This is a genomic window from Corynebacterium pseudogenitalium (assembly GCF_024453815.1).
Lineage (GTDB): Bacteria > Actinomycetota > Actinomycetes > Mycobacteriales > Mycobacteriaceae > Corynebacterium > Corynebacterium pseudogenitalium.
Genome location: NZ_CP072934.1, coordinates 743,598 through 971,355, shown reverse-complemented (window position 1 = coordinate 971,355; position 227,758 = coordinate 743,598). Strand labels below are relative to the sequence as shown.

Below are 227,758 nucleotides of genomic sequence, written 5' to 3'. Positions count from 1 at the left end.
CGTTTCCTCGGTAGCTCATCAGCTGTGCCAGATCGTCAGCGTCGAGTTCCGTAATCCAGCCTTCGCCCTCGCCAATCACCGCACCTGCCAGGTGCATCTTGCCATCCAAGATGTCTTGGATCGATTCCTCCATGGTTCCGCGCGTAATCATCTTGTACACCGTGACGTCTTTCTTCTGGCCAATGCGGAACGCACGGTCCGTCGCCTGGTTTTCCACGGCGGGATTCCACCAGCGGTCAAGGTGGATCACCATCGATGCAGCAGTCAGGTTGAGTCCGGTACCACCTGCTTTGAGGCTCAGCAGCATCGCGCGCGGCCCGTTCGGCTCCTGGAAACGCGCAACCATTGCGTCTCGCGCGCTCTTTCCTACCCCGCCGTGGAGGAACGGGATGAGCTCACCGAGGTAGTCGCTCAGGTATGGCCGCAGAATGTCACCAAACGCTTTGTACTGGGTAAAGATCAACACTCGTTGGTCGGTACGCACTGCCTCATTGAGCAGCTCCACAAGGCGAGCGACCTTGCCGGACCTGTGGTGGCCGTCGGCAAGTACTGGTGATCCATCGCCCAGGAAGTGAGCCGGGTGGTTGCAGATCTGCTTGATGCGAGTGATCGTGGCAAGCACGAGACCTTTACGTGCCATACCCTTGCGTTCCTGCAGTTCGCGCTGCATGCGGTCAACGAGTGCTGTGTAGAGCGCTGCTTGCTCCGCAGTCATGTCCACTGTCAGTACATGCTCAGCCTTGTCCGGCAGGTCGTCGATGATCGCGGTGTCTGTCTTCAGCCTGCGCAGGATAAACGGCGCGGTGAGGCGCTGCAGGCGCTCCCCCATCTCGTCGGCGAGGCCCTCGTCCCGGCGCGACTCAATTGCCCGTGCGAAGTGGTTGCGGAAGAAGGACTGCGAGCCGAGGATGCCGGGGTTCACAAAGTCGAGGAGACTGCGCAGCTCGGAGAGCTTGTTTTCAATTGGAGTGCCTGTCAGCGCGATACGGTGGCGAGCTGGCAGCGCTCGCACGCTTTTCGACGCCCTCGTCCCCGCATTCTTAATCGCCTGAGCTTCGTCGAGCACCACATGGTCCCATTCGATCAAAGACAAATCGATCACATCGCGCGATGCGATCCCATAGGAGGTGATGGTGATGTCGTGCTTCTTGAGAGCTTCGCGCAGTTCCTCTCCCTTGTACCGGGCACTGCCGTGGTGGACATACATAGAAAGGTGCGGCACGAACTTGGCGGCTTCGCGTGCCCAGTTGCCCACCACGGAGGTCGGCGCAACAACGAGGGTTGGTCCGGTGCGCTGCCCGCGTTCCTCTTCGACGGCAAGCAGGGTGAGCAGCTGGAGCGTCTTGCCGAGCCCCATGTCATCGGCAAGCACGGCACCTAGGTGGTTGCGGGACATGTAGTAGAGCCAATCCACGCCACGACGCTGGTACTCGCGGAGCTCAGCATGCACAGTTCTTGGGATGTCGACGCGCTCCGGCGCAGGGCGGTCCATTCCGCCGACCAGAGACGTAAACCAACGGGACCCAGTGAACTCAAGCGGCGAGTCTGGCCCACTCTCCAGCGCAAGCTGACGCAGCTCCTCCGCGGTTACCGCACCGTGTTCCTCTGACGCTTCGAGTTTCTGGTACTCCTCCTCGAGCTGGTCGGCGCGGGCAGCGAGCGCTTCGGCGTCATCTGCTCCCGCATCAGCTGCGAGCTGCGCAGTCGTCCGGGCTTCTTCTGCTTCACGCTTGGCCCGCGCAAGCGCCGTCCCGTGGAGTTTCTCCATGTACCGCTTCGTGCGCTCGAGGTGCCTTGTATCGGCGAGCACCCACTCGCCACGCAACTTGATCAGCCCAGACTTCGACTCGACGAGCCGCTGCATTTCGTCATCCGTCAGTTCAGTGCCGCCGATGCTGACGCGCCAGTCGTAATTGACCAGCTGGCCGAAGCCAAGCCGGGTCACCGCTGTTGCGTCGTACGGGTTCTTCGCTTCCGAAAGATGCAGCTTCGATGTTGTCTCCGCAGTTGTCCAGGCGCGTGGCAGCATCACCGCGTAGTTCGCAAGCCGAAGCTTGCTCACCTCAGTCTCCACGAATTGCACAATCTCTTCCGCGGACAGGTACACGTCCCAGTCGCCATCGAGCGCAGAGCCCGGCGTTGTCGCGGCACGCCGGTGCGTCGATGGATCAATCAGGTCGGAGACCCTGATGGCGTCGCGAAGCACGGAGTGGAGCTGCTGCACCGTATAGGCGTCATACTCCGACAGCCGGATGGGCCGCGGCGATTCATCGCCGGAGCGCACGTTCACCCGGATCGGCCACTGTGTGAGCGCCTCATCGCCCCCATCTTCTGTGTCTGCGGGCTGCTCCACGATGAACACCAGTTGGAAATTTGTCGCAGTGATTGAGCCGTTCCACTGGCTCATCTGTCGCGAAAACGCGCTAGAGCCTCGCCGTAGCGGCGTCCCGTTAAGCAGCGACTGTACAAAATCGTGCCACGGAAACGGGCGCTCACCACGCAGCATAGGGGAGTTACGCAGCTGGGCAGACGCGATCCAGTGCACAAATGTGCGCGAGCAGTCTTCGTCGAGCCGTCGGTTGTTCTCTGTAAGTACTCCCGGCGCAGCCGCAATCATATCCGCGAGCCAACCGCGTTCCTCCACCCCGGTGCCGAGCTGCCACTGCGCGAACCACTGAAAGTCCTGAGACGGCACGTGAATCGATACCCTGCCAGCCTGTACAAACCGCTCAAGCCCGAGAAACATCTGGATGAGCCACAAAAGATCCGGGGCTACCGACGCCCGCTGTTGCTCCGTGAGCCCTTCCGGTGCCGGAACGTCTGGGTCCAGGAGGAAGGACATTGCTCGTAGAAACTGTACTGCCTCATCGGGGGCGAATGCTGCCGTCGGCACCCGGAGCCGCAATAGTTTGCCTTTCGGCGTGCGCAACATGACCTTGCCGCGGTGGCGGAACTTGACCCCTTCGAGCAGTGTGTGGACTGGTTCGGGGAAGGTCCCCTTCGGCACTTCGTCGAGTGTGATGATTTTATGGCCAGCCACCTGCTCGACCCAGACCTGCAAACCAGAATCTGGCAGCCACAGCCCGTGAAGAAGGAATTTTGGCAAGCCCACCCTTATACCATCCTTGATTTCGCTACATCGACTACGGTTCTAACGGTAATCTTTAAAACTCTACTCGCTTATTTTTTCTATTGCTTTAGGGAGGCAAACATGGCCGATAGCTTCTGGCTTGTCCTTGCCATAGTGTTGTACTTCGGTGTCATGGTTGCCATCGGGTTTTATTCGTGGATCCAGACGAGCAAGTATGACGACTACGTTCTTGGCGACCGTGGACTGCACCCATTCGTAGCAGGCCTATCCGCGGGCGCATCAGATATGTCGGGCTGGCTGCTGATGGGGCTGCCGGGCGCATTGTTCGTTTCCGGTATGAGCGAGCTGTGGATCGTTATTGGACTCTTGGCCGGGTCGTGGGCGAACTGGAAGTTTGTCGCACCACGCCTCCGCGCTTATACGGAAGTATCAAATAACTCGATTACCTTGCCGTCCTTCTTCGAGAACCGCACCCGTGACTCCTCACACGTCCTGCGGTTCGTCGCCGCCGTGATCATTATTTTCTTCTTCACGTTCTACGTTTCGTCAGGCATGGTCTCGGGTGGCCGTTACTTCGAATCCACTTTCCACGGTGACTACCTCACAGGCGTACTCATCGTCGGTTCGATTACTGTGCTGTACACGTTCATCGGCGGCTTCCTCGCTGTGAGCTATACCGACGTTGTCCAAGGGGTCTTGATGTTCTTGGCGCTGGTCACGGTGCCACTGATGGCACTGATCTCGCTCGATACCCCCTCTGATATCTTCTCGTTCGCTTCCCACAACGCCTACGGCCCGTGGGAGGCCGGCAATCCGGACTACTTCAACATGATCGCCGGTGTCTCGTTGGCAACCATCATCGGCAACTTGGCGTGGGGCTTCGGCTACCTGGGACAGCCACATATTGTTACCCGATTCATGGCGCTGCGCTCCCCGGCTGAGGCAGCCAGCGCACGCCGGACCGGAATCAGCTGGGTCACCATCTGCTTTGCGGGTGCGGTGTTCACCGCGCTCGTATCGACGGTCTTCTTCGCTGAAACACCGCACAGTGTCACTGACCAAAGCGGCTTCGAAACCATCTTCTTGGACCTAGCCCGCATCCTCTTCCACCCACTCATTGCAGGTATCGTCCTTACAGCGGTGCTCGCGGCGATTATGTCCACAATGTCCTCCCAACTATTGATCACCTCCTCCGCGCTTATTGAAGACATCTATCGGGCCGTGGCGAAGCAGCGTCCAAGTCAGACCGTGCTGCTCGTGCTCTCGCGCACGATGGTGGTCTTGGTTGCAGCGGTCGCGATGGTGCTGGCAATCAACCCATCGGACACGATCCTGGGCCTGGTCGCGTTCGCGTGGGCAGGCTTCGGCGCAAGCTTCGGTCCCGTTGTAATTGCATCGTTGTACTGGCGTCGTCTCACTGCCCCGGGCGCCATCGCTGGCATGATCGTCGGTGCAATCACGGTATTCGTGTGGGGCTCCTCCGACACGCTGTCCGGCATCATCTACGAAATCGTTCCGGGTATCGCATTCGCGACGATCGCGCTTGTCGCTGTCTCCTTGCTGACCAAGCCGAAGCAGGGCGTCGAAGACGAGTTTGACCATGCTCTTGCAGTGACAAACTTTGCGCTCACCACTCCGGACGCAACGTTCGCTGACGCGCTCAAGGCGACTGCGGGAACCGAAGGGGCCTCCCACGCGTCTAACTAGACGTGCGTGTTTACCTCACTCTGCTACTTATCCTGACCATCGCGTACGCCCCGTTTCCAACGGGGTTTTCGCGTATCGACGCCCCCACGACCCGCCAACGCGTTACTATCATCGGCTACGAGCGGGACAACTTCGGACCAGGCTGGCAGCGCCATGCCACCGGATGTACGACTCGCGAGCATGCCATGGCGTACGCGTTTGAGCAGCCTAATTGCAACGTTCCCCACCGGCAGTGGGAGCCGGTTGACGTTATCGATCCGTACACCCGCGAACGCATCAGACCTAAGGATGTGGAGCTCGACCACCTCTTCCCCCTCTCCGCAGCATGGGACATGGGTGCTTTCGCCTGGAGCGATGAGCAGCGACTCCGGTTCGCGAATGACCCCCACAACCTCATCGTGACCTCGAGCAAGGCGAACCAACAAAAGTCAGACATGCTACCGAGCGAGTGGATGCCTCCATCGATCCCGCAGCAATGCGCATACGCACGGCAGCTAGCACGCGTTGCAAACATGTACGACCTGCGCGTAACCACCAATGACCTTCGCACAATGCGCCGTGCATGCAAGGGATGGCGAGGCGTCGCCGCCCACCTTATTGGAATTGGTATGTTCCCTACCACCAATTCGCCTAGGTGATGGTGGACGTATCAAGTACAGTGGTTGCCTATGACTACTCTGTTAACTTTCCTTCACGTCGCAGCCGCCATCTTGCTGCTGGGCCCGATCGTCGTATCCACCTCGATGTTCCCGCGCCAGGCCGCCGAAGCACAGGCGGGCGATGCGGCCGCTGCCGGTCGCGCGTCGATCCTGTACCGCATCTCGCGCACTTACGGCATCGCGTCATCACTCGTTCCGCTGCTCGGTGTCGCCATCCTCTTCGGCGACTGGGCTGCGTACAAGACGAACTACTTCCTGCACACCTCTATCGTGTTGGCAGTCATCGCCTGGGCACTGCTGCTTTTCGTGGTCATCCCGACCCAGCGCAAGATGGTCGGTACACTCGGTGAGCTGGAGCCAGCCGAGGCCGACCCAGCCGATGTCACCGCGAACTTTGAAAAGTCGAAAGCTAAGGCTTCCGCGTTCGCTGGTGTCTTTAACCTTTTGTGGTTCATCGTGTTGGTGCTGATGTTCTTGCCAGCACCAACTGTGTAGTTACTAGAACTTTATCGACGACGCCAGGCTAAGCAACGCCAACACGATCGGAACAACGATCGCGGCAATCTCACCCGGTGTCATATCGCTGGAGCTTTCGGACTTCGACGAGGAGTCCCGCTCCGAGCTCTTATCAGAGGACAGCAGCCGGTCATAGAGACCGGCTTCATTTATGCCAGCAGCTCCAAAAACCAGGTCCGACGCCTCGGACTGGCTGACTGCCTTTCCTTGAGCGATTGGTGCTCCCCAGAGCCAGTCTTTCCCGTCAATCTTTATGCCATTGATCCGAGTGTAGGTGGAGTTTTCGAACGCAGGACCTATAGAAATGACACCAGCGAATTTCTTTGCCCCGTCCTGTTCTTCGATCCAGATCGGTCCACCGGAATCGCCTGACTTTGGTGACCGTATCGTGGCAGAAAACCCGCCTCCACCACGCGCAGCGCGGTGGAACTTCCCGCACGTGACATCGTTTGTCCCCGTATGGGATGTTTCCCCGTGGTAGCACGTCTTCGCACCCCGCTTGATGGAAGTGGCATCCGCTTTGATGTCACCTGAGTAGATGTTCTCGCCCATCGTGACGCCCCGGTCCCACTCGATCCAGGCGAAGTCGTTCGAGTACTGCCGGTCGTAGCCTGGTGAAATACGCAATGTCCCAATGTCTTTCGACAACGGACGGCTCGTTTTTCGGTCGACCAACAAGATCCTGTCGCCATCGCGTCCACAGTGCGCTGCGGTGTAGCTGACTCCGGCTTCGTGGTCGTTAAAGCCTAGCGTGCATGAACTATATCCAGTGCTAATAGCATCACCCTGGGTCGGCTGGATTGGTGCCGCGGTAGCGCTTGGCACGAGGACTGCAGTCGAGCATGCTGCGACGGCCAGCGAAGATATGAATTTCCTTGTCAACATACTTCTATACTGGCACAGTTCTGCAGGAATGCTAATGAGCTAGCTGTAATTCACTACGCCTGGTAGGAACCCTGCGAGTGCACTGAACCCGTCAGTCACAGCGCCACGAACCGCATCAGCAGCCGGGCCAACGGCCGAGCCCGAAGCCGGCATCATGAGGTTCTGCGCATACAGGCCCAACAAGCGTGACTCAGCGACGCGAGGCCCATCAGTAGCGTGCACGCCAACTACCAGGTCGCGCGAGCCCAGCAGCGGTACCTTTTGTGCAACCCACTGCGAAGAAACAACGCCAACAAATCCGCGGCCCGGAATCCACAGCGGGCCACCGGAGTCGCCGGGACGGGTCATCGGCGCTTCGACGAAGAACGTATTTCCTTCTGCTCCGCCGAAGCGACCACACGTGGGGGCGCCCGTCGGCCGGTTCGATGTTTGCCCGAAGTAGCACACGCGCTCACCGACGGCGATAGTGTTTGGGTTTACCCACGCGTCACCGGAGAACTGGTTGCCGCCGATCTGCACCGGCGCGTCCCACTGGATAGCGGCCCAGTCATTGCCAAGGCGGCCATCGTACGCCTTCGAACGATACAGGGTGCCGAGCTGTGGCGAAGCAACCCTCGCGTTGTGGTCGACGATGCGCACACGCGCACCGTCCGGTCCACAGTGCGCCGCAACCAGGCTTCGCCTGCGAGACGGTTCATTGAATCCGACGGTGCAGTAACCGCCGCCTTCAACCATCACGGCTCCGCCCTGCTCTACTCGCTGCAGGTTCTGTGCCTGCGCAGTCGGCAAGTTCGTTACGACGCCCGCTCCGAGTACAAGCGCCCATCCCAGCGTGAGCAAACGGCGATTCAACTTCATGCCTGTGCAGTCTACTGCACAACCAAGCTATGAAAAACGCACCCGCCGAGTAGTCATTACTCAGCAGGTGCGCTCAGGTTCAAGGGCGCTTAGTCCCAGTTGCGGTCATGCCCGCGGCCACCGCGGCGATCGTCGCGGTCGTAACCGCCACGTCCCCGCCCGCGGCCACCGCGGCGATCATCGCGGTCGTAACCGCCACGCCCGCGCCCGCGGCCACCGCGGCGATCATCGCGGTCGTATCCACCGCGCCCGCGCCCGCCGCGTCCGCGCGGAGGTGCACCGTGATCACGCTGAATATTGATCAGCTGACCGGAAATACGGGTATCCGTCAAACGATCAAGGACCGCGCTGTCCAGGTTCTTCGGCAGCTCAACCAGGGTGAAGTCCCCACCGATAGTGATGCGACCAAAGTCCTTGGAGCTCAAGCCCCCCTCGTTGGCGAGCGCACCAACGATTGCACCCGGGCGAACATGCTGGCGCTTGCCAACATCCAGGCGGTAGGTGTCGAAGTTCTCCGAATCGTGGTCGAAGCGGCTGCGGCCTCCACGACGGTCATCACGGTCACGCCCGCGGCCACGGCGGTCGTCGCGATCCCACCGATCACGGTCCCGCCGATCGCGGCGGTCCTTCGGCGGCTCCTTCATCAGGAACTCGTCACCCGCCAAAGCCTGCGTTGCCAAAGCGGCGGCGATGTCGTCCATCGGCACGTTGTTGGCAGCGGAGTATTCGCGGACCATGGACCTAAACACCTGCACCTCGCTCGCCTCGAGCGACTCGGTGATGGAGTCCATAAACTTCGTCTTGCGGCTCTCGTTGACCTCGTCGACCGTCGGCAGATCCATCTCTTCGATGGTCGCGTTGGTTACGCGCTCAATGGAGCGCAGCATGCGACGCTCACGCGGAGTGACAAAGAGGATCGCCTCACCTGTACGGCCTGCACGCCCGGTGCGACCAATGCGGTGCACGTATGACTCGGTGTCATTCGGGATGTCGTAGTTCAGCACGTGGCTGATGCGCTCAACGTCCAGGCCACGAGCAGCGACATCGGTAGCGACCAGGATGTCAAGGCGGCCGTCGCGAAGCTGATCAACGGTACGCTCACGCTGCTGCTGAGCGATGTCGCCGTTGATCGCAGCTGCGGAGAACCCGCGGGCACGCAACTTCTCAGCCAGCTCCTCAGTCTCCTGCTTCGTACGCACGAAGACAATCATTGCCTCAAACTCAGTGACTTCAAGGATTCGGGTGATCGCATCGAGCTTGTTGCGGTGCGCCGTGAACAGGTAACGCTGGGTGATGTTCGTATTGGTGCGCGTCTTCGACTTCACCGTGACTTCAGTCGGGTTGTCGAGGTACTGCTTCGAGATACGGCGAATAGCGTTCGGCATCGTCGCAGAGAACAGCGCAACCTGCTTCTCTTCCGGTGTGTCCTCCAAGATGCGTTCCACGTCTTCCTGGAAGCCCATGTTCAGCATCTCGTCTGCCTCATCGAGGACAAGGAAGCGCAGGTTGGAAATGTCCAACGAACCCTTCTCCAAGTGATCGATGACGCGGCCCGGAGTACCCACGATGATCTGGGCACCGCGGCGCAGACCGGACAACTGGATACCGTATGCCTGGCCACCGTAAATCGGAAGCACGGAGATCCCGCCAAGGTGGTCTGCAAACGACTGGAAGGAGTCTGATACCTGCAGCGCAAGCTCACGTGTAGGCGCGAGGATCAGTGCCTGCGGGTAGCGCTCCTTGCGGTTGATCCGCGAAAGGATCGGCAGCGCGAACGCGGCCGTCTTACCGGTACCCGTTTGCGCAAGGCCGACAACGTCGCGGCCTTCCATCAACAGTGGAATGGTTTCAGCCTGAATCGCGGATGGCTGCTCAAAGCCAACCTTCTTCACGGCATCCACGACTTCTTCAGGCAGATTCAGGTTCTCGAACCCGTTCACTGGCTCTTCAGCGGTCTCGTCTGCCTCTGTGGCCTCGTCCGCCTCGCTCCCAGCGAGGTCCGCCACGTCGCCACCGACGACGTCGGCAAGGCTCAAAATCTGCTCAGTCTCATTAGTTTCGGCATTGGCTGCGTCTTGCGCAGCGCCGGTTTCCTCAGAAACTCCCGCATCCCTGGTGTCCTCACGTGCAGCATCCGCTGCGACATCCTGCGGGTTTTCCTGATTTTCCGACACATTCATATCCGGCTCTTTCTCGCCGCCGGTGGCGTTTTCGGAAGTGATCATTGTTTCCCCACAGTACGCCACCCTGCAGTGATTTTCCTATTCGCCACTGGCAATGTCATCCGCGCCACGAGTCCGCCACCAACTTCAGCGCTTCGCGCCTCGAGCTCCAACTCCCCGTGGTGCGCACGCGCAATCGTATCAACCAGCGCCAGCCCTAGTCCGTGCCCCGGACGCGCACCAGCAACGCGCGCATTCGCCCTGCTAAATGGCTCTACGAGCTGGCTGACTGTGGCAGGGTCCAACACGTCCCCATCATTGACGACGCCCACTTCGACCCCATCACCGGATCCAGTCCGGCAAACACGCACCTGCACAGTCCCGTCCACGCCGTGGATACGAGCATTCTCGATGAGGTTTTGGATCGCGTGGCGCAATAGCACGACGTCGCCGAGGACGTGAATGTCTGGCTCGATGGTGGCGTCGATACCTTCGGCGCTCGAGGCGACAGTGGTAATGAGCTCTGAGATGTTAATGTCGCGCGCCTCGAGTACTTTGGCCTCGGCCTGGCTGAAGTTCAGCAGCGACGTGACCATCTCCGCAGACGACGCATTCACGGTGCGGATGTCGCGGATGGCGTCGCGTAGCTCCTCTGCAGGTGCATTCGGGTCTAGTAGCGCGACATCTGCGATGGTCTGAATGGTAGCGATCGGGGTTTTCAGCTCATGGGACGCGTTTGATGCAAAGCGTTGCCGTGCCGCGATGGAGTGCGCGAGGGACTCCAGCATCGAGTCGAGTGCGTGCGCGAGGTCAGCGACATCGTCAGCGGGGCCTTCGTAGTCGAACCGCTGATCAAGATCGCCAGCAGAGACCAGACGTGCAGTCGCCGCGATGGTACGTACGGGTTTGAGCAACACACCCGCGACGAACCAACCGATGGCGCCGGCGAGCGCCGTCAGCACGCACAGCGCGACGAGCGAGGCGCCGAGCATCACGTTGAGCACCTCGTGTGAGATGGGCACGGAGCCATCAATAAATGCTCCGTCACTGCCGGGAACGCCCCCGACGCCCTCGATGACAGCTTGCACAGGTACCGGAGTCAGGCGCAGGTAGAGGTACACCACCGCAGTCAAACTCAGCCCTGCGGTAAAAACCGTTGCCACGAACAACCACGACGTACGCGCGCGAAGTGAAAGCCTCATTGGTACGGCTCCTCCGCAACGTAGTAGCCAGCGCCGGGCATTGTTTGCACAATCCAAGGCTGCCCCAGCTTGCGCCGCAAGTGCGAGATAGTGACGCGAATCGAATTGGAGAACGGGTCCGCGTTCGCGTCCCATGCCTCTTCTAAGAGCTGCTCCGCGGAAATAACGTGCCCCTGTGCTCGCATCAGCGTTTCAAGCACCGCGAACTCTTTCGGCGACAACGCAATCGACGCGCCGCTTCGGTGGACTTGGTGAGTGCCTCTGTCGAGGATGACGTCGCCGCACGTGAGCGTCGAGGTTGTTTCAGGTGCGGCTCGTCGCAACAAGGCTTTGACGCGAGCCAGCAACTCGGGCAGCTCGAACGGCTTGGTCAGATAGTCGTCCGCCCCAATCTCGAAGCCTTGGAGACGATCCTCGAGCGTTGCGGACGCCGTGAGCATCAGCACCCGCGTGTTTGGGTACAGCTCACGGACGGTTGCACAGACGTCGTCGCCGTGAACCTCGGGGATATCTCGGTCGAGCACGATCACATCTATCGGTTGTGATTCCAGGCGGTCGAGCGCGGAGCGGCCGTCGTAACGCACATCAACGAGCATGTCCTCACGGCGCAGTGCTTTGCCTAACGCATCGGCGAGCAGCGTCTCGTCCTCAACGATCAAAATCTTCGGCGGTGCAGCCACAACAGCCCCTTCCACGTTGGAGTTCTTGTATTCTGCTGTGATTCTAATTGGGGCTTCTTACGGGGTCGCAATGTTAACGCTCTCGCAACATCGCCCTGCATAGCGTGAGGAGCATGTCAAAGACTTCCACACCGGATCTGCGAGTTCACGGTATTGATTACGCGCGAGCCGTAGCACTCGCAGCCATGATCTTCGCGCACCTCACCCATCCTGCTGGCGTCACGGGTCAGTTGCTCTACGGCTTCCCCGCGGCAACGTTCGCGTTCCTGGCTGGCATCTCGATGGAGCTGATGGCCCGGCGCGCCCAAGCGGTAGGCGGCGAGGCTGTCGCGCGCTGTCGCCATGGCTTTTATGTTCGTGGGACGCTACTGATTGTGCTGCATGTGCTCCTCGTGCCGTTCGCTGGCGACATCGAGGTTGTGCTCCTTGTCTTTGGCATCTGCTACCTCTGCTTAGCGACGCTTCCCCACTGGCCAACTGCGCGTTTGGGCTTACTGCTTGCGGGGTTGCTCTTTGCTTCGGCTGCAACGACGGCGCTCGGGACAGTTGTTGCACTACCGGCCGCAGTCTTCGGTGCCCCCTACCCTGTCTTTTCGTGGGCGGCACTCATGGTTGCGGGCATGGTGTCGTGGCGTGTCATCCTCCACCACCCATGGCGTCGTTGGGTCACAGTCATTATCGCGGCGGCGGTGCTGCCTGCGGTGATTGCAGCTCGGCTGCACCTCAACACGGCAGGTGCTGGCCTATTCATCGCCGCGATCGATCCGAATGGGCACACCGGGGGACTCATTTCAGTGATCAGCGAGTGCGCCGTCGCGACTGGTATCACTGCGCTGTGTCTCATCCTCGCACAGTTTGTTCCGTTTGGTTGTGACATGGGCCGGATGCCTCTGACGGTGTACTGCGCACACGTTGTCACGGCCAACGGCCACAGCGGGGTGGTATACGCAGTACTCACGCTGGCAGTTGCTTTCGCCTTCGCTGTGCTGTGGCGCAGCTTCTACGCCCGTGGACCACTCGAGGCCGCGATGCGCATGATCGTGGCTCGCGCAACCCGGACCGATCTTCCTCCGCTCCAACACTAAAGAAAAGGAAAACTCATGAAACTGCACACTTCCACTCGTATTCTTAGCTCCTGCGTCGCTGCCGCGCTCGTAGCACTCCCGGCAGCACCTGCATTGGCAATGCAGTCCGATACGTTCGCTGAGCCTTCGGCAGAGTCCAACGCAGTAGTCTCCGTCCGCACCGCGGACGATGACCCAGACACCGGCGTGTGCACAGGTACCGCCATTGCGTCCCACTGGGTTATTACTGCGCGCCATTGTATGGACCACCTGCCACAAGCTGGTGGGTCCGTGCGTACTGGCCAGGGTGATAACCAGAAGTTTTATGACGTCGATAAGTGGATGACCACCCCGAAAGGCGATATCGCGCTGCTGCACACCTCTGAGGACCTCGGACTCGATGCTTATCCTGAGCTTGCTAGCGATATCCCAGCTGCAGGCAGCGACGCTACTTTCTACGGCTGGTCCTCTGATGGCTCTGGTGCCGGACGCACCCTTCCGTACGCAGACGCTACCGTCGACGGCCCAACCCCGATGATTCTGTTTGACGGCACCGACGGCGTCGAAGCCACCATGAAAGGTGGGGCAGCAACCCAGCCCGGTGATTCCGGCGGCGCGCTCTTCAGTGAGGGCAAGGTCGCAGCCATCGCGTCCGCATCACTGTTTATGGATCCAGACAACCCGGACTCCGCTGAGGAAGGAGTGAGCCCGAAGGTTGCGTTTGCGCCAGTTGCTTCGCAGGCGGACTGGATCCGTGAGCAAATCTCCGCCAAGGAAGACTCGGCCGAAACGACCCCCACAGAAAATGACGGCGGTACGCCGACGTGGATGCTCATCACTGCCGGTGCCGCCGTCGTTATCGCACTGGTAGTTGCCGCAGTTGCACGCTCACGGAAGCGTGATGCTGATACTGCACAGTAGCGCTGCCTGAAAACGCGACCGAACTCACAGAATTACCTGTGAATAATTTACAGAGCAGCGTAATTAAACGTTATGATGTCTGCCATGACTTCCCGCTCGTCGAAGCCCAAGGGGCTTACACACCGCCATATCCACTTCATCGCCCTCGGCTCGGCGATCGGCACCGGGCTCTTCTACGGCTCCGCCGGCGCGATTCAGGCCGCCGGCCCCTCGGTGCTCCTCGTATACTTACTCGGAGGGGCCGTCGTCTACTTTATGTTGCGCGCCCTGGGCGAGATGAGTGTGCAGCACCCGGTTCGTGGGTCGTTCGCGGTGTACACCAGGGAGCACCTTGGTGGCCTGGGCGGGTACATTACCGGGTGGATGTTCGCATTCGAGATGATGATCGTCTGCCTTGCGGACTTGACTGCCATCGGCATTTATATGAAGTTCTGGTTCCCGGACACCCCAGCATGGGTATGGATTACCACTACCCTGCTGGTCATTGGTGCGGCGAACCTCGCATCCGTGCGCTGGTTCGGCGAGCTGGAGTTCGCATTCACGCTCATTAAGGTCGTCGCCGTAATGGCGATGATCGTCGGCGGTGCTGCCATCCTCGCATTTGGTTTGGGTACCGACCCAGAGACGACCGGAATCTCTAACCTCTGGAACGACGGTGGCTTCTTCCCGAACGGCATCGAAGGCATGATCGCAGCGTTCATCCTCGTACTCTTCGCCTTCGGCGGAACTGAGATCATCGGCGTCGCCGGCACCGAAGCAGACGATCCGGACCGCTCGATCCCGAAGGCCGTCAACACCGTACCGCTGCGCATCCTTCTGTTCTATGTCCTCGCCATCCTGGTTATCTTGATGCTCAACCCGTGGCGTGCAATGACTGGTGAAGAAAGCCCCTTCGTTCAGATCTTTGACACACTTGGCGTGAACTGGGCCGCTGCACTGCTCAACTTGGTGGTCATCACTGCTGCCCTTTCTGCAATTAATGCAGACCTGTTCGGCACTGGGCGCGTTCTTACTGGCCTGGCGAAGGAAGGCCTAGCCCCGAAGATCATGAAGCGCACCATCCGCGACATCCCAGTAATGACGACCATTACCCTGTTGCTCGTACTCATCATCGGCGTGGTGCTCAACGCGCTCTATCCGAACATCTTCGAGACCATCGCAGCGCTGGCCACCTTCGCAACCGTGTTTGTGTGGCTGATGATCCTGCTGGCACACGTCGCATCTCGCCGCAACATGTCCGCGGCAGAGCGCGAGACCTTGAGCTTCCCTGTACCGTTCTGGCCCTACGGGCAGTGGTTCGCGATCATTTTCATCTTGTTCACATTCGGCATCATGGTGTGGCTGCCGCAGTATCACATGGCGCTCGCCGTAGGCGTCGCATTCGTGGTAATCATGACTGTGCTCTACTTTGTCACCGGGCGCCCAAAGGCAGTTGCGGCAGCGCACGTCACTTACGAGATGAAGTAGCACATAATTTCGAATAAAAGTATCCATTGTCTGCTGTGCACGCTATCCTATGCCTACATATTCCAAGTTTTAGCCAGAAGGAGACGCGATGCGCCTGTCTACGGTTACTTCCGAGCCCACGTTGACCTCTATCGAGATCTGCGCTGGCGCTGGAGGCCAAGCACTTGGGCTCGAGCAAGCAGGTTTCCAGCATCTAGCCGTGGTGGAAATCGACAACTGGGCAGCAGAGACACTGCGAGCCAATCGCGGCTGCGACCATCCCCATCCGTGGCCAGTACACGAAATGGATGTACATGACTTCGACGGCACCGTATGGCGCGATCAGGTCGATCTCTTTGCAGGTGGCGTTCCGTGTCCGCCCTTTTCCATCGCGGGAAAACAGCTCGGCGCAGACGACGAGCGTGATCTGTTCCCGCAAGCCCTACGACTGGTAGGAGAAATCAATCCAAAAGCCGTCATGCTGGAGAACGTCCGAGGCCTTGGCCAAAAGCGGTTTGATTCCTACCGCAATGAAATTGTCAGTGAGCTCGATCGGATGGGTTACACCACCTACTGGTCACTGTTTCAATCGGCAGACTTCGGTGTCCCCCAACTGCGCCCACGGTTTATTTTGGTAGCCCTGAAACACGAGTTTGCCGAGTACTTCGAATGGCCGACCCCGAATATGCATCACACATCCGTTGGTAGCGCACTTCGCCACCTAATGGGAGAAAATGGCTGGCCGGGAGCGGACGCATGGGCAGATCGAGCCGATACGGTAGCACCGACGCTCGTTGGCGGATCAAAGAAGCACGGTGGACCAGACGTTGGCCCGACTCGAGCAAAGGCAGCATGGAAGAAGCTCGGCGTCCGAGGAACTTCGATCGCAGACAGCGCACCAGGCCCCGACTTCCCTGTCGATGACCCGGACAACCTTCCCCGCCTTACCGTGCGGATGGGCGGCGTTATCCAAGGGTTCCCTGAAGATTGGGATTGGCAAGGTGGCAAGACCGCCCAATGGCGCCAAGTCGGCAATGCATTTCCGCCACCGGTTGCGGCTGCAATCGGAACCGCAATCAAGGACGCACTACTTTCCTGCAATGCCGTAACGAAAGCTCCCGAGGTGGCCCCACAACTGGCGCTTCAAACGCACGCATAGGATCTGCTCATGACACACAACCTTGATGGCGATTTTTCTCATCAACTCGCCGAGCTCTTCCGTAACGAGTTTCCCGACGGCGAAGCAATGGGAAGAATATTTCGACAAACTTTCGACCAGGCCTATGACGGCCAGCACACGGGCCGGTTCGACCCAGCGCAGCTAAGCAAGACAGAACTTGCCCACATTGGATCGTTGGTTGAAATTAACATTCGCCGAGGGTTTGACGGCACTATCACGGACGGCGACAAGATGGACTTCAAGATCCTCGGCCATGAAGTTGACTGTAAATACTCCAAGAACCCCTACGGCTGGATGATCCCGATGGAAGCAGTTGGCCACCACGCCATGCTCTGCCACGCAAGTGAGGTTACTTCCACTTTCCGAGTAGGCTTCGTCAAAATCACCGACGACATCCTCACCGCAGGTGGAAACCGTGACCGCAAGCGAACCATCATGGCAGCAGCACGCAACAAAATTGCGTGGGCCTGGTTCGATCACCCGTACCCGAATAACGTGCTCCTCCATGCGGATGAGGAAACTGTCGCCAAAATTATGGAATTGCCTTCTGGGCAACAGCGCCTCGACATGTTGTTTCGCTCAATCCAGCAGGTGCTCATTCCGCGCGGCATCATTTACACTGTCGCTCAGCAGAAAGACCCAATGAAGCGCATTCGATACAACGGCGGATCAAGGTCACGCCTCCAGGAGGAAGGCATCTTGATCCTTGGGGACTACCGGCGCCACCAAGCTATCGCAGAGGCCCTCTGCCTTCCGATTTGCAAGAATGGCGATAGCCTCGCCGTACGAGTAACTCCAGCTGAACCGCATTTTGTTGGTCCTGCAGTAGATATCGAAGGTCAAACTTGGCGAATCGCCACGGGCGCCGACCCACTCCATCGTGCGCCACGCCTCCCCTTTTAATACCCCAAAGCCATCAATGCCCGGTTGTGCCCGCCTATTTCCGTTATCTTGGTTACATATTTCGATTGGTATTCCCATTGTGGCGGAAAATCTGCAATGATGGGTAGCGGAACATAGTTTTACTGGATTCAGGAGAGATCATATGACTATCACCAATCCGTCCACCCCGTCGAACAACATCACGCCAGGCAACAAGATTGTCTTGATTGGTGCTGGTGATGTCGGCGTCGCGTTCGCATACGCAATCCTCAACCAGGGTATTTGCGACCACCTCGCAATTATCGACCTGAACGAGAAGAAGACGTGGGGTGAGGTCGAGGACCTCAACCACGCAATGCCGTACTCAGGCCACAACACCAAGATCACGGTCGGCACCTACGAGGACTGCCGCGACGCGGCGCTCATCGTCAACTGTGCAGGTGTTGCACAGCGCGACGGCGAAACCCGCCTTGAGCTCGTGGGCCGCAATGTGAAGATCTTCGAGTCCATCAACAAGGAAGTGATGGCCAACGGCTTCAACGGCATCTACCTGGTTGCAACCAACCCTGTCGATGTCCTGACCTACGCCACGTGGAAGCAGACCGGTCTTTCCTCCGCACAGGTCGTGGGTTCCGGCACCATCCTGGACACCGCACGCTGGCGCTGCAACCTCGGCAAGTACTTCGGTGTTTCCGCAAGCTCTGTCCACTCCTACATCATCGGTGAGCACGGCGACACCGAGCTGCCTGTCGTGGCATCCGGCTCCGTCGCTGGCGTTTCGCTACGTCGTCGTCTGGAGAAGGAAGCAGAAACCGATCCGAAGATCTACGAGCGCATCGACGCGATGTTCGTCGCAACCCGCGATGCCGCCTACAAGATCATCGAAGCCAAGGGCTCCACGTCCTTCGGTATCGGTGCTGGCCTTGCCCGCATCACCCGCGCAATCCTGATGAACGAGGACGTCGTACTGCCAGTCTCTGCTCTCCTTGAAGGCCAGTACGGTCAGGAAGACATCTACATCGGCACCCCGGCTGTTATCAACCGCAACGGTGTCCGCGAGGTTGTCGAGCTGCACCTTGAAGATAGCGAGAAGGAAAAGTTCGATCACTCCGCCAACACCCTTCGTGGCGTGATGGTCGAAGCTGGCCTCACCGAGGCATAAGCCTTTCCCATACCCTTCGATTGCGCCCGCCGGACACACCCCGGCGGGCGTTTTGTCTGCGTTAGTCCTCCGCCCGGAGGTGCCTCGTTACGTCCAGAGCATCATCGCCGCGTGCAAGAGCGTCAAACGTGGCGCAGCAGGCGTCGAAAAGCTTGACGACGTCCTCTTCGTCTACATCCGCGGTGTCGAGCACCAGCGCGTTCGGGTCATCATCTTCCTCGGCAGGCGCGAGCGTCACACACTGCCCACCAGTCTGGATATCACCTAGCGCGACCTGGGCCGCGAGAAGCGAAACGCCAGTAACCGCGGTGGCCCCGACTTCTGCCAGCGGTGCGCACCGTTGCACATCTACCTGCCCCAACGTTTCCGGTGCTGCACAGACGGTGATCGCCACCGGGGTGTCCTGCAGCACCACATCGGAGGCTTCTCGGTCGAGTAGAAGGCTGGATTCAGACACAACGATGTGCTCAAGTGCGTCGAAGTACTCGGGGTAGCGCCGTGAAAACTCGGCGAGGTTTGTCAACGGGCCCGTGCAAATCAAACACAGGTCCCGTGTACCTCGCGCGCACGCGTCGGCCCACAACAGGTCCCAGTCATTCGCGACGTAGCGTTCTGGGACTCGGGCGTCACCCAGTCCAGCATCGCGCGTCGGTTGATGTTTTGGCGCGTCGCAACCTGCTGCGACCGCAACAGCGGGCAGGCCGCAGCGTGCCAACACCCACGCAGCATGCTGGGCACATTGCGCAGCTGAGGCGCTACCGCTTGAGGTTGTCACGCACTCCAATTCAGCCTGCCCACGATGGTGCGCAGCAACGACATATGCCAACGCAAGCGTGTCCTCGACCCCTGGGACGCAGTCAATAATAATTCGCACCGTGCTCCTTTACGCAGTGGACCTGTGCAGAGATTCCTTACCGTACATTGCCCAGAGCAATAGAGCGACCAGAGCAACTACTCCGCAGGCGCCAAACGCGATAGCAAAGCCGAACACCTCCGCCAGAAAGCCGATCACAATCGGTGCCGCAATCTGGCCGGAGTCCTGCACCATCTGATAGGTAGAAATTACCTTGCCACCCGAGCGGTCATTGCCGATGATGTCAGCTAACGTCGCCTGCGAGGCAGGACTCATCAACCCACCGCCAACACCCGCACACACTGAGACCAGCAACAGCACCCACACTGTCGTGGCGAGTCCGAGTGTGCCCGTGAATATTGCCGAGACCGCAAGACCTGCGAGAATGCAAGGACGACGTCCGATTCGGTCAGCCAGCCGACCAGAAAACTGCAGCGTGACGCCCGTGCCCAGCGCGAACGCAGTCAACGCAAGTCCGGATGCCGCGCCACCATTTGCAAATATCGCCGCAGCGAACAGCGGAAGGACCGAAACGCGCGCACCGAAGTTCACAAAACCATTTGTAAAGGCGACGGCGAGCAACGCACGGTACGTGGGTTGCTTCCAGGCTCGGCGCAGTGGCATTGGCGGCCGCTGTATTCTCGGTGTCTCTGGCTTGTGTTGCCGAGACGTAGCAACCCACACGATAGTTGCCGCAAGACCGACACCAACACCGTAGACTGCGAACGGAATTCGGTATCCAAGGAAACTGAGTCCAGCGCCGATGATTGGCCCGAAGATGTTGCCAAGCAAGAATGACGATGCATAAAGTGCATTCGCTCGCCCACGAATGCTGGGAGGAATCACGCGAACGATGAAGGCCTGTGCGGAGAGCGTAAACATCGTGGATCCGAAGCCGGCGATAAAGCGCAACGCCAAAATATGCCAGTACGCCTGAGCAAACGCCACGGCAAACGTTGCAGTCGCAACAATGCTCAACCCGGTGAGGTACACCGGCCGTGATCCGAGCTTATCCACCAGCGCGCCCGCGCCTGGCGCGCCAAGCAAGCGAGCTGCTGCAAACACGGAGATCACCGCTGCAGCGGCCGCCATGGACACGTTGAAGCTGGCGGCGAATTGTGGCAACACCGGGGCGATGAACCCGTAGCCGAGCGCAATGATAAACGCTGCGGTGCACAGCACCCATATCACTGATGGCAGCTTTGGTGACGCGCCGCCCTTATATGTTTGTTCCGTCATACCAGCGACAACACTAGTCTTTCTTCGCGTTCGCGTCCCATTACGCAATAACATTAGCACGGTTGTTCGAATCCATGGGTGATTTGGCCACTCCATGTCTAGCTGCTCTCGTACGCTTCGAAGCATGTTCTACGAATCAACGATTGCTCAAGAAATTATTCATCGCTTTGACGACACCGTCCAAGCCCTCAGCGCCACAGTCAAGCACCCTCGCTCTCTTGCACGACCGACTGGCTCGTGGCGCCCGCCGGTCATCGCATTGCCGCGAGTCATAGACAAGCAACACATCAACCTTGCGCTTACGCGGCGGAGAGTCGGCCCGCGGGCTCAGGCGATGGTGCAAGGTTACGGAGCGTCTGCGCGGCCCGCGTACATCATCGAAGCACGATTCACCGTCCAGTCGGGTGCGCCGGTCAACCCCGCGGTAGCTGAGGGCTGGATGCGCGCGCTCTACCCCGACGCGACGGAGGACATGCTTCATCTTCTGCCACACCCATACGCGGCAACGTATGTCTGGCTAGTCGACGGCCACTTCGATCCCGTCCGCTCTCCTTCATCCCTGTTCGCCGGACTGAACGTAGCGTAACCGGCTGGCTACTGCCCCGGTTCGTCGTCAAGCGGAAGCATCTGGCTCTCCCAGTCTTCAGCCTGGTCAGCAACCAGATTCAAGACATCAAAAAGCCTGTCGATGTCGGTGAAGCTACCCAAGTTAAGTTCTTCGGGATCTGCTTCCTCATCGTCTCCAGGAACCACAAACTGCACGTGGGCAGTGGCTGTGGCGTCGATAACTTCGACCTCCACGTGGACTTCAGCCTCTGTACCAACTTCTGCGAAGACGAGTTGATGGTTTTCGGCGTCCGGAAAGAATTCAAGCCCGGCGATACGTTCATCTGCAGCCTCGAGCAGGCTGCGGAACACGGTAACCACCTCGTCAGTGGCTATATGCTCAGCGACAGCGGACACAGCATCTTCGGCAGAAAATATAACTGCGACCAATGCTGCTTCAAAGTCCTCATCGTCTTCATCAACGTCAGCAGCCGCGATATACACGTTCGCCGCTGGCAGTTGCTCGTCGATAACAACGAACTGGATCTCAATCTCGGGGGTGATAGGAACAAACATCGTGTCGTCGTGCACACGAGACTCAATACCTTCACGGTCTAGAGCCGCGGCAATGTCTTCTAAAAAGCTCACGAAGAATCCTCTACTCTTCCTCATCGTGGTTGTCACCGGCGGACGATGCCAAGCCTACTGTTCTGGCCCCATGATGCGCATCCACGCTTCGCGGCCCTGCCAGCTACGCATGTCAAAAGCCTCCCATGCCCGGCGTTTGTGACGTTTTGGGTCGTACACGATTGACGGATGTTCGTTGATGATTGCGGTCGCGCGCCCGGGGTGGTCGTCGCCACGAAAATCGTAGCGGGGCCAGTTCGGCCCTGGTTCGCCGGTATGAAAGAACGACCCCCAGTTGCGCTGCATCACTTCAACTACTGCTTCAAACGCAACGGTGGAGCCAAATCGGTCGATCTTCGATGAGCGTGTACCTTCCCGATCGCCAAACACCGCCATCAGGTCGGCTGTGTGCATTGCCCCCAACCCGAGCCGCCGCATTGTCGCCGATGCATATTCAAAGCGGTACATCCAAGTCGGAGCCACCTTACGGTGCTCCCCTGCAGCGATCACCGACGGTCCCCAGAACACGGCGTCTGCGAGAAACTCGGCGAAGTCCGTACGCTGGCTCACGTCGCTATACGCCTGGATGACCGCTGTCGCGTTCTGCGCGTCATATGCCTCGAGCAAGCGGCGTGCTGCACGCTGACGGGCTTTCGTCCGCTGATACAGAGCCTTTGCAAAGCTGGCCTCATCCGCATTGGTCCCGATGATCAACGGCACCGACGCCTGTTGCCCGGCGCGGAACATGTCCAGCGGGTGAGCTGGCAGCGTGGTGCCATCGACCGTCGGCATGAAGCTCAAATTCAGTTCGCGCAGCTCGCGGCCAGTAAACAGCATGGACTGCCCCACTCTAACCAGTTCCTCGGCCGGTACCTCCCGGAGGTGCTCGAGGGTAGATAGTCGCGATAGCCCCATGCCGTCAAGAAGTGTCGACGTCCACATCGCGGCCTGTGCCTTCGTATGAACGGAAGAAAGCGGAGTGGACTGGGCGATTGCCCGGTGGAACAACCCCCGAGCCGCCGGGGCGCACATCATATGGATTACTGAAGCTGCCCCGGCTGACTCGCCCATGATGGTTACGTTATTCGGATCCCCTCCGAAGGCCGCGATGTTTTCGTGCACCCACTGCAGCGCGAGGATCTGGTCCAAAATGGCGGGGTTGGCAGCGCAGTCCTCGCCGATACTGCGCAGATCCAAGTACCCAAGCACCCCGAGGCGAAAGTTTAAGGAGACATAGACGATATCGGTGGCATTAGCCAGAAAGTGCCCCTGGAGTACTTTCTCATGACTCGATCCGCTTACGAACGATCCACCATGAAAATAGATGACGACGGGGAGTACGTCGTCCGTATCAGGCCGAACGATGTCTGCGTGTAGGCAGTCCTCGGTGCCGATTACTGTGTCTTTCCACCCGAAATTCGTCTGCATCGCAGGTGGCCGATAGTTGGTTGTGGTGCGCACACCTGACCACGAAGGCGCAGGCTGTGGGGCCCGAAATCGGTTCTCACCGCCCATATCTGCACCGTAGGGTACCCCGCGCCAAGTGCGAACCCCGGTTTGTGGATCAATAGTGCCAGCAACGATTCCCGAGGTGGTCTGCACCTGGAGGTGCTCCTGCGGATTGTTGCTGTTGAGATGCATGCCTTTTAGCCTAGCCCGGAATTCTGTCTATTCTCGTGGAGTTTCTAAGGCGGGTACGATGAACGCTCGTACCAATAATTAATAAGGAGAAAAACACACAGCATGTTAGAAAAGTTCCGCAAAGACAAGCACGAAGACGACGAAACTGTAGTCGAAATTATTGAAGACGCCCGTGCTGAAGACTTAAGCTCCCTCGAGGAGGAAGCAGGCCCAGCAGGCCGAGCGTTTATCGCAGCAGTAGATAAGGCTGTCCATCTTCAGTCCGGTGCCATTCGGGCTTACGTGAACTGGCTTCGCCGTCAACACCCGGAGCAAAGTCCTGCGGAAATCCAGCACACGATGGACAAGCATTTTAAAAACGTAGTCTCCGCAACAGGTGCAGGCGTGGGCGCAGCAGCCGCGGTGCCTGGCGTAGGGCTCGTCACCGGCGCAGCAGCCGTTGCTGGCGAATCGGTAGTCTTCTTAGACCTTGCCGCGTTTTACACCCTCTCCTCCATGTACTTGCGCGACGTTAATATCGAAGACAAAGAGCGCCGACGCGCAGGCGTGCTCACGGTCATGATGGGCGCCCAGGGCGTTGCGATTGTTGACACGTTGCTCGGCGCGGACCGAGCTCGGCCGAGGGAGTTGGCGTCGAAAAATGTCCTGACGCGCTTTGCTGGCCCGGGCCTCGCCGAAGTCAATGGCATCCTGTCTCGTGTGGCCATGAAGTCGTTTACGAAGCGGTTCCGCCGCGCATGGATTGGCAAGATGCTGCCTCTGGGGCTCGGCGCGATCGCGGGCACCGCCGCCAACCGCAAGCTTGCCGACCACCTGATGGATAACATCGCCGTCGCCCTCGGCACTCCTCCCTCCCAATTCTTGAGCCCTCTTCCGGAAAAGCCTGACCAGGAGGCGGCCGGCCTCAGCGCGAATCCAAAGAACCTTCTGCGCTGGGTACTCCGACTCTTTGGTGACGACGACAAAGTACGCGACACCAATCAGCAAGAAATTACCAAATAGCTTCGGCTCCGAAGTTCATTCCCGCCTCCCCCAAAACTGAGGCGGGAATCACGCACTTCCATCTTTCGCCTACCCCCGGTAGCACCTCTGCTTTAGTTGGAGAACCACACCCTGCGCCACCGCCGAAGCACAGCGCCCCCTCAAATACGCGAGCCTGCTTTGGCCCCACCTTCTTGGTCCCCCCGAGACTGCACACGAGCGCTTCTCGACAGCTGCCACCGTGAATGCTGCTCGACGCCCACTCTGTACTTCCCCGCACGCCAGGCCAAAGTCGACGGGCCCGCCTCACCTCTTCAAGAGTTCGAAATCAATCAATCACGAGCAAGCAACCGTTCAAATACTTGTTGTCGAATGAGGACGTATCATTGATAACGGTTCTCATGAGACCCTTCTCACTCAAAACGGAAGATATGCCCATTTGTGGTGTATCAACCGCTAAAGGGGGTAGATCTCACAAGTACGAGGGCTTTTCGGGAATGTAAGGTAGCACTACCTAATCCCAGACAATTAAAGTCGTTGAAAAGTTACATACAACCCAAGAAGAGAGGCGAGCACCTGCCGTGAGCAGCGAAGATACGTTCGGCCAGAACGACTGGCTGGTTGAGGAGATGTTCCAGCAGTACAAACAGGATCCCAACTCCGTTGACGCGGAGTGGCGCGATCTTTTCGAGAAGAAGGGCACCCCGCCGACGGTGACAAACACCCCGGCACCAAAAGGTTCCTCGAAGACTGCGACGAGCGTCACCAGCTCCACGAGCGCTCCTACCCAGGACGGCCGTCAAACCCAGGTAGACCGCGCAGCCGCCGAAGCAGCTCCAAAGCGCACCAAGAAGCCGACCGCTTCCCCGTTGGACAAGCTCGATAGTGTCAAGGTCACTCCAGGCGAGGAACAGCTCAAGGGTGCGTTCCGCACTATCGCGAAGAACATGAACGAATCGCTCGAGGTGCCAACCGCCACCACCGTGCGCGATATGCCGGTCAAGCTCATGTTTGAAAACCGCACGTTGATCAATGAGCACCTCAAGCGCACTCGCGGCGGCAAGGTTTCGTTCACGCATATCCTTGGCTACGCAATCATTCAGTCCACCAAGCTCCACCCGGACATGAATAAGAACTACAAGGAGGACGGCAAGAAGTCCTTCGCAGTTCAGCCTGAGCACATCAACCTGGGTCTAGCAATCGACCTGCCGCAGAAGGACGGGTCCCGCTCCCTGGTCGTCGCTGCGATTAAGGAGTGCGAGAACAAGTCGTTTGCGGAGTTCGTCGAAAGCTACGAAGACATTGTGCGTCGCGCGCGCGACGGCAAGCTCACGATGGACGACTTCTCTGGCGTAACCATTCAGCTGACCAACCCGGGTGGCATCGGTACCCGCCACTCGATTCCGCGTCTGACAAAGGGCCAGGGCACCATCGTTGGTGTCGGCGCAATGGACTACCCTGCAGAGTTTGCAGGTGCCAGCGAGGACCGTTTGGCGGAGCTGGGCGTCGGCAAGCTTGTGACACTGACCTCCACCTATGACCACCGCGTCATCCAGGGTGCAGAGTCTGGCGAGTTCCTGCGCGATATTTCGCAGCTCCTCGTCGACGATAAGTTCTGGGATTCCATCTTCGAGTCCCTCGAGATCCCGTTCCTCCCGATGCGCTGGGCGAAGGACCTGCCGAATTCCGGCGTGAACAAGGACACCCGTGTCATGCAGCTCATCGAGGCGTACCGCTCCCGCGGCCACCTCATTGCTGACACGAACCCGCTTCGTTGGCGCCAGCCGGGCCTGCAGCAACCGGACTCCCGTGACCTGCTGATGGAAACCCACGGCCTGACGCTGTGGGACCTCGACCGCACGTTCCACGTAGGTGGTTTCGGGGGCAAGGAAACAATGACGTTGCGCGAGGTGCTTAGTCGCCTACGTGCTGCCTACACCCTGCACGTCGGTGCTGAATACACCCATATTCTCGACCGCGATGAGCGTGAGTGGCTGCTCGAGCGCATCGAGGCTGGCATGCCGAAGCCGACGAATGCTGAGCAAAAGTACATCCTGCAGAAGCTCAATGCTGCTGAAGCATTTGAGAACTTCCTCCAGACGAAGTACCTCGGCCAGAAGCGCTTCTCCCTCGAGGGTGCCGAAACACTCATCCCATTGATGGACGCGGTGATTGATACCGCCGCTGGCCAAGGCCTCGACGAAGCTGTCATCGGCATGCCGCACCGTGGTCGCCTGAACGTGCTGTTTAACATCGTGGGCAAGCCTGTCGCAACGATCTTCAACGAGTTCGAGGGCAACATGCAGTCCGCACAGCAGGGTGGCTCCGGCGACGTGAAGTACCACCTCGGCTTCGAGGGCAAGCACATCCAGATGTTCGGCGACGGCGAGATCAAGGTCTCGCTGGCCGCGAACCCGTCACACCTCGAGGCTGTTGACCCAGTGCTCGTCGGTATTGCCCGCGCAAAGGCGGACACGCTGCGTGAAAACGGTGTTCGCGACGACAATCCAGTAGTTCCGATTATGCTGCACGGCGACGCCGCATTCGCTGGCCTCGGCATCGTACAGGAGACGCTGAACCTGTCTCGCCTCCCTGGCTACTCCGTTGGTGGCACCGTCCACATCGTTGTGAACAACCAGATTGGTTTCACCACTACCCCTGACTCTGGCCGCTCCTCCTACTACGCCACCGACCTGGCCAAGGGCTTCAACTGCCCAGTGTTCCACGTCAACGGCGACGACCCGGAGGCAGCCGCCTGGGTTGCTCACCTGGCAACCGAATACCGCCGCGCCTTCGGCAAGGACGTCTTCATCGACCTCATCTGCTACCGTCTGCGCGGCCACAACGAGGCAGACGACCCGACCGTGACGCAGCCAGTGATGTACGACCGCATCCACTCCCACGACTCGGTGCGTACCCGCTACACCAAGGACCTCATCGGCCGTGGCGACCTCACGCAGGAAGAAGCCAAGATCGCGGCACAGGACTTCCACGATCAGCTTGACGCAGTCTTCTCCGACGTCAAGTCCGCTGAGGGCAAGCCAAGCGAGCAGACCGGCATCACGGACTCGCAGAAGCTCACTCGTGGCCTGGACACCTCGATCAGCGAGGATACGTTCAAGCGCCTTGCGGATTCGTACGGCAAGCTGCCTGAGGAATTCGAGCCGAACAAGCGCCTGAACAACGTGCTCAAGAAGCGCGGTGGTTCCTTCGAAAACGGCGACATCGACTGGGGCTGGGGCGAGCTGCTCGCTTTCGGTTCCCTTGCAGAGCAGGGCAAGTTTGTCCGCCTTGCAGGTGAGGACTCACAGCGCGGTACGTTCACGCAGCGCCACGCGGTGCTCTACGACCCGAATAACGGCACTCCGTACAACCCACTCGACGCAAACGCGGAAGAGCAGGACAACGGCGGACGCTTCGAGGTGTTCAACTCTGCACTGACCGAATACGCAGGTATGGGCTTCGAGTACGGCTACACCCTTGGCAACAAGGACGCTGTCGTCGCATGGGAGGCGCAGTTCGGCGACTTCGCCAATGGTGCACAGACCATCATCGACGAGTACTTGTCCTCCAGCGAGACTAAGTGGGGCGAGCTTTCCAGCATGATTGCCCTCCTGCCGCACGGCTACGAAGGCCAGGGCCCGGACCACTCCTCCGCCCGTATCGAGCGCTTCCTCCAGCTGGTCGCCGAGGGCTCGATGACGATTGCCCAGCCTTCTACCCCGGCAAACCACTTCCACCTGCTGCGCCGTCAGGCGCTCGGTGAGATGAAGCGCCCGCTCGTCGTCTTCACCCCGAAGTCGATGCTGCGTAACAAGGCGGCGGTCTCGCAGCCTGCAGACTTCATCGAGGTGGACAAGTTCCAGTCAGTTATCGACGACCCCGAGTTCGTACAGCGTGGCAACGTCAAGGTTGACGGCGCAGATCACGACAAGGTCACCACGATCTTGCTGTGTTCCGGCAAGATCTACTACGAACTGGAGAAGCGTCGTAAGAAGGATAAGCGCGACGATGTCGCCATCATCCGTATCGAGATGCTGCACCCGATTCCATTCAACCGCATCCGGGATGCGTTCGAGAACTACCCGAACGCGAAGGAAATTCGCTGGGTTCAGGATGAGCCCGCTAACCAAGGCGCATGGCCGTTCTACAACGAGCACCTGCGCACACTGATTCCGGATATGCCTGAAATGGTCCGCGTCTCTCGCCGTGCGCAGTCGACCACTGCAACCGGCGTGGCGAAGGTCCACCAGGAAGAGGAGAAGACTCTGCTGGATGAGGCGTTTGCGAAGTAAGTAGCGCTTACACGCAATGGCGCCCCAACCGCTTACTGCGGTTGGGGCGCTTCCCTGTTGAGGATTCACTCATTTGGCTTGCGCCTAGGGAGTAGCTGTCGCCTCGGCTTCCCCGCCGTTGGCATCTGGGTTTTCAACGTTGATGCTGGCGTATTCACGGAGCCAATCCGCAGTAACAACGCGCGGTTCTTTGCCCTGCGCGACTTCCTCGCTCATCTCTTCCAACTGCGCTGTGCTGAGCACGCGCGTCATCGCGTTGATGCGCCTGACTTCCTTGCGAGCAAACTTTGATTTGTAGAACAGCGGGATGACGCTGTTAGGAAGGTGCTCGAGCTCCACGTGCGACGCACAGCCCTGCGCAGGGGAAGGGTCAACCGATTGGATGTTGCCGGGCAGCGCACCCGCAAGAAGAGCGAACGTCGCTTCTGACGGATCCGCACCGTCGAGACGATCGTGCGCTATATCGTTGTCGAGCTCCTTCGCTCCGTGTGCGTCTAGCGCTTGCAACAGAACACCAGAGCACGCAACGACCATATCGACGTCTTCTTCTTGCAGCAGTTCGGCTGCATTTCGGGAGTACACGTCATTGAACGGGACTACCCCGGCAGGATGTCCCATCGCTGTAATGATCTCGTAGTAGATCTCCCCCAGCACTACCTGTTCAGGTTCTGAGGTATCAATTCCGATTTTGACGATGTTGCCGCGGGATTCGCCGTTGACAAACTTCACCGGTGAAAGCGAGTCATCTGTGCAGCCAGTCAACCCGCCGACAAGGCTCGTTGCCAGTGCCGCAGCAATCAGTGTACGGAGAGGACGCAGGGACACCATAAATACCTTCTTCGTAGTGTGCTCAGACGAGCCTGGAAAACAGAGTTAGTCTAGCGCGCTGCGTTGTCTTCGGAGGCGTCGCTATCGGTGGCCGACGGCTCAGTTGGCCGTCCAGTGACGCGCTGTGGGTGCATTGCGGCGATCATGTCGCGGGCTCGACGCGCAGCGTCAGGTGCGCAAAGCACATCGTATCGGCGTGCGACGATGCTTGTCGCTGAGGCGAAGTCACGCTTTCCACCTGTAAACGCGTAAGCGATAGCTGCGAAAATTGCTCCGAACACGCCACCCATCGCGACGCACGAGGCGAAGATGCCCCACCCACCTTCTTCCGCGAACAGCGAGAAAATGATGCCGATGAACATGCCCATCCACAGGCCCGATAGTGCGCCGCCACCAAGTACCTTGCCCCACGTGAGGCGGCCCGTAATACTCTCAACCTGCATCAAGTCCACACCGACAATTGTGAGCTTCTCTACCGGAAATTCCTTGTCCGACAGCGTGTCAACTGCTTCTTGTGCCTCCTGGTAGGTATTAAAACTGCCTACCGGCCACCCTGTTGGCACTTCGCGCGCTACCAGGCGGTTGTTGTTGAGTTGGGCCATTCGTTGTCACTCCTCTGCTCGTATGAACATCCAGCTTCTCTGACTATACTGAAGCCCGTTATGGCAAACGCAGAACTCATTTCAGAATTCCAGGTCCGCGAAGCGCTTGCTCGCGTTGACGATCCCGAAATTGGAAAACCCATTACCGAACTCGGGATGGTGGAGTCCGTACGTATCGACGGCCCCAACGTCACCGTCGGCATTTACCTCACCATCGCGGGCTGCCCGATGCGTGACACCATCGAGGGCAACGTCCGCGCAGTCGTAGAGGAAATCGACGGCGTGGAGAACGTGACAGTCACGCTTCACACTATGAGCGCGGAGCAGCGTCGCGAAATGGCCTCGAAGCTGCGTGCACAGCAGCCCGGGCCCGACATCCCTTTCGCTGACCCGTCGTCGCGCACCCGGGTGTTCGCGGTAGCTTCAGGCAAAGGTGGCGTCGGCAAGTCCTCGATGACAGTGAACTTGGCCACTGCAATGGCAGCACAGGGCCTCAGCGTCGGAATTGTCGACGCCGACATTTACGGGCACTCCGTCCCTGGTCTCCTCGGCTCTTCCGACATGGGGCCGACTGTGGTCGAAGAAATGATCATGCCACCGATCGCACACGGCGTGCGCCACATCTCTGTGGGGCAATTTGTGGAGGGCAATGCCCCTGTGGTTTGGCGTGGACCGATGCTCACCCGCGCAATCCAACAGTTCCTGTCTGATGTGTACTGGGGCGATCTTGACGTACTCTTCCTTGACCTTCCACCGGGGACCGGCGATGTGGCGATCACAGTGGCGCAGCTGATTCCAAATGCCGAACTGCTCATTGTTACCACTCCGCAAGCAGCCGCAGCTGAGGTCGCTGAGCGTGCCGGCACAATTTCTCAGCAGACTGAGCAGCGAATTGCTGGCGTCATCGAGAACATGGCCGGGATGGTCATGCCTGACGGCTCCGTCATGAATATCTTTGGTGAAGGTGGTGGCCAGCAGGTTGCGGAGCGCCTGACCGCGCTCACAGATAGTGACGTGCCGCTGCTAGGTTCCATCCCGTTGGATCCGAAGCTACGAGAAAACGGTGACACCGGAACCCCTGTCGTCACAGCAGAACCAGACTCCCCTGCCGCTGCGGCGATCCAGGAGATCGTCACCAAGCTGAAGATTCGCCGTAACTCACTTGCTGGCAAGTCCCTCAACCTTGGTGTGAAGCACACTGACGAATAGATCGGTGGGAACTAGGTAACGTCAGTCCAGGAGAATCCCCCTCCACTGGGCTGTCCCCCGTCCTCCGGCCCTTTCTTTGCCCGGGACTGTGGCTTTGATGGTTGGCGAGCCAGAGGCGCATCGTCTTCCATCATTTTGCGCGGATCAAAACTTTCGAGAAATTCCTCGTCATCTTCGAAGAAAAACTTCGCCATCGCGCGCTTTGGCCCCATCGACGCATACTGCGACACCGTATCCAGTGGCTTGCGTAGCTCCTCAAACTCCTCGAGCTCACCGTTGAGCTCCCGCTTCGCGTTGTTGATCGCCTTGCGCGCAGCGTAAATGGCTGCGCGGACATCCTCGATAACGCTTGGGAGCCGCTCCGGACCAATCACAATGAGGCCGATGATCAGGATGAAAAAGACTTCACCCCAGCCAATACTGGAAAACACGGATCACATCCTACTCTCGGTGCCGCAGCGCCCGAAGCGTGGCGTCAACGGCGGCCACAATCGGTGATCGTTCCTTGTGATGAGCATCTTCACCGCAAGGCTCGGCAGGTTGCATCTCGTGGCACAGGCCGCTGAGCTTCGCCACCAGCGAATCTGGGGCTCGCAGGTCGTCATCCTTGCAGGCCTTTACACGTGCGGACGCTCGCCGCTGCACAAGAACATCTTGGAAGCACTCTGGGCACTCCAACATATGTTTCATAGCGCGACGGCTTGCAGAGCGCGAAAGTTCACCGTCTGCGAAAGCTGCAATTGCTTCAGGGTTCAAATGCTCAGTGGAACAAAACGCTCGCATCGGTAACGCTCCTTTCGCATCCGTAGTCAACCACTATCTCGCGCCCTAGCGTAGTCGAATTAACTCTTCGGTGGCGACGTCATGCCGCGCCTGCTCCTCGAGCGATTCACGCAGCTGAGTTCTACCGCGATGGATGCGTGAACGGACGGTACCCATCTTGACTCCAAGCGTCTCAGCGATTTCTTCGTACGTCATACCGACGACATCGCAAAGCACCACGGCAACGCGGAAGTCCGGACTCAATTCATCGAGTGCGTGCTGCAGGGCAGGATCGAGGTGCGCGACGTTATACGCCTGCTCCGGAGTCATATCAGTGCCGGGAACGCGCTCATAGTCTTCCGGGAGTGCTTCCATCCGGATCTTCGCCCGGTGGCGCACCATATCAAGGAACAGATTCGTTGTAATCCGATGAAGCCAGCCACCGAACGCACCCGGTTGGTAACTCTTTAAGTTACGGAACACGCGGATGAAGGTTTCTTGCGTAAGATCTTCCGCGTCGTGCTGGTTACCTGAAAGACGGTACGCAAGGCGATACACACTGTCGGCGTGCTCTGCGACGAGCTCAGCCCACGAAGGCATCGCCCCCACCCCAGCATCAAATGCAGCCGTACCGCGCAAATCTTCGGGCGCGACGGAATCATGTTGGGCGGCAGCATCATCAGGTTGCATGCTTCATATTGTGGCAGATTGAAATCGCATTCACCAAAGGAAAATTCGTAAAGGTTACTGCATGCGCGTAGCACACACGCTGTGAGGACAGTTCTGGTTATGATGTTGGCTGTGAGTGCGACCGCTTTTGATCAGTTGACAAATTACATCCATCAGTCTTTCACTGATGCCGAGCAACAGCCGTTCCCTGCTGCTTTCCGCGAAGCGTTGAAGTACGCCAGCGTAGAAGCGCAGGAGAACGGAGTCCGTGCGCCGTCGGTCATCGTCGGCACGTTACTTTCGACGCTCGCTGCAGCCTGCCCAAGTGGTCAGTCGCAAGGCGCAGTCGCCATCACTCCGGCTGCGGGCGTCGTCGGGCTCCACCTGCTGCGTGGTCTTCCAGAGCGCGCATCGCTTACCTGCATCGAACCCGAGGTCACGCTACAAACCGGCGCAAAGGAGGCATTCCGTGCCGCCGAGTACCCAACCTCCCGCACACGTTTCCTCACCGCGCGCCCGCTTGAGGTTATGGGCAGGCTTGCGAACGACGCCTACCACCTCGTTTACGCGGATGTCTCGCCGATCGAGTTCACCGCGGTTATTGATGCCGCCTGGCCGCTCCTCAGCGAGGGCGGCACGCTGATTCTCGCCGACTCTCTGCTGGACGGTACCGTCAGCGATTCGACACGCAGGGACCGCGAAACCGAGGCAGCACGAGAGGCAGATAGGTACGTGAGCAGCCTCGCCGCCGACCACGGAGCGCTCGTAGCTCGCCTGCCTCTCGACGGTGGCCTGACCATCATTACGAAGCGCTAGCTCTACGTACGCACGAACAAGGCCCGCTCGAACTTCGCTGAGCTTCGAGCGGGCCTTGCCTATGAGTGTCAGTTATTCCTGAACCACCTGATTTTTGCCGACGACCACTACGCCGTTGTCCGAAACAGTGTAGCGTTTGCGGTCCTTTTCAAGGTCGACGCCAATAATTTCACCGTCAGCTACATAGACGTTCTTATCGAGGATGCAGTGGCGGACCACCGCCCCTTTACCGATGCGCACACCTGGCATCAGCACAGAACCTTCAACGGTCGCGCCTTCCTCAACACGCACATCCGTGGAAAGCACTGAATTGCGTACGGTAGCGCCCGAGATAATTGATCCCGACGCCACCATCGACTCCTGTGCGATACCTCCCACGACAAACTTCGCTGGTGGAAGGTTGCCGTCCTCTGTGGAGTGAATCGGCCACGTCGAGTTGTACAAGTTGAACACTGGGTACGAAGAGATGAGGTCCATGTGCGCCTCGTAGAAAGAATCAATCGTACCGACATCTCGCCAGTATCCCTTGTCGCGCTTTGTCGCGCCGGGCACTTCGTTCTGCGAGAAGTCGTACACATTTGCTTCGCCCTTGCGCACGAAGTACGGGATGATGTCGCCACCCATATCGTGATCAGAGTCCTCGTTCTGCTCGTCCTCGAGCAGCGCTTGAATCAGTGGTTCCGTAGAGAATACGTAGTTACCCATCGAAGCGAACGTCATATCCGGATCGTCCGGGGTTCCTGGTGGATCCGCGGGCTTCTCCAAAAACTCGGTGATGGTGCCGTCCTCTTCGGACTGGATGCAGCCGAACGCCGTAGCTTCTGATCGAGGCACGCGGATACCGGCCACCGTTGCAGCCTTGCCTGACTTGATGTGGTTCTCCACCATCTGCGAAGGATCCATCCGGTAGACGTGGTCTGCGCCAAAGACCAGCACGTAATCCGGCTTATCGTCGTAAATGAGGTTGAGCGACTGCACAATCGCGTCTGCAGAGCCGTTGTACCAGCGCTTGCCACGACGTTGCTGCGCCGGCACCGATGCGATGTACTGCGGAGTCGGGCCAGATACGTTCCAAGCCGTCGCCACGTGCCGGTCCAGCGAGTGCGACTTGTACTGTGTCAACACTGCGATTCGCATGTACCCAGCGTTGACCAAGTTCGACAGAACAAAATCAATTAATCGATAGTTGCCTCCAAAAGGAACGGCCGGTTTAGCTCGGTCCGCGGTCAACGGAAACAGGCGCTTCCCTTCGCCACCGGCAAGGACAATTGCAAGTACTCTAGGCTGACTTCTCACGCTTCCGAGCCTATTGAAAACTTCGTGACCTTGCAGCCTTTTGCCTCCTAAAGTGGGCAGCGCTACATTTCAGTTTTTGCTTTCCTGCACCGACGTGAATTCGTCACTATGCTCGGGCGGTATGAGAGTCGGAATGATGACCAAAGAGTATCCTCCCGAGATTTACGGGGGAGCCGGAGTCCACGTCACAGAGCTCACTCGCTTTATGCGGGAGATCGTTGACGTCGATGTTCACTGCATGGGCACTCCCCGCGACATGAAGGACGTTTACGTCCACGGGGTTGACCCTGCCCTTGAAAACGCGAACGGTGCCATCAAGACCTTATCGACGGGCCTTCGGATCGCCCACGCCGCCAACAATGTTGACGTGGCTCACTCCCATACGTGGTACGCCGGGCTCGGTGGCCACCTCACAGGCCTTCTCTACGACATTCCGCACGTTGTCACTGCGCACTCTCTCGAGCCTGACCGCCCTTGGAAGCGCGAGCAGCTCGGCGGTGGCTACAACGTTTCCTCGTGGAGCGAGAAGAACGCTTTCGAGAATGCGGACGCAGTCATTGCCGTTTCCGCGGGTATGAAAGAAGCCATCCTTCGTGCCTACCCGAGCATCCCGGCGGACAAGATTCACGTCGTACTCAACGGCATCGATCCGGCAAAGTGGTACCCCACCGAGGGAACCGTCCTGACAGACCTCGGTGTAGACCCGGCGAAGCCGATCGTCGCGTTCGTCGGTCGAATCACGCGCCAAAAGGGCGTCGCGCACCTCCTCAAGGCGGCGTCGCACTTTGAGGAAGACGTCCAGCTCGTGCTGTGCGCAGGTGCGCCTGATACACCGGAGATCGCCGCAGAGACGAAGGGGCTCGTCGAAAAGCTACAATCTGAGCGCGATGGTGTGTTCTGGGTACAGGACATGTTGCCGGCAGAAAAGATCCGCGAGGTCTACTCCAGAGCCGACGTCTTTGTGTGCCCGTCAATCTACGAGCCGCTTGGCATCGTGAACTTGGAGGCCATGGCATGCGAAACCGCTGTTGTGGCATCTCGCGTGGGTGGCATCCCGGAGGTCGTCGTGGATGGTGAGACGGGTGTGCTCGTTGACTACGACAAAACTCAGCCGGAAGCCTTCGAGCGCAATCTCGCCGAGGCAGTCAACCAGGTGGCTGGTGACAAGGATCTCTCCCGAAGGCTGGGCCAAGCTGGCCTGACGCGCGCCCGCAATGACTTCTCGTGGAAGACAATTGCGCAAGACACCGTCAAGATTTATGAACAACTCACGAAATAACGCAGGGGTGAACACCACTTAACGATGAGTACTTTCCGACCAGAACTTCACGTCACCGCAGACAGTGGCATCCTCGAGGGGCCAGCTGGTGTCATTTTCGACGGGCGCGAAGGAGAAAACAATTGGCATATTTTCTACCAATACCGCCCCACACCCGAAGCCCCGAGCCGCTGGGGCCACAACGTCAGCGACGGCGACCCGTTTAGCTGGGTCGAATGCAACGATGCCATTGTCCCCGCCGGTGGCGAATCCGCGGTTCGAGCAGGTGCCGTAATTGGTGCGCCGGAAGGCATCTACCTGTATTTCACTTCAGCAACTGCTGCTGGCAACACCATCCAGCTCGCCCACGCGCCTGAGCTGGAAGGGCTGTGCGATGAACTCCTCGAAGATACAAACGCCACACCTGGCGTGCAGCGACTTGGCGATATCGTCGAGGACACGCCTGAGTACAACAACTTCCGCTCGCCCTGCGTCGTTCCTGACTGGAAAGATGACGAGCGCGAGGAGCACGATGGCTGGCTCATGCTGGCGATCACGGGCAGCGTCGATACGCCGAAGCCAGTCGTGCTTCGCTCTATCGATGGCGTTGAGTGGCGCTTCGAAGGACCTCTCACTTTTGATGGCGACCCCGGAATCGACCTCGATGAGACGCTGGTAGCGCCACGTATTTGCAGGCTCCGCGATGAAGTTGATTCCAAGATCTACGACGTCTTCTTCTTCACGCTTGAGCGCGGTGGCAAAGACCGTTCGGCCTACATCATCGGCAAGCTGGAGAACAACACGTTCCGGGTAACCACACCTGCACAGGCGCTCGATTTCGGGCACGATTTCACTCGCCCCCGCAACACCAACTACCTCCCGGTTGCGATGGACCCGGCGCAGCGCTACCAAGGCACCTATCTCTTTGGCTTTATGACGCCCTCTGGCCGCCAAGGGTCCCCGACAAAAGAGCCGAACTGGGAAACCGAAGGCTGGGCAAATACGCTCACACTGCCACGCTATGTCACACTCCAGGATGGCCACCTGTACCAGGTACCTGCGCCAGGGCTCCCCGAGGCGGTGAGCACGACGCGCGGCGCCCATTTGTGGACTGCACTATGCGAGATCTCCGCAGGTGGCAGTGTCGTCGCTGAGATTGTCGACGGTAATGGTGAGGTCGCGGCTCGGGTCACCCATGCTGGCGACAAGCTCACCGTCGATCGATTCGATGGCCAAGTTGCGGAAGCCGAAATCGGCGAGGACGAGGAAGATACCATCACGGTTATCGTGGACGGTTCGACGCTCGAGGTCTATGCCGACGGCGGTGCAGTAGTGATGTCCTCGCGCATCTGGCCGGAGAACGGATGCATCGGCATCCGCTCCCGCGCCAAAGACGACGCCAGCATCTTGAACGAGTGGCGTCGTAGCCGCTAGCTGCTTCCTGAGCGGAACGGCTTACGCCTTGCGCAGGCGCACGAGCTGTGCGTGCGCGGTTACGGTCATGTGATCCGGCAGGGCGTCAAGACGACGCGCCAATTCGCCCCGCTCAATGTGGCGGGCGGATGGGCTCATTCCGACCTGGGCCGCGATAGATTCGCGGTCCAAACGCATCGGGAAGACAAGTTCCTTTGGGTCTTCGGCCAGCTCCAGGTGGCCCTCTGACTGCTCGACGAGGCGGTCCAGCTTGCCGGGCTCGACGCCTAAGATACCGAGGGGCTCACGCAGCTCATCGAGGTGGCCTTGATCCGCAATGAGCGCTACAACCTGGCCGTCATCCGCAAGCACGCGAGCGAATTCTGCTGGGTTACGCGGGGCAAACACCACGGTAATCGCGTGGATGCTCCCGGTCGCAATTGGAAGCTGTTGCCACACATCGGCCACAATCGAGCCGATTCGCGGATGTGCCTTTGCAAGATACTTCGCAGCTGGAACCGAGATATCAAGTCCGACACCGCGCGCACCAACCACGGAGTCCAGGGTGTGCGACAGGTAGTAGCCGGTCCCCGCGCCGACTTCGAGGATCGCAGGGTGGTCTTCCTCAGGCGCGCTGAGGTCAAGCACGTGTTCTACGTGCTCCGTCATCGCTTCAACGAACGGGGCGAAGTGCCCCTGCGACAAAAATGACTCGCGGGAGAGGACCATCTCCAACGAGTCACCGACATGTTGCAGACCTTTTCCGCTCGCCAGCGTAACGTAGCCCTGCTTCGCCACATCGTACGAGTGGCCACTTTCGGAAACGAGGCGTGAAAACTCCTCTTCACCACAAAGAGGAGTAAGGTCTATAGGATCTGCCAGCACATCAATTATGTCTTTGAGCATGCTGGATATATTACCTTAAGTTTAGAGAATTCTTATCCTACGGCTTCAATCAGCAGATTTCCGAGCTCAGTAGCCTCTTCCTTGCTCATCTCGATGACCAGGCGACCGCCCCCGTCGGACGGAATCCTCATGACAATCTTCCGGCTTTCTTCTGCGGCTTCCATTGGTCCATTACCGGTGCGCGGCTTCATTGCTGCCATCTGTCGCTTCTCCTTCAGTCAAAACGTTTGTATCCAATACTACGCTGTTTTCAGTTAGCTGACTGATAGTCGGAGCAAAGCCGTACTTCTCACCGAGTGCGGTAAGCAGGTCATCGACCTGGTCCATCCGGTAGCCACGGTGCACCACTTCAAGGTGCACGTCTCCAATGTTGCCCTCCTCAACTGCGAGCCGGTTCGCGGACTTGACGTCCTCGGTCTCCATCATGGGTGGCAGCTGTTCGCCGCGCCCAAACAGCTGGCTAAAGAGCAAGAAACCAAGCACGCAAAAAACGGCAATGGCGATAATCAGGATGATCCAAGAAAGCATGTCATCATACTAGCGTTCAGTGCTCAGAATTTCGCACCAGGGCAGCCGTTGCCTCGTCTTCTGCTCGGAACCAAGCTGTCCGGATACCAACGCCCTGTCGAGAATTGTCGACGCCACCACGTCCGCCATCGGCCCCAGCTCCTCAAGCGGGCGGTTGCGGTGTACGCGAGTTCCAAGATCCGCTTCCGCAATAGCATTGCGCCCATACCTGGCGAAGGTGTCGATGAGCAGCCCCGACTCAACGCCGTATCCCGCCACGAACGGCAGCCGCAGCGCTGTATCTCGACGTATTGCATATTCGCCGGCCAGTGGCTGACCAATATCACTCAATGCTGGGAAAAACCGTCGTAGCAACGGCTTTGCAGTCAGTTCCGTGACACGCCCGCCGCCAGAAGGCCGCCCGTCCAGGGATCTTTTGTAACGAGCCTTCACAAGGTGGATCTCCGGGGTCTTGAAGGGCTCGATGAGTGCATCAATCCACCACGGCTCGAGGGAGGTGACGTCGGCGTCGATAAACACGACGAACTCTCCGCGCGCGGCCTTCACACCGCGCCACAGTGCTTCACCCTTGCCTTCCTGCGGTTCAATCGCGCTGACCTCGCGCCAGTTCACCACACGAGCCCCCGCCCTGGCGGCAAGCGTCGCGGTGTCGTCGTGTGAATCCGAGTCGATGACCAGTACTTCCCCATCGCGCCGAACTGCATCTGCAACGCAGCAGCGTCGCACAACGTGTCCGACGGTTGCGGCCTCGTTCAGCGCCGGGATGACCACACTGACGCGCACTACGCAAGCCCCCGCACGGTATTGATCGGTGGCATATGTCCCTGGATGGCGGCGGTCATTCGGATCACGTCGAGGGTTTCGGCGACTTCGTGGACGCGAAAGGCTGCGACGCCGCGTGCGGCGGACCACGCTGTCGCTGCGAGCGTCCCTGCGACTCGCTCGCCAACTGCACGGTCGAGCGTCTCGCCGACGAAGTCTTTGTTGCTCAGCGCCATGAGGACTGGCCACCCTGTCGCGACGAGCTCGTCGACTCGGCGCAGCAACTCCAGTCCGTGGAAGGTGTTCTTGCCGAAGTCGTGCGTTGGGTCGATCATCACGAGCTCTTCGGGCACGCCGCAAGCAACGGCGCGCTCGGCGAGCGCTGTGGTTTCCCGGATGACGTCGGCGACGACATCGTCGTAGTGGACGCGGTGTGGGCGTGTGCGAGGTACCGCACCGCCGGTGTGGGAGCAGACGTACCCAACGCGATGCGCTCCGGCGACCTCGACGAGCTCGGGATCGTAGCCAGCCCAGGTGTCGTTGATTAGGTCGGCACCCGCCTCGATTGCAGTCTGTGCAACGTCGGCGCGCCAGGTGTCCACGCTGATGCGTATTGACGGGTGCCGGAGGCGGATGCCCCGGATGACAGGGACGACGCGTTCGATCTCCTCTGCGGGGTCGACTTCGTCGCCGGGACCTGCTTTTACCCCGCCCACGTCGACAATCGACGCGCCCTGCGCGATCACCGTATCGGCTCGATCCAGTGCTCGCTCTATCGCGAACGTTGCTCCTTTGTCGTAAAACGAATCTGGCGTCCGGTTGATGATCGCCATTACCTCTGCGATGCGGCCAGGCATCTGTTAGACGTCCTCGTTGTGAGCATCTCGCAGGCGCGCGTCTGTCATCACCTTATGTGCGTGCACGATGTGCGCGATCGCGTCGTCGACGGAGTCGGTGACGTAGAACAGGGATTCATCGCCCGGCGAGATGAGGCCGCGGCCGAGCAGCTGCTCCTCAATCCACGCAACCAGGCCGGACCAGAACTCGGTGCCCATGAGCACTATCGGGAAGTTCGTAACCTTTTGGGTTTGCACCATCACGAGCGTTTCGAACAGCTCGTCCATGGTCCCGTACCCGCCCGGCAGCGCGATGAACGCCTGCGAGTACTTCAAGAACATTGTCTTGCGCGCGAAGAAGTAGCGGAAGTTCAGGCCGAGGTCGACCCAATCGTTAAGCGTTTGTTCGAACGGCAACTCAATGCCGAGCCCCACCGAGATGCCGTCGGCATCGTGGGCACCGCGGTTCGGCCCCTCCATCAAGCCTGGACCGCCACCAGTGATGACCGCGTATCCCGCCTCGACGAGCGCCTTGCCTACCTCGCATGACAGCGCATACTCTTCCGTGCCTTCGTTGAGGCGTGCGGAGCCAAACACAGTGACCGCCTTCGGCAAGTCGCTCAGTGCGTCGAAGCCTGCGACAAACTCAGACTGGATTCGCATCACACGCCACGGGTCCGCGTGTTTCCAGTCGTGGTCGCTGTAGCCCAAGGACTCCAGGAGGCGACGGTCGTGCGTCGTCGGCTGTTCGGTGTCCTCGCTTCGCAGCATGATTGGGCCGCGCAGTTTTCGCTCCTTGTCCGGTCGCGGTGACTTGTGAGGTGCCATGGGTCCTTCCTTCCTCAAAACACGTTGAGTTCGACTCTGCCAAAAACTTATATGCTAGGCCAACCCCTCCCCCGCTTGTCGTCCGAGTCCGGCCCTTTGTGACTGTGCGTTTAAGATGACAAGCATGTTACAAGGAGCGCAGGCCACAGGTATTGCCAATATTTCGCTGGACGGTACGGTACTCGACACCTGGTACCCTTCCCCTTCACTTATCGACGACCCCTCCAGCCTCACTTCCGGATCCCGCAGAGTCAGCGCGCACGAACTTGGGGACGCATTCCTCAGCCTGGTGGGCATGGACTCGGACCGGCTCGTCGAGCACGTGCCGGTGCGCACCACAATCGCGGACCTGTCCCAACCCCCTGTGGATGCCCACGACGTATATCTTCGGCTCCACCTGCTCTCCCACCGCCTGGTGCGCCCCTTCGAAGTCAACATGGAAGACTGCCTCGAACACCTCGAGCCGGTGGTATGGACGAATAAGGGCCCATGCTTGGCGGATAACTTCGAATTCGTGCGAACTCGCCTGCGTAGCAGGGGCAACATCCACGTCTACGGCATCGAGCGGCTTCCCCGCATGGTCGACTACGTGGTGCCGACTGGGGTCTCAATTTCTGAGGCGGAGCGCGTCCGCCTCGGGGCCTACTTGGCTCCGGGAACGTCCGTGATCCGTGAGGGCTACGTCTCGCACAACTCCGGAGCTCTTGGACCGGCAAAGATTGAGGGGCGGCTCTCCTCCGCTGTCACGGTTGGTGAAGGTACCGAGGTTGCGTTGTCGGCGGTGCTGATGGCTGCGCGCGGCAGCGGACATAACCGGATCCCGCTACGAGTCGGACGCAATTGCACGCTTCACCCCGCATCGGGTGTAATCGGGGTGGATCTCGGGGACAACTGCGAGATCGGTGTCAATGTGATGCTGGAGCCGTCGACAATTATCTACGACACAAGAAATGAGACACATATTCCAGCAAGTGAGATTGCTGGTCAGAGTGATATCAGCATCCACCAAGAGCCGGCAAGCACCACGCCCGCACTGCGCGCGCGAAGCAGCTAACGCTCTACTTTTACGGGCCGAATTCGCAGTGCACGGGGCGACACAACTGCGAATGATAGGCATGAAAGTACATGAGTGTTTAAGGTAATTGCCATGTCTTTGAAAGCTTCACCGGTTGTTACCCCAACTCGGGCGTCGACATCGTTACAGCGCGGACTGAAGACCCGGCACCTGACCATGATGGGCCTCGGCTCAGCAATTGGCGCCGGGCTCTTCCTTGGCACTGGTGTGGGTATCGCCGCAGCAGGCCCCGCTGTCATCATTGCGTACATGATCGCTGGCGCAATCACCGTGTGCATCATGCAGATGCTCGCGGAGATGGTTGCCGCGCGCCCTTCTTCGGGCACGTTTTCTACCTACGCGGAACAGGCCTTCGGTCCGTGGGCAGGCTTTGCCATCGGCTGGCTCTACTGGTTCATGATGATCATGATCATGGCCGTCGAGATCACCGGCGCTTCCGCCATCATCGCATCATGGCTCGCGGTGTCTCCGTGGATCCCGGCGCTGACAGCGATTGTTATCTTCACGGCGATTAACTTCGCCGCAGTGCGAAACCTCGGCGAATTCGAGTTCTGGTTTGCCCTGATTAAGGTCACCGTGATTTGTCTCTTCCTCGCCCTCGGCGTGGCGTTGTGGCTGGGGCTCCTGCCGGGAACGTCATTCGTCGGCACAACGAACATTGCCGAGTTCGGGTTCATGCCGAACGGCTGGGGTGGCGTCGCCACGGCACTGCTCGCAGTTGCGTTCGCATTCGGCGGTATTGAGCTGGTCACCATCGCGGCGGCCGAATCCGAAGACCCCGAGGTTGCCGTGCACTCCGCGATCCGCTCCATCATCTGGAGAATCGGCATCTTCTACATCGGATCCGTGTTGCTCATCGTCTTGCTGCTGCCATACGAAGACATCGGTGGGGCGAACGACGCTTCCGAGTCCCCGTTTACCGCCGTGCTGCACTTGGCAAACATTCCGGGCGCGGTAGGCATTATGGAAGCCGTCATCGTCATCGCGCTGCTCTCCGCGTGCAACACACAGATCTACGGTTCTTCCAGGTTCCTCCACAACCTGGCCCTGCGCGGCGACGCCCCCGAGGCTTTCGCACGCACCGACCACCGCGGCGTACCGATGCGCGCCGTCGTGCTCTCCGTGTTCTTCGGCTTCGTAGCTGTCGCACTACAGTACTGGAATCCCCCTGGACTGCTCGCATTCCTGCTCAACGCGGTAGGCGGCTGCCTGATCGTGTTGTGGTTCGCCATCACATTCTCGTTCCTGCGCATTCACCCGCAGCTAGTGAAGCGCAACGAGATCACGCACGTTCGCATGTGGGCTCCAGGAGTCTTGCCGTGGGCAACGGTTGTACTGGCGGGAGCCATCGTGGTGCTCATGCTGACCAACCCTGACGGCCGCTTCCAAATGTTCGCGGTAGCAGTCGTCGTGGGCATCATTTCAATCGCTGGCGTCCTCTGGACCCGCACCGACACTTTCCAACAACGCGCTAAGGACGCCGCCGAGAGGAACATCCGATGACAACTCAACGCAACACTGAATCCGACGACGCCACGCTGGGCACCGGCCTCAAATCGCGTCACCTGACCCTGATGGGTCTGGGCATGGCGGTAGGCGCCGGTCTCTTTCTCGGAGTGGGCGTCGGCATCCGGGCCGCAGGCCCCGCCATCTTGGTCGCATACGCGATCGCAGGCCTGATTGTTATCTCGGTTATGCGCATGCTCGGCGAGATGGCTGCAGCCCGCCCGTCTTCCGGCTCGTTCGCGACGTACGGGCGCCAGGCGTTCGGCCACTGGGCCGGCTTCCTGTTGGGCTGGCTCTACTGGTTCCTCCTCATCATGGTTGGTGGCGCCGAGATCACCGGCGCAGCCGCAATTATGTCTGGCTGGTTTGGCGTCCCCCAATGGGTTCCAGCGCTGGTCACAGTGGTATTCTTCGCTGTCATCAACCTCGCGCAGGTGAAAGGCTTTGGCGAGTTTGAGTACTGGTTCGCCATGATTAAGGTCGCCGTCATTATCCTCTTCTTGGCCATCGGCGCCGCGCTCTTCCTCGGCATCCTCCCCGGCCACGACTTCGTCGGCCTGGACAACGTCCGGGAGTCGGGCTTCATGCCGAACGGCTTCGCCGGCGTCGCCGCTGGGCTGCTCGCCGTGGCGTTCGCCTTCGGCGGTATCGAGGTTGTCACCATCGCGGCGGCAGAGTCGGAGAACCCCGCGCAGGCCGTCAAGCGCGCGGTCAACTCCATTATCTGGCGCATCGCACTCTTCTACATCGGAAGCATCATCGTCATCATCTTGCTGATCCCATACGCACAGATCGACGGTGCCGACTCCGCTGCAGATTCACCATTCACCCAGGTGCTCAGCATGGCAAACATCCCAGGCGTCGTCGGGTTCATGGAGGCCGTCATCGTCCTGGCGCTGCTCTCCGCGTTCAATGCCCAGATTTACGGCACGTCTCGCCTCGCCTACCAACAGGCACTCGAAGGCGACGCGCCGCGCTGGCTTCGCGCCACGAACAAGAACGCCGTCCCAATGAACTCCGTATTGGTGTCGATGTTCTTCGCCTTCGCCGCAGTCGGCCTGCAGTGGTGGAACCCACCAGGGCTGCTCGACTTCCTCATGAACGCCGTCGGCGGCTGCCTCATGGTCACGTGGGTAATGATCACGCTGAGCTACATCCGACTGCACCCGCAGATCAAGAACTCCGCAGTGCAGGTACGCGGAGCGACCTGGGTTCCGTGGGCAACGCTGATTGCCCTCGTGGGACTCACCATCCTCATGCTTTTCGACGCCTCCACCAGAGGCCAAATTATCGCGGTCCTCATCGTCTCCGCGGTATTGATCGGCGCATCTTTCCTGGTGCGCCCATCCAAGGAAAGCGTCTAACGGGCAAGCACAACTAGGAAGACGCGGACGTTTTCGGAGCTGTTTTCGGCTTCGAAAACGTCCAAATTTTATTAATGATGTAGTTCACCGGTGTCGCGATCAGCGTCGCCAGGCCCTGCGACCAGTAGGACTTCGTGCGAAGACCGGTGGAGTCGTCGAAAATGCTGTCCGGCAACCCAATTGGGGAGTTCGGGTTCATAAACAACGTCAAGAACACCAGCGAAACAACGAATGCCATCACGCCGGTGGTGAGGAACGGGAAAAACCCGCGGATCCACGAACGCCGCTGCGGGCCCCGGAAGGTCCACGACCTGTTGAGCTGGTAGTTCCATGTGTTCGCCACGAGAAACGCCACGGTAGCAAGCACGTGATACCAGCGGACGTTAAAGCGGGTGCCGAAAAGGTTGAAGAAGATGTCGCCCTCATGCAGATTGAAGCCGACTTCGATCGCTTTCTTGGTGAGGTAGAACACCAAAAGATTGACCAGGACGCCGGAGCCTCCCACAATGCCGAAGCGCAAAAACTCGCGCAGGCTTCGAAGCGCACGCATCCCACGATGCTCTGTTGGAGTGGTCACGTGTTACTCCGAGAGTCGCTGTGCGGCCTCAGCGATGGCCTCGTCGGAAGCCGTGAGGCCAACTCGAACATGCTGCGAGCCGCCAGGGCCGTAAAAGTCCCCTGGCGCAACGAGGATTCCACGCTGCGCGAACCAGTCGAGCGTCTGGCGGGCATCTGCGCCTTCCCTGCGTGTCCACAGGTACAGCCCGGCCTCGGAATGCTCAACGCTGCACCCTGCCGCGAGCAGCGCGCGCAAGAGTGTCACCCGACGGTTGGCGTAGCGAAGCCGCTGGAGTGTTTCGTGCTGATCGTCGCGGAGTGCAGCCAGCGTTGCTGCTTGGATTGGTCCTGGCACCATCATTCCGGTGTGCTTGCGCAACAGCAGAAGTTCTTGCACCAGCTTCTCGTCACCAGCGATGAAACCGACTCTGTAAGAGGCCATATTCGATGTCTTTGACAGCGAATGCAAGACCAAGAGGTTGGTGTTGTCACCACCGCTGACCGCCGGGTCAAGCAGCGATACCGGCCTGCGGTCCTCATCCCAGGCAAGGCCCATGTAACACTCGTCTGAGGCGATGATCGCGCCGGTTTCCCGCGCGTAGTCAACCCATACGCGCATCTCCTCTGCGGAGAGGACGCGACCGGTTGGGTTGCTCGGGGTGTTTAAGAATACTAGCGACGCACCATCGACTGGAACGTCAGATCGCACGACCTTGCATCCCGCTATGATCGCGGCCACCTCGTAGGTTGGGTACGCGATCTCCGGGATCACCACTATGCCACCGCGCAGGTTGAGCAGGGTTGGAAGCCACGCGACAGCCTCCTTTGTGCCGATGACGGGAAGCACAGCGTCTGTGTGCAGGTCCTGAATGTTGTATCGGCGCTCCAGCGAGTCGGCAATCGCTTGGCGTAGTTCCGCCGACCCCTGCGTCGGCGGGTAGCCAGGCGCAGCGGCATGCTCAGCCAGGGCAAGCTGGATGGAAGGGTCGACTGAATCTACCGGTGTCCCGACCGAGAGGTCAATGAGTCCGCCGGGATGGCTGGCTGCCTTCTGCTTGACATCGAGGATGGTATCCCAAGGGAACTCCGGTAGCTGCTCCTCTAAGCCGGCGCGATGGTGCGTGCTCATGCAGGTTTAACCGTCCTGGTTCTGCGGTGGTAGCGCCTCCACGAATGGGTGGTCGAAATCCTGTGGCCCAAGCTTTGTCGCCCCGCCTGGCGATCCGAGCTCGTCGAAAAAGCCGACGTTTGCGTCGTAGTACTCGGCCCATTCCTCCGGGGTGTCATCCTCGTAAAAGATGGCCTCTACCGGGCAAGCTGGCTCACATGCACCGCAGTCGACGCACTCGTCTGGGTGAATGTAGAGCATGCGCTTGCCCTCATAGATGCAGTCGACTGGGCATTCTTCGACGCAGCTGCGGTCCATTACGTCCACGCATGGTTGAGCAATCACATAAGTCATGCGTTCCAGTATGTCACTTTCGACCGAAAAGGGGCCAAACGCCCCCACCCAAACCCGCAAAAAGGAGCAGCAGCGTCAGCGGGCTCGCGGGGAGCACGACCGCTCCCCGCGCCGGGAGAGCGATAAGCAGAACAAAGAAACCTACCACCCAAACAATGAGTGGAACGAGCTTGACCAGCAGATGATCTGACCACAGCGCTGCAGTCTTCGTGAGCACCGCATTAAAGAGCGCAGCGATGACTACCGTAAACGGCACCGCGATTCCAACAATACGTGTGTCCAAGTTGACAGCTTCTAACAAAAGTGAAATGAGCGCGCCGACAGAAAGCCAGATGAGACCTGCTGCTTTCTCGCCGCGGGCAATGTCCGCCTTGAAACGGGTTTCAGTCATCGCTCAAGTCCGCTGAGCACATCCGACGTGTCGACGACCGCTTCGCCACCGCCCAGTTGGAAATGCTCCCACGGCTGAATCGGCTGCACAATCAAGTTGGACAGCGCGTAGTACATGACTGGCCCCTTGCCCAGCACCGCGTGCGGGTTCGTCGCGCTGGTCCGCCCGTCCGCAACCCAGATTTGTGTCGCATGCGCCGCCATCGCAGCGATTTTGGCGCTGTACGCCTCAACGTCCAGGCGCACCGAAACATCGACGCTGTCCACGCCGTCGAGCTCGCCAGGCTTTGGCAAGCGCCAGCCTTCAGGCGCGACCTCAGGCAAAAGTGCGTCGGTTTCCTCCCTCCTGCGCACTGCCCACAGGATGCGCGGGATATCAAACTCCTCAGCGGCCTCGTGCACGATCTCGTGCGCACGAATATGATCCGGGTGCCCGTACCCACCGTCGGGGCCGTAGGTCAAAACGAGGTGTGGACGCTCCCGGCGCAGTACTTCCAGCAGCGCGTCGACTGCGCGACGCCCGCTATTGACAAATGCACGTGGGTTCTTGCTGGCCTCCGATCCCGCCATCCCACTGTCACGGAAGCAACCAGCGCCACCAAGGAACTCACCGCGGACGCCGATCGCCTGGAGCGCGCCGTGCAGCTCCGCAATGCGGAACCCGCCTAGCTGATCACCATGGTCATTCGTCAGCAGTTGATATGGCTCTCCAATGACCTCGCCTTCCTCCCCTAACGTGCAGGTCACCACTAATACGTCTGCGCCGCGTCGCGCGAGGTCAAACAGCGTTCCGGCCATGGTGATGGACTCGTCGTCGGGGTGCGCGTGCACGGCGAGCACCCGGTAGCCCTGTAGGTCACGGGAGTTGTGCATGATTAATCCGATCTCCTTCGTTTCGTTTCGGTTGCAGGCGCCACGAAGCGGCCGTCGATAAGCCTGCTTTCCAGTTATTCAAATCTGCATCCGGCCCGATGATGCCCTCCCCGAGGGCGATAATACGACGCTCGCGCGCAATCGGCATCCATAGTGCCTCTTGCTCGAGCACCTCATTGACCGCCTCGGTGGCCTGCTTAAGCCCGTACGAACCGGCCAAGATTTCTTTCGCAAGCCCCACCGACTGAGGTTCACAAAAACCGGCGAGGTTGCCTGCACGAGGGGCGCCAGCGACGCAGTCCAAGCGACTCGCAGCATCCGGCAAATTTTCCGGATCGTGTTGCCACGCCACCAAAACATCAACGGTATTTTCCTCGAGACCTGAGCGAATCAGCGAACCGAAATCCGTCGCGACAACTCGTGCCGACACTCCACGATCGTGCAGCATGTCCGCCATCGATCGAGCCGCTGCTACCGCTGCAGGATCTGCAAGATCGGCACCAATGCGTATCGCACCGTGAGCCGCAACGTGTTGATACACCGCGTGCGGCTCATGCGTGCTCACTTGACCGTGCTTTGCAACCGAAACATCAGCCGTGCGGTCCAACGCAATGCTTGCAAGCAGCGGAACGTCGATCAGCGAACGAAGCTCCGAACGAACCTCAGGCGACATCCCAGACGTCGCAGAAAGCACAGCGCCTAGCACCCGTGGCGTATCGAGCATCCGCGTCTGCACACCCGGTACCAGGCTGAGCACGCGCCCGGTCGTCTCGCTAGGAACCCGATCCACAAACACCAGCTGGCCGGTGCGCAGCTGATCTGCAATCTGGGTGGTCCCGCGTACCGCATGCAGCGTCAAGATATCTATCTTGGCAGGATTGGCCGCCCAAAACCTATCATTGCGGTTCAGCGTAATCGTTCCACGACCACGGTCTACCCCGCGCACCATGTACCGGCCAGCAGAAACCGGAATTGTGTCGCGCAGCGCCACCCCGAAATCAGAGCCGTCGGCTGCAAACACATGCGCCGGCAACAAGTGGTCGAAAAGGCCACGCCAATCCGCAACCGGCTCAGCGAAGTCAACGTCGACGACCTTGCCCGTCGCGCCACTGACACGCACGGCATCGATCGCGCGATACCCGGCCGGGTTTCGTACTCCTGGCGTGTCCCGCATCCCCCGCCACAGGTACACAAAGTCCGCACCGGTCACCGGCGTGCCATCAGACCATTGCGCGGTCTCGCGAATGATGTAGCGCACCGTCATTGCACGCGGCGATTCTGAGAGCACCGTCGCCCCATTGAGCAGTGCGGAATTTCTCACCCCATCATGAAATGCGCTGGGAAGCACCAGATTCGCCACACTCTTCACAACCGCAGATTCATCAGCGATAAGGTGCGGGTTCAGCCCGTTTCGGAGCGAATCCACACCAACCTCCACCTGGGAGCGCACGCGAGTCTTGCCCTCCGGTCGAGCGGAAGTAGTCGTGGAATCCTCTTGCTCATACATCTCACGAGCAGCAACATCGTTCGGATCAACGAGAGGCGGCGGGCCAGGCGACGCGGCGCATGCAGAAAGCGCAACCACGCCAGAGCACGCAAACAGCGCCACGCCGACTCGCAGTGATCGCGAGCGACGTGGCGCTGAAAAGATGTGCGGATTCATCGCAGTAGATACTACCGCACCAGTGCGTAACTACTTATTGCGCTGCTTTGCACGTGAACGGGCACGGCCACGCTCCGTGGAGTCGAGGATGATCTTGCGCACTCGCATCGCCTCCGGAGCGACCTCAACGCACTCATCCTCGTCACAGAACTCAATCGCCTCATCCAAGGACAGCGTACGGGCCTTCGCCAACGTGACGGTCGCGTCGGCGGTTGCGGAGCGCATGTTCGTCAGCTTCTTTTCCTTCGTGATGTTGATGTCCATATCCTCATCACGGTTGTTCGCACCAACGACCATGCCCTCGTAGGTCTCTGCACCAGGCTCCACGAAGAAATCGCCACGGTCCGCGAGTTGCGTCAGCGCGTACGCGGTGACCTGGCCAGAGCGGTCAGCGACCAGCGAACCGGTCGGACGGCCCTTGATCTCGCCCGCCCATGGGCGGTGCTCAATCGAGTAGGAGTTCGCAATGCCAGCGCCACGGGTCTCGGTCAGAAACGTCGTACGGAAGCCAATCAGGCCACGAGCCGGAACATCGAACTCCATGCGAACCCAATCGCCGGAGCCCGTGTTGCCCATCGCCGTCATCTGGCCCTTGCGGGCCGCCATCAGCTGGGTAACAGCGCCCTGGTGTTCGGAGGGGACGTCGATAACCATGTGGTCGTACGGCTCGTACACCTTGCCGTCGATCTCCTTGGTCACGACCTGCGGCTTACCAACGGTCAGCTCAAAGCCTTCACGACGCATCGTTTCAATCAGCACGGTCAGGGCCATCTCGCCGCGACCTTGCACTTCCCAGGTGTCCGGACGCTCGGTCGGCAACACCTTGATGGAGACGTTACCGATGAGCTCCTGGTCCAGGCGCGCCTTGACCATGCGGGCGGTCAGCTTATCGCCACCGTTGCGCCCAGCCATCGGCGAGGTGTTCACACCGATCGTCATAGAAATTGCGGGATCGTCAATCTTGATGCGTTCGAGCGGCTCAATGTGGTCGACGTCGCACAGCGTGTCACCAATCATGATTTCGTCGATGCCCGACACTGCAGCGATGTCACCCGCGACGACGCCGTCCTTCGCCGGAACTCGGTCGAGCCCCTCGGTGACCAGCAGCTCGGCAATCTTCACGTTCTTCACGTGCTGCTCACCCTCGGCGTCATAGTGCACCCAAGCAACAGTGTCGCCCTTCTTGACGGTGCCCTTGTACACGCGAATCAGCGCGATACGGCCCAGGAACGAAGAGGAGTCAAGGTTCGTGACCTGCGCCTGCAGCGGTGCGTCGATCTCAGCGGAAGGCTCCGGCAGCACGTCGTAGATGACGTTGAACAACGGGAGCAGATCATCATTGTCAGGCAGATTACCGTTGCCTGGGTTCTCGAGCGAAGCCCGGCCAGCGCGACCCGACGTGTACAGCACAGGGAGCTCGAGCAGGTTCTCCGCGGCCTCTGCTGCCTCCGGATCCTCCAGCCCCGCACCAAGCTCAAGCAGCAAGTCCTGGGCCTCTTCAACGACTTCGTCAATGCGGGCATCCGGGCGGTCGGTCTTATTTACGCAGATGATGACCGGCTTCTTCGCTTCCAACGCCTTGCCCAGCACGAAACGAGTCTGCGGCAGCGGGCCTTCGGAGGCGTCGATAAGCAAGACAACGCCGTCAACCATGGACAGGCCACGCTCGACCTCACCACCGAAGTCGGCGTGACCCGGCGTATCGATCACATTAATAACAAGGTCTGTACCGTTCTTGCCCTTCCCCTTGCGGCGGATAGCGGTATTCTTCGCCAAAATGGTGATGCCACGCTCGGACTCGAGCTCGCCGGAATCCATCACGCGGTCACCGTGTTCGCCGTGGTCAGAGAATACGCCGGACTGCTCCAGCATTGCGTTGACCAATGTAGTCTTGCCGTGGTCAACGTGAGCGACAATCGCTACGTTTCGAAATTCAGGATGCGACACTGAAACCGGTGCTCCTTCGCATAGGTGGAAATAACGGTTAAATGCTACTCGCAAAGCACAAAACATGCACCTTGTAGCCCGCTCCTCACTTGACCCTGTTACAAAAGTGACTATTGTGACTAGGGTTATGGCTTTTCGACGGCCACCCTACCTGTCATGCGAAGGAAAGTTAGGTCACCACGTGCGCCCCTCCCACTTCACGCGTCGCGCCGCGATCCGCCTTACTACGCTCTGCGCTGCGTGCGCCCTCGTTACTGCACCACTCGCGAGCGCTCAACAGCCCAGCATCCCGTCATCTCTCTCATCCGCGGTTGATGGACTCGGACGCCCCACGAACAACACCGTTGCTCGTGTCAACCAATTCGCAGATCAACCCTTCGTACCGCCACAGGTAGCTAACGCACTGCGCACCGCCGTAAACTTCTTCGCCGGTACAGGCGAACTTGGCGGCCCGCCACTGCCAAAAGACGCACCGGCGTTTACGCAGTTCTACTGGCCGACGGTCTCTAGTAACTGCATCGGTCCAGGCCTGCACTCCACGGCCTCCGCGCTCGTTGTACCTGGACCCGCACCCGCACCAGCCCCAGGCGCCAAAGCTGGGGAAGCCACATTCGTGTTTACCGCCCTCGGTACTCCACCAGCGGCAGAGCGTCAAGGCCTCATGAACGCGTACTGGATCAACCTCAACTCGGGCAAGACCGGTGTAACGCCGCTTGCGAATAATCAGATAAACCCAACAGGACCAACCACCCTGTCCGCAACCGCAAAAACAGGGCCCGGCAAAGTCCTCGCAGTGATCAATGGTGCCGCGCGCACCGAAAACAATGTCTGTCACTTCGCCCCAGCAGCAGCACAGTTCAACGTAAGGTAGCCAGCCTATGACCGTCGATCTTCATCCAGTGAAGCAGGAAACCTTCGACATCTCCGCGAAGGTCAACACCGATCCGAAGGGGTTCCTGCGCCAGGTGGATGTCTTCACGACGACCAACTTCGGCCTCTACATGGCCCGAGGCGCAAACCACCCACGGTTTGGATACTTGGAAAGCTGGCTGCTTCCATCGCTTGGTCTCCGCGCAAACATCTTCCACTTCCGCCAAGGCATCGATGTACAACAAGATTTCTACTTCGACGTCGCAGATATCACCGAAACAGATGGCGTCTGGCAGACGCGCGACCTCTACGTCGACCTAGTGTCCCTGACCGGACGTCCGATCGAAGTCCTTGACATCGACGAGCTTGCCGCGGCGACGTCCGCAGGGCTTATCACTGCAGAAGAAGCTGAACGCGCCATGGAAGTGACCCTCAACGCCGTCGAGGGAATTACCCGCCACGGCGACGACGCGATGCGGTGGCTCTCCAGCCTCGGCATCGACCTCACTTGGGCAGAGCGCGTCACGCTCACCCCGGCTGACTAACGCCGCTCAATAGTCACGTCGAAGTAAACGGCACCTCGCCTAGCTCTGTGCTCCTGCTCCTGGGCCGCCCACATATCCCAAAACGGCGCATACCCTGGGTCACGCTGCAACGCCCGCGAACGACGCAGCGACTCTGCCGCCTCTACCCACAGCGTGTTCACACAGCCACGCGCCCGCGCCGCCGCGATCGACGCCTCGGTCACTGCACCAACGCCCTCAATAATAAGGTCGCCTTCTGGGTCAAGGCTGACCCACTCCCCGCGGCGTTGACACTCCCAGTCCCAACGCCAGTATCCCGGCTCATTGAGCGAAAGTACATCCCGCTCCACAATTCTGGATCCTTCTTCAAGCCCGCTCCAGCCAGGATAAAACTCATCGCAATGCACCACTCGAACGCTGAGCGCAGCACCAATTTGTTCAGCCAATGTGGTTTTGCCGGCGCCGGAGGGGCCGTCGATAAGCAGTGTGTAAGCCATGAGCTACGAGACGCTCCACACTGGCCGGAAGTACCCAGTGGCAACTGAAAGCCCCAGCGCGACGCACGCGACAGCGATGCATACAACCATGACAACCCAATCGCGCCTGGTAAGCCGCGACTCTCGAGCCCACGTACGCTTTTGCGGGCCGCCGAATGCGCGAGCCTCCATCGCGGTAGCAAGCTTGCCTGCCCTGCGCAGAGACATCACCAGCAAGCCGAAGGCCAACGAAAACCAATACTTCACGCGTCCCGTATCAGCAATGCCACGGGCACGGCGCGCCATTCGCATCGCCTCAACATCCTCACGAAGCAGCGTCAACATACGAAACGCAGCGACTGATCCCAGAACGAAGCGCTCTGGCAGCTTCAACACCTGGGACAGCCCATCGCCAAGATCCGTTGGATCCACGTGCGCAGACAACACAATGACGGGCAGCGCAATGGCAAACACGCGAAGCACCATTGATAATGCGAGCGAAATGGACAGCTCCGTCACATGGATGAGACCCCACTCAAGGTAGGTTTCCCCACCTGACTGGCCGTATAGCGCCATCGGGATACCCGCGAGCGGGGCAACAACAAGAATTGGTAACGCGCGTTTGAAAAACGTCCTAAATGACAGCCCGCACAGCGGCACGACTGCCAGCGTAAACGCAATGGCGACAACTGCAGAAACCCAATCGATCGTCACCATAAGCGGTGTAGTCAGCAACGCCAATCCCAGAATCCGCGTTACCGGATTCACCCCATTGAGCACGTTCATTCCCGCACCCCGCCTTCCGCATTCATCTCGTTGCGCAGCTCCTCCATATGGTCGCCCAACGAACTGACGAAGGCCTCATCGTGAGTAATTGAGATGATGGTTTTCCCCTCGTCGGCCAACTCACGGATCAACGAAACTACCTCTACAAAGGTTTTGTCATCCTGCCCAAAGGTCGGCTCATCAAGAATGAGGAGCTCAGGGGCATTCACTAGCGCAGTCGCTACCGAAAGCCTGCGCTTCTCTCCTCCTGAAAGTGTAAAGGGATTTGCTGCTACTACGTGTTCAAGCTTCAGTCGTTGCAACAGCTCATCGACGCGGTGTGCCGACGCACCCGACAACGCAACTTCATCGCGCACATTCGCGGTCACGAACTGATGCTCCGGTTCCTGGAACACATAGCCAATCCGTTGGGCCAAGTCCTTCGACTTCCAGCGGTGCGACGGTGTAGTCAGCCCGCTTCGAATCCGCGGCGAGTACTCCAAAGTGCCACTGAGTGGCGCGACGAGCCCAGCGAGCGCTTGCACTAGCGTCGTCTTTCCAACACCGTTCTTGCCTGTAATCACGGTAGAAAAGCCCTCTGGTACCGCGATGTTGCGGGGTGAACCGAATGCAACCCGGAGATTCTCAGTACGCAGCGCGCTTACCGCGCTGGCAGGGACCTTCAACGCTGGCGGCAACTGCGGTGGCATTGGGAGCTGATCCGGGCCGCTGCGCTGTAGCCCATCCGCGGTGAGGTGGTAGAACGTGTCCACGAAGCCTACCCAGTGTGCAGGTCGGTGCTCCACCACAATCAAGGTCGCCCCTGTGCGGCGACACACGGCATCGACTGCCCGCACAACATCGTCGCGCCCTTCCGGGTCAAGGTTTGCCGTCGGCTCATCCAGCAGAATGATGTCAGCGCCCATGGCCAATACTCCCGCCAATGTGAGTCGCTGCTTCTGCCCACCAGAAAGGTGCGCGGTGTTGTGGTCCAACGGCACATCCAGGCCCACTGCATCCAGCGCAGCGCGCACACGGGGCCAGATTTCCTCTGGCGGAATCCCCATATTCTCGGCACCAAACGCAACGTCGTCGCCAACGCGAGTCAAAATCGTTTGTGCCTCTGGGTCCTGCATCACCATGCCAACCGTGCCGTTGACACTCACGGAGCCAAGAACTTGGCCTTCCTCACCATCTGCCGCCAACCCAGCTAAAACGGCAAGCAGCGTTGACTTGCCAGCGCCAGAGTCTCCCGTGAGCAGCACGCGCTCCCCACGAGAGACGGTCAAGTCCACCCCGGTAAACGCAGGCTTCGGGCGAGTCGCGTGTTTATAGCCCAGGCCCTGTGCCTGGATGACCTGGTCCCCCGTAGCCACCGAGGCTACACCTCCTGTTGGAACCGCTCGCGTCCTGCACCGAAGCGGTCAAGCGCACCAGTCTTAGCCAGAGCATCAACCAAGAGTTTTGCAACAATACCAGCAAGCAACGCGCCCGATACCAGCATGCAGCTGAGGTAAATCACGTTGAACGCCAGGCCCATCGCGAAGTTGGCAGACAGGAACAGCTCAAGCACGAACGCGCCCACTGCGCTGCCCATACCGGCAAGCACCGCCACAGTCGTCGAAAACTTCTTGTAGGCGAAGATCAGGAACACGATCTCTGCACCGAGACCCTGTGCCAATCCTGAATACAGCGTCTCGATCCCCCACTGGCTTCCGATGACCGCGGACACAGACGCCGCCAGCACTTCCACGAACACCGCAGCGCCAGGCTTGCGAATTACCAACCCACCAAGCGTGCCACCGAGGAACCAGATACCGGTGAACAGGCCACCAAGACCCGGGGTGAGCGCATCAAAGGCCTTAAATCCTGCGTACCCGACGCTGTTCCACATCCAAAAAATGAGCCCGCATGCCACCCCCAAAACGGCTGCAGTAACAATATCAATGACACGCCACGAATGGCTTCCACGCGTATTCATACGCTTACATTCCTTCCTAAACGCCGGCATTACCCGGATCAGGTTCAACGGTTCGCTTGTGCATCTCAGCCTTCGCTTTTCTCTCCAACGAAGACACCCGTGTATGAAGTTGTGACAATACTGTACATTCCCTAAACGCTACGCCACAATCGCAGTATTCATCGCTGCGATTGTGGCGTAGCGCACGTAACAAATCAGCAGGTGGGACCTACTCTCCTACTCCCAATTCAATGTTGAGGCCAGGCACCGAATTAATCAGGTTCTGTGTGTACGGATCCTGAGGGTTATCGAAGATGTCATCGGCCCGGCCCTGCTCCACTGCCTTACCCTGCCGCATCACCACAATGTCATCAGCAGTCTGGCGAACCACCGCTAGGTCGTGAGTGATGAACAGATATGAAAGGCGCATCTCCTCCTGCAGCTGAGTCAGCAACTGGAGAATCTGGTTTTGAACGAGCACGTCCAACGCCGAAACAGCCTCGTCGAGGACAATCACTTCCGGACCCAATGCCATCGCGCGTGCAATTGCGATGCGCTGGCGCTGGCCACCGGATAGCTCATTCGGGTATCGACGCATCGCCGATCGCGGCATCTGCACCAAATCAAGCAACTCGGCGACTCGCGCCTCGCGCTCCTTTCGGCTACCGACCTTGTGCAGCGTCAACGGTTCCTCAATGCAGCGGTAAATGGAATACATCGGGTCCAGCGAACCATATGGATTCTGGAACACCACCTGCATCTTGCGGCGCATTTCAAACAACTCGCGCCCCTTGAGCTTCGCGATATCTTGTCCTTCAAACAAGACACGGCCACTCGTTGGCTCCAAGAGGCGAAGCGCCATGTTCGCCACCGTGGACTTACCGGAGCCGGACTCACCGACGAGCGCAAGCGTCGTGCCGCGGCGAACGTCGAACGTGACGTCGTCTACAGCACGAAGCACCTTCTGCTTGCCCTTCTGCCCGCGGACGTCGAACTCTTTCACCAAGTTCTGCACGCTCAGCACCACTTCTTCGGAGTCGTGGTGACCCGAGGCGAGTTCCTCGCTTGACTCAATGCCCTGAGCTTTCGCGCTCTGGATACGAGCGGATGCCAAGGAAGGTGCGGCAGTAACGAGGCGCTTCGTGTACGGGTGCTGCGGGTTGCGCAGAATCTGCAGGCTCGGCCCCTTCTCAACGATGCGTCCGCGGTGCATGACTAGCAGGTGATCCGCGCGCTCGGCGGCCAGTCCCAAGTCGTGCGTGATGAACAGCAGCGCTGTGCCGAGTTCCTCCGTCAGCGTCTCCAGGTGGTCGAGAATCTTCTTCTGCACCGTCACATCCAACGCGGATGTTGGCTCGTCGGCAATCAACAACTCTGGGCGTGCCGCGAGACCGATAGCGATGAGCGCACGCTGTCGCATACCACCCGAGAACTCGTGCGGGTACTGTTTGGCGCGGCGTTCGGCCTCTGGAAGTCCCGCTTCCTCGAGCAGTTGGACGACGCGCGCGTGGCGTTCAGAGCCCTCCACCACATGGTTTGCGCGAAGGGACTCCTCTACCTGTGTGCCAATCCTCCACACTGGGTTGAGGTTGCTCATCGGGTCCTGCGGTACAAGCCCTATTTTGTTACCCCGGACCTTCTGCCACCCCTTCTCATCAAGCTCGGTGAGCTCTTCACCGTTGAGCTTGATGGAACCATTGGTGACCTTGCCTGTTCCGGGCAACAATCCCAGGATGGACATCGCTGCAGTGGACTTTCCCGATCCGGACTCACCCACGATAGCGATCGACTGACCTGGGTACACCGTCAAGTCAAAGTCACGCACCGCTTCGACAACACCGGTAGTCGACTCGAATGTAACTTTCAGGTCCGCTATCTCGAGTAGCGGTTGATCTTGTAACTCGCTCATCGTTTCCTCGATTTAGGGTCAAGGGCGTCGCGTACGGCGTCACCCATCATGATGAAGCTCAGCACTGTCAGTGCCAAAGCAATTGCAGGGTAGAACAGCACCATGGGCTGGGTCCTCAGGGAGGCCTGTGCAGCAGAAATGTCGCCGCCCCACGAGACGACTGTCGTCGGCAAACCGATGCCAAGGAACGACAGCGTTGCCTCTGCGACGATGAACGTACCCAGCGCGACGGTGGCGTACACAATGATCGGTGCTGCCGCGTTGGGCAAGATATGCGAGAAGATAATCCGCACGTCACTCGCCCCCAATGCGCGGGCGGCAGTCACAAACTCGTCGTTCTTCACGCCCATCACCGCGCCGCGCGCGATTCTCGCGATCTGCGTCCATCCGAACATAGAGAGCGCGAACACCACCATCCAGATGGAGCGCTGGTTCTGGAACATGGACATCACCACGATCGCTGCCAGCACGAGTGGTACAGCGAAGAAGATATCCGTCAGGCGAGACAGCAAGGTGTCCCAGATACCACCGTAGAAACCGGCGATCGCGCCGATCAGTGAACCTAGGACCGTCACGACGATCGTAGTAAGCACACCGACTGTGACCGATGCACGCGCACCATAAATTGTGCGAGCGTAAATGTCGCAGCCTTGACGGTCAAAGCCAAACGGGTGACCGGACTCCGGCGCGCCAAGTGAGCGCGACAACATGCACTCACGCGGGTCCACGCTAGTAAACAGGCCCGGCACCAGGGCAAGCAAAATGGCGAACAAAATCAGGAGTGCGGATACCCAAAACAGCGGACGGCGTCGCAACGCGCGCCAGGCCTCTCCCCACTGACTTGTGGGAGCGGACTCGTCCTGTACTGCGTCAACAGCACCGAGTCCGGTTTCGTCCGTTTCCGCGATGAAATACTCCTGCCCAGCGCGGGCAGCTGCTGTGAGATCTTGAGAGTTATGCATAGCGGATCCTTGGGTCAAGTACTGCGTAGAGCAGGTCAACTATCAGGTTGGCAACGATGTAGATGATCACCAGCACGGTGGTAAAGGACACGACTGTCGCGGGCTCACCTTTAATGATGGCCTGGTAGATCGTGCCACCGACACCGTTGATGCCGAAGATGCCTTCTGTCACAATCGCACCGCCCATGAGCGCGCCGAGGTCAGCACCCAAGAACGTCACCACTGGAATGAGGGAGTTTCGCAGCACGTGGCGGGACATCACTGTGCCCTTAGACAGACCCTTAGCACGTGCGGTGCGCACATAGTCCGCGCGGAGGTTATCGCTGATGGATTGTCTGGTCAACCGAATCACGTACGCGCACGATAAGGCACCCAACACGACGGCAGGCATCAACAAGGCAATGAAAGACTCATTCCTGCCCACTGTCACGGGGAGCAAGCCCCACCGCACGCCCACGAGGTACTGCAGCACGAAGCCGATGACAAAGGACGGCACTGCGATTACGAACAGGGACACAACCAGCACGGTCGAATCAAAAATTCCACCGCGGCGGATTCCTGCGAAGAATCCGAAGAGAATGCCGAAGAACGCCTCAAACGCGAGTGCCATCAGGCCGAGCTTGATGGTTACCGGAAACGCATTTGCCATCACAGAGGCGACGGGCTGGCCAGAGAAAGTCTTTCCGAAGTCGCCAACCATAATGCCCTTCAGATAGAGCAGGTACTGGACGATGAAAGGTTTATCGAGGTTGTATTCGGCTTCAATGCGCGCTCTCGCGGCCTCGGTCAAGCCACGATCGCCGCCGAGGGCCTGGACAGGATCACCGGGCATGAGGAACACCAGCGCATAGAGCAGCAGCGTGGCCCCAAAGAACACGGGAATCATCTGAAGGAGCCGTCGCCCGATATATCGCAACATGGTTGCAGGCTCTCCTTAATTCTTCGTTTTGAACATGAGCTTATGGACGCACCCAAACCCAACACCCCGCATGCTTGTACGCAGGCGGGGTGGGATGGGTCAGAGCGTAGGGGTTTTGTTACTTCTTGGTGATTTGCGTGTACACCGGAACGGACTTCCAGTTGAACGCGACGTTCTCAACGTTCTCCGAGGATCCACCGTTGACGTTCGCGTACCACAGTGGAACTGCCGGCAAGTCCTTCAGGAGCTGCTCCTGCACCTTGTTGTAGATAGGTGTAGCGGCTTCGACGTCGCCTGCAGCAGCGGCTTCCTTCAGCAGGTTGTCCACCTCAGGGTTAGCGTAGTCACCGTCGTTGGAACCACCATTGGAGGCGTACAGCGGGCTCAGGAAGTTACCCAGCGATGGGTAGTCTGCCTGCCAGCCGGTACGGAATGCGCCCTTGATGGTCCTATTCGTGACGTCATCACGCAGGGACTTGAAGTCTGGGTATGCGTTGCCAACTGCATCGATGCCAAGGGTGTTGCGGATGGAGTTTGCAACTGCATCGACCCATGCCTGGTGGCCGCCATCAGCGTTGTAGGACAAGGAGAACTCGCCGGTGAATGGTTTGATCTTGTCTGCTTCAGCCCACAGGCGCTTTGCTTCCTCTGGGTTGTACTCGAGTACCTCTGCCCCGTTGAGCGAGTCAGAGTGGCCAGGGATGACTGGCGAGGTGAAGTCGGTCGCCGGGGTGCGGGTGCCCTGGAAGATCGTCTTCGTGATCTCGTCGCGGTCGATCGCCATCGAGATGGCTTGACGACGCAGCTGTCCTTCCTCACCGTTGAAGTGCTCCAGGTTCTCCGGAATGGTGAAGGACTGGAAGATAGCCGACGGCTGGTTTACTGCGCGGTCACCCAACTCCGTTTCGTAGCTTGCGAATGCGGAATCTGGAATAGCGTCGAGGACGTCCAGGTTGCCCGCGAGCAGGTCAGCGTATGCAGCATCCTGCTGTGCGTAGAAGACGAAAGTCACGCCGTCGTTCTGCGGCTTCTTGTCGCCGGCGTACTCCTCATTCGGAACGATGGTTGCGTCCTGGTTGTGGTTCCACTCCGCCAGCTTGTACGGGCCGTTGGAAATTGGGTTCTCACCGTAGGCGTCGATGTCTTCGAACGCCGAAGGGTGCATTGGGAAGAACGCGGAGTAGCCGAGGCGGGTTGGGAAGTCTGCCTCAGGCTGGCTCAGCTCGATGGTAAAGGTCTTGTCGTCGATGACGTTGAGGCCCTCAAGGGTTGGCACGCCCTCTGGGTCGTAGCCCTTGATGGATTCAAAGAAGCTCTCGCCGAGCAGCGAATTCGCAACGATGTAGTTCCATGCGTCAACAAAGTCGTTCGCCGTAACTGGAGTTCCGTCCTGCCACTTCACGCCGTCCTTCAGCGTGACTTTGTAGAGGGTGTCGCCCTCAAGGTCGATGGACTCTGCAAGGTCGTTATGGGTCTTACCCTCAGTGTCGTAGTAGATGAGGCCAGAGAAGATCTCGTCGATGATGCGTCCGCCACCGACCTCATTCGTGTTGCCCGGGATCAGCGGGTTCTGCGGCTCGGTGCCGTATGCCAGTACATAGTTGTCGCCACCGGTCGACTCACCCTGACCGCTTGCGGCCTCGTCGTTGCCGGATCCACCACACGCAGCCAATCCGAGTGTGAGGGTTCCTACCGCCAAGATCGCTGCAGCTTTTACTGTACGCACAGCGCCTCCTTCAGATTGTTGTTAGCTAGCTTCAATTACCTCCACTCAAGTGGACTACATCACACTTGATGAGATGCATTCTATTCCACCACATAAGACTGCGACATTGGTAAATAATTCAGGTTTCTGACATGGTTCTACACTTTTGGGGGTGCTTACTGACAGCCTTTTCACAGCTCCTTCGCCCTTGAGCGCACAAAGGTATCTAGAGAGCGCCGTGTAGACTTTCGGTCGCCCACCGCAACGATTCCTAGGAAGGGAAATACACATGGCCGGAGGTCTCCTCGCCCTCTTTGACGACGTCGCCCTCATTGCCAGAACCGCAGCTTCTTCTGCGGACGATGTGGCTTCCCTCACGGCGAAAACGTCCGCCAAAGCTGCAGGCGTCGTCATCGACGACGCCGCCGTCACGCCCCAATACGTTTCCGGCGTCACCCCGGCGCGCGAGCTTCCAATGATCTGGAAGATCACGAAAGGTTCACTACGGAACAAGTTGCTCATCATTTTGCCGATCGCGTTGGCACTCAACGCGTTTGCGCCGTGGGCACTGGTGCCAATTTTGATGATTGGTGGCACATATTTATGTTTCGAGGGCGCCGAGAAGATCGTGCACAAATTGACCAGTGATGTTGAGGCTGACGAAGAGGCGGCCGTACACCGTACTGCTCAGGACGAAGACGCACTGGTGAAAAGCGCAATTCGAACAGACCTCATTTTAAGTGCGGAGATCATGATCATCTCCCTTGACGAGGTGGCGGATCAATCTATTTGGATGGAAGCTGCGGTGCTCATCGCAGTGGGCATTTTTATCACCCTTGCGGTCTACGGTGCAGTGGCACTCCTGGTCAAGATCGATGACATTGGCCGTGCAATGATTCAGCGCGATCGTGCAGCGAGACTGGGCCACGCGATGGTGAAGTCAATGCCCGTTGTGCTTTCGGCGATCGGTGTGATCGGCACCGTGGCGATGTTGTGGGTCGGAGGCCACCTCATCCTTCGGGGCCTCGACGAGGTCTTTGGACTGCATGTGATCCATGAGGTAATCGAACGCGCTGTGAACGCCGTGCATAACGGTGTCCTTGGTTGGTTCGTGGAGACTGGGATTTCTCTGACCGCGGGCCTGGTAGTTGGCCTGATCGTGGTCGGTGTGGTGTCCGCGATTCGGCGCGTCCGGTAAGGGGAAGATTCCATGGCAGCGCGCTCGACCCGTACGTTGGTTCGCCCCATCGGCCTTATCTTCGTCGGATCCCTGGGCAATCAGGTCTCCGCATTGCTAGCTGCTTCCCTGTTCGTCGTCGCTAGTACCGTCAGTATTTCAACACTGCGCTTCTTACTGGGCGCCGTTATTCTTCTCGTACTTTTTCGGCCGAACCCCCGTGAGATGTCGAAAGAGCAGTGGAAGCAGGCATTCATCTTCGGCGCGTCGATCGCGCTGATGAATCAGTTTTTGTACGCAGCTATCGCGCGTATCCCCCTGGGTGCTGCAATCACTATCGATTTCTTGGGCCCGTGCTGCGTGACATTTTTTGGTATTCGGCAGTGGTGGATTCGGCTGTGGGCGCTGGTTGCTCTCGCCGGGGTTGCATTGATTGCCGGGCCTTCGTCGGGGCTCAATCCTCTGGGGGTGATGTTCGCGTTGTGCGGCGCCGCGTTCTGCGCGCTCTACACAATCTTTGCGGAAAAGGTGGGCAAGTCCTCGGGTGGAATGGAAGAGCTTGCAATCGCAATCACGATCGCAGCTCTGCTTACGCTGCCTTTTTCAATCCATGATGCAGTCAAGCTCGATGCGCATAGCTGGATGCTCCTGACGTTGGCGGGCTTCGTTGGCGTCGTCATCCCCTATATGGCGGACACGCTGGCTGCGCGGTTTACATCGGCGCAGATTGTCGGCACGTTGTTCGCGATGGAGCCGGTGCTGGGCACGGTTCTCGGCGTGGTGTTTCGCGGTGACGTGCTCACTACCCATCTGGTGTTAGGTATCTTGTGTGTCACGGTCGCGGGTGTTGTAATCGCATGGTTTGGCGCTGCTCCCCCACCTCCTGTTGAACAGGCCCCGCGGCGCTGGCCACAGCAATGAGATTGTGACTTTTTGGATGCAGATAGGAGTATGACGCTGTGGAACTCTCTCTCCCCGTGTACCCGCTTGCGCCATCGACGTGGGGCGCTGGCGAGGAGGTGACTGTCGTTGACGTCGTGCAGTCGCCTTTGTTTGCTGAATTCGGCGGCACGCGCCACACGTCATACGTGCCGGTAGTGCTCGAGCCAAACGCGGTCGAGGAAAACTGGCGGGTACGAAGGCTCGGCGCCGGTGTTCTTGGAGAGATTGCTCAATTCGACAGAGCCCGTTACGTCGACTTGGAGCGAATCCATCAGTCGCAGCTGCTACCGATGACGTTGGCTGCGGTGAAGTTCGATGCTGAGCACGGCAAGTTCGCCGTCGATGTGATTTTGCCACCGCCTCAGCTCGCTGTCCCCCGCAACAATGCGGGTCCTGATTGCCTTGTGCTACCAAGCGGTGACATGGCGATCATTGATACGGAGCGAGGCGAGTTCAGCGCGGAGCAACTCGCAAGCCTGGCGCCAGGCCAATGGTTTGTTGGACTACAAACCGCGGGCGACACCGACGTCGTAGTTACGCTGGGCGAGCGCGTGCTCGGCTGCGTCTCGGCAGCTGACCTTGACGATGTTCGTGCAATGCTTCTCGACGCCCCTTCGCCCGACAACGGATGTATAGTCGCCCGCGCATTTTTCTTGGATGGCATGGCGGCCCTCGACATTGCTGATTATTCAGACGCAGCAGACCCGATGTGGCTGCACGTGCCTGACCTCACGCACTCTGGCCCGGACGGTGGGAAACAATTCGAGACGGTTCAGTTCCCCGACGGCTCGTGGGCTGTCACCGTTGACCGTTCCCGTGCCGCAGTTCCTACCCGGCCGAGAACGAACAGTCAGGGTGCTGAGCCTGCACCGCTGGTGGACATGGACGTCGTGGAGGACGAAGGGGCGTCGATACTTGCTGAGCCAGCTACGGCTGAGCCACCTAGCAGCGACGACGGCGATTACCTGACCGAAGTTCAAAAAGCACGGCGACGCCGCAGCCAAGACGTAGGCCGACACCGCAAGCCCTAAAGCGCGCTATGCTGTGGAGTGAAACCGAACCTATTTGCGAGGAGGAATCATGTCCAAGATCTTGCGTACTGACCACGGGCCGAACCCAGTTACGTTCGACATTGAGCAGGCAACGCTTGATAACGATGCATTTCGTGACACCCTGTGGACCGGAAAGCACCTTCAGCTGACGGTGATGAGCATCCCCGCAGGCGGCGAGATTGGCGCAGAGATTCACGACGATCACGACCAGTTCATTCGCGTAGAATCCGGCGAGCTGCGCGCGATGATCGGCCCATCCGAAGACAATCTGACTGTTGATAAGGTCATCGGCGACGATGACGCAGCGTTCGTTCCTGCTGGCCAGTGGCACAACTTCGTGAACGAGTCCGACGCCCCGGCGAAGGTGTACTCAATCTACGCCGCTCCAGAGCATAAGCCTGGCACTGTCCACGAGACGAAGGCTGATGCGGACGCTGACGAACACGAACACTAGAACAGCCGAACGAGGCTGCTACGTCAGTACTCGAACACCCGCCTCTATCTGGCGGGTGATTCCGCGTGCGTCTAGAAGCTCGAGCAACGGGATGGCAACGCGGCGGGTCGTCTCGAGCGCCTGGCGCGCGTCCGTCGTGCGGAAAGGCTGAGGTAAGTCCCGCAGCCTCGCGGTTGCAAGCGTGATCGCATCCGCGGCAACGACTACGCCATCGCCGAGCCGTAGAATCCTTCCGGCCCGCTCCGCTGCCGCAAGCTCTTTCGCCCCCAGACCGAGCTGCTCGAGATCGCGCGCCTCGGGGGCCTTGAATGGATGGGCACGAAGCTGCGCCTCGAGTTTCTGGACCCCTGGCTCCGCCTCCCCGAGATCGACCTCGGCCGTGTTGCAGACGTACCCGTCGCGAGTGTTGAGTTTCGCAGCGGCGACAGCAAGCGGCAACAGCTTCGCGTCTGGCAGATGCAGAGCTTCAACGGCCGCACCAGTAGCTAACCCAGCCGACAGCGGATGCGCCGCAAGGTGTGCTTGCAATGCCTGCAGCAACGTGTCTTTCCACTCCATTACCTGCTGCGCGCGGATCCAGTACCCGGCAAACGCCACGGTACCTTGCGGGGGCTTATCGCCGACCTCAAATCCAAGGCTTACCAATAGTTCTGGCCGCACGGCCACCCGTCTGGCGATCTCCACGTTGATATCCGGCAGCGTCTCAAGCTGCGCCGAGCGCTTCCGCCCGTCGCCGCGCCGGGGAAGGGCGGGCGGGTCCACGTCGATAGCCTCTACCCCGCCGAGAATTTGCTGCGCACCGGAGCCTCGCAGCACCAACCGGTCCCCGATGCTCAGCACCAGGTCGTGCTCGAGGATGAGCCTGGCGTGCTTTGCACCGAACGGTCGCACTTTCGCGCTGACTCCTGCCGTACCGACGTGCACCACAACCTCCTGCGGCACGTCGTTCAGTGCAGCCCCGTGGGTATGGCGCACATCCACCACAGAGGTCATGTGCCACTTCTCTGGCGTGCACAGCGCCGCGCCACGCGAAACTTCGTCGACGCTCACTCCGCGAAGGTTGAGCGCGACGCGCATCGTCGGCTTGGCTTCTTCAACTGCGGTGTCCTCCGACTGGATACCACGCACGGTGACTTCGCGTTGACCTGCATCGGTCTGTAGCGTCAGCGTCTGCCCAGGTTGAATTGTTCCGTTGGTGAGCGTCCCCGTAACAACGGTGCCGGCGCCTTTGATGTGAAACGCCCTGTCGACCCACATCCGGATTCGCCCGGCGGGGTCCGCCGTCGACTGCTGCCGCAGCATCGCCACAAGCGCACTCCTGAGCTCTTCAACCCCCTCGCCCGTCTTGGCAGAAACTTCGACGACGGGCCAACGCTCCATACTGGTACCAGCGACATTCCGGCGAGTTTCTTCAGCCACAGCTTGTCGACGCCCAGCATCCGCCTTATCCACCCGTGTCATCGCGATCACACCGTGCTGGACGCCGAACGCATTGATAGCGTCCCGGTGGTCCAATGTTTGCTGCATCCAGCCCTCGTCCGCAGCGACGACAAACAAGACATCCGTGACGGGCCCAACACCCGCGAGCATGTTCGCGATGAAGCGCTCGTGCCCAGGGACGTCCACGAACGCGATGTCTTCGCCATCGACGTTGGTCCACACAAACCCGAGGTCGATCGTGAGCCCCCGGTCTTTCTCTTCATCCCAGCGGTCCGGTTCCATTCCGGTAAGCGCTTTGACCAGGGTGGACTTTCCATGGTCGACGTGGCCAGCTGTCGCAACTACAAACACGTAACACTCAGTCCTTTCCTTGGGCCGCTCGAATCGCGGCTGCGATCTCATGGTCGCGCTCGGGTGGCACACAGCGCAGGTCAATCAACAACTCATTCTCGTGGACACGTCCGAGCACAACCGGGGTACCTGCCCGTAGCGGGGCTGCCAACGACTCATCAAGCGCAACAGCCCAACCGGGCAGTGGGAAGCCCGGCGCGCCGCCTCCTCCAACGCGGCCGTCGTGCGGAACCACACTGCCTCCAACCTCCGCTGCGAGCGCTTCTGCGCGGGCTTTGAGCTGGTCGGAGTTTGCGTGCAGGTAGTCGTGGACTGGTGTGCTGGCGATGTTCAGGCTTGCCTCCAACGCCGCGAGGCGCAGTTTGTCGATGCGCACTGCGCGCGCCAGCGGGTGCCGCTTCAGCTTCGCAATGGCGTCCTTCGTTCCGACCATAACGCCCGCCTGCGGCCCACCAAGTAGTTTGTCACCGGAAAACAGCACCACGTCCGCGCCATCGCGCAAAGCTGTAGTGGCATCTGGCTCGTCCGGCAGCAGCGGATCAGGGTGAAGCAGGCCCGAGCCGATGTCAGCGATCAGGGCGCAGCCGCGGGGCCGGACAAGCTCGCGAAGCTGCGCAATAGTGGTCTCCGCGGTAAACCCGTGCACCCTGTAGTTCGAGGGATGCACCTTCAGCACCGCTCCCGCGTTGTCGAGCGCCCGCTCATAGTCGAAGGGATGCGTACGGTTTGTCGCGCCGACTTCAACCAAAGACACTCGTGCGCTCTCAATGAGCTCAGGCAGGCGGAACCCCGCCCCAATCTCGATGAGTTCGCCGCGCGAGATAACGACGTCGCGCCCCTCGGCGAACGTAGCCACGGCAAGGAGTAACGCCGCTGCGCCATTATTTACTACCAGCGCGTCCTCCGCCGCTGGACATGCAGCCAGGATTGCATCCGTGGCGGCCCTGCCTCTATCGCGGGATCGAACGCCTGCTGCGAGATCCATCTCTACATCCACATATTGCGCGGCATCCACCATCGCGTCTATTGCCTGCGGGGCAAGCGGTGCTCTACCGATGTTGGTGTGCACAACCACGCCTGTTGCGTTGAGGACTGGCGTCAGGGACCCGGGGTGGCGTCGACAAGCGTGGAGAAACTCCGGGGTGACCTCTTCAGGGGTGATCTCGCCGTCGCGGGCGCGCTGTTGCAGCTTCCCTGCGAGCGCCTTAAGCGCGTGTGGCGCCAACGCGGTGTGCTCCTGCGCTGCAAGCGCAAGCAGTGCGTCTGTGCGAGGGATTCGACGGCGAGGATCATTCATGTGCTTCCCCTTACAACAACACAACGTTTTGGCGGAGACGGACAGGAATCGAACCTGCCAGGCCGAGATGCTCGACCTCACCAGTTTTGAAGACTGGGGTGGCCACCAGGACACGTACGCCTCCGAAAAGCAACGCTACCATGTAGGTATGACTGCTGATAATTCTAAGATTCGTTTGACCCAGTACGCATCCGGTGGCGGGTGTGCGTGCAAGATTCCACCCGGTGAGCTCGAAGAAGCCGTCCAGGGACTGGTTGGATTCGCTGACCCCAACGTGATCGTTGGCCTCGACGACGGCGACGACGCCTCCGCGATTCACGTCCGCGACGACCTCGCCGTCATCTCCACAGCCGACTTCTTCACCCCGGTCTTCGATGACGCCTACACCTGGGGCAAGATCGCGGCCGTCAACGCGCTCTCAGACGTCTACGCGATGGGCGGCACCCCAATCACCGCCATCAACCTGCTCGCCTGGCCACGGGATGTCCTCCCCTCAGAGCTCATCCGCGACGTACTGCACGGTGGCCTGGACGCTGCCACCGCAGCCGGCATCAGCGTGACCGGCGGGCACTCGATCACCGCACCCGAGCCGATCTACGGCATGGCTGCCACCGGCATCGTGGACCCGGCCAAGCTCATGCGCAACGACGCCGCAGAGGCCGGCCTGCCCATCACCTTGACCAAGCCGATCGGCTCTGGCCTACTGAACAACCGCCACAAGGCAACCGGCGATGTCTTCCCGCAGGCCATCGAAGTAATGACCACGCTGAACAAGGAAGCCTCCGAAAAGGCAGTCGCCGCCGGTGTGAAAGCCGCCACCGACGTCACTGGTTTCGGACTCCTCGGCCACTTGTTCAAGATGGCACGCGCTTCCGGGATCGACGCCGTCATCGACCACACGAAGGTCCCATTTATCGACGGCGCCCGTGAAACGCTCGAGGCCGGCTACATCCCTGGTGGCTCGAAGCGCAACCTTGACTGGGTACGCCCCAACATCGACTCTGATCTGGACGGCGACGAGCTGCTGCTCCTTGCGGACGCCCAGACTTCCGGCGGGCTGCTCGTCATCGGCGAGATCCCCGGCTACCCCGTCATCGGCGAAACCGTCGCCGGCACTGGCCGCGTTCAGGTGAAGTAGCCGAAATACCAAACTAGAAATACAACACTGCCCCTCCAACACGGTGTGTGAGAGGGGCAGTGTTGCGTCTTAGCTCCAGTAGCAGCTAGGCGGTAGTGATGCCGTCATCAACCTTGCCCGCTTCACGGCGCTTGCGCAGGCGCTCCCGCTGCGGTTCAACGACGTACTTCGGGTCCTCGGTGGACTGCTTACCGGCCTCGAGCACCGCGAAACGAGTCAGGCAGGACCCCGCCATCAACGCGACACCCGAAATACCTGCGAGTACTCGACTCTTTTTACTGAACAGCGCGCCAACGCCACCAACCGCGAGGCAAACCTCGGAAGCCTTGAAAAGCTTGCCTGCCTTGCCCGTGGAAAACGCTTCCTTAGAGACGTCGTCCAGTTGGCTCGTCATGTAGGACGTCGCTGCGACATCGGCGGCTGCGCCCACGACACCGAGTGCTCGCGGCACAGCAGCATTCTCCGTCGAAGTGGTGAGCAAGCCCATGCCACCCGTCGCTGCGGTCGCAGATGATACGAACACGAACGGTAGGTTCTTGCCCGCCTCCTGCCATGCAGGCACCGACGTGTTGCCGATCAGCACCGCGGTGTACGCCGCGAGCGGCGAGGCAAGCACACCGCCAGCAATACCAGCCGGGGTCGCTGCGAACTCAATAAACGAGCGCAGCGGGCTTGGCAGCGGCAGCTTCTTGCCAGTCAGCTCGTCGAGTTCCGGAAGCATAGCAAGCCCCTGCAACGCGGAGAACGAGCCCAGCAGCCACGAACCGACACTCATCGGAGATGACAACTTGAACACGCGGAACATGTTCAGCAAGCGCTCCGGGCGACCAAGGTCGAGCACCAGGCAACCGGAGCCCACCGCGGCGGCAGCCATCGAACTAATCCGCATGTTGCGACGCAGCTCCTTGTTGCCTGTCGCGTCAGCTCCCACGGCCAACAAGGAGGAACCTCCGGCGAGGCCGCCGAGGAAGAAGTAGACACCAATCGGCCACTCCCACGGCGGGAACTTCACAATCGGCTTGCCGTAGTAGGAGTCAAAGTGCTCGAAGCTTGCCTCCGGCACCATCAGCTCTTCGCCACGACGCTTCTTCGGGCCCCGTGGGCGCTCGCCTTCCGCTTGATCACGTCGCCGCGGACGACGCGGCTCCTGCGGTGGACGGTAGCTATCAAACTCAGCCATTTACTTCCTACCTCCGATCAGGACCGCGGCTGCAATAGTGCCAACCATTCCGGCTGCGGCAATGACGCCGCGCTTCGCCAGCTCCGGCAAGTTCGCCGTTGGAACCACTGGGTCTGGTGGAAGCCCGTAGACCTCTGGCGCATCCAGCAGCAGGAAGATTGATCCTGTACCGCCTACGCCGTCGTTCTGGTTTGCGCCATACAGGCGAGCTTCCGTCATACCCTGCGCGTGCAGTTCCTTCACGCGCGCCTTCGCAAGCGCGAGCATTTCATCGTAGGTGCCGTACTTGATTGACGTCGTCGGGCAGGTCTTGGCACACGCCGGCTGCTCGCCCACCTGAAGGCGGTCGAAGCACATGGTGCACTTCTGAGCCACCCCGATGTTCTTAATCGGCGCGCTCTCACCAGGTGTGAAGTCCTCACCCTTGCCGGAACGCTCGTTGCGCTTGCGAACGCCACCATCGCTACGACGCTCAATGACGCCGAACGGGCAGCCAGCAACGCAGGTACCGCAGCCATTGCAGACGTCATCCTGTACGACGACGGTGCCGTGCTCGGTGCGGAACAACGCACCCGTCGGGCACACGTCCAAGCAACCAGCGTTCGTGCAGTGCTTGCACACGTCGGAGGACATCAGCCAGCGGAAATCCGGAGTATCCGGCAATACCGCGCGGGTGGAAGCCTCTTCGGCAGGCTTGACGCTCGGCATTCCAAGCCCGACGAGCTTTGCACCCTCTTCACGAGCCTGCAGAATCCGGTCCTCGCCCTGCTCAATGAACGCCACGTGGCGCCACGTGTCCGCGTTCAGCGAACCGGTGTTGTCGTAGGAGTTACCAGACAACTTGTAGCCGTCCTGCGGGTTTCGGTTCCATTCTTTACATGCAACCTCACACGCCTTGCAGCCAATACAAATCGACGTATCCGTGAAGAAAGCCTTGCGAGCCTCCTTCTCGTACCCGATGTTGGCTGGGGATTCGGTGATCTGATTCTTCGTTTTCATCGTCAAAACCTATCCTTCCCCGTTCGCCATATTCTTCTTCGTCGAGTCGTACTTCGCCGCCTCGGTGTCACCGAGCTGCTCACCAACGATGACGTCTTTCGACTCGTCGGTCAGCTTGGTACCGGTGTCCTCCGTCAGGCGCGCACGGCGCTGGTACTCACGCACCAGCTTCATGCGGTCCTCGCCGCGCGGGCGTCGGCCCGGCCGGATATCAACCGCGGAAACCTTCGACGCCTGGATGTTGACGTTCGGGTCCAGCATGATGCCCAAAAGGTCGTTCGGTCCATCGCCTTCGACCTCGGCGTAAGAACCTGCGCCGAAGTGGTACGGCATACCAATCTGCTGGAACTCGTGACCGTCAATGACCAGAGTCTTCATGCGCTCCGTGACCAGCACTCGCGCCTCGATGGCGTTGCGCGGCGAGATGATCGTCGCCCAGTCACCATTCTTGAGACCGACCGCTTCGGCCAGCTTATGCGAGACCTCACAGAACAGCTCCGGCTGCAACTCCGCCAAGAACGGCAAGCTTCTCGTCATCGAACCAGAGGTGTACGCCTCCGTCAGACGGTAGGTGTTCAGCATGTACGGGTACACGCCAACACCCGGCTCGCCAAAGTTCGGCGCCGAGAGGTTGTCCTCCCCACGCATCACAATTCGCGACGGCGACTGCTGCTGCTTGTACAGCGGGTTCGCAAACGGGGACTCCTGCGGTTCGTAGTGCGTCGGCATCGGGCCGTCAACCATTCCGGTTGGCGCGAACAGCCAAGCCTTGCCGTCAGGCTGCATGATGAACGCATCATCACCGGCAAGCGCCGCAGGACCAACCGCGTCGCGCTCTGGCTTAAACCCAGGTGCGCGGTTGACCGGGAAGTCCACAACATCGTCGGACTCCCACAGCTCCTTGTCCTCGTTCCACCAGACCAGCTTCTTGCGCTCCGACCATGGCTTGCCATCCGGATCCGCAGAAGCACGGTTGTAGAGCACGCGGCGGTTCATTGGCCATGCCCAGCCCCACTCCAACGCCATCGCGTTCTGCTCCTGGCCTGGGCGCTTGTTCGCCGAACGGTTGACGTCGTCGGCGTACACACCACAGTAAATCCAGCAGCCGGAGGAGGTTGAGCCGTCAGCCTTGAGATCCGCAAACTTGTCTACGAGTTGTCCCTTGCGAGGACCGTCGAGGTAGTAGCCGTTGATCTCCTTCAGCACCGACTCCGGCAGAATCTCACCGTGCTCATCGCACTCGTAGTCCCAGGTGATCTTCTGCAACGGCACGTCGCGCGGGTCGGTCGAGTCCTTGACTCGCTCCTTCAAGCGAAGTCCCAAGTCGTAGAAGAACTCGAGGTCACTCTCGGCATCGCCCGGCGCATCCTTGGCCTTGTAGCGCCACTGCAGCACGCGCGAGGTCTGGGTAAACGTACCTGCCTTCTCAACGTGGTTCGCAGCTGGGAAGAGGAACACCTCAGTGTCGATCTCCTCCGGCGAAATCTCACCGGACTGCACCTCTGGAGAGTCCTTCCAGAACGTTGCCGTTTCGATTTCAGAGAAATCACGTACGACGAGCCACTTCAGCTTGGTCAGCGCCATGCGCTGAATGCGACCGTTCGACTGCGCAACCGCAGGGTTCTGGCCGAAGACGAAGTAGCCGTCGACAAGCCCCTGGTTCATCAGCTGCAGCGTGTGGTACGTCGAGTGCGCACCAGTCAACCTTGGCATGAGGTCCATGCCCCAGTTGTTCTCCTCGGTTGCGGCGTCACCCCAGTAGGCCTTCATCAACGACACAGCGAAGGTGTCGCCGGTCTGCCAGAAGCCCTTCTGATCACGCTTCGACACTGCTGCCAAGTACTCGTCCCACGTCTGGTGCGTGGACTGCGGCATCGGCAGGTAGCCAGGCAGGATGTGGAACAGCGTCGGCACGTCCGTGGAGCCCTGAATCGATGCGTGGCCACGCAGCGCCATGATGCCCGAACCCGGACGGCCGATGTTGCCCATCAGCGTCTGCAGGATCGCACACGTACGGATGAACTGTGCGCCCAACGTGTGCTGAGTCCAGCCAAGCGCGTACGCGAAGCAGGTAGTGCGATCGCGGCCAGAGTTCTCCGCAATCGAGTTCGCGAGGAAGTAGAAGTCCTCCTCGGAAATACCACACGACTCAGCAACAACCTGCGGGGTGTAGCGGGAGTAGTGGCGCTTCAAAATCTGGAAGACTGTTCGCGGATCCTGAAGGGTTTCATCCTTCTCAACGTCCCACGAAGTCTGCGCATCCCATTTCTTGCGCGCCTGCCACGACTCGTTGGAGTAGCCGCCCGTTTCAGGGTCGTATCCAGAGAACAGACCTTCGAGGTCCTCGGTGTCCTGGAACTCCTCACTGATCAACGTCGAAGCGTTGGTGAATGCCTTGACGTACTCCTCGAAGTACAGGTTGTTTTCCAGCACGTAGTTGATGACAGCACCCAACAGAATAATGTCGGTACCACCACGAATCGGGATGTGCTTATGCGCCATCGCCGACGTACGCGTGAATCGAGGGTCAACGTGGATGATTCGTGCACCACGCGCCTTCGCCTCCATGACCCACTGGAACCCAACTGGGTGCGCTTCGGCCATGTTAGACCCTTGGATGACAATGCAGTCCGCATTCGCCATGTCCTGCAGTGGCTGGGTCGCTCCACCGCGTCCAAACGAGGATCCCAAACTGGGAACCGTGGAAGAGTGTCATATACGAGCTTGGTTTTCTACCTGCACCGCGCCCGCTGCAGTCCACAGCTTCTTGATCAGGTAGTTTTCCTCGTTATCCATCGCGGCGCCGCCCAGGCCTGCGATGCCCATGGTTCGACGCACAGGGCGCCCCTTGTCGTCGAAGTCCTGCCAGCCGTTTTCACGGGCTTCGAGGAACCTGTCGACGACCATTTCCATGGCGGTTTCGCGGTCAAGCTTGACCCATTCCTTGGAGCGCGGTGCTCGGTACAGAATGTCGGTCACGCGGTTTTCCGCGTTGACGAGCTGCTCGGAAGCTGCACCCTTCGGGCACAGGCGTCCGCGTGAGTGCGGAGAATCCGGGTCGCCTTCAATTTGAATGACCTTATTGTCTTTTACATATACGCGCTGGCCACAGCCAACAGCGCAGTACGGACACACGCTCTTGACAACGCGGTCCGCTTCTACAATGCGGCCTTCCATTTCTTGGCTGCGCGCAGATTCGGTGTTTTCGCCTCGGGCGAAGGCGTCACCACCGCGTATCTGGCGCACAACCGGCCAATTTAAGGGACTAAAACGAGACATACCGGCAAGGATAGCCCATTTTGCGAAGGTTCCCCATCGACATACCCTCAGGTCATTGATTAGGATACCCTTACTTTTGATGCATTTTTGCCTCGCAGGCGTAAAATAGCGCCGTAACATCAGTTTTCAACTACACCTTCAAAGGAGCTTGACTATGGACAAGAAATTGCAAGATGCAATGAACGAGCAGGTCACTGCGGAATACCAGGCGGCACTGCTGTACCGCCAGCTCGCCTACACCATGGAGGCACAGTCTTTCCCGGGCTTCGCATCCTGGTTTGCTGAGCAGGCGCAGGAAGAGTGCGACCACGCAGAGAAGTTCGCAACGCACCTCATCGACCGGGGTCACGACGTCACCTTGCACACCGTCGCACTCGACGCACCTTCGATCGATTCCCCACTGGCGGCGTTCCAGGCGGCGCTTGAGCACGAGCGCAAGGTCTCCGCGATGATTCGAAACATCGCTGGCATCGCCGATGAGGTCAAGGACTTCGATTCCCGCTCCCTCATCACGTGGTTCCTCGACGAGCAGATCAGCGAAGAGGCAACGGTTTCCGAGATTGTTGACCAGCTGACACTTGTCGGCAATGATGGTTCTGGACTGCTGCGCCTGGACTCGGGTCTTGGTCAGCGCAACGATTCTTCGAACTAACCCAATATTCGCCCAATAATTATCGACGTCCACTTCCCCACAGCCTGCTGCGGTGAAAGGGGACGTCGAATATTTTGCCTCACGACGTTTCATCCCAGGAGCCCCATGCCTTTGCCGCCTTTGACCCGAATTATCGCCTGTGCCACTACTCTTGCTCTTGCTGCGACCGGTCTTTCGATTCCTGTCGCACACGCACAAGCGAACTCGATTTTGCCTGCCTGGCCTACGATCCGGCCGCATGGCCCTGAAGATCTTCCGACGAAGCCAAAGCAAAAACCGATGAAGATGCCAGATGGCACCGTCGTCCAAATCATGGGTGATGTGCTCGGCCCGTGGGCTGCACATGTCGGCATTGGGGCCGGCGACTTGGGCGCCATGACACCGCTCAACGGTGACGAATTCGCGATGATCTTCGGCGACTCATTCCGCGGCAAAAAGTTTGGGGAAGGCGACTGGATCAGCCCCATTGGCGTGGTTGCGCGAATGAATAACGGACAGATCGAAATCCTTCGCCCGCTCAAGGGGCACCGTGACGCATACGGCCTGATCAACTACTACCGGAAAGAAGGCGACAACCTGACCCTCATCCCGTCCGATGTGATCAACATCAACGGAACGCTGTACATGCAGGGCATGTGGAACCGTGGCATCGGCAATGTGCTCGAGACACAGACATGGAAGTCCACAGACGAGGGGAAAACCTGGAAGAGCATCGGGCGCACCCCTAACTACTACCTCAATGGCCTTGGCCAGCTCATCTCTTGGGAAAAAGGGCCAGACGGCTACATCTACGCAGTGATGTCCGGCTTCCAGCGCGAGCACCCGGTGTACCTGGCTCGCTTTACCGAGGAGCAGATTGGCAGTCAAGAGAGTTGGGAGCTATATAATCCCAACACCGACGAGTGGGGCAACGAAGCTGGCGCGATCCTGCACGGTAACAAGATCAAGGCCGGCGAGATGAACCTGCGATACATCGACAACCACTGGGTGTTCGTGATGTTCAACGAGGCCACGCTCGCCGTCGAGGTCCGCATTTCGGATACGCTGCCACAAAGCTGGAACGACGTGCCTGTCGCGACAATCGCCAAGAATGGCTACTGGGACTTTCAGCAGACGCCGATGAATTTCTCCCAACCTTACGGTGGGTACATCGTACCGGGTTCCACGATCGCGAACCTCGACGTCGTCATTTCGCAGTGGAACACGAACACCAACGAACGCTACATGTCGACGCAGTTCAACGTCAAGGGCCTGGACACGTTCTTCGGTATTGACCCTGAAGCGATGCGCCCGCACGACCAAAACGATGTCGACGTCAACGTCACACCAAACCCACCGCAGACCGATGACATGGACGCCGAAGATAACCTGATGTCCTCGGAGGGCAGTTCCAAGACGAAGGCGGCGCTCATCACGGTTGGTGTGCTCGCCGGGCTGGGCTTAATCGCTGCGGTGACGTGGCCTACCATCCGCGAGTACCTACCACCGCAGTTACAGCAGCTTGTGGGTTAGCGCAGTTCTTCCTTGACGTAATCCTCGACGTTTTCCATGAATGTTTTCGGCGGTGCAAAGAAGTTGCACCCGGTGAGTGCCGTGGAAAAGTCGAGGATTCTGTCATAGTTGCCAACTGGCTCTCCGATGAACATGCGGCGCAGCATCCGCTCGGTGATGGCGACGTCCTTCGCGTAGCTCATAAAGAATGTGCCCTGCTGGCCGGCTGCGTCACCGAAGGTGAGGTTGTTGCGGACGATCTCCAACGATTCGCCGTCTTCATCTTCGATCGAGTTCACAGCAACGTGACTGTTGGCCGGTTTCGCGTCGTCGTCGAACTCGATGTCTTCGTGCTTCGTTCGGCCGATGACACGCTCCTGCTCCTCGACGGGTAAATCGTCCCAGGCTTTCAGATCGTGGACGTACTTTTGCAGCACGATGTGGCTGCCACCCGCCCACTTTCCTTCGCGGATAATCGCCGTTGCGATGCCGTCTTGGCCGCGCGGGGACTCAGTGCCGTCGACAAACCCGAGAGGGTCGCGGAAGTCCTGGTACTGGAAAGCGTGCGTCTCGTCAAAGTCTTCGATGGCGTCACCGAGCTGTTTCGTGATGCGGCGAGCAAGCTCGAATGCGACGTCATATTCGTCGGCACGGATGTGGAAGAACAGGTCGCCTGGTGTCGACGGCGCGTGGTGCTTCTCCCCTTGCAGTTCGACGAATTCGTGGAGGCCTTCGGGCTTTTCCACGGTAAAGAGGCGGTCCCACATCGAGGCGCCAATGCCGAGGACCGCACTTAAGTGAGCCTCTGGCCAGCGGAAGCCGACACCGTTGACGAGCCCTGCAAGGCCACCGATGATGTCTACTACGTCGCGCTCGTGCCCTTGTGCGATGGTGAGCGTCAAAAAGATTGCGTCTTTTGACTGCGGGAGGATGACGTTCTGGGAGACTTCTGTCGAATGTATATCGCTCATAGGTGCCATCATATGCCCTATGCTCTTTCGCCACTGGCGACCACCCGGTAGAGTCAGTGCGATGGAGACTCCCCGCAGCACAGGGCCCTGGGCGGCGTTGTGGTCGATGATGGTCGGGTTTTTCGTGATTCTGGTGGACTCAACGATCGTTGCCGTCGCTATTCCTGCGATTTCCACCGCGTTTAACGCCACCTACAGCCAGATTATCTGGGTGAACAGTTCGTACTTGCTGGCGTACGCGGTGCCGCTGCTGATTACGGGGCGGCTCGGAGACAGGATCGGACCGCGGACCGTGTACCTGTGTGGCTTGAGCCTGTTCACGGTCGCCTCGCTGGCGTGCGGTTTGGCGACCTCGATCGAGGCTCTGATTCTTGCCCGGGCTGTGCAGGGCTTTGGCGGTGCCCTAGTGACACCGCAGACGATGTCGGTGATGCTGCGCACGTTCGCACCGCAGCAGCGGGGTGGCGCCATGGGCGTCTGGGGCGCAACGGCAGGGGTAGCGACAATCGTTGGGCCGCTGCTCGGCGGTCTCCTCGTGGACGCCTGGGGCTGGGCGTGGATCTTCATCATCAACGTCCCGGTGGGCATTGTTGGCATCGCATTGGCGTGGGTCTTCGTGCCGAGGCTTGAGCAAAATGCACGGACGTTTGACTGGGTTGGCGTCGCTCTGTCGGCTTCGGGCATGTTCTGCCTGGTGTTCGGCATCCAGGAAGGACAGACGTTTTCGTGGAGCTTCCCCATCGTTGCGCTCATTTGCGCCGGCGCCGTGTTGCTGTCGCTCTTCGTATGGTGGCAAACAAAAACCACCCGGGATCCGTTGGTGCCGTTGGAGCTGTTTTCTGACCGAAACTTTTCCCTCGCCTGCGTAGCAATTTCTACGGTTGGGTTTGCAATCTCCACCTACGTCATTCCGTGGATGATCTACGTGCAAAACGTGCAACACTACTCGCCAACCCAAGCAGCGTTGCTCCTGCTTCCCGCGGGATTGATTTCTGGATGCTTCTCGCCTTGGGTCGGCAAGCTCACCAACACGCATCAGCCCAAGCCGTTCGCGATCGCAGGGCTCTCGCTCGTCGCGGTCGCGATTGGTGCCGCGGCCTTCATTACCGACCCGAGTGTCTCCCCAATGTGGTTACTCGCGGTCTCCGTGATCAACGGGTTTGGCAACTCCATGGTGTGGGGGCCATTGTCCATGATCGCGACGCGAAACCTCGATCCGCGCCTGGCAGGGGCGGGCTCCAGCGTATATAACACCGTGCGCCAACTTGGCGCGGTCATTGGCTCTGCAGGTATCGCGGCAATGATGTCGCAGCAGCTCACGCGCCAGCTCGGGCCGGCGGCTGCCGACTTTTCCGGCGGCGGGAGCACCCAAGCGCTCCCCGACGTGCTTCACCAACCATTCGCGCAGGCGATGTCCACGTCTATGCTTCTGCCGTTGAGCCTCGTCATCGTTGGTGTACTGGTTTCCACCAGATTTGTGCGCACCCAGTCTTGGAACGATTAATCTTCCAGGGAAATCATGTACACAGGTGGCTCAATCTTGAAGTAGCCGAGGTGCTCCCAGAAAGCACGCCCTGCGTCGTTGCCTTCTGCCACCATCAGGTGCACTGCTGGGGCTTTACGTTCGCGCAGCCATTGCACGCAACCGTCGGAAAGCAAGCGCCCCACGCCGCCTCCCCGAGCGCTAGGGCGCACTCCTGTCATGTGAATCCACCCGCGGTGGCCGTCGAAACCTACGATAGTCGCACCGTCAACGACACCTTCTGCAGACTCAGCAACGAGCACCGTACTACCAGGACTTTCCATCGCAAGATCGAAATCGGTCGGCGGGTCATTCCATTCTTGGGTAATGCCAGATTCATCCCAAACATCGACGACCGCCTGGCGGTCCTCGGGGCGAGCTTCACGCAATGTGTACATAACAGGTAAGAATAAACGCTGAAAGGTAGAGCATGAAATGCGACGCAAACCCCGCACCCCAAAGAAAAACATCACGGGAACATTCCCCGTAGACACCGGCAGAGCGACCATCATCGCCGATAAACTTCGCGACGGCGGCTACACCCTCGAGCTCAACCGCGTACCAAGCTCCTACGTTGTGCTTGGCGCGCCGGAGGTGCTGACGTTCGACTACATGCAGTGGATCACGGGATTCATCAGCCCCGGCGACACCGTGCCCTCGGATTTCCGCGCGGTCCACCTCGGCGGGGCTGCGTGCACGCTGCCTGCATATTTCGCACACCGCTACCCCCAAAGCCACCAGACGGCGGTGGAAATCGATCGGAAACTCGCGCAGCTCGTACGCTGGGCATTTCATGAGAACCTCGAACCTGTCACAATCCGCTGCGCCGAAGCACGCGCGTTCACGCATGCCTGCCAGCGACGCAGCCTTGACCTCATCGTTCGCGACGTCTTCAGTGGTCCCTCCACCCCTCGCCCGCTGACCACCGTCGAGTTCTTCCGCGCTTGCGCTGCCGCCCTTCGTCCGGGTGGCATCTACATTGCGAACATCGGCGACAGGCAGCAGCTTCCAAACACCCGCGCAGAGGTTGCCGGGCTCCTCGAGGTGTTCTCTTACGCAGTGGCCGTCGCGCCGCCAGCAATGCTCGACGGCCACGAGTACGGCAACGTCATCGTCGCCGCGAGCAACGCCCCCTTAGTTTTCGACGCCACCACCGCCCCCACCGTGGCCGTGAAAGACGGTACGGCCCTGCTCACGGGCGTTTCCACCGATAGCCTTGCCCGGCGCGACTAGGCCAACTGCTGCGCTTCCGGCACCCAAAGCTTGCGGGCACCGCGGAACGTTGCGCTCACTCCGAGCAGCACCAACAATGTGAACACCGGCACAGAGACAAAGCCGTAGCCGTAGGAGCCGAAGTAGTCTTTCACCCACCCCCAGACAGCCGCACCAATTGAAAGCCCAATTGGGTAGGCCATCCCCAGCGTGCCCCAAATTTTCGAGAACTCTTTCTGACCAAACGAGTGCTCTGCGATCAGTGGTGGGGCGACGGTGCCGCTTGCAGTACCGAGGAAGATGAAGATCACGAAGAACACGTACGGCAGGAGCGTGGTCATGTATGCCCACGCCGCGGTCGCGCCGGCCGCAATCAGCAGCACGATCCACAGGGCCCGCTCCAGGCCGATTTTATCGATGAACCAGCCAAGAAACGGTTTGAACACAATCAGACAAATCGTTGCCGTGATAATGATTGTTGAAATCTCCTCTGGGCGAAGCTCCACACCCCACGGCTTGCCAGAAAGATAGTTCACGAAGTGTTGCGTCATCCCGTAGATCGCGCCCAACAACAGCAATGAGGCCGCCAGTACGTAGAACCAGATGCTGCCAAAAGCCTCCCGCTGCGTCATTCCCGGCTCGTTACCAGTTTTCGTGGTCACTTCATCTGCCGGTGCCACCTCCGCACCGTACGGGCGTAGGCCGAGATCCTCAGGGTTGCTGCGGATCAGGAACAACGCCGGTCCCGTTGTCAGCACAACCATTGCGACGGCCATAATCACCATCGAGGTCCGCCATCCAACGGTCCTCAGCAGGATCGGCACTACTACGCCGAGGATCACACCGCCCACTCCTGTTCCCGCCAGGACGATGCCCAACACGGTTCCTCGTTTAGCCACAAACCAGCGATTGATAACGACGATCGGGACGTACTGCAGCGAAAGCCCCACGCCGATACCAATGACGATTCCGGCTGCATAAAACCACCACAGAGATTGTGCGGCGGAAAAGACAACCAAGCCACCCGCAGCAATGAGACCACCAAGGACCAACAAGCCAGGCGCCTTGATTCGGTCAATGAGCATGCCAGCCACCGGCATTGACGCCGCGGAAGCGAAGCCATACAAAGTGAAATAAATCATGAACGCACCTGCACGGGTCCCAGGAAAGTCCCCGAGCACCGCCGGTGTAAAGAAACTCAGACCAGTCAGCGTTATTGAAAACGCCACCTCTACCAGCAAGGCACCGATAATGACCATCAGGTGACGTGCCGGGATTTTCCCAGCGGATTGAATATGCCCTTCAGTCGCAGCCATGTCCGCTACTCCCTCGCAGTCAAAAGAGAATTTGAATGGACTTAGTGTACGTCCGCCTCCGACACAATTGGCGTTTTTGGGTTCTGTGACAGAGGGCTGGCAGGGGGCTAAGGTAACAACTCTGTTACTTCCGGGAGAAAGGGCTGATCTTTGAACCATTTTCGCGCCATGTTCACGATGGCACCCGCACGACGGGACCACATCCCGGCGTTTCGCACAGCCGCCGGGGTAGCCATCCCACTACTGCTGTTGCTGTGGATCGGCCGTTTCGACCTCGCCATCTACGCCAACTTCGGCGCGTTCACCGGTGTCTACGGACGCCACGAAACCCGTCAGGACAGGGCACGGCACCAGCTCCTTGCTGGTACCGCCATCGTGGTCGCGATCGCAATTGGCGCGACGATGTCCTGGACCCACACCAACCAATGGCTCATTATGCTCATCTCTGCCGTCGCGTCCTCGGTGTGGGCGACCATCGCGCTGTGGTCAGGTACACGCCCAACCGGGTCCGTCTTCGTACTCTTCGCAATCGCCGCGGTGGGGTCCCTTGCCCACCCGGCACACCCACTGATCGCTACAGCAGTCGCTGCTGCGACGGCCGGTCTTTGCTTTGGGCTCGGGAGAATATCGCACCTCATAGGGGAAGGTCCCAATGTGCGTGAACCGCGAGGGGAGGAAGTGGGCGTCGATAAGCAGGCGCTGAAGCGAGAGGCAGCGCGATTCTTCCTCGCTCCCCTGCTCGCTGGAACGATCGGCATCATCTCCGTCGCTCTCATTGACCCGCTGTCGCACTTCTACTGGGCGATGGTCGCTGCGGTAGTGCCGCTGGTCAACAACCGCTACCGCGTGCAGTACTTTCGTGCCTTGCAACGTATGCTCGGCACCCTTTCCGGCATTCTCGTCGCCGGGTTCCTCCTCTCGCACCACATGCAGGAATGGCAGTTCGTGATATGGATCATCATCCTGCAGTTCTTGACCGAAACCTATGTCACCCGCAACTACACGCTGGCAGCGAGCTTCATCACCCCGACCGCCCTGCTGATGATCCAAGCCGTCGAACCTGCCCCCGTCGCGCCAATGCTCCTTGCGCGCAGTGCGGAAACCATCCTCGGTGCCGCGTCAGCACTCGTAATTATCGCCATCGGATACACGAAAACGAACCCGCACCTGGTGCGACAACGCTTCAACGTTGCTGCGCCGAAGTCTCAAGCTCCTAAGGCTCGAACCGATACTCTGACCCAAACCGCGGCTGATACAGCGCCGCATACTCCACATCCACAGCCCTGAAGTGTGGCGATGTCACTTCAGCAAGTGCCTGGATATAGTCCCCTACGATCGCCTTCGGCAGGCGCAGCCCCATCGTTAGGTGCGGAATCCACCGAGCACCACGGCCATCGGGATTGAGCTCGTTGAGCTCCCGCGCTGCTCGCTCAAGCTCGTCCGGGCCCTGCAGCAGCCACGCCACCGTCTGCTTCGACTTCGTCCCGAACACCACCGTGCCTACCCTGTCCAGACGCGCAGGCAATAACTGGGGCAGGAGTTCCCCTGCTCGGGCGATCACCTTTCGAGCCATCTGAGGAGCGAACGTCACTGACACGTGCGGGCGCTGCTGCTGAACGGGAAATCCGCGCTGCGCCAGCTCCTCATAAATCTTGCGAATCTCCTGCTCCTGCGTCTTCGGCAAGCGCAGCAAAATGTTCTCCGGGGACATACGACCTCACTCGTTGATGTCTTTCAGGTCCACGATAACGTCGGGGTTGCCGAACGCCTTGCGGACACGCTCGAGGGCATCGGGAAGGCTCAGCCCGTCGGCGGCAGCGCTTAAGATCACGTCTTGTAGGTCGCCTCCTCGGCCCCAATCTTTGTAGTCATCAAACCCATATCCAGTGCCGGTGAGCACTTTGTCATCGTTGAGCTTCAGCGCCATGACACCGTTTCCAACCCGCCACATCCACCCCGTCCCTAGGCAAGGCTCACTGGTTTTCGCTTTGCAACATGGCGTCGGAATCATCTCGAGACCCATGTACCGGTAGCGATCATCACTGTCATTGCTTGCCATGTTCGTCGAGCGCCTCCACCCTCAAGTGATTGTCTGCCACGTCTCAACGTACCAAACCGCCAGAAAGTTCGTTCATTTGTTCGAATCGTGCCGATCTGTGTCGGCGGGGGTTGATAGGGTGAGAGCAACTCACGAAAAGAGGGGGCATGACCAGCACAATCACCCGATGCGTCAACGATATTTCGGCAGCGCTGCGCACGTTAAGTGAGCTTTTCGCCGACCCCTCCGCCCTCACATTCAGTGATATCCGGCACGAAATGGAACGCCTCGAGGAGCAATTCAAAAAGAAGGCAACTATCGACGCCGCGTTCGCCTTCATCGCCGAGCGCGAAGAAGCTGGCCGAATTGTCGGCGCTAACTACCCCAACGCGTACCTCCAGCAGTGCCTCGACCTGTCAAAGGGCGAAGCCTACAACCGCCTTGAACGCGGCCGACTCCTCTTCGGCCAGCCGCCAGCACCTAGCATTCCCCCGGCCAGCGAGGAAAGCACCGAGGAGCTTTTCGCTCGCACCCATGAAGTGGAGCAGCAGCAGGCAACTGCCAGAAGAACGTCTTCCCAGGTTAGTGCAGAGAAGCAAAACATCATCCGGCGCGAACTCGACAAGTTGCTCAAAGCTGGCGTGGACGAACGCACCCGCATCTACTCCGCAGCCATGACCGAGGGCTTACGTCGCAACCCCGAAGACCTCCGGCAGTTCGTTCGCCGCGCAGTCAGCGACGTCAACCGGAAACACGCCCCACATACCAACCCTAATGCCGGGTATGAAAATCGTGGCATGTCCATTGGTCGTCGCAAATCGGATGGCACTGTAGACATCTACATCAACGCTACGGCTGGAGATGCCGCCCTGATCAAAGCGCACACAGACAAGGGCCTCGCGCCAAACTCCAACCTTCCAGCAGCGATGCACGACGAAGTGGACTCCCGCACCCGGCAGCAACGTCGGTTCGACCAGTTCTTCGCCATTTTCAAACAACACGAGCAATCGCACCAGAAGGCGAACGGCGGCGCTGCCTCGGTGGTCATTGCACTTACTCTCGACGACCTCGCCGACGGCGATGCTTCCATGCTTTACGGCACCAACACCGGCATCGAAGTCGACTGTTTCGATCTTGTACGCCTCGGCATGGACGGAACTACAGACTTCCTCCTCCAAGTGGACGGCGTCACCTCAGTACCACTGTGGATGGGGAGAACCACCCGGCTCGCATCGGTCGAACAGCGAATCGCAATGTTCGCCATCCAAGGAGTATGCTCCTGGCTCGGCTGCACCACCCCTATGTCAGAATGTGAGGCACATCATATCCTCGCCTGGATAAAGGGCGGACACACCGATATCGAAAACCTCACTGGTCTTTGCCGCGAGCACCACAGATACAACAACGACAACAGAGACGGCTCCTTTAACAAGGACTACATGGATTTCGACCCGCAAACAGGCAAAGCGGGATACCGAAAGCACCCGTCCGATCCAATGAAATTCAACCAATCGGTGCCTGCGAAACACTCGGCAGTCAGCAGAATCTACGCCGCAAAAGGCAGGTGCAACTGCGTACGGACCGGAGAGCGTGACCCCGCCTTGTATCCGCCAGGCCTCTCACCTCCCGTTACGGCTCCACTATCTCAAAGCGCCTAGGGTCGGAGGCATGAAGATCTTTACCGTCGGCCATTCAAACCTCGAGTTTGACCAATTCGTGGGCATGCTCGAGGCTTCCGGCGTGCGTGCAGTCGTGGACGTGCGCAAGCTTCCCGGCTCCAGGAAGTACCCCTGGTTCAACGACGATCAACTTGCCCAACACTTACCTGGGCACGGCATCGAATACTCCCGAAACGAAGGGCTCACCGGGCGGCGCAACGTGTCCAAAACAGTCCCCTTCGAGGTGAACGGCAACTGGCGCAACCGAAGCTTTCACAACTACGCGGACCACGCCCTTGGCGACGAATTCGCACAGTCACTCCAAGCGCTCAGGGAACAAGCCAGGACATACCCAACAGTAATCATGTGCTCAGAGGCAGTCTGGTGGCGTTGCCACCGACGCATCATCGCCGACCACCTCCTGGCCCACGGCGACAACGTGCAGCACATCATGGGAATGACGCAGCATGGCCCCACCCTAAGTGCAGCGAAGCTTAACGACGGAGCTGTCGTCGGCGAGGATAAGAAAGTACGCTACCCGGAGCAAGAGACCAAGTAGCACGTTTCAACTACCCACCGCTGCCCCCGTTCCCATTTCCGCAGTACGCGCCCATTTTTAGCTAGAGGGGCGCTAACCTCTCAAAAGCCTCCCAAAATGCATTGATTGAACAGGTGGCAAACTCTTCGCTTCAATGTCAGTTCAGTGCGTTTGAAATAGTTCAGTATTGACTGTATAGTTCAGCACATGCTGACTATTGCTTCGCGCCTCGATGTCATGAACCGGCTCGGCCGGGCCATGGCGGATCCGACGCGCTCCAGAATCCTGATGACCCTACTCGACGGCCCGAGCTACCCGGCTGTGCTTTCGCGCGACCTGGACTTGACCCGCTCGAACGTCTCGAACCACCTGACCTGCTTGCGTGACTGCGGCATCGTCGTCGCCGAGCCGGAGGGTCGCAAGACACGCTACGAAATCGCCGATCCGCACCTCGCGACAGCGCTCAACGCGCTAGTGAACGCGACGTTGGCTGTCGACGAGAATGCCCCGTGCATCGACCCTGAGTGCTCGGTGCCCGGCTGCGACGAGAAAGGAACGGACGCATGAGTTCAGCGTGTGGATGCGAACACGAACCAACCACGGAAATCGAAGATCTCGATCGGCCATGGTGGAAGGACCCCGAGTTGCTACTGCCGATCTTCTCCGGCGTAGCCCTCTGCATAGGTCTGGCGCTGGGCTGGTCCGGGCTAGAGGCACCCGCGACAGTACTGTTCTGGGTCGGCCTACTGTTGGGGGCGTATACGTTCGCGCCCGGCGCTACCCGGAACCTTGTCACGAAGCGCAAGCTCGGCATTGGCTTGCTGATGACAATCAGCGCGGTCGGCGCGGTAATCCTCGGTTACGTCGGAGAGGCCGCGGCGCTAGCGTTCCTGTACTCGATCGCCGAGGCGCTGGAGGACAAGGCGATGGACCGGGCCCAGAGTGGACTGCGAGCACTGTTGAAATTGGTACCACAGACCGCGACGGTGCAGCGCGACGGTACGGCGGTCGAAGTCGCAGCGAAGGACCTCGTGGTTGGCGAGCTGATGCTCGTTCGCCCCGGGGAGCGGATCGCCACGGACGGCATCATTCGTTCCGGACGCTCCAGCCTTGACACCTCAGCGATCACCGGAGAATCCATTCCGGAGGAGGTCGCACCGGGCGACGAGGTGCCCGCGGGAGCGATCAACTCCGCCGGTGTGCTGGAGGTCGAGACGACCGCAGCTGGAACTGACAACTCGCTGACCACACTCGTGGACCTGGTCGAGCAGGCACAGGCGGAAAAGGGCGACCGCGCCCGGATCGCCGACCGGATTGCCCGACCCCTAGTGCCCGGGGTGATGATCCTGGCGGTGCTGGTCGGCGTGATTGGCTCGCTGCTGGGCGACCCCGAGACGTGGATCACCCGTGCGTTGGTGGTTCTGGTCGCAGCGTCGCCGTGCGCGTTGGCAATCTCCGTGCCGCTGACGGTCGTGGCCGCGATCGGCGCGGCCAGCCAGTTCGGCGTGGTCATCAAGTCCGGCGCGGCGTTCGAGCGGCTCGGCGGCATCCGTCACCTGGCGGTGGACAAGACCGGAACCCTTACCCGCAACCAGCCCGAGGTTACCGGGGTGGTCCCGGCGGACGGATTCGATCGGGCCCAGGTGCTTTCCTTCGCAGCGGCAGTTGAGCAGCAATCGACGCACCCCCTCGCCGCGGCGATCGCGGCAGCGGCGCCCGAAGCACCCGCCGCCTCGGACATCAGCGAGGAAGCCGGTCATGGCATCGGCGGCACCGTCGAAGGTCGACGGGTGCTGGTGGGCAGCCCCCGGTGGATCGACGCCGGGCCACTGAAGGCAGACGTTGAGCGCATGGAGTCCGAAGGTCAGACCTGCGTCCTGGTCACCGTCGATGACACCCTCGCCGGAGCGATCGGGGTCCGCGACGAGCTGCGTCCCGAGGTTCCCGAAGCTGTGCAGACCCTGCACGCTAACGACGTGAAGGTGAGCATGCTCACCGGCGACAACACTCGCACCGCCCGGGCGCTAGCTGAGATCGCCGGGATCGACGATGTGCGCGCCGAGCTACGCCCAGAGGACAAGGCAAGCATCGTCGCCGAACTCTCCTCCAAGACACCGACGGCCATGATCGGCGACGGCATCAACGATGCTCCGGCACTGGCGGGCGCAACGGTGGGTATAGCGATGGGAGCGACCGGCTCTGACGCCGCGATCGAGTCCGCTGACGTCGCCTTCACCGGCCACGACCTCCGGCTGATCCCTCAGGCACTGCAACACGCCCGCCGAGGCAGCAGGATCATCAACCAGAACATCGTGCTGTCTCTGGCTATCATCATCGTGTTGATGCCGCTGGCGATCAGCGGCGTGCTGGGCTTGGCCGCCGTCGTATTGGTTCACGAGGTCGCCGAAGTCATCGTGATCTTGAACGGCCTGCGGGCTGCACAAGCGAAGCGCTGAGCCACACTTTCGTCCAGCGCGCTGGCTCCCCAACGCGGATCTTAGAAGGATCGTTCTGCTCAGGGACCAAGCGTCATCTCAAAACTTTTGATGCCGAGCTTTATCGACACGGCCCGCAACAACCTGGGCAGTGTGTTTGGCAAAAGGCCCCACACCCATCAGCGTTGCCGAGCCGTCGCCGGTCCAGTTGCCATAACCGACTAGATGCAGATTCTTCACCGCGGCTTCGCGGCCGCGCATGAGGTGGCGGAATGGACCGAGGGTTGGGCGAAAACCAGTGCACCAGATCAGGTGGTCGTGGTCCAGCTCGTTCAAGCTATCGAAGATGGGGGTAGCGGTGAGCTGACCGGAGTTGCGGAGCTCACGTAGATGAGGCAATGCGACAATGTCCCCGAGGTTCGGGTCGGCATCGCCACCGAGAATCCGGCGGCGGCTGCGGAGAAAGAGATCGCGACCATCGACATCATCAGGCATCCAGCGCGGTTGCTCACGTGTGAACCATGTGACCTCCGACGTCCCGATGAGGTCCGCGGCGATCTGAGCACCCGAGTTCGCCCCACCGACCACCGCAACTTTCGCATCGCGGAATGGTTCGGGACCAGGGTAGGTCGACGAATGCCACTGGCGTCCGTGAAAAGTGCCGGGATAGTAGGGCACGAAGGGCGCGGACCACGTGCCTGTGGCAGCGACAACGTGTTCCGCCGTGAATTGACCGGCGGTCGAATCTAGGGTGAACGTCCCTCCCTCGTGGGACGCGCTTCGAACGTGCACTGGGCGCCTCACCGGGAGGTCGTACCGTTTTTCGTAGCTTTCCAGATAGTCGATGACATGACTTGCAGGCGGGTACCCCGGGTAGTGCGGCATGGGCCAGCCGGGCAGATTGGAGAATTCCGCGGCGGAGAAAAGCGTCAATGACGGCCACGTATGCAACCACGCTCCACCAGGTTCCTCCTGGTTGTCTAGGACCAAGAAGTCCACTTCGTAGCGTCGCAGGTAGTACGACGTGGCTAGGCCGGACTGGCCACCACCGACGACGATCGCCGTATGATGCTCAGCCAATCGATCATCCCTCCAGAATCTCCCGGAAGCGCCACTCAGTGTCGTTTCTCATCGGGCTCATGCCCGCCCAGGTGTGTCTCCGCGAGTTCACCAACGCGGGAGCTTGTCAATGGTAATCAACGATCTCCACCTTAATACCCCGCGTTACACGTTGAACTTGAGCTCGACGACGTGTCGTTTGTAAATAACCATTCCGCGAAAGACAGTAGGTATATCCAGAGAAGTACCGCAGGATGCGGCCATGACGCTACCGCTCCGGGAACCTCTAGCAACTCAGGTAGCAACAGGGCACGGTGTGGTGTCTGCTGCGCGGTTTCGTAAAAATACGCAAAAAAGACGTGGTGCTCGCTGGTCATCGCATAGGCGCGACAACACTAGACCTAACCAAACCGTGACCTTTGCTCCAGCAAGAGTTGGAAGGATCACTGCTCCGTTTCTAACCCCACTGCGGGTTGCCCACGTCCACGCCTTCGGCCGCCGCGTGGGCGGTGACCAGCTCGAGCAGGTAGTCCTGCGCGCCGCCGTAGGCTTCGTGGAAGCATGCGTCGTCAACGTACATGCGCGCGAGGATGAGCTGACGAGCCGGGGACGCCTCGTACCACTGGGCGATGCTTGCGCGGTGGCGCTCCACCAGTGCTGCGGCTTCCTCAGAGCCGGGATCCACGCCGGAATCGCGTGCGGCGATCAGATCCGCGGCGAGCGCTTCCTGTTCTTCCTGCAAGCGTTTGAAGTCACCTTCGCCCATTTGAGCGAGCTTTTTCTGGGACTGCGCCCACTCCGGGGTATCACCCCAGCGCTGCTCAGCCTCCTCCTGGTAGGCGGGCATATCTTCGCCGAGGTACTTCTTCATTGCGTCCATGTCGATCGATCCTTTCGTTGCGTTGTCAATGAGGTGCTGGACCGATGTGAGTTGGGCGTCGAGCGTGCGCCGTCGAGAAGCGAGTGCTTCTTGGTGGTGTTTGAGGGCGCGGGTGCGGGCGGCTCCAGAGGCGTCGAGAAGCTGCGCGATCTGCGCAAGCGGCACGTCGACTCCACGGTAGAGGGCGATGGCCACGCCGCGCTCTAGGTCCGCCTCGCTGTAAACGCGGTGATCGGCCCACGTGCGCGCGGGTGTGATGAGGCCGAGCGCCTCTCAGTGACACAGCGCCTCGGTGGAAACGTCGAGGGCCTCCGCGGCTTCGCCGATCGTGTATTTGATACCATCTACCATGGTTACGATTGAACAGCTTACCGCAGGGGCAAGTGCAAGTTGGGAGCATTAATGGACGAAATCCGCGTGGGCGACGCCGAGCGTTCGGAAGCGCTGGACCGGCTGGGCACACTGTTCGCAGACGGTTACCTGGACGTGGGAGAGTTCGAAGAACGCACAGGTCAGGCCGCAGTTGCGCGCACGCGCGGGGAGCTTTCCATGCTTTTCGACGACCTCCCGACCGAACCGGCCTCACTGGAGAAGCGGACGCCGTCCGAGCTAGAGCTAGATGAGAAACTCTCGGCGAAGCGGAAGCTGGACACCGCGATCTACACCACCCTCATCGGCGGTTTGGCGGTATTTTTTGTGCTGCGGCTTGGGTTCGACCTGGACTACGCCTGGGTGGTGTGGCCGGTGATGGGCATGCTCGCGGTCGGTTGGTACACCGTCTTCGACATCTCCGACGAGGAGGACGAGATTCTCGAGGACTTGTTAGAGAAGGAACGTTCCGATCGTGCCGAGCGGTTGAAACTCGCCGCCGAGCGACGCAAGGAGCTTGGGAAGTAGCCGAGAATTCCTGCGCGCTCCGATTAGAATGGGAGCATACGTTTTCGTCGCGCGGTCGCGCTTGTTGTAGCTAGTTCTGTCGGGGTGGTTACGGGTTGCGCCGGAGGTGGCGTGCCGAGACCGTGGTGGTCACTTCCACGCAGTGGGTGGACCCGGATTCGGGCGCGGTTGTGGAGTCTACGGAGGTTGCAGAGCCTGGCGGGGAGGCTGAGACGTCGGCGGGTACTGCGGAGTGACGAACCCGATTCGTGCTCGCCATATCACCGCGTACGCGAACGAAATTCATGACATTATTAGTGCGTTTGCGCAGCATTTGTGGATGAGCGTGGAGGACGCAGAGCGTCTCCAGGTCCAAGGATGGCGTCAATCTGTGGTGTCGCTAGCGGGCGACACCATCGATGCCGCGAACCGCGCCCGCCAATCGGCGGTGGGTCAAGCGCAAAAGCCACCGAGAAAATTCGCGACATGAACGACGACCCGCTGCTTGCAAAGGCCGCAGAAATCGAAGCGCGACGGGAGCGGGAGGAGCAAAAAGCGCTCGAGTCGACCGGCGACGAAGATCAATCTGCGACCGAAACCCGCACAACGCGACGCGGTTTACGTTTCCGTCGAGACGAGAAGAAAGCATAGAGGTTTTCTCCACGAGATAGGTAGCAGTTATGTTCCTGAGAATCCGTTTGAGCAGCGAGGAAGCATCATTCGTAACGAAGCTTGCGCGCGCTGAGGGCGTAACTGTTTCCGAGTTTTGCCCGAGCCGTCATCGCGGAAAGAATCGAAGATCTTCAGGATCTGCAGGAACTTCGCTCAGCCGTCGAGATCGACTCCGGTAGGAAGTTCACGATGGATGAGATTTACCGGGAGATCGGTCGCTGAGACTTACGTTGGAACTGGGCTGCGGTCTGGGTTGGTTGACGCAGGACGCAAGAAGGTAGTGTGGGCGGCATGCAGAACCTGACCCTCGCGCCTGGCCCGGGGATCCCCGGTGGCCTCGTCGTCGCCGCGGCGGACCTGTCGGAGCGGTTCGCGAAGGCATCGGGCCCGGGCGGCCAAGGCGTCAACACCACCGACAGTAAGGTGCAGCTGTCCATCGACATCGCGGAATGCGCATCGCTTTCCGACGCCCAGCGTCGCCGCGCCCTCCACAACCTCGAACACCGCCTGGACGGCACGGTACTCACCGTGAGCGCATCGACGCAGCGGTCGCAGGTCCGCAACCGTGCCGAGGCGCGGGAACGCATGGCCATCTTGTTGCGCGAGGCTCTCGCCCCACCGCCTCCCCCGCGGCGGAAAACGAAGCCGACGCGCGGCTCGGTGCGGCGCCGTCTCGAAGCGAAAAAGCGGCGCTCGGAACTCAAGTCCACGCGTCGGCGGCCCCAAATTCCCTAGTTCGAACCATCCGCGTGCATATCCTCACGCTGACGGACCTGGTTCGGGTAACTGCTACGCCGAGACAGCGTGAACCGGCAGAATCCTCTCGATCTCGGCGAGGATTTTGTCTTCTGCCACATCCAGGTCGTACTGGGTCTGTAACCCGAGCCAGAACTGGGGGCTCATTCCGAAGAACTTAGCCAAGCGAAGAGCAGTGTCCGCGGTTACAGCGCGCTTACCGTGAACAATTTCGTTGATCCGGCGGGGCGGAACGCCGATGGAGACTGCGAGCTTGTGCTGGGTGATCCCCATTTCCTTGAGAAAGTCCTCCATGAGGATCTCACCGGGGTGAATCGGAGGGAGCTTGTCAGTGGTAGTCAACGATCTCAACCTCCTCTGGCCCCGCGGCGGACCACCGAAAACAGATCCGCCACTGGTCGTCGATTCGAATGCTGAACTGACCCCGCCGATCACCTTTCAACGCCTCAAGCCGGTTCCCCGGGGGAATCCGTAACTCATCAAGAGTCTGCGCGTACCCAAGCTGGCGAAGCTTGCGCAGCGCTACTGAGTGAATGCGGGAATCGATCGAGCGAACTCGCTCTCGATTCCACAGACGTTCAGTGTCCTTGTCAGCGAACGACTGGATCATGCTTCACCCTATCCCCCATAACGCGAAGCGTCAATAACGCTACACGTTAAATTTGAACTCGACGGATTGTCGAAAGAATATAACCTCCCCCTAGCCGCCAAGCCCTTTTACCGTATTACGATTACGTGCATGAAAACTATCAACGGGAAGCTAGTCAGCGAAGAGCAAATCGATGCGTGGGTAACCGAAGCCGAGAAAGGCTACGACGTAGAGACACTTCGTCGACGTGGAAGGAAACCTCGAAACGAAGATGCTGCGAAGGTTATCTCCATTCGGCTTTCCCCGGCGAGATATCGGACCTCGACAAGTTTGCGGCTGAAAACGGATGGTCACGCTCTCAGGCAATCCGCGAAGCGCTAAAGAATGCTATTTAGAAATGGACGTACGCCGAAGCGCCACGAAACACGGCTTCTAGCCAGACGACTCCGTTACTGCCGCGACTTCAGGCTGCGTTTTTAAGACCCCACTCGATGAGGAACACCCTCAAAGGGAACTGCGCCTCGGGTTCGACGGCTCAATGAGACTACTCGAGATCGTCGTACTCATCTGGGATGACGGCACCGAAACGATCATTCACTCCATGAAGGCACGCAAACAGTACCGCGCCCTGCTCGACTAGGCACGAATATCTTTGAAGAAACCCGGTGTGCTTACGGGATACAGCAATCATGCGCTCGCCAAGGCATTGCAAGTGTCTCAAAACTCGGCGAGTTTTGGTTCGCCGCAACCGGTTGCGAAATCGCCGCGGATTACGGCGATTTTGTGATGGTTGATTCCATCCCGGCGCCGGGATTGGTGTGGACTGTCATGCAGGACCCGGAAGGCAACGAGTTCTGCGTGAGTATCCCCGGGGCCTAGCTACACATTGAACTTGAACTCGACCACGTTACGAATCGGATCAACCTCTCCCGCCAGGAGACATTGGCTCCAATGAAACCCGCGGCCCTTTCGAGCGCTATCGGTTATAACCGCTCTGAATCCGTTATGGCCTCACTGATGCCGTACGCGCCAAGCTCTAAGAGAGAGTCCAAAACGTCGAGCAACTCCGCTCGGTGGGTACGATCCCGGCACTGCGCTAGCCCACGCACCACCAGTTCACTGATGTAATGCGCATCTCCAGCTGCGCCGGTGCGAATGTCCGCGGCATCGTGCCCGAAGACATCGACGAACCGTTTTGCAGCTCTCAAGACCAGTTCATCGACCTTATCCGGCGCGTACTGTAGCGTGACCAGCAACTGGGGCGTGGCGTGTTCGTAAGCCGGCGAGTCGATCAAAGCCGCGAGTAGTTTAACGAATGGCTGGAGCGGTTGCTCGCGGAGGTGAAGCGCCACAGTAGCCGCTTCCTTACGCACCCCATCCGCCTCGTCGTTCATAAGCCGGGTTAGGGTCGCCGTGGCCAGTTGGACATTCGAAGTGCGATCGACACACTGAACACAGGTTTCAGCGATGCCCTTTCGGGCGTGAAAGTCTCCCGACAGCGCTTGTTTCATAAGATCGGGGCGGTCCCATTCCATCGCCGCGAACGCCGCGACGGCGCCACCAGCCTCACGAGCTTCGGCATCATCCGATGCCAACATGCGCTGAATTACCGGATCTATAACCTCGGGATTCACGTTGCCGATGTAGACCATCAAATGCTGAACAGATCCGGCGGCGAGGAGACGATCGTCAGTATTGATCAGGGTTGAGAACGCCCTCATGACCTCTGGGCGAGCATGCCGTAGCGCGGCGGCGAGGGTGTAGGCAACGCACGAACGGACACTGAGTACCGGATCGCCGGCCATCGCGTTGAGATATGGCGCGACCAGTGCAGTTCTCTTGCCGTCACTGTCGGTAACCAAAAGATCGCCGAGAGCTTCGGCCAAACTCCCTCGTGCCGTGTTGATGCCGTTCAATTGCATATCCACGGCACTTGGTGCGTCCGTTCCATCCCGAACGATCACAGGAGAACAATCGGCCGGATCCAGCGCGTGCACAGCGCTGTCTCTAATCAGTTCGACCAGTTCAAGCGGCACTTCGCGGTAGTATTTTTGTAGCGCCATCCCGAGCCACCGATCATTTTCTGCCTGTCCCAGCGAAGCAATGTGACGGACAGCGTCGAAGATCAGCGGCGCGGTGCTATCGCTCGCATCGGCCTCGCCAAAGCCCCTAAGCATCGCACCGGAGTAAGCCGCATTGAACTCTGGGGACAGCCGCAGCGCCAGCCTAGCGAAGCGCTCGGGGTTTGCGGCTACTTGATTGCCCAGCACGCTGGACAATTCATGGGCTCCGCCGGTGAAGGTCGCCCAATTCGTCTTGTCAGTGTCATACTTTGACATAGCCCTCAGCCACTGTGAATCGCTCATTTTCTTTGCGGCACCAAGTCCGATCGGCGAACCGATGGAACCACCGGTAATTCCCTGTGGCTCTGCGGGGGCGTCCTCCCCAAACTTCCGTCGATATTCCCCGAGGAGTCGTTGACCGACCGTAGTAAGCCGCGCTTCTTCCAGGGCGGATAGAAACGTGAAAGCCGAGCGTCCCGAGCCGCAGTTACTCCCCCACTCGCAGGGCAAATCTCGAAACAACTTCTCGAGCCGCTGGTGAATTTCGTCGGACACGTGTGGTGCAATCGCCAGGACAAGCTCCCGTGCAACCCATAGGGAATCGGAGATATAGCCGCAACGGAGACGACGTCCGCCTTCGAGCAAGAGACTCGCCGCCCACCCGGCAAAATGCTCTGCGCCCGCTGACAATGCTCGGTAGAGCAAGAATTGCGATCCGTCGTAGGGATCGGAAGCCAGTTCCTCGAGAAGGAACCGGATCTCCTCAGGGGCGCTCTTTGCCACACTCTCCAGCGCTCGGACCGACGCCGCCAGCAGGATGCCATCAAGCCGGTAGCTGCCGAGGTCATCGTCCTTGATGCGAAAGCTGAAGTGCAGATCGCGAATCAGGCCGTCGACGCCAGGCTCGATCGCGGTCCTCGCCATGACTCGTCGGAGATACGGCACCGTGACCAGCACGAATGCCAACGGTTCAGCATGTGCGGTATACCTAACGAGTTCGGCGGCGCTGTACTCTCGCATGCCGAGCACAGTCACCTTGCCTTCCTCGTTAAGCGTCAGGGCATCCCCGTGATCGATCAGCCGAGCCTGCAACAACTCGATCGCCCAAAGTGGTTCGTGCTTAGGCAGGTTGTGCATCGTTAGCCAAAGTTCATGCTGTGCCCCATCGTAGGCGCCTTCGCGAACTCCTTCGAGCACCAAATCGAACAAATCTCGGTTCTGAAAGACATCCGAAAAACGGCTGACCCAACGCAACCAGCGGTGATATTCCGGCTGGGCCTTGCGGTCCCCTAACAGCTTTGCGATCGATACCGGGTGCTCTTTGACCGCACTAGCCATCATATTCAACGCGTGATTCCGCATACCCTCGTTCGGGCCATCGAGCCAAGCAGCAATCTGACCATCCTCAAGGAATCGCCTGAACCACTGTGGTCTACTCAACTGCTGCCAGAGCCGGTCTTCAAAGCTCGGATGTCCCGCGGCGATCCGGACCATCACTTCGGCATCGGCAGTCGTCGGCGCAAGAAGATTAGCTACGACGGCAAGGACTGTCTCCTTTATGTGAAATCGGATGTCGTTAGCGGTAAGTACTGATTCGACCTCGGTATGGAAACGATCCGGCGCTCGCTCGTAGAGATGTTGCAGGATCTGGCGAACCTGGGCACGTCGAAAAAGTGCCTGCTCGTCACGGAGAAGGAAGTCAACGAGTGACTCCCCGCGTGACACCCACAGACGTGCGAAGGCGTAGTCGAAAAACGTTTCATGGAAGAACGCGATGCGACCGCCGTCTTGCGCAAGCAAGTGTTCTGAAACGAGGACGTTGGCGTCTTCAATAAGGTCCTCATCGTCCAGAATCTCGATTGGGACAGACAGCGCTTGCAGATCGCTTGCAGCGTTGGCGATCCGACTGACCACGTCGTTGAATCTGACATTCACTCGCCGCGAACGCACTGCTTGTCGCTTGCGCTCCCAAAACGCTTCAAAGAGCGATCCGCGCGAATGGAAGGCCAGCGCGTCAGCCTGAGTCGAAATCGTTTGCAGGAGTACAAGGTGCAGCGGCGTCTGCAAAAGGGCTAGTTGTGATGGATTTAACCGCGCTAGGTCGAGTCCCATTCTTGTCACTGCCGCTTCGACTTCCTCCTTCGACAATCGGTCGACTTCCACCGTTGTTACCTCGGTACGAGACGCAAATGCGCGGATACGGTGATCATTATCGATGTCGAACTGGCGACATGCCATAACAACACGGATTCCGCACACTGACAGTGCTTCGTCGATGAGATCCATAACGACATCGAAACTCTCCGGCATACGTCCGGAGGCAAGACTCACCGCGTCGAGTTGGTCGATAATCAGGAAGGCGTCGCGATCGTCAGCCGCCCTCGCCAAAGCGACTGCGGGAGAGACTTCGAACCCGAACTGATGCCCCAACTCGACAGTCGACGCGAACGGACCACATCGGTCCAATCGTAGCGCCAGCACCTCGGCACCAGCCGATTCAAGAGCGGCAGCAGTTTGTTCGAGAACGGAACTCTTCCCACCTCCCGCCGTACCTGCGACGAGCCCGATCCGATATTTATCAAGCGCCTCCACTAGGTGGGCGGCCTCTGCACGCTTAATCGGTGGTTGCAAGAGTTCACGTTCAACGGACTGACGCCAGCTTTTCGTGATCTTAAACACCTGCTGGTGCGACGTCAGATGCGACCCAGGTTCCAGTGGCTTGATGCCCCTTTGAGCGAGAAGAGCAAAAAGTTCAGTTCGAGTCAACCGCTTACCGAGGTTGTCGAGAAGGATATCCCCTATAGCAAGAGATATGAGGTCGCCGCTAGCTCCCCTCAGACTGCACACAGCAAGCATACTGTTCGTGCGGACGATGTCGAGTTCATCTTGAACTAAGAACCGCATTCCGCGAAGTGTGTTCCAGGCCACTTGGGGATTGCCCAGGATTTCGGCCGCCGCCAATTGGTTAAAGACCGGTGTTAGCTCTTTAGAAAGCCAGCAGTCGGTGAAACTCGTTAGATCATCTGACTTGCGAGCACGATCGGACAATTCTTGTAAGGGCCGGCACGGCACCAGGGAGACAAAATGGTAACTTCGGCCCGCCGCCACATGCTCCGCAGCCGCCTCGAAGATCTTTTGATCGGCGAGAGCCTTGACTGTCCAACTGTTACTAGTGCCGTTCTGTCGTTTTAACTGGTGCACTTCGGTAACGAGACCGTCGTCGTAAGTGAACTCGGAACCTCGATTTAGCTCGGCGTCGATGTCTTCCGCAGTCAACGCCCGTCTATCGTCGACGATGCAATATAAGGCATGGCGGATAGCCCATGCAAGCTCGTACCTATTTCCAAGCTTGTCTGTTTCTCCGCCAGGTCTAGGCGACATCAGACCTCCGAGATCACTTTCAACGTGGGATGCCGTATAGCGACACTCATAGCAGACTAGTGCAGGCTCGGCCGAGTGTGGGCACCGAGTGTGAGGCACTTGCGTCTATTTAAGTACACTCAAACGACTACGGGCCAAAATGCGATTACAACTAAAAGTAACCCTGTCCAGGAACTACACGTTGAACTTGAATTCAACGGCGTGTCGGCGCAAAGAAACCTTCCCGCTAAAGACAGCAAGTAAATCCAGAGAAGTACCGCAGGATGCGGTCATGGCGCTATCGCTCCCGGAACATCTAGCAACTCGGGAAGCAGTAGGGCACGGGAAGATGCGCGTCAAATGTACACCGCCCGCCAGGTCGAGTTGGGCACCAAGGTGCGCAAGCTGCTGGCGGACAAAGGCTACGTCTCCGTCGCCGCCCCCGGCTTCGAGGCCACCTCCATCGTGGTCATGTACGCCACCGCCCCGGAGCAGGCCAACGGATCCGCGTTCAAGCAGGCCGGCGTCCAGATCGCCAGCGGTGTTCCGCTGCAGGTCGGCGAGCCGGAGGGCTTTTCCGCCTTCCGCATCTGTCTGTTCGGCTTGGACAAGTGGGGCGATGTCGACGGCACCGTCGCGCGGTTCGCCGAGACGCTGGACAAGGTTGTCTCTGCCTAGCCGAAGGTCAACGAATACAGTTTCACGCCTGCCGTGGGCCGGATGTGCAGCACTCCCTCGGTGGGCGTGTCGCTTTTCGCAAGGTCGAGGGTTCCATCTGTGACCGGGAACGACTTTGTCGCACCGTCCGGATACTCGACCTCGATCTCGCCTTCACCCGAAACCACGAGCTGGACCCACTTGGCGAAGACGTTGATGTCCAGGTGTCCTCCACTGGTGGTCTGCACTGATTCCTCCTCGAGAATCCACGTCCCGTTCAAAGTGAACATGCCGCGCTCCGGAGCGGCCGGTTCACCGAAGTCGTGCTCGCCGTCGGTGTAACCGGGCTGCTTGGTGTACTCGGCGCGCGCAGTGCCGAGATAAGTTTCCGGGTTGCGGCCCTTCGTACCGCCTGCTGCTTCGCCGCTTTCGACCGGTTCGGGGAGGTCGACGTCGGGGTTGGCGTCGATGAGCAATTCACGCACGAGCTTTTCTGTTTCGGCGTAGCTTCCCTCCCCTTCCACGATCTGCCGGACGTTGCCGTGCTTGTCCACCAGGTAGCGGGCTGGCCAGTAGCGGTTGTTGAAATTCCTCCATGTAGCGAAGTCATTGTCCTGCGCCACCGGGTAGTGGATACCTTCCTTTTCTACGGCGTTGCGGACATTGCCCAGGTCGTGCTCGAAAGCGTACTCAGGGGAATGGACGCCGACGACGGTGAGGCCGGAATCGCGATAAGTGTCGTAAAGCTTGGTGATGTGCTCCCCCGCACGCTGACAGTTGATGCAGGCGTACGCCCAGAAATCAACGAGCATGACACCACCGTCCTGCGGGCTCGGCGGCTGGTCGGTGTTGATCCAGTTCGTCAGCCCCGCGAATTCCGGTGCCGGGCCACAATCCTGCAGCTGCGCGGGGTCGGCACGGCGGCACGACTGCAGTGAACCGCTCCCAGTTGGGCCGACCTTGCTGAGAGCGTCATTGGCCAAGTCCGAATTCTCAAAACGGTTCGACAGCGACGACGTCCAATTCGGCAGGGCACGCTGGATCGCCGCCGGCGCGTCGAGAGCCAACGCCACAGTGAAGACCAGGATGAGCACGCCGATGGCCTTACGGTGGCGCTGCACCGCGTCTACCTTGTCACCGATCTTGTTGCCCGCCAGGGCGAACACGAACAGCGGCAGCGCGGACCCAATCGCGAACGCGACAGTGAGCACCACCGTGTTCCAGCCGATCTGCCCAGTCGAGCCCGCCACCGTCACCGCTGCAAGCACCGGGCCCGCGCACGGAACGTACACCGCGCCAAGGGCCAGACCGATGAGAAAACCTCCCTTGCCGCGCGTTTTCTCCTGCAATGCCGTGGGGCGCGGAAGCGCGTCAAAGGGCTTCTGCAACACCTCCCCCACTGGCGGGAAAATCATTCCCAGCCCCACCCATGCCAGCAACACCACTCCCGCCCAGCGCAATACCGACTGTGGCAAATGCAGCGCACTAAGCAGAATCGTACCCAGCAGCGCGATCGCGGCGAAGCTCACGACCAAACCTGTCACCACGTGCGACGGTTTACGCCCGACGCTGACCCCCAGCACCACCGGCAACACTGGCAAAATGCACGGCGACAATGCCGTGATCACACCTCCGATGAATCCGACAAGAATCACGCTGATCATGAGTTTCCTCTACTTTCCGGTTGCCTTTCCTACACCCAGCACTACGGAGTGAGCACCCGCACCGGATTGGTCCAATCCGCATCAGCCCCCGGCTCCGTAGTACTCAGTGACGGGCCAGAAACACTGCGCCTGCGAACCGAAAAAGTGAAGGAGACGCTATGTCTATCAACCGCGCAATCGCCAGCGCCAGCGCCATCGTCATCGCCGCCGTCGGCCTCGTCGCATGCAACGACTCCGAGGAGAATATGGAGGACAAGATGGACGGCTCCATGACCCCGTCCTCCGATGCCATGATGAGCGAAGATTCCATGGCACCGTCTTCCGAGGCGATGATGAGCGAAGACAAAATGATGGAAGAATCCAAGTAGCACATGACCCAGGTGTTAGATTTAGAATCCGTGGATCCGGACCGTCTCTTAGAAAGCGTGCGCGCGGGCGATAAAGTCGCCTTCGCCGAGCTTTACGACGTTCTGGCCCCACAGATTCTAGGTCTCACCACCCACATCTTGCGTGACCGGGCCCAAGCGGAAGAGGTCACCCAAGAAGTCTTCGTGGAGGTATGGCTAAGCGCCCACACCTTCGACCCACACCGCGGCAGCGCCAAGTCATGGGTACTGCGGCTCGCCAAATCGCGCGCCATCGATCGGCTGCGGAGCTGGCGCAGCTCCCAAGCCCGCGACACCGACGATTTCAACAGTCAACTGACCACGTGGGTCGCTGCCGCTGAGGACGAAGCTCAACAGCGACTAGAGTCTGAGGAGCTACAAGAACTCATTGATTCAATCGGAGAGCCTCATCGAAGTGCGCTCATGCTCGCGTATTTTGGGGAACTCACCCACCAAGAAATCGCCGATGCCACTGGCGTCGCTCTCGGAACAGCCAAAACCCGGGTACGCGACGGGTTGCAAAAGCTTCGCAAGGCCGTGTCGTTGAAAGGAGGCCTGTGATGGATAAAGATATCGAGGACCTCTTCAATTCCGCAGCCACGCCGGTCACTCCGCCACCGGAGCTCAAACGCTCAATCATGGAGCGTATCGACGCTACCGACCAGGTCACAGACTTCGACACCGCGCGGAAGAACCGGTCCTGGCGACGTCTCACAACCGCCGCAGCAGCCGCCGTTGTGCTCATCGCCGGTGGCGGGTTCGCGGTCACCCAATTCACTGTCGACGAGTCACGCGAATCCGTGGCAGCCCAAGGCGTCGACGAAATGCACGCAATTATGGAGGCCGACGACGCGCGTCAAGGTCAGGCCGACGCGATGGGCGCGAGCCTCGACATCGCGATCAGCTCTGACATGGGCAAGGGCGGCGCCATGGTCAACGGCCAGCCAGCTCTCAACGACGGCATGGGTGCACAAGTGTGGGCAGTCATGGCTGACGGCGCCGTGGAATCGGCTGGAGTCATCGGCCAAGAACCCCACGACGACGTGTGGATGCCGCTGCCCGGTGGAACTGCTTCAGTCCTGGTAACCGAGGAAGTCGCCGTCGGCGCGGCGCAACCCACCGGCACGGTGCTGGCCAACGTGACGCTCTAGTGCCGGCTGCCTCCCTTGGCGCGCTTCAGGCCATTCGCGTTCTAAAAACCACAAAGCCCCGACCCAAAGTGGATGAGACGCGGTGGCAGGCCTAGCGTTAGTCCTATGACGTTGCCAAAGTTCGGTCCCGCTTGGGCCGGCGCTTTAATGGGAACCTCGATTGCGTCGAGTTTGACTGGGTTACATGGATTTCATGTAGCCGAGCTCGTGTTTGCGCTCATCGCGGCGGGCCTCCTCGTTGTGTTCACGGTCGGCGTGCGCAATGAGCCACCGCGGCACCAGAACATGGCGGCGTGGGGCATGTACGCGATGGGGCTGCTCGCGTGCGGCTCGGCGTGGACGGCACTCACGGGCAACGATGCGTTCCAGCTGGTCAGCTGGTGGATCGGCGCGCCACTGGCCATCATCGTGTGCTTGTGGCAACTCTGGGGTTTGTGGAAGCAGTCCGCGCACTACACCGAGCCAGCGTTCCCGTGGGGCTTGGCGCTCGTGTCCCCGATGGTCGCCGCGACATCCGCCGAGCAGCTCGCTACCCATCACGGCGAGTTTTATCACTACGCGGGTGAGCTGTGCTTCTTCCTCACGTTCTTCACCGCGATCCCACTCTTCCTCTACTGCTACTGGACCGGCACGCGCCCGCGTGGCGCCGCCGCGGGTACAGCGTGGATACCCCTCGGTGTTGTCGGCCAGTCGACGGCAGCATCGACATTGCTTTTCGACGCTCACCTTTACGGCCTCATCATGTTCACCCTCGGCGTACCGTGCGTCCTCTACGCCATGTACTGCTTCTACGAGGCTGTCCTCCATTGGGGTGTCTGCGCGGTGCGCTTTGGCTCCTGGGAACTAAGCCAATCTGGCGCTAGATGAACTAGTTAGCCGCGCTTCTCCGATGCCGTCGTCGTGGTGGTCCACGACGAGCTGGATCTGGATCCCGGGGAACTCCCCGTCCGGCACGCCCAAGACTCGGCGTAGCGGCCGCCCTTCGCCAGCAATTCATCGTGCGTGCCCCGTTCTGCGACCGTCCCTTCCTCCGAAAGCACGACGATGAGGTCGGCATCGCGGATGGTGTGCAGGCGATGGGCGACGACGATCACAGTGTGATCGCCGCGCAACGCCTCAATCGTGCCGACGATCGCCCGCTCAGTGGCCGCATCCAGCGAGGACGTCGGCTCGTCGAGAAGCACCACCGGGGAATCCTTCAGAAGCGCCCGGGCGATGGCGAGGCGCTGCCGCTCACCTCCCGACAGCAGCGTCCCCTCCTCCCCCACCGGGGTATCCCACCCGGAAGGCAGCAGCTCCACGATGCGGTCCACCCCGGAACGCCGGGCGGCCTCGCGCAAGCGGTCCCCGTCACCGGGCCTGGAACCGAATCCGGGGTCGGCGAAGACCACGTTGTCCCGCACGGACGCGTCGAAAAGAAACGTCTCCTGGAACACCGGGGTCACCAGCGAGTTCACGCCGTCGGTGCCGATCCGAGGCAAGGGCACCCCGCCGATGAGGATCTCCCCCGAGTCCGGATCATGAAACCGCGACAGCAGCCGCATGACCGTCGTCTTGCCCGCCCCCGAAGGTCCCACTATGGCAACCAGCGCTCCCTGAGGTGCACGGAAGCTGACGTCGTCGAGGACCTTCTTCTCCCCGTACCCGAAGCTCACGCCGCGGAACTCCACGTCATGCCCGTCGGGCAGCTCCGGTGCGGCAGGTTCGGGAAGGGCGGGGATTGCCCGCAGGTCACGCAACGCAGCTAACGTGTTGCGGCCCGCACCGAAACCGCCGGACAACGCTCCCGCCGTGGTGATCGGTCCGGTGAACTGGACGAGCACGATGAGTATCGACGCCAAATGCGTCGGCGCCATCCCACCCGTCGCGGCGACTGCCACGGCGACGATCACCGCCGCCGTGAACACCGCATGGACGACCGAACCCAACCGTCCGATGGCCGCCCCCTGCGTCGATGTCGCCTTCGCGAACGCATCGTGTTGGGCCTGGATAGCCTCATCCACCATCGCGTCCGCCGCCGAACCGTCGCCCGCGGCGCGAATCGCCTGCTGGCCGCGGGTGAACTCGATCAGCCTGCTGGAGACGGCAGCGACGGCCTCAGCATGCGCTTCGTCCGACTCCCCGCCGACCCGGCCAATGGCCCGGTAGGCGAAGAAGAGCACCGGCGCTGACGCGACAAGAACCAAACCGACGCGCCAATCCACCGCCAGAATTCCGAAGGCGATGACGGTCGGCGTAACCACCGCGGCGATGACGGGCCGCAGGATCACGTGCGGCACGGACGCCGCGAACGCGATACCCGACGACGCCATCTCCGAAAAGCGGCCGGCCGTGGACTTGGTGACGTACCCGAGTGGCAACGTCAGCACGCGTTCGCCCAGGGAATGCAGCAGGGACGACAGCACCGCTGCGGAATTCGCCCTGCCGACTGTCCCCGCGGCGAGGGACAGCACCGCATGGGCGGCCGCGAGGCCGGCTATGACGCCGGTGAAACGCCACGCCGTCGCATCATCTCCCTCGGCCAGAGCCGACAGCAGCGGCAGCAGCGCGACGAACGCCGCTCCCTGGGCCAGCGCGGCAAGCGTGGCCAACGCAATGAGCCACACCAGCGTCATTCTCGAGCGCCGATCCGTCATCGACCACAAGTCTCGAATCATCGGTTTCCCGCCTTTTCATCGTCTGATTCAGTACCCCGCGGGGCGGATGGTTCGTCGTCGAGCGCGAAGGCGCGCCACAAATCCCGGTAGCGGCCACCGCGCGCAAGCAACTCGTCGTGGGTACCCGCCTCCGCGACCGCTCCCCCATCGAGAACGAGGATGCGGTCGGCGTTGCGGATCGTGCTCAACCTGTGCGCGATCACAATCACCGTCCGCGAACGGGCCAAACGCTCGATTGCGGACTGGATGAGGGCCTCGGAAGCCGGATCCGCGTAAGCGGTTGCCTCGTCGAAGATGAGCACCGGCGCGTCCGTGACGATCGACCTCGCGATGGCTACGCGCTGCGCCTCACCACCGGAAAAGGTCACGTCGACGTTGACCACCGAATCCAGGCGCTTCGGCAGCGCCGCGATGACCGCATCGAGGTTCGCGAGCTTCGCGGCCGCCATGATTTCGTCGTCGGTGGCGTCTCTCCTGGCCAGCCGGATGTTCTCCCGCAACGGCAGCGTGAACAACTGCGGATCTTGGAACACCACCGACACCGAGCGGTGCACGTCGCGCACGGCGATGTCGCGAAGATCGACGCCGCCCAGTAGCACCGAGCCTTCAACGGGGTCGTGGAAACGCGCCAACAGCCGGGCGACGGTGGACTTTCCGGAACCGGAGGACCCCACCAGCGCAGTGAGGGTCCCTGGTTCGAACGTCGCGGACATCCCGTCGAGGACCCGCGGCCCATCGCCGTAGGAGAAGACCAGGTTCCGGACCTCGAGCGCGCCTCTGCGCGCGGGCACCGGCTCGGCGGGCTCGGCGATCGGCGGCGTGCTCAGCACCTCCGCGATGGATTTCAGGGCAGCGATCCCCGCGATGATGGGTTCGGAGTTCATGGCCACCCGCACGATCGCCGCGGAGAGTCCAAGGCTGAGAACCAGCCCGGCGACGAGACCCTCCGGTATGCCGCCCGCGGCGTCCCTCAGTGCGAGGCCGGCCCCGCACACCACCGCAAGGACTGTGGTCGGGGACGTCACCACGTCGATGAGCCCGAGATAGATGTTCGACTGCCGGGACCAGGCGGACCACGCGCGGACGAACGACAACGCCGCGGCATCGTAGCGACCCGCGCCCTGGTTGGCGCGTCCGAAGGACTTCATCACCGGGATACCGCGCACCAACTCGATGACCGCGGCCGTCACTTTTTCGGAGGCTCGCTCGTAGTCGCGCTGAAGACCGGCTCCGCGCGAAATCATCACGCCCATCAGGGCGAAGGTGACCAGCACCGGGACGACCGCCACCGCCGCGATCCGCCAATCCACCGCGACGAGCGCGATGAGGGAAAGCAGGGGAACCAGCACCGCCACCACGGTCTCACCGACGGTGTGGCCCATGAGCTGGTGGACAGCCGCGACGTCCTTCTCAACCGACTCGATGATTCCCGACGAGCGCCGGGCGTCCAGCCAGCCCAGCGGTAACTTCCGGATTTGGGCGACCAGCCGGCGCCGGAGGTGGAGCTGCAGGTCGTTATCCGCCCGGTGCGAGAGCATGCCGGCGGCGCCGTCCGCGGCCATGCGCACCGTTGCGGCGACGACGATGACAGCCACGGCCAACCACGTCCGATGCTCCGGGGCCTCCGGGTACGTCATCGCGATGTCGATGATGCCGACCAGCGAAGCGACGGTAGCCACCGACGACAGGACGGATAACGCGACCACCGCACGCATCCGGGTCCGAATCGGGGCGAGCAGCGACCACGGGCCTACGGTCCCGTCCACGGCGCTCACTTGCCCGCCTCCCCGATCGCGCTTTTCTTCGTGAGAGTGCAGAAGTACACCATGCCGGCGTGTGAGGCTCCGCCCAGCTTCAGCCCGTTGGCTTCGGCGAGGTCCTCGACCTCGCTGCCCCGGAACACCCGGTGGCCCATCTTCGCAACGACGGCCATGTCCACATGCTCGTTCACGTCGGGATCCTCGACGAACGTCTGCACGTAAGCGATGCCTCCATCGGCGAGCAGCCCGGCGACCCTGCCGAGCGCGGCTCCCGCATCCTTCATTTGGTGGAGCGCGCCACACACCCAGATTTCACAGGCCCCGCCGGGCTCTCCCGCGAGCGGCGTGAGGATGTCGGCAACGTGGAATTCCGTCCGGGCCCCAAGCCCGTCGGCGGCGGCGCGTTCGCGGGCGATGCGGATCGCATTGGGCGACAGGTCGTAGCCGACGATGTTCGCCCTGCGATAGCGAGACTCAGCGGCGAGCGTGCGGGCGAGCCACCCGGTTCCGCAACCGAGGTCGAGGACCCGGGCCGGCGCATCCGGCCCGGGATCCAGCGCACGGAGCTTCCGGTACACGGCGGCGTCCATCGGTTCGCGCGCATAGCGGCTGAGGAACCTCGGCTGGACCTTGTCCTCGTAGGCCGCGAGGAGCCTGCGGTTGTTCTGGACGATCTGGGCAATCGACTTCATCTGGTTCTGTCTCCGGGTGTGTGGGCCGCATCCACGCGGCGGTTTCGGGTTAGATGCTCGGATTCGCGGGCCGTCATGCAGACTCCCCCGGCCTCGTTTTCACGGCGATGCCCCACGCCGCGAGCACAGCGATGCCTAAGAACCAGGCCGCGCAGACCACCAGACCCGCAGCCCCGGTGCCGTTGACGGCCTCGCCGGCCGCGGATACGGGGGTGTGCCCGGCGATTCCGCGCAGGAGGGGACGGAAGTGGTCGGCGGGCATGAGCACCGTGTTGACGAACATCGCAACGATGATTAACGGGATGAGGGCCACGGAACCCTGGGGGCTGGTGATGGAGAACGCGATGTACGTGCCGGTGCATGCGGCCGCCGCGGCAACCATCGCGCCGGTCACCGCGATCCTCCACCACCAGGACACCTCCGGTGGGCCGTCGGAAAGCAAGGCGGCCACCGCCGCGACGACGGCCGTCATCGCCATGATCCGGATGAACTCGGCAATGATCCGTGCGGCCGGCACGGCCGCGTACGGCGCCGGCATGGTGATCAACCGCTCGTGGAAGCCATTGCTGCGTTCAACGAACACGGTGGATGATCCCGTGATGGCCAGGATGAACGCCCACGCCGTCACGACCAGGATGACCGCGTTCCGGAGTTCGAACTCTCCGGTGAGCTGCCTGACCAGGCCACCGAACATGCGGTTGACGATGAACAGGTACACGAGCGGAGCAATGAACGTCATGAACCAGAAGTCGGGGCGCCGCAGCCAAATGTGGGCGATGCGCCGCAGATGCACGAAGATGGCGCCAATCATGATTCGCTCCTCGAGGTGAACCGGCGGATGAACAGGACGATTCCGGCGACCGCCGCGACACCGAGCCACAGGGCGGCCTCTTCCCCGGCGCGATCCGGGAAGGCGTCCGGGGACGCCGCCCTAATCACCTCGATCACCGGCGAAAAAGGCATGTGGCGCACGACGTCGCGAAGGGAGCCGTCCAAAGCGGTCGCCGGAATGAACGCGGTGGAGAACATGAGCAGCAGCATTTCCAGCGCCTGGATCGATGAGGCCGTCGACACCGGGGTGGGCACCATCAGGATCACCCCGTCCGTGACCAGGGACAGGACCGCCGCGGCGAGCAGCGACCACAGGACAGTCCACGCGACGTCACCGACAGCCATGTCGAGGCCGCAGGCCCACGCGACGACCAGCAGCGCCGCGATCGACGCGGACATCCGCAGCACATCGGTGACGAGCCTGCCGGCGACATAGCCGCCTGTGGCCCCGGGCAACACGCGCACGCGGTCAACGAGCCCGGATTCGACGTCCTGTCCCACCGCCATCGCCGACGCCGCGGCGGTGAACATCGCCGCCTGGAACAGGCAGCCGCCGAGCACGAAACGCAGGTACCCGAAGCCGGATTGCTCCGCCGAGTACCCGAACACCGCGTACAGGCACAGCAGGAAGAGGGGCGGAACCACGAACATGGAGATCAGCGACGCGGTGTTGCGTCGCAACAGCAGCAGATCCCGACGGAGAAACGCCGCGACCGACGTCGCACTCATCGCGCCGCACCCCCTGCGTTCATCGATATGAACACCTCGTTGAGGGTGGGCGGCGACACGCTCAGCGAATCCGGCAACGCTTCCGAGGCCTCCATCGCCTGCGCCACCGCCTCGAGGACCCGCGGTCCGGGGTCGACGTCGAGGGACACCGACTTCCCCGCGACGCGGGCGCCGTCCAGGCACGTTCCCCCGAGGCAGCGGGCGAACGCCTCCGCCTCGGCGGCGGTGGCGAAGGACACGCGGAGCACGTGCGACCCGAAGGCGCGGCGCAATTCCTCCGGCGTTCCGCTGGCGACGATGCGGCGATCCTTGAGCAGATGGACGTGGTCTGCCAGCGCCTCCGCCTCTTCCAGGTACTGGGTGGTCAGCACCAGGGTCATTCCGTCGTCCCGCAGTTGCCGGATGAAGCCCCACAGCTCTTCGCGGCTGACCGGGTCCAGCCCCGTCGTGGGTTCGTCGAGGAACAGCAGCCTGGGCACGACGCACAGCGACGCGGCGATGTCGAGGCGGCGCCGCATGCCACCCGAATAGGCCGACGCCAGCGTCGAGGCACTGTCTGCGAGCGAGAATTGCGCGAGCAGTTCCGTCGCGCGGGCGGCCGCGGCGGCGCGGTCGAGTCCGCGCAGCCGCCCGAAGAACTCCAGGTTCTCCCGGCCGGTGAGGTTCTCGTCGATCGCCGCGAATTGGCCGGTGGTGGCAATGTCAGCGCGCACGCCCGCCGGGTCCTCTTTCACGTCGCGCGAGAAGATGCTCACCTCGCCGGAGTCGGCGGTGATGAGCGTCGACAGGATTCGGATGAGGGTGGTCTTGCCTGCACCGTTGTGGCCGAGGAATGACACGATCGCCCCGGTGGGCACGGTGAAACTCACGCCGTCGAGCACATGCTTGCGCATCCGGGCACCGCGCTTTCCCTTGCGCCCGCCGTCCGGCGGGGCACCTGCCCCGCCTTCGGGCGGGGTGCCCGCTTTGCCCGCAATCGGGTAGCTCTTCGTGAGGTCGCGGACGACGATCGCCGCACCTCGTTCAGCTTGATCCGTCATCGTTTCCCCTTTTCTTTGGTATCGCAGTGGGCCGCTGTCGGCAGCGGCCCCGTGGTCGGGTTGTCATGTGGCACCTCGATATGGATGCCCGCATCGCGGGCGAAGGCGAGGACCGGTTCGAGGAGCCGGGGGTGGCCGACGAGATCCCGGCACCCCGGCGCGACCGGCTTCCCCGCGACCGCCACAACGGTGGCGGCAGCAATCGCCGCGGTCATTTTGTAGGAACCCGGGCCGGTCGCCCGGACGACGGTCGTCTCGGCCGCCGGCCCCGCATCGCCCGCGCCGGCGGAGGACAGTGCGACGACCAGCTCGGCGGGTTGCGGAGTGCCCTTCGCCCGCGCCTTCCGCGATGTCACGGCCGCCCCGAGACGGGCGAGCAGACCGGAGACAACGGGCATCGAGTACAGTCTCGACGTGCGGATTTTCTCCACCGACTCATCGGGGAGGGCATCGAAGGCGACGTGGTAGGAATATCCACGGATCGAGGGGCACACCTCGCGTACGACGTCGATGTCCGGGCATTCGTAGCTGATTCCGCTTTGCGACGACACCGGGTTGCGCCGCACCTCGACGATGGTGCCGCCGAGCATCGTGCGGTATCCGCCGCGGATAGTCCGGAACATCGACTCGACCGACGCGGCCCCGGATTCCTGGTCGGCGCCAATTCGCAGATCGACCCGCACATCGCGGACCTCTTCGGCCCCCGCAGCGCGGGCCCCGAGCATCAACAGGGCCGTCGACAAGCCCGGGCACAGGCCGAACCCGGTGAGCACGGGAACCCCCTCCCGCCGAGCATCCCCGTCGAGGGCCATGATCGCGCGGCGGGCGTCGATCGAATCGTTGACGTCGATGTACCCGGTGCCTGAGTCGATGCAAGCACGGGCGAGTGAGTCTGCATGCACCTCGAACGGGCCGGTGCAGTTGACCACCCAATCGTGTTTGCGGAAGACCCTGCAGATCTCGTTGTGGCCGGCGGCGATCCTCAGCGGGAAGTGCCGCCCCGGGCCATCGTCCGGTTTCTGCCGGGAAGTGTAGGCCAGCTCAATCCCATCGACGACGCCGAGCATCCCCCGGACGAGCCGTCCGGTGACGCCGGTACCTCCGGCCACCAGCACTTTCACGGGTTCGCCCGCGTCGCGGTCCCGTGCTTCCCCGCCGTTTCGTCGGTCAGTCATGTTCCATTTCGTTTCCCCGGTCCCGCGACCGGTCGATTCCTTCGGACGACGGGTCCGCTGCCCTGTCGTCCGTTTCCGGCGCCTGGCGCCGGCGTTCGATGTACTCCCCGATGAGGGCCCCGGTCAGCGCGGCATCCTCTCCGAGGACGAACGAATAGTGGTTTCCCGCGACGCCGGCGACGCAGAGGTCATCGACGAGGTGGTCCCGCCACTGGTCGTGGTTGTGAGCCTCGCCGTCATCGGGGAAAACGAACAACGCCTCCCTCACCCGACCCTCGGGCCGGTACCGGGTGCGGGCATCGATGAGCGAGCGCAGCGAGTTGAACTCCGTCGCCGTCACCCGGTCGCCGGAAAGCCCAAGGTCCTCCAGGAGCGTCGGTGCGACTGCTGCGGCCAGGGCACGCAGACGGGCCCCCCGTTCCCCGTCGGTCTCATCGACCCCGCCGAACTCCGCCCAGAGGCGGGCAACCGGCGTTCCGTGCGGGAGATCGGCGATCGAGGGCGCCACCCGGGACAGCAGCCCCTTTTCGGATTCCGCGCCGAAATCCCCGACGTCGACCGCGATCCCCGGAGCCAGGCTGTCGAGAAACACCAGCGCGGGATCAAGATCGGCCCCCTTTTTCGTCTCATCGGCCTTGTCCCGAAGCACGTCGCTGATGGTCCGGATCGTGTTCATTGGTACCTCTTTCGGTTGTCGGCGCCATGCCGGTGCCGGGCGGACCGGGCCCGCATGGCGTGACCCGGAGGATGTGTCTGAAGGGTTGAAAGGGTGAAGCAACTGGGTGGGGCGCGTCTCCGCACAAGCTCGGAAACGCTCGCGGGCCCGGGACCCGCCGGTTCCGGGCGTCCGTCAAGTCACTGCGGACACCAGGGCGGCGACGAAGGCCGCGGCGGACGCTGCGGCCGCGAATCCGTCACGCACTCGCCAGGGGTGATCGGTGCGGAAGGTGCGCCGCGGATGGCGGCCGAAGTTGCGCATCGCCAGGGTCAAGGACAGCTTTTCGGCGCAGCGCACGGCGCTGACGAACAAGGGAAAGGCGATGCGCGCGGGCGTCGTCGCGCGAATGAAGCCGGAGCGGAAAGACTGCCCCGGTCGCATCGAGCGCAATCTAATCGCCCATGTCAGATGGGGGATTTCGCTGCGCAGGAACGCCGCGATGCTCATCCCGGAAATCGCTATGGTGCACCATGTGTAGGGCACCCGGAAGCGTTGCACCATGGCGTCGAAAAGCTCCTCGACGCGCATGCACGCGGAGACCAGGACCGTCCCCGCGAACACGGCCGTCAGCAGCAGTCCGTGATGGATGCCGTGGCGGACGGCCTCCGCCGGATCCCCACCGCCGTAGAACTCGGAGCGCCACCCGAGCAGGCCGAAGAACACCCCGATCAACAGGACGAGGAGGACCTTCCCCGCCGTCGCCCGAACGTCGCGCTCCGCGATTGCAGCGAGTGCGAGGAACGCGACCCCCGTCAGCGCGAGAACGGCGTCTCCGCCGGAGAGCAGCCCGGCGACGAGGACGAGCATCACCGCCGCGACGATCGTGATGGCGTTCAACCCCGCGCGCCTCCGAGCGGCGGATTCACCGGTCCAGGGGCTTTCGTCCCCGGACGTCCGTGCGCCGGCCGCGGGCAGTGCGCGATCCCGCCGGGACGACTCCGGGGCAGCCGGCACGTCGGCCGCGGGACCGGACCAGGCGACCTTCCCTTCGGCGACGATGCTCGCCCGATCCGCCCACGTTCGCGCGACACGGCGATCGTGGCACGTGAACACAACGGTTCCGCCGGCCCCGGCGTATTCCGCCAGCGCATCCAGCACGATGCGCGCGCTCGGCGAATCCAGGTGCGCCAACGGCTCGTCGAGAAGCAGCAAACGGCGATTGGCCGCCACCGCCAGGAAGATGCCCAACCGTCTTTTCTGTCCGCCCGACAGGACGAACGGCGAGACGGGGTCAAGTGCCCGGGGGAACAGGGCTTCCCGCAGTTTCCGCAGCTCATCGGTGCCGAGTGGCCCGTGCGGGTCCGTGCCGGCCAGCGCGGAGTCGATTTCCGCGGCGACGGTCGCGCGGGTGAACTGGTGCTCGGGGTTCTGGAACGCCCACGACGCGAAGGCGTCGGGGACGCGCCAGGCGGACGCGCCGTCGATCCGGAGGTCCGCTCCCGCCTTCATCTGGCCCGACAGCACCGCCAGCAAGGTGGACTTACCGGCTCCGTTGGCGCCGACTAGGGCATGAATCTCGCCCCGTTCCAGTGTCAGATCGGCCCCGTTCAGGATCTTCTCCCCGCCTCGGGCCACGTGGGTTCCGGTCAAGGCCAGCAGTGGAACGGCATCCGCCTCCGATTCCGGATCGGTGCCATTCCCGGCCCTCCGGGACTTTCGCCGCCGGTCCGGACCGGGACGGTCCGGTGCCCCCGTGCCCTGCGTACTGGCGTCCGGCGTTCCGGCGGTCGCGGCCGTCGTCGCAATGCCCTTCACCGCGATGCTATCCGGCGCTCCGTGGGCGGCGACGCTCCCGTCCGCATCGAGGATCGTCACCGTGTCGACCCACCCGTCGAACGGGCGGAGGTCGTGCTCGATGAGCAGGATGACGCGCCCCGGGGCCCGCAAGTCACGGATGGCGGCGAACAGCGACCGGCGACCGTCCTCGTCGACGTGGGCCGCGGGCTCGTCGAAGATCATGACCTCCGGCGCCCTGGCCACCGCACCGGCGATGGCCATCCGCTGGCGTTGCCCGCCCGACAAAGCCCACGGATCCTTCTCTGCGAGCTCTGACAGCCCGAGCTCCGCTAGGGCCTCGGCTGATCGCTTGGCGACGATGCCGGCTTCCACGAGGGAAAACTCGAGGGCCATGGACACGTCATCGACGACTCGGAGCGTGAGCACCTGCGTCGCCGGGTCTTGCCCGACGAAGGTGACCCGGTCCCGGTCCACGGGGCATTCGGTGCCGTCGGCATCGACGATGTGCACGGATCCGGCATGGTCGATGGGGATGTGCGAGGGTATCAGTCCAGCGATGAGGTGGGCCAGGCTCGTCTTTCCGCATCCCACGGGTCCCGTGATGGCGTTGATCGTGCCGAAATCGAAGGAGAGGTCCACCATGTCGGGTGCCCATCGCCCATCGGCGTGCCGCACTCCCGCGCCACTGACCCGCAACCGGGCCGGGGCCGTCCCGCGTGTCGCACCGGCGCACGCGGGCGCTCCGCCGGTCATCGGGTGACCCCGCGGCTGCGGAGCCCCTTTGCGACGGCAAAGCCCAGGACCAAAAACACCAGGCTCGATGCCAAGGCTACGGCGAAGCTGATCAGGGCCATGGGCGTGGTCGGCGAGTCGACGCCGACGGCACGCGGGGCCATCGTTCCCATCAGCGCGGAGAATAACATCGCCGACGCCACGAACTGGGGACGCGTCCACCGCCGGTACAGGGTGACCATGAACGGAAGCTCGATGAGCAATCCTTCCATGATCAGCGCCCCGATCGCGGCGACGCCGAACGGGGTGGTCGCCGCGGACACGACGCCCATGGCAAGGCACGCGATGAGGCTCGCGCCAGGCTTGCGGACGACGATGAGGGGAACGACGCACGGCAGGAACCACAACCCGAGCGTCGCCGCGACGAGATAAACGTGGGCGATGCCGGCGAACACCTGCAGGTAGGTCAGGGGCACGACGATGAGAGACCCCGCGACGCCGATCGCGGCGGCGACGAGCATGTCGCGGGTGGATGGTCGGCCACCCACTGCGACCGGTGCGACGTGTACCAACCGCCCGTCGTCCGTCTGCGACGCCACCGCGTCGCCGTCGCCCGTCCCGTCCGGGCCCGCGTCCCCGACTCCCCCTCCGGAGAGGGGTTCTCTGGTCGATCCACGTTTTCTGTTCATCGTCGCCGCCTCGCTTCCGTTGCCGATTCCCGATCGGGACCATAACTTGAAACAGTATTAGGTTAGGCAATCCTTATCAACTTATGCCAGACTCGAATTATTGACTTTGCCCCCGTTCCCCCCCATTTCGTTGTTAGCAGTTCCACCTCAGGGCACCGAAGATTCATAGCCTGTCCACCCGATTGGGCGGGTTATGTTTATTTCCGTTCCCTCCGTCTGAAAGGACAGTAGAACTAGTCGCTGGCTTCGGTATGGCTTATTCCCGCCCCTGTCTGAAAATGATCCGGGGGTGATGCCGCCGAAGACAGTGACATACTCAAACTGCTAATAGGAACCTGACCCAGCCCAGGTGGTATGAGGTCTCACAGTAATGTAGATGCCAGTACTAAGTATGTCCGACCACCCCCAGCGATGAAGCTCAAATAGTCCAACTTCTAATTCATCGCTAGGAGGAACACACCCATGGCCTATGACTTCGTCATTGGCGTGGACGTCGGCAAATACTTCCACCACGCCTGCGTCCTCGATCCCCAAGGCAGACGCGCGTCAAGGTCAGGCCGACGCGATGGGCGCGAGCCTCGACATCGTGATCAGCTCTGACATGGGCAAGGGCGGCGCCATGGTCAACGGCCAGCCAGCTCTCGACGACGGCATGGGGGCACAAGTGTGGGCAGTCATGGATGACGGCGCCATGGAATCGGCTGGAGTCATCGGCCAAGAACCCCACGACGACGTGTGGATGCCGCTGCCCGGTGGAACTGCTTCAGTCCTCGTCACCGAGGAAGTCGCCGCCGGCGCGGCGCAACCCACCGGTGCGGTGCTGGCCAACGTGACGCTCTAGTCCCGGTTCCCTCCCTTGGCGCGCTTCAGCGCCGAGCACCGGACGAGAGCGAAGTTCACAGCACAATCCAGCCGACCAGGGCCGCGCCGATGACGACCGCCCAGGGCGGGACCTTCCACGAGGTGGGCGCGGCGTAGCAGACCACGGTGATGGACAGAGTGATCACGCCGGAAACCCCGGCGGTGAACACCGGGGTGTACAGCGCTGCACCGAGAATGCCGACCACCGCGGCATTCGCTCCAGCCAGGGCCGCACCTGCGCGTGGTGTCTGGCACCGAGGAAGGACGCGAACGTGAACAGCGGGCCTGGCATCGCCTGCGTTGCGCCGTAGCCGGCGAGGACGGTGTCTGCCCTCGCTCTCCACGCTGCTGTTGGGCGCGTGACTGCCTAGCCCCTTTACGCTCGACTTCACCGCGTGCTACGGCCGCCTTGATGCGCGCGAACATCCGGCCTCCGTCAGTACTGAGGTCCGCATCACCATTCGCGGTAAAAAGCTTCAACCCGTGCTGTTCCGCTCTGTCGATCCACCCTTCGAGCTGCGCGGGCTGCCGCGTTAGACGATCCAAGTCCCAGCAGATAATCGCGTCTAGCTCGCCTCACTGAAGACTAGCCACCATCGCGTCGTAATCGGGACGTTCCACGTCTTTCTTAGAGGCCGAGATCGACTAATCCACATAGGTGTACACGACCATCCAGCCACGCTGCTTTGCAATGGCTTCACAGTCTTCGCGCTGACGCTCGATGGCAAGACCGTCCATTGCAGCATCGAGCGAGATGCGAAGGTAAATGGCAGCACGTGTTGTCATACGACTAACACTGGCGCGCCTTAAGTTACATTGAACTTGAACTCGACCACGTCTCCGTCTTCCATGACGTATTCCTTGCCTTCTTGACGCACCTTGCCGTTGGCGCGCGCTTCGGCCATGGACCCAAACTTGTCGAGGTCTTCGAAGCTGACGATTTCGGCCTTGATGAAGCCTTTCTCAAAGTCGGTGTGGATGACGCCGGCAGCCTTCGGTGCGGTATCGCCCTGGTGGATCGTCCATGCGCGGGCCTCCTTTGGCCCAGCAGTAAGGTAGGTCTGCAAGCCGAGGGTTGCGAAGCCTGCCTTTGCGAGCGTTTCCAGTCCAGGTTCGTCCTGTCCAACGGAGGCGAGGAGCTCCGACGCGTCCTCTTCGTCTAGTTCGAGCAGCTCGGTCTCTGTTTGCGCGTCCAGGAAGACTGCCTCTGCCGGTGCGACAAGTTCTCGCAGCTCTTGTTTCCGGCCTTCGTCGGTGAGCACGGCTTCGTCGGAGTTGAATACGTAGAGGAATGGTTTCGCCGTCATGAGGTGCAGGTGGTGGAGCAAATCGAGGTCGATGTCTCCTGCCTTTGCGGCGGCGAAAAGGGTGCGGTCGTCTTCAAGCACCGCCTGCGCCTTCTTGGCCTCCTCGGCCTCTGCTGCCACGTCCTTGCTCTTGCGGCCTTCCTTCTCCAGGCGCGGCAACGCTTTCTCGATCGTCTGCAGGTCAGCCAGGATCAGCTCGGTGTTAATGACTGCGATGTCAGATGCGGGGTCGACTTTCCCGTCGACGTGAATGACATTGTCGTCAGCGAAGGCGCGAACGACTTGGCAAATGGCGTCTGCTTCACGAATGTTGGCAAGGAAGGCGTTGCCCATACCTTCGCCCTCGGACGCCCCCTTGACGATGCCAGCGATGTCAACGAACGACACCGTCGCGGGCAGGATGCGTTCGGATTCAAAGATCTCAGCTAAGCGCTTCAGGCGCGGGTCTGGCAGTTCAACCAACCCCACGTTCGGCTCGATGGTTGCGAACGGGTAGTTCGCAGCGAGCACATCATTCCGCGTCAACGCATTAAAAAGGGTTGACTTTCCGACATTGGGCAAACCGACGATTCCAAGTGTAAGACTCACGCTGGCCAATCCTAGCCCACCCATCGCGTTGCCGTCGAAAAGTTTGCAGCTCGCGGTCGGGTTACGTTTCTTTCTCCCTCGGATGGGGCACAATAGGTCGCGTGAGCACTCAGAAACCTCTCGACTACGACGCCAATCCGATTGATCGCGGCATTGTCTACCGCGCGTGGATCAAGTCCGCCGCGACGTTGACGCTGCGAGTCCTCATTGTCGCAGTGTTTTTGGCCGCGCTTGGCAAAGTGATCGGGATGTTTTGGGCAGGCATTCTTCCGGTTGTTCTTGCGCTCATCATCTGCACTGTGCTCGCGCCCGTTGCGGGCTGGCTGCGCCAGCATGGCATACCAGCTGGATTTGCGGCGCTCTTGACGTTGCTTGGCTTCTTTGGATTTCTCGGCTTTCTCGTCTCGTTGATTGCCCCGGACATTGCGGCGCACTCGAGGTTGCTCTATCTGCAAGCGCTCGAAGGTGTGCAGCGGTTGCAGCTCTGGCTGCAGGGTCCACCGCTCAATGTCAACCCCGATGATCTTGATGAGGGCGTGAACGAGATTGCGCAGTGGCTCCAGAAGCAGGCCGGGGCAATCGCTGGCGGTGTATTCACGGGTATTGGCACTGCCGCAGGCCTGATTGTCACACTGTTCGTCGTACTCGTCTTAACTTTCTTTTTCCTCAAAGACGGACACACGTTCCTGCCGTGGCTTCGCAGTGCTACCGGTGGCCGCGCAGGCCTTCATTTCACTGAGCTCTTCACCCGTGCATGGAACACACTTGGGGGTTTTATTCGCGCCCAAGCTGTTGTCTCGCTTGTCGACGCCATCTTCATCGGACTCGGCATTTACTTCGTGGGCGTCCCGATGGCGTTCACGCTCGCTGTGCTGACGTTCATCGCGGGGTTCATCCCGATTGTGGGTGCGGTTGTGGCAGGCGCGCTTGCCATTTTGGTCGCGTTGGTGTCGCTTGGCGTAACCCAAGCGTTGATTGTGTTTGCCATCGTCATTGTTGTCCAACAGCTGGAAGGCAATGTGCTCTCCCCGATGCTGCAGTCCCGTGCAATGAACTTGCATCCAGTGATCGTGCTGGTCTCCGTGACCGTAGGTGGTGGACTCTTCAACCTGATTGGTGCCTTCTTGGCAGTCCCCGTAGCTGCGATGATCGCGGTTTGCTACCGCTACGCGCTCGATATCGTGCGCATCCACTCAGGGGAAGTACACCCGGAAGATCTTTCTTTCATCACCGAGGAAGGTCGTGCGATTGCTGAGCTGGAAAGCATCGAAAGCCAACACAAGCGCGATGCGCTGCGCGAGGAAGATGAATGGGCAGCCACTGTCCCCTCGGAGGCTGCACAGGGAGAGTCCGCGGAGGAGGATCTTGATCAACCCGATCACCGTTTCCGTCCGCGATACAAGCCCGACAAGTTAAAACATATGTTCGATCGACTGCGTCCTAACGCCTAGTTTTGTCCCGCTCATGTGCTCTACTAATGCACATGGACGCATCGACCGCACTGCTATTGATCTTTACGGGCCTCCTCGTTGGGGCCATCCTGGGCTTTTTTGGCGGCGCGTTTTGGATGCAGCGTACCAACCCCCAACAGCACCCGCCTACTGATCTACGCCCGCTGGCACAGGCACTTCGTGACCTACAGGTTCGTCTCGAAGACATCGATAAAGAGCAAGCAGTAGCGCAGTCTGCCTTGGCAGGCCAAGTACAAGCAATTGCGCGCACCTCATCCAGGCTCGGGGACCGGACTGATCAGCTCATCACTGCACTGCGCTCACCGCAGGTCCGAGGCAGATGGGGCGAAGTGCAGCTGCAGCGCGTGGTAGAGCTGGGTGGGATGGTAGAGCACGTCGACTTTGACGCTCAGGCGTACATGCGTTTCGACGGCGCCTCGCTACGCCCGGACATGGTTATCCGGCTCACCCAGGATCGAAACATCATCGTCGACGCCAAGGTTCCGTTTTCTTCATACCTCGATGCGCTCAACACGGAAGACCCGGAAGAAAAGCAAGGCTACCTGCGTAGACACGCGCACCTGCTGCGAAGCCACGTCGATACGCTGTCCTCAAAGTCATACATAAAGGCATTTCAGCCCAGCCCGGAATTCGTCGTGATGTTTGTCCCAGCAGACCCATTCTTGGACGCCGGTCTCGCTATCGACCCGGAGCTGCTCGACTACGCTTTTGCCCGCAACGTCGTCATCGCGACCCCCACGACGCTGTTCGCACTGCTGCGCACGGTTGAACTTGGGTGGAGGCAAGATTCCATGAATCGGGAGGCGCAGACCATCCAGCGTCTTGGCGAAGAGCTGTACCGGCGTCTCGGCACGCTGACAGAGCACTACAACCGCGTCGGGAGCAGTCTTGAGAAGGCGGTCGAGTCGTACAACGCAACACTGGCGTCGCTCGACAGTCGGGTGATGGTCACCGCTCGTAAGCTCGAGGAACTAGGTGCAGCTGGGCACTCGTCGAGTGCGCCGGAGTTTCACCCTATCGATGCGCGACCGAGACTCCGCGACTCAGATTCGTCGAATTGTTAGCCCCTGGAGCGGGTCAAACTGGCAAGACTCGGGGGTAGGCCGGGTAGAATGCCCAGCGTGTCTCAAAACTCTCTCCGATCCCCGCGCCCTGGTACCGCCACCTTCCACGGTTTGCCTACCGTTTCCAGCATCGGCATTATCTTTGCTGCGCTGCTGACCGGCGTCGTCATCGCAACGTCGGCGGGATACATCGGATGGCCTCTGCTCGTACTGTTCAGCGTCGCGGTCATCGCCGTGACAACGCTGGTAGACCCGCGGGGTTTGTTCCTTACCGTCGCGGCTACCCCGCTTTTGTTCGTCATTGCGCTGCTTGGATTTGGACTGATTTCAGCACGCAATCAGCTTGGGGCAGCTGGTGCAGGCGGGAAAACCGCTATCCTTATGGTGCTCTACCCAGTAATCGAGCACTTCCCTATTCTCTTCACGGTGACTGCTGGTGCCCTGGTGATCGCCATCGTGCGCTACTGGCTGATCCAACGCCATAACGATGAAGTCCTGCGCCGGGAGCGAGCGCAGCGCCGCCGCATGAGCCAGTCGAACCGCAGGACCAATAGCGAGGGCCGTCGGGCCCGTGAGCGCAGCCAGGGTGGCATCACGGTCGATGAGCTGTTGAAGCGAACGAAGGCAGAACGCAGTCAGGCCCGCCCCCGTGGGGAGCGGGCCCGGCGAGTTGCCTCTCGCCTTGGCGAGGACCTGTACAAAAACGAAGATCGCTAGGCGAAGGCTAGACGAGCACTAGCTGCTACGGCGCGGCTGACGCAGATCCCGCGGCAGCGCGAACGTGATCGTCTCTACCGTAGTGGTGACTTCCTCTACATCGGTGTAACCGCGCTTCGCCAGCTCCGCGAGCAGCTCCTGAACCAGAATTTCCGGCACCGAAGCTCCCGATGTTACGCCAACGGTGTTGACGCCCTCGAACCATTCGTCTTGTACTTGGTGGGCGTAGTCGATGAGGTATGCGTTGTTGGCACCAGCGTCGAGCGCTACTTCCACCAGGCGCTTCGAATTGGAAGAATTTTGCGAGCCGACCACAATAACGAGTTCCGTCTGCGGTGCGATCTTCTTCACTGCTACCTGACGGTTTTGCGTTGCGTAGCAGATGTCGTCGCTAGGCGGGTTTTCTAGATCTGGGTAGCGCTCGCGCAGCTTTTCAACGATCAGCATCGTTTCATCAACAGACAGGGTGGTCTGGGATAGCCACACTAGCTTCGTCCCCTCTGGGAAGTCGGGAAGGGCGTCGACACCCTCGACCCCGTCAACGAGGTGGGTGACCTCCGGGGCCTCACCTGCGGTACCTTCGACTTCCTCGTGGCCCTCGTGGCCGACAAGCAAGATCTGGTATCCGTGCTTGGCAAACCGCTTCACCTCGTTGTGCACCTTGGTCACGAGCGGGCACGAGGCGTCGAGCGCCAGCAAGTTGCGCCCGTCCGCTGCTTCGCGGACCGCGGGGGAAACTCCGTGCGCGGAAAAAACAAGGTGCGAGCCTTCGGGGACCTCGTCGGTTTCGTCAACGAATATGACGCCGCGCTTCTCTAGTGTTTCCACTACGTACTTGTTGTGGACGATCTCTTTTCGCACATAAATTGGGGCTCCGTATTTTTCCAGCGCCTTTTCTACAGTGACAACTGCACGATCCACACCTGCGCAGTAACCGCGAGGTGCTGCCAGAAGAACTTTTTTACCCTGATTTGTCATGGAACCGACCCTACCGAATCAACGTCTAAAACAGTAGGTACACATTCTTGTGGTGATCTATCTATGAAACAATGACAGCGTATTCCATCGACACGCTGGGAAAGGAGCGGTGTTGACACAAGCACAAGGTGAGCGTTCAGCCTCACCAAGTAGCCCTGAGCAGCCATGGCCAGTGGCAAAGTTGAATAAGTCGGTCAAGGGGTGGATTAACCGTCTGGGCCACTTGTGGGTCGAAGGCCAGCTCACGCAGGTGAACTACAAGCCGAGCTGGAAATTCTCCTATCTCACGCTCCGCGATACACAGCAGGAAACGAGCGTGCAGCTTACGGTTTCCTCGGACTACTTAAGGAGCTTGCCGACGCCACCAAAGGACGGTGACCGCGTCGTCATCTACGGCAAGCCGGCCTTCTACGAGGGCCGCGGCTCCTTTTCGATGTGGACGACGCAGATTCGCCACGTCGGTATCGGTGAATTGCTCGCGAAGATTGAGCAGCTTCGGAAACAGCTTGCAAGTGAGGGTCTCTTTGACCGCGCCCGCAAACGGCCGATTCCCCTGCTCCCGAACACGATTGGCCTCATTACTGGTCGCGGCTCAGCCGCCGAGCGCGACGTGCTTTCCGTGGCGCAGAGCCGTTGGCCCGCGGTCCAATTCCGCGTGATCAACACCGCGGTACAGGGACCGAACGCGGTGCCTGAGGTCATTCAGGCCCTGCAGACGCTTGACGCGGACCCCAATGTTGAGGTCATCATCATTGCCCGTGGCGGAGGCTCGGTCGAGGACCTCCTTCCGTTTTCTGAGGAGGCGCTGCAGCGCGCTGTGGCTGCGGCGGGAACGCCGGTGGTATCCGCCATTGGGCACGAACCAGACAACCCGGTGCTCGACAACGTCGCTGACTTACGCGCGGCCACTCCAACCGACGCCGCTAAACGCGTCGTCATCGATGCCACCCAGGAGCTTGCGTTTCTGTCTGAGGCGCGCGCACGCAGCGCGCAGGCGCTGCGCACCTGGGTTTCCACCAAATCGGAAGAGATCCAGTACTGGCGCTCGCGTCCGGTGATGCAGAACCCGTTACTGGCAATTGAGCGTCGAAGCGAAGAGGTCTCACAGCAGGTTGCTTCGATGCGACGAGAGATCAGCCACCTGTTGGCACGAGAAACGCAGCAGGTCGCTGCGCTCCGCTCACAAGTTTCGGCGTTAGGGCCAGCAGCAACTCTCGCGCGCGGATATTCCGTAGTACAAGTCCTCCCCCGCGACCATTCCGATCCTGAGGTTGTCACCAGCATCGAACAATCACCACCCGGATCGCAGCTGCGCATCCGCGTCGCGGACGGTTCCATCACCGCAGCAGCAATGGGGACCACCCCCGCCGATTAAATCCACACAGCAATTTCACTAGCATCTAGCATCAAGGAGACAATCCATGTCCGAAAACACGTATGGCAATGGCCAACCCACCGACGCCGCATTCCCCGACCCCGCAACGCTTTCGTTCGAGCAAGCTAGGCAGCAACTCGTAGAAACAGTGAGGGTCCTCGAGCTCGGGCAAATGAGCCTTGACGAATCACTGAAGTATTGGGAGTACGGCGAGGGGCTCGCGAAGCGCTGCGAGCAGCTACTCGAGGGAGCATCAAAACGTGTCGAGGCCGCTATTCAGCAGCGCGACGCGGCTGAGCAAACATCACAGTCGGAATAGCCTGCTGCCACGGCGTCTACTGCGCTGACAGCGGCTCGGTCGCGAGCGCAGTACGTATCAGTTCCTCAAACTCGGCGTCTGTTCCGGCACCTGTGACGGCGAATCGTGCGTCGCCGGCATCGATAACCCACAGTGGGCGAGTTTTCGCCTCGGTACCCTTGAATATCTCAATGCTGTGGCCATCGATCGTGTCCTGGCGGTCAAGCGTGCGCTGCTTTCCGTCAACCTCGGACTGGACCGTTTTGCTGTCCGCACCCGTTTGCGTCAGCTGGATGAAGCCACCATCGGGCGTGACCCACCCTACGACTGGAGCTGGCTGCTGCGCGATCATGCTTCGCCGCGCGGAGTTCGTCACCCACCCTGTTGGCATTTCCGGGTAGCGCACCGGAAAATCGACTCCGCGAGCCTCAAGGCCAAGGAACGTCTTCGCATCGACTTCTTGCACAGGCCCATTTTCGGGCTTACCGGGATTGAACGTGCACAGCCCGGTCGCACCAACGGCAATGATCATGACGACCACGATCAAGATGACGTTGATGAGCATGTCTCTGCCGTCTTGGAAAATGCGAGGTTTGTTTTCTTGAGCCACGCGCTCCAGTATGACATGGATTCCTGATACCCCCGAATTTGTCTTTTACCCCCGCGCGTTGGCTTTTTACGCAGGAAGTCCCCAGTTCAGACACCACTATTCGCAGCATTGCCCTATTTTAGGTGTAGAAACGACGGTTCATGTCTGGCAAAAGTGCCATGATAGAGGTGTGCCAGACCGCAGTGGTATGGCTTTGCAACGCGGCATGATGTCGATGTTGTCACAACTAAAACTAGTTTGCCGCAGGAGGGCACTGTTTCATGTCTGAACAAACTTCTGAAAACTTCCCTGATCGTAACCTTGCAATGGAGCTCGTGCGCGTTACCGAGGCTGCTGCGCTTGCCTCTGGCCGCTGGGTAGGTCGCGGGATGAAAAATGAAGGTGACGGCGCCGCAGTCGACGCTATGCGCAAGATGATCAACTCCGTCACGATGGACGGCGTCATCGTCATTGGCGAGGGCGAAAAGGACGAGGCGCCGATGTTGTTTAACGGCGAAAGTGTCGGCAACGGTTTTGGCGCACAGGTTGATCTGGCGGTTGACCCAGTCGACGGCACGCGCCTGATGGCGGAAGGTCGCCCGAATGCTATTTCGGTTATCGCGGCTGCCGACCGTGGCTCCATGTTCAACCCGCAGGACGCGTTCTACATGAACAAGATTGCAGTCGGCCCTGAGGCTGTCGGGGTCATCGATATTACGAAGTCCGTCGAGTTCAACATTAAGGCAGTGGCAGAAGCCAAGGGAGTCGGCGTTGGTAACGTGACTGTGGTGGTACTCGACCGCCCACGTCACAACAAGCTGGTTGAGGAGATTCGCAAGGCTGGTGCCAAGGTACGTTTCATTATGGACGGAGACGTTGCTGGTGCCATCGCTGCTGCCCAGAACACCAACTCCATTGACATGGCGATGGGCATCGGTGGCACACCGGAGGGGGTTATCACGGCGTGTGCATTGAAGTGCCTTGGTGGTGAGATCCAGGGCCAGCTCGCACCGCAGTCCGATGAAGAGCGCGAACGCGTGCTGGCAGCGGGCCACGATCTCGACCGTGTGCTTGGCCTCGACGACTTGGTGGCCTCCGATAACTGCTACTTCGCGGCTACCGGTGTCACCAACGGCGACATGCTGCGCGGCGTCTCCTACCGTAAGAATGGCGCTACCACCCGTTCGTTGGTAATGCGCTCGAAGTCTGGCACCGTCCGCTACGTGGAGTCCCTCCACCAGCTGCCGAAGCTTCAGGAGTACTCGGTGATCGATTACTCCGGCCCGATCAAGTAATTCAAAGCGTCGATTTTCTGTAAGTATCAAGTAAAGGAAAGATTGAATGGCCGATAAGCAGTACCGTATCGAGCACGACACCATGGGTGAGGTCAAAGTACCTGTTGATGCACTGTGGCGTGCTCAAACTCAACGTGCTGTAGAGAACTTCCCGATCTCTGGCCGGGGCCTCGAGAACCAGCAGATCCGCGCCCTTGGGCTCCTCAAGGCCGCGTGTGCGCAGGTCAACAAGGATTCGGGCAAGCTCGATGCGGAAAAGGCTGACGCGATCATCGCTGCGGCGAAGGAAATCGCAGACGGCAAGCACAACGACCAGTTCCCAATTGACGTCTTCCAGACGGGTTCTGGCACTTCCTCGAACATGAACACTAATGAGGTCATTGCTTCGATCGCGCACGCAAACGGCGTGGAAGTCCACCCGAACGACCACGTCAACATGGGACAGTCCTCGAACGACACCTTCCCAACTGCAACGCACATTGCTGCCACCGAAGCTGCCGTCGAAGTGCTGGTCCCGGCCCTGCAGGTGCTGCAGAAGTCACTGGCTGCGAAGGCTGAGCAATGGCACGAGGTAGTGAAGTCGGGCCGCACTCACCTGATGGACGCGACCCCGCTGACGCTTGGTCAGGAGTTCTCCGGCTACGCTCGTCAGATCGAGCTCGGCATCGAGCGCGTTGAGGCAACTGTTGGCCGCCTCGGCGAGCTCGCCATTGGCGGCACCGCGGTTGGCACCGGCATCAACACCCCAGCAGACTTTGGCGCAAAGGTGACCGCAGAGCTGGTGAAGCTCACCGGACTGACACAGCTGTCGGAGGCAAAGAACCACTTCGAGGCCCAGGCCGCACGCGACGCTCTGGTGGAATTCTCCGGTGCGATGCGCACTGTTGCAGTCTCGTTGTACAAGATTGCAAATGACATCCGTCTGATGGGTTCAGGCCCACTCGCAGGGTTCGCGGAGATTCACCTCCCAGATCTGCAGCCAGGCTCGTCGATCATGCCTGGCAAGGTGAACCCTGTCCTGTGCGAGGCGGCAACCCAGGTCTCAGCCCAGGTGATCGGCAACGATGCCGCAGTGGCATTCGGCGGCTCGCAAGGCCAGTTCGAGCTCAACGTGTTCATCCCGATGATGGCGCGCAACGTGCTGGAGTCCGCTCGCCTGCTGGCGAACGTCTCTCGACAGTTCGCTACCCGCTTGGTTGACGGTATCGAGGCGAACGAGGCCCGCATGAAGCAGCTCGCGGAGTCTTCACCATCAATCGTCACCCCTCTGAACAGTGCAATCGGCTACGAGAACGCTGCGAAAGTGGCAAAGCATGCGGTGAAGGAGGGCATCACGATCCGCCAGGCTGTGATTGACCTCGGCTTCGTGGACGGCGAAACGTTGACTGAGGAGGAGCTCGACAAGCGTTTGAACGTCCTGTCGATGGCTCATACCGAACGCAACTAGTCTTCGCTACAATCATCCCTGCTACTGCCCATGTTCATGAGCACGACCAGGGATGATTTTTATGTCTGATTCTTTTTCGCAGCTTCGTACAGCTGGGGGCTCAAATAAGCCATGGGTTATTGGCGGTGTCTTAGCTCTGGTGGTCTCGCTTATCGGGATAGCGCTCGCCGCAGCGTACTGGTCCGCTCAGCCAAAGCCGGAGCCTAACGGGGTGCCTACAGTTGTGACGGTGACTGCGTTTCCTGAAGCTCCGCAAGTGCGTGACGACGCCCCCTCTGGAACATTCCAAGGCACCCTCCAATCGCACAGCCCTGATGCTGCCGTAGCGGCGTGGCCGGCGGTGTTCTCCCTCCATGAAGGACAAGGGATGGTCAGCTATCCTCTGAGCGGTTGCGTGGCGCTTATCGCGCATGATGGCAGTGCTTCCGCTCTGACGAAACAGTGCCCTCCAACTACTGATGATGGTTTCTGGAGCTTCTCCAGCCCGGAGCCGGGAATCGTTGAGGCACAGTTTTTCGAGCGCCGCGGTGATAGCTCTCCAAACGTGGAAGGCTCACTATCGCTCCTGGTTGAATAGGTTTCTTTGATATTTTTGCACGGAGTGTAAGATTGCACTCCGTGAATTTTCCCGATCAGTCAGAAGGTCTCCGGCAGCGAAAGCGCCGCGAAACACGGCAGCGAATCTTCGATACAGCTGCATCGCTTGTGGCACGCGACGGCTATGACAATGTCACAGTCGAGGAGATCTGCCAAGGTGCAGGCATTTCACGGCGGACGTTCTTCAACTACATGGACTCAAAAGATGACGCTGTGCTTGGTCCCTTCCCTCTCGAGTTCACCAGCGAGAGCTTTGCACGCATTGCTGATGAGTCGTCCACGAACATGTTGTCCCTGGTAATCGATGCAATGGAAGAATCAGGTGCCGAAGATCGAGCCGAGGATGCCTGCCGAATCCAGCGGCTCATGCAGGACAACCCATCGTTGGCAAACGCGATGCTGGCCCGCAAACGCGATACGCTACGACACCTCGAGCAGGCTGTGCGTGAGCATTTTGCGAGCCACCCCGAAGACCGCCGTCTAGATGTCACCATAGAGGCAGAAGCCCGAATCGTTGTGGAACTTTTTCGGACAACGCTTGTGCTTTATGCGCGAAGCCTTCATTTCCAAGAGGAGGGTTCGCCGAAGGAGCAGGCTCGTAGCGTAGCTGCCGTCGTCACGAAGTATGCAAAGGAGTTGCAGTGGTAAACAACACTAAGCCACACGTTGGCCTGATCTTTGGAGCGCTACTCATCACGATGCTGATGAGCTCATTGGGCCAGATGATTTTCTCCACTGCCCTGCCGACGATTGTCGGTGAGCTTGGTGGCGTAGATCACATGAGCTGGGTGATTTCGTCGTTCCTGGTCACGATGACAATCGCGATGCCAATTAATGGCAAGCTCGGTGACAGGGTCGGACGCAAGTGGCCTTATATTGGCTCGATTGGCCTGTTCGTCATTGGTTCCACCTTGGGTGGGCTTGCACAGTCAATGCAGCTGCTCATTATCGGGCGCGCCGTCCAAGGCTTTGGCGCTGGCGGCATGATGGTCAACTCCCAGGCAATCATCGCGGAGGTGGTTCCAGCTCGTAGCCGTGGCAAGTACATGGGTGTGATGGGGGCAGTATTCGGCGTTTCTTCCGTGCTTGGCCCCGTGTTGGGCGGCTGGTTTACGGATGGCCCCGGCTGGCGTTGGGGCCTTTGGATGAACATCCCGCTGGGGCTTCTCGCGATGACGGTCTGCACAATCGTGCTCCACCTACGCAAGGGGTCGCGGTCAGCACAGAGCATCGACTGGCTGGGCACCGTGCTCATGGCGGTTGCCACGACTTCTCTTATTTTGACCACAACGTGGGGTGGCACTCAGTATGAGTGGTCCTCGCCTATCATTTTGGGTATTTCCTCGCTTGCGGTTGTCGCTGCAGCGCTGTTCGTCTTCGTTGAGCTGCGCGTACCGAACCCGCTCATCCCCATGCACTTGTTCCGCAATCGCAACATGGTCTTGACGACGGCCTCCGGAACCGTGCTGGGACTGGCTATGACCGGTGCGCTTGCTTACCTGCCTACCTACCTGCAGATGGTGCACGAACTCACGCCAACGAACGCGGGGCTGATGATGCTGCCAATGGTCATCGGCATCTTGGGCACTGGCACTACCGTGGGGTTCATTATCGCGAAAACGGGCCGCTACAAGGTCTACCCGATCATCGGTATGGCCATCGTTTCGGTCGGACTCTTCCTCTTCTCGCAGCTCGAAGTGTCCACACCGCTGACCACGCTGGGTATCTACATGTTCATTTTTGGGTTCGGACTCGGCTTAGTCATGCAGGTACTGGTACTTATTGTCCAGAACTCGTTCCCACTAGCAATGGTCGGTACTGCAACAGCGACGAACAACTTCTTCCGACAGATCGGCTCCGCGATCGGTGCGTCGCTTATTGGTTCGCTGTTCATTCACAATATGACGGAGGAGCTCGCGGAACGCCTGCCAAAAGCATTGGCCTCGATGGCCCCTAGCGAGGCAGCCCCTTACGCCGAGCAATTCTCGAGCGCCGGTGGGCACAACTCCCTCACCCCGCACGCGGTTGCACAACTGCCTGACGTACTGCGCGACGCCGTCCTTAATAGTTACAACGACGGCCTGACCCCAGTGTTCTTACTGATGGTCCCATTGGCCGCCGTTGCGTTGGTGCTGCTCTTCCCGGTCCGGGAGGACCCGCTGAAAGAGACGCTGGACTAGGAACGATGAGGCGTGACTAGACCTGGCTTTTGCCTGGTTTCTTTTCTCCCGGCTTCGGCAACAGCAGCTCGTAGATGTCCGAGTCACGCCACTGGCCTTCCCGCTCACCGTAGGACATTTTCGCCATGTGATGGAAGGTGCCAACTTTCTCAAACCCGCGCGACTTGTGCAGCCCTGCCGATCCTTCGTTTTCCGGGAAGATCCACGAGTGAATCGACCACTTATCAAGTTCGATGCACGTCGCGATGAGCTTGTCTAGCAGCGCACCGGATACCCCCATGCCGCGCGCATCCGGATGCACGTAGATGGAGTCTTCAACTACTCCATGGAACACGCTTCTCGACGACGCCTTCGCCGCAGCTACCCATCCGAGCACACGCGAGTCATCGTGTTCATCAACGGCAACAAACACCGTTTCCATGATCTTCGCCCTGGAAAACTGCTCCCATGTCAAGCCGCGCGTCTCGTAAGTTGCGTTTCCGGTACTCAGACCCATCTCGTAGATGCTACGCACCTGCGGGTAGTCTTCTGGCCGGATTGGTCGAATGGTAAACCCTTTTTTGGTCATAAAAAACATTGTCCTCATTGGTCACACATCGTGCAACCAACGGGGACAAAAGCCGTTGTAGAGCTACAAATTACTTCTCGATGATGTTTGCAGCGAACGCGCCGGTGTCGTTGTTTTCACGAGTCCACTCGATGGTGCCGTGCTCGAACTCCTGGAACCAGCCAGATTCATTTGGAAGTGGGGTCTCGGCTGCGGTTGGGAAGCCAACCTTGTCCATAACGCCTTCATTCGTCAGCCACACGTTAGCAATTTGGCCCCAGATCGGAGCGCCACCGGTGTTTTCATTCCAGGCGACGTGGTGGTCATTGTCAAAGTCAACGATCCAGCTGCCATCGTGCTCCGTAACCTTCATCGGCTCGCCCCACTCCGAGTCAGCGTACTGGCCGATTGCCTGGACCAGACCGGTTGGAACCTTGACCTCTTCACCGTCTGCGGTAGTCAAGGAGACAGACTCCGTAGAGCCCTCTGCACCATTAGCGTCGGTGGCGGTCTCAGCAGCAGTCTCCGTCTCGGCTGCCTCTGTAGCTGTCTCGATGTTGGTCACCGTTGCGGTGCCGGAAGCACCATCCGCAGCGGTGGTAGCAGTGCTATCGGCGCCCTCTCCGTCAGAGCAAGCAACCAAGCCTGCGGCCAGAGCGGTAGCAGCAACGGCGGAAGTAAAAACCTTCTTGTAATTCATCAAAATTTCCTTTCGTTGTTGAATTTGTCTGGTTTCCATTATGCAAATTTCACTTTCGCCGCCTCCGTTTCACCCCCGTTCGGGGTGTTTTCCCGGCCGCACCCTTGCGCTTTTTCCCACGTTTCGTATATAAGCGTTTGCCCTGCGCAGCACGGGAGTCTGACACCTGTTTGCGCCGCCTCGTCCCAGCAGTCGGCTCACTCCCCCTCGACGAGCGAGCGGTGCGCCCTTTTGCGACGCCCACAAAGTCCTGGATCTCGTCACCGTCGTCGGCTTTCCGCCACACCAATGCAATCTCAGTTTCAACCAGCGGAGCGTGCCAAACTTCCAAACACGCGATCTGTTTCTTCGAGAGCACCTTCAACAACGGCAACGGGGCCAATGCCACGCCAACGTTTGCCGCAACGACCTGCAATGCACCACGAAGCTCTTCAAGTGACGCCTCCGGCTGGTAGACCCAGTTGATGATTTCGCCTTCGAGGTCCGCGTAATCGACGCGCTCCCCAAGCTCTGCAAACAAAGAGTCCTTGGGCACGGCAACGCCGGGAGCCTCGGTATAGAGACGGACCACGTGAAATTCATCGGTAATACGGTCATCGGGCAGGCGCATCAGCGCCAGCGATGTAGAAGTCGTCTCGTCCAGGAGATCAGCGAAGGGGTCGTCGACACCTTGCGTATCGAGCGAGTGCGGTGTGGACTGTGCGAAGCGTTTAAACCACTTCCCTGGCTCTGTGCCGGTGACGAAAGCAAGCGATAGCATGGCACAATGCTACCGTTTGGTGTATGACTACACAGAAGCCATCCGGAACCGCGATGAAGGCCGCGACCGCCGCGAAGAAACTCGGGATCTACCTGCCAGCGACGCCGCAGGAGTTCCAAGACAATGCCGTGACGCACGCGCAACTGCGCGAATTACAGAACAATCCCCCAGAGTGGCTGCAGGAACTGCGCCGCAATGGGCCACACCCCCGCCCCGAGGTGGCGCGCAAACTCGGGATCTCAATCACCGCACTCAAAGCAAACGACATGGACAAGCCGCTCACCACTGAGGAGATCAACGAGCTGTTGAAAAACCAGCCGGAATGGTTGAGCTCGGCCCGCACCACTCATTCAGAGCAGCGCCAGGCCGAGCAGCAGCAGTAGCTCTTAGAGCATCTTCCAATCTTCGAGGCCCGGGTAGAGCGGGAACCGCTCCGCCAGCGCGTCTACGCGGGCGTGCAGGGCGTCGACGTCGGCGTTCTCACCCTGGATAAGCGCCTCGGCGATAATTTCCGCAACTTCCTCGAACTCTTCCTTGCCGAAGCCGCGGGTCGCCAGCGCCGGGGTGCCAATACGCAGCCCCGACGTCACGGCTGGCGGACGCGGATCGAAAGGAACGGCGTTGCGGTTCACCGTAATGCCAGCCTTATGCAGCAAATCCTCTGCCTGCTGGCCATCCATCGCGGAGTTACGCAGGTCCACTAGCACAAGGTGGACATCGGTGCCGCCGGAGACGACGTCGATGCCGGCTTCCTTGGCGTCTGGCTGGGTCAAGCGCTCGGCGAGAATCTTTGCGCCCTCGAGCGTGCGCTCCTGGCGGTTACGGAAAGCCTCCGTCGCGGCGAGCTTGAAGGCGGTAGCCTTCGCAGCGATCACGTGCACCAGCGGGCCACCCTGCTGGCCTGGGAACACTGCGGAGTTGAGTTTCTTGTGCAGCTCGAGATCGTTGGTCAGGATGAAGCCGGAGCGTGGTCCACCAATGGTCTTGTGCACCGTGGAGGACACAACGTGTGCATGAGGCACCGGCGACGGGTGCAGACCAGCAGCAACCAAGCCAGCGAAGTGCGCCATATCGACCCACAAGTACGCACCAACCTCGTCTGCGATCGAGCGGAACTCAGCAAAGTCCTCGTGGCGAGGGTACGCGGACCAACCCGCGATGATCACCTTCGGCTTGACCTCGCGCGCCTGTTCACGCAGCTTCTCCATGTCGATGGTGCACGTGTCTTTTTCAACCTCGTACGCAGCGACGTTGTACAGCTTGCCGGAGAAGTTGATCTTCATACCGTGCGTCAGGTGGCCACCGTGAGCGAGGCTGAGGCCCAAGATGGTGTCGCCCGGCTCGCACAGCGCCATCAACACAGCCGCATTCGCCTGCGCACCGGAGTGTGGTTGCACGTTCGCGTATTTCGCGCCGAAGAGCTCCTTCGCGCGGTCGCGCGCCAGGTCTTCAACGACGTCGGCGTGCTCGCAGCCACCGTAGTAGCGACGACCTGGGTAGCCTTCGGCATATTTGTTTGTAAACACCGAACCCTGTGCTTGCAGCACTGCTCGCGGAACGAAGTTCTCGGAGGCAATCATCTCCAGCGTGTTTCGCTGGCGCGACAGCTCCTGAACGATCGCTTCGTGAACTTCGGGGTCAAAAGTAGCGAGATCCTGGTAGCGGAGGTCTTCAGACACGTGCACCGGGTCCTTTCAAGATCAGACAGTCAATCATGTTATAGCTCATGCCCAGGCACACCTACGCCTGGCACTGCTATGCAGTATAAGCATCAGCGCTACGAAAGAAGTCCACTTTATTCAGGAACTTCAGAAGTATCTGTACCTGAGTTCCCCGGCACGAAACAACAAATGTAACAATGTTACGCATGGCGAAATCTCCCCGCACTTCGGATTCGAGCCCTTATTTGGACTTTCACCGCGACGATTGGCGGCACCGACGTGCGCAAATGCCACAAGTCTTGACGGAGGACGAAGTAGCCAAGCTCAGTGGTATCGGCGAGAACCTCGATATGCAGGAAGTTGAAGACATTTACCTTCCGATCTCTCGCCTGATTCACCTCCAGGTACGGGCCAGACAAAAACTTACGAAGGCTACAGAGACGTTTATCGGTGATGACCCAGGCCACGTGCCATTCATTATCGGGATTGCGGGGTCGGTGGCCGTCGGCAAGTCAACGACTGCCCGTGTACTGCAGGTGTTGCTACAGCGTTGGGACTCTCATCCTCGAGTGGACCTCATCACCACCGACGGGTTCCTCTATCCCAGCAAAGTGCTCAAAGAGCGCAACCTGATGGACCGCAAAGGATTCCCGGAATCCTACAACCGGCGCGACCTCATGCGCTTTGTCACCGAGGTCAAGTCGGGTCAACCACTGGTCAAAGCGCCGATATATTCTCACTTCGCCTACGACATCATCCCAGGCGAGTTCATTGAGGTCCGCCAGCCGGACATCATCATTCTCGAAGGGCTCAACGTCCTCCAAACCGGCCCGACCCTCATGGTGTCCGACCTCTTCGACTTCTCAATTTATGTCGACGCCCTCACCACCGATATTGAACGCTGGTACATCGACCGCTTCATGAAGCTTCGCAACACCGCGTTTCGAGAGCCCGGCGCGCACTTTGCGCACTATGCCGACATCGATGAGGCGCAGGCCCGTCACAAGGCACGCGATATTTGGCAGTCCATCAACCTGCCGAACCTAGTGGAAAACATTGCCCCCACCCGTATCCGTGCCTCGCTCGTGCTACGCAAAGGCGCCGACCATTCAGTGCAGTGGGTCCGCATGCGCAAAATGTAGCGCCAGGTAGCTGCCTACTTGCCGAAGCGACGGGAGCGCTGCGAGTACTCGCGCAACGCGCGAAGGAAGTCAATCTTGCGGAACGCGGGCCAGTACGTGTCCGTAAACCAGATCTCGGAGTACGCCGCCTGCCACAGTAGGAAGCCGGAGAGGCGCTGCTCCCCCGACGTCCGGATCACTAAGTCTGGATCGGGCTGACCTGAGGTGTACAGGTGCTGCGACACGGACTCGACGGTCACTGCGTTGACCAGTTCGTCCACGCTGCAGCCGCTGGCAGCGGCGTCGCTAATGAGGCTGCGAACGGCGTCGACAATTTCTTGCCTGCCGCCGTACCCCACCGCAATGTTGACGGTCAGGCCAGCTTTGCCTGTGGTGGTGTCGGCAGATCGGCGCATCCTTTCTGCAACCTCATCCGGCAAGAGCTCCAGGTGCCCTACGAGCCGAACCTTGCAGGAGTAAGACTGCGTCGCAAGGTCCTCGATCACCTCGGAAATAATGTCGAACAGCAGCTCAACTTCTTCCGAAGTCCGTTGCAAATTCTCCGTTGATAACAGGTAGATCGTAACGACGTCCACGTCCATTTCCGCCGACCACCGCACAAGTTCGCCGATCTTCGCCCCACCCACCCGGTGGCCATGAGAAACATCGGTGAACCCAGCCTCACGGGCCCACCGTCGGTTGCCGTCCGCCATGACCGCGATGTGCTTCGGGCGTTTCTTGCCCTTCAGCTCACGCTTCAGGCGCGCTTCATACAGCGGATACAGAATTTTTTGGAGGCTACTCACGGACCCAACCTTACTCACCAATCAACGGTATGTATGTTAGATGCCTTAGATCCAACGCTTCTTCCGGCGATCAAGCACACCCGCCTCCGCCATGGCCTTATCCAGCGCCTCCTGGTCAAACGGGTCGATTCCGTGCTTCTCAGCGAAGAGGCTGCGACGGCGGAACCGCGAGTACCGGCGATGGAACGCAAACCCCAGAGACAAAATGACCACAGCCAGCATCACCAACAGCAACAGGCCGAATGGCGAAGCCTTGCCAAAGTCAGGCCCCACCGGGTTTTCCTTCGGCGCCTGCGCCACCAAGTAAGCAGAGGTGTTGATAATCGCTGCGTGTGCTGTCGTCATCATGTGTATTTCGTCTTCCTTGTGCTGAAAATGTTAGCGCTCTTGCCCGAAACCTTCAGCGAGCGCGTCCGCGGTCTTCGGGTCAATACCGGCGAAGAGATCATCTTCCGGCAACGTTGATGCTACGCGAGTTCTGGCCAACTCAAACTCTTCTGTCGGCCATACCTCCTGCTGGTCCTCAACTGGGCTCGCCAAAAACGCGCCCGCCGGATCAATCTGTGTCGCATGTGCCGTCAGCGCTGCTGCACGCTGGGGGAAGTACTCCGCGCACTCCACCCTTGTGGTCACGCGACTCATCACATCCGCTTTGTTTTCTTCCCACCGCTGAATCATCAGCTCGTACGGGCTCTTCTTTCCCTGCGCGTACAAGCGGTCCTGCAGAAGACGCATCCGCTGCAGGATAAATCCATGGCTGTAGTACAGCTTCAATGGCGTCCACGCCTGCCCTGCTTCAGGAGCAAAGGATGGATCTCCCGCCTTGTCCCAGGCCAGCATCGAGATTTCGTGGACCATCAAGTGGTCGGGGTGCGGGTAGCCACCGTTTTCGTCGTAGGTAATGATGACATGCGGCCTGAACTCTCGAATCGACTCGACGAGATGCGCCGTCACTGCCTCCGGGTCTTGGGTCGCGAACGAGCCTTCCGGCAGCGGGGGCAGCGGGTCGCCTTGTGGCAGACCCGAGTCTTCGTACCCCATCCACTGATGTTCCACGCCGAGGGCCGCCGCGGCCTCCGCCATCTCCTGCTCCCGGACCTCGAGGATGTTCTCCAGCACGCCCGGCCGATCCATCGCAGGGTTCAAGATGTCGCCTCGTCGCCCGTCAGTACATGTGACGACGAGCACCCGGTTCCCCTCCGATGCGTATTTTGCCATCGTTGCTGCACCTTTAGAGGACTCGTCGTCTGGGTGTGCGTGGATCGCCATCAAGCGCAAGCCGGCCACTATTCCTCCTAGAACTTCTTCGGGGCCTGATTCCGTAACTTCGCGCCATCTTAGTACCATTGGAACGGATTGCAGCTACAGCGTCATCCAGCGTCATTCAGCGAGGTAGGTAACCGTGACTTCTCCCAGTCGCCCAACATCCCGATACGGCTCCAGCACCACCCCGACAGCCACGAAACGCAGCAACGCCGCTGGCCGGATCGTCGCGCTGATCGCCATCGGCCTCGTCGTCGTGCTGCTTTACAGTGTCTTTGACTACTTCAAGAAGCAGGAGTCCCGCACCGTCACTGCGGATTTCATCTCGCTCGAAGCTGTTGACGACAACACCACACGCATGTGGATCGATGTATCACGCAAAGACGTCGAGGCCCCTTCGTACTGCATCGTCACTGCGGTCAACTACGCGCATGCCGAAGTTGGGCGTCGAGAAGTAGTACTCCCCGCAGGCGGGCAGGAGCTCGAGCGGGTCGCCGTCGAACTACCGGTGCGCGAGCCGGCAGTCTCAGGACGTGTCTACGGCTGCTCGGACAATCTGCCGTTCTACATGGACCCCACCAGCACCTTTTACGACGCCCGCTAAGCCTCACCAGTGCACCACCTGCGCGGCAGCTGTGCTATTATCCGCCTGGTAAAGTTGCCCGCCAACCGGCGGGCTCGTTTGACATATATAGGGAAGGTTTTTACCTGATGGCGCAAACTCAGCAGCAGTACATCACCCCGGAGATGAAGGCCAAGCTTGAAGCTGAGCTTCAGCAGCTCATCGACAATCGCCCTGTCATCGCAGCCGAAATTAACGAACGCCGTGAAGAAGGCGACCTCAAGGAAAACGCTGGCTACGACGCCGCGCGTGAGCAGCAGGACCAGGAAGAAGCTCGCATTAAGCAGATTTCCGAACTGCTGGCTAACTCCACCACGGAGCGCTCCGGCATCGTCGAGGGTGTAGCCCACGTAGGTTCCGTCGTGCACGTCTACTACAACAATGACGAAAATGATAAGGAAACGTTCCTGATCGGTACCCGCGCGGCTTCGACGGACAACGAGGACCTGGAGACCTACTCGGAGAACTCTCCGCTCGGCGCAGCCGTAGTCGGTGCTTCCGAGGGTGAAACCCGCACCTACAACGCCCCAAATGGCCGAGAGATTTCGGTAACAATCGTCTCCGCAGAACCGTATGATTCTGTTAAGGCTTCCACGCCACGGGCGAAGTAGCCTGTCTACGCCATCGGCGTTATCCGTGATCGCTGACATTGAAGGAATTCCTGTGAATAAGTTCTTTTCCCGCAAGCTAGTACTCACCAGCGTGGTCGCACTCGGTGCTGTGGGCTTGACTGCCTGCCACCCACCACACCAAAACCCGTCGGACCTGAAGGTTGATACGGCACAAAGCCAGGACCCAACTTCGCTTCCTGGTGAGCGCGCGAAGGCAACCCCGACGAACGTAACCGATGCAGCAGGCGCTACCTCTGAGGCTGCAGTCACCGAGACTGTCACCGCTATGGGTGCTTCGGACAAGACCCCACTGGTCAATAACTGCGGCAGCGTCGGCCTTGAGCGTCCAGCTTCGCTGACTCTCAACTGCAGCGACCAGAACGATTTCCTCCAGGACATCGTGTGGGATACCTGGTCTGAGCAGCTCGCGCAGGGCACCGCTACCCGCACCACGGTCAATCCGAACCGCGAAATCGAAGATGTGCAGGTTGTCCTGGGCAACCCAGACATCGTAGATGGTGTGCTCGTGTTTAAAACCATCACCGTTGACGGCACGTCTATCAACCCTGAGGGTGCACGCTAAGTACGCTGAATACAGCAATTAGCTCCCTGCCCCGGCCCAGCGATGTTGTTGGCCGGGGCGCTTTTGAGCGCAACTAGACAAAAATACCCGGCCTCACAGTCGTGGGGCCGGGTATTTATTGCAGTGAGCGCGTGCGCTATCGCTGTTGGAAGTAAGACAGCAGGCGCAGGATCTCGGTGTAGAGCCACACCAGAGTCACTGCCAGGCCAAGTGCAACGCCCCAGGCCGCCTGCGATGGGGCGCCCATGCGCACCAACTTATCGGCGACGTCAAAGTCCTGCAGGAACGCAAGTGCGCCCAGCACGATGCAGACCAGGCTAAACACGATGGCGATGGTGCCACCACCGCGAAGCGGATTCATGCCTGTAAAGATGCTCAACAAGAGGTTGCCGACAACCAGGATGAGCACGCCGAAAATGGCTGCGGTGAGGATCCGATTAAACCGCGGGGTAACGCGAATGGCACCGGTGCGATAGACCACAAGCATGCCCGCGAAGACACCGAAGGTGCCCAAGATCGCCTGGAAGATTAACGCGCCTGCGTCCGCGCCGGCGACACTGAACTGCCCGGTGATGGCGAATGAGAACCCACCAAGGAACAGGCCCTCAGCAGCCGCGTACGCCAGGGTAATAACTGGGGAACCGTACTTTTTGCCAAATGCGTGAATCATCACGAGGACGAAACCGGCGACGGCACCGACCAGCGTCAGAATGCTGGCAATGGAGCCGTACCCACCGAGGTACAGTCCGAAGTTAATTACTGCAAAGGCGACAATTACGGCAAGGGTAATGCCGGTTTTAGTGACAACGTCGTCAACCGTCATTGGACGGTCCTCAGACACGGTGCCCGCCGATGCACCCATGGGTGCTTGCTCGTACGGGTTCGCGGCACCGTACCCCTGGTACCCAGTGCCACGTTGGGAATCTACTCCCTGCAGAGTTTTCAATACAGGGTTGTTGCTACTCACGGACCCCTGATCCTTTCTTTTGAGAACAATCGTTCACCTACTCCAACGCACTGGGTGTTGTTTTAGTTCCATGCGCCCAAAGAATTTGTCCGGATCACGCCACTGAGCGTGGCCTCTGCAGCAATCTGCACCACAATTCATGTCCATCTTTCTGGCAGCGCTATACTTCTGTACGTTTGTCGCACTCCAGGAAGGTCGCCATCCCATGCCGCCCCCAATATCAGGTTCTCACCGCTATGTCCCCGCCCTCGACGGGATCCGAACGCTAGCGGTCATGCTGGTTATCGCGTACCACCTCAACCTCCCTGGGTTCAGCGGTGGCCTGCTAGGCGTGGGCGTGTTCTTCACCCTCTCGGGGTACTTGATCACGCTTAACCTCATGCGTGGGCACTACCGGGATAACTCGCTGCACCTGAAGACGTTTTGGGTCAGGCGTTTCCGCCGTCTCATACCTGCGATGCTGACCACAGTGTTGGCAGTCGTGATTCTTTCCGTCGCGTTCGATGCGGGCAACCTTCGTGACCGCTCGTTTGAAGCGTTGAGCTCCATTTTCTACGTGAACAACTGGCATAACATCGCCGTCGGTTCATCGTACTTCGATCAGTTCAATGGCCCCGGTCCGCTGGACCATATGTGGTCACTGGCGATCGAGGAACAATTTTATCTCTTGTGGCCGCTGTTGCTGTGGGTGCTGCTGAGGGTGTTCCGTCGTGGGTGGATTGTCGCCGTCGTGACCACGGTGCTCGCCGGAGCTTCCTTTATCTGGATGTGGGTGCTCGCTGATCCTTCTATCGACGCGACTCGCGTCTACGAGGGCACCGATACCCGCGCGGGCGGGCTGCTCCTCGGCGCGGTCTTAGCAATCGTGGTTTCCTCACGGAAGCACGCCGGTAAGAACATTGGTTCCTCCCCTGTTCTGAGCACCGTTGTTGGCACCCTCGGCTTCGGCGGCATCTTCGCGCTGAGCATGCTCGTCGCGCAGGAAAACATGTTCTTGTACAAGGGTGGGATCCTGCTTCTGAACCTTGCGTCAGTTGCTGCTATCTACTCAGTCATTGGGGCGCGCGGCCCCTGGACGACCATTTTCAGCTGGGAGCCGCTTCGCTGGATCGGCGAACGCTCCTACGGTATTTACCTGTGGCACATGCCGGTGATTTACTTCATGCCGGATGCGTGGTTGCAGGATCACCGCGTGTGGTCCTCCATCCTCGTGTTTGTGCTTTCGACTGCACTTGCTGCGCTGAGCTGGACCATGTTTGAGAACCCAATCCGTCGCAATGGCGTGTTCGGGCCCCTGAAGCAATTCCGCGCACACCCGTTGGAGGCACTCCGCCCGATCACGCTTGGTTCGACGATTACGCTCGCCGCAATCATTGCAATAGGCATCCCGGCTGTGTTCGCCATGGATACCTCGAAGCCGAACACCACCATGTCCCTGCCTCAGGATGCGCAACGCGGAGGCACGCGCGACCATCGCGAGGGAAAGGACAAAGCCAAGGAAACTGAGGAAAGCTTGACGACGTCCGCCTCTGAGAAAGCTTCATGGGAGGACCAGCCTTCGGACGTGAAGATGAGCTGCGAGAAGGTCATCCACGTCGGCGATTCCACCTCGATTGGCATGTTCGATATCAACCAGCTTCCTGAAGGCGCGGTCACTGCGATTGACCGATACTTGGACGCTGGCGCAAGCGAGGTAGATACGAGCGTGTTTGGCGCTCGCGCGACGAATCAGGGATTCAACGGCAACGGAGAGAACTACCCGTCTGCGATTGAGTCCGTGCAGCAACTGCTCGCCCAGGGTGCAGCTGACGATGGCACCTGCTGGGTCATCGCCACCGGCGTGAACGACGCCGCCAACGCAGACGCTGCCCGCTCCTACGGCTACGACCCCACGGGTGAGTTGGAGGCAAACATCCGCAAGATGCTTGACCTGTTGGAGGGCTACCGCGTGATGTGGCCGACAGCCGCAACGGGTAACCCGTCGAATGGCTACTACGCCAACGAGAACATGGACGAGTTCAATGTTGCATTGCGCAAGGTTGCGAAGGAGCGTCGAGACGTAGTCGTCTACGACTGGGCGAGCGAGGCGCGCTCCAACTTGGATTGGTTCCTCGCAGACGACGAGGTGCACTACAACGCCACCGGCAATGACATCCGTGGCAAGCACTTTGCTGCCGCACTTGCTCACGCGTTCCCGAAGGATATCCCGGTAGACGCCATCCCAACGGACGCGGAGGTGACTTCCAAGGGGCCGAAGCTATAGTTTTGGGCATGGCCACTTGGAAAGAAATTGTCGCTGCAAACCCTGACCACTCCGAGAATTACGCCCAGCGGTGGCGCAACTTCGTGCAACAGGGCAAAGATATCGACGGGGAGGCCCGGCTTATCGACGCCCTCTCCGCCCGCCACTCCCGCATCCTCGATGCAGGGTGCGGGACTGGTCGCCTTGGCGGCTATCTGGCAAAGCGTGGACATATCGTCTTCGGTGTGGACATCGACCCGGTGCTGATCGGGTACGCGAAGCAAGACTTCCCCGAAGCAACTTGGGTAGTTGGCGACCTTTCCGCCGATCCGATCGAGGTCCGCGATATCGATATTGCGGTCTCGGCAGGCAACGTGATGGGGTTCCTCGCCGTCGACGGTCGCAGGCCCGCGCTTGAGAACATCTTCCGAACGCTACGTCCGGGCGGACGGTTCGTCGTCGGCTTCGGGCGTGGGCGCGGATGGGAGTTCGACGACTTCCTCACCATGTGCCACGAAGTCGGGTTCCAGCCACAGCACCAGTTTGCGAGCTGGGACTTGGAGCCGTTCACGGAGCAGTCCGGGTTCTTGGTTGCTGTGTTGCAAAAGCCAAAGGTTGATGAGCAGGCCGTTCGCTCGTTAACGAACCTACTCTAATAGTTCGCTGGCCCGACCTTACTGAACAAGGTTGACGCGATTCGCCATCCGTTGGCTACCGCCAGACGTGTAGAAGTGCACCGAGTTGTTCTCGTCTTCGGGGTGATCGCACCACATGTCACGGCCATCGCTGCCCATCTTGCACACCATCGGGTAGGTTTCGCCGGTGACGGGACTCGTCACCGAGATATCAGCCCGCGGCACCGCGTTCACGTTGGGGTTCGCCGCTACGTAGCGCCAGGTTGCGGCGTAGGCGACGTCGAAGATCTCAGCTGCAAATTCGCACGATGTTGCGGGTCCCGCCTTGATTCGGTCGCCGAACTCAGTGGTGCCACACTCCCCTCCTACTTGACCAGTGTTGATGGAGTGGCGCGTTGAAAATGTATGAGTCTCGGTATCCTCGGAGGCGCTGGTTGGGGCGGCGGTGTCCTCCGCGTGTGAATCTGTGGTGGTGATTGTTTGGGTGATCGTGGCCGGGGCTGCATCGTTGCTGCTGGAGCTCGAACCACTGTCACCGGAACAACCCACAACGCCCAAACAAGCGACTGCGATCATCCCGACTGCTGCGTATTGCTTCATTGCTTCCTCAAGGTCTTCGGAGAAAAGGGGTGCCCACAGCATAGCCGATAGGAACACAAAAGGTCCCGCTACCTGTAGGTATGCGGGACGTTGCGTTGTGCCCCCAGTGGGACTCGAACCCACACTGAATTGATTTTAAGTCAACTGCCTCTGCCGATTGGGCTATAGGGGCGCACGGGCCCATAGTACAGGCAGCACCGGGAAAACTCCCAATAGGCACCACCGGACAAAGCCCGGTAGAAACCGCTACTGGCTCACACTGATGATGCGTTTCTTTTTCCTGCCACCGTCGCCATCGGACTCACCAGTAACGGAGATCTTCTCGGCATCGAAAATGTCCGCGATGAAGTCGGCGACCCACTGCAGCAGCTCCATGTCGCGCAGGTTTGGCTGGTTGATGCCTTTGCCTTCACGTGGCATTGGTACCTGCAGTGTCTTTGCCGCAGCACGGTAATTCGCTCCCGAGTACAGGCGCTTCAACCTGACTTGCTTCGAGTCTGGCAACTCCACGGGGTGGAACTTGATCCTCGTGCCTTGAGTCAAGATATCCGAGATTCCAGCAGTTCGAGCCAAGTGGCGCACGCGTGCAACCGCGAAGAGGCGCAAGACCTCGGTCGGAAGTGGTCCGAAGCGGTCGATCATTTCCTCGGCAACCTTGCGCAGGTCCTGCTCATCGCGGGCCTCGGCAAGTTTTCGGTACACGTCCAGGCGCAGGCGCTCGGCGTTGATGTAGCTTTCGGGGATGTGGGCGTCGACAGGCAGATCCACTCGGATCTCCTTCGGGCCCTGGTCTGTCGCGTCGACGACTTCGCCGGTCATGAGCGCCTTGTACGTTTCGACGGCCTCCCCGACCAGCCGGACGTACATGTCGAAGCCAACACCTGCAATGTGGCCGGACTGCTCCGCGCCGAGCACGTTGCCGGCACCGCGCATCTCCAGGTCCTTCTGCGCGACAGCAATGCCGGCGCCGAGGTCGTTGTTCTGTGCGATGGTCGCAAGTCGGTCGTAGGACGTTTCGGTGAGTGTCTTCTCTTTCGGGTACAGGAAGTACGCGTAGCCGCGTTCGCGGGAACGCCCGACGCGCCCGCGCAGCTGGTGCAGCTGGCTCAGACCCATGTTCTGCGCGTTCTCCACGATCAGGGTGTTAGCGTTGGCGATGTCCAGGCCGGTCTCCACGATGGTGGTGCAGACAAGCACGTCGAATTCGCGGTTCCAAAACCCTTGGACTGTCTGCTCAAGCTGCTGCTCACCCATCTGCCCATGCGCGACCACGACGCGGGCCTCGGGTACGAGTTGCCGCAGGGAGCGCGCCGTCTTCTCAATATCGGAAACGCGGTTGTGGATATAAAACACCTGGCCGTCGCGGAGCAGTTCGCGTCGAATAGCTGCCGCAACCTGCTTCTCTTCCTGCGGGCCAACGTAGGTCAGCACCGGGTGGCGGTCCTCCGGAGGAGTCGTGATCGAGGTCATCTCGCGGATGCCCGTCAGGCTCATCTCCAGGGTCCGCGGGATTGGCGTCGCGGTCATCGTGAGCACGTCGACGTGACTCTTCAGGGCCTTGATGTGCTCCTTGTGCTCTACGCCGAAGCGCTGCTCCTCATCCACAATGATGAGGCCAAGCTGCTTCCAGAACACGCCCGTCTGCAGCAGACGGTGTGTGCCGATCACAACGTCGACGGAACCATCCGCCAACCCTGCCATAATCTCCTTAGCTTCCTTCGCTGAAGTAAAGCGCGACAGCTCGCGAACGGTGACCCCGAAGCCGTCCATGCGCTCGTTGAACGTGGAGTAATGCTGCTGGGCAAGAAGCGTCGTCGGCACAAGCACCGCCACCTGCTGTCCGTCTTGCACTGCCTTGAACGCGGCGCGAACAGCAACCTCGGTCTTTCCGAATCCCACGTCACCGACGATCACGCGGTCCATCGGTGTCGGCTTCTCCATGTCCTCCTTGACCGCCTCAATGGCAGCGAGCTGGTCCTCCGTTTCTACGAACGGGAACGCGTCCTCCATCTCGTGTTGCCACGGCGTGTCTGGGCCGAAAGCGTGGCCCGGCGCGGCCTGACGCTTAGCGTAAAGCTCAATGAGTTCGCCGGCGATCTCACGTACGGCGGCGCGCGCCTTGCGCTTGGTGTTCTTCCAGTCGGAGCCGCCCATCTTGGACAGCGAAGGCTTCTCGCCGCCGGTGTATTTGCTCAGCAGGTCGAGGGATTCCATCGGCACCCAGAGCTGATCGCCGGGCTGGCCGCGCTTAGCTGGTTGGTATTCCAACACGATGTACTCGCGCCGGGAGGCTTCGTCACCGGTTTTGATGGTGCGCTCGGCCATCTTGATGAACTTGCCGATGCCATGCGTGTCATGCACAACAAAATCACCGGGAGTCAGCGCGAGTGGGTCCACCCGGTTCCGGCGCCGCGGGCGGCGCCGCTTCGCGCCAGCGATGTCGCCGACGCGGTTGCCGGTCACGTCGGTTTCTGTCACTACCACGAGGTTGGGTCCGGGGAACACGAGACCTGCATGTGAAAGGGACTGGTAGACCGTGACCGCGCCATCGACGGGTTCCAACCCAGGGGTGGCGATGCGCGCCGAGATACCGTGCTCCCTCAGTCGCTCCGCCATGCGCTCAACGGTGCCCTTCGCTGGCGCCACGAACGCTACCTTGCCCCCGTTGGTTTGCACGTGCAGTTTCAACGTCGCGTAGAGCTGCTCAATTGCTTTGGGCTCGCCCTTCGGTGCGGGTGCAGCCTCGAATTCCAGCGGCAGCGTCATCGCATCATCGGCGGCAAACATGCCTGGAGGTGCGAATGTCCACCACGCGTTGCCCGCGTTGCGTGCCGACACTTCCAACGACTCGAACGAACGGAACGAGGACGCCGATACGTCCAGCCCCTCCACAGCAAGCGGGCCCTCCGCACCCATCGCCGCGGCCTCCCACCCAGCTTCCAAGAATTCCTGGTCCGTGGCTTCGAGGTCCGCGATACGGGTGCGCACCTTTTCAGGCCCAGAGACGAACACAATGCTGCCCTTCGGCATGAGCTCCGGCAGCACCGAGTACTTCGCGTCGCTGAGCACCGGGATGAGTACCTCTTCCCCATCGGCGTGGGTGTGCTCAGAGATCCGCGTGAGCAGCTGCACCAGCGTGGTATTCGACGGGTTCGTGCGGGCAAGCTCATCGGCGCGTTTGGCCACGCTGGCGTCGATAATTAACTGGCGCGCCGGAAAAAGCTCGACGGATGTGAGCTCCTCGATGGTGCGCTGGTCGGCGACGGCGAAGCTTCGGATGTCGGTGACTTCGTCGCCCCAGAACTCGAGGCGCACTGGGTACTCGGCGGTGGTCGGAAAGATATCGATGATGCCACCGCGCGTGGCGAACTCCCCGCGCTTTGCCACCATGTCGACGTGCTCGTAGGCGAAGTTGACGGCTTGTTCGGTCAGCTCCGTGAAGTCCCACTCGGTATCGACTTTCACTGTAATCGGCTCCACCGCGGGCAACACTGGCTGGCAGAAGGCGCGCGCCGAGGCGACGATGACCTGGGGCATCTCCCACAGCACCTTCGCACGGGCACCCACGACATCAGGCGCCGGCGACAACCGCTCGTGAGGCAGCGTCTCAAAAGCGGGGAAGTTGGCGACCTTGCCCTTTCCGAGCATCGCCTGCAGTTCAGCAGTCAGATCCTCCGCCTCGTGGCTCGTTGCGGTCACCAACAGCACCGGAACCTGGCGAGCCAGCGCACCCGTAGCCCACGAACGAACCTGGTCAATTCCAGTCACGTGCAGCGAGTCGACGCCGATGTTGCCCACCAAGCCCTTAAGCTTCGGGTCGGTAAGCGCCATAGTGAGCAAACCACCCAACGCAGGCGCCTGAGCTGTCTGTTCTTCCACTACTGTTCCTCCACTTCGTTCGTCATGATGCGGGGCTGTGCCTCCAACCCGCTCAACCCGTTCCAGCACAGGTTCGAAATGTGCGCCGCGACCGTCGCCTTATCCAACCGCGTATCGACGCCCCGTTGGTCCAACCACCACAACGCCGTATTCGACACGGTCCCAACCAGCGCCTGCCCGTACAGTGCCGCCACCGAAGCATCGAGGCCGCGGTGCTCAAACGCACGCTCAAGCAGGTAGGACACCTCCGCAGTTACGCGGTTCAGCACTGTCGAGTACGTTCGTTCACGTCCGAGGATCCTACCGTGCACCAGGATGATAAACCCATCAGTTTCCTCATCGATGTACGTCAGCAGAGCCAACACGCCATTATCAATGCGCTCTCGCCAGCGTCCGTTCTGGATCACTTCGACAATCGTGCGCTCGAACCGCGCCATCTCCTGCGAAACGACGGCGTCGTACAACCCGGTCTTACTGCCAAAGTGTTCGTACACGACGGGCTTCGACACATCTGCACGCAGCGCAATCTCCTCCATGGAGATTCCATCAAATCCACGTTCTGCAAAGGCAGCGCGACCAATTGCGAGCAACTGGTCCCTGCGCTGCGTTCTTGTCATTCGCTGCCGAGCCATGCATTCTAGCTTAGAGCCCACCCCGGGCATCACCCCGACAGCCCGTAAACTGCCAGCTCATCACACTTTTTAACATTTCGTGAGGTTTCGGTTACACTAGGTCGAGTAATTCCCCATGGTGTAATCGGCAACACTACGGTTTTTGGTACCGTCATTCTAGGTTCGAGTCCTGGTGGGGAAGCTTTTTATTGCCCCCGCTACCTGGCGCTTTGCCTGGGTTGGGGGTGTTTTTCGTTTTCCAGCGGGGTGAACTGTGGGGCGTTTGAGGGCGTTTGTGGGGGTTTATGTAGTCAAAATGTAGTCACGAAACTGCACGATTGACTCCGTTTACCGGAAAAGCTATATTGAAATTGCAGTGGCGGCGCTGAAACACGCGTACCGCGCTAATTCCGGCGGCCAGAGCAAAGCATTGTTCTGGCCGCTGAGCTATCTCGAAGGAACCGCCATGCTCATAGCCTACCTCGATGAATTCGGACACCAGGGCCCCTACATCCGACATGACCATAAAAAGTTTAATACACACCCAGTATTTGGTTATGCCGGGTATTTGATACCGTCGCACAGCGTTCGGCAATTTGGTGGCTATTTTGAGTACGTAAAAGAACAGCTTCTTGACTGGGAAATTACGCAAGCTAATGCGCATCCAAGACGGTGGGAAAAGAAGGGATCAGCACTCTTTACCACCGCGAATATCCGCGAGTACAAGGATGAAATCAACCCAGCGACTAAGAGGCTGTACCGAAAACTGGGAAATCTTGGTGGTCAACTCTTCTTCTTTGGACAAGAGAAGCCAATTGGCCCAGTCAGCGTCACTAAAGAGACTTCTCAAGAGCGCGAGGAACATTGTTTGATCCAAGCCATCAATAGGCTTGGCAGGATAGCGACGAAAGCCAATGAAGAGCTGCTGGTCATCATGGATGCAACTGATACGGACAACCGTGAACGTGCGGTCGCAACACTTGGCAAAACTATTTACAGCAAAACCAACAAAGATAACCGCAGCATCATTGAAGTTCCGATTCAGGCCGACAGTCACTTATACGGAACTATCCAGTTTGCTGACTGGACGTGTGCGTTGCTCGGACGGCTCACAGACTACCACTTCGCAGAACGGTCACAATTTGCTTGGTCGGTCGACCTCTGTAGAGATGTGTTCAAGCGCTGTTCGCCCTCCAGCAACTCGATTATTTGGAGCAATTCAACCGATCACTCATTGAAGTGCTCTCCAAAGCATCTAATAAACACGACAAAGTTTTGGGAAATCGCTGCGGAGCACGAAGCCAGAAACAAACGCCGTATGCAAGGCAACCAACAAATGCTGCAGCGCATCGTCTCGGCAGGTTCCCCTGACTTACAACGGAAGTTAGACGCCATTCGCGGAGGCAAAGCTTCCAAGTAATTCTTAAACCTTTTCAGGTCGTGGTCTTCCTGGAACTTAGCCTAGTGGTGATGCCCCTCCGGCATCGGCCGCAGGTTCGCCTTCTGCCCAGGCTCAACCATGACGAACTGCCCCATCATCCCTTCATCTTCGTGGAAGAGCATGTGGCAGTGGTACATGTACGCCAAGGTCGGATCCGGGTGCCAGCCGAACTCCACAATGAGGGTGACGGTTGACAGTGGCGGTACATAGATCGTGTCGTGCCAGCCTTCGGTGAAAGCAACCTCGCCGTTGTCCACCTTGTCCACCAGGAACCTGGCATTGTGTACGTGGAAGTTGTGCGGCCAGTCGGAGTTTTCGTTGGTCACGTGCCAGATTTCAGGGCCGTTGTGGTCGATCACAAAGTCGACGCGTTCCATGTCCATGGACTGCTCATTGATTTGGAAGCCGTTGAGCCGGAATTCGCGCTCCGGCGCACCAGCGACATTAGGGCGGATCACGGGGATGAGCTGCGTCGGCAGCGTGGCAAGCGCGGTGTCGTTTGCTGGGGCTTTGATCTCGAGCAAATCGAAAGTGTCCTGCAAGCCAAACCCGTTGGCGACTTCCTCGTCGGGGAGGCCTCCGCCGTTCGGGACGCCGTCACTGCGCAACATGAGGTCCTTGCCGGCTTCGAGGTCCACGATGATCTCCACACGCTCGCCTGGACTTAGCAGGACCGCGTCGGCTTCGATGGGGGCGTCGAGAAGCCCCTGATCTGTCGCGATGATGTTGAACGGCACGCCGAGGCTGAGATGGTGGAAGCGCATCGTTGCACCGTTGAAGATGCGAAGTCGAACACGGCTTGTCGACGCCTCAAAGCGCGGCTTCGTGATACCGTTCACCAGCGGCGTTGTCCCGAGGAGACCATAGGTTGGGTCGATGGTTTCGTCGAGTTGGCCATCCTCAGTGAATTTCGCATCGGTGATGATGACGGGGATGTCGTCGACACCGTATTCCTGCGGCAGGCCGAGCGCGTCGGAAGCGTCGTCGGCAACGACAATGCCCCCGGCGAGGCCGCGGTACGCGTGCAGCGCGGAAATCTCGTGCGGGTGCGGGTGGTACCAGCAGGTAGACGCCGCCTGTTCGACCTGCCAGGTCGGTTCCCAGCTCGCGCCAGGATCAAAGATGAGGGCCGGACCGCCATCAGCCGCCGCGGGCAGGTGGAGACCGTGCCAGTGGACCACCGTCGGCTCGTCGAGCTCGTTGTTCACCTTCATCTCGATCGTTTCACCTTGGCGCATGTAGAGCGTGGGCCCAAGCCATGGGCCATTGAAGCCCCAGGTCTTCGTCATGGTGCCGGGTACGATTTCGTACTCGCCTTGCTGCGCGGTGAGTTCAAAGCTGCGCGTGGTGCCGTTAAGCGTGCCCTGTTCCAGCGGCGGGATGGGCAGCGGGCGGGACTCGGCGTCAGCACCCGCGGGCGTCGCCTGCCCGGAGCGCACCCCGCCCGGACCTTCCCCGGCGCACGCTGCCAGCACTGCTACCTGCGTTAACAGTGCCCCTTTGAAGAATGTCCTTCTGCTGATGACGTTGCGGTTGGCACGTGCCGAAGCCATTGGTTCTCCTCATCCGAATGTATAAAGTCTGCTGCCGACCCTACTATCTTTGGTATGACGTCTCACGAGGAGTACAACGCACGCCGATTCGTATGGGCCAACGGTCTACAGGGCATCGGTGACCAAATCGTCGCCGCGAAGACGGTCCTGCCGTGGCTATTCACGGCTGCCGGGGTTCCGGCCCTATTCACAGCGTTCTTGGTGCCGATCCGCGAATCGGGCTCAATGCTGCCGCAAGCCGCGTTGAGCCCCTGGGTCACATCACAGAGGTCGCGAAAGTGGGTGTGGTTGGTTGGTTCGTGGGGCCAGGCCACATCAGCGGCGCTGATTGCACTCGCCGCGGCACTGCTCAACGGCGCCGCACTGGGTGTTGCGGTTGTCATCTTGCTTGCGGCGCTGTCTATCTTCCGCGCGCTGTGCTCAATCGCAGGCAAGGACGTACAAGGACGAACCGTGTCGAAAGGCCGGCGTGGCCTCATCACAGGCCAAGCGACCGCGCTGTCTGGCGCCGTCACCCTCGCGATCGGTGTCCTGTTCGCAATTCTCCCGAATGACCTACCCCGATGGGTCCTGGTGACGCTCCTTGCGGCGGGCGCCTCTACCTGGGCGTTCGCCTCCCTGGTTTTCCGCACCATTAAGGAGCCTGAAGAGGAACCGTCGGAGGCCTCCAGCAAGGGGTGGGCACGCCAAACGTGGGACCTGATTAAGGACGACAGGGACCTGCAGAAGTTCCTCATCGTTCGCTCCCTCATGCTGGTCACCGCCTTATCGACGCCATTTATTGTCGTGCTGGCCCAGCAACAGGGCACGAACCTTTCCTCACTCGGCGGCTTCATCCTGGCATCGGGTGGCGCAGCACTCGTTGGTGGAAAGGTCTCCGGTATGTGGGCGGATAAGTCGTCGAAAAACGCGATGGCGTGGGCTGCTGGCGCCGCATCCGTCGTGCTCGTGCTCTTGGTGATGTCCGGGCACTGGCTTACTCCCGAGGCCAACCGCTGGATCATGCCAATCGGGTTTTTCCTGGTCAACTTGGCACACACGACGGTGCGCGTAGGCCGAAAGACCTACCTCGTGGACATGGCGGAGGGCGATCGCCGCACCATGATCACGGGCGCCGCGAACACAGCGATGGGGATCGTCCTGCTGATCGTCGGTGCGATCTCATCAGCGATTTCGACCCTTGGACCTGAAGCAACGCTGCTATTCCTAGCCGCGGTCGGCGCGGTGGGTGTGTGGCGCGCGGCAGGTTTGAAGGATGTGTCTGCAAACTCGCGCGTGTAGCGCGTTATGCTGTTGTGCAGTTGGTTTTATACCTCATTCACCGATGAATTAAGGAGTACCCGTTCAGTGGTAAATCATCCTGAATGCGCCGTCGTAGTCCTCGCCGCAGGTGCGGGCACGCGCATGAAGTCCAGCATCCAGAAAACACTGCACGAGATCGGCGGACGCAGTCTGCTGGCGCACTCGCTGCACGCAGCCAACGCGGTAGGCCCGCAGGAGCTCGTCGCGGTTGTCGGCCACCAGCGCGACCAGGTCTCCCCCGCCGTCGATGCCATCGCCGAGGAGATGGGGCGCAGCATCAAGCAGGCAGTGCAGGAGGAGCAAAACGGCACGGGCCACGCGGTGCAGTGCGGGCTTGAGGTCATCCCAGACTTCGAGGGCACTGTCGTTGTTACGAACGGTGATGTGCCGCTGTTGCAGCCATCGACAATCACCGAGCTTATCGACGCCCACAAAGCCACCAGCGCCGCCGTCACCGTGCTGTCGCTCGAGTTCGACAACCCAACTGGCTACGGCCGCATCATCCGCGACGCTTCCGGCAACGTGTTGGAAATCGTGGAGGAAAAGGACGCTAACGAGGAACAGAAGAAGGTCCGTGAGGTCAACTCCGGCGTGTTCGCCTTCGATGCCGCGGTCCTGCGCGATGCGCTGACCCGCATCGACGCCAACAACGCGCAGGGCGAGCTCTACATCACCGACGTACTCGGCATCGCGCGCGGCGACGGCAAAGCCGTCAGCGCCTACGTGGCGAAGGACCCTCGCGAGTTGGCCGGCGTGAACGACCGCGTGCAGCTCGCCGAGGCCGGCAAGGAACTCAACCGTCGCCTGGTCGAGCGCGCCATGCGCGCCGGCGCCACTGTCGTCGACCCTGCTACGACATGGATCGGCGTGGATGTTGAGATCGGCCAGGACGTCATCATTCAGCCAAACACACAGCTGTGGGGCTCAACCGTGATTGGCAACGGCGCGACCATCGGCCCAGATACCACCTTGACGGACATGGAGGTCGGCGAGGGTGCACAGGTTGTCCGCACGCAGGGCTCCCTCTCCGTCATCGGCGCGAACGCGAACGTCGGCCCATTCACGTTCATCCGCCCAGGCACCGAACTTGGCGCGAATGGCAAGCTCGGCGGATTCGTCGAAGCCAAGAACGCAAAGATTGGCGAAGGCTCAAAGGTGCCACACCTGACCTACATTGGCGACGCCACCGTTGGCCGCGAGTCCAACATCGGCGCATCGTCTGTGTTCGCCAACTACGACGGCGTCCAGAAGCACCACACCACGATCGGTGACTACTGCCGAACTGGCTCGGACACGATGTTCGTAGCGCCAGTAACCGTAGGCGATGGCGCGTACACTGGCGCAGGTACGGTGGTAACAAAGGATGTGCCGGCGGGTGCGCTGGCCATCAAGGAAGGCCATCAGCGCAACATCGAAGGTTGGGTTGAGGCCAACCGCCCGGGTACGGACGCAGCGAATGCTGCAAAGAAAGCACGCGAGAACTAAAGGATCACCATGACTGGATATTCCACGGAAAGCCAAAAAGACCTCAAGCTATTTACTGGACGCGCCCACCCTGAGCTTGCGGAGGCCGTCGCAAAGTGTCTGAACATCGAGTTGGTACCGACCACCGCGCGCGATTTTGCGAATGGTGAAATCTTTGTCCGCTTCGAAGAGTCCGTGCGTGGCTCGGACTGCTTTGTGATGCAGTCGCACGCGCAGCCGCTGAATAAGTGGCTGATGGAGCAGCTCATCATGATTGATGCACTCAAGCGTGGTTCCGCAAAGCGCATCACCGCGATTCTGCCGTTCTACCCGTACGCCCGCCAGGACAAGAAGCACCGTGGCCGCGAGCCTATCTCCGCCCGCCTGGTTGCTGACCTGCTCACCGCTGCCGGCGCAGACCGCATCGTGTCCGTGGATCTGCACACGGATCAGATCCAGGGCTTCTTCGATGGCCCGGTCGACCACATGCACGCTCAGCCAATCCTGGTGGACTACATCAAGTCCAAGTACCCGATGGACAACCTCGTGGTGGTCTCCCCTGACGCTGGCCGCGTGAAGTCGGCTGAGAAGTGGGCCAATATGTTGGGTGATGCCCCGATGGCGTTCGTGCACAAGACTCGAGACATCGACGCCGCGAACAAGGTTGTCTCCAACCGCGTTGTCGGCGACGTCGACGGCAAAGACTGCATCCTGATGGACGACATGATTGATACCGGTGGCACCATCGCAGGTGCGGTCGGCGTGCTGAAGAAGGCCGGCGCGAAGTCGGTCGTCATCGCGTGTACCCACGGTGTCTTCTCTGACCCGGCACGTGAGCGTCTGAGCGACTGTGGCGCGGAGGAAGTGATCACGACCGACACGCTTCCGCAGAGCACCGAAGGCTGGAAGAACCTCACCGTGCTTTCCATCGCTCCGCTGCTGGCAAAGACCATTCACGAGATTTTCGAAAATGGCTCGGTAACGACGCTCTTCGAGGGACAGGCATAGCCTTACGCCTCACTTTCGGGATCTCCCCCTTGCGCGCTTCCCCGCGAAGCGGCGTCAAGGGGGTTCTTTGTGCACACCCAACGGTTGTCTGACACACGCAATTGATTAATGTGTGAGGAAGCCTCCGGCTATCCGGCAATCTTTATCGCAAGGAGTACGCCAATGAGCGGCGATGAACAACACCAAGTCACCAGCGATGGTGGCCTGCAGCGCAAGGTGAAAAACCGCCAGCTGCAGATGATCGCATTCGGTTCCTGTATCGGAACTGGCCTGTTTCTTGGTTCTGCGGAATCCATTAGCTATGCGGGCCCAGCGGTCCTGCTCACATTTTTAATTGTCGGGTTCATCGTCTATCTGCTGATGCGCATGCTCGGCGAGATGGCAGTAGCGCATCCTGTCTCAGGCTCGTTCGCGGCCTATGCTCGTGAGTTTATCGGCCCGCGCGCCGGGTTTATCACGGGATGGAACTGGTGGTTTACCACCATCGTGGTGGGCATGATTGAGCTCACCGCGATGGGTACCTTCCTCGACTTCTGGTTCCCTGACATTCCACACTGGCTCACTGCGCTTGTCACGCTTGTCGTTGTGATGCTTGTGAACGCAGCACGCGTGAGCGTGTTCGCAGAGGCCGAGTACTGGCTCTCACTGTTTAAGGTCATTGCGCTGATCCTGATGATCATTCTGGGCGTTGTGCTGGTGCTTGGTCTTGGTCCGGAACCAGCAGTCGGTTTTGGCAACCTCTTTGTCCACGGCGGATTCTTCCCGAATGGCGCATCTGGTGTGCTGTTCTCCCTGGTAGCGGTGACCTTTACATTCGGCGGCATCATGTCGATCGGCACGGCAGCTGGCGAGACAGAGCACCCGGAGAAGACGATCCCACGCGCAGTGAACTCTGTTATTTGGCGCATTTTGGTCTTCTACATCGGTGGCATGAGCGTCATCTTGCTGCTCGCGCCGTGGGACGAACAGGATATTTCCGCCAGCCCGTTCGTCAGGGTGCTCTCCTCTGTGGGAATCGACAGCGCCGCCCACTTGCTCAACCTTGTTATTTTGGTAGCGGTTGCGTCAGTGTGTAACACAATGACGTACTCGGGAAGCCGTATGCTGCGCGATCTCGCGCGCAATGGCCAGGCGTCCTCATTTTTCGCAGCAACAACCAAAAAGGGGTTGCCGCTTCGCGCTCTGCTGTTCAACGGTTCGCTGATGGGCATTGTGGTCTTCATGAACTACTTCTTTGAGGGTCGTGTGTTCGCCATCCTGCTTGCCATCATCGTCGGCTCCGAGCTGATTACTTGGGCTGCTGTGTGCTTCGCGCACCTGAACTTCCGGAAGACGCACCCCGATGTGTCGTTCCGCGCTCCGTGGTACCCAGTGGCAAACTGGATCTGTGCAGGGTTCTTCATCCTGGTGCTGGTCCTGATGGCATTCCTGCCTGATTACCGCACCGGCCTGTTCGCTCTGATCGGCTGGGTGATCGCGCTTTCAATCATTTGGGCGTTGAAGCCGAAGTCGCGCGCCTAAAATTTTCTATTCTCTACTCAAGGAGCATCCGAGTTGATTCGCAAAGATCTCGATAGCCTTCCGTCCTACGTCCCCGGCCAGAGGAACGAGCGTGCGGTGAAACTTTCCTCCAATGAGATTGCTGAGGGCCCACTGCCCGCAGTAGAGGAGGCGATGGCACAATCACTGCGGTCGGTGAACCGCTACCCGGACATGGGTGCGATGCAACTGCGCGAGGCGATTGCTGCCTCGCTCGGCGTGCGGTCGGAGCAGGTCGCTGTCGGCACCGGGTCTTCAGCGCTGTGCCAGCAGCTGGTGACCATGACCTCGCAGCCGGGCAACGAGGTCGTCTTCCCATGGCGGTCGTTCGAGGCGTACCCGATTTTCGCTCAGATCGCGGGAGCTACGCCGGTTGCAGTGCCATTGACCGCTGACCACCGGATGGATTTGCCAGCGATGGCGGATGCAATTACCCCACGAACTTCCCTGGTGTTTGTGTGCAACCCGAATAACCCGACGGGCACCACAATCACGGAGCGTGAGTGGGCTGACTTCATGGCCCGCGTCCCTCAAGACGTTATCGTCGCGCTGGACGAGGCCTACTTCGAATACAACGCAGCTACCGACTCCCCGCGCGGTGTCGATGAAATTCAGGTGTATCCCAACGTTGTGTGCCTGAGGACCTTTTCCAAGGCGTATGGGCTGGCCGGAGCGCGCGTTGGCTACGCGTTCGGCCAGGAGGAGACGATCGATGCGCTGAATAAGGTCGCCGTTCCGTTTAGTGTGAGCTCGGTGGCACAGGTCGGTGCGCTTGCTTCCTTGTCTTCACAAGACGAGCTCCACGACCGCGTCGCCCGGACGCGCGCGCAGCGTGAGCGGCTGCAGGAGTTCTTCGCTGCATACGGAACTCCCCACTCCGAGGCGAATTTCGTGTGGGTTCCGGCAGAGAGTTTGAACGAATCACCGCAGGAGTTGGCGGCGCAGCTTGCTTCGCACGGGGTGCTTGTTCGCGCCTTTGATGAAGGCATCCGTATTACGGTGACAAACGAGGAAGAAACCAATGCGTGCACTGCCGCCTGGCGGGCGCTTGACAATGGTGGGCGTCGAAACCTAAGCTAGCTGGGTCTCGGCGAGGGCTGATTTTGGCCGTTATCGACGCGATATGTATCTCAGACTTTGGCCTGTGATCACTCGACGAGCAATTTGTCCGTTCAGTGGTCACAGGTTTTTTGTGGCCCAATTACAAAAGGAGTCACAAACATGGCTATTACCCCAGTTGTTGTCCCAGGTCAGAAGCGCGAAGAGTTCGGCAAGGGCGCTGCACGTCGCCTGCGTCGCGACGGCCGTATCCCGGGCGTTCTCTACGAAGCTGGCATCGACAACATCCACTTCTCTGTCGACCGCATCGAGATGACCTCCATCGTGCGCAACGAGGGCGTCAACGCCATTGTTGAGCTGGAGCTCGACGGCGAGAAGCTGCTCGCGATGGTCAAGCACATCGACCAGAACGTGATCACCCTCGATATCGACCACATCGACCTGCTCGGCATTAAGCGCGGCGAGAAGGTTGTCGTCGAGGTCCCTGTTGTCACTGTCGGCGAGGCTCACCCAGACGCAGTCGTCCTGGTCGAGTCCGACCTGATCGAGATCGAGATCGACGCTCTGAACATCCCGGACGAGATCGAGGTCAACATCGATGGCAAGGAGATCGGCGACCTCATCACCGCTGCCGACGTCACGCTGCCTGAGGGCGCTGAGCTGGTGTCCGCTCCGGATCACCTGCTGGTGAACTTCACCTACGAGCAGGTTGACGAGGATCTCGAGGCTGCAGCTGAGGAAGCTGAAGAGGGCGGCGCTGAAGCTGGCGCAGAGTCCACTGAGGAAGCTGAGTAATCCTCCCGCTGCGTTTCACAGCGTTTCGACGCCCCGTTCCACATGCGAGCGGGGCGTTTTGCCGTCTGCGCCTATGATGTGGGAATGACTGCTTCACCAATCATCGTCGTGGGCCTTGGAAACCCTGGCCCAAAATACGAAGGAACCCGCCATAACGTAGGCGTGTCTGTTATTGAGGAGCTCGCGGGCAGAGCAACGATGTCGCCGGCGACGCTTGCGCTACACAAACGCACGAATACCCAGGTTGCGGAGCTCGCCGCAGGCAGGCTTCTGGCGGACCGTCGAGTAGTCCTGGCACGTACGCAAAGCTATATGAACGTGTCCGGCGGCCCGGTCAAGGCGCTGCTTGACTACTTCGACGCCTCCCCCGCGGACCTGTACGTGGTCCACGACGAGCTTGACCTTCCATTGGGAGAAGTGAAGCTGCGCACCGGCGGAGGCGACCACGGGCATAACGGGCTGAAGTCGGTGACCCAGTCGCTGTCGAAGCTGAAAAACGGTAAGAACTACCACAAGCTTGCGGTCGGGATTGGCCGCCCGCCTGGCAAGATGCCGCCGGCGGACTTTGTGCTGCGCCAATTCGCGGCGAAGGAGCAGATTGATGTCGCAATTGCTGTTGCGGATGCGGCTGACGCCCTCATCGCCCAAGCGCAGGGTTAAACAGGGCTAACGGGTACCTGCTATCCACGCTTCCACGGCCGCCGCGGGCCCCGTAGGCAAGGTGCCTCGCCGAGCGCCAACCAGGCAGTAGTCATTCTCCGAGGTCATGGGTCGCAGGTAGGGGTAGAGCGGCGGCAGATCGGGGTGTGCGTCTGTGAACGCGCTCTGGATACCCCTGGCGACCCGTCCGCTGAACGCCCTGCTAGCAATCGTCGACCGATCGCTTTGGAGCAGCTCGCGGTTACGCAGGCTCGTTCCGGCTTCGTCCGTCATGAGGAATACGCTGCCGCAGGATACCGCCGTAGCGCCTGCTTCAATGAGACGGTCGACGTCGTAGGGCGTGCGCGCTCCCCCGGCCGCGATGATTGGCACTCCGATGCTTGTGAGCACGCGGACGAGCTCCAGGGTGTCACGTGGGTCCGGCATCTCGTTCGGCGACCACGTAGCACGGTGGCCTCCTGCAGAAATTCCTTGCACCACGAGTGCGTCAACGCCACGCGCGACGGCAACCTTCGCTTCTTCTTCGTTGGTGACGGTCGCCCAGGCCTGCGCGCCGGCGTTGTGTGCGCGTTGAATTTCGCGCTCGGAAAAACACCCGAACGTCGAGGAGACCACTGCAGGGCCAGCCTCGAGCGCAATCGCAAACTTATCCTCGAAGCCACAGCTCAAGTCAACATCCGGCACCTCCACCCCAAGTTCCGCGACCAGCGCGCGGACGTCACGCTGATCGGGCGCAATCTGCTGTGGCATGAAGAAGTTCACGCCAAAGTTGCCGTTGACCTCCGCAAGTTCTTCGCGGGCCTGCGCGACGCTACAGGTCCCAAACGCAAGGAACCCAAACGTCACGGCGTTGACAAGGGCCGGCCTGGAGGGTCCTCCCGCCATCGGAGCCGCAATAATCTTCGGTAGCTGCATACCCATACGCTAGCGGCTCCCACCGTGAGAATCGAGGGGTTTTGCCTTACACTAGCCTCCGTGTTGAACTTCTTCCGCCGCCCCAAGCGCACCAACTCTGTCCCTAAGCAACCCGAAAACATTGACTGGCTCGTCGTTGGGCTGGGCAACCCAGGTACCCAATACGAGAAGACGCGGCACAACATCGGCTACCTCGTTGTGGACGCGCTCGCGGAAGGGCTTCCGGTCACCACCGGCCGCGGATACTCCTTCGCCGTCAAGGATGGTGTGGCCTACGCCCGCGCACACACCTACATGAACGAGTCTGGCAAGGCCATCGCCCCGCTCGCCGCGCGCTACAACCTTCCCCCGGAACGGATCGTGATCGTCCACGATGAGCTGGATCTTCCTCCCGGGAAGGTGCGCCTGAAGCAGGGCGGCAACGAGAACGGCCACAACGGGTTGAAGTCTCTGTCGCAGGAGCTCGGGGCGCGCGACTACGTGCGGGTGCGCGTCGGCATCGGCAGGCCGCCGAAAGCAAGCGGCATCGCTATCCCTGACTGGGTGCTCGCGGACTTCGCATCTCAACCCAGCGAAGCAATCGCGTTAGCCGCCGACGCCGTCCGTGTAATCACCACATCGGGGTTGGCGCAGGCGCAAAACGAAATCCACCCGCGCAGCTAGCCCGCGGTGGCACCTACTGGGAAGCGTAGTGGTGACGCAAGAACTGTTCCAACGCATTCAGCATCTTCGTCAGGTCGGTGTTCTTCTGAGGGCGCGGGGTGAGGGTGCCGTTGGTGGCGTCGTCGAAAAGTGAAAGGGCAACTTGGTTGCGCACGTCGAACATCGAAAAGTTTGCGACGATCTGCCGCCAGTGCTCCACCGCGCGAATCGCGCCGTCGGCACTGTATCCAACGAATGCGACGGGCTTCATGGCCCACTCGCCGCTGAGGCTGTCGTAGGCGTTCTTCATCGCGCCAGGCACGGAGTGATTGTGCTCAGGGGTAACGAAGATGTAGCCGTCGCAACTATCGACTGCGCGAGACCATGCGGTAACACGCTCATCGGCGTACTGTTTGTTCGCGCCCCCAGGTAGCGTCGCCGTGTCAAGCAGCGGGACTTGAAACTCCTGGAGATCAAGGATCTCGTAGGTGACGTCGGGGCTGTTCGCAGCAGCATCAGCGACCCAGTGGGCAACTTGCTCGCCGAAGCGGCCTTGTCGAATGGATCCGAGCACGATTCCGACTTTCATCACAAACCTCACAGTGTTGCGTTACGTTGACCTAATTCTTTCCCAACCGCGGCGACTATAGCACCGCCGCTTCTCACCCTACCTGCCTCCGGTTGTCTATCTCCCCCGCCTTGCGACTACGCTTGAGCACTTATGAGCACGTCTACTGGTACCCGCGCAGAGGCCCACCGTCGCCGCACGTTCGCAGTCATTGCCCACCCCGATGCTGGTAAGTCAACGCTGACGGAAGCGCTTGCGTTGCACGCGCACGTCATTTCGGAGGCAGGTGCGGTGCACGGCAAGGGCAACCGCAAGTCGACGGTCTCCGACTGGATGGACATGGAGAAGGAACGCGGAATCTCCGTAGCGTCCTCGGCGCTCCAGTTCGAGTACCTCCCCGAAGGCGCGGAGGCGACGACGCCCTACATGATCAACCTGGTTGATACGCCTGGTCACGCCGATTTCTCCGAAGATACCTACCGCGTGCTGTCCGCAGTCGATGCCGCTGTCATGCTTATCGACGCCGCCAAGGGCCTTGAGCCACAAACCCTCAAGCTCTTCCGCGTCTGCAAGGCGCGCGGCTTGCCGATCGTCACGGTGGTCAACAAGTGGGACCGCATCGGCCGCGAGCCGCTCGAGCTGGTGGACGAGATTGTCCAGGAGATCGACCTGCAGCCGACGCCGTTGTACTGGCCTGTCGGCGAAGCTGGCGACTTCCGCGGCCTCGCCCACATCAACGCCGACGGCGAAGCAGACAACTACATCCACTTCATCCGTACCGCCGGCGGGTCCACTATCGCGCCGGAAGAACACTACTCCCCTGATGAGGCAGCTAACCGCGAGGGCGAGACCTGGGAAACCGCCGTCGAGGAGGCCGAGCTGCTCGCCGCTGACGGCGCTGTGCACGACCAAACCCTGTTCGAGCAGTGCGTGACCTCCCCCATCATCTTCGCGTCCGCGATGTTGAACTTCGGTGTCCACCAAATCCTGGACACGCTGTGCGCTATTGCCCCGGCCCCGCAGGGCCGCGACGCCGACCCCAAGGCCGTCGAGACTTCAACCACCGCGATGGATTCCCACCGCGAGCTCGACGACGACTTCTCCGGCGTGGTGTTCAAAGTCCAAGCTGGCATGGACAAGCACCACCGCGACACCTTGGCGTTTATGCGAGTCATCTCCGGCGAGTTCGACCGCGGCATGCAGGTTACCCACGCGCAAAGTGGCCGTACCTTCTCCACCAAGTACGCGCTGACTGTGTTCGGCCGAAACCGCGACACCGTGGAAACCGCCTTCCCCGGCGACATCATCGGCCTGGTCAATGCCGGATCGCTTGCGCCGGGCGACACGATCTACGCGGGCAAGAAGGTGCAATACCCGCCGATGCCGCAGTTCGCACCGGAACACTTCCAGACGCTGCGCGCTAAGTCTTTGGGCAAGTATAAGCAGTTCCGTAAGGCCCTCGACCAGCTGGATGCGGAAGGCGTTGTCCAGATCCTGCGCAACGACCTGCGCGGCGACGCTGCTCCGGTCATGGCGGCCGTCGGCCCGATGCAGTTCGAGGTCATGCAGGCTCGCATGGAGCTGGAGTACAACGTGGAAACAGTCACGGAACCAATCCCGTACTCGGTGGCCCGCCGGACTGACGCCGAGTCTGCGGAGGCGCTTGGACGCCAGCGCGGCGTCGAGATCTTTACGCGCTCCGACGGCGAGCTGATCGCTCTGTTCGGCGATAAGTGGCGCCTGGCCTTCATCCAGAAGGAGCACCCGAACCTGACGATGGAGCCGCTCGTCGCGGACTAGGCCTCCAGGTCCTTCTCGACGTCGTCATCCTCCTCCTGCGCTTTGAGCGTTGAGGCACTGCGGTCGATCCAGCGCTGCACTTTCAGCCGGAAGTCGACCGCTTTCGTGCTTCTCGGCGGGACCTGAATGATTGTTTTTGCGTCATAGCCGACCTGCAGCTGTTTCACGCGCAGCACTTCCGCGTCGATCTTGACGCCTTCAAGTAGCACGACGTTCATCACCCACACCAGGACAAGCACGGCACCTGCCGTACCGAACGCCCCGTACGCGCTCGAAATCCCGATCGTGCCGATGAACCACGAAAAGCCAAGCCAAATAATGAAAATCGCCGTCAACGCCATCGAAGATCCGAGGGTGAGCAGGCGAAACTTCTCCGGCCGTACGTTGGGCGAAACGTAGTAGAGCACGGAGATCAACGCGATCGCAGTCACGATGATGACTGGGAAGCGGGCGTAATCCCAGACAGGCAGGAAGATCTTTGTCAGGTAATCAACGGTATCTGTCATCCCTAGAGGTTCTGCGATCGGCTGCAGCAGACCGTTCACAATTGACTCGCGCAAAAACGTGCCGACGATGATCACGATCACCCCAAGCACCATTATCAGCGTGGTGACCCACATGGTGAACCACGTGCGGACCAGGTTGCGCCCCTCTATGCGGCCGTACATGACGTTCGCGTTCCGGGAGAAGGACCGCACGTACGCGGATGCGGAAAGAAGCGAGACCACGATCGATACCACCAGCGCAATCGTGCTCTGCGCCGGGGTGCCAATCACCGTCAGGAGGAAGCGCAGGGCCTCATCCTCCAATGCTTCGGGTACATAGAGTGCAATGAAGTCGTCAATGATGTCATTGACGGCGGCCTCGTCACGTGGCAGCAGCAGCGTCGCGATCGAGTAGACCGCCAAAATCATCGGAGCGATAGACAACACGGCGTAATAGGTCAGCGCAGCCGCGCGGTCAAGCATCGCGTCAACGGAGAAGTCTGCAATGACACGCTTGGCCACGTATACCCAGCCCTGCGGCGTCACTCGGTTATCTTTTGTGAACACGTCAGGCCTGTCGCTGTGCTGCGGCACGTGCACGAGTTCGCCGGGACCATAGGGCACGACGTAGTCTGTCGCCGGAGGCGATTCGCTGTGTTCCATGGCGTTTACCCTAGTACAGGGTATCGTGTGCACCATGAGCGTGTTGGGTCAGATCAAGAAATGGTTCGGGGCGGGCGCTGCTCCTGCACTCGCAGAGTACCCGACGGAGTATGAGCGTGTGGAGCTCCCGGTGCTCAAGGTCACGACTGCGGCGCTCTCTCCAGGTTCGGACGAACGATTGGTCGTCGTGACCTCTACACCGGCGGCACTCGCGGAGCTCCAGCGTATCGACGGCCCGCTCCAAATGATCTGCCCCGGCGCGCGCACCGTGACTTGGGTGCCCGTCAAAAAGCCCGCTGTTCCTGTACTCGACCCCAATGCTGGATGGGTCATCCCGCTGACCGCTGAGGCGCGTCAGGAAATCGCTTCGCTGCCGGCGACCGAAGGCGAGCTCGAGCTGCAGACCATGCACCTCGCGTTCATTCTCGAGTCTGTACAGTAAGCCCCATGGATTCCGTTTCCCAGCTCTCCACCAGTACGCAGGACTATCTCAAGTCACTCTGGGCGCTCACCGAATGGTCAGACACGAAGGTGACCACCAAGGTGCTGGCGGATTACATGGGGCTTCGGCTCTCGAGCGTGTCGGACGCCGTCAAGAAGCTTGCTCAGCAAGGGTACGTACACCATAAGCCTTACGCGCCCATTACGCTGACGGAGGAAGGCCGCGCGCACGCCGTCGCGATGATTCGCCGTCACCGCCTCATCGAAACATTCCTCGTGGAAACGCTCGGATACTCGTGGGACCAGGTGCATGACGACGCCGAGGTCCTCGAGCACGCCGTTTCGGAATTCATGCTGCAGCGCCTCGACGCCCACCTCAACTACCCTTCCCGCGACCCACACGGCGACCCCATCCCCGCCGCCGACGGCACCGTGCCGCAATTCCACGCTGAGCCGCTGAGCACGATCGCCCCAGACAACGACGTCGTGGTCCAACGTGTCTCCGACGGTGACCCGAGTCTGCTGCAGTTCTTCGACACCTCCGGTATCACGGTGGGTACGCACTTGCGTACCCAGCAGGCAGCCCCGTTCTCTGACACCGTCGAAGTGCTTATCGACGGCCAGCAACCTCCACTTGCGCTCGGGAAACGCGCAGCGGACGCCGTGTGGGTGACCGCTGAGCCCGCCGTGCCCAGAGGGCGCAGCTGAGGAACTCGAGCCCGTAGATGACAGTCATCGTGGCGGAGGTGGGGGCGTCGAGAAGGTAGGCGACGCCGAAGCCTGCGACTGCCCCAACCGCAGCGAGCAGAACCGTCAGGGTCATCATGCGCGGTACCGTCGTGGCCAACTGTTTGGCTGCTGCCGCGGGGATGACCACCAGTGCAATGACCAGGATCGCCCCGACTGCGTTGAACGCTGCTGTGACGGTCAAGGACACCAGGAACATAAACGCGACGGACAGCATGCTCACTGGCACGCCGATGCTGCGTGCGAACTGGCCATCAAACGTGGACGCGAGCAGTTGCGGATACACAAGACCAATCGCGACCACGTTGAGCGCTAGCACCGCGAGCATGATGTAGAGATACACCGGTCCCAGCTGCGCCCCGCCAACAGTAAGCTGATTCCACGCAGCCAGGTTCAAGTCGCCGACGAGCACCGCGTGTGTATCCAGGTGGACGTTCGAGAAGTGGGAGGTAATCAGGATGACGCCCACGCTGAACAGTGCCGGGAAGATGAGGCCCTGCGGGGCGTCTCCAGTCACGAGTCCCGAATCCCCGAGCCACTGTGCGCCGAGGACCACCGCCACACCGGCCAGCGCCGCGCACACGATCACCACCGGTGAGTTCAGGTTGTTCGTAAACAAGTACCCCAGGGCAATGCCCGGCAAGATCGCATGCCCGATAGCATCTATGAGCATGGAGTGCTTCCGCAGCACAACGAATGCTCCCGGCACTGCGCATGCGCACGCCGTGACCACCGCGAGCAAAAGTGTTCCGACGATGAAACTCACGACGCTACCTCCGCCGAAACTGTTGTTTCCAGCCGGGCACGCAGCGCTGCCGTCGCTCGCCGCTGCGAACGGGCCCGGGCGATGACGCTTCGCTTCGGGGCGAAGATGAACGACACCAGAAACACCGCGAACAGGACAAGCACGATAACGGGGCCGGTCGGCACGTTGCCAAGCGCGATGGACAAGTAGGATCCAGCACCACTGCCGACGGCTCCAAACACGCCCGCGAGCACGACCATCGCTGGCACCGTTTGCACCCACTGGCGCGCCGCGGCAGGCGGAGTTACGACGAATGCCACCATCAACACCAACCCGACAGATTTGACGCCGATCACCGTCGCAAGCGCGATCGTCATGAACATCACCGTGTCGATGACCCTCGGGCGAAACCCAAGCATCGTGGACTGCACGGGGTCGAAGGAGCGCAGCTCGAACTCCTTAAACAACACGCACATCACGCAGACCGCGAGCAACCCGACGATGATGCTGATTCGCAGGTCCGCCCTGGTAATCACGGATGCGTTGCCGAACAGGTAGTCCTGAATACCACCTTTGCCTGGGAACGGATTGCTCGTGATCACGTCCAGCAACAGCATCCCGAACCCGAAGAAGAACGACAAGCTGATCGCCATCGCCGCGTCAATCGACGTCCGCGTCCGGGCAGTAATCGTGTTCGCCACCATCACCGCGCACGTACCAGTGACTACGGCTCCAACCAGCAGCGCAACCATGTTACGGCCGTCGACTCCCAGCCCGACGCACAGCAAAAACGCCAGCAACGTGCCTGGTAGTGCGGAGTGCGAAATCACATCACTGGTCAGCGACTGCTTGCGCAGGTACGCGAACGTCCCAAGCATCCCTGCCACTGCGCCAATGATGGTGGTCCCCCAAAACACCATGGCATAGGTGTGGTTCGCAAAGAACGCACCAAGGCTTATCGACGTCCCCATCACAGCACACCCAACAATCTCATCGAGTCCGCGCCTAACCCGTACGCCTGCGCAATCGTTTCCGGCGTAAACGTGGAGGAGACTGGCCCCGATGCAATCACTGTCTTATCCAGCAGCGTCACCGCATCGCAGTACGTCGGCACTGTCGAAAGGTCGTGGTGCACCATCACGATTGTTGTGCCATTCTCGCGCATGGTGCGGAGCACGTCGATAATTGTCGCCTCACTTTTCGCGTCAATGCCTTGAAACGGCTCGTCGAGGAAGAACAAGTCCGGGTCCTGTACTAGCCCGCGTGCGAGAAAGACGCGCTGGCGCTGCCCGCCTGAGAGTGCGCCGATCTGGCGGCCAGCGAAATCCTGCATCCCTACGCGTTCCAAGGCTTCGTATGCGGCGGCGCGTTCGCGCTTCCCCGCCCTGCGGAACCAGCCCAGCTTCCCGTACGTACCCATCGTCACCACGTCGAGCACCGTCGTAGGAAAGTCCCAGTCGACGCTCGCGTGTTGTGGCATGTACCCCACGCGGTGGCGCACTGCCTTGAGCGGCTGGCCGAAGAACTCGGTCTCCCCGGTCAGCGTCGGGATAAGCCCCAGCATCGCCTTGATCAGTGTTGACTTGCCGGCACCATTCGGCCCGACGATCCCCATGATGGCGCCCTCGGGGAACCGCACATTCACCTGTTCCAGGACCGGATCGAGGTGGTAGGCAACGGAAAGATTATGCGTCGCGCACGCAAACGTCTGCGTAGTCATGGGTTACTTGCCCCCGAGCGCTGCAGCAACTGCTTCAGCGTTATGCAGGAACGCCCCGATGTAGGTATCCGTTGGCGCGGTGGGGCCGAGGGTGTCGGCGAAGAGCTCCTCGTCAGAAATGGCGACATCCCACCCGCGGGCGTGCACAGCCTCCTGCAGGCTCTTAATCGCCTGCGGGTTCGCCTGATTGTCCTGGAAGATCGTCGGCACCTTGTTGTCCGCGATGAGATCCGCAAGGTCCGAAAGTTCCGACGCCGACAGCTTCGCCTCTGTGGAAACAAAGTCCGTCGCGTACACATCCAACCCGTAGGTCTTGCCGAAGTAGTTGAAGGCATCGTGGCCGGTGATCAAGATGCGTGGCCCAGTGATGTTCGCCAGCATGGTTGCAGCCTTTTCGTTCGCATCCGCGATTTCCGCCTGGTATTTCGCGGCGTTCTCGTGGTACTCATCGGACTTCGAAGGGTCGACCTCTGCAAGCTTGTTTGCGACCTCGCCGACAACCAGGCTCCACGCCTCTGGACTGTTCCATACGTGCGGGTCATGCAGAGGGTTGCCCTCAGCATCGGTTTCTGGCCAGTCAAGCAGCAGATTGTTCGGCAGCTTGTCTCCTACTGCCAGCTGGCGGTCCCCGAGGCTCTCCAGCTGCTTGATCATCTGAGCTTCGAGGTGCAGGCCGTTCCAGAACACCACATCGGAGGACTGAATCTTGTCGATGTCCTTCGTTGAGGGCTGGTAGGTGTGCGGGTCCCCGCCCGGGCCAACCATCGTGGTGACCTCCGCCTCAGGCGCAATGTTGGCGATGGCATCCGCGAGGTAACCCGTGGTTGCGTAGACCTGCAGCGCACCGTCGGCGTTGATGCCGTCCTGTGTCGCCTGGTTGTCCTCGGTAGACGAGCAGCCTGCGAGCCCTACGCCCAAGGCAAGCGCGCATGCAGTGAGGATCCTGGATGTGCGTGACATGAAGTGTTTCCTTTCAAACTAAGGTGTACCTCACCAACCCTAAAGTTCGCCCTACCGAACTTGCAACTTATTATGTGCAAACTCACACGAAGATATGGTTGAGCTGCACAAATAGAGAAAGGCCCCGCGGGAGAAATCCCACGGGGCCTTTGTAGAGAGAAGTTTAGAACTTCAGAAGACCTGATGCCCATGCCGCAGCGTAGACCGCCGCCAACACACCGCCGACTGCAGCGATAATGCCGACGATCATCCCCACGTTGTCGGACGCGGACGACTTGTCCGACTGGCCCGTGTTCACACCAGTATCGGTCGGTGGCGCCTGAGGCTTCGGCGTCTCAACGTCAATGCGGTCCGGCTCCTCCGGTGCCTGACGCCCAGCCTTCGGGTCCAGAATCCGGCGCGCAGATTCCTTCAGGCGGTCACTAGCGGTTGGATCCTTCTCGATCTCCTTGCGGATGCGCTCCATCTCTTCCGCCGTGTAGTCAAGAACGGAAACCTGGTACTCCTCCTTGAATACCTCGTCGCCTTCGGCGTTAACGATGCGGATCTCAAGCGGCATCGTCGAGTCCCGCAGCGAGGTTGCATTCTTGATCGGGATTTCAACACGTGCAGAAGGTTCCGCACCGCTGGCGTTAATCTGGCCAGGAACAGTGACTTCGATTGGCTCCGCACCCGTGATCGTCGGATACTTGGCGTACACCGTGAACTTGTGCACATCCAGACCGAGGTTGCGGATCTCACCAGTCAGTACGTCGGTTGAACGGTTCGTCACCACCGCCGCATCTTCACCGCCGGCCATTCGGAAACCGGCCTTACCCGGGTTCTGATCTGCAGCAATGATTTCTAGCTCGCGAGCAGAAATATTGTGGCTTGGCTCCGGAATGTCGTCGGTGCCAACGGTGCCTTCGCCCGAACCAATGTACTTGCCCTTGAGGTTCAGGTTGTCCCAGTCCGCTGGCACGGAGTACTTGCCCTCGTAGCAGACCACCCCGTCTTGCTCACACTTGTCTTTCGGGTACCTCTTGTCGGTCTTGGGGACCGATTCATAGGCCTGGTCGGAGTAGTCGAAGTGCGACCACTGGTAGAGGTAGTTCATGACCGACTTGTACGTCGGCAAATACGCCTCGGTATCCACCGGGTTCGTCGACAGTGCGCCATTGTGGGTCAGGCCTAGGTTGTGGCCGAACTCGTGCAGGATGGTGTTTCGCAGCTGCTCTTGGTTGGTCACGTTCTCGTGGTAAGACACGTAAAACGCAGAGTCGTTGACCAGGCCGGTACCCGTCGACCAGTCGCCTTTCTCCATCTGGTCGCCGATAATGCCGACGCGGAACACCGACTCACGAGTACCGAGCAGCTCCTGGCGCTTTTGCCCTAGCTTGTCTCGCTTCGACATACCATCCGCGAAGTACAGCGGGGTGAAGTCCTCCGTTGGGCCACCGTGCCTGTTCTCGTAGTTAGGGATGGAGGTGTAGAGGTCACCAGCATCGATATGGAGACGAATCCCGTGCGCAGCGAACTTATCCTCCAGCTCCATCAGGGACTCACGGGAGGGCCGGTACACGTTCGCGTTCGCCTCAGCGCACTTCGCAAACTTCTCAAAGTCTTGGATGTTCGCGCCGAACTTATTCACCTCGTTGCAGTTCAGCGTCTCCCACTCAGACTTCATCCAGTTCAACTGCAGGAACAGATCTTTCTGTCCTACTTTCGCCCCCCACCTGTCGAGTGGAAGCTGGGTCCCGTCAGCAGCGGTAAACCCCACCTTCTCCCACTCATCCGGCAGCCCATCCTGGTCAGTGTCTTTCGCCGTGGGCTGCGTCTGGATGAAGATGTTCGCGGTAACCGACGCCGTCCCCTGAACTGGTAGTTCCTTGTTCCACGCCGCGTACTGGTAGCCGGCGCCGTCTTCGGCAACTTCACCCACCCGGCTAGCTTCGCCAGACTCGATCGCGTGCCCCGCCGCCTTTGAGACGTCAGCACCACGGAAGTTCACCGAAACATCGTAGCCAGGTTTTTCGGCAGGACCGAAGTTAAACCTTCCGCCTCGGTAGGTACCTTGATACTGCGCATACTTTGGCACGGCAGAGAACATCTCAATGTCAATCTTGCGGTCACGCTTCGACTTGTTCGTAGCCTCGACCGTCACGTCCATCGAATTTGTGCCGATCTCAATCGTGCGCGTGATCTGGATTTCGGTGTTCGCATCGTAGTGCGTCAGGATGACCTTGTAACCGATCTCGTTTTCTTCAACGTCAGACTTCGTCTCAGTCGGGAGGAACGCCACCTGTCGCCCGTCGACGGTCAGGACAGTCTGCAGGCTGCTTTCGAGCAAACCGCCGACCGACTGCGGATTCTGGAACGTCGTGTTCAGCTTCGACCCGTACGCCAGGTTCGAAGTAGCAAAGCCTTCAGTCTTCGAATCATTCTCGATCCAGACGCCGCCGGGATTCTTTTGAACGCCAGCCTCAGCGATAGGCTGCACCCCACCGAAGGCAAGGCCTGCGCACAGCGCGATAGCAAGAGCTCGTTTCATCTTCACTTTTCTCGTCCTTTATCCCGAAACGTTAAATCCGGCGTTCTTCAACGCATGCGTCACCGCGTTAAACGGCGGAACATGCTTGTTACTGTCCCACAACCAGAAGAGTAAGACACCAAGGCCCTCAGCGGCGATCATGAACGGCACGATCCACCACACGCGCTCCCAGTTCAGCTCCTTTTGCGTCGCTGTTTGCTTAGGCACAACGTGTAGGTCGACCAGCTGCTGTGAGCCATCTTCCCACGTCACAACAACAGGAACGTTAATCTCTTTTGGCTTCTGACTACGTGGCACCGTAGCTCGCACCTCGCCCGTTTCCGGGTTGATATCGACGTTCGCGTCCTGGTTCTTGTAGCTCTTTGGCAGCCCATAGTGGACGCCAGAGAACTGATCTTTCGGCTTGGCAAAGCCCTCTTGCACAGCGTAGTCGACTGTGTTCTTCCTAGCTAACGAGTTAGCAGTTGCCTTCAACTCGATGATTTGGTGCCCACCGGGGAAGTCAACGCGCAGCTTCGAGGTGTAGGTGCTGTCTGCCTCGGTATCTGCCGGAATCTTTGCAGTGACGCGGCCTGTCGCGCGGTCAATGGTGATCGGAATGCCACCGTCGTTTTCGATGGAGAACACGCTGCCGTAGACAGGATCGCCCTCTGGTTCAGCGGTGAACGCCTTACCAGGGGTCACGATTTGCTGTGCATAGCGCAGCTTGTGCGCCTCGAGTTCCTCCGGGCTGAGTTGGTTCACGATGTGCACAGGCAGTGTTACGTACTCCCTTGACCCATCCGTATAGCTGGCCAGGATGTGTAAGTTGTACTCCTTATCCTCGACACTTTCGGGAACCACAGCCTCGACGACCCCCGTGGCACTGTCGACGGCGACGTTCCATCCGCGGAGGTCAGCGTTCTTTCTAGCGTCCCAACGAAACTCGGTGCCAACGGGCAGCGGTTCGCGGGAGTTGAGATCTGCAACGAACTTTCCACCTGGCGCCACGCGGGCGTCATCATAGGAGATGTCCGTTACTGTCTTGAGCAGCGGAGGGATCACCTCAAAAGCGGCGTCCGTCTTCAGCTGGCTGCCGTCGGGCATCGTCACGGTCACCGGAATTTTGACGGTCTCCCCGACCTTGGTGCCCCTCGAAGCGACGTACTTGACCTCGCCGGTGTTCTTATCGATCGTAGCTTCTGGGTATGAAGTCTCAAACATCGTCCCACGAGGCACCGGCTGGTTAATGAAGTCGTAGCCGTCTTTACGCAGCGTCAAGCTCGGTGTGATGCTTGAACCGACAGAACCGGGACGAACGTAGCTGGTTGGATACTTGAAGGCGTATCGATCAGCGCCACTAGCTGATTCCTGCAACTCAATCCTGACGGCAAAGTCAGGTGCGTTCGAAGCGCGAATCTTGACGGTGTACACACCGGCCTTCGTCGTTTCGAGTGGTGTAACCTCCACCGTGCCGTCACGGTAGACAGTCACCCATTCAGGAGTCCCACCGATCTTTTCAAACTCGGTACTGGTCTCATTCTCCTCGTTTGGCATGACCACTTTGTGCTCACCTGGCTTCAAGTCAATCTTCGGCCACGTATAGAAAATGGTTTGCTCAGCAGGCAGCTTCAGCGAGGTGATGATGAACGTGTCTTCTTTGACGGTGATCCAACCCGAAACAAAGCGCGGTTTCTCCGGGTCCTTTCCGCCATAGATTTGGTAGCGGTACGAACCTGGGTCGACGATGAACGCAACTGCACCATTCTCGTTGGTGCGCGCAACGTGCGAAGTCTTCCCGTCCTGGCTCACGAACCGTACCTCGGTGTCCTGCAGTGGTGAACCATCGGTATCGAGGAAGAGGTACGAGCGCTTCGCTTTCCCTTCCGGAAGTTCCTCAAACCCCAGCGAGTTTGAAGTATCGACGGCAACTTCGTCGATCACTCCCGGAGAATCTTGCTCGGCACGGGCATATGTTGGAGCACTACCTGCGGACGCAAGCATGATTGAAGTCGCCGTTGCGACCGCGAGCCCGGTTTTACACTTACCTCGACGCACTATTGCCTCTGCCTTACACTTCTTCGAATCACCCATACCGAAAGACGTACGCTTTTAACTTAGTGTATGAACGTCAATTTGCGAACTCCCAGCGCAAAAACGTACACCCCCCAATAACTCATCATGCCCCAGGAACTGCCCTGTGCAGCCTGGGGCATGAAAAGAAATGACTACTTCAGATCCTCCGGAACGGTCCGTGCGGGGTAAATGCGCGGGCGAACACCCGCGATCTCCTCAACAACTCGCACTACCTGGTGGGAGTAGCCATACTCATTGTCGTACCAGACGTAGAGCACGAGGTGCTTGCCGGCCGAAATCGTCGCCAACCCGTCAACGACACCAGCGTGCGTGGTACCGAGCAAATCTGTCGAGACAACCTCAGGCGACTGGATGTAGTCAATCTGCTGGCGCAGGTTAGAATCCGTCGAGACCTTACGGAGGAAGTTATTGACCTCATCCTTTGTCGTCTCGGTTTCGAGCTCGAGGTTGAGCACCGCCATAGAAACGTCAGGCGTTGGAACGCGGATCGCGTTGCCGGTCAGCTTGCCCTCGAACTCGGGAAGCGCCTTCGACACAGCCTTTGCGGCACCTGTTTCCGTCAGCACCATGTTGAGGCCAGCAGCGCGACCGCGGCGGTCCCCCTTGTGGAAGTTGTCGGCCAGGTTCTGGTCGTTCGTGTAGGAGTGCACTGTCTCAACGTGGCCGTGGACCACGCCGTAGCGATCATTGATGACCTTCAGCACCGGCGTAATACCGTTCGTGGTGCACGAAGCCGCGGACAGGATCTGGTCACCGTCCGTAATGTCAGCATGGTTGATGCCGTAGACAATGTTCTTAATATCACCCTTGCCTGGAGCGGTCAGCAGAACGCGGGAGACACCCTTGGACTTCAGGTGCTGGCTCAGGCCAGCCTCATCGCGCCAGACACCGGTGTTATCAACGACGATCGCATCCTTGATGCCGTACTCGGTGTAATCGATGGATGCCGGGTCGTTCGCGTAGATCATCTGGATCGGCGTCCCGTTGGCCCAGATGACTTCCTTCTCGTGATCCACAGTGATAGTGCCGTCAAATGGACCGTGCACCGAGTCGCGGCGAAGCAAAGATGCACGCTTGACGATGTCGTCGTCACCCTTCTTCCGCACGACGACGGCGCGCAGGCGCGCTCCCCCGTACATCGCCTCACGAGCAATCAGAATGCGGGCCAACAAGCGGCCGATGCGGCCGAAACCATACAGCACAACATCGCGTGGCTCGAGCTCCGAGTCCGTATCGACGACGTCGGCAAGCGCCTCGTTCAAGTAGGCCCGCAGATCGCTCGCGCCGGACTTCTTGTAGTCGCTGGCAAGACGGCCAAGGTCAATCGATGCCGTGCCGAGGTTCATCTGAACAAGCTCACGAAGCACCGGCAACGTGTCCTCGAGCGGAAGCTCCTTCTCCACAATGCGACGCGCGTACCGGTGCGCCTTAATAATGTCGATGTCCGTCACACCTACCAGCAGTCGGCCAAAAATCGAGGTGACAACGTTGTTTTCACGGTGAAGCTGGCTGATGAGCGGAAGCATTTCCTGGGCCAGGGTCAGCTTGTGATTCCAGTCCTGTTGGTGCGTTGTATTCGTAGGCGTAGACACAGTCATCCTCTTCATGCGGTAATTGAACAATTGGGAAACGTTTGCCTTGGGGGTACATGACACAGCTGCCGTACCCCCAATACAGGAATTATCGTAGCGTGTATTGGTCCATCTTTGTTACAAATACTCCAGCTAAACCAACCGCACCGCGAGATATGGTTACATCAGTCGCCTTAGGTGGGCTTTGTAGTGCAACGCCAAGTAAACCCGCACCCCACCCCCAAAACACACCCCCGGTGCTGGATGGCGGTATTTGTCCAACGTGGCGTCGACAAGCTGGCGCGAAACTACCTTCGGTACCCTGTGCACGTACATCAACGCATTGGAGGAAACGAATCTATGCCTTGCCCGAAGATCATCGCCCTCGACATGGACGGCACCCTGCTCAACGAACACGGGCGCATTCCCGACGCCTTCTGGGAGCTCCTTCGCCTTGCCGACGACCGCGAAGTCCTGGTCACGCCGGCATCGGGACGCCAGCTCGCGACGCTTCGTGATATGTTCACCACTCATCAGCCTCACACGTTCATCGCGGAGAACGGTTCCGTCGTCTTCCACGACGGCCGCATAATCGACGTGACTGCCATGCCGGAGCAGCCAGTACGCGAGTTTCTACGCGCGTTTGAAACAGCGCCGTTTTCAGCGTCGGCGGTGCTGTGCACCCCCGAGCAGTCCTACTCGCTGCGCGGTGCATCCAAGGAAGTCGAGCAGGAGATTGCAAAGTACTATCACGCCAACACAAACGTGGATTCGCTTGTCGACGTCCCCTTCGAACAACCCGTGAAAGTCGCGCTCTACGTGGACGGTGATGCAGAGCGTGACGCGCTGGCGTGGGTGCAGGCGCACGCGCCTGGACTACACCACGTAGTTAGTGGCCAGCACTGGATCGACATCATGAGCCCAGAGGCAGACAAGGGCAAGGCGCTGCTGGCGATCGCGGACGCCTTGGGCGTGCCTCAGGAAGCAACTGCCGCGATCGGTGATTTCCTGAACGATTACACGATGCTCCAGGCGGCTGGAACAGCGGTTGCGATGGGCAACGCCCACCCGGATCTTAAGACGGTGGCGGACGAGGTCATCGGAACTAACGCTGAGCATGCAGCAGTGCATCGACTTGCTGCATGGCTCAGTGAGCAATAGCGCTTACTTTGCGGACTTGCGCTCCGCAATAGCTCGCTCAAGCTCAGCTTGGCGCTCTTCGAACTCCTGGACTTTCGCCTTCATCTGCGCCATGAGTTCTTCGTGGTGCTTACGGCCGAGCTCGAGGCGTTCCTCAAGCTCGGCCAGTTCCTTCGCGCGTTGTGATTCATCTAGGGTCATGCCCCTATTGTGGCAAATTTTCCACGCCGAAGCGAAGCGCTACTTCCCTTTCGCTAGAAACGACTCCGCGTTCGCAGATTCCCAGTCCTCGCGCCAGTTCTCCGGGACGTCGCCGTCGACAAGCTGACCGTCGCGAAGCCACTCGTAGCGCTCGCGGTACGTCTGGGGTTTCCCGTAGTCGTCGTTGCAGCGAATCATCTCGGGGCGCAGGTCCTTCGGATCTTGCACTCCCATCGCGGCCATGAGGCGCAGCGCTGACGAAACGGTGGCCTTCTGGTACCGCATCACGCGCATTGATTTGTCCTCGACATCCAGGCCACGCTCACGCCACGGGTCTTGCGTCGCGACACCAGCCGGGCACGTACCGAGGTGGCACTCCATTGCCTGCACGCAGCCGACGGCCATCATCATCGCGCGGGCGCTCAGCAGGAAGTCCGCGCCCTGCACCATGCGACGCACCAAGTCGTTGCCGGCGGCGATTTTGCCGGCAGCACCGATCTTGATCTTGTCGCGAAGGCCGCAGCCCACCAACGCATTGTTCACGAACGTCAGGCCCTCTGTGAGTGGCAGGCCCACGTGGTCCTCAAACTCCTTCGGCGCCGAGCCAGTACCGCCCTCGGAACCGTCGACCACGATGAAGTCAGGCAGAATGCCAGTCTCGAGCATGGCCTTGCACACCGAGAGGAATTCCCGACGAGAGCCTATGCACAGTTTGAATCCAACCGGCTTCCCCCCGGAGAGGGTACGCATCTGGTCGATGAAGTGCAGGAGGCCGATTGGGGTATCAAATTCAGAGTGCGCACCTGGGGACGTGAACGCCTTCCCTTCCTCGATCCCGCGAATTTCAGCAACTTCCTTCGTCGCCTTCGCGGCTGGCAGCTCACCGCCCAAACCAGGCTTCGCTCCCTGTGAGAGCTTGAGCAGCGTCATCTTCACCTGTGGCCGCTTTGCCTTCTCTGCGAAGGTATCTGCATCAAATCCCCCCATCGGGGTGCGTGCGCCGAAGTACCCGGTGCCGATTTCCCACACCAGGTCACCGCCGTACTTTTCGTGGTGCGGGGACAGACCGCCTTCACCGGTGTCCTGGTAGAACCCGCCCAACTTGGCTCCCTTGTTCATCGCTTCGACGGCGCGCCCAGACAACGAGCCGAAGCTCATAGCGGAGATGTTCAGCAATGCTGCACTGTACGGCTGGGAGCACTGCGGGCCTCCAATCAGCACGCGCGGCGGCTCCGCAGGCATATCTACGGGGCGCATCGAATGCACCAGGGAGCGGTGTCCCTGCTCGTAGACGTTTTCTTGCGTACCGAACGCAGTGGTCGAAGTCTGCCCTTTCGCGCGCGAGTAGATGAGACTACGAGTGCGGCGGTCGAATGGGCGGCCGTCCCAGTCACGCTCAATAAAGTACTGCTGAAGCTCCGGTCGAATCTTCTCGAGTGCCCACCGCGCACGCCCCAAGACTGGGTAAATTCTTCGAATGGAGTGTTTCTTCTGAGTCAGATCCACAGCTGCAACAGTTCCTACCCCCAACGCTGCCGCGATCGACGCTGTTGCTGCCCAGTTGCGCTTGCCTGCCATGATGCTCCTTAGACTAAGTGGCGTGTAGAAAAGCGTTCCTGTGTTCACCGTACGCAAAAAAATAACAAAACAAACTCCAGCCACACTTCATGTGGTGTTTCCCCCTTTCGTTCAACCACCATTGGGGAACTCTCGTTAGGGTGGGGCCATGATTGACTTTTCCCGCCCCGCAAACATCGTCGCGCCGAAACTACTCGGGTGCACACTCACTCATGGCGGGGTCAGCATCGTATTGACCGAGGTCGAGGCATACCTCGGCGAGGAAGACGCCGCCGCGCACACCTATCGCGGCAAAACGGCACGAAACGCTGCGATGTTTGGCCCTCCCGGACGTTTCTACGTGTATCTTTCGTACGGCATTCACCACAACGTCAACATTGTGTGCGCACCGGAGGGCATCGGCCAGGGATGCCTACTGCGCGGAGGCAGGGTCATCGAAGGCCACGATATCGCCTATCGACGCCGCCAAAAACCCGACCGCCTTCCCATCGAAGAAGACAACCTGGCGCGTGGTCCCGGAAACCTGGGCGAAGCGTTGGGGTTTGAACTCACCGACAACCATAAATCCGTCTCTTTGACCGCACCTACCGCTCCCCCGGAGTGGGTTTGTGGCCCCCGTATTGGCATCTCGAAGAATGCTGATGCCCCCTGGCGATTCTGGATCCCCGGAGACAAAACTGTTTCCACGCCACGCGGTTATAAAACGAGCAATAAATACAAGGCATAAATCCTAAACTTTTGGGCGATTTTCTTTAGGCAAGCCTTGCCTTACTATTGGTGCGTCAGCTTGGAGCGCTCGCTCCCCACCTACGCACGATCGGAGTCACCGATGACCCTCATCGCCCCTACACAGATGCCACTGTCCGTCGCCCTGAAGGAGCAGACCACAGCCGCACACGCAAGTGCCGAGACCTCCCGCTTCATGTCTAACCTCAGCGGAGGTCAGCTCAGCGCAACAGCCGTCGCCGAGCTCACCGTGCAGTACTTCCACATCTATTCCGCACTCGAAGCCGCGGTGCGCCGCACAGCCACTCACCATGCCGTAGCCCAGATCGCCGACCCGAGACTTGAGCGGGTAGACGCAATCTCCGCCGACCTCACAGCGCTACTCGGCGCGGATTGGCAAAATCACCATCACCCACTCGAGGCAACGTCACGCTACGTTGCCGAACTCAACGCACTCACCCCCAACAACGGCCCCGAGGTGATAGCACACCACTACGTTCGCTACCTCGGCGACATCGCTGGTGGTCAGGCGCTTGCCCGGGTATTTCGCAGCGAATACAACCTCAGCGATAACGCCCTCAACTTCTACGACTTTTCCGCGATTGGGAAAATCCCGCCATATCGTGCGCAATACAAAGCATCCTTGGACGCCATGCAACTGAGCGACAACGAACGCGCCCAACTCATCGAGACAGCAAAGCACGCCTTCACGCTGAATGAAGCCGTGTTCCAGGAGCTCACATCACGACTCGACTAGCCCCGGCGCTTGACATCACTGCTATCAAGGTACGCAAACACACCCCACACGGCACTTGCCGCCACAAAGGCGGCAAGCACGCCCCCGGTAAGGGTGTAGCGCTCAGGCACGGCGAACAACACCACCAGCGAGACTGCAACCACCCCAGCCCACACCACACCAACGAGAAACCCGGAGCGACGACCTCCGCGCGGTGATGCCTGGTAACGATGTCGCGACGGCAGCGCAGCCAGCGCAAAAACTAGTGCAACCAACCCCAAGCAGGCCAAGGAGCTTACCCACAGATTTCCGGCGCTCACACCAAAGACCACTACGCCAGCAATTACAGCCGACAGTGCACGCTCCCACGGCGCGAACCGCCCTTGAGACACCTCTGAGACGACTGGAATGAGCTCGGTTACAGGCTCCTGGTCCACTATCACAACAACACCCTTTCATAAGGCTATGCTCACCTAACTTTAATTAGGTAAGCTTACCCTCATTTATCCCAACGTTAAAGAGTTTTCTGCAAGAACTATGCCTATCCGTTACATATTCGCCTTGACCGCTTCAGCCAGCATGCTTGGCTTCACATCTACCGTCTTCAGCCCACTCCCTATCACCCCTCCCCCTGCTACGGCACAAGAACAAACCGCGTCACACCGCACTGTATCCACGGGAACAATGGATTGGGGTGTGCGGGAATCGTTCCGTAAGTACATCGAAACCGGCGTCGCCAAGGGGTCCATCTCCACAGATGAAGGGGCGACTCGCTCAGGGGCGGCATTCGAATTCCCAGCCGAATCCTCCGCGATTACTGGCCCATCCTCCGGACAATTCAACTTCACCGGCTCAGTCCACTTCAGTGGCCACGATGGCTCTCTCGAGCTGACGCTCAGCAACCCGATCTTGGTGGTCAACGGCACTAACGCAGAACTCCGGGTGGACTACAGCACACGGAAGTATGTCGGCGCAGGAGCTGTGGGCCCTGTCGAAGAAGGACAAAAAGAAGTACTGGCCACCATCACCCTTGACGCCGCACCGGACTTCACCGCAAGCCAAGTGACAATAAGCGGCCACACCTCACTTACCGCTTCTGGGGAAACTATCTTCGCCGGATTCTACGAAGCAGGCGAGCCCCTCGACCCGATCAGTATCGATCTCTCACTCACGGAGGCTTCGGGTGCCGGACCAGTCCCGGACTTCACACTCGGGTCCCCATCAGGAGACAATAGCAACGCAGCTGCTCAGGGGCACAGTGGCGCCACACGTTCAAAGGCGACAAGCGGACCGGCTTTCTGGCTCGGACAGGTAAACGACACGCTCATCGAGGTCAATGGGCTGTTTACCAACGCCGACAAGGTCTTGCGAAGCGCAACGTCGTTGCACGAGCGCGCTACATCGTCGCAACAGTCAGCCCGTCCCAACCGCTCTTCGACGGCGCCGGGGACGACTGCTTCGGCTGCCAACACGGCCCCGGCGCGCAACCAAGCATCAGCGCCGACTTCCCAATCGAGCAACGCATCGGCCCACAGCAATCGCGATGCCTCAGCCACAGCACCGTCAGGCGGTAATGCATCTTCAAATACCGTCTGTGATGCTGGCACCTCACACGGAGTCACCTCTGCTGAGGCACAGTGGGGAATCCGGCAGTCGTTCCGTACATACATCCGTGGCAATATCGCGAAAGGAAAGTGGGAGCTCCAAGGCGTTAGAGACAGCGGTAATGCCTTTACTTTCAACGGCAATTCGGGAGCAGTTGATTCTGCGACGCGGTCGGGGTCCATCCTCTACCCCGGTTCGATCCGTTTTACCGGGCACGGGGGCGTATTGGACACTCGTTTTTCCAACATGGAAATCCAGTTCTCCGGCACTACCGGCCAGCTGATCCTCAACGCGACGTCGAACACTATGGAAGGCGACCCCCGCGACTACGGGCGCATCGCCATCGCAGACCTCACTTTCACGAACCTCGATGTGAGCGACTCTGCGGTAACCGGTACAGCAGAAGCAACGCTTACGAGCACAGGTTCGGAAGCGTTTGGGCAGTTCTACCCTCCTGGCGATCCGCTCGACACAATTCACTTCACCGCTCAACTCGGCGGATCGGCTAACTGCGCCGAAGGCCAGGGCTCCATCGGAGGGGCGTCCTCTCCATCCAACAATGCGGCGGGGGCCGACGCTCGAGCGAAACTTCGGAAGTCTACAACATCCTCGTCTACGCCTTCCCGCGGAAGCGTTCTCGACGAGCATTTGGGGGACGAAACTGTTTCGTCCCCTGATCAGCCAGAAGGCGGAAAGTTCCAGATTAAAAACACCGCGCCCAATTCGCGTACAGGGGCGGATGGTTGGGATGACGCGACCGTCGCGACGCTCTTGGTGCTCATTGCCTCGCTGCTTGGCGCAGGCGGTGCGCTCATCAGATTCGCAGTCATCGGATAGGGAGATATGACACTATGAAAATGCTGCAAACCACTCTTTCCTTGGTTACCGCGACTGCGATAACGCTGAGCCTCGGCGGGTGTGCGGAGTGGGACAACCCAACACAACACACCACCAACGAGCTCGCGGAGTCGCTGCAAACAAACGGGGACCCACACCAGGCGCAAGGGGTTTCGATGGTCTCTGAGATCTCCGAGGTCGAGCCAATCGATACGCCACGGGAACAAGCTCTGCCCGTCGAAGTGACCGATGCGGACGGGTACGACGTCACCATTACTGATACCTCCCGCATCCTTGCACTGGACCTATACGGCACATTCACCAAGACGCTTCGTGGTGTCGGCATGGCAGACAACATCGTCGGGCGGACCGTAAGTTCCTCGGAGCCGTCGCTCGCGCATCTGCCCGTAGTCACGGAAAACGGGCATTCGCTCAACGTCGAGGCCATTCTGAATCTTCGTCCCACCTTGGTGCTTGTCGACCGCTCAGTAGGACCAGTTGAGGCGATCGACCAGCTACGGGCAGCCGGTATCACCACTGTGATGCTGGAACCGACGCGTTCACTGGCCTCGATCGCGGAGGACATCACTAATGTGGCAACCCTCGTCGGTGAGCCTGAGGCAGGCCGTCTCCTCGCCGAACGCAGCGAGAAAGAAATCCAGCAAGCGCTCGACGCAATCGCTGCGGTGGCACCTGAAGAACCACTGCGAATGTCGTTTTTGTATGCTCGCGGCACCGGTGGCGTCTTCTATCTACTCGGGCGTGAAGAAGGAACTGAAGAACTCATCACTGCTCTAGGTGGCAGGGATGTCAATTCCGAGCACGGCATCGGTCAGCCTTCGCCGGCAAGCCCTGAGGCGCTCGCCGAGGTAAACCCCGAAGTGTTCGTCATGATGAACGGTGGGCTCCAGTCCACAGGCGATATTGAAGGCCTCCTCCAACGCCCCGGCGTCGCACAAACCACCGCGGGGCAGCACCGGCGAGTCCTGGCGCTTCCCGACGGTGACTCACTTGCGTTCGGACCTCAAACTGGCGAACTGCTGCTGCGCGCGGCGCACGCTCTCTACGGAGAGCAGCTATGAGCGAGCACCACGGAGCAATCCATGCACGACGCATTGGAAGAATTGTGCTTTTCGCAGCCACCGCTTCCCTGCTAGTGCTCACGGCCATTTCCTCTCTCGTTGTAGGCCAGTTTGAGTTCTCTCCAGGCGAGCTCTGGCCGATCCTTACCGCAGGGCCAATGTCAGCGTCCACACTCGAAGCATCAGTATTGTGGCAAATCCGCATCCCGAGGCTCGTTCTAGGACTCTGCGTCGGCGCGGCACTGGGAACAGGCGGGGCGCTCATGCAGTCCGTATTTGCCAACCCCCTAGCAGAACCAAGCGTCGTTGGCGTCAGCACCGGGGCAGGTGTAGGCGCAGCAATCGCCACCGTATTCGGCATCACCACATTCGGAACGATGACCGTGCCGATCTTCGCGTTCGCAACGGGCATATTCGTCACCGTGGTGGTGTACCAGCTAGCGCGTTCAGGTGGCAGAGTCCGCGTCCTGAACCTGGTTCTAGTAGGCATCGCAGCGAACGCTATCTGCGGCGCATGCATTTCAGCACTCACATTCATCGCCCCCACCACGGCGCGGGAACAGATCGTTTTCTGGCAGATGGGCAGTCTCGCTGGGGCGAGTTGGGCGCAAACTGGGGTGGTAGCTGCCGTTGTCACCTTCGCATTGGCATGTGCCATGTGTTTTGTGCGCAAGCTCGACATCCTCGCTTTGGGCGACCAAGCTGCATTCCATGTAGGCATCAACGTCGCACGCCTGCGCATGTTGGCGATCGCACTATCGACATTGCTTACAGCCGCAGCAGTCTCCTTCGCTGGGTTGATCGGGTTCGTAGGACTCGTCGTCCCACATATCGTGCGCACTGCGGTCGGCCCGTCCAATACGGTGCTTGTCCCGGCTTCTGCACTCGGTGGCGCGCTTTTGATCGGTGCTGGCGATATCCTCTCCCGCACAATCATTCCATTCGCTGACCTGCCAATCGGTATTTTCACAGCGCTGATTGGCGGGCCGACCTTCTTCTTCCTGCTGCGGCAGATGATGCGAAAGGGCCATGCACAATGACAGTTACCGCTTCACATGTCACAGTCCATAGACAGGGGCGCGAAATACTCCACGATGTCAGCATGTCCGCGCAGAGTGGAGAGGTCACCGGCCTCATCGGCCCCAACGGAGCTGGCAAGTCTACATTGCTCGCTGCACTCTCCGGCGATACATCCCTCTCGAGCGGAAGCGTCCAGCTTGCGGGTCAGGATGCATCTGGGTGCACCGCTCATCAACTCGCTCGGACGCGTGCCGTCATGCTTCAGGATGTCAGTGTCGCCTTTTCGTTCTTGGTGCGCGACGTCGTCGAGATGGGGCGCCATCCGTGGGGCACTCAGCCTGACGACGCCACCATCGTCAACGAAGCGCTCGCCGCGACAGGCATCACGCACCTCCAGGAACGAGAGATGCTCACACTTTCCGGTGGTGAGCGCGCCCGTGTGGCCTTTGCCAGAGTCTTGGCACAGCGAACACCTGTAGTGTTTCTCGACGAACCGACTGCCGCGATGGACGTGCGCTTCCAAGAGCAGACGATGGGCGTCGCCCGCACCTTGGCACGTGATGGCGCGACCGTGATCGTCGTGCTCCACGATCTTCAGCTTGCTGCGCGGTACTGCGACCACGTGGTGTGCTTGAAGCAGGGGGCTGTTGCGGCAGCGGGGCCGGTGGCCGAGGTCTACCAGGACCACATTCTGAGCGAGGTCTACGACTGGCCTATCACGGTCCTGCACGACGGAAGTCGTGTTTTCATCGCACCTCATGAGGTGAACTGCTCCCCTGTGACAGGTGCGACCTAGCCCCATTACCCCCGGCCGTTGACCAAACCCCAACCAATATTTAAGGTTAGCCTAACCTCACCATTCGGTGTGGTTGCGATTACTCATGAAAGGACGTACATGTCTCGCTCCACCACTCTGGCAACCCTCACCGCTGCCTTCCTTGCTTCTACTGCCCTCGTCGCGCCGAGCGCATTCGCGGAAGCCCCAACGCTCGAGTCCGGGCACGCAAACTGGAACATCAAGGGATCATTCCTGAGCTACATCCAGAAGCCGTTTGCCGCAGCAACCATCACGGCGTCCGATGGGGCAGAAAAGGTACTTGACGCGAGCAAGCTGGTTGACTTCGCCTTGCCAGTAAATGCAAAGGAGTCCAAGCTCACGGCAACTGGCGAAGGGGTCATAGACCTCGACGGCGCTATCAGTATCAACGCACACCACGGTGCGATGGATATCCAGCTGTCTGATTTCAAGGTCGTCATCGAAGGGGCTAAAGGGTTCCTCCAGGCAGACTATGTCCGCAAGGGCGCTATGCCCGGTGCAGAGACCACCACGTTGACCGGCGACGATAAGCGCATCGTCGAGTTCGACGTCAAGCAGCCCTTGAAGGCTGACAAGGACAACAAATTTGCCGCCTCCTTCACCCCGACCAAACTGACAGAGGACGGCTCCGCAATCTTCGATAAGCAGTACAAAGCCGGTGAGTCTTTGGCAGATTCCAAGGTATCCCTTGCGCTGAAGTTCAAAGATGCCTCCACGCAACCGGAAGGATCAAGCCTTGGAACCGGGGCGATCGTCGGAATCGTGCTTGCCGCAATCGCAGCCCTCGGTGGCCTGGCATTCGCAGCGAGCCAGCCTGGATTCCAGGCAATGCTTGGGAAGCTTGTATGAGCGCCGCCGATGGCGTCGGCGGACACATCACCACGGTGATCACTTCACTCATGGCGATCGCTGGCGTCGCAATGACCGTCGCCGCACTCGCCCAGGGCGCAGCGACGATCCTGGGGATTCAGCTGCCGACGATCCCTTGATATACAGAGATATACAGACCGCAAAACAAGAAACCCAGCCACCTCATGGTATGGCTGGGTTTCTCCATTTGGGCAACACACCAAACTAGGAGTTCTTCTTGCCCTTCTTCTTTTTCTTGCTGCTCACCTTGGAGAGTTCCAGCTTTGCAGCAGCATCGGGCACGTAACGGAACTCGTCGCGCGGAGGTCGCTCGTAGTCAATAATCTCTGGGCGTTCAGGGATCTCTGGCAGATCAGGGTCAATGTGCTCGTAGGGGATCGTCGACAAGAGGTGAGAAATCACATTGATGCGCGAGCGCTTCTTATCCTCCGACTCAACCGTGTACCACGGCGCCGCAGGAATATCCGTGTGGATAAACATCTCATCCTTGGCTCGGGAGTAGTCCTCCCACTTTGTAATGGACTCGAGGTCCATTGGCGAGAGCTTCCACTGGCGCAGCGGGTCTTCCCGGCGGGATTGGAATCGCTTGTACTGCTCTTCATCCGATACAGAGAACCAGTACTTACGCAGCATGATGCCGTCCTCAACGAGGAGGCGTTCAAAGATCGGTGTCTGGTGTAGGAACCGACGGTATTCCTCCGTGGTGCAGAACCCCATCACGCGCTCAACGCCGGCGCGGTTGTACCAGGACCTGTCGAAGATGACGATCTCGCCTGCGGCGGGGAGCTTTTCGACGTAGCGCTGGAAGTACCACTGCGTCTGCTCGCGCTCAGTTGGCTTCGGCAGCGCCTCAATACGGCAGGTGCGCGGGTTCAGGTACTGGGTGATGCGCTTAATTGCGGAGCCTTTGCCTGCGGCGTCGCGCCCCTCCATCACGATGACAACACGCGCTCCGGTCTTGACGACCCACTGCTGCATTGCCACCAACTCAGCTTGAAGGCGTACGAGTTCTTTCTCGTACGCCTTCTTGGAAAGTTTCGGGGGCTTAGTGGAATTCTTCTCTTCACTCATAGGTACTAACCGTACCCATAAAGCGGGGAGAAATTAAGCCGATTCGGCTAGTCCACCTTGAATTCCGCCATGGTATCCCACTCGGTCTTACCCTCGATCAGGGTATTGATGATGGTCGGGGTTTCCTTCAGAATCTTCGGGAACAGCTCCTGGGCAGCGCGGAAATGATCGGAGTTTACGTGCGCTTCCGCGGCATCGTCGTGGAATGCCTCGATGAGCAGGTATTCGTTCTTGTCCTCTTCACTGCGGTACCAGTCAAAGAAGATGCAGCCCGGCTCTGCGCGGGTTGCGTTGGTGAATTCCTCTACCTCTTGACGAAATGTCTCGACGTATTCTGGCAGTGGCTTGTAACGAACGTTGATCAAAATCATGCCACCACCCTACGCATATCTCGCATTGTTGTCAGCCGACGCTTTTGGCTACGAAGCTGCTCAGTTAATTGTTCAACAATAGATGCGTTATACTCGTAACAGTTGTCGGCCGATGGTTCTATTCACCATTGCTGACTAGCTTAAATAAATAGTTCTACACTTACGGATGCCATGCTTGCTCAAAACGTTGCCTCTGAGGTCCGCCGCGCGATTTCGCGTGGTGAGTTCTCCCCAGGCCAGAAGCTCAACGAGGTTGCCCTCGCTGAGCGTTTCGAGGTATCCAGAAATACTCTCCGCGAAGCATTTGCAATGCTTACGTCAGAAGGTCTTTGTGAACGCATTCCGAACCGTGGCGTGTTCCTCGCCACCCCTTCCCCAGACTTTGTTACCGATACGTATCGTGCACGTGCCGCTATCGAACCTGCCGCGTTGCTTTGGGGCGAGGAGCTGGACGTAGACCGGCTTGAAGAGCTCAACACTGAAGCCCGCGAGGCAATCGCACAGGACGACGATGACCTGCTGACTGCTGTGAACCAGGCATTCCACCACGTGGTACTTTCCGCAATGGGTTCGAAGACCCTCGGTGACACCATGGACCAGCTTGACGCGTTCATGCGCTTGGCAACGCTTCCGATTATTCAGCAGCAGCCGTCGTTTAACCGCCAGTTCATCTCCGTCAACGAGCACATTGTGGAGCTGCTGCGCGAAGAAAAGCGCCACGAGGCGTCCGACTACCTGCAGGAAGCACTTCTCGAGCAGGGTCGTATTGTGAACGACCTGATCGAGAAGATCAATAACGGGTACCCGATTTAGTGCTCGAGCTGCTCCCCAAGCTCAAGCCACTCCATTTCTAGCTCATCGCGGCCATCGTTGGTGCGCTGCAATTCCTGCGTCTTCGCGCCGATCGCTTCGAAATCCGGCGCGTCTTCACCCGACATGTCGGCAATCTGCGCTTCCAACTCCTTGGCACGTGCTTCCGCCGTCGCGATCTTGCGCTCAAGCGCTTTCATCCGCTTCCGGATCTCACGTTCTTCCTGCGATGACAGCCGTGGTTCCCCCACGGGGGCCGCTTTTTCGGAGTTTTCGGTCTTCTCCCCCAAATCGAGTGGGCCCGTTTGGGTGTCCATGGCAGCTCGCTGCTCGAGGTATTGCGAAATCCCGCCCGGCAGGTTGCTGAGTGTTCCGTCGCCGAACAACGCGTACGTGGTGTCTGCAATACGCTCGATGAGGTAGCGGTCGTGCGAAATCACCACGAGCGTCCCTGGCCAACCATCAAGCAGGTCTTCCAACTCTTGCAATGTATCGATGTCGAGGTCGTTGGTGGGCTCGTCGAGGAGCAAAACGTTCGGCTCGCTCATCAGCACACGCGTCAGTTGGAGCCGACGACGCTCACCGCCGGAGAGGTCCCCAACAGGTGTGCGCTGGCGCTTCGGGCTAAACCCGAGACGCTCCGCGAGCTGGGATGCCGAAACCTCCTTCTTACCCAACGTGATGTAGTGCGCGACGTCCTCCACAGAGTCGAGCACCGTCCTCGTTGGGTCGAGGTCGTCGAGTTCCTGTCGCAGCCACCCAATCCGTGTGGTCAGGCCTTCGATGCGCTTGCCGGCAGCAAGCGGGTAGTCACCGGCAAGCGTCCGCAGCAACGTCGTCTTTCCGGAACCGTTGACACCAACAAGACCGATGCGCTCGCCCGGCGCGAGCCGCCACGTGAGGTGGTCGACGAGCGTGCGCCCGTCAGGAGCGTCGATGCGGGCGTCCTCAAACTCGATGACGACGTTGCCCTGGCGTTGCTTGGAAAACGCCATCAGCTCGACCTTGTCGCGTGGTGGCGGGACATTTGCGATGAGAGCTTCGGCTGCTTCGATGCGGTAGCGCGGTTTTGACGTGCGTGCGGGGGCGCCTCGGCGCAGCCACGCGAGCTCTTTGCGCGCTAAGTTCTGACGACGTTGCTCGATGGCGTCCGCCTGGCGGGCACGCTCGGCGCGGGCAAACGTCCAGTCGTTATAGCCACCCTCGTAGACGTCGACGGTGCCGTCGTGGACCTCCCAGGTCAGCGTAGCGACGGTATCGAGGAACCAGCGGTCGTGCGTAACCACCACGACTGCGAGTTTGCGCTGCATGAGGTGGGATGCCAGCCACTGCACACCCTCGACATCAAGGTGGTTCGTCGGCTCGTCAAGCACCACGAGATCCAAGTCCTGCACAAGGGCCGCGGCGAGGCTCACGCGGCGCCGCTCACCACCAGAAAGCTCCCCGACCGGGGTGTCCAGCCCGAGGGCAGCCACGCCTGTTCCTTGGAGAACCTCTCGCACCTTGCTATTCGACGCCCACTCGTACGTCTCGAGGCCCAGTGGCTTCACGACGACGTCGCCGACGGTGGCGTCGTCGTGAATTTCGAAGCGTTGTGTCACCACCGCCATGCGTAGGTCAGAGTTGTGCGACACGCGCCCGCTGTCCGGGGCTTCGATGCCGGTGAGCACCTCAAGCAACGTGGTTTTCCCACCGCCGTTGACGCCGACGATGCCGATGCGGTCACCGGTCTGAATACCCAGGGAAACACCGTCGAGTAGTGTTTTCAATCCCCAGCTTTTGGATACGTTTTCGAGGTTGATCAGGTTCGCCATAGCAAACTCATCGTAGCTTACGCCTCGAGTTGCGCTCCCGCTGACGGGCCGGAAGTGCAGAACACCTCGACGCCCTCGACGCTGTCACGCAGTCGTGCTTCGAGTTTCCGTGCAGCTTCTTCATCGAAGCACAGTGCGGCGATCGTCGGCCCGGACCCGGAAACGATCGCTCGGGCTACAAGTTCAGTTTCGGATTCGATGCGTGTGATCAGGGCTGCGATGCGTGGGCGCATCGACACCGCCGCGGCCTCCAGGTCGTTGTGCAGGTGTTTCGCAAGTTCGCGCGCGTCACCTGCCAGGAGCGCTTGCGATAGATCTGCCGTGTCCAGATGCGGCACGAGCGCCGGGTTGTCGTGACGCAGGTCATCGAGTGTTTCGAAGGCCTTGCCCGTCGAAATCCCAATCTTCGGGTTGCAAAACACCCACCAGTACGTGCCACGTCCGAGGACCTCAACGAGGGCGTCGCCACGCCCGGTGCCAAGCGCTGTGTGGCCGTGGAGTGCGAACGGCACGTCCGCTCCCAGCCCGGCTGCAAGGTCGTAAAGATCTTCTTCGCTGAGCCGCTCACCGCAGTACCGCTCCACGTAGGCGTTCGCTGCGACGAGCCCAGCCGCGGCATCTGCGGAGCCGCCAGCCATCCCGCCTGCCACAAACACATGCTTGTCGACGACCAGCTTCGCCTTCGGCAACGACAATCCTTGCACGCCACTGCGGGCCCGCACGGCGTCGACGACGGCATCGACCGCACGCCACGTCAGGTTTCGAGGCGTATCGATATCCTCGTCCGGTACGTCCACGTGGAAGTGCGTCTGCATCCCAACGACCACGGAGCCAGATTCGACGCATGCCGCCTCATCCTCGACGACGATGCGAACTCGCTCGCGGCGCTCAACGGCTTGGAAAACCGTTACCAACTCGTGGTAGCCGTCGGCACGCGCGTTGCCGACGCCGAGGTGCAGGTTCACTTTGCCGGGCGCTGATGCAACAATCTCCCGCGTGCTGCTGCTCATCGGGCCTCCCCCAGCCTGACGAAGTCCTCCACCCCGAGCTTCTCACCACGCAGTCCAGGATCGATACCGGCCGCCCGCAGCGCAGACTCGGCTTCCGCGGGGGAACCGTACACCGATGCGAGCGTTGAGCGCAGCGTCTTGCGGCGTTGGGCGAAGGCGGCGTCGATAAGTGGGAAGACCTTGTCGCGCACGCTGCGGTCGCGCTCGGGATCGACGTCGATGCGAACAAGCCCGGACTCGATATTCGGAGCCGGCCAGAAGACGTGCTTGCCGATGGTCCCTGCCTGCGACACCTCGCCATAGAACGCTGCTTTTACGCTAGGAACGCCGTAAATCTTCGTGCCTGGCTTCGCGGCAAGGCGGTCAGCGACCTCTTTCTGCACCATCACCAGCACGCGGCGAATGGAGGGGAACTCCGCAAGCAGGTGTAACAACACCGGCACTGAAACGTTGTACGGCAGGTTCGCAACGAGGGCCGTTGGCTCCCCGGAAACATCACGCTGCGTAGTCTTCAGTGCATCCATGTGCACGATGTCCAGCTTGCTCGCGGCCGAAGGTGCGCGAAGCTCCACCGTTTTACCCAGCTGCCGTGCCAGCCTGTCATCGATCTCAAGCGCTGTCACGTGCGCTGCCTCATCGAGCAGGCCAAGCGTCAGTGACCCGAGACCCGGACCGACCTCGACCACGCGGTCGTCTGGGGAAAGCTCCGCTGCGGCAACGATACGCCGCACGGTATTCGGGTCGTGCACGAAGTTCTGCCCCAACCGTTTCGTCGGGGTGACATCAAGTGCAGCCGCAAGCTCACGGATTTCTACCGGGCCAAGCAGTTGGGTTTCGCTCATACCTGACGAGGTTAGCGCAACCCCATCCGCGCGGTACATGCAGGCCACGCACCCCACCCCTGGGATGCCTGCGTTTTCTGGGCGATTGCGATCTGCTGCTCGCGGGTCGCCTGGTCAGCGGTAGGCGCGTACTGGGTGCCGCCGTACGCTGCCCACGTCGACGCAGAGAACTGCAAGCCGCCGTGGTAGCCATTACCGGTGTTGATGGACCAGTTGCCACCAGACTCACACTGCGCCAACGTGTCCCATACCGAACCAGCTGCTACTGCGGGAGCATTCGCTGACTCCTTGGTACCGCGTCGCACCTTCGCCGCCTTCGGCGCACGAACCTCGCGCTCACCTGCAATGCCCTCGGATTCAACCTTGCCATTGACCAGAACGGTCTCGTGGAGAATTTCCTTCTCCCCGTCCTTGCCTTCCTCCAGCACCTCTTCGTTGCCGGTTTCCAGCTCTTCATCATCGACGTACTCAACCGGTGCCTCGATTGGCAGGACCTCAGCACGCTTCACCACGTTGACGCGGTCGAGCACGATCTCCATGTTCGGGTACACCGCGGCATCAAGCGGGTGGTTCAAACGATCATCGGAGTCGAAGGTGATGCCACGGTCCGCGAGGAGCTCGCCTACGGTTTTCTTCGCAACCGACGCGTAGGTCACGTTCCCGCCGTCATTGATCGCGATGATCTTCGGGGTGGTCACGTCGACATTGAGGCCGTCGACAAGCTTGGTGTCCTTGTCCAGGTCCGACGAGGAAGCCGGGGACACACCCACCTCGTCCATGACTTCCCCAACAGTCAGCGCTGTCGAGGTGATTTCCTTTGCCACCCCGTCGACGACGACGGCGACTGGCTTCGCAGTACGAACGGTCACGGTATCGCCGTTCGACAGCTTCTCAGCAGGCGCCGGGTACACAACGTCACTGTCCTTGACCTCAACGCCCGCAGCCTGCAACGCACCCGCGACGTCACCCGAGAAGGTCTTCAGCGAGGTCGCCTCACCGTTGACGTCCACTGTGACGTCCTTCTGCGCGGCGAGCGCCGTGGTGGTACCGGCTGCAATGACAACACCTGCGAGTGCCCCGACGGCGATTCGCTTCGTTGCGGTGTTGTTGTGCTGGATACGCGAGCCCATAAAGCGTCATTCCCCTTCGTCACGAAATAATACTTCGATAACAATACGGTAACTTCTACCGTTTTACCAGCACATGTTTGCACACCATGGTGGACACGTTCACTCGCGCCACGCGATTCACACCACTCACAGCCGACCTGGGACAACGCTTACTTGCGCCCAGTGTGTTCCCGGACACGTGCACAGCATCATCCCAGACCATAGACGCGATCGAAGGTAGCGGATACCTCGCTCGCCAGCGTCTCGACGTCCACTCCCCGAGCTTGCGCAACCACGTGTGCCGTATGCCCAATCAGCGATGGCTCATTGCGCGAACCTCGAAACGGCTCCGGGGTCATATACGGCGCATCGGTTTCGATGAGCAGCTGGCCCACCGGCGCCAGAGCCGCCGCCTCCCGCAGCTCCTCATTGCGCTTAAACGTAACGTTGCCGGCAAAGGAGAGCACATAGCCACGCTCAATCGCCTCCCGCGCCACGTCAAGGGGCGAGGAGAAGCAGTGCAAAATCACATGCTCCGGTTTCGGCGTATCCGCGAGAATCCGCATCATGTCCGCATCCCCCTCACGGTTATGGATCATCAATGCCTTGCCGGAGTCCACGGCGAGCTGAATGTGCCAACGAAACGCCTCTTCTTGCGTGGCAAGGTCAGCGGTGTTCTCGGCGTCGTGGCGGATCCAATACGTATCGATGCCTGTCTCCCCCACCGCAACACACCGAGCGTCCGAGGCCATCTGCGTGAGCCGTTCCCGCGTCGCGTCGTCGAGCTCGGCGGCTCGCGTCGGATGGATCGCGCACGCTGCGAACACGCCCTCATGCATGTGCGCGGCAGCAAGCGCCTGCTCTGCTTCCGCGAGCCCATCGCCCACGGTGCATACCCGCTCCACACCGGCGCTCAACGCACGCTCCATAATCGCATCGATATCCGCCTGCGTGGTGGCTCCGGTAGAGGCCAGGTGGGTGTGGGCGTCGATAAGCCCTGGTATAGGGGCTGCTGGTACTGGTGTCGGGCGAGGTTTCTTTTTGCTCATACGATAGAGCCTATGACATTCCACGCGATTGACGCACAGACCCAAACCAGCATCGACAACGCACTCGCCGAGGCAGCGGCGCAGAGGCTCAATGGCCCTGCACGAGTAATCATCGAGCGGTTCGAAGGGCTACTCGAGGATTTCCTTGCACTTCCCCGCGACGCACAACGCAGCTACCCGCGCGGCGACACAGCCCGTATCGTCGGCACCGCCCTCGGCGACGCATTCGTCCGCGACTACGGATTTACCTGGAAACTCCTGAAAGATGACTACGGCACGGACCTCGTCGTCGTCCGCGATGCCGACACCAACTCCCCCAAATACACCGCCCCCATCATGGTTGTCGACGCCCGCTTCGACGACGACGCAACCGGCAAACTCACCACGTTCCTGGAACAGTTCCTCAGTGGCTTGCAGCACTAAGCTCGTCGTCAATAACGACGTGACGCGCCGCCACGATGCCAACAACCCCCATGACCAACGCCATGATGACCAGCGCGATCAGGATCGGCTGGAACTCCCCAATCCGCCCATAGGCCACGCCAATGAGCAGCGGACCCGTTGCCGCGAGCACGTACCCGACCGGCTGCACAAAACCCGACAGCCGTGCAGTGACTAGCGGGTCGCGTGTGCGCGCCGGGATCAGTGCGATTGCTAGCGGGAAACAGCACCCGCCGAAGCCCAGGAGGAAGCTCCAGCCCAGCGGTGATGCTGCCGGTGCGAAGTACAAACCGAGATACCCAGTGGCCGTCGAGAGCGCAAACAGCACCACCAGCGGCGTCAGCGTCCGCGCGCGAGAGATGACCGTCGGCAGCACAAGCCCACCAACCATGCCTACCGCGCCAAGCAGCCCGAGTCCCGTGGCTGCGGTGGAAGGGGCAACCCCGGCGTCAATGAAAATGGCGGGCAACCACCCCATCTGGATATACGCGCTGGTTGACTGCAACCCGAAGAAGAGCATCAAGGCCACCGCAGTGAGCGACTTCCACACCGGCGCTTCTGGCGTAGCAACCGCGCCGTCCTGCGGGGTCGAAGCCTTGCTCCCGGGGATGTCCCTCCCGAATTTGAAGAGCACAAATACCCAAACCGCCAGCTGCACGACAGCCGTCACCGCCCACAGGCCGAGTGCCGACTGCCACGAGGGTGTCACCAACGCGCTGAGCGGGCCAGCCGCCGACGATAAGCCCAGGGTTACGGAGTACACCGTAGTCAGGGCGACGATGTAGCGCCCACCGTGCTGCTTGATCCACGCAGGCAGCAACACGTTCATAAGTGCGATGGCGCCGGCCGCGCCCACCGTCGCGAGTAAGAACATCGCGATATCGGGTGCGAAGGGGCGCAAGCCCAAGCCCGCGGTCAGCAACCCCGCAGCGCCCAGAATGACGGGGGTGAGGCCAAACCGCCGCGCAATCGGTACCGCACAGATACCGACCAGGAAGAAGAGCGTGCCGGGGATCGCCGTGATGACGCCACCGACCCATGCCGGGGCGTCATAGTATGCGATGACCTGGTCAAGTACAGACCCGACGGAGGCAATGCCCGCACGCAAATTCAGTGAGGCACTAATGACAGCGACGAAAAGTACAAGAGCAAACACTCGAAGCACTCTAGCGCTGCCGCAGCGTTACTGCACAGGCGCCCACTCCGGGCCGGTCTCCCCGAGCTCCGGATCGAGCTTCGCCACCAGTGGCTTCGGCTTCGACAGTGCCACGCCGGGCTCCATTGGCACGCGCTTCCATGTCGCCTGCTGCTCGGAGTAGTCGCCGGTGATGGTGAGGTAGGTCTGGCCGCGCTCCGGCAGGCCGACGCCGACGAGATCGTAGTCAGCGTCATCGCGAACCTCAACGATGGACGGCTCTGCCGCCCACACACCAGTCCGGCCGAGGGTCTCGTGTACCTTCTGCGCCGTGTGCGGCAGGAACGGGGTCAGCATCGCATTGCAGTCGCTGACCACCTGCAGTGCGGTCCACAGGACCGTCGCCAGACGAGTGCGCTGTTCCGGATCCTTCGCGAGCTTCCACGGCTCCTGGTCCGCGATGTACGCGTTGGTCTCCCCGACCACGTGCATGATCTTGGTGATCGCGCTCTTAAAGTGAGCCTCGGCCAAGTCCTTGCCTGCGGAAACAAACGTGGATTCCGCCAATTCAAGGATTTTCTCGTCCACTTCGGCGAGCTCTCCTGGTTCTGGAACCTCGCCGAAGTTCTTGTGCGCCATCGACACAGTGCGGTTGACCAGGTTGCCCCAGCCATTCGCCAGCTCGTTGTTCACGCGACGCACGAACTCGTCCCAGGTGAAGTCCGTGTCGTTGTTCTCCGGTCCGGCCACCGCAATGAAGTAGCGCAACGGGTCCGCACCGAACTCTTTCAGGAAGTCCTTGACATAGATGACTACGCCCTTCGAAGACGAGAACTTCGAACCGGACATGGTCAGGAACTCCGAGGACACAACCTCAGTCGGAAGATTCAGGGTGCCCAGCTCGTGTTCTTGCCCACCATGCGAGCCCTTGCCCGCGTAGCCGAGCAGCTCCGCTGGCCAGATCTGTGAGTGGAACGTGATGTTGTCCTTGCCCATGAAGTAGTAGCTCGCCGTTTCTGGGTCCTGCCAGAACGTCTTCCACGCATCCGGGTTGCCGCTTCGCTCCGCCCACTCAATCGAGGCAGACAAGTAGCCGACCACCGCGTCAAACCAAACATAGAGCTTCTTCGACGGGTTGTCCTGCCAGTCCTCGACCGGGATAGGGATGCCCCAGTCGATGTCACGCGTCATTGCGCGCGGACGCATGTCCTCCAAGAGGTTCAACGAGAACTTCAGCACGTTCGGGCGCCACTTCTCACGGGTGCTCAGCCACGTCTTCAACGCGTCGTGCAGCGCCGGGAGATCCAGCATGAAGTGCTCGGTCTCAACAAACTTCGGCGTCTCGCCGTTGATCTTGGAGACAGGGTTGATCAGGTCTGCTGGGTCGAGCTGGTTACCGCAGGTATCGCACTGGTCACCACGAGCGTCAGTCGCGCCGCAGATTGGGCAGGTGCCCTCAATGTAGCGGTCCGGCAGCGTACGGCCATTCGAAGGAGAGATCGCGCCCTGCGTCGTCTCCTTGATCATGTAACCGTTGGCGTACAGTCCCTTAAACAGCTGCTGCACCACGGCATAGTGGTTACGAGTCGACGTGCGAGTAAACAGGTCGTAGGACAGACCCAAACCGGCCAAGTCGTGCACGATCTGTTCGTTGTAGCGGTCTGCGAGCTCCTTGACGCTCACGCCTTCCTTGTCCGCCTGCACCAACAGCGGGGTCCCGTGTTCGTCGGTGCCGGAGACCATCAGGACGTTGTTGCCAGCCATACGCTGATAGCGCGCAAACACGTCAGAAGGTACCCCGAAACCAGCTACGTGGCCGATGTGGCGGGGGCCGTTCGCATATGGCCACGCAACGCACACAAGGATATTTTTTTGAGTCTTCGCAGAAGTCATGCCCTTAAGCATAAGTTATGGCCCCGACACAACCCATGTTTCGGGTCATATCGGGGCCATGAGCGGTATTCACCGCAGGATGTCAGAGCTTAGTTACGCGGACGCAACATGCGCTTGACCTGCTCCTTCTTCCTATCAAGCTCGAGCTGGTCGCGGTGCATACGGCGTTCAATAGCCAACTGGCGGTTGAAGCGATCCTGTTCCTTCTTGTCCAGGTAAATAGTGTCGTTGGACACGTCCTTCACAATCGCGAACATCAGCAAGATCAGGATGAGCAAGAACGGGGTTGCCGCAACAATCGTCACAGACTGCAGCGCGCCCAGTGCGTCAGAGCCGCCAGCGATCAGCAGCGTCAGGCCAACGAACGCGGTGCCAAGGCCCCAGACAGCTGCGATCCATGGGTTCGCATCCGATTTACCGTTCTGCGACATAGACGCCATCACGGTCGAAGCCGAGTCAGCCGAGGTGATGAAGAACGTACCCAGCAGGATCACCGCGAAAATACCAATGTAGAAGCCACCAGGCAGCTGGTGCAGCAGGTTGAAGAGCTGCTCTTCCGAGGTACCCTCGCCGTAAATGGAACGACCGTCCTGCTCGAACTTGATCGCGGTGCCGCCAAAGATGGCGAACCAGACGGTGGACAGGCCTGCTGGAATCAGCATGACGCCAAGGCAGAACTCGCGAATCGTGCGGCCACGGGAAATTCGTGCCAGGAAGGTGCCAACGAATGGTGACCAGGAGATCCACCATGCCCAGTAGAAGATGGTCCAACCGGACAGGAAGTCTCCTGCTTCACCGTTCTGGTTCTCAGCGGTACGGCCAGCCATCTCAAAAAACTGGGACAGGTATGCGCCGACGCCCGTCGGCAAGAAGTTCAGGGTGCTGACGGTTGGGCCGAAGACGAACACGAAAATAGCCAGCAACGCAGCAATCGCCATATTGAAGTTCGACAGCCACTGGATTCCCTTGCCGACGCCCGACATCGCGGACAGCAGGAATGCAAGAGTCAGGACGGACACGATGCCGACCGTCAGCTTCGTCGACGGCGAATCCACAAAGCCGGAAGCGTTCAGGCCCGAGCTAATCTGCATCGCGCCCAAGCCCAGCGAACATGCGGTACCGAAAATCGTTGCAAAAATTGCAAAACCATCAATGAGCTTGCCCCAGAAACCGTTCACGCCCTTTTCACCAATCAGCGGGATGAAGGCGCTAGAGAGCAGTTGCTTGCGGCCGAGGCGGAACGTCGAGTACGCGATCGCAAGGCCCAAGATCGCGTAAATCGCCCATGGGTGCAGGCTCCAGTGGAACATTGTCTGCGCGAGCGCAGTGCCCACTTCGTGTGGCTGGTGGCCAGGGACACCATCGCGGTACATCGCCAGCGGCTCAGACGCACCGTAGAACATCAGACCAATGCCCATGCCTGCCGCGAACATCATCGCAATCCATGACGACGTTCTAAACTCCGGTTGTTCGTCCGACTTGCCCAGGCGGATCGTACCGAAGTTCGAAAACGCGATTACCAAGACAAAGAACACAAAAATCGTGCCGAAGAGCACGAACGCCCAGCCAAGGTTGTTAATCACCCAGCTGAAGGACGTATCAGCAAAGCTCGAGAAACTATCTGTTGCTAACAGGCCCCAAGCGACGACGGCCGCCACCACGACGAGAAGCGGAACAACGATGCTCCAGTCAATCTTCGCGTTCTCGTCCTCCGCAGCAAGCTCAACCTGCTCCTCTGCGTCGACCGATTCTTTACGCTCCCCGCGCCGCTCTGCAACGATGAGCTCGGCAAGCTCGCTCGTCGCAGACGGTGCGGCAATTTCGGTTTCATCGGAATTTATCTGTTCAGTACTCCGAGTTTCTGCATCAGGATCATGCGGATCCTGGGTCAGGTCTCCCTGAGACATGAAAAATTCTCCTCAATTCCATAGAAAATAAGAAAGCTTTAGCAGGTTAACTGAATTCGGCTGCTATATCTAATCCAATTCGTCCACGTAGTGCCCATTTTCAGCCAAAAAGTCTGACTATTCCGCGCTGCGAGCTTCCTGAGCGAGGTCATATAATTCGCCCGATTTCACCCCGTGCTGCTTCGCGATAGTCTTCACTGCATCCTTCATCCGCATACCCCCGCTTACCAGCTCTAAGACGAGTTCCACAAGGTCTTCGGGCTCCGCTGTTGCGGCGTCACCGCCCTCGATGACAACGGTGACTTCTCCCCTCACTCCGTCCTTGGCCCACTCGGCGAGTTCACCAAGTGTCGCGCGCTTTACTTCTTCGTACGTTTTTGTCAGTTCGCGGCACACCGCTGCACGTCGATCGCGGCCGAGGACCGAAGCGGCGTCGGCAAGCGTCTGTGCCAGTCGGTGCGGTGATTCGAAGAAGCACACGGCGCGCGGTTGGTGCACAAGCTCCTTGAGCCAGGCTTCCCGCGCGCCTGCCTTGCGTGGAGCAAAGCCATCGAAGATGAAGTGCCCTACATGCAGGCCCGAGAGCGCAAGCGCCGTCGTGACAGCAGAGGGACCAGGCAGGCAAGTCACAGGGACTCCGGCGTCGTGTGCCGCTGCAACGAGTGAGAGGCCGGGGTCGGACACGATCGGCATGCCGGCGTCCGTCACCACGAGCACAACGCCATTGCGGGCAGCCGCGAGCAACTCGTCCCGCCGCTGCTCTTCGTTGTGGTCGAAGTTTGAGATGATCTTCCCACGCGGTTCCACCCCCAAGGCTGCCGCTAGCGCGCGGGTGCGCCGCGTATCCTCCGCCGCAATCACGTCTGCGTTCGCGAGTGCGTGCTGAAGCCGCTGCGAGGCGTCATCAATATTGCCGAGCGGCGTAGCGGCCAGCACTACCCCACGTGTTGGAAACTGGTGTTGCAACGTCGCTTGAGTGTCTGCACTATCCATGCAATAGATACTAGGTGCAGCTACAGATAATGCGGCGAACACAGTAGTATCCATTCACGTGAATACCAATGCGCCCATCAATACCGTCCAGAGTGAAGCGTCGCCAACGCCCGCGTTGATGAAGCCTGGCAGGCCCCAGCCGGGAGCACCAGTCAGTGTGCCATGGCATCGCAGGGACACCGTGACGCTGGCGGTACTGACGGTCCTCGCGCTGTTCACGCGCTTCCTCGGGCTGGTGCAGCCGACGTCTTCTGGCACCCCGGTCTTCGACGAGAAGCACTACGTGCCGCAGGGCTGGGACATGGTGCGCAGCTCCTTTAACCCAGTGCTGGGCGGCATCGAGTCCAACCCCGGCTATGGGCTGGTGGTGCACCCGCCGTTGGGCAAGCAGCTCCTCGCGCTTGGTGAAACCATCTTCGGCTACACCCCGATGGGTTGGCGCATCATGACGGCGCTCTTTGGTACCGCAGTCATCGTGTTCACGTTCCTGCTCGCTCGCCGCGTGAGCCAGTCGACGTCGATCGCAGCCATCGCAGGCGTCATCGCGCTTTTCGACGGCGTGCTGCTGGTCGCAGCCAAATTTGGCATGCTAGACATCTTCCAGGTGCTGTTCATCGTCGCCGCCGCGTGGACGCTCGCAGGTGACATGCGTCAGGTGCACCAGCGTTGGCACGACGCCTGGCTGTCAGGTGCTGTGCAGTCCTCGGGTCCGTACGGGCCGCGCCTCGGGTTCCGCTGGTGGCGTTTCGCAACCGGTGTGTTGCTCGGACTGGCACTCGGTGTGAAGTGGTCGGGGCTGTACTACATCGCGTTCTACGGCCTAATGTCTGCGTTTTGGGATCTGTGGCTGCGAAAGCGTTATGGCGTCGAGAAGCCACTGGCTGGCGCACTGGTGCGCGACGTGCCCTCTGCACTCGCCTCGATCGTGCTGTTGCCCGCACTCCTCTATATCTGGTCGTGGCGCGCATGGTTCGCCTCTGAGACTTCTGTGTACCGCCACTCCCTGGCGGACGGCACGATCGCAGGATCCGACTGGCCATGGCTGGCCAACCTGCCGGATGCCGCTGCTGGATGGCTGTACTACCACTTCTCCGTGCTTGAGTTCCACGGCTCCCTCACGAGCTCTAGCGGGCACTCGCACCCATGGGACTCCAAGCCGTGGGCGTGGCTCGTCGCAGCACGCCCGATCCTCTACTACTCCTCCACCGACATCGAGTGCGGCGACGGCAACACCTGCCGCGAAATGATTTCGCTGTTCGGCACCCCGGCGATCTGGTGGCTCACCATCCCCGCGTTGCTGTGGGCAGCGTGGGTCTGGATTACCCGACGCGACTTCCGCGTCATCGTGCCAGTCATCGGCTTCGCCGCAGGCTTCCTGCCGTGGCTTGCGGCGTTCGACCGTCAGATGTACTTCTTCTACGCCACCGCGCTCATTCCGTTTACCGCAGTGCTGCTCGCGCTGGCGCTCGGAAACATCGCGAAGAAAGGCACGCTACGGGAACCTAAGTGGCTGGTGAAGCTGACCGGCGCCCCGATTCGCACCGGCCAAATCACCGTGATTGTCTACCTCGCCGTTGTGGCGGCAAGCTTCGTCTACTGGGGTCCGATCCTGTACGGCCTTCGAGTCACCGACGGCTACTACGAGTCCCTCATGTGGTTCCCGAGCTGGAAATAGTTCGCTAGAGGCCGGTCGGGTCTGCGTTGAGCAAGTGCCACGCGCGGCGCATGGCCACGCCTTTGTCCGCGATCCACGTCCAGGCGAGCGCCAACAACGCGATTCCCGGAGCGATGACCGTCATCGGTGCCACTGCTCCGATACGCTGCACAGCATCAAGCACCGCAAACCCAAGGGTAAACGTGAACATCGTCCCCACGATCAACACGATGCCGGGAATCTGGGCCGGTTTCCAGGACGCGAGCCCCAACGACAAACCCACGCCGAAGCGGACCGCAACCCCCATCAGCGTGGCTGCGGCGACTTCGGGAGTCTGCGCCAACACCTCGCCCACACCGACGACCCCAACGATGGCCCACACAATCCAGCACACGGCAATCGCACACAGCGCGGCCCTGCCAATCATCACGTTGACTTGGCGGCGCTGCATCATCGCGTGCCACGGGTCGTTGACCCCGGCGAGGATCGCATCAGCGAGGTCGCTCGGAGGAGCCACATTGCCGTCAACCTCTGCAAAGCGCACCGTCTGCGACAAGGAAAGCGCCTGCTCCCAAAACGCGGCGCACTCCTCGCACTGCGCCAGGTGGGCATCCACGATGGCGTCGTCAAGCGATGGTTGCTCCCCGTCGAGCCGCGCGGACAGGCAGGCCTGAATCTCGTCATGGCTAATCACGTGTGAGCACCCCGTCCAAGCTTGCGCGCCCCGGCCCGAACACGATGACCACGAACAACGCCGCGGCGAGCACCATCGTGTACTCAATACCGCCATCGGCAACGAAGAAACCGTTGCTCAAATGCACGAAGTAGGTTGCCGCCAGCGCCAACAATGCAAGCACCGACGCGACGATCGTCGTCAGCAAGCCAATGACGAGGAACGCTCCCCCAACCAGCTCAACGAATCCCGCGAGGTACGCCGACAGCGTCGGCTGAGGCACCCCAATCGCCGCAAAGTCCTCCGCAGTGCGCCGCATTCCCAGCTCAAACCAGCGCTGGTACCCACGCGCAACAAACACGATCCCGAGCACCGCGCGGATGACTAAGAGCGCAAAATCTCGAACTGCTGGCCTGTTCATGCACACTAGAGTACTCAAGGAACCGAACCAGACAGAAAAACGTCAAACTACGTATGGATAAAGAAACGAAGCAACAATTCCCAATCATCGGCGACGACGGACTCAGCCGCCCACCCTGGGCCGCACACGATTCGCTCCTGCGCCACTACTACGACACCGAATGGGGCATGCCCATCCGCGACGAAGCCGGAATGTTCGAGCGCCTCTGCCTCGAGGGGTTCCAAGTCGGATTGTCGTGGAAGCTCATTCTGCAAAAGCGCGACGCCCTACGCGAAGCCTTCCACGGGTTCGACCCCGACGTCCTCGCACGGATGGACTCAATCGAGCACCTTCTTGACGACGCCTCCCTGATTCGCAATCGGCGCAAACTCCAGGCGGTGCTCACCAACGCGGCCGCCACCCGCGAGTTGCGGGAATCCGGCACGGATCTTGCAACCTCTATCTGGTCCTACCAGCCAGAAACCACACCTACACCCCGCACGATGGAGGAGGTTCCAACCCAGTCTGAGGAGTCACGCCGCCTCGCGCGCGACCTGAAGAAGCGTGGCTTCACCTTCGTCGGCCCCGTCACGATGTACGCGCTCATGGAATCGACCGGCATCATCGACACGAATCTGATCGGCACGCACCGGCGAGGAGCCTCCGGGGTGTGGAGCTAGTCGTCATCCATCTCTGCGAAGGCTTCCTCCACCGAGTCGTACTCCTCGCGGGACGCCTCCCAGACTTCCTTCGCAGCTGAGAAGTTCACCGCTGCGATGATGGCGCCAACGATGATGTCGAACCAGGCAGTGGACCACACGAACGTCAGCAACCCGGCCGCAATGATGAGCAGGTTCGCCAGTGCGTCGTTGCGCGCCGCCAGCCACGCCCCCGTCGCCAACGACGACCCCTGGTCCCGCAGCCTCAGCAGAATCACCGCGCACACGACATTCACCACGAGCGCACCAACCGCGACCCCCGTAAGGCCCTCCGGCGATGGCGGCTCCGGGTCCAGCACCTTCGCAACAACGGTCACCACCGCCGCGACCGCAGGAATCAGAATCAACGCCGCCAACACACTGCCCGCCGTACGACGCCGCGATGCCGGCCAAGCGACCGCGAAGAACACCAGGAAGTTAATCGCTGTATCCTCCAGGAAGTCCGCCGAGTCCGCAAACAACGACGCCGACCCAATCGAGACAGCCGCCACAAACTCAACGAAGAAGTACGCCAAGTTCAGCAGCGCAACCACCAGTACTGCTCGGCGGATCCGTTCTGTAGCCACGAGGTTCTCCTTTTCTTCGGCTGTCTTGCGTGTAGCACTCCTGTAGCACTCTAGCGACGTTGGTTGCTCTGTTCTAAACGTTCCTGAACGTTGGCTGGGCACCGCAATCCACTAGCCCAATCATGCGACCTGGGCTTTTGCCAGCCCGCTTGCCGAAAAACCCGGAATTTGGAGCCAGCACAAACACAACAAAACCCCAGGCCACCAACGACCTGGGGTTTTACGGAACTGTGGAGCTAAGGGGAATCGAACCCCTGACCTTCGCATTGCGAACGCGACGCTCTACCAACTGAGCTATAGCCCCTCGCTGGAGAAGACGTTACTCCTCTTCTCCGCTGATGCTAAATCGTCCGGTTACCCAGGCGATTTAGCTCGCCCGTGGGGCACGGTTGTCATCCTCGCCGTATGGGTAGTGGGGGGAATCCGTGTGGTCCTCGAAGATTGCGGAGGATGCTTCGGGGAGGTCGGTGAAGTCGGGGTGGGCGTCGTCAAGGTCGAGGGCTACGGATTCTCCGTATCGACGCGGCCACTCCTGCCTGGGGTGCGTCGAATCTGCAGTGGCGACGCCGAGGCGCGCGCGACGCAGCTGGCGCATGCGTCGGCGATGCAGCGCGCGCTCCTGACGGACGACGCTGCGCAGCACAACCATGAACCAGGCGGTCAGGGCGACGGAGGCCGCAGGCAGGATCCATGTCCAGCCGCCTGCCACGAACGCGATCACAAACGTAACCACGCAGGCGATGATGAGGCCCAGGAAGGTGCGCTGGCGGCGCATGAAGCGGTCTTCGCGTGCACGGCGTGCACGGTCTGGGTCCCAGCCGCCACGGCCACGGCGGGCCTCGGCGAACGCGAGATCTTCGTCGGTGACGGCGACCTCTTCATCTGAAACGTCCTGGTCGTCCTCGGTTTCCTCAGCAGTGAGCTCTTCGGCGTCCATCTCTGCCGTCACGCCAGTGTCGTATCCGAAGTCCGCTGCAGAGTAGTACGAGTCTGGAATGCTTTCGACCTCTGCTGTCGAGGCCTCCGAATTCTCCGCAGCCTCGAGCTCTACCGCATCGGCGTCGTCTGAAGCGTCGTCCACTACATCGACGGACTCAGTCTCAGCCTCAGCGGGCTCCGCTTCAACCGCCTCGTCCTCGACTGGCTCCGCTTCGATGACCTCTCCCTCAATAACGTTTGAGTCGGTATCTTCTTCGGAGACAGCGTCTTCTTGGTTCTTCGAGAAGAAGTTTCGGATAACCGCGCTGTCGTCGATGAGCACTTCGCTGGCAGCTGGCTCGTGTTCGACGGCTTCGACGAGTTCCACGTCCGCAGCGTCTTCGTCGTGCAGGTGCACGTCCGCGGCGGTCACGCGTGGGCGGCGACGAACCTCCATGGGTTCCGTACCACCGGTATGCAGGACCCTCGTCTCGTCGTACCCTTCGCCGGAGCGGCGAATTGGTTTGTTGTTGCCAAATACGAGTGGTGCCAGCACGATGACCCACACGACGATCATCAAGATAATGATCAAGCTCGGGCTACCCATACAGCGAAGCCACCTTCCTAAAACTACCCTCGAAACTGACCTTTAACGGTAGCGAGCAATCCGCTCTTCCGGCCCGAGCCACGCCGGGGCCGCGTCATCGAATTCGGCCGGAACGCCGCAGCCTGTCTACGGCCGTGGTCGGGTAGTCATCTTCGGTCATTGCGACGAAGTAGTGGTCGCGCCAGCGGCCGTCGATATGAATGTTTCCCCGCATGAATCCTTCTTCGCGGAAACCCACGGTCTGCAGGACGTGGCCGCTGGCCGGGTTGTCTGGAAGGTACGTCGCAGTCACGCGGTGCAGGCCCACCCGCGCAAAGGCGTGGTCAACGCCCAAGGCGCACGCGGCCGTCGCGACGCCGCGCCCTTGATACTGTCTGTGCACCCAGTAGCCGATCCAGCACTCGTCGACGGTTCCGCGCTGAATGCCGCCGAGGGTCAGTTGGCCGGCAAAGTGGCCGTCGACCTCTATCACCATCGGTACGACGGTGCCATCTGCAGCCATTTCTTTGAGCATCGTCCACTGCCCCGCCCAAGCGCTCTTGGTGTGAGCAGCTTCCCATGTGGAATGGATCGTTGGTTCTACCGGCTGCAACCACTGCTGGTCGAGCAGGCGGGTACGGCACCATTCCCCGCCATCCTGCAAGCGCAGGGGCCGCAACGTGACGGTTTCTCCACTCGGAAGTCTGACGAACGGGGTGCGTTCGGGCCAACCAGGTGTGGGTCCGTGCAGCCAAGTTCCAATCCTTCGCAGCAGGCCCAACGTCTATCCCCGCTGCTGGAGGAATTCGACGTCCACCACGTCGCCTGGGCGGATCTCCGCGGTGGACTCCGGCAGGCGAATCATGGCGTTGGCTTCCGCGAAGCCTGCGAAGAGGTGGGAGGTTTCGCCACCGGCACCGCCGAGGCCTTCGACTAAGTAGTCGCCGGTCTCCGTGTCCCGCATGAGGCGCGCGCGAATGTAACCACGCCGCCCCGGCTGCGAGGTAATTGCCCGCATCGAGCGTGCGCGAACCACCGGGCGCTGCCAAGACTGCTTGCCCAGCGCTTGGCGGATTGCCGGTCGCACGATGGTTTCGGCGATCACGAGCGCGGCCGTCGGATTGGACGGCAGCAAGAAGACCGGCACATGTTCCTCACCCAGCGTGCCGAAACCCTGGACGGACCCGGGGTGCATGGCCACTCGAGTGGTGTCGATTTCCCCGAGGTCATGCAGCACTTCTTGGAGTGTCTGCGCGCCTGAACCACCAACAGCGCCGGTGATCACGATCATCTCGCTGCGCCCAATGTAGCCAGCCAGGGTTTCCCGCATCTTCCGCGGCTCAGCGTTCATGATGCCGACACGGTGTACATCTGCACCCGCTTCCTCGGCGGCAGCGGAAACGACGTAGGAGGCGACGTCGATAACTTGGCCCAAGCCTGGCTCTCGTTCGATGTCAACGAGTTCCATGCCGAAACTCAGCACGGTGACCCTCGGCCGGGGATACACCAGTACTTTTGTGCGCCCAGCAGCGGCTAGCAGCCCAATTTGTGCAGGTCCGAGGACCGTGCGGGGGCGCACTGCGATGTCGCCTGGCTGGATATCAGCCCCCGGCTTGCGTACGAACTCGCCACTTGCAACTGGGCGTTGCGGCGTAACCCGCTTGGTGCCCCGGTCGCTCCATTCCAGTGGCAACACGGCGTCGGCAAGTGTAGGAAGCGGGGCACCTGTTGCAACCCGCACCGCTTGGCGTGGCTGCAGGCGCAACGGCTTCTGGGAACCGGCGGGAACCTCCCCCACCACAGGTAGAGCACGATCGGCGTTGGTGCGTGGGCGCGAATCGCGCTCCGGCTCGCCGTCTTCTTCCGCCTGGCGCGGCTTCACCCGCAGGCCTGCGGATCCCCCGACGTCGACCGCGCGGACGGCGTAGCCGTCGATGGCTGCTTGCGAAAAGCCGGGCAACGCGCGTGTCGCTACGACTTCCTCGGCGCACATCAGCCCCAGCGCGTCGTCGATCCCCACTCGGATCGGCTCGGGGGTCCGGATTGCGTCGCCAATTATGGCAAGCTGCTCATCAACACCGCGCATCAGCCACGCCTCTTTCTACGCCTTCGTTAGCGTTGTTCATCACCCGTGAGTTCGGGGTGTTCGGCCTCAAAGTCGTTCATGATCTGCTTGAGTGCCGTGTACAGTGCAGGTCCGTACTTCGGGTCGTGCAAACCAAAGTCCACATTAGCGGGAATGTAGCCGCCCGGGTTGCCCAAATCGTGGCGCTTGCCGTGGTGCACCACGATGTGCACTGGATGACCTTCCTGGATCATCAGCTCGATCGCATCGGTCAGTTGCAGCTCCCCGCCCTTGCCCGGCGTGATGCGACGCAGCGCATCAAAAATTGCCCGGTCAAGCAGGTAGCGTCCGGTGGCCACGAGCGTCGACGGCGCGTCTTCCACGGCCGGCTTTTCCACCATGCCCTTCACGCGCTTGACCTCGACGCCCTCAATAGTCTCGTCGACGTCTTCGACATCAAACACGCCGTAGTTAAAGACTTCCTCCGGCGTCACGTTGAACGCACACAGCACGGAGCCGCCGAGCTTCTCGCGGGTGCGCACCATTTTCTCCATCACGCCGGTGGGAAGCACAAGGTCATCTGGCAGCATGACGGCGACAACGTCCTCGTTTTCGTCGAGGGCAGATTCCGCGCAGCTCACCGCGTGGCCAAGGCCCAACGGCTTCTCCTGCGTCACGGCGACTGCATTAATAAGGTCCGCGGCGCGGGCGACCTTCTTCACCTGGTCGTCTTTCCCGCGCGCCGCGAGGGTCTCGCGCAGCAGCTCGAACTCGCCGAAGTGGCGCATGATTTCTTCTTTTGCCGGAGCTGTCACGATCACCAATCGGCGAGCGCCGAGCTCTGCCGCTTCCTCGGCAATCAGCTCGATACCGGGTGTATCCACCACGGGCAGGAGTTCCTTAGGAACAGTCTTCGTAGCTGGCAAAAACCGTGTACCCATGCCAGCTGCCGGCACCACGACGGTCTTCACGCCACGCGACGCAGGCTGCTGGGAGGTTTCTTCATTAGACTTCCGCATAAAGATCTACTTTACCTCTGTATGGCCCGACTATCGTTTCCGACTCGTGAGGAGGCTCCCCCACTTGCACACCAAGCAAACTATCCGCGAAGCACACACTACTTTTCGACGCCACCTCGCCAGCAAACCAGACGAAAAGCGTCAACGCGACGCCAGCATCCTCCAGCACACGCTCAAGGCTCTCGATCACTTCGGCGCCGTGGGCAGTGAAATCAGCGCCTACCACCCGCTGCGCACGGAACCCGCTGCCGCTGACTACCCGCTGCAGCTCGCCCAACACGCAAGAACGGTGTGGCTGCCGATTTCGCTTCCTGGCGGTGTGCTGCAATGGGCCGCGTGCACCGAAGAACAGCAGCCGGGCGCGCTTGGCATCGCGGAGCCAGTCGGTTCCCGGTTCTCCAGCGAGGTGCTCAAAGGTTGCGCTGCGCTGGTGATCCCGGCGCTCGCTGTGGACCGACGCGGGCAACGTTTGGGCAAGGGCGCCGGCTATTACGACCGGGCGCTTGAGCAGGTCCGCGACCACCGCATCCCTATTGTTGCGGTGGTGTTTGACGAAGAAGTCGTCGACACGCTGCCAGCGCAACCTCACGATGTGCCCGTCGATGCAATCGTGACAGACCGCGGATTTTTCCCACTCTAGGGAACCTTCCGGGCCACACCCGCGTCTAAAGACGCATGAAGCCCGCCTCATTCCTTCGCGACCTCCGAATGCCCGGCTACCACCGCACCGTCACAGTGCGCCGCACGATCGCCGTCGTGTTACTGCTGGTAGCAGGCGCAAGCATACTTTTCGACGCCCGCTCCGCCGACCCACCCGCTGTTGTCTTCGCCCGCGACGTTGAGGCCGGCACAGTGCTCACCACGGCGGACGTGGAGCTTCGCAGGCTGCCGCCCTCTGTTGTTCCCGCGAACGCCTTGGGCAGCACAGACCTCGCCGTCGGACAGGTCCTCGCGGCTGGCGCATCCGCGAACGAAGTAGTTACCAACACCCGTCTTGTCGGACCGGACCTTAAAGCTTCGCTGATCGAAAGCGATGACGACCCGCACGACTTCACCATGGTTCCGGTCACGCTCGCGGAACCGGAACTCATCCCGATGCTGCATCACGGCGCCGGCGTAGACGTGGTCGCGCCAGGCCCGCGAGTTATTGCGCGTGGCGGAAGGGTGGTCACGACGAACGAGGAGGGGTCAATCCTGGTACTGCTGCGCAGTGTCGATGCAGCCAACGTTGCGGCCGCATCACTGACGGACCCGTTAACAGTTGTATTGACCACACGATAGTTTGTTGCCTATAGTTTTTAGGTCCAAATCCAAACCTTACAAAGGAGACCCTAATGCTTGAGGGCTTTAAGAACTTTATTCTGCGCGGCAACGTTATTGACCTCGCAGTCGGTGTTGTTATTGGTGCTGCGTTCACCGCAGTTGTTACCGCTTTCTCCGACAACATCATCAACCCGCTGATCGCTTCCGTCGGTGGCGCTGATTACTCCGGCCTTGGCTTCCACATCATTTCCGGCAACGACGCAACTTTCCTCGACTTCGGCGCGCTGATCACTGCAGCGATTAACTTCCTGCTGATCGCGGCAGTCGTCTACTTCGTGATCGTCGCTCCGATGAACAAGCTCGACGAGATGCAGAAGCATAAGCGCGGCATCCAGCCAGACGCCCCGGCTCCGACCGAGACCGAGCTGCTCACCGAAATCCGCGACCTGCTCTCCGAGAAGCCCGCGCAGCAGTAGTACTGCTATTCTCCGTAATGGGGTGGTCGCTCGTACTCATAAAAGGCTTTGCCTGTGAGTTCTGGCTCGCCGTCGCCGTCGATATCGACGCTGCGCCCGGCATCATAGCCCGTCCGCCCAGAAGCCGCGTCACCAAATAGTTGCGTGCGTTCAGGACTACGGTCGTACTCTGCTTCCGACCGTCGCTCCACGCGCCTCCGCTGGTGGCGCGGCTTTTTCATGCTCGCCATCGTTCCTGATTACGCCTGTACGGAGTAGGTATTCAGCTCGCCGATCAGGTGCTGGACTAGTGGTGCGATCGTCGATACGCCGTCGCGTATCGCTTGGCGGCTTGCGGCGAGGTTTACCACGACGGTCGAACCAGAGACGCCACACACACCGCGCGACGTGCAGGCATCCACCGCTCCACACGCCTGGCCCGACGAACGAACCGCCTGCGCTACACCGGGCACGTTCTTGTCGATCACGGCCTTCGTCGCCTCTGGCGCCGTATCACGTGGCCCGACGCCAGTGCCACCGACGGTCAGCACCAGGTCAACCCCACCAACGACACCGGTTTCGATCGCTTTGCGGATCTCCGCCTCGCTCGAATTGACGTGCACCACCGCGTCAACGGTAAACCCGAACTCGCTGAGCAACTCGACGAGCATGTCACCCGTGGTATCCCCTTCTGAGCTGTATCGGCGGTCCCCAACCAGCACTGCGATGGCCGCAGGAGGCGTCGGAGTCTGCTCGGCGAGCTCTGCGGCCTTCAGCGATGCTTCGTCGGGCTCCCCAACCGTGTCAAGCAATACTTCTGTCGTTGGCATGCCAGGTCTCCTGTCGTGTCGTTGCGAAATCGCACAGTTTCATTTTCGTTGTTTGCTTCAAAACTTACCCGTTGCTCAGGGTTACATCTACGGAATGAGGAGCTTCTTCTCCCTCCCGCAAGACTTCAAGCTGAACGACCTGCCCGAAGTCCTTCGACCGCGTCGCCGCAATCAACGCATCCGCTGAGTCAATCAGCCGACCGTCCAGCTTGGTAATCACATCACCTTCTCGGATACCGGCCTTTTCTGCTGGACTACCAGGCTCAACTCCGGCGACCACGGCGCCGTCGATACGAGTGCCGCGAATCGAAACGCGGACGCCCAACATCGGCTGCGACGCCTTGCCGGTTTCAATGAGCTGCTGCGCGACACGCTTGGCAAAATTCGACGGAATCGCGAACCCGAGACCAATCGAGCCCGACGACTGCTCGCCACCAAAGCCGCCCGCCGAGAGCGAAGCAATAGCCGAGTTCATCCCGATCAGGTGCCCCTGCATATCCACGAGCGGACCACCCGAGTTACCAGGGTTAATCGCAGCGTCTGTCTGCAGCCCGTCCATCAACGAGCTCTCCCCACCGCCCTGGGCCGCACGCACCGGGCGGTTCTTCGCCGAGATGATGCCACTGGTTACCGTCGCCGAGAGCCCAAGTGGAGAACCAACTGCGACAACCTGCTGGCCAACCTTCAGCTCGTCCGAGTTGCCGAAGTCAAGCACAGGGAGATTTTCGACGCCATCAACCTTCAGCACGCCAATATCAGTGTTGACGTCCGACGCTACAAACGTAGCCGAGTGCTTCGAGCCGTCGTTGAACACCACCTGAATCTCGGACCGTTCGGTCGCCGCAGCGCCGATCACGTGGTGGTTCGTCAAAATGTAGCCGTCGGAGGAAATAATCGACCCCGACCCTTCCGCGATACCATTCGGCGTCGCCACAGTGATGGATACAACCGAAGGCAGCACTGCGGCCGCAACCTGCTCAACGGAGCCATCAGGCGCAGTCTCTGGCGATGCGAGGCTCGGGTTCTCAAGTGCGTTGTAGTGCTGCTGTTCGCCGTTATCGTTCGCAGCGACGACTGCGTACCCGGCGCCGGCGCCGGCCAACAGCGAAAGCACTACGGAGCACGCCACTGTAGCCGCCCCCAGCCCACGCCGCTGCTTTTGCTGCGGTGCAGACTGCACGAATGCGGTTTCCGGGAAGGCCTCCTGTGGATAGGAGGCCTCGTACGGGTTTTGTTGTGGCGTATTTGATTGTGGTGAATACGGGTTCGTCATGTGCAGTAGTATGCACGACGCCACTGTGGTAGCACTAAAAAGTAAACTCGTTCTCTCGCAATGTTTCCTGAATGTTCACTGTGTTAGCTGAGCTGGGATTTGTTCGGCAATCGCGGAATTTCGATGCTTTCTTCTTCCAGATAAAAATCCTCATCAGCATCCGGAGCCTTCCCCGGGAAGACCACACGGAAGCGCGCCCCGTGGTCATCCGACTCCTCCACGAAGATCCGGGCACCATGCCGGTCCATCACCTGCTTGACGATCGCAAGCCCCAAGCCCGAACCCGGCATCGAACGCGACTCTGCCGAACGGTAGAAGCGCTCAAAAACCCGCTCGCGCTCCTCCGGAGCAATGCCCGGGCCGGAATCGTCGACAACCAACACTGCGTACTTCTTCGCTGCCTTCAACGAAATCCTTACCGTTCCGCCTTCTGGCGACCACTTGGCCGCGTTGTCGATCAGGTTTAGCGGAGCGCGGCCCATCGCGAACCGATCACCCATAATCAGCCACGGGTCAGCGTTGAACTGGAACGTAACGTCAGGCCGACGACGCTCAACACGGCGCACGGCCTCCTCCAGGATCACATCCAGGCGGATCTCCTCAAACTCAACGTTCGAGGAATCCTCCCGCGCGAGATCCACCAGGTCTCCGATAAGCGTCGACATTTCTGTCATCTGCGCCAGCACATCCCGCTCAAGATCGGCGCGGTCCTCCGCACTAATCTGATCCTGTCGATCAGCGGAGTACATCATCATGAGCAGCTCAATGTTGGTGCGCATGGAAGTCAGCGGCGTTTTCAGCTCGTGGCCGGCGTCGGCAACAAGCTGTGCCTGCCTGGTGCGCGAATCCTGCAGCGAAGCCATCATGTCATTAAACGCGTTCGTAATACGCGCCATCTCATCATGGCCCTGCACCGGAAGCGGCTTCAGCTCCTTCGTCCTGGTCACTTCCTTCAGCGCAAGGTGCAATTTACGCAGCGGGCGCATACCGGAACTCGAAACCAGGAACGCCACCAGCGTCGACACTATCCAGCCCAAGCTGAGCAGCACCAACAGCGCCGCGGCAATACTGCGCTGCAGCTGACGCGTCGGGTCGACCGCCTTCGACAGGGCCACGACTGTTCCATCATCCAGCCTTGTAACCAGCACACGGTTACCGTGCAGGGTGCGTGCGGAGACGTCCGCTCCGTAGTTCATTCGAGCAAAGTCCCCACCCACGGGAATTTCATCTCCCACGAACCGGTTCGACTCCGCGCGTGAAGCCGTGGCGAGGATGTGAGGGTTGCGGCGTCGAAAAGTCTCGACCTCAGCCGCCAGCTCCTCATCGCTGGACATTTCCTGCGAGTCGTACGCGAGCATCGCGCCCTGCGTGCGCAGATCGTTGTCCATCATGCCGATAATCGACGTCGACGACGCCCAGTAGCTCACCGATGCCGTGACCAAAATCGTAAGGGCCACGAGCACGCCTGTCAGCACCGCAAGCTGCTGGCGAAGCGTCATCTCCGACCCGAGGTACGCACCACGAATATAGGTATCGAACAGGATCGTCGGCAGGTTCGGACGCGGGGGTTCCAGATCCTGCTCGGCTGCCGACACTTGGCGATCCACCCCCTCAAGGGACATGCCCGTAGTGCGCTCAAAGTGATCCGCCGACTGGCGCAAAATCACAGTGCAGTCTCCCGAAGCACGTAGCCAACCCCACGGACCGTATGGATCAGGCGAGGCTCCCCGCCCGCCTCAGTTTTCTTACGGAGGTACCCGATGTAGACCTCCAAGGCGTTGCCGGACGTCGGGAAGTCGTATCCCCACACCTCTTCAAGAATCTGCTGGCGCGACAGCACCTTGCGTGGGTTCTCAATCAAAACGAGAAGGAGCGCGAACTCGGTACGGGTCAAGGAAATAGCGCGGTCGCCGCGGAAGACGTCGCGGGTATCGGTCTCTACAGACAAGTCCTCAAACTCGTACTTTGTTTTCGGAGCAGACTGCGACTGGATGGCGTCTGCCTGAGCGCGGCGCAGCAGCGAGCGTACGCGTGCCAACAGCTCCTCAAGCGCGAAAGGCTTCGGCAGGTAGTCATCAGCGCCGGCATCCAAGCCCGCTACACGGTCCGCGACTCCATCTCGCGCTGTCAGCATCAACACAGGACGGTCGTAACCCGAGGAGCGCAATGTGCGGCACACGTCGAGCCCATCGATCTTCGGCATCATCACGTCCAGAATCGTCAGATCGGGCTGTTCGTCACGGATGACATCGAGCGCCTCCTCGCCGTCGGAAGCAAGCAGTACATCATACCCGTTGAAGCGAAGGGAACGCCGCAGGGATTCACGAACGGCTTGCTCATCATCGGCAACAAGAATCTTCATACGCCCATTATTGCCTATCTGAGAGACTTTTAACACCGGACTGTCAGATACATGAAAAAGCCGGGCCCGTTGGGCCCGGCGAACGCTTATAGTAAGGCGCTTTTAGAACTGCTCGACGTCAATCAAGCCAGCCTGTGCAGCCTTGAGCAGGCGACGTGGGATACGTACTTCCTGGCCGTCAACCTTCGCGGTGATCAGCGGCGCATTGTCAGCCTTCCACTGCGAACGACGCATACGGGTGTTCGCGCGGGACTTCTTAAACTTAGGGGTTGCCATTGTTGTTTCTCCTTACGCCCTATTTTGCGGTCTTCTTCTTGCGGCGAGCCATACCGCCGAAGCGCTGGTTGAACTTCTCAACGCGGCCAGCGGTGTCCATGAGACGCTGTGCGCCGGTCCAGAACGGGTGGGACTCAGCGGTCACATCAACGACGATGAGCGGGTACTCGTTGCCGTCTTCCCAGGTATCGGTGCGGTCGGAGGTCTTGGTGGAGCGCGTCAGGAACTTATGGCCCGTGTTCGCGTCCTGGAAGATTACCGGGTGGTAATCCGGATGGATATCCTTTTTCATATGTGAGTTCGTCTCCCTCAGGATTGATACTTCAGGTCGGTTCCCCGCTTGGGGATCGTGCCTGAGTTGGGTGCGAATGATTCATGTCCGCCCAGCTGTTCACTGGACAACTTTGCACATACTACAGGGTGAATCCGGTTTTACATAATCAAGTTCCACCAACGCCACCGACAAACAACCGGTAGGTGTGCGAAATAGAATTATGCATTTCCTTGCTGGACGTGTATTGTTGACTCTCGCTGTTGTCGAAGTACACGTATACGCCTACGTCAACCGATTACTCAGATACTTTGTCGCGGACCCTCACTCCGCATTTCCGTATCTAACTTTTCAGTGATCAGTGCGTGGGCGGCAGAAGAGAAAGAAGTCAACCCATGTCGGCACATTGCCAGGTCACGGGACGGAAGCCACAGTTCGGCAAGACCGTCTCCCACTCGCACCGCCGCCACTCGCGTCGTTGGAACCCCAACGTACAGAAGCGCCGGTTCTACCTGCCCTCCGAGGGCCGTACCATCACTCTGACCGTTTCCACGAAGGGTCTGAAGGTCATCGACCGCGACGGAATTGAGTCCGTCGTCGCTAAGATCCGTGCACGAGGTGAGAAGATCTAATGGCACGCAACGATATTCGCCCGATCATCAAGCTGAAGAGCACTGCGGGCACAGGTTTCACCTATGTAACCCGTAAGAACAAGCGCAACAACCCAGATCGCATCTCCCTAAAGAAGTACGATCCGGTTGTTCGCAAGCACGTCGAATTCCGCGAGGAGCGATAAGTTATGGCTAAAAAGTCCAAGATCGCCAAGAACGAAAAGCGCAAGGAGATCGTCGCTCGCTACGCTGAGCGTCGTAACGAGCTGAAGGCAATCATCCGCAACCCGGAGACCTCTGACGAGGACCGTCTGGACGCTCAGTTTGAGCTGAACCGCCAGCCTCGCGACGCCTCCCCTGTTCGCGTGCGCAACCGCGACTCCCGCGATGGTCGCCCACGTGGTTACCTCCGTAAGTTCGGTATTTCCCGTGTCCGTATGCGCGAGATGGCTCACCGCGGTGAGCTGCCTGGCGTCCGTAAGTCTTCGTGGTAAGGAGGATGACCAATGAAGCGCAATAATAACCATCGCAAGGCGCGCATGGAGCAGTCCCGCCGCCCGAAGAAGAACCCGTTGAAGGCCAAGGGCATCGAGAAGGTCGACTACAAGGACCTCGACACCCTTCGTCTGTTCATCTCTGATCGTCACAAGATCCGTTCCCGCCGTGTTACCGGTCTTTCCCCACAGCAGCAGCGTGAAGTTGCTACTGCGGTGAAGAACGCACGCGAGATGGCTCTTCTGCCGTTCACCAGCCGCTAAAGTTCGGTTGACGATAACAGCGTAGAGTCTTTCGACGAACTCCCGCCCCTGGCCTCCAGGCGCGGGAGTTTTTTCATGCCCTGTTGAAGCTGACGCACGACACGACAAAAGGCCCCCACGACCGTGGGGGCCTTCAGTATGTCTCGGGTTAGGCGATACTAGTGCGCAAAGTGGCGCGTACCGGTCACGTACATTGCGACGCCAGCGTCTTCTGCGGCCTTAATGACTTCCTCGTCGCGGATGGAACCACCAGGCTGCACGACGGCACGCACTCCGGCGTCCGCGAGGATCTGGAATCCATCTGCGAATGGGAAGAACGCGTCGGAGGCGGCGACGGCACCGTTGGTACGGTTGCGGCCTTCGTCGAGCGAGTTAGCGCGGTCGACGGCCAGCTTCGCCGAATCGACGCGGTTGACCTGCCCCATGCCGATGCCGACGGTAGCGCCGTCGTGCGCAACGAGGATTGCGTTCGACTTCACGCAGCGTACTGCACGCCACGCGAACACGAGGTCCGACATGGTTGCGTCGTCGACGGCTTCGCCTGCCACTAGCTTCCAGTTTTCTGGGTTATCGCCCTCGGCCTGGAACGCGTCGCGCTCCTGGAGAAGGAAGCCGCCGGAAATCTGCTTGATCTCTTCGGTGTCTTGGCCTGGCTCCACTTCGAGGATGCGAAGGTTCTTCTTGGTCTGCAGCAGCTCGAGTGCATCCGGCGCGTAGGAAGGCGCGATGATGACCTCGGTAAAGATTGGCTTGACCTGCTCGGCAAGCTCGAGCGTGACCTCGCGGTTCGTTGCAATGACGCCGCCGTACGCAGATACAGGATCGCAGGCGTGCGCCTTTCGGTGCGCGTCAGCGATGGACACCCCAGATACTGCGACGCCACACGGGTTGGCGTGCTTGATGATTGCGACGCACGGTTCTTCGTGGTCCCAGGCTGCGCGCCACGCGGCGTCGGCATCCTGGTAGTTGTTGTAGCTCATTTCCTTGCCGCCGTACTGAGTGGCGTCGGCTAGGCCCCAGCCCTCGTTGATGACGCTTGCCGCCTGGTGCGGGTTCTCACCGTAGCGCAGCGCACCGTCCTCGTCGTCGCCGAGCTGCTCCGCAAACCAGTCTGCAACGGCGGCGTCGTACTCTGCGGTGTGCGCGAACGCCGCAGCCGCCAGTTCGCGGCGCTGCTCGAGGGTGAATCCACCCTGCTCAACTGCTTCTTGCGCCAGCTGGTACTGGTCCGGGGAGGTCAGGATCGCCACTGATGGGTGGTTCTTCGCTGCTGCGCGGACCATGGAAGGACCGCCGATGTCGATCTGCTCGACGCATTCATCGAACTCCGCGCCGGACGCAACCGTTTCCTCGAATGGGTACAGGTTGACCACAACGAGCTCGAACGGTGCAACTCCGAGTTCCTCGAGCTGTTGCTTGTGGCTGTCCTTGCGGAGGTCTGCCAGGATGCCTGCGTGCACGTGTGGATGCAGCGTCTTCACGCGGCCTTCAAGTACCTCTGGAAATCCGGTGACTTCCGATACTTCGGTGACGGGCACACCGCTTGCGGCGATCTTTTTAGCAGTCGAACCAGTAGAGACAATTTCCACACCGGCCGAGTGGAGCGCCTTGGCAAGCGGCTCAAGATCGGTCTTGTCGTACACGCTCACGAGCGCTCGACGAATAGGTGTGCGTTCGTTGTTCATTCGAAAGTGACCTTTCCTTCATGTATCGAAGCAGTAGCTAGTAGCTCAGTAACCTGACGGCGCTCTTCTTGCTTAATCCGTTCGTGCAGCGAGGACTCCGTATCCCCTGGCTGCACCAGCACGGGGCGCTGCGCAATGATGCGGCCTGTGTCCATCCCGTCGTCGACAAAGTGGACGGTGCAGCCGGTGACCTTGACGCCGTAAGCGAGGGCGTCGCGCACCGCGTGCGCTCCTGGGAAAGCAGGCAAGAGCGAAGGGTGAGTGTTAATTGTTTTACCTTCGTAGACATCCAAGAATGGGCGCCCCAAAATGCGCATAAACCCTGCGGAAACAACAAGGTCCGGGCTGCAACTAGAGACGGTTTCCGCAAGGTGGGCATTCCACGCGTCACGGTCCTTTTCCATTTCCACGATTGCAGTCGGGATGCCTGCGTTCTTCGCCCTCTCGACTGCCGGACACACTTGGTCCGCAACAACTAGGTCAACACGGTATGCACAAGGGTGGGCGTCCTGGTAGTCCATAATCGCCCGCAAGAGCGTTCCAGTACCAGAAACAAGGACGGCCACAGATAAAGCTTTATCAGCACTCACGGTTCATCAGTGTAGTCATTCTTCTTCCGCGTGTGAGCGGTTCAAGAAAGTTCGCACAAAGCGCACAAGCCACACCAATCCGCCCACGCCGACGGTCCATATAAAGAGGAAAAGCACTGCGGAAGCTAGGTCAGCGCCAACGACGCCGTACGCCCCCGCGTGCCCACGCGCGAGTAGGAGGCAGACGGCGAACATCGCTGCACTCCACGAGCCAATGGCGGCGACTTCTACCATCGTTGACGTCCGCCGCACGAAGAACGCGCACAGGATGGTCACGGGCACGGCGAGGAGGACGGCTGCCCACGGCGCGACTGTCGCAGGGATTGCCGCGAAGAGTGGGAACGGGGGTAAGGGGACGGAGAGGACGTCAAAAAGCGACACTTCCCCACTGCCGACGTGGAAGGATCCGCCGAGAAGCACTGCGAGCGTGCCCACGACAGCATTCGGAAGGTACAAGATGCTCAGGAGGAGCAGCATGATGGCGCTCCCCCACCCGGAGTTGGGGTATGCCGCGTAGGCTTCGCCAATGCTCTGGTAGCGCGCGGCGAGCACGAGGAGCAGCACAAGTCCGCACCCCGCGCATAGAAAGAGGAGAAGCAGGCTCGCAGCGCGGGCCGTATCGACGGCCACCACCGGCACACGGACCGTGGTGGCGAGGGCCTGCCAGAGCACATGCCGAATGCCAAAGAGGAAGCCGATGAGATGGATGCAAGGCGGTAGCACTAGCGCTTGCCATGCGGGTGGTGGTTCTATCGCGAAGACTGCGGAGGCGTCAGTCACCATGAACAGCGCCATCGCGCTTGCAAGCAGCGGCAGCACAATCACCAGGCCAGCGATCACCGCGAGATCCAAGATGCTGACCTGCTTCGCGGTTGCGGCACGTACTCGCCACGCCATGAGGGCGGCGATCCCAATGGCTGGAAGCAGCGGCACCTGAGACAAGTACACGCCGTCGATCGTGAGGGATACTCCGTGAAGGGCAAACCATGTTTGCCCGATTGCGGCGGGCAGGTACGCAGTCTTCCATCCACCAATCAGGAGCGTCGCGGCGCAGACTGCAACGATGCCAAGGATGACATCGAGCGTCGGGATACCTATATAAGGGAGGTACGTCCGAATACGCGTCTTCCAGGTGCGCTCCTCCGGCGGAACGGTGTCGGCATCAGGCTTTCTTTTCGACGCCCACTTCGCACCGCGCCGTGCATTACTCAGGAAACCGCGACCGCTGCCCCGCGAGGAGCGGTCCACCGGTGATGATTGAGGTCTTGTTTTCTTCGACATTGCGCCTTATATTGCCATTGGTTGACCGTTTTCTGCCGTTCGACACTACCGCATTCCACTCACTGCCTGGCGTTTTAGGCGATGTAACGTAATACGCAAAGAAAACGATTAAGAAATACTCAGGTTATAGCTTGCCTTAGCGCATTCGATTCATTACAGTTACCTCTCGTAGATAACAGGAAGGTTACAAACGTTACAGTTCTGTAACCAACGGGAAGTCTAAAGAGGGTCCATGCTCCACTCAACGAAATCAGCTGGCAAGCACCGCAAGCAGTCCCCTAACAAGGGTCGCGTCGCAATGGTTGCCGTTGCCACTGGCGCCGTCTCCACCGCCGGACTCTCTGGCGCTGCCGCAGCTGCGCTTCAGGGCGATGGCACCCAGCAAGCTGACAGCTACACCCTCGCCGCAGACACCGACCAGCTCACGGCACTGACCGATGAGGCTGCTCCACAGATCCTCGCTATCGCGGAATACAAGCCGGTTGAGAACCTTGCGGATCAGCTCGTGAAGGCAGTCGCACATTCCGAGGAGGTCGCACGCGCCGATGAAGCCGCTCGCGCACCGCTGGTTGTGAAGCCAGCTGAGGGCGTGTTCACCTCCGGATTTGGCCCTCGCTGGGGTTCCTTCCACTCTGGCGTCGACATCGCCAACGTGAATGGCACGCCAATCCTGGCAGTCATGGACGGCACGGTCATCGACTCCGGCCCGGCACAGGGCTACGGCAACTGGATCCGCATCCGCCACGAGGACGGTTCCGTCTCCGTATATGGCCACATGGATTCCCTCTACGCTTCCGTCGGTCAGGTTGTGCACGCTGGCGAACTGATCGCCGGTATGGGTAGCCAGGGCTTCTCCACCGGCTCACACCTGCACTTCGAGATCCACCCAGATGGCAACACTCCTGTTGACCCGGCGACGTGGCTCGCAGAGCGTGGCATTCAGCTCTAAAACCAAAACTTCAGACCGCTGTGGCTCATATATGAGTCACGGCGGTTTTTTCTTTTTCGACACACCAGCCGGGGGTACCGTCACCTACCCCCGCCATAAACCACATTGGCACCATTGTTCCCATCTGTCACATTCGTCACGGGCGCCCAGCCAGCGAGTTTGCGGTTGTTCTAGAAGCATTCGAACATACTTTTCCCTCCCTACCTGCGGTTACGCATTGCTAAGCCCACGGGAGGTGACTAAGTTTTTTCGCTGTATGTGGCTGCAGCGTGGCCACCCGGATTTTTTAGAAAAGGTTGCTTCTCCGTATGAATCGCACAGTACTTTCGGCACTTGCCGTCGCGACTGCGTCCATGCTCACTCTCACCGCTTCCCCTGCGAACGCTGTAGGTCTCACGCTGAACGGCGCTCCGATTGACCACAATCAGGCCGTGAAGGCTGTTGCGCAAGCAGCAGACACGATTCTGGATAGCGGTGCAACCCTGCGCGTCGGAGAGTACTCACTCGTGTACGACCCGCGCGTCATTCAGGAAAACCTCGGTCTCTCCTTCCAGCAGGAAGGCGCGAACGGTGGCGTCCGCTACCAGCGTGGCCGCACCGCCGATGGCCGCACGGTCGTCACCCCGGCAACGGGGACGTTTACGTCCGGATTCGGCCCACGCTGGGGCACAGTCCACCAGGGAATCGACATCGCGAACAACCTCGGCTCCCCGATCTACGCCGTGATGGATGGCACCGTCATCAACGCCGGCCCGGCCCAGGGCTTCGGCAACTGGGTCGTGATCAAGCACGACGGCGGCGAGGTCTCCGTTTACGGCCACATGGCGGTCTACAACGTCAGCGTCGGCCAACGCGTGACGGCCGGCCAGCAGATCGCGCAGATCGGCAACGAAGGCTTCTCCACCGGGCCGCACCTCCACTTCGAGATCCACCCAGATGGCGTGACACCAGTAGACCCTGTGCCGTGGTTCGCGCAGGCAGGTATCCGCATCCAGTAGTTAGAGCTTCTCCATCGGGACGCCGCCGATCAGCATCAGGCGGACTGTCCCGGAGGAACCAAAGTCAATCGTCACGGTTTCTCGCACTCCCGCACCATCAACGGCCAGTACGGTACCCAGCCCGTATTTTGCATGGTTGACCCGGTCCCCGACCGCCAGCTGCAGGTCCTTGTTCACCTTGGTCCTGCTGCTACCGCCGCGCGACTGCGACCGCCCAAACCCGTTGCTGCGGCTCCGGCCACCAGTTGACCACGGTGAATGCGAAGAGCCCGAAGAATACGTGGGCTCCTCACGCTTCCAATCGATGAGTTCCTGCGGAATCTCCCCAAGGAACCGGCTCGCCGGGTTTGTCACCGGGCTCCCCCATGAGGACCGCACCATCGCGCGCGTCAGGTAAAGGCGCTTGCGCGCACGGGTGATGCCGACATACGCCAGGCGACGCTCTTCGGCGAGCTCCGCCGGATCCCCCAAGGCGCGCAGGTGCGGGAACTGCCCGTCTTCCCACCCAGTCACAAACACGACAGGGAACTCAAGACCCTTTGCGGTGTGCAGCGTCATCAACGTGACTACGCCCTGATCGTTCTCAGGAAGCTGATCGGCGTCAGCGACGAGCGCCACCTTCTCCAGGAAGGCTTGCAGGGTTCCTGGCAGCGGTTCGCCCTCGTCGAAGATCTCCGAAATTTCCTCGTCGCTCAGGTATGCCAGCTGCAGTGCAGACTCCGAGGAATACTCGCGCGCGACGGACACCAACTCATTCAGGTTGTCCAAGCGCGTCGCGTCCTGTGGGTCGTTCGACTGCTCCAACTGCGCTTTGTACCCGGTGACGTCCAGAATCGTGGAGACCAGCTCCCCGAGGTCACTGTTGCCAGCCTCTTCTCGCTGGTCCGCTGCCATTTCCTCGCGCAATTCATCCATCATGGTGACAAAACCATTGATGGCATTCTTCGCGCGCGTACCCAGTGCGTCAATGCCGCCGTCGGCCGCCACCCGCAACGCTTGGCCGAAGCTCACCGAGTAGGTCTGCGCGTACAGCGCCACCGTGGACTGCGCCTTGTCCCCGATGGCACGCTTTGGCTCGTTAATAATCCTGCGCAGGCTGACCGTATCGTCCGGGTTTTCTAGCGCCTTGAGGTAGGCCACGATATCGCGAACCTCTTTGCGCTCATAGAAGCGCGTGCCGCCTACCACCTTGTACGGGATCCCGGTGCGAATGAAGATGTCTTCCAACGCACGCGAAGCGTTGTTGGTGCGGTACATGATCGCGATGTCGGAGTAGGGCACTCCACTGTCTGTGAGCCGGTCGATCTCGCCAGCGATAAACCGGGCCTCGTCGTGCTCGTTGTCCGCGACGTAGCCGACGATCTGGTCGCCAGTGCCGTGGTCCGTCCACAGCTTCTTCGGGCGCCGCCCGGTGTTCTGGGAAATCACCGCGTTGGCAGCGTCCAAGATGGTTTGCGTCGAGCGGTAGTTCTGCTCCAGCACGATGGTGGTTGCGTCGGGGTAGTCGCGCTCAAACTCCTCGATGTTGCGGATCGTCGCGCCACGGAACGCGTAAATCGACTGGTCGGAGTCGCCAACTACGGCAAGCTCAGAAGCCTCAGGCCCCTTGCCCACCAGGGTGTGGATGAGTTCGTACTGCGCATGGTTCGTGTCCTGGTACTCGTCCACGAGTACGTGGCGGAAGCGGCGTCGATAATAATCCGCAACCTGCGGGTGCTCCTTAAAAATCCGCACGACCTCCCCGATGAGGTCGTCGAAGTCGACAGCGTTTGCCGAGCGCAGGCGGCGCTGGTACTCAGCAAACACCTTGGCAACAGTGGAGTCGAATGGGTTGTGGGTGCGCTGCGCGTCATCGGCCGCCTGCTGCTCGTCGATGAGCTCGTTCTTGAGGTTCGAGATCGCGTTCGCGAGCACCCGGGGTGAAAACTTCTTCAGGTCGAGATTGTTCTCTTTAGCAATCATCGAGAGCAGCCGGCGGGAATCGTCGGCATCATAGATACTGAAGTTCGTGTTCAGCCCAGGAACGAGCTGGGCCTGCTGGCGGAGGATCCGCACACAAATCGAGTGAAAGGTTGCCACCCACATCCGCTCGGTCTGCGGCCCGATCAGCGCCTCGACGCGCTCTTTCATCTCCGCGGCGGCCTTGTTGGTAAATGTGATCGCCAGGACCTGCCAGGGTGCGACACCGCGCTCCTGTAACAAGAAAGCGATGCGCCTGGTCAGCACTGCGGTTTTGCCGGACCCAGCGCCCGCGACAATTAGAAGAGGCGAGCCGCTGTGGCGCACGGCGGCTTCCTGTTGGGGGTTGAGTCCTAGCGTCAGATCATTCATGTCACACACCCTAACTCACACCCCGGACACAACCGCTGGAGCAGTGGCATAATGAGCAACCATGAGTGACTTCGAAATCCGCATGCCGTCCGGGACGGACGATCCGCTCTCCGATGCGGAGATCCAGCAGTACCGCAAAGAGATTGACCGCCTCGACCGTGTGATTTTGGACGCGATTAAGCGTCGCACCAAGGTGTCGAAGGCGATCGGCAAGACGCGGATGGGGTCGGGCGGCACGAAGCTTGTGCACACCCGCGAGGTCGCGATCATTAACCAATTCCGCGATGAGCTTGGGGAGGAAGGCCCGGCGCTGGCAAATATCTTGCTGCGCCTGGGACGCGGAAAGCTGGGCTAGCCCCAACAACGCACTCCCCAACTTTCGTAGTACCATATCAAGGCAGACAACCATCCGTTTCAAGGAGGAACTATGTCCGATATCACCGCCACGCCAGCCTGGTCTAACTTGGAGAAGCTCCACGCCTCCAAGGCTGATACGACCCTGCGCGAGCTCTTCGACCGCGACGCAGACCGCGCGAAGAAGCTCACCTTCGACGCAGCAGGGCTGCACGTTGACCTTTCCAAGCAGCTTATCGACGCCGACGTCGTCGATGCGCTCGTCTCCCTCGCAGATACCGCACAGCTTCGCACCAAGATCGACGCGATGTTCGCGGGCGAGCACATCAACGACACCGAGGACCGCGCGGTGCTGCACACGGCACTGCGCCTTCCGGTAGAGGCCAACCTTGAGGTCGACGGCCAAGACGTAGCGGCGGACGTGCATGAGGTGCTGGGCCGGATGCGTGACTTCGCATCGGCGCTGCGTTCCGGCGAATGGCTGGGCCACACCGGACACACCATTAAGAAGATCGTCAACATTGGTATTGGTGGTTCGGACCTGGGCCCTGCGATGGCAACCAAGGCGCTGCGCGCCTACGCAACCGCGGGCATTACCGCAGAGTTCGTCTCCAACGTCGACCCAGCGGACATCGCCGCAGTCCTCGACCGTTGCAACCCGGAAGAGACGCTGTTCGTCATCGCATCGAAGACGTTCACCACCCAGGAGACCCTGACCAACGCACACGTGGCGAAGCGCTGGCTCATCGAACAGTTCAACGGCGACGCCTCCGCTGTGGCGAAGCACTTCGTCGCAGTGTCCACGAACGCGGAAAAGGTCGCCGAGTTCGGCATCGATACCGCGAACATGTTCCCGTTCTGGAACTGGGTCGGTGGCCGCTACTCCATGGACTCCGCGATTGGCCTGAGCCTGATGGCCGTCATCGGACCGATGGACTTCATGCGCATGCTCGAGGGCTTCCACGCCATGGATGAGCACTTCCGCACCACCGAGTTCTCCCAGAACGTGCCGGTGCTGATGGGCCTGCTCAACGTCTGGTACCGCAACTTCTACAACGCCGAGACGCACGCCGTCCTGCCGTACTCCGAGGACCTTTCTCGCTTCCCTGCCTACCTGCAGCAGCTGACCATGGAGTCCAACGGCAAGTCCGTGCGCCACGACGGCACCGCAGTGACCTACAACACCGGCGAGATTTTCTGGGGCGAGCCAGGCACGAACGGCCAGCACGCATTCTTCCAGCTGCTGCACCAGGGCACCTCGCTCGTGCCGGCGGACTTCATCGGCTTCGCCACCCCGAAGGAAGACTTCCCGACCATGACCGGCGAAGGCTCCATGCATGACCTGCTGATGGGCAACTTCTTCGCACAGACGAAGGTGCTCGCGTTCGGCAAGGACCAGGCCGCCATCGAGGCCGAGGGTGTCGACGCCACGCTGGCCCCGCACAAGGTCATGCCAGGCAACCGTCCAACGACGACCATCCTGGCCGAGGAGCTGACCCCGTTCACGCTCGGCGCACTCATCGCGCTCTACGAGCACATCGTGTTCACCGAGGGTGTGATTTGGGACATCAACTCGTTTGACCAGTGGGGCGTCGAGCTCGGCAAGCAGCAGGCAAACGACCTGGCCAAGGCAGTCGCGGGCGAAGAAACTCCAGCAACCGGCGATGCCTCCACCGACGCACTGATTGGCTGGTACCGCGAAAACCGTCGCTAGCGCTTGGTGCATCACTCCTTAGTAGGGCAAGATAGGCAGTTGTTTTACCTACAACTAAGGAGTGAACGTGCAAGCCATCATCGACTGGATTGTCAACCTGATGGAGCTTCTCGGCGCCCCCGGCGTCGGGATAGCAATTTTCCTGGAGAACGTCTTCCCACCGATCCCCTCCGAGGTAGTGCTGCCGCTGGCCGGCTTCACGGTCGCGCAGGGCTCGCTGAGTTACCCGGCGGTGTTCATCTGGTCGGTGATGGGGTCCGTCGCGGGCGCGTTTTTCCTTTACGGCCTCGGTGCCTGGCTGGGCGCCGAGCGCCTGCGCGCGATCGCTGACTGGATGTGGTTGGTGAAGGCTTCGGACGTCGATAAGTCCCTCGAGTGGTTTGATAAGCACGGCCGATCCTCGGTCTTCTTCGGCCGCCTGATTCCGGGGGTGCGCTCCCTCATCTCGATTCCTGCAGGCCTGGACCGCATGAACCTCGCGATGTTCGCCCTGTGGACCGGGCTCGGCTCCGCAATCTGGAACGCAATCCTGATCACGCTCGGCATGTACCTCGGCGAAAGCTGGGAGACGGTCTCCCATTACGTGGATACGTACTCGACCGTGGTCTACGTCCTGCTGATCCTGATCATGCTCGGCTTCCTGGCGTACTTCATTCGCCGCTCCATGAAGGAGAAGGCGGCTGGCACTGAGGGCACCACCAAATAACTCGCTCTAAGTCTCCCGCTCCCCCGAGAAACCCCTTCTCGATGAGCGTGCCGCACCGCCGACACGGCTTGTTGTTCCTTC

Annotated in this window: 223 protein-coding genes, 3 tRNA genes and 1 pseudogene (2 of these 227 only partly in view); 100 read left to right on the top strand and 127 right to left on the bottom strand. The window is 60.1% G+C overall.

The features are described 5' to 3' along the window. Positions 1–3,106: the 5' portion of a DEAD/DEAH box helicase gene (locus KBP54_RS04690; protein WP_256006439.1), read on the bottom strand. Its footprint begins 20 nt before the window's first position; 3,106 of the gene's 3,126 nt are visible here — the first part of the coding sequence; its start codon is at positions 3,104–3,106; its stop codon lies beyond the left edge, outside the window. A gap of 105 nt (positions 3,107–3,211) precedes the next feature. Between KBP54_RS04690 and putP the strand changes: the two genes are divergently transcribed. From putP to KBP54_RS04675, 3 genes are read left to right on the top strand one after another with little or no spacing between them, the layout of a single operon-like run. Continuing rightward, positions 3,212–4,798 (top strand): sodium/proline symporter PutP, encoded by a 1,587-nt coding sequence (gene putP, locus KBP54_RS04685; RefSeq protein WP_256000441.1) that lies wholly within the window; start codon positions 3,212–3,214, stop codon positions 4,796–4,798. Between the two features lie 2 nt (positions 4,799–4,800). Then, a complete protein-coding gene (locus tag KBP54_RS04680) occupies positions 4,801–5,436 on the top strand; it encodes an HNH endonuclease family protein (RefSeq protein ID WP_070976274.1) in 636 nt (211 codons plus the stop codon). 30 nt (positions 5,437–5,466) lie between these two features. Further along, entirely contained in the window at positions 5,467–5,952 is a 486-nt protein-coding gene (locus KBP54_RS04675) for a DUF2269 family protein (protein WP_070479480.1), read from the top strand. A gap of 3 nt (positions 5,953–5,955) precedes the next feature. Here the strand turns inward: KBP54_RS04675 and KBP54_RS04670 are convergent, their stop codons facing one another. From KBP54_RS04670 to KBP54_RS04650, 5 genes are all read right to left on the bottom strand, one after another. Continuing rightward, the gene (locus KBP54_RS04670; RefSeq protein WP_083290979.1) at positions 5,956–6,858 is read right to left on the bottom strand and encodes a trypsin-like serine protease; all 903 of its coding nucleotides are present in this window, start codon (positions 6,856–6,858) and stop codon (positions 5,956–5,958) included. 39 nt (positions 6,859–6,897) lie between these two features. After that, positions 6,898–7,716 carry a trypsin-like serine protease gene (locus KBP54_RS04665; protein WP_256006437.1) on the bottom strand — a complete coding sequence of 273 codons (819 nt, stop codon included), beginning with the start codon at positions 7,714–7,716 and terminating at the stop codon, positions 6,898–6,900. 89 nt (positions 7,717–7,805) lie between these two features. Next, positions 7,806–9,941 carry a DEAD/DEAH box helicase gene (locus KBP54_RS04660; protein WP_070976269.1) on the bottom strand — a complete coding sequence of 712 codons (2,136 nt, stop codon included), beginning with the start codon at positions 9,939–9,941 and terminating at the stop codon, positions 7,806–7,808. Continuing rightward, the gene (locus tag KBP54_RS04655) at positions 9,938–11,080 is read right to left on the bottom strand and encodes a HAMP domain-containing sensor histidine kinase (protein WP_256006435.1); all 1,143 of its coding nucleotides are present in this window, start codon (positions 11,078–11,080) and stop codon (positions 9,938–9,940) included. Before KBP54_RS04655 ends, KBP54_RS04660 begins: the two co-directional genes overlap by 4 nt. After that, a complete protein-coding gene (locus KBP54_RS04650) occupies positions 11,077–11,760 on the bottom strand; it encodes a response regulator transcription factor (protein ID WP_070362658.1) in 684 nt (227 codons plus the stop codon). Before KBP54_RS04650 ends, KBP54_RS04655 begins: the two co-directional genes overlap by 4 nt. Before the next feature lie 113 nt (positions 11,761–11,873). On the opposite strand from KBP54_RS04650, the gene KBP54_RS04645 reads away from it, so the two are divergent. From KBP54_RS04645 to KBP54_RS04620, 6 genes are all read left to right on the top strand, one after another. Beyond that, on the top strand, positions 11,874–12,845 hold the full coding sequence (locus tag KBP54_RS04645) for a DUF418 domain-containing protein (RefSeq protein WP_070479474.1): 972 nt from the start codon (positions 11,874–11,876) through the stop codon (positions 12,843–12,845). Between the two features lie 15 nt (positions 12,846–12,860). Further along, on the top strand, positions 12,861–13,745 hold the full coding sequence (locus KBP54_RS04640) for a trypsin-like serine protease (RefSeq protein WP_070479472.1): 885 nt from the start codon (positions 12,861–12,863) through the stop codon (positions 13,743–13,745). An 84-nt stretch (positions 13,746–13,829) separates the two neighbouring features. Continuing rightward, the gene (locus KBP54_RS04635) at positions 13,830–15,212 is read left to right on the top strand and encodes an amino acid permease (RefSeq protein WP_176754835.1); all 1,383 of its coding nucleotides are present in this window, start codon (positions 13,830–13,832) and stop codon (positions 15,210–15,212) included. Positions 15,213–15,300: 88 nt separating this feature from the next. Further along, the gene (locus KBP54_RS04630; protein ID WP_070362661.1) at positions 15,301–16,350 is read left to right on the top strand and encodes a DNA cytosine methyltransferase; all 1,050 of its coding nucleotides are present in this window, start codon (positions 15,301–15,303) and stop codon (positions 16,348–16,350) included. Between the two features lie 9 nt (positions 16,351–16,359). Continuing rightward, positions 16,360–17,274 carry a NaeI family type II restriction endonuclease gene (locus KBP54_RS04625; protein ID WP_070976266.1) on the top strand — a complete coding sequence of 305 codons (915 nt, stop codon included), beginning with the start codon at positions 16,360–16,362 and terminating at the stop codon, positions 17,272–17,274. A gap of 142 nt (positions 17,275–17,416) precedes the next feature. After that, on the top strand, positions 17,417–18,415 hold the full coding sequence (locus tag KBP54_RS04620; protein WP_070976264.1) for an L-lactate dehydrogenase: 999 nt from the start codon (positions 17,417–17,419) through the stop codon (positions 18,413–18,415). Positions 18,416–18,476: 61 nt separating this feature from the next. Here the strand turns inward: KBP54_RS04620 and KBP54_RS04615 are convergent, their stop codons facing one another. Continuing rightward, on the bottom strand, positions 18,477–19,289 hold the full coding sequence (locus tag KBP54_RS04615; protein WP_070976262.1) for a nucleoside hydrolase: 813 nt from the start codon (positions 19,287–19,289) through the stop codon (positions 18,477–18,479). Positions 19,290–19,298: 9 nt separating this feature from the next. Next, positions 19,299–20,507 carry an MFS transporter gene (locus tag KBP54_RS04610; RefSeq protein WP_070976261.1) on the bottom strand — a complete coding sequence of 403 codons (1,209 nt, stop codon included), beginning with the start codon at positions 20,505–20,507 and terminating at the stop codon, positions 19,299–19,301. A gap of 124 nt (positions 20,508–20,631) precedes the next feature. Between KBP54_RS04610 and KBP54_RS04605 the strand changes: the two genes are divergently transcribed. Continuing rightward, on the top strand, positions 20,632–21,093 hold the full coding sequence (locus KBP54_RS04605; RefSeq protein WP_070976259.1) for a hypothetical protein: 462 nt from the start codon (positions 20,632–20,634) through the stop codon (positions 21,091–21,093). Positions 21,094–21,101: 8 nt separating this feature from the next. On the opposite strand, the gene KBP54_RS04600 is transcribed toward KBP54_RS04605, so the two are convergent. Together KBP54_RS04600 and KBP54_RS04595 are read right to left on the bottom strand one after the other, a co-directional pair. Beyond that, positions 21,102–21,701: a hypothetical protein gene (locus tag KBP54_RS04600; protein ID WP_070362667.1), complete on the bottom strand. Its 600-nt coding sequence runs from the start codon at positions 21,699–21,701 to the stop codon at positions 21,102–21,104. A 54-nt stretch (positions 21,702–21,755) separates the two neighbouring features. Beyond that, entirely contained in the window at positions 21,756–23,321 is a 1,566-nt protein-coding gene (locus tag KBP54_RS04595) for a carboxylesterase/lipase family protein (protein ID WP_070362668.1), read from the bottom strand. A 102-nt stretch (positions 23,322–23,423) separates the two neighbouring features. Between KBP54_RS04595 and KBP54_RS04590 the strand changes: the two genes are divergently transcribed. Continuing rightward, the gene (locus KBP54_RS04590; RefSeq protein ID WP_256006431.1) at positions 23,424–24,323 is read left to right on the top strand and encodes a hypothetical protein; all 900 of its coding nucleotides are present in this window, start codon (positions 23,424–23,426) and stop codon (positions 24,321–24,323) included. 560 nt (positions 24,324–24,883) lie between these two features. Next, positions 24,884–28,597, top strand: coding sequence for a multifunctional oxoglutarate decarboxylase/oxoglutarate dehydrogenase thiamine pyrophosphate-binding subunit/dihydrolipoyllysine-residue succinyltransferase subunit (locus KBP54_RS04585; protein WP_070976254.1), 3,714 nt, complete (start codon positions 24,884–24,886; stop codon positions 28,595–28,597). Between the two features lie 84 nt (positions 28,598–28,681). On the opposite strand, the gene KBP54_RS04580 is transcribed toward KBP54_RS04585, so the two are convergent. Both KBP54_RS04580 and KBP54_RS04575 read right to left on the bottom strand, forming a co-directional pair. Further along, positions 28,682–29,425 (bottom strand): type 2 periplasmic-binding domain-containing protein, encoded by a 744-nt coding sequence (locus KBP54_RS04580; protein ID WP_070479455.1) that lies wholly within the window; start codon positions 29,423–29,425, stop codon positions 28,682–28,684. 50 nt (positions 29,426–29,475) lie between these two features. Further along, positions 29,476–30,027, bottom strand: coding sequence for a YflT domain-containing protein (locus KBP54_RS04575; protein ID WP_070976252.1), 552 nt, complete (start codon positions 30,025–30,027; stop codon positions 29,476–29,478). 60 nt (positions 30,028–30,087) lie between these two features. On the opposite strand from KBP54_RS04575, the gene KBP54_RS04570 reads away from it, so the two are divergent. Further along, positions 30,088–31,236 carry an Mrp/NBP35 family ATP-binding protein gene (locus tag KBP54_RS04570; protein WP_070479451.1) on the top strand — a complete coding sequence of 383 codons (1,149 nt, stop codon included), beginning with the start codon at positions 30,088–30,090 and terminating at the stop codon, positions 31,234–31,236. Positions 31,237–31,247: 11 nt separating this feature from the next. Here KBP54_RS04570 and tatB read toward each other — a convergent pair whose 3' ends face one another. The 3 genes from tatB to sigE are packed head-to-tail and all read right to left on the bottom strand — an operon-like array spanning position 31,248 to position 32,688. Then, positions 31,248–31,667, bottom strand: a complete 420-nt coding sequence (gene tatB, locus KBP54_RS04565; RefSeq protein WP_070479449.1) for a Sec-independent protein translocase protein TatB — start codon at positions 31,665–31,667, stop codon at positions 31,248–31,250. Between the two features lie 10 nt (positions 31,668–31,677). Then, positions 31,678–32,019, bottom strand: coding sequence for a zf-HC2 domain-containing protein (locus KBP54_RS11225; protein ID WP_070362675.1), 342 nt, complete (start codon positions 32,017–32,019; stop codon positions 31,678–31,680). A gap of 45 nt (positions 32,020–32,064) precedes the next feature. Beyond that, the gene (gene sigE / locus KBP54_RS04555) at positions 32,065–32,688 is read right to left on the bottom strand and encodes an RNA polymerase sigma factor SigE (protein WP_070362676.1); all 624 of its coding nucleotides are present in this window, start codon (positions 32,686–32,688) and stop codon (positions 32,065–32,067) included. Between the two features lie 102 nt (positions 32,689–32,790). On the opposite strand from sigE, the gene KBP54_RS04550 reads away from it, so the two are divergent. Further along, positions 32,791–33,483, top strand: coding sequence for an O-methyltransferase (locus tag KBP54_RS04550; protein ID WP_070363543.1), 693 nt, complete (start codon positions 32,791–32,793; stop codon positions 33,481–33,483). Between the two features lie 72 nt (positions 33,484–33,555). Here KBP54_RS04550 and glgC read toward each other — a convergent pair whose 3' ends face one another. Further along, the gene (gene glgC / locus KBP54_RS04545; protein ID WP_070479448.1) at positions 33,556–34,779 is read right to left on the bottom strand and encodes a glucose-1-phosphate adenylyltransferase; all 1,224 of its coding nucleotides are present in this window, start codon (positions 34,777–34,779) and stop codon (positions 33,556–33,558) included. Positions 34,780–34,900: 121 nt separating this feature from the next. On the opposite strand from glgC, the gene glgA reads away from it, so the two are divergent. Beyond that, positions 34,901–36,058 (top strand): glycogen synthase, encoded by a 1,158-nt coding sequence (gene glgA / locus KBP54_RS04540; protein ID WP_256006430.1) that lies wholly within the window; start codon positions 34,901–34,903, stop codon positions 36,056–36,058. A 24-nt stretch (positions 36,059–36,082) separates the two neighbouring features. Further along, complete coding sequence (locus KBP54_RS04535) at positions 36,083–37,471, top strand: GH32 C-terminal domain-containing protein (RefSeq protein ID WP_256000423.1); 1,389 nt, start codon at positions 36,083–36,085, stop codon at positions 37,469–37,471. Positions 37,472–37,492: 21 nt separating this feature from the next. Here the strand turns inward: KBP54_RS04535 and KBP54_RS04530 are convergent, their stop codons facing one another. From KBP54_RS04530 to KBP54_RS04505, 6 genes are read right to left on the bottom strand one after another with little or no spacing between them, the layout of a single operon-like run. Then, positions 37,493–38,356 carry a methyltransferase domain-containing protein gene (locus KBP54_RS04530; RefSeq protein WP_070362680.1) on the bottom strand — a complete coding sequence of 288 codons (864 nt, stop codon included), beginning with the start codon at positions 38,354–38,356 and terminating at the stop codon, positions 37,493–37,495. A gap of 32 nt (positions 38,357–38,388) precedes the next feature. After that, positions 38,389–38,556 (bottom strand): DUF3117 domain-containing protein, encoded by a 168-nt coding sequence (locus KBP54_RS04525; RefSeq protein ID WP_070362681.1) that lies wholly within the window; start codon positions 38,554–38,556, stop codon positions 38,389–38,391. Next, positions 38,528–38,884, bottom strand: a complete 357-nt coding sequence (locus KBP54_RS04520) for a hypothetical protein (RefSeq protein ID WP_070362682.1) — start codon at positions 38,882–38,884, stop codon at positions 38,528–38,530. Before KBP54_RS04520 ends, KBP54_RS04525 begins: the two co-directional genes overlap by 29 nt. 9 nt (positions 38,885–38,893) lie before the next feature. Continuing rightward, complete coding sequence (locus KBP54_RS04515) at positions 38,894–39,667, bottom strand: glucosyl-3-phosphoglycerate synthase (RefSeq protein WP_256000422.1); 774 nt, start codon at positions 39,665–39,667, stop codon at positions 38,894–38,896. After that, positions 39,667–40,503 carry a dihydropteroate synthase gene (gene folP / locus KBP54_RS04510; protein ID WP_256000421.1) on the bottom strand — a complete coding sequence of 279 codons (837 nt, stop codon included), beginning with the start codon at positions 40,501–40,503 and terminating at the stop codon, positions 39,667–39,669. The genes KBP54_RS04515 and folP overlap by 1 nt, the downstream gene beginning before the upstream one ends. 3 nt (positions 40,504–40,506) lie before the next feature. Further along, positions 40,507–41,310, bottom strand: coding sequence for an LOG family protein (locus KBP54_RS04505; protein ID WP_070362685.1), 804 nt, complete (start codon positions 41,308–41,310; stop codon positions 40,507–40,509). 115 nt (positions 41,311–41,425) lie between these two features. On the opposite strand from KBP54_RS04505, the gene KBP54_RS04500 reads away from it, so the two are divergent. The 3 genes from KBP54_RS04500 (at position 41,426) to KBP54_RS04490 (ending at position 45,255) form a co-directional block, all read left to right on the top strand. Next, positions 41,426–42,364 carry a 2,3,4,5-tetrahydropyridine-2,6-dicarboxylate N-succinyltransferase gene (locus tag KBP54_RS04500; RefSeq protein WP_256000419.1) on the top strand — a complete coding sequence of 313 codons (939 nt, stop codon included), beginning with the start codon at positions 41,426–41,428 and terminating at the stop codon, positions 42,362–42,364. A 93-nt stretch (positions 42,365–42,457) separates the two neighbouring features. Beyond that, positions 42,458–43,888 (top strand): amino acid permease, encoded by a 1,431-nt coding sequence (locus KBP54_RS04495; RefSeq protein ID WP_256000418.1) that lies wholly within the window; start codon positions 42,458–42,460, stop codon positions 43,886–43,888. Further along, a complete protein-coding gene (locus KBP54_RS04490; protein ID WP_070362688.1) occupies positions 43,885–45,255 on the top strand; it encodes an amino acid permease in 1,371 nt (456 codons plus the stop codon). Before KBP54_RS04495 ends, KBP54_RS04490 begins: the two co-directional genes overlap by 4 nt. A gap of 13 nt (positions 45,256–45,268) precedes the next feature. Here KBP54_RS04490 and KBP54_RS04485 read toward each other — a convergent pair whose 3' ends face one another. The 7 genes from KBP54_RS04485 to typA are packed head-to-tail and all read right to left on the bottom strand — an operon-like array spanning position 45,269 to position 52,148. Continuing rightward, positions 45,269–45,805 (bottom strand): GtrA family protein, encoded by a 537-nt coding sequence (locus tag KBP54_RS04485; protein WP_070362689.1) that lies wholly within the window; start codon positions 45,803–45,805, stop codon positions 45,269–45,271. 30 nt (positions 45,806–45,835) lie between these two features. Beyond that, positions 45,836–46,942: a succinyldiaminopimelate transaminase gene (dapC, locus tag KBP54_RS04480; RefSeq protein ID WP_256000417.1), complete on the bottom strand. Its 1,107-nt coding sequence runs from the start codon at positions 46,940–46,942 to the stop codon at positions 45,836–45,838. Between the two features lie 6 nt (positions 46,943–46,948). After that, positions 46,949–47,275: a ferredoxin gene (gene fdxA, locus KBP54_RS04475; protein ID WP_070362691.1), complete on the bottom strand. Its 327-nt coding sequence runs from the start codon at positions 47,273–47,275 to the stop codon at positions 46,949–46,951. Between the two features lie 13 nt (positions 47,276–47,288). Continuing rightward, entirely contained in the window at positions 47,289–47,666 is a 378-nt protein-coding gene (locus tag KBP54_RS04470; protein WP_256000416.1) for a hypothetical protein, read from the bottom strand. After that, complete coding sequence (mshB, locus tag KBP54_RS04465) at positions 47,663–48,538, bottom strand: N-acetyl-1-D-myo-inositol-2-amino-2-deoxy-alpha-D-glucopyranoside deacetylase (protein ID WP_305083150.1); 876 nt, start codon at positions 48,536–48,538, stop codon at positions 47,663–47,665. The genes KBP54_RS04470 and mshB overlap by 4 nt, the downstream gene beginning before the upstream one ends. Further along, positions 48,522–50,201 (bottom strand): ABC transporter family substrate-binding protein, encoded by a 1,680-nt coding sequence (locus KBP54_RS04460; protein ID WP_070479431.1) that lies wholly within the window; start codon positions 50,199–50,201, stop codon positions 48,522–48,524. The genes mshB and KBP54_RS04460 overlap by 17 nt, the downstream gene beginning before the upstream one ends. Before the next feature lie 30 nt (positions 50,202–50,231). Further along, entirely contained in the window at positions 50,232–52,148 is a 1,917-nt protein-coding gene (typA, locus tag KBP54_RS04455; protein WP_070362695.1) for a translational GTPase TypA, read from the bottom strand. Positions 52,149–52,329: 181 nt separating this feature from the next. Between typA and KBP54_RS04450 the strand changes: the two genes are divergently transcribed. Continuing rightward, positions 52,330–53,019: an Rv1157c family protein gene (locus tag KBP54_RS04450; RefSeq protein WP_070976243.1), complete on the top strand. Its 690-nt coding sequence runs from the start codon at positions 52,330–52,332 to the stop codon at positions 53,017–53,019. 7 nt (positions 53,020–53,026) lie between these two features. Further along, positions 53,027–53,563, top strand: a complete 537-nt coding sequence (locus tag KBP54_RS04445) for a ribonuclease FAU-1 family protein (RefSeq protein ID WP_070362697.1) — start codon at positions 53,027–53,029, stop codon at positions 53,561–53,563. On the opposite strand, the gene KBP54_RS04440 is transcribed toward KBP54_RS04445, so the two are convergent. The 8 genes from KBP54_RS04440 to KBP54_RS04405 all read right to left on the bottom strand — a co-directional run bounded on the left by KBP54_RS04440 (position 53,560) and on the right by KBP54_RS04405 (position 62,259). Continuing rightward, positions 53,560–54,039 (bottom strand): nucleoside/nucleotide kinase family protein, encoded by a 480-nt coding sequence (locus KBP54_RS04440; protein ID WP_070362698.1) that lies wholly within the window; start codon positions 54,037–54,039, stop codon positions 53,560–53,562. The two genes, KBP54_RS04445 and KBP54_RS04440, sit on opposite strands and share 4 nt — an antisense overlap. Positions 54,040–54,042: 3 nt before the next feature. Continuing rightward, positions 54,043–54,804, bottom strand: coding sequence for an energy-coupling factor transporter transmembrane component T family protein (locus tag KBP54_RS04435; protein ID WP_070362699.1), 762 nt, complete (start codon positions 54,802–54,804; stop codon positions 54,043–54,045). After that, entirely contained in the window at positions 54,801–56,159 is a 1,359-nt protein-coding gene (locus tag KBP54_RS04430) for an ABC transporter ATP-binding protein (protein ID WP_070362700.1), read from the bottom strand. Before KBP54_RS04430 ends, KBP54_RS04435 begins: the two co-directional genes overlap by 4 nt. 5 nt (positions 56,160–56,164) lie before the next feature. Beyond that, complete coding sequence (locus KBP54_RS04425; protein ID WP_070362701.1) at positions 56,165–56,764, bottom strand: ECF transporter S component; 600 nt, start codon at positions 56,762–56,764, stop codon at positions 56,165–56,167. Positions 56,765–56,972: 208 nt separating this feature from the next. Beyond that, positions 56,973–58,652 carry a dipeptide ABC transporter ATP-binding protein gene (locus KBP54_RS04420; RefSeq protein WP_070362702.1) on the bottom strand — a complete coding sequence of 560 codons (1,680 nt, stop codon included), beginning with the start codon at positions 58,650–58,652 and terminating at the stop codon, positions 56,973–56,975. Continuing rightward, positions 58,649–59,614 (bottom strand): ABC transporter permease, encoded by a 966-nt coding sequence (locus KBP54_RS04415; protein ID WP_083290976.1) that lies wholly within the window; start codon positions 59,612–59,614, stop codon positions 58,649–58,651. The genes KBP54_RS04420 and KBP54_RS04415 overlap by 4 nt, the downstream gene beginning before the upstream one ends. Then, a complete protein-coding gene (locus KBP54_RS04410) occupies positions 59,607–60,533 on the bottom strand; it encodes an ABC transporter permease (protein ID WP_070362704.1) in 927 nt (308 codons plus the stop codon). Before KBP54_RS04410 ends, KBP54_RS04415 begins: the two co-directional genes overlap by 8 nt. Before the next feature lie 118 nt (positions 60,534–60,651). Then, positions 60,652–62,259, bottom strand: a complete 1,608-nt coding sequence (locus KBP54_RS04405; RefSeq protein WP_070479424.1) for a peptide ABC transporter substrate-binding protein — start codon at positions 62,257–62,259, stop codon at positions 60,652–60,654. A 268-nt stretch (positions 62,260–62,527) separates the two neighbouring features. Here KBP54_RS04405 and KBP54_RS04400 point away from each other — a divergent pair, with 268 nt between their 5' ends. Genes KBP54_RS04400 through KBP54_RS04385 form a run of 4 tightly spaced genes read left to right on the top strand, consistent with a single transcriptional unit; the run spans position 62,528 to position 65,863 of the window. Continuing rightward, entirely contained in the window at positions 62,528–63,436 is a 909-nt protein-coding gene (locus KBP54_RS04400; RefSeq protein WP_070479422.1) for a DUF808 domain-containing protein, read from the top strand. A 12-nt stretch (positions 63,437–63,448) separates the two neighbouring features. Then, positions 63,449–64,336, top strand: a complete 888-nt coding sequence (locus KBP54_RS04395; RefSeq protein WP_070976238.1) for an EamA family transporter — start codon at positions 63,449–63,451, stop codon at positions 64,334–64,336. Between the two features lie 38 nt (positions 64,337–64,374). Then, positions 64,375–65,388: a hypothetical protein gene (locus tag KBP54_RS04390; RefSeq protein WP_143000857.1), complete on the top strand. Its 1,014-nt coding sequence runs from the start codon at positions 64,375–64,377 to the stop codon at positions 65,386–65,388. A 49-nt stretch (positions 65,389–65,437) separates the two neighbouring features. Further along, positions 65,438–65,863: a cupin domain-containing protein gene (locus KBP54_RS04385; RefSeq protein ID WP_070479414.1), complete on the top strand. Its 426-nt coding sequence runs from the start codon at positions 65,438–65,440 to the stop codon at positions 65,861–65,863. A gap of 18 nt (positions 65,864–65,881) precedes the next feature. On the opposite strand, the gene selB is transcribed toward KBP54_RS04385, so the two are convergent. The 3 genes from selB to KBP54_RS04370 all read right to left on the bottom strand — a co-directional run bounded on the left by selB (position 65,882) and on the right by KBP54_RS04370 (position 69,075). Further along, entirely contained in the window at positions 65,882–67,654 is a 1,773-nt protein-coding gene (gene selB / locus KBP54_RS04380; protein ID WP_070976235.1) for a selenocysteine-specific translation elongation factor, read from the bottom strand. Between the two features lie 7 nt (positions 67,655–67,661). Then, positions 67,662–68,951 (bottom strand): L-seryl-tRNA(Sec) selenium transferase, encoded by a 1,290-nt coding sequence (gene selA, locus KBP54_RS04375; protein ID WP_256006427.1) that lies wholly within the window; start codon positions 68,949–68,951, stop codon positions 67,662–67,664. Positions 68,952–68,980: 29 nt separating this feature from the next. Then, a tRNA-Sec gene (locus tag KBP54_RS04370) sits at positions 68,981–69,075 on the bottom strand. A 24-nt stretch (positions 69,076–69,099) separates the two neighbouring features. Here KBP54_RS04370 and selD point away from each other — a divergent pair. Continuing rightward, positions 69,100–70,089, top strand: coding sequence for a selenide, water dikinase SelD (selD, locus tag KBP54_RS04365; RefSeq protein ID WP_070976457.1), 990 nt, complete (start codon positions 69,100–69,102; stop codon positions 70,087–70,089). 85 nt (positions 70,090–70,174) lie between these two features. Here selD and nrfD read toward each other — a convergent pair whose 3' ends face one another. From nrfD to fdnG, 3 genes are read right to left on the bottom strand one after another with little or no spacing between them, the layout of a single operon-like run. After that, complete coding sequence (nrfD, locus tag KBP54_RS04360; RefSeq protein ID WP_070362713.1) at positions 70,175–71,269, bottom strand: NrfD/PsrC family molybdoenzyme membrane anchor subunit; 1,095 nt, start codon at positions 71,267–71,269, stop codon at positions 70,175–70,177. Then, entirely contained in the window at positions 71,270–72,268 is a 999-nt protein-coding gene (locus tag KBP54_RS04355) for a 4Fe-4S dicluster domain-containing protein (RefSeq protein WP_070362714.1), read from the bottom strand. It lies immediately after the preceding gene. A gap of 9 nt (positions 72,269–72,277) precedes the next feature. Beyond that, on the bottom strand, positions 72,278–75,547 hold the full coding sequence (gene fdnG, locus KBP54_RS04350; protein WP_255366166.1) for a formate dehydrogenase-N subunit alpha: 3,270 nt from the start codon (positions 75,545–75,547) through the stop codon (positions 72,278–72,280). Between the two features lie 154 nt (positions 75,548–75,701). On the opposite strand from fdnG, the gene KBP54_RS04345 reads away from it, so the two are divergent. Both KBP54_RS04345 and KBP54_RS04340 read left to right on the top strand, forming a co-directional pair. Further along, positions 75,702–76,199, top strand: coding sequence for a ferritin (locus KBP54_RS04345; protein WP_070976231.1), 498 nt, complete (start codon positions 75,702–75,704; stop codon positions 76,197–76,199). A 105-nt stretch (positions 76,200–76,304) separates the two neighbouring features. Next, complete coding sequence (locus KBP54_RS04340; protein ID WP_256006425.1) at positions 76,305–77,711, top strand: DUF4185 domain-containing protein; 1,407 nt, start codon at positions 76,305–76,307, stop codon at positions 77,709–77,711. Here KBP54_RS04340 and KBP54_RS04335 read toward each other — a convergent pair. Continuing rightward, complete coding sequence (locus KBP54_RS04335; protein WP_256000409.1) at positions 77,708–78,661, bottom strand: Dyp-type peroxidase; 954 nt, start codon at positions 78,659–78,661, stop codon at positions 77,708–77,710. The two genes, KBP54_RS04340 and KBP54_RS04335, sit on opposite strands and share 4 nt — an antisense overlap. 61 nt (positions 78,662–78,722) lie before the next feature. Here KBP54_RS04335 and KBP54_RS04330 point away from each other — a divergent pair, with 61 nt between their 5' ends. After that, complete coding sequence (locus KBP54_RS04330) at positions 78,723–80,165, top strand: DHA2 family efflux MFS transporter permease subunit (RefSeq protein WP_256000408.1); 1,443 nt, start codon at positions 78,723–78,725, stop codon at positions 80,163–80,165. On the opposite strand, the gene KBP54_RS04325 is transcribed toward KBP54_RS04330, so the two are convergent. Beyond that, positions 80,162–80,581: a GNAT family N-acetyltransferase gene (locus KBP54_RS04325; protein ID WP_071573323.1), complete on the bottom strand. Its 420-nt coding sequence runs from the start codon at positions 80,579–80,581 to the stop codon at positions 80,162–80,164. The two genes, KBP54_RS04330 and KBP54_RS04325, sit on opposite strands and share 4 nt — an antisense overlap. A gap of 37 nt (positions 80,582–80,618) precedes the next feature. Here KBP54_RS04325 and KBP54_RS04320 point away from each other — a divergent pair, with 37 nt between their 5' ends. Continuing rightward, positions 80,619–81,416, top strand: coding sequence for a spermidine synthase (locus tag KBP54_RS04320; protein WP_256006422.1), 798 nt, complete (start codon positions 80,619–80,621; stop codon positions 81,414–81,416). Here KBP54_RS04320 and KBP54_RS04315 read toward each other — a convergent pair. Then, positions 81,413–82,711 (bottom strand): MFS transporter, encoded by a 1,299-nt coding sequence (locus tag KBP54_RS04315; protein ID WP_256006421.1) that lies wholly within the window; start codon positions 82,709–82,711, stop codon positions 81,413–81,415. The two genes, KBP54_RS04320 and KBP54_RS04315, sit on opposite strands and share 4 nt — an antisense overlap. Before the next feature lie 150 nt (positions 82,712–82,861). On the opposite strand from KBP54_RS04315, the gene KBP54_RS04310 reads away from it, so the two are divergent. After that, positions 82,862–83,998 carry an FUSC family protein gene (locus KBP54_RS04310; protein WP_256006419.1) on the top strand — a complete coding sequence of 379 codons (1,137 nt, stop codon included), beginning with the start codon at positions 82,862–82,864 and terminating at the stop codon, positions 83,996–83,998. Here the strand turns inward: KBP54_RS04310 and KBP54_RS04305 are convergent. Both KBP54_RS04305 and KBP54_RS04300 read right to left on the bottom strand, forming a co-directional pair. Beyond that, positions 83,925–84,422 (bottom strand): 2'-5' RNA ligase family protein, encoded by a 498-nt coding sequence (locus tag KBP54_RS04305; protein ID WP_256006417.1) that lies wholly within the window; start codon positions 84,420–84,422, stop codon positions 83,925–83,927. The two genes, KBP54_RS04310 and KBP54_RS04305, sit on opposite strands and share 74 nt — an antisense overlap. A gap of 6 nt (positions 84,423–84,428) precedes the next feature. Then, positions 84,429–84,770, bottom strand: a complete 342-nt coding sequence (locus KBP54_RS04300) for a hypothetical protein (RefSeq protein ID WP_143000855.1) — start codon at positions 84,768–84,770, stop codon at positions 84,429–84,431. Between the two features lie 146 nt (positions 84,771–84,916). Between KBP54_RS04300 and KBP54_RS04295 the strand changes: the two genes are divergently transcribed. The 4 genes from KBP54_RS04295 to KBP54_RS04280 all read left to right on the top strand — a co-directional run bounded on the left by KBP54_RS04295 (position 84,917) and on the right by KBP54_RS04280 (position 89,401). Beyond that, positions 84,917–86,407 (top strand): HNH endonuclease signature motif containing protein, encoded by a 1,491-nt coding sequence (locus KBP54_RS04295; RefSeq protein ID WP_256006415.1) that lies wholly within the window; start codon positions 84,917–84,919, stop codon positions 86,405–86,407. Positions 86,408–86,417: 10 nt separating this feature from the next. Then, on the top strand, positions 86,418–86,966 hold the full coding sequence (locus tag KBP54_RS04290) for a DUF488 domain-containing protein (RefSeq protein WP_070976217.1): 549 nt from the start codon (positions 86,418–86,420) through the stop codon (positions 86,964–86,966). 186 nt (positions 86,967–87,152) lie between these two features. After that, positions 87,153–87,512 (top strand): Cd(II)/Pb(II)-sensing metalloregulatory transcriptional regulator CmtR, encoded by a 360-nt coding sequence (gene cmtR, locus KBP54_RS04285; RefSeq protein WP_070362728.1) that lies wholly within the window; start codon positions 87,153–87,155, stop codon positions 87,510–87,512. After that, the gene (locus tag KBP54_RS04280) at positions 87,509–89,401 is read left to right on the top strand and encodes a heavy metal translocating P-type ATPase (RefSeq protein ID WP_070479384.1); all 1,893 of its coding nucleotides are present in this window, start codon (positions 87,509–87,511) and stop codon (positions 89,399–89,401) included. The genes cmtR and KBP54_RS04280 overlap by 4 nt, the downstream gene beginning before the upstream one ends. Positions 89,402–89,479: 78 nt before the next feature. On the opposite strand, the gene KBP54_RS04275 is transcribed toward KBP54_RS04280, so the two are convergent. Both KBP54_RS04275 and KBP54_RS04270 read right to left on the bottom strand, forming a co-directional pair. Continuing rightward, positions 89,480–90,460, bottom strand: coding sequence for an NAD(P)-binding domain-containing protein (locus tag KBP54_RS04275; RefSeq protein WP_070976216.1), 981 nt, complete (start codon positions 90,458–90,460; stop codon positions 89,480–89,482). 436 nt (positions 90,461–90,896) lie between these two features. Further along, a complete protein-coding gene (locus KBP54_RS04270; RefSeq protein WP_255366163.1) occupies positions 90,897–91,514 on the bottom strand; it encodes a TipAS antibiotic-recognition domain-containing protein in 618 nt (205 codons plus the stop codon). 207 nt (positions 91,515–91,721) lie between these two features. On the opposite strand from KBP54_RS04270, the gene KBP54_RS04265 reads away from it, so the two are divergent. The 4 genes from KBP54_RS04265 (at position 91,722) to arfB (ending at position 93,602) form a co-directional block, all read left to right on the top strand. Further along, positions 91,722–92,216, top strand: coding sequence for a DUF1707 SHOCT-like domain-containing protein (locus KBP54_RS04265; protein WP_070976214.1), 495 nt, complete (start codon positions 91,722–91,724; stop codon positions 92,214–92,216). A gap of 232 nt (positions 92,217–92,448) precedes the next feature. Continuing rightward, the gene (locus KBP54_RS04260; protein ID WP_256006412.1) at positions 92,449–92,685 is read left to right on the top strand and encodes a hypothetical protein; all 237 of its coding nucleotides are present in this window, start codon (positions 92,449–92,451) and stop codon (positions 92,683–92,685) included. Continuing rightward, positions 92,682–92,846, top strand: coding sequence for a hypothetical protein (locus KBP54_RS04255; RefSeq protein ID WP_255366162.1), 165 nt, complete (start codon positions 92,682–92,684; stop codon positions 92,844–92,846). The genes KBP54_RS04260 and KBP54_RS04255 overlap by 4 nt, the downstream gene beginning before the upstream one ends. Before the next feature lie 312 nt (positions 92,847–93,158). Further along, complete coding sequence (gene arfB / locus KBP54_RS04250; RefSeq protein ID WP_070976455.1) at positions 93,159–93,602, top strand: alternative ribosome rescue aminoacyl-tRNA hydrolase ArfB; 444 nt, start codon at positions 93,159–93,161, stop codon at positions 93,600–93,602. A gap of 54 nt (positions 93,603–93,656) precedes the next feature. Here arfB and KBP54_RS04245 read toward each other — a convergent pair whose 3' ends face one another. Both KBP54_RS04245 and KBP54_RS04240 read right to left on the bottom strand, forming a co-directional pair. Beyond that, positions 93,657–93,917: a HigA family addiction module antitoxin gene (locus tag KBP54_RS04245; RefSeq protein ID WP_070976454.1), complete on the bottom strand. Its 261-nt coding sequence runs from the start codon at positions 93,915–93,917 to the stop codon at positions 93,657–93,659. A gap of 34 nt (positions 93,918–93,951) precedes the next feature. Beyond that, complete coding sequence (locus KBP54_RS04240; RefSeq protein WP_070976212.1) at positions 93,952–94,233, bottom strand: type II toxin-antitoxin system RelE/ParE family toxin; 282 nt, start codon at positions 94,231–94,233, stop codon at positions 93,952–93,954. A gap of 129 nt (positions 94,234–94,362) precedes the next feature. Between KBP54_RS04240 and KBP54_RS04235 the strand changes: the two genes are divergently transcribed. Continuing rightward, positions 94,363–94,593 (top strand): CopG family transcriptional regulator, encoded by a 231-nt coding sequence (locus KBP54_RS04235; RefSeq protein ID WP_255366161.1) that lies wholly within the window; start codon positions 94,363–94,365, stop codon positions 94,591–94,593. A 602-nt stretch (positions 94,594–95,195) separates the two neighbouring features. Here KBP54_RS04235 and KBP54_RS04230 read toward each other — a convergent pair. Then, positions 95,196–99,551, bottom strand: a complete 4,356-nt coding sequence (locus KBP54_RS04230) for an NACHT domain-containing protein (RefSeq protein WP_256000399.1) — start codon at positions 99,549–99,551, stop codon at positions 95,196–95,198. A gap of 444 nt (positions 99,552–99,995) precedes the next feature. Here KBP54_RS04230 and KBP54_RS04225 point away from each other — a divergent pair, with 444 nt between their 5' ends. After that, entirely contained in the window at positions 99,996–100,313 is a 318-nt protein-coding gene (locus KBP54_RS04225) for a hypothetical protein (protein WP_070484391.1), read from the top strand. Here the strand turns inward: KBP54_RS04225 and KBP54_RS04220 are convergent. Then, positions 100,310–101,956, bottom strand: a complete 1,647-nt coding sequence (locus KBP54_RS04220) for a cytochrome c biogenesis protein CcdA (RefSeq protein ID WP_070484384.1) — start codon at positions 101,954–101,956, stop codon at positions 100,310–100,312. The genes KBP54_RS04225 and KBP54_RS04220 overlap by 4 nt on opposite strands. 158 nt (positions 101,957–102,114) lie before the next feature. On the opposite strand from KBP54_RS04220, the gene KBP54_RS04215 reads away from it, so the two are divergent. The 4 genes from KBP54_RS04215 (at position 102,115) to KBP54_RS04200 (ending at position 104,360) form a co-directional block, all read left to right on the top strand. Further along, positions 102,115–102,324 (top strand): hypothetical protein, encoded by a 210-nt coding sequence (locus KBP54_RS04215; RefSeq protein WP_143000854.1) that lies wholly within the window; start codon positions 102,115–102,117, stop codon positions 102,322–102,324. Between the two features lie 3 nt (positions 102,325–102,327). Then, on the top strand, positions 102,328–102,903 hold the full coding sequence (locus KBP54_RS04210) for a sigma-70 family RNA polymerase sigma factor (RefSeq protein WP_256000398.1): 576 nt from the start codon (positions 102,328–102,330) through the stop codon (positions 102,901–102,903). Beyond that, on the top strand, positions 102,903–103,493 hold the full coding sequence (locus tag KBP54_RS04205; RefSeq protein WP_070976205.1) for an anti-sigma factor: 591 nt from the start codon (positions 102,903–102,905) through the stop codon (positions 103,491–103,493). The genes KBP54_RS04210 and KBP54_RS04205 overlap by 1 nt, the downstream gene beginning before the upstream one ends. A gap of 105 nt (positions 103,494–103,598) precedes the next feature. Next, on the top strand, positions 103,599–104,360 hold the full coding sequence (locus KBP54_RS04200) for an SLAC1 family transporter (RefSeq protein ID WP_083329495.1): 762 nt from the start codon (positions 103,599–103,601) through the stop codon (positions 104,358–104,360). A gap of 5 nt (positions 104,361–104,365) precedes the next feature. On the opposite strand, the gene KBP54_RS04195 is transcribed toward KBP54_RS04200, so the two are convergent. The 10 genes from KBP54_RS04195 to KBP54_RS04150 all read right to left on the bottom strand — a co-directional run bounded on the left by KBP54_RS04195 (position 104,366) and on the right by KBP54_RS04150 (position 116,163). Beyond that, on the bottom strand, positions 104,366–106,108 hold the full coding sequence (locus tag KBP54_RS04195; protein WP_255366177.1) for an ABC transporter ATP-binding protein: 1,743 nt from the start codon (positions 106,106–106,108) through the stop codon (positions 104,366–104,368). A 38-nt stretch (positions 106,109–106,146) separates the two neighbouring features. Next, entirely contained in the window at positions 106,147–107,925 is a 1,779-nt protein-coding gene (locus KBP54_RS04190) for an ABC transporter ATP-binding protein (protein WP_070777730.1), read from the bottom strand. Beyond that, positions 107,922–108,602, bottom strand: coding sequence for a class I SAM-dependent methyltransferase (locus tag KBP54_RS04185; protein ID WP_068538777.1), 681 nt, complete (start codon positions 108,600–108,602; stop codon positions 107,922–107,924). Before KBP54_RS04185 ends, KBP54_RS04190 begins: the two co-directional genes overlap by 4 nt. 73 nt (positions 108,603–108,675) lie before the next feature. Beyond that, positions 108,676–109,413 (bottom strand): ABC transporter permease, encoded by a 738-nt coding sequence (locus tag KBP54_RS04180; protein ID WP_052205195.1) that lies wholly within the window; start codon positions 109,411–109,413, stop codon positions 108,676–108,678. After that, a complete protein-coding gene (locus KBP54_RS04175; RefSeq protein ID WP_070976203.1) occupies positions 109,410–110,162 on the bottom strand; it encodes an ABC transporter permease in 753 nt (250 codons plus the stop codon). Before KBP54_RS04175 ends, KBP54_RS04180 begins: the two co-directional genes overlap by 4 nt. After that, the gene (locus KBP54_RS04170; RefSeq protein ID WP_034666007.1) at positions 110,159–111,202 is read right to left on the bottom strand and encodes an ABC transporter ATP-binding protein; all 1,044 of its coding nucleotides are present in this window, start codon (positions 111,200–111,202) and stop codon (positions 110,159–110,161) included. The genes KBP54_RS04175 and KBP54_RS04170 overlap by 4 nt, the downstream gene beginning before the upstream one ends. After that, entirely contained in the window at positions 111,199–112,377 is a 1,179-nt protein-coding gene (locus KBP54_RS04165; RefSeq protein ID WP_034666009.1) for a saccharopine dehydrogenase family protein, read from the bottom strand. The genes KBP54_RS04170 and KBP54_RS04165 overlap by 4 nt, the downstream gene beginning before the upstream one ends. Then, entirely contained in the window at positions 112,370–113,053 is a 684-nt protein-coding gene (locus tag KBP54_RS04160) for a hypothetical protein (RefSeq protein WP_070764469.1), read from the bottom strand. The genes KBP54_RS04165 and KBP54_RS04160 overlap by 8 nt, the downstream gene beginning before the upstream one ends. Before the next feature lie 174 nt (positions 113,054–113,227). After that, positions 113,228–115,474: an ATP-binding cassette domain-containing protein gene (locus tag KBP54_RS04155; RefSeq protein WP_218079184.1), complete on the bottom strand. Its 2,247-nt coding sequence runs from the start codon at positions 115,472–115,474 to the stop codon at positions 113,228–113,230. 107 nt (positions 115,475–115,581) lie between these two features. Continuing rightward, positions 115,582–116,163, bottom strand: coding sequence for an ECF transporter S component (locus tag KBP54_RS04150; protein ID WP_068538850.1), 582 nt, complete (start codon positions 116,161–116,163; stop codon positions 115,582–115,584). A 655-nt stretch (positions 116,164–116,818) separates the two neighbouring features. Between KBP54_RS04150 and KBP54_RS04145 the strand changes: the two genes are divergently transcribed. Then, positions 116,819–117,094 carry an anti-sigma factor gene (locus tag KBP54_RS04145; RefSeq protein WP_068538772.1) on the top strand — a complete coding sequence of 92 codons (276 nt, stop codon included), beginning with the start codon at positions 116,819–116,821 and terminating at the stop codon, positions 117,092–117,094. A gap of 55 nt (positions 117,095–117,149) precedes the next feature. Here KBP54_RS04145 and KBP54_RS04140 read toward each other — a convergent pair whose 3' ends face one another. The 4 genes and pseudogenes from KBP54_RS04140 to ychF form a co-directional block, all read right to left on the bottom strand. Next, positions 117,150–117,320: a hypothetical protein gene (locus KBP54_RS04140; RefSeq protein WP_218079174.1), complete on the bottom strand. Its 171-nt coding sequence runs from the start codon at positions 117,318–117,320 to the stop codon at positions 117,150–117,152. A gap of 181 nt (positions 117,321–117,501) precedes the next feature. After that, positions 117,502–117,660 (bottom strand): annotated as a pseudogene (locus KBP54_RS11235) (recombinase family protein); the annotation flags it as partial. A 99-nt stretch (positions 117,661–117,759) separates the two neighbouring features. Further along, positions 117,760–117,900, bottom strand: coding sequence for a recombinase family protein (locus KBP54_RS11230; protein WP_257000612.1), 141 nt, complete (start codon positions 117,898–117,900; stop codon positions 117,760–117,762). A 20-nt stretch (positions 117,901–117,920) separates the two neighbouring features. Beyond that, complete coding sequence (ychF, locus tag KBP54_RS04130; RefSeq protein WP_070976202.1) at positions 117,921–119,009, bottom strand: redox-regulated ATPase YchF; 1,089 nt, start codon at positions 119,007–119,009, stop codon at positions 117,921–117,923. A 101-nt stretch (positions 119,010–119,110) separates the two neighbouring features. Here ychF and KBP54_RS04125 point away from each other — a divergent pair, with 101 nt between their 5' ends. From KBP54_RS04125 to KBP54_RS04115, 3 genes are read left to right on the top strand one after another with little or no spacing between them, the layout of a single operon-like run. Then, positions 119,111–120,460 (top strand): AI-2E family transporter, encoded by a 1,350-nt coding sequence (locus KBP54_RS04125; protein ID WP_256006409.1) that lies wholly within the window; start codon positions 119,111–119,113, stop codon positions 120,458–120,460. A gap of 32 nt (positions 120,461–120,492) precedes the next feature. Further along, a complete protein-coding gene (locus KBP54_RS04120; protein WP_256006407.1) occupies positions 120,493–121,545 on the top strand; it encodes a DNA recombination protein RmuC in 1,053 nt (350 codons plus the stop codon). A gap of 57 nt (positions 121,546–121,602) precedes the next feature. Beyond that, positions 121,603–122,262: a DUF6542 domain-containing protein gene (locus tag KBP54_RS04115; RefSeq protein WP_252931093.1), complete on the top strand. Its 660-nt coding sequence runs from the start codon at positions 121,603–121,605 to the stop codon at positions 122,260–122,262. 18 nt (positions 122,263–122,280) lie between these two features. On the opposite strand, the gene KBP54_RS04110 is transcribed toward KBP54_RS04115, so the two are convergent. After that, on the bottom strand, positions 122,281–123,240 hold the full coding sequence (locus tag KBP54_RS04110) for a 4-hydroxy-3-methylbut-2-enyl diphosphate reductase (RefSeq protein WP_252931094.1): 960 nt from the start codon (positions 123,238–123,240) through the stop codon (positions 122,281–122,283). A gap of 112 nt (positions 123,241–123,352) precedes the next feature. Between KBP54_RS04110 and xseA the strand changes: the two genes are divergently transcribed. Together xseA and KBP54_RS04100 are read left to right on the top strand one after the other, a co-directional pair. Next, on the top strand, positions 123,353–124,615 hold the full coding sequence (gene xseA, locus KBP54_RS04105) for an exodeoxyribonuclease VII large subunit (protein ID WP_070362750.1): 1,263 nt from the start codon (positions 123,353–123,355) through the stop codon (positions 124,613–124,615). 46 nt (positions 124,616–124,661) lie between these two features. After that, positions 124,662–124,934, top strand: coding sequence for an exodeoxyribonuclease VII small subunit (locus tag KBP54_RS04100; RefSeq protein WP_256006405.1), 273 nt, complete (start codon positions 124,662–124,664; stop codon positions 124,932–124,934). A 16-nt stretch (positions 124,935–124,950) separates the two neighbouring features. Here the strand turns inward: KBP54_RS04100 and KBP54_RS04095 are convergent, their stop codons facing one another. Beyond that, the gene (locus KBP54_RS04095) at positions 124,951–125,523 is read right to left on the bottom strand and encodes a DUF4245 domain-containing protein (RefSeq protein WP_070479333.1); all 573 of its coding nucleotides are present in this window, start codon (positions 125,521–125,523) and stop codon (positions 124,951–124,953) included. A gap of 260 nt (positions 125,524–125,783) precedes the next feature. On the opposite strand from KBP54_RS04095, the gene glpX reads away from it, so the two are divergent. The 5 genes from glpX to KBP54_RS04070 all read left to right on the top strand — a co-directional run bounded on the left by glpX (position 125,784) and on the right by KBP54_RS04070 (position 131,021). Next, complete coding sequence (gene glpX / locus KBP54_RS04090) at positions 125,784–126,797, top strand: class II fructose-bisphosphatase (RefSeq protein ID WP_070479332.1); 1,014 nt, start codon at positions 125,784–125,786, stop codon at positions 126,795–126,797. A gap of 46 nt (positions 126,798–126,843) precedes the next feature. Then, entirely contained in the window at positions 126,844–128,244 is a 1,401-nt protein-coding gene (locus KBP54_RS04085; RefSeq protein ID WP_070479330.1) for a class II fumarate hydratase, read from the top strand. A gap of 61 nt (positions 128,245–128,305) precedes the next feature. Beyond that, on the top strand, positions 128,306–128,821 hold the full coding sequence (locus KBP54_RS04080) for a hypothetical protein (RefSeq protein WP_141742272.1): 516 nt from the start codon (positions 128,306–128,308) through the stop codon (positions 128,819–128,821). A gap of 41 nt (positions 128,822–128,862) precedes the next feature. Next, positions 128,863–129,489: a TetR/AcrR family transcriptional regulator gene (locus KBP54_RS04075; RefSeq protein WP_168161642.1), complete on the top strand. Its 627-nt coding sequence runs from the start codon at positions 128,863–128,865 to the stop codon at positions 129,487–129,489. Next, complete coding sequence (locus tag KBP54_RS04070) at positions 129,483–131,021, top strand: MDR family MFS transporter (RefSeq protein WP_070362756.1); 1,539 nt, start codon at positions 129,483–129,485, stop codon at positions 131,019–131,021. The genes KBP54_RS04075 and KBP54_RS04070 overlap by 7 nt, the downstream gene beginning before the upstream one ends. Positions 131,022–131,037: 16 nt before the next feature. Here the strand turns inward: KBP54_RS04070 and KBP54_RS04065 are convergent, their stop codons facing one another. The 3 genes from KBP54_RS04065 to KBP54_RS04055 form a co-directional block, all read right to left on the bottom strand. Next, complete coding sequence (locus tag KBP54_RS04065; protein ID WP_070479325.1) at positions 131,038–131,589, bottom strand: GNAT family N-acetyltransferase; 552 nt, start codon at positions 131,587–131,589, stop codon at positions 131,038–131,040. Between the two features lie 70 nt (positions 131,590–131,659). Beyond that, positions 131,660–132,268 carry an LGFP repeat-containing protein gene (locus KBP54_RS04060; protein ID WP_070362758.1) on the bottom strand — a complete coding sequence of 203 codons (609 nt, stop codon included), beginning with the start codon at positions 132,266–132,268 and terminating at the stop codon, positions 131,660–131,662. A gap of 49 nt (positions 132,269–132,317) precedes the next feature. Further along, positions 132,318–133,028 carry a LysR family transcriptional regulator substrate-binding protein gene (locus KBP54_RS04055; RefSeq protein ID WP_070362759.1) on the bottom strand — a complete coding sequence of 237 codons (711 nt, stop codon included), beginning with the start codon at positions 133,026–133,028 and terminating at the stop codon, positions 132,318–132,320. A 23-nt stretch (positions 133,029–133,051) separates the two neighbouring features. Between KBP54_RS04055 and KBP54_RS04050 the strand changes: the two genes are divergently transcribed. Continuing rightward, positions 133,052–133,411, top strand: a complete 360-nt coding sequence (locus KBP54_RS04050) for a DUF5997 family protein (RefSeq protein WP_070362760.1) — start codon at positions 133,052–133,054, stop codon at positions 133,409–133,411. A 3-nt stretch (positions 133,412–133,414) separates the two neighbouring features. Here the strand turns inward: KBP54_RS04050 and glyA are convergent, their stop codons facing one another. Then, entirely contained in the window at positions 133,415–134,707 is a 1,293-nt protein-coding gene (gene glyA / locus KBP54_RS04045) for a serine hydroxymethyltransferase (protein WP_070976188.1), read from the bottom strand. Between the two features lie 188 nt (positions 134,708–134,895). Here glyA and coaA point away from each other — a divergent pair, with 188 nt between their 5' ends. Further along, positions 134,896–135,831 carry a type I pantothenate kinase gene (gene coaA / locus KBP54_RS04040; protein WP_070362761.1) on the top strand — a complete coding sequence of 312 codons (936 nt, stop codon included), beginning with the start codon at positions 134,896–134,898 and terminating at the stop codon, positions 135,829–135,831. Positions 135,832–135,845: 14 nt separating this feature from the next. On the opposite strand, the gene KBP54_RS04035 is transcribed toward coaA, so the two are convergent. Genes KBP54_RS04035 through mca form a run of 3 tightly spaced genes read right to left on the bottom strand, consistent with a single transcriptional unit; the run spans position 135,846 to position 137,903 of the window. Beyond that, on the bottom strand, positions 135,846–136,616 hold the full coding sequence (locus tag KBP54_RS04035) for an isoprenyl transferase (protein WP_070363549.1): 771 nt from the start codon (positions 136,614–136,616) through the stop codon (positions 135,846–135,848). Between the two features lie 45 nt (positions 136,617–136,661). After that, positions 136,662–136,964: a hypothetical protein gene (locus KBP54_RS04030; protein ID WP_141742271.1), complete on the bottom strand. Its 303-nt coding sequence runs from the start codon at positions 136,962–136,964 to the stop codon at positions 136,662–136,664. Between the two features lie 30 nt (positions 136,965–136,994). Beyond that, the gene (mca, locus tag KBP54_RS04025; protein WP_070362762.1) at positions 136,995–137,903 is read right to left on the bottom strand and encodes a mycothiol conjugate amidase Mca; all 909 of its coding nucleotides are present in this window, start codon (positions 137,901–137,903) and stop codon (positions 136,995–136,997) included. 115 nt (positions 137,904–138,018) lie between these two features. Between mca and KBP54_RS04020 the strand changes: the two genes are divergently transcribed. The 3 genes from KBP54_RS04020 to KBP54_RS04010 all read left to right on the top strand — a co-directional run bounded on the left by KBP54_RS04020 (position 138,019) and on the right by KBP54_RS04010 (position 139,695). Continuing rightward, positions 138,019–138,483 (top strand): DUF4307 domain-containing protein, encoded by a 465-nt coding sequence (locus KBP54_RS04020; RefSeq protein ID WP_070362763.1) that lies wholly within the window; start codon positions 138,019–138,021, stop codon positions 138,481–138,483. A 107-nt stretch (positions 138,484–138,590) separates the two neighbouring features. Next, positions 138,591–139,112: a transcription elongation factor GreA gene (greA, locus tag KBP54_RS04015; RefSeq protein ID WP_070362764.1), complete on the top strand. Its 522-nt coding sequence runs from the start codon at positions 138,591–138,593 to the stop codon at positions 139,110–139,112. A 52-nt stretch (positions 139,113–139,164) separates the two neighbouring features. Then, entirely contained in the window at positions 139,165–139,695 is a 531-nt protein-coding gene (locus KBP54_RS04010) for a hypothetical protein (RefSeq protein ID WP_070362765.1), read from the top strand. Between the two features lie 136 nt (positions 139,696–139,831). On the opposite strand, the gene KBP54_RS04005 is transcribed toward KBP54_RS04010, so the two are convergent. Beyond that, on the bottom strand, positions 139,832–140,662 hold the full coding sequence (locus KBP54_RS04005; protein WP_070362766.1) for a Bax inhibitor-1/YccA family protein: 831 nt from the start codon (positions 140,660–140,662) through the stop codon (positions 139,832–139,834). Positions 140,663–140,867: 205 nt separating this feature from the next. On the opposite strand from KBP54_RS04005, the gene KBP54_RS04000 reads away from it, so the two are divergent. Further along, entirely contained in the window at positions 140,868–142,925 is a 2,058-nt protein-coding gene (locus KBP54_RS04000) for an acyltransferase family protein (RefSeq protein WP_070479322.1), read from the top strand. 8 nt (positions 142,926–142,933) lie between these two features. After that, the gene (locus tag KBP54_RS03995; RefSeq protein ID WP_070362768.1) at positions 142,934–143,560 is read left to right on the top strand and encodes a class I SAM-dependent methyltransferase; all 627 of its coding nucleotides are present in this window, start codon (positions 142,934–142,936) and stop codon (positions 143,558–143,560) included. Between the two features lie 18 nt (positions 143,561–143,578). Here KBP54_RS03995 and KBP54_RS03990 read toward each other — a convergent pair whose 3' ends face one another. The 4 genes from KBP54_RS03990 to KBP54_RS03975 form a co-directional block, all read right to left on the bottom strand. Next, positions 143,579–144,139 carry a hypothetical protein gene (locus KBP54_RS03990; RefSeq protein WP_141742270.1) on the bottom strand — a complete coding sequence of 187 codons (561 nt, stop codon included), beginning with the start codon at positions 144,137–144,139 and terminating at the stop codon, positions 143,579–143,581. 98 nt (positions 144,140–144,237) lie between these two features. Next, a tRNA-Leu gene (locus KBP54_RS03985) sits at positions 144,238–144,311 on the bottom strand. A 74-nt stretch (positions 144,312–144,385) separates the two neighbouring features. After that, positions 144,386–147,970, bottom strand: a complete 3,585-nt coding sequence (gene mfd, locus KBP54_RS03980) for a transcription-repair coupling factor (RefSeq protein WP_083433236.1) — start codon at positions 147,968–147,970, stop codon at positions 144,386–144,388. A gap of 47 nt (positions 147,971–148,017) precedes the next feature. Further along, on the bottom strand, positions 148,018–148,650 hold the full coding sequence (locus KBP54_RS03975) for a TetR/AcrR family transcriptional regulator (protein WP_070362771.1): 633 nt from the start codon (positions 148,648–148,650) through the stop codon (positions 148,018–148,020). 355 nt (positions 148,651–149,005) lie between these two features. Here KBP54_RS03975 and KBP54_RS03970 point away from each other — a divergent pair, with 355 nt between their 5' ends. Continuing rightward, positions 149,006–150,049: a DUF3800 domain-containing protein gene (locus KBP54_RS03970; protein WP_070362772.1), complete on the top strand. Its 1,044-nt coding sequence runs from the start codon at positions 149,006–149,008 to the stop codon at positions 150,047–150,049. Positions 150,050–150,090: 41 nt separating this feature from the next. Here KBP54_RS03970 and KBP54_RS03965 read toward each other — a convergent pair whose 3' ends face one another. Beyond that, the gene (locus tag KBP54_RS03965) at positions 150,091–151,623 is read right to left on the bottom strand and encodes a multicopper oxidase family protein (RefSeq protein WP_256006401.1); all 1,533 of its coding nucleotides are present in this window, start codon (positions 151,621–151,623) and stop codon (positions 150,091–150,093) included. Positions 151,624–151,677: 54 nt separating this feature from the next. Between KBP54_RS03965 and KBP54_RS03960 the strand changes: the two genes are divergently transcribed. From KBP54_RS03960 to pth (KBP54_RS03930), 7 genes are all read left to right on the top strand, one after another. Next, on the top strand, positions 151,678–152,904 hold the full coding sequence (locus KBP54_RS03960; protein ID WP_256006399.1) for an MFS transporter: 1,227 nt from the start codon (positions 151,678–151,680) through the stop codon (positions 152,902–152,904). 66 nt (positions 152,905–152,970) lie between these two features. Then, a complete protein-coding gene (glmU, locus tag KBP54_RS03955) occupies positions 152,971–154,410 on the top strand; it encodes a bifunctional UDP-N-acetylglucosamine diphosphorylase/glucosamine-1-phosphate N-acetyltransferase GlmU (protein WP_071573299.1) in 1,440 nt (479 codons plus the stop codon). Between the two features lie 9 nt (positions 154,411–154,419). Next, positions 154,420–155,397 (top strand): ribose-phosphate diphosphokinase, encoded by a 978-nt coding sequence (locus KBP54_RS03950; RefSeq protein ID WP_070362775.1) that lies wholly within the window; start codon positions 154,420–154,422, stop codon positions 155,395–155,397. A gap of 162 nt (positions 155,398–155,559) precedes the next feature. Continuing rightward, entirely contained in the window at positions 155,560–156,918 is a 1,359-nt protein-coding gene (locus tag KBP54_RS03945; RefSeq protein WP_070976174.1) for an amino acid permease, read from the top strand. A gap of 33 nt (positions 156,919–156,951) precedes the next feature. Next, complete coding sequence (gene hisC, locus KBP54_RS03940; protein WP_070976173.1) at positions 156,952–158,016, top strand: histidinol-phosphate transaminase; 1,065 nt, start codon at positions 156,952–156,954, stop codon at positions 158,014–158,016. Positions 158,017–158,157: 141 nt separating this feature from the next. Then, positions 158,158–158,790 (top strand): 50S ribosomal protein L25/general stress protein Ctc, encoded by a 633-nt coding sequence (locus tag KBP54_RS03935; RefSeq protein WP_070362778.1) that lies wholly within the window; start codon positions 158,158–158,160, stop codon positions 158,788–158,790. Positions 158,791–158,874: 84 nt separating this feature from the next. Further along, entirely contained in the window at positions 158,875–159,450 is a 576-nt protein-coding gene (gene pth / locus KBP54_RS03930) for an aminoacyl-tRNA hydrolase (RefSeq protein WP_256006397.1), read from the top strand. Positions 159,451–159,456: 6 nt separating this feature from the next. Here pth (KBP54_RS03930) and KBP54_RS03925 read toward each other — a convergent pair whose 3' ends face one another. Beyond that, on the bottom strand, positions 159,457–160,371 hold the full coding sequence (locus tag KBP54_RS03925; RefSeq protein WP_256006395.1) for a nitronate monooxygenase: 915 nt from the start codon (positions 160,369–160,371) through the stop codon (positions 159,457–159,459). Positions 160,372–160,425: 54 nt separating this feature from the next. On the opposite strand from KBP54_RS03925, the gene pth (KBP54_RS03920) reads away from it, so the two are divergent. Beyond that, complete coding sequence (pth, locus tag KBP54_RS03920; protein ID WP_256006394.1) at positions 160,426–161,028, top strand: aminoacyl-tRNA hydrolase; 603 nt, start codon at positions 160,426–160,428, stop codon at positions 161,026–161,028. A gap of 13 nt (positions 161,029–161,041) precedes the next feature. Here the strand turns inward: pth (KBP54_RS03920) and KBP54_RS03915 are convergent, their stop codons facing one another. Next, complete coding sequence (locus KBP54_RS03915) at positions 161,042–161,596, bottom strand: NADPH-dependent FMN reductase (RefSeq protein WP_256006614.1); 555 nt, start codon at positions 161,594–161,596, stop codon at positions 161,042–161,044. A gap of 132 nt (positions 161,597–161,728) precedes the next feature. On the opposite strand from KBP54_RS03915, the gene KBP54_RS03910 reads away from it, so the two are divergent. After that, positions 161,729–163,375 (top strand): peptide chain release factor 3, encoded by a 1,647-nt coding sequence (locus KBP54_RS03910; protein ID WP_256006392.1) that lies wholly within the window; start codon positions 161,729–161,731, stop codon positions 163,373–163,375. Here KBP54_RS03910 and KBP54_RS03905 read toward each other — a convergent pair. Then, positions 163,372–164,523 (bottom strand): YihY/virulence factor BrkB family protein, encoded by a 1,152-nt coding sequence (locus KBP54_RS03905; protein ID WP_070976166.1) that lies wholly within the window; start codon positions 164,521–164,523, stop codon positions 163,372–163,374. The two genes, KBP54_RS03910 and KBP54_RS03905, sit on opposite strands and share 4 nt — an antisense overlap. On the opposite strand from KBP54_RS03905, the gene KBP54_RS03900 reads away from it, so the two are divergent. Then, positions 164,522–164,965 (top strand): hypothetical protein, encoded by a 444-nt coding sequence (locus tag KBP54_RS03900; protein ID WP_070479302.1) that lies wholly within the window; start codon positions 164,522–164,524, stop codon positions 164,963–164,965. The two genes, KBP54_RS03905 and KBP54_RS03900, sit on opposite strands and share 2 nt — an antisense overlap. A gap of 5 nt (positions 164,966–164,970) precedes the next feature. Beyond that, positions 164,971–165,672, top strand: a complete 702-nt coding sequence (locus KBP54_RS03895) for a metal-dependent transcriptional regulator (protein ID WP_070362786.1) — start codon at positions 164,971–164,973, stop codon at positions 165,670–165,672. Here the strand turns inward: KBP54_RS03895 and KBP54_RS03890 are convergent. The 7 genes from KBP54_RS03890 to KBP54_RS03860 all read right to left on the bottom strand — a co-directional run bounded on the left by KBP54_RS03890 (position 165,575) and on the right by KBP54_RS03860 (position 175,334). Then, positions 165,575–166,477, bottom strand: a complete 903-nt coding sequence (locus KBP54_RS03890; protein WP_070362787.1) for a metal ABC transporter permease — start codon at positions 166,475–166,477, stop codon at positions 165,575–165,577. The genes KBP54_RS03895 and KBP54_RS03890 overlap by 98 nt on opposite strands. After that, entirely contained in the window at positions 166,474–167,376 is a 903-nt protein-coding gene (locus KBP54_RS03885) for a metal ABC transporter permease (protein ID WP_240492728.1), read from the bottom strand. The genes KBP54_RS03890 and KBP54_RS03885 overlap by 4 nt, the downstream gene beginning before the upstream one ends. Positions 167,377–167,426: 50 nt before the next feature. Beyond that, positions 167,427–168,176 carry a metal ABC transporter ATP-binding protein gene (locus KBP54_RS03880; protein WP_070362789.1) on the bottom strand — a complete coding sequence of 250 codons (750 nt, stop codon included), beginning with the start codon at positions 168,174–168,176 and terminating at the stop codon, positions 167,427–167,429. 3 nt (positions 168,177–168,179) lie between these two features. Then, positions 168,180–169,136: a metal ABC transporter substrate-binding protein gene (locus KBP54_RS03875; protein WP_070362790.1), complete on the bottom strand. Its 957-nt coding sequence runs from the start codon at positions 169,134–169,136 to the stop codon at positions 168,180–168,182. A 163-nt stretch (positions 169,137–169,299) separates the two neighbouring features. Next, positions 169,300–171,666: a zinc metalloprotease gene (locus KBP54_RS03870; protein ID WP_256006388.1), complete on the bottom strand. Its 2,367-nt coding sequence runs from the start codon at positions 171,664–171,666 to the stop codon at positions 169,300–169,302. 18 nt (positions 171,667–171,684) lie between these two features. Then, positions 171,685–173,649 carry a Rib/alpha-like domain-containing protein gene (locus tag KBP54_RS03865; RefSeq protein ID WP_256006387.1) on the bottom strand — a complete coding sequence of 655 codons (1,965 nt, stop codon included), beginning with the start codon at positions 173,647–173,649 and terminating at the stop codon, positions 171,685–171,687. A gap of 224 nt (positions 173,650–173,873) precedes the next feature. Then, positions 173,874–175,334 carry a glyceraldehyde-3-phosphate dehydrogenase gene (locus KBP54_RS03860; protein WP_256006385.1) on the bottom strand — a complete coding sequence of 487 codons (1,461 nt, stop codon included), beginning with the start codon at positions 175,332–175,334 and terminating at the stop codon, positions 173,874–173,876. 339 nt (positions 175,335–175,673) lie between these two features. Here KBP54_RS03860 and KBP54_RS03855 point away from each other — a divergent pair, with 339 nt between their 5' ends. Then, positions 175,674–176,474: an HAD family hydrolase gene (locus KBP54_RS03855; RefSeq protein ID WP_070362794.1), complete on the top strand. Its 801-nt coding sequence runs from the start codon at positions 175,674–175,676 to the stop codon at positions 176,472–176,474. Positions 176,475–176,477: 3 nt separating this feature from the next. On the opposite strand, the gene KBP54_RS03850 is transcribed toward KBP54_RS03855, so the two are convergent. Beyond that, positions 176,478–176,654: a hypothetical protein gene (locus tag KBP54_RS03850; protein ID WP_168156190.1), complete on the bottom strand. Its 177-nt coding sequence runs from the start codon at positions 176,652–176,654 to the stop codon at positions 176,478–176,480. Between the two features lie 39 nt (positions 176,655–176,693). Next, positions 176,694–178,232, bottom strand: coding sequence for an FMN-binding glutamate synthase family protein (locus KBP54_RS03845; protein ID WP_070362795.1), 1,539 nt, complete (start codon positions 178,230–178,232; stop codon positions 176,694–176,696). Between the two features lie 148 nt (positions 178,233–178,380). On the opposite strand from KBP54_RS03845, the gene KBP54_RS03840 reads away from it, so the two are divergent. Together KBP54_RS03840 and KBP54_RS03835 are read left to right on the top strand one after the other, a co-directional pair. Continuing rightward, the gene (locus KBP54_RS03840; protein WP_070479291.1) at positions 178,381–178,959 is read left to right on the top strand and encodes a DNA-3-methyladenine glycosylase; all 579 of its coding nucleotides are present in this window, start codon (positions 178,381–178,383) and stop codon (positions 178,957–178,959) included. Positions 178,960–179,061: 102 nt separating this feature from the next. Continuing rightward, complete coding sequence (locus tag KBP54_RS03835; RefSeq protein ID WP_256006383.1) at positions 179,062–179,715, top strand: biliverdin-producing heme oxygenase; 654 nt, start codon at positions 179,062–179,064, stop codon at positions 179,713–179,715. Here the strand turns inward: KBP54_RS03835 and KBP54_RS03830 are convergent. After that, the gene (locus KBP54_RS03830) at positions 179,712–180,131 is read right to left on the bottom strand and encodes a hypothetical protein (protein WP_256006381.1); all 420 of its coding nucleotides are present in this window, start codon (positions 180,129–180,131) and stop codon (positions 179,712–179,714) included. The genes KBP54_RS03835 and KBP54_RS03830 overlap by 4 nt on opposite strands. Positions 180,132–180,231: 100 nt before the next feature. Between KBP54_RS03830 and KBP54_RS03825 the strand changes: the two genes are divergently transcribed. The 6 genes from KBP54_RS03825 to KBP54_RS03800 all read left to right on the top strand — a co-directional run bounded on the left by KBP54_RS03825 (position 180,232) and on the right by KBP54_RS03800 (position 186,044). Further along, a complete protein-coding gene (locus KBP54_RS03825) occupies positions 180,232–182,136 on the top strand; it encodes an HtaA domain-containing protein (protein WP_336296788.1) in 1,905 nt (634 codons plus the stop codon). Between the two features lie 14 nt (positions 182,137–182,150). Next, positions 182,151–183,218, top strand: coding sequence for a heme/hemin ABC transporter substrate-binding protein (locus KBP54_RS03820; protein WP_256006378.1), 1,068 nt, complete (start codon positions 182,151–182,153; stop codon positions 183,216–183,218). Then, complete coding sequence (locus KBP54_RS03815) at positions 183,215–184,258, top strand: FecCD family ABC transporter permease (RefSeq protein WP_256006376.1); 1,044 nt, start codon at positions 183,215–183,217, stop codon at positions 184,256–184,258. Before KBP54_RS03820 ends, KBP54_RS03815 begins: the two co-directional genes overlap by 4 nt. Continuing rightward, positions 184,255–185,034, top strand: coding sequence for a heme ABC transporter ATP-binding protein (locus KBP54_RS03810; RefSeq protein ID WP_256006374.1), 780 nt, complete (start codon positions 184,255–184,257; stop codon positions 185,032–185,034). The genes KBP54_RS03815 and KBP54_RS03810 overlap by 4 nt, the downstream gene beginning before the upstream one ends. A 99-nt stretch (positions 185,035–185,133) precedes the next feature. Next, positions 185,134–185,904: an HtaA domain-containing protein gene (locus tag KBP54_RS03805; RefSeq protein ID WP_256006372.1), complete on the top strand. Its 771-nt coding sequence runs from the start codon at positions 185,134–185,136 to the stop codon at positions 185,902–185,904. Next, the gene (locus KBP54_RS03800; RefSeq protein ID WP_256006370.1) at positions 185,901–186,044 is read left to right on the top strand and encodes a hypothetical protein; all 144 of its coding nucleotides are present in this window, start codon (positions 185,901–185,903) and stop codon (positions 186,042–186,044) included. The genes KBP54_RS03805 and KBP54_RS03800 overlap by 4 nt, the downstream gene beginning before the upstream one ends. 85 nt (positions 186,045–186,129) lie before the next feature. On the opposite strand, the gene ppk2 is transcribed toward KBP54_RS03800, so the two are convergent. Together ppk2 and KBP54_RS03790 are read right to left on the bottom strand one after the other, a co-directional pair. After that, a complete protein-coding gene (gene ppk2 / locus KBP54_RS03795) occupies positions 186,130–186,996 on the bottom strand; it encodes a polyphosphate kinase 2 (RefSeq protein ID WP_070362803.1) in 867 nt (288 codons plus the stop codon). Between the two features lie 47 nt (positions 186,997–187,043). Beyond that, positions 187,044–187,367: a putative quinol monooxygenase gene (locus KBP54_RS03790; RefSeq protein WP_070362804.1), complete on the bottom strand. Its 324-nt coding sequence runs from the start codon at positions 187,365–187,367 to the stop codon at positions 187,044–187,046. A gap of 171 nt (positions 187,368–187,538) precedes the next feature. Here KBP54_RS03790 and KBP54_RS03785 point away from each other — a divergent pair, with 171 nt between their 5' ends. Next, entirely contained in the window at positions 187,539–188,180 is a 642-nt protein-coding gene (locus KBP54_RS03785; protein ID WP_256006368.1) for a GntR family transcriptional regulator, read from the top strand. Here the strand turns inward: KBP54_RS03785 and KBP54_RS03780 are convergent. The 5 genes from KBP54_RS03780 to KBP54_RS03760 form a co-directional block, all read right to left on the bottom strand. After that, positions 188,177–189,991 carry an ABC-F family ATP-binding cassette domain-containing protein gene (locus tag KBP54_RS03780; protein WP_256006367.1) on the bottom strand — a complete coding sequence of 605 codons (1,815 nt, stop codon included), beginning with the start codon at positions 189,989–189,991 and terminating at the stop codon, positions 188,177–188,179. The genes KBP54_RS03785 and KBP54_RS03780 overlap by 4 nt on opposite strands. A gap of 17 nt (positions 189,992–190,008) precedes the next feature. After that, the gene (locus KBP54_RS03775; RefSeq protein ID WP_256006365.1) at positions 190,009–191,001 is read right to left on the bottom strand and encodes a 4-(cytidine 5'-diphospho)-2-C-methyl-D-erythritol kinase; all 993 of its coding nucleotides are present in this window, start codon (positions 190,999–191,001) and stop codon (positions 190,009–190,011) included. Continuing rightward, positions 190,998–191,843 carry a 16S rRNA (adenine(1518)-N(6)/adenine(1519)-N(6))-dimethyltransferase RsmA gene (rsmA, locus tag KBP54_RS03770; RefSeq protein WP_256006363.1) on the bottom strand — a complete coding sequence of 282 codons (846 nt, stop codon included), beginning with the start codon at positions 191,841–191,843 and terminating at the stop codon, positions 190,998–191,000. Before rsmA ends, KBP54_RS03775 begins: the two co-directional genes overlap by 4 nt. Before the next feature lie 11 nt (positions 191,844–191,854). Further along, positions 191,855–192,973 (bottom strand): resuscitation-promoting factor, encoded by a 1,119-nt coding sequence (locus KBP54_RS03765; protein ID WP_070362808.1) that lies wholly within the window; start codon positions 192,971–192,973, stop codon positions 191,855–191,857. A gap of 188 nt (positions 192,974–193,161) precedes the next feature. Further along, positions 193,162–194,001 carry a TatD family hydrolase gene (locus KBP54_RS03760; RefSeq protein ID WP_070362809.1) on the bottom strand — a complete coding sequence of 280 codons (840 nt, stop codon included), beginning with the start codon at positions 193,999–194,001 and terminating at the stop codon, positions 193,162–193,164. 12 nt (positions 194,002–194,013) lie between these two features. On the opposite strand from KBP54_RS03760, the gene KBP54_RS03755 reads away from it, so the two are divergent. Beyond that, positions 194,014–194,424, top strand: a complete 411-nt coding sequence (locus KBP54_RS03755; RefSeq protein ID WP_070976140.1) for a DUF3806 domain-containing protein — start codon at positions 194,014–194,016, stop codon at positions 194,422–194,424. Here KBP54_RS03755 and KBP54_RS03750 read toward each other — a convergent pair. The 4 genes from KBP54_RS03750 to rsmI all read right to left on the bottom strand — a co-directional run bounded on the left by KBP54_RS03750 (position 194,405) and on the right by rsmI (position 200,370). Further along, positions 194,405–195,598, bottom strand: coding sequence for an MFS transporter (locus KBP54_RS03750; RefSeq protein ID WP_256006361.1), 1,194 nt, complete (start codon positions 195,596–195,598; stop codon positions 194,405–194,407). The two genes, KBP54_RS03755 and KBP54_RS03750, sit on opposite strands and share 20 nt — an antisense overlap. 27 nt (positions 195,599–195,625) lie before the next feature. Further along, positions 195,626–197,470 (bottom strand): methionine--tRNA ligase, encoded by a 1,845-nt coding sequence (metG, locus tag KBP54_RS03745; protein WP_070363552.1) that lies wholly within the window; start codon positions 197,468–197,470, stop codon positions 195,626–195,628. A gap of 89 nt (positions 197,471–197,559) precedes the next feature. Continuing rightward, on the bottom strand, positions 197,560–199,377 hold the full coding sequence (locus KBP54_RS03740; RefSeq protein WP_084028600.1) for a BCCT family transporter: 1,818 nt from the start codon (positions 199,375–199,377) through the stop codon (positions 197,560–197,562). A 117-nt stretch (positions 199,378–199,494) separates the two neighbouring features. After that, entirely contained in the window at positions 199,495–200,370 is an 876-nt protein-coding gene (rsmI, locus tag KBP54_RS03735; protein ID WP_070362812.1) for a 16S rRNA (cytidine(1402)-2'-O)-methyltransferase, read from the bottom strand. 118 nt (positions 200,371–200,488) lie between these two features. On the opposite strand from rsmI, the gene KBP54_RS03730 reads away from it, so the two are divergent. Further along, complete coding sequence (locus KBP54_RS03730) at positions 200,489–202,045, top strand: dolichyl-phosphate-mannose--protein mannosyltransferase (protein WP_070363554.1); 1,557 nt, start codon at positions 200,489–200,491, stop codon at positions 202,043–202,045. 4 nt (positions 202,046–202,049) lie between these two features. Here KBP54_RS03730 and KBP54_RS03725 read toward each other — a convergent pair whose 3' ends face one another. Next, positions 202,050–202,718: a zf-HC2 domain-containing protein gene (locus tag KBP54_RS03725; RefSeq protein ID WP_070362813.1), complete on the bottom strand. Its 669-nt coding sequence runs from the start codon at positions 202,716–202,718 to the stop codon at positions 202,050–202,052. Continuing rightward, entirely contained in the window at positions 202,711–203,118 is a 408-nt protein-coding gene (locus KBP54_RS03720) for a DoxX family protein (RefSeq protein ID WP_070362814.1), read from the bottom strand. Before KBP54_RS03720 ends, KBP54_RS03725 begins: the two co-directional genes overlap by 8 nt. A gap of 53 nt (positions 203,119–203,171) precedes the next feature. Between KBP54_RS03720 and KBP54_RS03715 the strand changes: the two genes are divergently transcribed. Then, positions 203,172–203,777 (top strand): DNA-3-methyladenine glycosylase I, encoded by a 606-nt coding sequence (locus tag KBP54_RS03715; RefSeq protein ID WP_070362815.1) that lies wholly within the window; start codon positions 203,172–203,174, stop codon positions 203,775–203,777. Here the strand turns inward: KBP54_RS03715 and KBP54_RS03710 are convergent. The 6 genes from KBP54_RS03710 to KBP54_RS03685 form a co-directional block, all read right to left on the bottom strand. Beyond that, on the bottom strand, positions 203,774–204,382 hold the full coding sequence (locus KBP54_RS03710) for a cation efflux transmembrane domain-containing protein (RefSeq protein ID WP_070362816.1): 609 nt from the start codon (positions 204,380–204,382) through the stop codon (positions 203,774–203,776). The two genes, KBP54_RS03715 and KBP54_RS03710, sit on opposite strands and share 4 nt — an antisense overlap. A gap of 231 nt (positions 204,383–204,613) precedes the next feature. Continuing rightward, positions 204,614–204,686, bottom strand: a tRNA-Ala gene (locus KBP54_RS03705). 63 nt (positions 204,687–204,749) lie between these two features. Further along, on the bottom strand, positions 204,750–205,907 hold the full coding sequence (gene sepX / locus KBP54_RS03700; protein ID WP_070362817.1) for a divisome protein SepX/GlpR: 1,158 nt from the start codon (positions 205,905–205,907) through the stop codon (positions 204,750–204,752). Positions 205,908–206,001: 94 nt separating this feature from the next. Continuing rightward, entirely contained in the window at positions 206,002–206,565 is a 564-nt protein-coding gene (locus KBP54_RS03695) for a GNAT family N-acetyltransferase (protein WP_336296787.1), read from the bottom strand. A 105-nt stretch (positions 206,566–206,670) separates the two neighbouring features. After that, entirely contained in the window at positions 206,671–207,972 is a 1,302-nt protein-coding gene (gene glp, locus KBP54_RS03690; protein ID WP_070362818.1) for a molybdotransferase-like divisome protein Glp, read from the bottom strand. Positions 207,973–207,998: 26 nt separating this feature from the next. Beyond that, entirely contained in the window at positions 207,999–208,970 is a 972-nt protein-coding gene (locus KBP54_RS03685; RefSeq protein ID WP_070362819.1) for a UTP--glucose-1-phosphate uridylyltransferase, read from the bottom strand. A 64-nt stretch (positions 208,971–209,034) separates the two neighbouring features. On the opposite strand from KBP54_RS03685, the gene KBP54_RS03680 reads away from it, so the two are divergent. From KBP54_RS03680 to mscL, 3 genes are read left to right on the top strand one after another with little or no spacing between them, the layout of a single operon-like run. Then, entirely contained in the window at positions 209,035–209,610 is a 576-nt protein-coding gene (locus tag KBP54_RS03680; protein WP_070976122.1) for a 5-formyltetrahydrofolate cyclo-ligase, read from the top strand. Between the two features lie 35 nt (positions 209,611–209,645). Continuing rightward, the gene (locus KBP54_RS03675) at positions 209,646–210,251 is read left to right on the top strand and encodes an SAF domain-containing protein (RefSeq protein ID WP_070362821.1); all 606 of its coding nucleotides are present in this window, start codon (positions 209,646–209,648) and stop codon (positions 210,249–210,251) included. Positions 210,252–210,304: 53 nt separating this feature from the next. Further along, a complete protein-coding gene (mscL, locus tag KBP54_RS03670; RefSeq protein ID WP_070362822.1) occupies positions 210,305–210,709 on the top strand; it encodes a large-conductance mechanosensitive channel protein MscL in 405 nt (134 codons plus the stop codon). Positions 210,710–210,714: 5 nt separating this feature from the next. Here mscL and KBP54_RS03665 read toward each other — a convergent pair whose 3' ends face one another. The 7 genes from KBP54_RS03665 to KBP54_RS03635 all read right to left on the bottom strand — a co-directional run bounded on the left by KBP54_RS03665 (position 210,715) and on the right by KBP54_RS03635 (position 215,721). Then, a complete protein-coding gene (locus KBP54_RS03665; RefSeq protein ID WP_141742264.1) occupies positions 210,715–210,900 on the bottom strand; it encodes a hypothetical protein in 186 nt (61 codons plus the stop codon). A 48-nt stretch (positions 210,901–210,948) separates the two neighbouring features. Next, complete coding sequence (locus KBP54_RS03660) at positions 210,949–211,518, bottom strand: MogA/MoaB family molybdenum cofactor biosynthesis protein (RefSeq protein ID WP_070362823.1); 570 nt, start codon at positions 211,516–211,518, stop codon at positions 210,949–210,951. A 64-nt stretch (positions 211,519–211,582) separates the two neighbouring features. After that, on the bottom strand, positions 211,583–212,791 hold the full coding sequence (locus KBP54_RS03655) for a S1C family serine protease (RefSeq protein ID WP_084028602.1): 1,209 nt from the start codon (positions 212,789–212,791) through the stop codon (positions 211,583–211,585). An 83-nt stretch (positions 212,792–212,874) separates the two neighbouring features. After that, a complete protein-coding gene (locus KBP54_RS03650) occupies positions 212,875–214,458 on the bottom strand; it encodes a HAMP domain-containing sensor histidine kinase (protein ID WP_070362824.1) in 1,584 nt (527 codons plus the stop codon). Beyond that, the gene (locus KBP54_RS03645; protein ID WP_070362825.1) at positions 214,455–215,153 is read right to left on the bottom strand and encodes a response regulator transcription factor; all 699 of its coding nucleotides are present in this window, start codon (positions 215,151–215,153) and stop codon (positions 214,455–214,457) included. The genes KBP54_RS03650 and KBP54_RS03645 overlap by 4 nt, the downstream gene beginning before the upstream one ends. Before the next feature lie 102 nt (positions 215,154–215,255). Further along, complete coding sequence (gene rpmF / locus KBP54_RS03640; RefSeq protein ID WP_070362826.1) at positions 215,256–215,429, bottom strand: 50S ribosomal protein L32; 174 nt, start codon at positions 215,427–215,429, stop codon at positions 215,256–215,258. 19 nt (positions 215,430–215,448) lie between these two features. Next, positions 215,449–215,721, bottom strand: coding sequence for a type B 50S ribosomal protein L31 (locus tag KBP54_RS03635; RefSeq protein ID WP_038589209.1), 273 nt, complete (start codon positions 215,719–215,721; stop codon positions 215,449–215,451). 374 nt (positions 215,722–216,095) lie between these two features. Between KBP54_RS03635 and rpmB the strand changes: the two genes are divergently transcribed. The 4 genes from rpmB to rpsR are packed head-to-tail and all read left to right on the top strand — an operon-like array spanning position 216,096 to position 217,069. Next, positions 216,096–216,332, top strand: a complete 237-nt coding sequence (gene rpmB, locus KBP54_RS03630) for a 50S ribosomal protein L28 (RefSeq protein ID WP_070362827.1) — start codon at positions 216,096–216,098, stop codon at positions 216,330–216,332. Then, complete coding sequence (gene rpmG / locus KBP54_RS03625; protein ID WP_070362828.1) at positions 216,332–216,496, top strand: 50S ribosomal protein L33; 165 nt, start codon at positions 216,332–216,334, stop codon at positions 216,494–216,496. The genes rpmB and rpmG overlap by 1 nt, the downstream gene beginning before the upstream one ends. 3 nt (positions 216,497–216,499) lie before the next feature. Beyond that, entirely contained in the window at positions 216,500–216,805 is a 306-nt protein-coding gene (rpsN, locus tag KBP54_RS03620; protein ID WP_070362829.1) for a 30S ribosomal protein S14, read from the top strand. A gap of 12 nt (positions 216,806–216,817) precedes the next feature. Continuing rightward, positions 216,818–217,069, top strand: a complete 252-nt coding sequence (rpsR, locus tag KBP54_RS03615) for a 30S ribosomal protein S18 (RefSeq protein ID WP_070362830.1) — start codon at positions 216,818–216,820, stop codon at positions 217,067–217,069. 158 nt (positions 217,070–217,227) lie between these two features. Here rpsR and purH read toward each other — a convergent pair whose 3' ends face one another. From purH to KBP54_RS03600, 3 genes are read right to left on the bottom strand one after another with little or no spacing between them, the layout of a single operon-like run. After that, complete coding sequence (purH, locus tag KBP54_RS03610) at positions 217,228–218,754, bottom strand: bifunctional phosphoribosylaminoimidazolecarboxamide formyltransferase/IMP cyclohydrolase (protein ID WP_070362831.1); 1,527 nt, start codon at positions 218,752–218,754, stop codon at positions 217,228–217,230. After that, positions 218,751–219,344 (bottom strand): phosphoribosylglycinamide formyltransferase, encoded by a 594-nt coding sequence (gene purN / locus KBP54_RS03605; RefSeq protein ID WP_070362832.1) that lies wholly within the window; start codon positions 219,342–219,344, stop codon positions 218,751–218,753. The genes purH and purN overlap by 4 nt, the downstream gene beginning before the upstream one ends. A gap of 15 nt (positions 219,345–219,359) precedes the next feature. Further along, positions 219,360–220,625: a cell division protein PerM gene (locus KBP54_RS03600; RefSeq protein ID WP_256006355.1), complete on the bottom strand. Its 1,266-nt coding sequence runs from the start codon at positions 220,623–220,625 to the stop codon at positions 219,360–219,362. Positions 220,626–220,857: 232 nt separating this feature from the next. Between KBP54_RS03600 and KBP54_RS03595 the strand changes: the two genes are divergently transcribed. Further along, complete coding sequence (locus KBP54_RS03595; protein ID WP_256006353.1) at positions 220,858–221,574, top strand: M23 family metallopeptidase; 717 nt, start codon at positions 220,858–220,860, stop codon at positions 221,572–221,574. A gap of 308 nt (positions 221,575–221,882) precedes the next feature. Then, on the top strand, positions 221,883–222,572 hold the full coding sequence (locus KBP54_RS03590) for a M23 family metallopeptidase (RefSeq protein ID WP_070362835.1): 690 nt from the start codon (positions 221,883–221,885) through the stop codon (positions 222,570–222,572). Here the strand turns inward: KBP54_RS03590 and pcrA are convergent, their stop codons facing one another. Beyond that, positions 222,573–224,903 carry a DNA helicase PcrA gene (gene pcrA / locus KBP54_RS03585; protein ID WP_256006350.1) on the bottom strand — a complete coding sequence of 777 codons (2,331 nt, stop codon included), beginning with the start codon at positions 224,901–224,903 and terminating at the stop codon, positions 222,573–222,575. Positions 224,904–224,964: 61 nt separating this feature from the next. Here pcrA and KBP54_RS03580 point away from each other — a divergent pair, with 61 nt between their 5' ends. The 3 genes from KBP54_RS03580 to KBP54_RS03570 all read left to right on the top strand — a co-directional run bounded on the left by KBP54_RS03580 (position 224,965) and on the right by KBP54_RS03570 (position 227,677). Next, complete coding sequence (locus KBP54_RS03580; protein ID WP_070362837.1) at positions 224,965–225,258, top strand: chorismate mutase; 294 nt, start codon at positions 224,965–224,967, stop codon at positions 225,256–225,258. 72 nt (positions 225,259–225,330) lie between these two features. Continuing rightward, positions 225,331–226,971, top strand: coding sequence for a glucose-6-phosphate isomerase (gene pgi, locus KBP54_RS03575; RefSeq protein WP_256000361.1), 1,641 nt, complete (start codon positions 225,331–225,333; stop codon positions 226,969–226,971). 67 nt (positions 226,972–227,038) lie between these two features. Then, positions 227,039–227,677 (top strand): DedA family protein, encoded by a 639-nt coding sequence (locus KBP54_RS03570; RefSeq protein WP_141742262.1) that lies wholly within the window; start codon positions 227,039–227,041, stop codon positions 227,675–227,677. Here the strand turns inward: KBP54_RS03570 and KBP54_RS03565 are convergent. Further along, positions 227,622–227,758, bottom strand: the end of a protein-coding gene (locus KBP54_RS03565; RefSeq protein ID WP_256000360.1) for a DNA-formamidopyrimidine glycosylase family protein. The gene runs 691 nt beyond the window's last position; the window shows 137 of its 828 coding nt (coding positions 692–828); its start codon lies beyond the right edge, outside the window; the stop codon is at positions 227,622–227,624. The two genes, KBP54_RS03570 and KBP54_RS03565, sit on opposite strands and share 56 nt — an antisense overlap.

What these genes read in the sequence shown, in the direction of transcription:
- putP (WP_256000441.1), top strand. Translation starts at nt 3,212, where the DNA reads ATGGCCGATAGCTTCTGGCTTGTCCTTGCCATAGTGTTGTACTTCGGT.
- KBP54_RS04675 (WP_070479480.1), top strand. Translation starts at nt 5,467, where the DNA reads ATGACTACTCTGTTAACTTTCCTTCACGTCGCAGCCGCCATCTTGCTG.
- KBP54_RS04670 (WP_083290979.1), bottom strand. Translation starts at nt 6,858, where the DNA reads ATGTTGACAAGGAAATTCATATCTTCGCTGGCCGTCGCAGCATGCTCG.
- KBP54_RS04665 (WP_256006437.1), bottom strand. Translation starts at nt 7,716, where the DNA reads ATGAAGTTGAATCGCCGTTTGCTCACGCTGGGATGGGCGCTTGTACTC.
- KBP54_RS04660 (WP_070976269.1), bottom strand. Translation starts at nt 9,941, where the DNA reads ATGATCACTTCCGAAAACGCCACCGGCGGCGAGAAAGAGCCGGATATG.
- KBP54_RS04655 (WP_256006435.1), bottom strand. Translation starts at nt 11,080, where the DNA reads ATGAGGCTTTCACTTCGCGCGCGTACGTCGTGGTTGTTCGTGGCAACG.
- KBP54_RS04645 (WP_070479474.1), top strand. Translation starts at nt 11,874, where the DNA reads ATGTCAAAGACTTCCACACCGGATCTGCGAGTTCACGGTATTGATTAC.
- KBP54_RS04640 (WP_070479472.1), top strand. Translation starts at nt 12,861, where the DNA reads ATGAAACTGCACACTTCCACTCGTATTCTTAGCTCCTGCGTCGCTGCC.
- KBP54_RS04635 (WP_176754835.1), top strand. Translation starts at nt 13,830, where the DNA reads ATGACTTCCCGCTCGTCGAAGCCCAAGGGGCTTACACACCGCCATATC.
- KBP54_RS04630 (WP_070362661.1), top strand. Translation starts at nt 15,301, where the DNA reads ATGCGCCTGTCTACGGTTACTTCCGAGCCCACGTTGACCTCTATCGAG.
- KBP54_RS04625 (WP_070976266.1), top strand. Translation starts at nt 16,360, where the DNA reads ATGACACACAACCTTGATGGCGATTTTTCTCATCAACTCGCCGAGCTC.
- KBP54_RS04620 (WP_070976264.1), top strand. Translation starts at nt 17,417, where the DNA reads ATGACTATCACCAATCCGTCCACCCCGTCGAACAACATCACGCCAGGC.
- KBP54_RS04610 (WP_070976261.1), bottom strand. Translation starts at nt 20,507, where the DNA reads ATGACGGAACAAACATATAAGGGCGGCGCGTCACCAAAGCTGCCATCA.
- KBP54_RS04605 (WP_070976259.1), top strand. Translation starts at nt 20,632, where the DNA reads ATGTTCTACGAATCAACGATTGCTCAAGAAATTATTCATCGCTTTGAC.
- KBP54_RS04595 (WP_070362668.1), bottom strand. Translation starts at nt 23,321, where the DNA reads ATGCATCTCAACAGCAACAATCCGCAGGAGCACCTCCAGGTGCAGACC.
- KBP54_RS04590 (WP_256006431.1), top strand. Translation starts at nt 23,424, where the DNA reads ATGTTAGAAAAGTTCCGCAAAGACAAGCACGAAGACGACGAAACTGTA.
- KBP54_RS04580 (WP_070479455.1), bottom strand. Translation starts at nt 29,425, where the DNA reads ATGGTGTCCCTGCGTCCTCTCCGTACACTGATTGCTGCGGCACTGGCA.
- KBP54_RS04575 (WP_070976252.1), bottom strand. Translation starts at nt 30,027, where the DNA reads ATGGCCCAACTCAACAACAACCGCCTGGTAGCGCGCGAAGTGCCAACA.
- KBP54_RS04570 (WP_070479451.1), top strand. Translation starts at nt 30,088, where the DNA reads ATGGCAAACGCAGAACTCATTTCAGAATTCCAGGTCCGCGAAGCGCTT.
- KBP54_RS11225 (WP_070362675.1), bottom strand. Translation starts at nt 32,019, where the DNA reads ATGCGAGCGTTTTGTTCCACTGAGCATTTGAACCCTGAAGCAATTGCA.
- sigE (WP_070362676.1), bottom strand. Translation starts at nt 32,688, where the DNA reads ATGCAACCTGATGATGCTGCCGCCCAACATGATTCCGTCGCGCCCGAA.
- KBP54_RS04550 (WP_070363543.1), top strand. Translation starts at nt 32,791, where the DNA reads ATGTTGGCTGTGAGTGCGACCGCTTTTGATCAGTTGACAAATTACATC.
- glgA (WP_256006430.1), top strand. Translation starts at nt 34,901, where the DNA reads ATGAGAGTCGGAATGATGACCAAAGAGTATCCTCCCGAGATTTACGGG.
- KBP54_RS04535 (WP_256000423.1), top strand. Translation starts at nt 36,083, where the DNA reads ATGAGTACTTTCCGACCAGAACTTCACGTCACCGCAGACAGTGGCATC.
- KBP54_RS04530 (WP_070362680.1), bottom strand. Translation starts at nt 38,356, where the DNA reads ATGCTCAAAGACATAATTGATGTGCTGGCAGATCCTATAGACCTTACT.
- KBP54_RS04525 (WP_070362681.1), bottom strand. Translation starts at nt 38,556, where the DNA reads ATGGCAGCAATGAAGCCGCGCACCGGTAATGGACCAATGGAAGCCGCA.
- KBP54_RS04520 (WP_070362682.1), bottom strand. Translation starts at nt 38,884, where the DNA reads ATGCTTTCTTGGATCATCCTGATTATCGCCATTGCCGTTTTTTGCGTG.
- folP (WP_256000421.1), bottom strand. Translation starts at nt 40,503, where the DNA reads ATGCCTGGCCGCATCGCAGAGGTAATGGCGATCATCAACCGGACGCCA.
- KBP54_RS04505 (WP_070362685.1), bottom strand. Translation starts at nt 41,310, where the DNA reads ATGGCACCTCACAAGTCACCGCGACCGGACAAGGAGCGAAAACTGCGC.
- KBP54_RS04500 (WP_256000419.1), top strand. Translation starts at nt 41,426, where the DNA reads ATGACAAGCATGTTACAAGGAGCGCAGGCCACAGGTATTGCCAATATT.
- KBP54_RS04495 (WP_256000418.1), top strand. Translation starts at nt 42,458, where the DNA reads ATGTCTTTGAAAGCTTCACCGGTTGTTACCCCAACTCGGGCGTCGACA.
- KBP54_RS04490 (WP_070362688.1), top strand. Translation starts at nt 43,885, where the DNA reads ATGACAACTCAACGCAACACTGAATCCGACGACGCCACGCTGGGCACC.
- KBP54_RS04485 (WP_070362689.1), bottom strand. Translation starts at nt 45,805, where the DNA reads ATGCGTGCGCTTCGAAGCCTGCGCGAGTTTTTGCGCTTCGGCATTGTG.
- dapC (WP_256000417.1), bottom strand. Translation starts at nt 46,942, where the DNA reads ATGAGCACGCACCATCGCGCCGGCTTAGAGGAGCAGCTACCGGAGTTC.
- fdxA (WP_070362691.1), bottom strand. Translation starts at nt 47,275, where the DNA reads ATGACTTATGTGATTGCTCAACCATGCGTGGACGTAATGGACCGCAGC.
- KBP54_RS04470 (WP_256000416.1), bottom strand. Translation starts at nt 47,666, where the DNA reads ATGACTGAAACCCGTTTCAAGGCGGACATTGCCCGCGGCGAGAAAGCA.
- mshB (WP_305083150.1), bottom strand. Translation starts at nt 48,538, where the DNA reads ATGCACAACTCCCGTGACCTACAGGGCTACCGGGTGCTCGCCGTGCAC.
- KBP54_RS04460 (WP_070479431.1), bottom strand. Translation starts at nt 50,201, where the DNA reads ATGAATCCGCACATCTTTTCAGCGCCACGTCGCTCGCGATCACTGCGA.
- KBP54_RS04445 (WP_070362697.1), top strand. Translation starts at nt 53,027, where the DNA reads ATGACCGTCGATCTTCATCCAGTGAAGCAGGAAACCTTCGACATCTCC.
- KBP54_RS04440 (WP_070362698.1), bottom strand. Translation starts at nt 54,039, where the DNA reads ATGGCTTACACACTGCTTATCGACGGCCCCTCCGGCGCCGGCAAAACC.
- KBP54_RS04435 (WP_070362699.1), bottom strand. Translation starts at nt 54,804, where the DNA reads ATGAACGTGCTCAATGGGGTGAATCCGGTAACGCGGATTCTGGGATTG.
- KBP54_RS04425 (WP_070362701.1), bottom strand. Translation starts at nt 56,764, where the DNA reads ATGAATACGCGTGGAAGCCATTCGTGGCGTGTCATTGATATTGTTACT.
- KBP54_RS04420 (WP_070362702.1), bottom strand. Translation starts at nt 58,652, where the DNA reads ATGAGCGAGTTACAAGATCAACCGCTACTCGAGATAGCGGACCTGAAA.
- KBP54_RS04415 (WP_083290976.1), bottom strand. Translation starts at nt 59,614, where the DNA reads ATGCATAACTCTCAAGATCTCACAGCAGCTGCCCGCGCTGGGCAGGAG.
- KBP54_RS04410 (WP_070362704.1), bottom strand. Translation starts at nt 60,533, where the DNA reads ATGTTGCGATATATCGGGCGACGGCTCCTTCAGATGATTCCCGTGTTC.
- KBP54_RS04400 (WP_070479422.1), top strand. Translation starts at nt 62,528, where the DNA reads ATGGCCGGAGGTCTCCTCGCCCTCTTTGACGACGTCGCCCTCATTGCC.
- KBP54_RS04395 (WP_070976238.1), top strand. Translation starts at nt 63,449, where the DNA reads ATGGCAGCGCGCTCGACCCGTACGTTGGTTCGCCCCATCGGCCTTATC.
- KBP54_RS04385 (WP_070479414.1), top strand. Translation starts at nt 65,438, where the DNA reads ATGTCCAAGATCTTGCGTACTGACCACGGGCCGAACCCAGTTACGTTC.
- selA (WP_256006427.1), bottom strand. Translation starts at nt 68,951, where the DNA reads ATGAATGATCCTCGCCGTCGAATCCCTCGCACAGACGCACTGCTTGCG.
- selD (WP_070976457.1), top strand. Translation starts at nt 69,100, where the DNA reads ATGACTGCTGATAATTCTAAGATTCGTTTGACCCAGTACGCATCCGGT.
- nrfD (WP_070362713.1), bottom strand. Translation starts at nt 71,269, where the DNA reads ATGGCTGAGTTTGATAGCTACCGTCCACCGCAGGAGCCGCGTCGTCCG.
- KBP54_RS04355 (WP_070362714.1), bottom strand. Translation starts at nt 72,268, where the DNA reads ATGAAAACGAAGAATCAGATCACCGAATCCCCAGCCAACATCGGGTAC.
- KBP54_RS04345 (WP_070976231.1), top strand. Translation starts at nt 75,702, where the DNA reads ATGGACAAGAAATTGCAAGATGCAATGAACGAGCAGGTCACTGCGGAA.
- KBP54_RS04340 (WP_256006425.1), top strand. Translation starts at nt 76,305, where the DNA reads ATGCCTTTGCCGCCTTTGACCCGAATTATCGCCTGTGCCACTACTCTT.
- KBP54_RS04335 (WP_256000409.1), bottom strand. Translation starts at nt 78,661, where the DNA reads ATGAGCGATATACATTCGACAGAAGTCTCCCAGAACGTCATCCTCCCG.
- KBP54_RS04330 (WP_256000408.1), top strand. Translation starts at nt 78,723, where the DNA reads ATGGAGACTCCCCGCAGCACAGGGCCCTGGGCGGCGTTGTGGTCGATG.
- KBP54_RS04325 (WP_071573323.1), bottom strand. Translation starts at nt 80,581, where the DNA reads ATGTACACATTGCGTGAAGCTCGCCCCGAGGACCGCCAGGCGGTCGTC.
- KBP54_RS04320 (WP_256006422.1), top strand. Translation starts at nt 80,619, where the DNA reads ATGCGACGCAAACCCCGCACCCCAAAGAAAAACATCACGGGAACATTC.
- KBP54_RS04315 (WP_256006421.1), bottom strand. Translation starts at nt 82,711, where the DNA reads ATGGCTGCGACTGAAGGGCATATTCAATCCGCTGGGAAAATCCCGGCA.
- KBP54_RS04305 (WP_256006417.1), bottom strand. Translation starts at nt 84,422, where the DNA reads ATGTCCCCGGAGAACATTTTGCTGCGCTTGCCGAAGACGCAGGAGCAG.
- KBP54_RS04300 (WP_143000855.1), bottom strand. Translation starts at nt 84,770, where the DNA reads ATGGCAAGCAATGACAGTGATGATCGCTACCGGTACATGGGTCTCGAG.
- KBP54_RS04295 (WP_256006415.1), top strand. Translation starts at nt 84,917, where the DNA reads ATGACCAGCACAATCACCCGATGCGTCAACGATATTTCGGCAGCGCTG.
- KBP54_RS04290 (WP_070976217.1), top strand. Translation starts at nt 86,418, where the DNA reads ATGAAGATCTTTACCGTCGGCCATTCAAACCTCGAGTTTGACCAATTC.
- cmtR (WP_070362728.1), top strand. Translation starts at nt 87,153, where the DNA reads ATGCTGACTATTGCTTCGCGCCTCGATGTCATGAACCGGCTCGGCCGG.
- KBP54_RS04280 (WP_070479384.1), top strand. Translation starts at nt 87,509, where the DNA reads ATGAGTTCAGCGTGTGGATGCGAACACGAACCAACCACGGAAATCGAA.
- KBP54_RS04265 (WP_070976214.1), top strand. Translation starts at nt 91,722, where the DNA reads ATGGACGAAATCCGCGTGGGCGACGCCGAGCGTTCGGAAGCGCTGGAC.
- KBP54_RS04255 (WP_255366162.1), top strand. Translation starts at nt 92,682, where the DNA reads ATGAACGACGACCCGCTGCTTGCAAAGGCCGCAGAAATCGAAGCGCGA.
- arfB (WP_070976455.1), top strand. Translation starts at nt 93,159, where the DNA reads ATGCAGAACCTGACCCTCGCGCCTGGCCCGGGGATCCCCGGTGGCCTC.
- KBP54_RS04245 (WP_070976454.1), bottom strand. Translation starts at nt 93,917, where the DNA reads ATGGAGGACTTTCTCAAGGAAATGGGGATCACCCAGCACAAGCTCGCA.
- KBP54_RS04240 (WP_070976212.1), bottom strand. Translation starts at nt 94,233, where the DNA reads ATGATCCAGTCGTTCGCTGACAAGGACACTGAACGTCTGTGGAATCGA.
- KBP54_RS04235 (WP_255366161.1), top strand. Translation starts at nt 94,363, where the DNA reads ATGAAAACTATCAACGGGAAGCTAGTCAGCGAAGAGCAAATCGATGCG.
- KBP54_RS04225 (WP_070484391.1), top strand. Translation starts at nt 99,996, where the DNA reads ATGTACACCGCCCGCCAGGTCGAGTTGGGCACCAAGGTGCGCAAGCTG.
- KBP54_RS04220 (WP_070484384.1), bottom strand. Translation starts at nt 101,956, where the DNA reads ATGATCAGCGTGATTCTTGTCGGATTCATCGGAGGTGTGATCACGGCA.
- KBP54_RS04215 (WP_143000854.1), top strand. Translation starts at nt 102,115, where the DNA reads ATGTCTATCAACCGCGCAATCGCCAGCGCCAGCGCCATCGTCATCGCC.
- KBP54_RS04210 (WP_256000398.1), top strand. Translation starts at nt 102,328, where the DNA reads ATGACCCAGGTGTTAGATTTAGAATCCGTGGATCCGGACCGTCTCTTA.
- KBP54_RS04205 (WP_070976205.1), top strand. Translation starts at nt 102,903, where the DNA reads ATGGATAAAGATATCGAGGACCTCTTCAATTCCGCAGCCACGCCGGTC.
- KBP54_RS04200 (WP_083329495.1), top strand. Translation starts at nt 103,599, where the DNA reads ATGACGTTGCCAAAGTTCGGTCCCGCTTGGGCCGGCGCTTTAATGGGA.
- KBP54_RS04195 (WP_255366177.1), bottom strand. Translation starts at nt 106,108, where the DNA reads ATGACGCTGGTGTGGCTCATTGCGTTGGCCACGCTTGCCGCGCTGGCC.
- KBP54_RS04185 (WP_068538777.1), bottom strand. Translation starts at nt 108,602, where the DNA reads ATGAAGTCGATTGCCCAGATCGTCCAGAACAACCGCAGGCTCCTCGCG.
- KBP54_RS04180 (WP_052205195.1), bottom strand. Translation starts at nt 109,413, where the DNA reads ATGATTGGCGCCATCTTCGTGCATCTGCGGCGCATCGCCCACATTTGG.
- KBP54_RS04175 (WP_070976203.1), bottom strand. Translation starts at nt 110,162, where the DNA reads ATGAGTGCGACGTCGGTCGCGGCGTTTCTCCGTCGGGATCTGCTGCTG.
- KBP54_RS04170 (WP_034666007.1), bottom strand. Translation starts at nt 111,202, where the DNA reads ATGACGGATCAAGCTGAACGAGGTGCGGCGATCGTCGTCCGCGACCTC.
- KBP54_RS04165 (WP_034666009.1), bottom strand. Translation starts at nt 112,377, where the DNA reads ATGACTGACCGACGAAACGGCGGGGAAGCACGGGACCGCGACGCGGGC.
- KBP54_RS04160 (WP_070764469.1), bottom strand. Translation starts at nt 113,053, where the DNA reads ATGAACACGATCCGGACCATCAGCGACGTGCTTCGGGACAAGGCCGAT.
- KBP54_RS04155 (WP_218079184.1), bottom strand. Translation starts at nt 115,474, where the DNA reads ATGGTGGACCTCTCCTTCGATTTCGGCACGATCAACGCCATCACGGGA.
- KBP54_RS04145 (WP_068538772.1), top strand. Translation starts at nt 116,819, where the DNA reads ATGGGCGCGAGCCTCGACATCGTGATCAGCTCTGACATGGGCAAGGGC.
- KBP54_RS11230 (WP_257000612.1), bottom strand. Translation starts at nt 117,900, where the DNA reads ATGACAACACGTGCTGCCATTTACCTTCGCATCTCGCTCGATGCTGCA.
- KBP54_RS04120 (WP_256006407.1), top strand. Translation starts at nt 120,493, where the DNA reads ATGGACGCATCGACCGCACTGCTATTGATCTTTACGGGCCTCCTCGTT.
- KBP54_RS04110 (WP_252931094.1), bottom strand. Translation starts at nt 123,240, where the DNA reads ATGACAAATCAGGGTAAAAAAGTTCTTCTGGCAGCACCTCGCGGTTAC.
- KBP54_RS04100 (WP_256006405.1), top strand. Translation starts at nt 124,662, where the DNA reads ATGTCCGAAAACACGTATGGCAATGGCCAACCCACCGACGCCGCATTC.
- glpX (WP_070479332.1), top strand. Translation starts at nt 125,784, where the DNA reads ATGTCTGAACAAACTTCTGAAAACTTCCCTGATCGTAACCTTGCAATG.
- KBP54_RS04085 (WP_070479330.1), top strand. Translation starts at nt 126,844, where the DNA reads ATGGCCGATAAGCAGTACCGTATCGAGCACGACACCATGGGTGAGGTC.
- KBP54_RS04080 (WP_141742272.1), top strand. Translation starts at nt 128,306, where the DNA reads ATGTCTGATTCTTTTTCGCAGCTTCGTACAGCTGGGGGCTCAAATAAG.
- KBP54_RS04065 (WP_070479325.1), bottom strand. Translation starts at nt 131,589, where the DNA reads ATGACCAAAAAAGGGTTTACCATTCGACCAATCCGGCCAGAAGACTAC.
- KBP54_RS04060 (WP_070362758.1), bottom strand. Translation starts at nt 132,268, where the DNA reads ATGAATTACAAGAAGGTTTTTACTTCCGCCGTTGCTGCTACCGCTCTG.
- KBP54_RS04055 (WP_070362759.1), bottom strand. Translation starts at nt 133,028, where the DNA reads ATGCTATCGCTTGCTTTCGTCACCGGCACAGAGCCAGGGAAGTGGTTT.
- KBP54_RS04050 (WP_070362760.1), top strand. Translation starts at nt 133,052, where the DNA reads ATGACTACACAGAAGCCATCCGGAACCGCGATGAAGGCCGCGACCGCC.
- coaA (WP_070362761.1), top strand. Translation starts at nt 134,896, where the DNA reads ATGGCGAAATCTCCCCGCACTTCGGATTCGAGCCCTTATTTGGACTTT.
- KBP54_RS04030 (WP_141742271.1), bottom strand. Translation starts at nt 136,964, where the DNA reads ATGATGACGACAGCACACGCAGCGATTATCAACACCTCTGCTTACTTG.
- greA (WP_070362764.1), top strand. Translation starts at nt 138,591, where the DNA reads ATGGCGCAAACTCAGCAGCAGTACATCACCCCGGAGATGAAGGCCAAG.
- KBP54_RS04000 (WP_070479322.1), top strand. Translation starts at nt 140,868, where the DNA reads ATGCCGCCCCCAATATCAGGTTCTCACCGCTATGTCCCCGCCCTCGAC.
- KBP54_RS03995 (WP_070362768.1), top strand. Translation starts at nt 142,934, where the DNA reads ATGGCCACTTGGAAAGAAATTGTCGCTGCAAACCCTGACCACTCCGAG.
- KBP54_RS03990 (WP_141742270.1), bottom strand. Translation starts at nt 144,139, where the DNA reads ATGAAGCAATACGCAGCAGTCGGGATGATCGCAGTCGCTTGTTTGGGC.
- mfd (WP_083433236.1), bottom strand. Translation starts at nt 147,970, where the DNA reads ATGGCGCTTACCGACCCGAAGCTTAAGGGCTTGGTGGGCAACATCGGC.
- KBP54_RS03975 (WP_070362771.1), bottom strand. Translation starts at nt 148,650, where the DNA reads ATGGCTCGGCAGCGAATGACAAGAACGCAGCGCAGGGACCAGTTGCTC.
- KBP54_RS03965 (WP_256006401.1), bottom strand. Translation starts at nt 151,623, where the DNA reads ATGGCTTCGGCACGTGCCAACCGCAACGTCATCAGCAGAAGGACATTC.
- KBP54_RS03960 (WP_256006399.1), top strand. Translation starts at nt 151,678, where the DNA reads ATGACGTCTCACGAGGAGTACAACGCACGCCGATTCGTATGGGCCAAC.
- KBP54_RS03950 (WP_070362775.1), top strand. Translation starts at nt 154,420, where the DNA reads ATGACTGGATATTCCACGGAAAGCCAAAAAGACCTCAAGCTATTTACT.
- KBP54_RS03945 (WP_070976174.1), top strand. Translation starts at nt 155,560, where the DNA reads ATGAGCGGCGATGAACAACACCAAGTCACCAGCGATGGTGGCCTGCAG.
- KBP54_RS03935 (WP_070362778.1), top strand. Translation starts at nt 158,158, where the DNA reads ATGGCTATTACCCCAGTTGTTGTCCCAGGTCAGAAGCGCGAAGAGTTC.
- pth (WP_256006397.1), top strand. Translation starts at nt 158,875, where the DNA reads ATGACTGCTTCACCAATCATCGTCGTGGGCCTTGGAAACCCTGGCCCA.
- KBP54_RS03925 (WP_256006395.1), bottom strand. Translation starts at nt 160,371, where the DNA reads ATGGGTATGCAGCTACCGAAGATTATTGCGGCTCCGATGGCGGGAGGA.
- KBP54_RS03915 (WP_256006614.1), bottom strand. Translation starts at nt 161,596, where the DNA reads ATGAAAGTCGGAATCGTGCTCGGATCCATTCGACAAGGCCGCTTCGGC.
- KBP54_RS03910 (WP_256006392.1), top strand. Translation starts at nt 161,729, where the DNA reads ATGAGCACGTCTACTGGTACCCGCGCAGAGGCCCACCGTCGCCGCACG.
- KBP54_RS03900 (WP_070479302.1), top strand. Translation starts at nt 164,522, where the DNA reads ATGGCGTTTACCCTAGTACAGGGTATCGTGTGCACCATGAGCGTGTTG.
- KBP54_RS03905 (WP_070976166.1), bottom strand. Translation starts at nt 164,523, where the DNA reads ATGGAACACAGCGAATCGCCTCCGGCGACAGACTACGTCGTGCCCTAT.
- KBP54_RS03895 (WP_070362786.1), top strand. Translation starts at nt 164,971, where the DNA reads ATGGATTCCGTTTCCCAGCTCTCCACCAGTACGCAGGACTATCTCAAG.
- KBP54_RS03885 (WP_240492728.1), bottom strand. Translation starts at nt 167,376, where the DNA reads ATGGTGTTTTGGGGGACCACCATCATTGGCGCAGTGGCAGGGATGCTT.
- KBP54_RS03880 (WP_070362789.1), bottom strand. Translation starts at nt 168,176, where the DNA reads ATGACTACGCAGACGTTTGCGTGCGCGACGCATAATCTTTCCGTTGCC.
- KBP54_RS03875 (WP_070362790.1), bottom strand. Translation starts at nt 169,136, where the DNA reads ATGTCACGCACATCCAGGATCCTCACTGCATGCGCGCTTGCCTTGGGC.
- KBP54_RS03870 (WP_256006388.1), bottom strand. Translation starts at nt 171,666, where the DNA reads ATGAAACGAGCTCTTGCTATCGCGCTGTGCGCAGGCCTTGCCTTCGGT.
- KBP54_RS03865 (WP_256006387.1), bottom strand. Translation starts at nt 173,649, where the DNA reads ATGCTTGCGTCCGCAGGTAGTGCTCCAACATATGCCCGTGCCGAGCAA.
- KBP54_RS03855 (WP_070362794.1), top strand. Translation starts at nt 175,674, where the DNA reads ATGCCTTGCCCGAAGATCATCGCCCTCGACATGGACGGCACCCTGCTC.
- KBP54_RS03850 (WP_168156190.1), bottom strand. Translation starts at nt 176,654, where the DNA reads ATGACCCTAGATGAATCACAACGCGCGAAGGAACTGGCCGAGCTTGAG.
- KBP54_RS03845 (WP_070362795.1), bottom strand. Translation starts at nt 178,232, where the DNA reads ATGGCAGGCAAGCGCAACTGGGCAGCAACAGCGTCGATCGCGGCAGCG.
- KBP54_RS03840 (WP_070479291.1), top strand. Translation starts at nt 178,381, where the DNA reads ATGATTGACTTTTCCCGCCCCGCAAACATCGTCGCGCCGAAACTACTC.
- KBP54_RS03835 (WP_256006383.1), top strand. Translation starts at nt 179,062, where the DNA reads ATGACCCTCATCGCCCCTACACAGATGCCACTGTCCGTCGCCCTGAAG.
- KBP54_RS03825 (WP_336296788.1), top strand. Translation starts at nt 180,232, where the DNA reads ATGCCTATCCGTTACATATTCGCCTTGACCGCTTCAGCCAGCATGCTT.
- KBP54_RS03820 (WP_256006378.1), top strand. Translation starts at nt 182,151, where the DNA reads ATGAAAATGCTGCAAACCACTCTTTCCTTGGTTACCGCGACTGCGATA.
- KBP54_RS03815 (WP_256006376.1), top strand. Translation starts at nt 183,215, where the DNA reads ATGAGCGAGCACCACGGAGCAATCCATGCACGACGCATTGGAAGAATT.
- KBP54_RS03810 (WP_256006374.1), top strand. Translation starts at nt 184,255, where the DNA reads ATGACAGTTACCGCTTCACATGTCACAGTCCATAGACAGGGGCGCGAA.
- KBP54_RS03805 (WP_256006372.1), top strand. Translation starts at nt 185,134, where the DNA reads ATGTCTCGCTCCACCACTCTGGCAACCCTCACCGCTGCCTTCCTTGCT.
- KBP54_RS03800 (WP_256006370.1), top strand. Translation starts at nt 185,901, where the DNA reads ATGAGCGCCGCCGATGGCGTCGGCGGACACATCACCACGGTGATCACT.
- ppk2 (WP_070362803.1), bottom strand. Translation starts at nt 186,996, where the DNA reads ATGAGTGAAGAGAAGAATTCCACTAAGCCCCCGAAACTTTCCAAGAAG.
- KBP54_RS03790 (WP_070362804.1), bottom strand. Translation starts at nt 187,367, where the DNA reads ATGATTTTGATCAACGTTCGTTACAAGCCACTGCCAGAATACGTCGAG.
- KBP54_RS03785 (WP_256006368.1), top strand. Translation starts at nt 187,539, where the DNA reads ATGCTTGCTCAAAACGTTGCCTCTGAGGTCCGCCGCGCGATTTCGCGT.
- KBP54_RS03780 (WP_256006367.1), bottom strand. Translation starts at nt 189,991, where the DNA reads ATGGCGAACCTGATCAACCTCGAAAACGTATCCAAAAGCTGGGGATTG.
- KBP54_RS03775 (WP_256006365.1), bottom strand. Translation starts at nt 191,001, where the DNA reads ATGAGCAGCAGCACGCGGGAGATTGTTGCATCAGCGCCCGGCAAAGTG.
- rsmA (WP_256006363.1), bottom strand. Translation starts at nt 191,843, where the DNA reads ATGAGCGAAACCCAACTGCTTGGCCCGGTAGAAATCCGTGAGCTTGCG.
- KBP54_RS03765 (WP_070362808.1), bottom strand. Translation starts at nt 192,973, where the DNA reads ATGGGCTCGCGTATCCAGCACAACAACACCGCAACGAAGCGAATCGCC.
- KBP54_RS03760 (WP_070362809.1), bottom strand. Translation starts at nt 194,001, where the DNA reads ATGAGCAAAAAGAAACCTCGCCCGACACCAGTACCAGCAGCCCCTATA.
- KBP54_RS03755 (WP_070976140.1), top strand. Translation starts at nt 194,014, where the DNA reads ATGACATTCCACGCGATTGACGCACAGACCCAAACCAGCATCGACAAC.
- metG (WP_070363552.1), bottom strand. Translation starts at nt 197,470, where the DNA reads ATGACTTCTGCGAAGACTCAAAAAAATATCCTTGTGTGCGTTGCGTGG.
- KBP54_RS03740 (WP_084028600.1), bottom strand. Translation starts at nt 199,377, where the DNA reads ATGTCTCAGGGAGACCTGACCCAGGATCCGCATGATCCTGATGCAGAA.
- rsmI (WP_070362812.1), bottom strand. Translation starts at nt 200,370, where the DNA reads ATGGATAGTGCAGACACTCAAGCGACGTTGCAACACCAGTTTCCAACA.
- KBP54_RS03730 (WP_070363554.1), top strand. Translation starts at nt 200,489, where the DNA reads ATGAAGCCTGGCAGGCCCCAGCCGGGAGCACCAGTCAGTGTGCCATGG.
- KBP54_RS03720 (WP_070362814.1), bottom strand. Translation starts at nt 203,118, where the DNA reads ATGAACAGGCCAGCAGTTCGAGATTTTGCGCTCTTAGTCATCCGCGCG.
- KBP54_RS03715 (WP_070362815.1), top strand. Translation starts at nt 203,172, where the DNA reads ATGGATAAAGAAACGAAGCAACAATTCCCAATCATCGGCGACGACGGA.
- sepX (WP_070362817.1), bottom strand. Translation starts at nt 205,907, where the DNA reads ATGGGTAGCCCGAGCTTGATCATTATCTTGATGATCGTCGTGTGGGTC.
- glp (WP_070362818.1), bottom strand. Translation starts at nt 207,972, where the DNA reads ATGCGCGGTGTTGATGAGCAGCTTGCCATAATTGGCGACGCAATCCGG.
- KBP54_RS03685 (WP_070362819.1), bottom strand. Translation starts at nt 208,970, where the DNA reads ATGCGGAAGTCTAATGAAGAAACCTCCCAGCAGCCTGCGTCGCGTGGC.
- KBP54_RS03675 (WP_070362821.1), top strand. Translation starts at nt 209,646, where the DNA reads ATGAAGCCCGCCTCATTCCTTCGCGACCTCCGAATGCCCGGCTACCAC.
- mscL (WP_070362822.1), top strand. Translation starts at nt 210,305, where the DNA reads ATGCTTGAGGGCTTTAAGAACTTTATTCTGCGCGGCAACGTTATTGAC.
- KBP54_RS03660 (WP_070362823.1), bottom strand. Translation starts at nt 211,518, where the DNA reads ATGCCAACGACAGAAGTATTGCTTGACACGGTTGGGGAGCCCGACGAA.
- KBP54_RS03655 (WP_084028602.1), bottom strand. Translation starts at nt 212,791, where the DNA reads ATGACGAACCCGTATTCACCACAATCAAATACGCCACAACAAAACCCG.
- KBP54_RS03645 (WP_070362825.1), bottom strand. Translation starts at nt 215,153, where the DNA reads ATGAAGATTCTTGTTGCCGATGATGAGCAAGCCGTTCGTGAATCCCTG.
- rpmF (WP_070362826.1), bottom strand. Translation starts at nt 215,429, where the DNA reads ATGGCAACCCCTAAGTTTAAGAAGTCCCGCGCGAACACCCGTATGCGT.
- KBP54_RS03635 (WP_038589209.1), bottom strand. Translation starts at nt 215,721, where the DNA reads ATGAAAAAGGATATCCATCCGGATTACCACCCGGTAATCTTCCAGGAC.
- rpmB (WP_070362827.1), top strand. Translation starts at nt 216,096, where the DNA reads ATGTCGGCACATTGCCAGGTCACGGGACGGAAGCCACAGTTCGGCAAG.
- rpmG (WP_070362828.1), top strand. Translation starts at nt 216,332, where the DNA reads ATGGCACGCAACGATATTCGCCCGATCATCAAGCTGAAGAGCACTGCG.
- rpsN (WP_070362829.1), top strand. Translation starts at nt 216,500, where the DNA reads ATGGCTAAAAAGTCCAAGATCGCCAAGAACGAAAAGCGCAAGGAGATC.
- rpsR (WP_070362830.1), top strand. Translation starts at nt 216,818, where the DNA reads ATGAAGCGCAATAATAACCATCGCAAGGCGCGCATGGAGCAGTCCCGC.
- purH (WP_070362831.1), bottom strand. Translation starts at nt 218,754, where the DNA reads ATGAACAACGAACGCACACCTATTCGTCGAGCGCTCGTGAGCGTGTAC.
- KBP54_RS03600 (WP_256006355.1), bottom strand. Translation starts at nt 220,625, where the DNA reads ATGTCGAAGAAAACAAGACCTCAATCATCACCGGTGGACCGCTCCTCG.
- KBP54_RS03595 (WP_256006353.1), top strand. Translation starts at nt 220,858, where the DNA reads ATGCTCCACTCAACGAAATCAGCTGGCAAGCACCGCAAGCAGTCCCCT.
- KBP54_RS03590 (WP_070362835.1), top strand. Translation starts at nt 221,883, where the DNA reads ATGAATCGCACAGTACTTTCGGCACTTGCCGTCGCGACTGCGTCCATG.
- pcrA (WP_256006350.1), bottom strand. Translation starts at nt 224,903, where the DNA reads ATGAATGATCTGACGCTAGGACTCAACCCCCAACAGGAAGCCGCCGTG.
- KBP54_RS03580 (WP_070362837.1), top strand. Translation starts at nt 224,965, where the DNA reads ATGAGTGACTTCGAAATCCGCATGCCGTCCGGGACGGACGATCCGCTC.
- pgi (WP_256000361.1), top strand. Translation starts at nt 225,331, where the DNA reads ATGTCCGATATCACCGCCACGCCAGCCTGGTCTAACTTGGAGAAGCTC.